The sequence below is a fragment of the Cupriavidus sp. UBA2010 genome (assembly GCF_002335265.1).
Lineage (GTDB): Bacteria > Pseudomonadota > Gammaproteobacteria > Burkholderiales > Burkholderiaceae > Cupriavidus > Cupriavidus metallidurans.
The window spans coordinates 1-230,686 of sequence record NZ_DDCI01000015.1 but is presented as its reverse complement, the minus strand read 5'-3'; the positions used below and the strand labels follow the sequence as shown (position 1 = coordinate 230,686).

Genomic DNA, 230,686 nt, shown 5'->3' with positions numbered 1-230,686 from the left:
TTGCGACCGCCGCCCCATGCGCGACCGTACCCTAGTCCTTTCGGTGTTGATCGTAGCCTCCTGCGGGCTTGGCTACGAATTGATTGCCGGCGCCCTGTCGAGCTATCTGCTCGGCGATTCGATCCTCCAGTTCTCCTCGATCATCGGCTGCTACCTGTTTGCGATGGGTGTCGGCTCGTGGCTCTCGCGCTACGTGAAGGACGAGGACGTCCTGACCCGCTTCATCGACATCGAGATCCTTGTCGGCCTGCTCGGCGGTATCTCGGCGGCGCTGCTGTTCGTGGTATTCGCCTGGCTCTCCGCGCCATTCCGCACCGCGCTGTATGCGCTGGTGTTCGTGATCGGGATGCTGGTCGGCATGGAGATTCCGCTGGTCATGCGCATCCTCAATGCGCGGCGTGCCCAGTTCAGCGATCTGGTGAGCCGCGTGCTCACGTTCGACTATCTCGGCGCGCTGGCAGTGTCTCTGGTATTCCCGCTGGTGCTCGCGCCACGGCTTGGGCTGTCGCGCACGGGATTCCTGTTCGGCATGCTCAACGTCGCGGTGGCGCTGTTCACACTGCGTATCTTCCGCGACGAGGTGTCGCGCACGACGTTGCGCACGCTGCGCGCGGGCATGGTGCTGGCGGTGCTGACAGTCGGCTTCGCCGGTTCGAACTATCTGACGCACTGGGCCGAACGCGGCCTGTTCGGCGACGAGATCATCCATAGCGAAACCACCCCGTACCAGCGGCTGGTCATCACGCGCTGGAAGGACGATCTCCGCCTCTACATCAACGGCAACCTGCAGTTTTCCTCGCGCGACGAACACCGCTATCACGAGGCGCTAGTGCACCCGGTGCTGCAGGCGCTGCCGTGGGCGCGTCGCGTGCTGGTGATCGGTGGCGGCGATGGGCTGGCGCTGCGCGAGATTCTCAAGTACCGCAATATCGAGCACGTCACACTGGTCGACCTGGACCCGGCGATGACCACGCTATTCTCGCGCAGTGAACCGCTGCGGGCACTGAACCACGGCTCGCTGACCGACCAGCGCGTGACAGTGGTCAACGCCGATGCCGCGCAATGGCTCGAGCAGAACCAGGACAGCTTCGACGCGATCATCGTCGACCTGCCTGACCCATCCAACTTCGGGCTCGGCAAGCTGTATTCGGTGCCGATGTACCGGCTGATGTCGCGCCATCTGGCCGAGAAGGGCTACGCGGTGGTGCAGTCGACATCGCCCTACTACGCACCGCGCTCGTTCTGGGACATCGACGCCACGCTGCGTGAAGCCGGGCTGCATACGTGGCCGTACCATACCTACGTGCCGTCGTTCGGCGAGTGGGGCTACATCCTGGCCGGCAAGCGCAACGACTACACGCCGCCGACGCGCTACGACGTGCCGATGAAGTTCCTCGACGGGGATACGACTGCGCTGATGTTCCGTTTTCCCGCCGACATGGCGCCGCGCCAGGGCGAGCCGAACCGGCTCAATGAACAAACTCTCGTGCACGACTTCGAGCGTGACTGGCGCAATGTCATCCGCTAAGTCATCCGCTAAGTCATCCGCCAAGTCATCCGCAAGTTCGCTTGCCGGAGCGGCTGCTCCAGGACGCCGATGGACCGCCGCCGCTTCCTGATCGCCGCCGCGGGTACCGCGCTGGCCGGCTGTAGCCGCATCAGCGACGAGGCCGACAGCTTCCTGCGCGGCCTGGGCCTGCGCGAACCCACGCCGGTGGTCCTGCGCCCCGGCATGGCGGAGGGGCACGCGCTGCGTGACCAACGCGGCTGGCCGGAGCCGGGCGGCGAACTGCGCACCGATGTGGCGATCCTGGGTAGCGGTCCGGGCGGGCTGTCGGCCGCATGGCAACTGTCGCGCGCCGGTCATCGCGACTTCATCATGCTAGACGGCCCCGAGTTCGGCGGCAATGCGGCCGGCGGCCAGTTCGGCGAGATCGGCTTTCCGCGCGGCGCGCATTACCTGCCATTGCCTTCGGCGCAATCAACCCACGTGCGCGAGATGCTGGCCGACGTCGGCGTGATCGAGCGCGATCCATTCGATGCGCGCCCACGTTTCGACGAACGGGCGTTGGTGCACGCGCCGGACGAGCGGCTGTTCTTCGACGGGAAGTGGCAGGACGGCCTGCTGCCCGATCATGACGATCACGATGCGCAGCACGCACGCTTCCTCACCCGCATGGATGCGCTGCGCCACGCCACCGGCAGCGATGGCCGCAAGGCATTTGCGATTCCGATCGCCGAGTCCTCGCGTGACCCGGCATGGACGGCGCTCGATCGCCAGACCTTCCGGCAATGGCTGAAAGCCGAAGGCTTTACCGCACCAACGCTGCACTGGTACGCCGATTACTGTTGCCGTGACGACTACGGCGCGGGGGCCGATGTCGTGTCCGCCTGGGCAGGCCTGCACTACTTCGCCAGCCGTGGCGGCCATGCCAGCAATGCCGCCGATGGCGCGGTGCTGACATGGCCTGACGGATTGCACGGCATGGTGACGCGGCTGACATCGAAGATCGATGCGCGGATGAATGCCGGCCAGCCATGGCGGCGCGCGGGCATGGCGGTGCGTATCGACGAAACGTCGGAGGGCGTCAGTGTGCTGTGCGCGCACTGGCCCGATGGCGTCACACAGCCGCCCGCGCTCTTTCGCATTCGGGCGCGGCGCGTAATCTGCGCGATGCCGCTGCACGTCGCCGCGCACGTCGTGCCGCTGAAGCCGCTCGGCTTCGACCCGGCGCAACATCTGCAGTATCACGCGCCCTGGCTGGTTTCATCGTTCCACCTGCGGGGGTTTCCGCAGGAGGCCGCCGGCGTGCCGCTGGCGTGGGACAACGTCGTGCATGGCTCGCGCGGCCTCGGCTACGTCGTGGCCACGCACCAGTGGATCCGCCAGGCACGTCCGGCGCACACCGCGTTCACGGCCTACTGTCCGCTCGACGCCGAATCCGGCGCGCCTGCCGGGGGATCGCCAGATGCCGTCAGGCGATGGCTGGCGGATGCCGACCCGGCCGCGCTGATGGATCTGGCCGTGTCCGATCTTCGCGCGGTCTATGGCCGCGAATTCTGGCGCCATGCGGACGCCGTCGAGATCACGGCACGCGGTCACGCGATGGCCACGCCGGTGCCGGGCTTTCTGGGCAACGCGGGCATCCGTGCGTTGCGTGAGACCGACGGCCGCATCCTGTTTGCCCACGCCGACCTGAGCGGACTCTCCGTGTTCGAGGAAGCGGCATGGTGGGGCACACGCGCCGCGCTGAGAATCGTCGGATAGTGACGCCGGGGTGGGGACGACCGTCTGCGCCGGCCCCTGCCATCCTGTAGAATCGACGCCAGTCTTTTTGTCTTTTACGTCACCCGCGCCCCGACCTCTCGTGCAACCGTTCCGGTTACTGCTGATGATTGTGCTGCTTGCCTTCCTGCCGTTGCAGGCATGGGCAGGTCTCGGCACGTCCGCGGCAGGCGTCGGCATGGCGCAGGTGCATCAGACGGCCGATGTCGCCGACGTCACTCGGGCCACGCTCGCCGTGGCGACCGATGCTTCCGCTATCGTCGATCCTGGCGATCCTGGCGATCCTGGCGATCGTGGTGATACGCCGGCATCCACGACTCAAGACTCCTCCTACCCTGCCGATAATGCGGAACCGTCGCCACCGGGCGCGGATTTCGCCGAGCAGTTGTTGCCCGCGCCGCTTCCGCGAATGGCAACCGCAACCGGCCGTGGCGCGGTGCCGCAGTACGCCCGCATCGCCCTGCCGGACCCCGACCTGCCTCTGCTGCCGCGCCCGCCGCGCGGCTGATCCCGCTTTCGCGCGAAGGTTGCTTCGCGCGCACCTTTATCGCGCAGTTCGCATCCAGCGGGCCGCGCGCTTGCGGCCCGTCCGCGTTCTTCCTAGTCTCGCCCCACATCCATGAAACGTATCTTTCTGTTCCTGGCGACCAACCTCGCCGTCATGCTTGTCCTCAGTGTCACGGCCAGCCTGCTGGGCGTGAACCGCTTCCTGACCTCGAACGGCCTCAACCTCGGAATGTTGTTGGCATTCGCGGCGCTGATGGGCTTCGGTGGCTCGTTTATCTCGCTGCTGATGTCCAAGACCATCGCCAAGTGGTCGACCGGCGCCCAGGTCATCACCCACCCGAGCACCAGCACGGAGCTCTGGCTCGTGCAGACCGTCGAGAAGCTGGCCACGCGCGCCGGCCTGCCGATGCCTGAAGTGGCGATCTATGATGGCGAGCCCAACGCATTCGCTACCGGCGCGTCGAAAAACGGCTCGCTGGTGGCTGTGTCCACGGGCCTGCTGCAGTCGATGTCGCACGACGAGGTCGAGGCCGTGCTCGCGCACGAAGTGGCCCACATCGCCAATGGCGACATGGTCACGCTGACGCTGATTCAGGGCGTGGTGAACACGTTCGTGATCTTCATGGCACGCGTGGTCGGCTACTTCGTCGATTCGTGGCTGCGCCGCAATGACGAGGAGTCGAGCGGCCCCGGTATCGGCTACATGGTCACCGTGGTGGTCTGCGAGATCGTCTTCGGCATCCTGGCCAGCGTCATCGTCGCCACGTTCTCGCGTCATCGCGAATATCGTGCCGACGCCGGCGCGGCGAAGCTGCTCGGCACGCCGAGCCCGATGGTGGCGGCATTGCGCCGCCTGGGTGGTCTGGACGCCGACGGCCTGCCGCAGAACATGCAGGCGATGGGTATCTCGGGCGGCAAGTCGTGGCTGGCGCTGTTTGCAAGTCACCCGCCGATCGAATCGCGCATCGCGGCCCTGCAAGGCACCCACTAAACCCCGCAGAGCGCTGGTGGCTACGCGGCCGCCAGCGCCACTGCCTGCCCTTCCCCGCGGAATGCCGCCCGGTATCGCTCGGGCGTCGTCTGCACATGGCGCTGGAATGCCTGACGCATGACATCGGCATTGCCGAATCCGGTGACATGCGCGATGGCTTCCAGCCGCCGATCGCTCCCTTCCAGCAGACGCCGCACCGCTTCCACGCGAAGCCGCTCGACATAGCGCGCGGGCGTGTCTCCCACCTGCTTCACGAAGACCCGCGCAAAGTTGCGCGGACTCATCGCCACCTGCTCTGCCAGCACGCCAACCGACAGGTCCCGGCCGAGGTTATCGGCAATCCATGTCTGCAACGCTCGCAGTTCAGGGCTTTGCGCCGCCTGCGCCCGCAGCACCGTCGAAAACTGCGCCTGATTGCCCGGACGCCGGAGGAACAGCACCAGATCCCGCGCGACGTCCAGCGACACCGTGTGCCCCAGGTCTTCCTCGACCAATGCGAGCGACAGGTCCATGCCAGCCGAGACACCGGCCGAGGTATAGAAGCGCCCCGCGCGAATCCAGATCGGATCGGCATCGACGTCCAGTTGCGGGTGCCGATGGGCCAGGCGCTCGGCGTGACGCCAGTGGGTGGTCACGCGCTGCGCGTCGAGCAGCCCCGTACCGGCCAGCACGAACGCCCCGGTGCAAACCGCGCCCATCCGCCGCACCTGCGTCGCCTGCGTGCGTAGCCAGCCGATCAGCCGCTCGTCCTCGGCGGCCCGCGCATGGCCCGAGCCGCCCGAGATCAGCAGCGTGTCGATCGGTCTGCCCACCTGCTCGACGATGCGGTGGTACGGCGCGTCCGCCAATATGCGCAGACCGCTCTCCGTACGCACGATGGCATCGTCGCTGACGCTGACCACGTGCAGGTCGTAGGGCGGCGACTCACGGCCGCACAGCTTGTTGGCGGCGCCGAACACGGCGGTCGGCCCGGTGACGTCGAGTTCCTGCGCAGGATCGGGCGCGACGATGACCACAACGCGCGGCGGTTCATGGGCTGGGTGCATGGGGGGCAAGTGATTGGGCGCGGATGCGCCGATCATACGCCCGCCGCCGACGGCGCCAACCGCTCCTGACGCTGCCACGCCAGCGTCACGGCAAGCGCCACGGCCAATGCCGGCAGCACCGCCAGGTTCACGCCCTGCCAACCCCACTGGTTCAACACCTGCCCCGCCGCCAGTGTGGCCAGCGCGGTCAGCGCGGCTGTGGAAAACTCGCTGGCCGCCTGCGTCCGTGCCCGCTCCGCCGGGCGGTAGCTGCTGGTCAGCAGCGTCGTGCCGCCGACGAACATGAAGTTCCACCCCACACCCAGACAAAGCAGGGCGAGATAGAAGGCCGGCAGCGTGGTCGAGCACAGCGCGACGATGGCCGCGAGCGCCGACAACGCAATGCCGCTCACCAGCATCACCGGATTGCCGAAGCGCTGCAGCAGCCAGCCAGAGAAGAACGATGGCGCATACATGCCGACCAGGTGCCATTCGATGATCTGGGCGCCCTGCTTGATCGTGTGCTGGCACGCCACGGCCGCGATCGGCGTGGCCGTCATCATGAACATCATCACGGCGTTGCCGATACCGTTGTTCGCAAACGATGCCAGGAACACAGGCTGGCGAACGATCTCGCCGAGCGGCCGGGCCGGAAGGCTATCCACAGCTGCCGCGGCGTGCGCCGCTGCTGACGGTTCCCGATAGGCCAGCGCCAGCACAGCCACCGATAACGCGCCGAACACGGCAACTACCGCGTAGGAACCGGCAAACGGCAGCGGCTGCATCATGTCAGCGCTCCAGGCCGCGATCGCGGGGCCACACACCGCCGCCACCACCCCACCGGTCAGCACGACCGATATCGCGCGCGGCTTCTCGGCGAGCGGCGCAGCATCGGCGGCGGCCAGGCGATAGAAGCGCGCGAATGCCTGGAACACTCCGACCAGCGCCGTACCGAGACAAAACAACACGAAGTCGTGCCGCCAGATCGCCAGCACCGAAATCAGACCACCGGCCATGCAGGCCAGTGCGCCGAGGCAGAACGCCGGGCGTCGGCCAAGCCGCTCGATCAGGAATGCCGCGGCGATGGCGGTCAGCGCCGATGCCACGGTAATCAGCGCGAATGGCAGCGTGGCCAGCGCCTTGTTCGGCGCGAGGGTGTAGCCGACCAGCCCGGTCAATGTCAGGTCGACGGACAGCGCCGAGGTATAGAGTGCCTGGCACAGCGCCAACACGCGCGCCTGCCGCAATGCGTGGGAAGCCATCGCGTCTCCGAAAGGGAAATGGGGATGGCACCCAGCGTACGGGTCGGCGTAGCCGTCCGACTGACAACGTTCAGCGGATTTCTGCCAACCGGGAACTCAGCGGCTCAATTGAAGACATCCTGCCGATAGCGGCCCTGCGCGACGAGACCGCCAAACCAGTCGGACGCCGCCTCGTCGGTCATGCCACCCTGAGCCTTGCCGATGTCGATCAGCGTCTGGCGTACCGCCGGCGCCATGCGGCGGCCATCGCCGCAGACGTAGATCGTCGCGCCGTCCCGTACCTGCGCCCAGACCTGCTCGCGCCGCTGCCAGAGCAGATCCTGTACGTAGCGTGGCGCATCCGGCACGACCGAGTACGCCGGGTGAACCTCGACCACACCCTGCCCGGCCCAGCGTTCGATGTCCTCGCGATAGAGCCAGTCATGTTGCGGATGGCGGCAGCCAAAGTAGAGCTGCGCCGGCGTCACCGCATTGCCCGTCATCTTCCGCAATGCGCGTTCCTCCAGGAATCCGCGGAACGGCGCGATGCCGGTGCCCGGACCAATCAGCAGCATTGGCGCCGTCGGGTCGGGGTCCGGGGCGAACGGAGGATTCGGCGTGCGGATCGACGCGGATACCCGCGCGCCGATCGGCAGATGCTGGAGCCACGTCGACGCCACGCCACGGAACTGCCCGCGCCCGGATAACGCCGGCGCGCAGACGGTGCCGACCAGCAGCGTCGCCACATCGGGCGATACCAGCGGCGACGATGCAATCGAGTAAAGGCGCGGCCGCATCGGCACAGTGCACGCCAGCAGTTCCTGAAGCGTCAGTGCGATCGCCGGATGTTCGACCAGCACATCGAGGATACCCAGCCGCCGCGCGACCACCTTCGTGGCGTACCCATGCTCCGCGTCGTCCGAAGCAAGTTGTTCGATCGACTGCTTCGTGAACGGGCAGCGCGTGGCCTGCGCCAGCGCACGCAGCGTCTGTCTCGAGACCACGTCCTGCAGCTCGATGAAGTGCGTCAGCAGTTGCCGCACCGGCAGTGACTGGTCGAGCGGCAGGCCACGCCCCATGCCGTGTGGCGCGGAGATCGTGGCCTGCGCATCGGGGTCGAGATCGAGTCGCTCGCACAAGTCGGAAACGAGCTGCGCGTCGTTCTGCGGCCACACCGCGATGTGATCGCCGGTGCGATACGTGATGCCCGGAGGCAGTTGCAGCCGGATATCGCGCGTCGACGTGCGCGGCGCCTCGATCGAGAAATCCCACAGACCGCTCGGGTCGCCTACCAGTTCGTCGTTTGACAGCACCGTGAACGCCTGCGTGCCGGCCGGCAGCGTTTCAGCGCGGATTGCCGCCATGCTGCGCACCTGCACGACTACGCCGAGGCCGCCGGAGTCCGCGCCGTCGGCCTGCAGCGCCTGCCAGAGTTGTGCGAGCCAGCGCTCGGCCGCCTGATCGAAGTCGCCATTACCATCGGCTTCGCCACGCGGCAGCAACGGCACCGCACCTGCGGTGATAAAGAAATCGAACACGCGACGCGGGAACGCCTGGTACGTCGCCCACTGCGAATTGCCGCAGCCGAGCAGCGCCAGCCGCACTCCATTCGCGCGGTAGCCACTGGCATCGTCCGCATCGAGCATTGCTTCGAACTTGCGACCCGAATCGGGCGCGCGGCCGTTGTAGGTGGCGGCCACGACGACGACCAGGCCCGAAGTGGGCAAGGCGTCTACGGCGTCGTCGAGGTCGGCCAGTTTCGCGTCGAAGCCCGCCGCAATGGCGCCGGCATGGATCTGCTCGGCCAGTTCGCGAGCCGTGCCGAGACTCGATGCGCACAACACGGTCATCGCCTGCCCATGCCCGCGAACGTCTGTCTGCGCGGCGTCGGCAACGGCCTGCGATGCCTGCCGGGTCACGAGCCGCTCGTGTGGCCTGCGCCGCCGCACGCGCAGCACGAACTGATCGGGCTTGATCGTCAACGTTTCCTTGAGCCGGAACTGGTAGTCGTGCGGGTCCTGGAACGCGAAGTTGCGCAGCATCAGCGCCAGCGCGAGCTTGGCTTCGGTCAGCGCGAACTGGCGGCCGATGCACGCGCGCTCGCCCTGTCCGAATGGCATGTAGGCATGGGCGGGAAGCTTCGCCTCGTTCTCGGGCAGGAAGCGATCGATATCGAAGCGCTCGGGGTTCGCCCAGACCTTCGGATCGCGATGCAGCGCAGTCAGCACCACCGAGATGCGACGGTCCTTGCGCAACCGGTAGCGGCCGCCCAGCACCACGTCGTCGAACGGCGCCACCGCGAAGGCGGGTGCGGTCGGCCACAGCCGCAGCGTTTCCTTCAGCACGCGGTCGAGCACGGGCATACGCGCCAGATCGGCATAGACCGGCGGCGCATCGCCGGGCAGCACTGTGTCGACTTCGGCATACGCCTGCGCCAGCACGCCCGGATTGCGCAGCAGTTCATAGAGCGCGAACGTGAGCAAGCCGCTGGTGGTTTCGTGGCCGGCAATCAGGAACGTGATGACCTGATTGCGGATGTTGGCGTCGTCAAGCCGCCGGTCCGTCTCGGGATCGCGCGCTTCGAGCATCAGGTTCAGCAGATCCATGCCCGACGTTGGCGACACGCGCCGCTGGCGAATCACGTCATCGACCAGATTGCGCATATACGCAATGTCCTCGGCAGCCTGGCGATGCGCCCGGCCCATGAAGCGATCCTGGATCGGCAGCCGCGTGAGCTTCTGCATCGCCTCCCCCAGCGCGCCGACCATCGCCACTACGAACGGATCGAGTTCGTCACTCGCAAACGATGCGAAGTCGTACCCGAAGCCCGCCAGCGCGATGGTGTCGAGCGTCAGACGCGTCATGTCGTCCGCCACGGCGATATCGGCGTCCGGGCCCTGGCGGTCCCATTTGTCCACCAGCCGGTTGGCCACACGCAGCATCACGTCGAAGTAGGCCTTCATCGCTCGCTGGCTGAACGCCGGCATCAGGATGCGATGCGCGCAGCCCCAGTTCGGCTCGTCGCTGTGCGCGGTGAACAGGCCGTCGCCGGCCATGTCGCGCAGGTAGGACAGCGGCGGTCCGATGATCTTGCGAAAGCGCGTGGCGTCGCACAACTCGCTGGCCAGCGCTACCGACGACACGAACGGCACGCGCTTGCCGGCGAAGTCGAGTTCGAAGATGCCATCGTGGTGGCGGCTGCGCGCCAGCAGATGCTGGCCGACCTCGCCCGGCGTGATCTGGAACAGGTTGCCGAAGATCGGCCAGCCCGGATCCCGGGGAATCGGCTCGAGGGCAGCGGCAGGTGTTGCAGTGGACATGGGGGAAGCGCCTTGTCGCGCGTGAATGTCATCAGGAAAGCTGCCGTCGACAATCGCCAGATTCGGCGGCGAAGTCAACGCTTTGGCGCCGAGGATGCACTCCAATCGGCACTTCTGTCCGCTCCGCCCCGTCCGTTTGAAATGTTTGTTCGAATCCCGGGCGCGCGACACCGAACCAACTACCTGATCGGCTACCGGCATCAAATGCCCGATCGATTCCCTAATCAAACACCTTGCCGCGCAGGGCCTTGACCTGGCCGCGCTGGGTCTTGGCCTCGATCCGGCGCTTGCGCGACGCCAGCGTCGGCCGCGTGGCCCGCCGTACGCGCGGCGGCTCCGCCACGCTGCGCACCAGTTCGTGCAGCCGCCGGATTGCCTCTTCCCGGTTCAACTCCAGGCTGCGATGCTGCTGGGCCTTGATGACCACCACGCCGTCCCGCGTGATGCGATGGTCGTGCAGCGCCAGCAGCCGCTCCTTGTGATCGGGCTCCAGCGACGACGCACGCACGTCATAGCGCAGATGCACGGCGTTCGACACCTTGTTGATGTTCTGCCCGCCCGCGCCCTGGGCGCGGATCGCGGTGATGTCGTACTCCTGATGCGGGATAAAAAAGTCGTCGGCCATGCGCCGCATCATAGCAACGCGTGGCCGACGATGTGGAGCAATCGGTATCAGGACGCCGGCGCGATGTTCTGATTCGTGGAGAACAGGTTCTGCGGGTCGTAGGTGCGCTTGATCTGCGCCAGGCGGGCGTAGTTCGGGCCATAGGCCGCGCCGATGCGCGCGGTTTCATCGTCGGTCAGGAAGTTGACGTAGACACCGCCAGTGGCGAACCTTTCCGTGGCGCGGAAAAAGTCGCGCGCCCAGGCGATACAGGCGGCGTCCTCGTCGGGACGCTCCCACCGCGCGTGGACGTTCAGCACATAGCGGGCGTCGCGATGGTGATACGCGGTGGCTTCGGGCGCCACGCGATTGGCCACGCCGCCCACCTGCCCGACGAAGATGTCCGCCAGCGGCGACGGTAGCCGCAGTGCGAAGTCCGTCATGGCGTCGATCGCACCATCCTCGAGCCGCGTGAAGTTGTGCGACTTCCAGTAGTTGCGGGCGCCCGGACCAAGCAGCGCGTCGAAGGCCTGTTGCCACGCGGTGTAAGGCATCTGTCCGACGTGTTCGCCCACGGTTTCCCCGAACTTGCGCAGCGGTTCGATCGCTTTCTCCGCGGCGGCCGGATCGCCGTCGTGGAACACCGCCAGCACCACCACATCCTTGCCATGCGCGGAGGCCGGCAGGAAGGGTAGCGGCGGCGCTTTGCGCAGCACGACCCAGACGTTGAGATCCTCCGGCATCGTCGATTCCACATAGGCGCGGTATTGCCGGAGCACGGTTTTCGCCTCGACCGCGGGGAAGACCAGCAGGCCCGCCGTGATCATCGGCCCCACGGGATGCAGTCGGAACTGGAAAAGCGTCACCACGCCGAAGTTGCCGCCACCGCCGCGCAACGCCCAGAACAGCTCGGGCTCGTGTCGCGAGTCGGTCCAGTGACGCGTGCCGTCAGCGGTGACGATCTCGCAGCCCAGCAGGTTATCCACAGTCATGCCGTACTTGCGCGTGAGCCAGCCGAAGCCTCCACCAAGTGTCAGCCCAGCCACGCCGGTGGTCGAATTGATGCCGAGCGGCGTGGCCAGTCCCTGCGCCTGCGCCTCATGGTCGAAATCGGCGAGCGTGGCGCCGGGACTCACCCACGCTACGCGTTCGAGTGGGTCCACGTGGACGGTACGCAGTTGCGACAGGTCGATAACGAGACCGCCGTTGCAGATCGCGCTGCCAGCGATGTTGTGCCCGCCGCCCCGCACCGCGAGCACCAGGCCACGGTCGCGCGCGAAGCCGACGGCCTGCATCACGTCGGCTGTGCCCGAACACTGGACGATGATCGCCGGACGCCGGTCGACGGTGGCATTCCAGACCGTACGTGCTGTCTCGTATCCCGCATCGGCGGGGAGCAGCACCTTGCCGCGCACGGCGTGGCGCAGCATGTCGATATGATCGGTGGTCAGGGTGGGCATGGCGGTACCTCCACAAACATGCCCGGGGCTTCGGAATTCGCACCCGGAAGAGATATCCATGCAAGGCACGCGCCAGTGGGCGGAAAGCCGCATCGGCGCTGGATTGTCTCAATGTCCGGGGTAGCAACACCGCCGCGAGTTGGCACGACCCGTTGCAAAGTTGGGACGGCGTGAAAGGGACATCCGCACGCCCGATACGGTCACGCAGGCCGACAAATCTTATCGCTGCCAGCGAGGGGGACGCTTCTGCAGGAACGCATCGATGCCCTCGCCCGCGTCCTCTTCCATCATGTTCCGCGCCATGACGTCGCCCGCGAATGCATAGGCATCGCCCAACTCCATCAGGCGCTGGCGATAGAACATCGCCTTGCCGTAGCGGATCGCTGCCGGGCTCTTGGAGAGAATCGCCTCCGCCTTGCGCGCCACGGCGGCATCAAGCTCCTGCTCGGGCACGGCCTCGTTGATCAGGCCCCAGTCCGCTGCCGTCTCGGCATCGATGAAGCGGCCTGTCACAAGCAGGTCGAACGCGCGTTTGGTCGAGACATTGCGCGACAACGCCACCGATGGCGTGGAGCAGAACAAGCCGACGTTGATACCGGACACCGCGAACTTCGCCGCGACCGACGCAATAGCCAAGTCGCAACTCGCCACGAGTTGGCAGCCGGCGGCCGTGGCAATGCCGTGCACCCGCGCGATGACCGGCACCGGCAATGCCTGGATCGCCTGCATGACCACGCTGCATTGCGCGAACAGCGTGCGGTAGTAGGCCAGGTCCGGGCGACCGCGCATCTCGCGCAGATCGTGCCCGGCGCAGAACGCCTTGCCTTCGGCGGCCAGCACGACGCAACGTACCGAGTCGTCCCGGGCGATGTCCTCGAAGGCCACGCGCAGCGCTTCGAGCATGGCTTCGGACAGCGCGTTGAATTGCTGCGGCCGGTTCAGCCGCAGCGTTGCCACGCCATCATGGGTCTCTCGTAACACGAAGGGGTCAACAGCCTTGCCGCCGGATTCCATTTCCACGTCTGCGCTCCGTCAAGGGGTGAGTGTCCAGGTTCGGACCTGCAGGAATGTCAGGTCAACTCGGGCGGATATCCGGCCGGCGAACCATCCAGACCCTATTCGACACCAGAACAAAGCTGGAATCCACTGCCTGGCTGGCCACTGTGTGCGTCTTTTTGCGCACTTTCATTCACCCGCAGTGACCTGGCAGACACCGGAACAGCGACTAATATGGTGTTACGCACCAGCCCCGTGCGGTATCTACAACAGCGGAGGGAGATTGCAATGGCAAGAAGACTGAGCTGGCTCGCAGCAACGGCAACGGCATGTGTCGTGATGACGATGGGCCAAAGCGCCCTGGCCCAGGAGATTCCACTGGTCACCGGCAAGCAATGGACACAATCGACCGAACAGATGAAGAAGGCCTATCTGGTGGGCATCGCCAATCTGGCCCAGGTGGAATCGGCTTACTACGCCGACAAGCCGCCCGGCGACACTCAGAGCATCATGCCCCGTCTGTCGAAGGGGCTCAGGGGCCATACGCTCGATACCGTGCGTCAACGTGTGGATAACTGGTATGCGGCGCACCCCGACCAGCTTTCGCGGCCGGTGATCGAGACGATCTGGTTCGACATGGTCATTCCCGGCCTGCAACCCCAAAAGTGAGGTGATGCCATGAAACGACTTCAACAGCTTGGTGTGGTGCTGGCCATCGTCGGCGCCGCTGGGTGTACGAACATGACGCCGCAGCAGCAAGGCACGGTATCCGGCGCGGCAATTGGCGCCGCGGCCGGCGCGGGTATCGCGGCGATTGCCGGCGGCAGCGGCTGGACCGGCGCCGCCATCGGCGCCGTCGCAGGCGGCGTGGCGGGCAACATCAAGGGCAACAAGCAGCAGAGCTGGTACTGATCTCCCCTTGTCCCTGTAAATCGCCCTTGCGGCGATCGGCGCGGATTCGGGTACGCACGGCATTGGCCCGTGCGTATCGGGTCCGCGCCTTTGACTTCCGGCATCGGGCGACCGAAATCCAGCTATGGCCGGTGCGCAGCCTGAGTTGAAATCACTTCGGGAAAGTCTTGCTGGGATTGGCGCGCCCGGCTGGGATCGAACCAGCAACCCCTGCCTTCGGAGGGCAGTACTCTATCCATTGAGCTACGGGCGCGATGTGGGCTTTGCTGACAACGGGCGAGTGCCGCCGTCGGAAAGTCGCATAGGATACTCCGTTTGACCCGGCCCGTCCATGCGGGTTGCGCCGGTTAGTGCGATTACGGGTCTCCACGGGTCTCCCAGCCGCCGCTTTTGGCCCCCGGAGGCCATGTCTTGCGTCTATAATCGGCTCCTATTTGCGTCGCCAGAGAGACGTACCCGGGACCTGAGACAACCCGGACGCAAAAACGACAGATTCATCCCCGAAAACAGGGACGCTATCCAGACGAGGCCAGGCCGAAACGGCCAGGCGCGTGGACGTGGGCAGTTGAAGCCGCGCTGCGACGCCAGAGTCGTCCGGATAGCGTCTCCGAGGGCCAGACAAAGCAAGCCGCCCCCAACGTGCTGTGCAATAGGTTTCCCGCAAAATCGAGAGTTCTGTATGAGTGACGTCCACCAAGAAAACGACCACCACGAGTCGCCAATCAAGACCCCCAAGCAGCTGATCGTCGTCGTGATCGCAGCGTTCCTGATCCCGATCCTCGTCATCATCCTGCTGGTCAACTTTGTCGGACACGGCACCCGCGAAGGCGCCGGCTCAACACAGTCTGCCGAGGCAATCAACGACCGGATCAAGCCCGTAGCCTCGCTCGAAATCAAGGACCCTAACGCACCGCGCGTCCTGAAGACCGGCGAAGAGGTCTACAAGGCTGTCTGCGCAGCCTGCCATGCCAGCGGTGCCGCTGGCGCGCCAAAGTACGGCGTGGCGGGTGACTGGGCGGCCCGCATCGGCCAGGGCTTCGACGGCCTGATGAAGTCGGTGCTCAACGGCAAGAACGCGATGCCTGCCCGTGCCGGCACCACCCCGGACGACCTGAGCGACTACGAACTGGCCCGTGCCGTGGTGTACATGGCCGACGCCGGTGGCGCCAAGTTCCCTGAGCCGGCAGCCCCAGCCGCTGGCGCACCGGCCCAGGCCGCCGCTCCGGCAGCCGACGCACCCGCTGCTGCCCCTGCAGCAGCAGCGCCTGCCGCCGCCGCGGCCCCAGCCGCCCCTGCTGCTGCCGCTGCCGCTGCCGCACCGGCCCCCGCTTCGGCTGAAACGGGCAAGAAGGTCTATGAACAAGTCTGCGCGGCTTGCCACGCCTCTGGTGTGGCCGGCGCGCCGAAGTTCGGCGACAAGGCCGCCTGGGCACCGCGCCTGAAGGAAGGCATGGACGCAGTCCACAACTACGCGCTGAAGGGCAAGGGTGTGATGCCGCCGAAGGGTGGCTATGCCGGTCCGGACGCCGACGTGATCGCCGCTTCGAACTACATGGCAGAGGCCAGCAAGTAAGGCTCGAAGACCGTCACGGAGCGAGTGACAGTGACGCCGGGGGCAACCCCGGAAGTCACCCCGGCTCCACAAAAAAAGCCCGCGAATATCTCGCGGGCTTTTTTTATTGGCTCATTTGCTGAGCATCAAAATTTCTTTAAACAACGCGTGAGTAGCGCACCAGCGGGATGACCTTCGCGTCGTTGGCCGCCGGCGCTGCCGGCTTGGGACGCAACGCGTCTTCACGCAGATAGTGGTCGAACACCATCGCGATGCGACGCACCAGCAGTCGACCCAGCGGCGTGATCTCGATCCGGTTCCGCGTGCGCCGAAGCAGATGGTCCACGGCCAGCTTGTCCAGGTCGGCCAGTTCAGCGGCGAATTTCTGCGCGAAATCGATGCTGTGCGCGGCTTCCACGGCAGGAATGTCGAGCGTGCCGTTGCACATCAGCTCGCCGATGATGAACTTGCGCAGACGGTCGTCTTCCGAGGTCTCGAACCCGCGCACGATCGGCAGTTGGCCTTTGTCGAGCGCGGCGTAGTACTCGTCTGTGGTGCGTGCGTTCTGCGCGTAGTGGCCTGCCACGGCGCCGATCGCCGAGACGCCGAAGCCAAGCTGGTCGTAGCCTGCGTGGGTGGCATAGCCCTGGAAATTGCGTTGCAGCCGGCCTTCACGCTGGGCAATGGCCAGATCGTCATCCGGCAACGCAAAATGGTCCATGCCGATATAGACATAGCCAGCGGCGGTCAGGCGCTCGATCGTCGATACGAGGATGTCGAGCTTTTCCGCGGCAGGTGGCAATGCGGCGGGATCGATGCGGCGTTGCGGTTTGAACACATGCGGGAGGTGCGCGTAGCTGTAGACCGACAGGCGGTCCGGGCGCATTTCCAGCACGCGGTCGATGGTTGCCGAGAAGCGTTGCGTGGTCTGGTGCGGCAGTCCGTAGATCAGGTCCATGCTGATCGAACGGAACCCAAGGCGTCGCGCGGCCCGCACCACGCCGTTGGTTTCCTCATACGACTGCACCCGGTGGATGGCCTGCTGCACTTCGGGGTCGAAGTCCTGCACGCCGAGGCTGATCCGGTTGAAGCCAAGTTCGCCGAGCAGGTCCATGCGATCGTCGCCCACACGGCGCGGGTCGATCTCGATCGCGTGCTCTCCCTCAGGCAGCAGTTCGAAATGCTTGTGCAACGCCGACATCACGTGGCGCATTTCAACGGGATCGAGGAACGTCGGCGTACCGCCGCCCCAATGCGACTGCATAACCGCGCGGCGCTCGCCAAGCTGCTCGGCGGCCATGGCCATTTCGCGTGCCAGATAGTCGACGTAACGCGCGCTGCGGGTGTGATCCTTGGTGATGATCTTGTTGCAGCCGCAGTAGTAGCAGATGTTCTCGCAGAACGGGATGTGGACGTACAGCGACAGCGGTGCCGGTGCATTCGCACGGCAGGCATCCAGGGCGCGCCGGTAGGCGACGTCGCCGACTTCACCGTGAAAGCGGTCGGCGGTGGGATACGACGTGTAGCGCGGGCCATTGCCATCGATGCGGCCGGCAAGCTCGCGGAAGTCGGCGAGTGCGGTGCGATCGAAGGCGGTCGACGGGGATGCGAGGCCGGAAGGGATAGCGGTATCGAGGGTGTCGGACGTGGGGGCGGACATGATTTTGGTGCTTTCTAGGCGGAAGTACGTCCGATCCTATGCCTCGCCCGGGACTGCCATCTTGATAAGCATCAAGGCCACGTCATGCGTGCGCCCGCCAGCCCCGCCGAGGTGGGGAGCCAAGTCGCGTGCAAGTCACGGGAACGTCATGAACCGCCGATAGTCTCGGCCCGGTCTCGCTGCCCTGCGCTGCGAGACATCCTTTCCCCTCACACCGCTTCCGAACCACTGCCATGCGCCAAGCCCCACCGCAGTCGATATCGTCATGCGCGCCCGCGTCCGCAGGGCGTCGGCGCACGCTCGGCACGCTCGGCGCACTGGGTTCGCTCGGCGCGTTGTCATCACTGGCCGGGATCGCACCGCTCACCGCGTTCGCGCAGCCCGCGCCATCGGGCGCGCGCCGCCAGCTTGTCGTCGGCCAACTGGTCGATCGCACCGGCCCGCAGGCCGATCTTTCGCGCGACTACCTGGCCGGCGCGAAGGTGCTGTTCGATGCGTACAACGCGTCCAACGGCAGCCTGCATATCGTCCACGTCGCGCGCGATGCCGATACGAATCCGCGTGGCGCCACGGCCCAGGCAGTGGCACTCGCCGACAGCGAACATGCCGAGGTGCTGTTCGGGCCCGGCGATGCATTGCTGCCCGCGCTCGCAGCGTCCACCGAGCTGTCGCGCCGTGGCGTGCAGATCGTGGCACCGCTGTCGGGTCTCTCACTGAATGCCGAGAACGTCTGGTTCACCCGCGCCGACTATCAATCCGAACTGGACGCAGCGGTACGTCAGCTACGCGGCTTCGGACTGACCGCGGTAACGCTGGCGGTCTCTCCCGATTTCGCGGCGGGCACGCTCGCTGCAGGCACGCCCTGGCTGTCGCGGCTGGAGAAAGCCATGTCGGTACAGACGGTGCCGCTCACGGGCAACTTCGACGAGAGCGCGCGCCGCATTGCGGCGGGCCGTCCGGGTGCGGTGATCGTCGGCGGCGACACGCTCGCCTACGGTAGCCTGGGTCGCGCGCTGGCTGCGCAGAACTGGTACGGATTCCTGGTGGGGTTGTCGGCTGTCAGCCCGGTGTCGGCGCGTGAAATCCTCGGTACAGGCTATGCGGGCGGGATGGTGGTGACGCAGATCGCGCCGGGGCCGCAGGAGTCGACGCTGCGTGTGGTGAAAGAGCATGTCGCGCGCATGAAGCAGTATCTCGACGAGCCGCCCTCGCCCGCCACGCTGGCCGGCTACATTGGCGCCGCGTGGCTGGTGCGCGCGGCCAGCGGCATCAAGGCGCCCGGACCGGTAGAGCTGCGTCGCGCGCTGCAGACGCGCGTCGACGTTGGCGATTTCACGCTCGACTTCACGCGCGGACTACGTGGTTCGCAGTACGTGCAACTGGCACCGATCAACAAGAGCGGTGTGCCCCAACGCGCCTGAGCAATCGACGCGCCGACGCCCCGTCAGGCGCGCGGCAGCACGATGCGCACGCGCAGGCCGCCCTCGGTGCGGTTGGTCAGCGTCAGTTCCCCGCCGTGCCGCGCCACGATGTCGGCGGCGATCGCCAATCCCATTCCCACGCCACCTGTAGCACGGCTGCGCGACGACTCCACGCGATAGAACGGCTCCAGCACGCGCTGGAGTTCCGCGGGCGGAATACCCGGGCCGTTATCGGACACGTCGATGATCACGCGCTCGGCGCTGTCGGTCAGCACGATATGGGCGGCGCCGCCGTACCGGTGCGCGTTCTCCACCAGATTGACCACCGCGCGGCGCAGTTCGGCCGGGTACGCCAGCAGCGGCACGGCGGTGCCGGAAAGCCGCACGTCCTGACCCATTTCCTGGGCATCGTCGACGATGGCCTGCAGCAGTGCCAGCACGTCCACGCGCTGGCGCGGGCCGGCGGCATCGTCTCGCTCGCGCAGGTAGTACAGCGTGGCGTCAATCAGTCCGTTCATCTCGGCCAGATCCTGGCGCAGACGGTAACGCACGTTGTTGTCCTCGATGCGCTCGATGCGCAGGCTCATGCGCGTCAGCGGCGTGCGCAGGTCGTGCGACACCGCCGCCAGGAAGCGCGATTGCTGCGCCAGCTGGGTGCGGATGCGCTGCTGCATCAGGTTCAGTGCCCGGGTAGCGTCACGCGCTTCGGCTGGGCCCGTCTCCTCCTCCAGCGGTGGCGCGTGGACGTCCTGCGCCAGCCGGTTCGCACCACTGGCCAGTTGCTGCACGGGCCGCGCCAGCAGACGCGCGCCAACCCACGATGCAATCAGGATGGCCACGAGCTGGAACAACATGCCCAGGTGCGGCGGCCAGATACCTCGGATATGGAAACCGGACGGTGGCCCAGGCGGCCCAGGGGGTCCGGGTGGCATGAGCACGCCACCTTTCTGCATGCGGAATGCGTCGGGATGCAGCGGGGGCCCGTCGTTGTCGCCGTCGTCATCGTCGTCATTGGCGTTGGGCGGCGGTGGCGGTCCGTGCGGATGGCTGAGCGACGCCAGCGCGCCCGGCAGTGGCGCAGGCAACGGGTGGCCGGCCGCCTCGGCTTCCGACGCGGCGCGGCGCATCCGTTCCATGTAGCGCTCCGAACCCGGGCGCGGGAAGAACCCCTCGATCACGGTCACGCCCAGCACGTGAACAGCAAGCATGATCGCGGCCATCACGAAGAACAGCCGCACGAACATCGAATCGAAGCGCCTTCGGGGCGTCTCCAATGTGCTGGAACGCAATTCTGGCCGCACCATTGGTGGATCGTCCGCCGATGGCGGCATCTGCGCTGCCATGCCGTCAGTGCTCCACGGTGCCCGTGAAGACGTACCCTTCGCCGCGCACGGTGCGGATCAGTGCCGAGTCGCGCGGATCGTCACGCAGCTTCTGGCGCAGACGGGACACCAACAGGTCGATGCTGCGATCGAACACGTCCAGATCGCGCCCACGCGCGGTGTTGATCAGCATCTCGCGATCGAGCACGCGATTGGGATGCTCGATGAATGTCAGCAGCAGCCGGAATTCCGCGTTGGAAAGCGGCACCACCGTGTCCTCGGCATCCACCAGCTGGCGCAGCGTGGTGTTCAGTCGCCATGCCGCGAACCGGACTTCATGCCCGGGCGCGGCCGGTGCCGGACGTCGCACGTCGGCACGGCTGCGACGCAGCACGGTATGGATGCGCGCCACCAACTCACGCATCTCGAACGGCTTGGTCACGTAGTCGTCCGCGCCCACCTCGAGTCCCACCACGCGATCGGCCAGTTCCGCGCGGGCGGTCAGCATGATCACAGGCAGGTTGCTGGACTCCCGGATTTCGCGGCACAACGTCAGGCCGTTCTCGCCGGGCAGCGAGAGATCCAGGATGACGAGGTCGTATTCCTGCTTCGACATCGCCGCACGCATGGCAGTGCCGCCTTCGGCACCTTCGGCCTCCATGCCGAATGTGGCGAGGTATTCGGCCAGCATGGCCCGGATTTGTGGGTCGTCGTCGACGATCAGCAGGCGGATTGGCAGGGCGGGGGACAGGTCCATGGGCGAGCTTGCAGATGGGAACGGCCGCGGAACCGCGGCCGGATGGAGCACCCAATGTACCAGCTTGCCCATTACAAGCGATGCCGGTTTTGTATCAAACTTGATACGTGCTTAAAACGCCACAAGCGACGAGAGGCGGAAAAAAACGCCCCCGGTGCTGCCGCATCCGGGAGCGCTCAACAGGGAAGAAGCCGGGCTCGCATGCGCCCAGCACACACCGCAAACCGAAGGGTAGGCGCGATGTGTCGCGACAGACGCCGAGACGAAAGCGCGCACGCCAATCGTAGAGAGCCGGTCATCCCGAAGCTTGTCCGGCTTGTATCAATCACCCCGCCGCAGGCTTGCCGAGCAGCGCCTTGAGCCCGGCCAGACGATCCTTCGGGCTCATGGCCGGGGTCTCGTCCTTCGGGGCGGGGTCGTCCTCCAGCTTCATCTCGGCGATGAAACGCGACGGCTCGCACGCATACGTATCGCGGGCGCGCTTGCGCTTCTTGCACCAGCTGATCTGCAGACTGCGCTGCGCGCGCGTGATGCCCACATACATCAGGCGGCGCTCCTCCTCGATCTTCTCGTCGCCCATTTCCTCGTCCTCGCGCGAGTGAGGCAGGATGCCCTCCTCCACGCCGACCAGGAACACGTGCGGGTACTCGAGCCCCTTCGACGCGTGCAGCGTCGACAGTCGCACCGCATCGGGATCTTCCTCGCGGCCTTCCAGCATGCTCATCAGCGCCACGGTCTGCGTAAGTTCGAGCAGGTTCTTGCCTTCGTCGCCGAAACCATCGGCGGTGTCGAATCCGGTGGCCGCGCCCTCGCCTTCCGGCTCGGGACGCGTGCCCTTGCGTTTGAGCCAGTCGAGGAATTCGAGCGTGTTGGTCCAGCGTGATTGCGCCTGCCGTTCATCGAAGGTGTCGTAGAGGTAGGCCTCGTAGTGGATACCTTCCATGAGATCGTCGAGCACCACCGTGGCCGGGTCCGTCTTCGCACGATCGGCCAGCCGCACCATCGACTCGCTGAACGTGCGCAGCGGCTCAAGCTGGCGCGGCTGCAGCTTCGCCTCGATGCCACCCATCATGGCCGCCTCGAACAGCGATACCTTGGCCTGGCCTGCGAACGTGCCGAGCACTTCGAGCGTGGTGTTGCCTACGCCACGACGCGGCGTGGTGATCGCGCGGATGAATGCGGGATCGTCGTCGGGGTTGGCGATCAGGCGCAGGTACGCGCAGATGTCCTTGATCTCGGCCTTGTCGAAGAAGCTCTGGCCGCCGGAGAGCACATACGGAATGCGCTCGCGGCGCAGGATCTGTTCGAACAGCCGGGCCTGGTGATTGCCGCGATAAAGGATTGCGTAGTCACGGAACTGCGCGCGCCGCTCGAACTTGTGCGCGGACAGCCGGAACACCACCGACTCTGCCTCGTGCTCCTCGTCGTTCATCGGGTGGATCGCGATCGGATCGCCCATGCCATGTTCCGACCACAGCTTCTTGTCGAACAGCTTCGGGTTGTTGGCGATCACCGCGTTGGCGGCTTCCAGAATCCGCACGGTCGAACGGTAGTTCTGTTCGAGCTTGACCACCTTCAGACTCGGGAAATCGGACTGCAGCAGGCGCAGGTTGTCGAGCGTGGCGCCACGCCAGCCATAGATCGCCTGATCGTCATCACCCACTGCGGTGAATGCCGGCGCGCGCAGATGCGACCCACCGGCCAGCAGCTTGAGCAACTGGTACTGGCACGCGTTGGTGTCCTGGTACTCGTCGACGAGGAAGTAACGCAGGCGGTTCTGCCACTTCAGTTGCACGGCTTCGTCGCGCGCGAACAGTTCGGCGGGCAGGCGGATCAGGTCGTCGAAGTCCACCGCCTGGTAAGCGTGCAGCGTGGCCACGTAATTGCGATACACCATCGCGGCCTGGTGCTCGTCCGCATCGCTCGCCTGCGCGAGCGCCGTCTCCGGATCGATCATGCCGTTTTTCCACAGCGAGATCGTGCTCTGCACGCTGCGGATCAGCTTCTTGTCCGTGGTGCCAAGCTGCTCCTGCACCAGACCGAAGCAGTCATCGGAATCCATGATGGAGAACTGCGGCTTCAGGCCAAGGTGCTCGGCTTCCATGCGCAGGATCTGCACGCCGAGCGAATGGAACGTGCAGACCGTGAGCTGCTTGAGCGGAATCCGCTTGCCCTCGCGCGTGGTCTTGCCCTCCATCAGCTTGCCGATGCGCTCCTGCATCTCCTTGGCCGCCTTGTTGGTGAACGTGACGGCGGCGATGTGGCGCGGCTCGAACCCCTTGTCCTCGATCAGGTGCGCGATCTTCTGCGTGATCACGCGCGTCTTGCCCGATCCGGCACCCGCCAGGACGAGGCATGGCCCGTCGAGATAGCGAACGGCTTCGGATTGCGCGGAATTGAGCCCGTGGGACATGTGATCTTTGATGAGGATTGGCCAGGATCGGCCGAAAAGGCGCGGATGAAGCACACCGGAGCCGGTGCGCCAAAGCTGGCGATGTTAACACGTGCCTCGTGTCACGCGCCTCGTGTCTGGTCGCACCCTGCACGTGTGTCGGAGACCGTCCTACGGCAAGCGTTTCGAGCCCGTAACAATCGTAAGCCGCGGGCACCCGGGCACGGCATCGGCCTCTCACTTATCACAGCGTGCCGCATGGCTGGCACGCGTGGCAGTACCGCATGTCGACAACAAAGCACTGGAGGCCATATGACTACGTTCCGCACGATTTCGAAGCTCACACTGATTGGTGTCACGCTTGCTGCCTTTGGCGGCTGCGCCGACATGACGCCGAAGCAGCGCAACACGGCGATCGGCGCGGGCGTCGGTGCCGTGGGTGGCGCCGTACTGACCGAAGGCAGCGCGCTGGGCACGCTCGGCGGCGCCGCCGTGGGTGGCGTGATCGGTAACGTCACGACCAAGGGTCACTAAGGGTTGTCCCAGGGCCGCTCATCAAGCGCCTGTTACCGGGCGCGATGACGGCCACCGACAGGTTGGCGAGGGCCGCCCGCAACGGGCGACCACGCACGGGACCGGGCCTGCCGCGCGAGGTTTGACAAAGGCAGACCGGTCCCGTACATTCACGCGCATCCGGCCGGGAGAGCGCGCAGCGATTGCGCCGCCGAAGGGGTATCACCCGAAAACTCTCAGGCACCATGGACTGGCTGGATCGGCATGCAACATGCACACAATGCATGCCGCACTCTGGAGAGCGACATCCGCTATTGCAAGGCAATGGTGAGCATGTCCACCGAAGGGGCGCACGAAGCACCATGCTTCGTAATCTCTCAGGTATCGAGGACAGAGGGGTCATCCGCGGCAGCGGACTGGTAGCGCATTGGCGCGACCGGACGCTGCGGCGGATGACCCTTTTTTCGTTTTCGAACCACGGTTTTCGAACCGAGCGCCCCCAAGGACATCCATGACGCTCCAGGCCACGCCCCTCAACGCCATCCACCGCGCCCTCGGCGCCCGCATGGTCGACTTCGGCGGTTGGGACATGCCCGTCAACTACGGCTCCCAGATCGAGGAACACAACGCGGTACGCGCTGACGCCGGTATGTTCGACGTCTCCCACATGTGCGTGGTGGACCTGAGCGGCACCCACACGCGCGCCTTCCTGCGCGGCCTGCTGGCCAACAACATCGACAAGCTGCAAACGCCGGGCAAGGCGCTCTATTCGTGCATGCTCGACGAGAAAGGCGGCGTCATCGACGACCTGATCGTCTACTTCTTTGCCGAGGACCGGTTCCGCCTGGTGGTCAACGCCAGCACGGCCATCGGCGACATCGAATGGATCCAGTCCCGCAACACGGCCACCGGCAGCGGCGTGACGATCACCCCGCGCCGTGGCGACCTGGCCCCGGCCGGCGTGAGCAAGCTGGCCATTGTTGCAGTGCAGGGTCCGAACGCACGCCAGAAGGTGTACGACGCATTCCCGTCGACCCAGCCCGCCGACGCGCTCAAGCCTTTCAACGCGGTGGTGGTGCACGACGCCGAGATGGGTGAACTGATGGTGGCCCGTACCGGCTACACCGGTGAAGACGGCTTCGAACTCGTTGTGCCGGCGGAGAACGTCGCGGGAATCTGGGAAAAGCTGTCCGCCTCGAGCGTGCGTCCCGCCGGACTCGGCGCGCGCGACACGCTGCGGCTGGAAGCCGGCATGAACCTGTACGGTCAGGACATGGATATCCACACGTCGCCGCTCGATGCGGGACTGTCGTGGACCGTCGACCTGCAAAGCGAGCGCAACTTCATCGGCAAGTCGGCGCTGCTGGCCAGTGGCCAGCAAAAGACCTTCGCCGGCCTGATCCTGCGAGACAAGGGTGGCGTGCTGCGCGCGCACCAGAAAGTCATCACCCCGGCCGGCGACGGCGAAATCACCAGCGGCACATTCAGCCCGTCGCTGTCGCAGTCGATCGCCTTTGCCCGCCTTCCCCGTGACATCACCCCCGGCACCGAGGTGCAGGTGGAGATTCGCGACCGCAAACTGACCGCGACTGTGGTTAAACTGCCGTTTGTGCGCAATGGCAAGGCACTCGTGAGCTGAGGCATCGCCCGGCTTCACACCAACGGTCGCCCTTACATCCCCCCGGCGGGCCAGCCAGGGGGGATGCCTGAAACAAGAAACACACTGCATTCCGGAGAACCTCAATGAATTTCCCCGCTGACCTGAAGTACACCGAGTCGCACGAATGGGTGCGCGTCGAGTCCGACGGCACGCTGACGATCGGCATCACCGATCACGCGCAGGACGCGCTCGGCGACATCGTCTTCCTGGAACTGCCCGAAGTGGGCAAGTCGGTCGGCGCCGGTGACGCGCTTGCCGTGGTGGAATCGGTAAAGGCCGCCTCCGACATCTACGCCCCGGTGGCTGGCGAAGTGATCGCCGTGAACGAAGCCGCCTCGGCCTCGCCGGAATCGGTCAACGCCAATGCGTTCGACGCCTGGCTGTTCAAGCTGAAGCCGGCCAACAGCGACGACGTGAACGGCCTGATGAGTGCCGACGCCTACAAGGCCAGCGTCGGCGCCTGAGCCCCGACACCCTGACTGATTCGATGCCGCAAACGCGGCGGCCAGGCTGACCACCTGCCGCCGCGCCCCCACGAGATTCCTTGCCATGAACGCCCCGCTCCCCATGAACGCTGCCGCCCAAGGTGCCCGGCCCACGCTGGCCGAACTGGAGGCGCGCGACGCCTTCGCCGCCCGTCATATCGGCCCCGATTCCGCCGAACAGCAACACATGCTCAAGGTGCTCGGTTTCGAGAGCCGCGCCGCGCTGATCGACGCCGTGGTGCCCGCCGCGATCCGCCGCCGTGACGGCATGTCGCTGGGCGAATTCACCGCACCGCTGACCGAGGAGGCCGCGCTCGGCCGCCTGCGCGCGCTGGCGGGCAAGAACCGCGTGCTCAAGAGCTTCATTGGCCAGGGCTACTACAACACGCTCACGCCGGGCGTCATCCTGCGCAACATCTTCGAGAACCCGGCGTGGTACACCGCGTACACGCCGTACCAGCCCGAAATCTCGCAAGGCCGTCTGGAAGCGATGCTGAACTTCCAGCAGATGATCACCGATCTGACCGGCCTGGATATCGCCAACGCGTCGATGCTCGACGAAGGCACCGCTGCCGCCGAGGCGATGACGCTGCTGCAGCGCGTGAACAAGCACGCCTCGAACACGTTCTACGTGGCTGAAGACGTCCTGCCGCAAACGCTGGAAGTGGTTCGCACGCGCGCCCTGCCGCTCGGCATCGAGGTCAAGGTCGGCCCCGCCGCTGACGCCGCGCAGGCCCATGCCTTTGGCGTGCTCCTGCAATACCCGGGCGTGAATGGCGATGTGGCCGACTACCGCGCAATTGCCGAAGCCGTGCACGCCTCCGGTGGTCGCGTCGTGGCCGCTGCCGATCTGCTGGCGCTGACGCTGATCGCCGCGCCGGGCGAATGGGGCGCCGACGTGACCGTGGGCAACTCGCAGCGCTTTGGCGTGCCGCTCGGCTTCGGTGGCCCGCACGCGGGCTACATGGCCGTGAAAGATGAATTCAAGCGCTCGATGCCGGGCCGTCTGGTCGGTGTGACGATCGACGCGCAAGGCAACAAGGCCTATCGGCTGGCGCTGCAGACGCGCGAACAGCACATCCGCCGCGAGAAGGCCACGTCGAACATCTGCACGGCGCAGGTCTTGCTGGCCGTGATGGCGTCGATGTACGCGGTCTACCATGGTCCGCAGGGCCTCAAGCGCATCGCCCAGCGCGTGCATCGCCTGACTGCCACGCTGGCCGCCGGCCTGAAGACGCTGGGTCACACGCCGCTGAACGCTACGTTCTTCGACACGCTGACGCTGGAGACCGGCTTCAACACCGAGGCGTTCCACGCATCGGCGACGGCCCGTGGCATCAATCTGCGCCACGTGGACGCCACGCGCATCGGCATCTCGTTCGATGAAACCGCATCGCGCGACGACGTGATCGCGCTGTGGGAAATCTTCGCGCACGGCAAGGCCGTGCCCGACTTCGACACGATCGAGGCCTCGGTGCAGGACGGCTTCCCGGCGACGCTGGCGCGCCAGAGCGCGTACCTCACGCACCCGGTGTTCAACACGCACCACGCCGAACACGAGATGTTGCGCTACCTGCGCGCGCTGGCCGACAAGGACCTCGCGCTCGACCGCACGATGATCCCGCTGGGCTCCTGCACCATGAAGCTCAACGCCACCAGCGAGATGATCCCGGTGACGTGGCCCGAGTTCAGCAACATCCACCCGTTCGCGCCGCTCGACCAGACCGTCGGCTATCGCGAAATGATCGACCAGCTTGAGGCGATGCTGTGCGCCGCCACCGGCTACGCCGCGGTGAGCCTGCAGCCGAACGCCGGCTCGCAGGGCGAGTACGCGGGCCTGCTGATCATCCATGCCTATCACGCGAGCCGTGGCGAAAGCCATCGCGATATCTGCCTGATCCCGTCGTCCGCGCACGGCACCAACCCGGCGTCGGCGCAGATGGCCGGCATGAAGGTGGTGGTGGTGGCCTGCGACGAGAACGGCAACGTCGATCTGGAAGATCTGGCCAGGAAGGCCGAGCAGCACAGCAAGAACCTGGCCGCGATCATGATCACCTACCCGTCCACGCACGGCGTGTTCGAGCAGGGCGTCCAGCAGATCTGCGACATCGTGCACAAGCACGGCGGTCAGGTCTACGTTGACGGCGCGAACATGAACGCGATGGTCGGCGTAGCCGCGCCGGGCCAGTTTGGTGGCGACGTGTCCCACCTGAACCTGCACAAGACGTTCTGCATTCCGCACGGCGGTGGCGGCCCGGGCGTCGGTCCGGTGGCAGTGGGCGCGCATCTGGCGGACTTCCTGCCGAACCAGGACAGCGTCGGCTATCGTCGTGACGAGAACGGCATCGGTGGTGTCTCGGCCGCGCCGTTCGGCTCGGCCAGCATCCTGCCGATTTCGTGGATGTATATCGCGATGATGGGCTCGGCCGGCCTGACCGCCGCCACCGAGAACGCGATCCTGACGGCCAACTACGTGGCCCGGCGTCTGTCGCCGCACTTCCCGGTGCTCTACACGGGCCAGCACGGCCTGGTGGCGCACGAGTGCATCCTGGATCTGCGCCCGCTGCAGAAGGCCACCGGCATCAGCAACGAGGACGTGGCCAAGCGCCTGATGGACTACGGCTTCCACGCGCCGACCATGAGCTTCCCGGTGCCGGGCACGCTGATGATCGAGCCGACCGAGAGCGAGGCACTGCACGAGCTCGACCGCTTCATCGACGCGATGATCGCCATCCGCGGCGAGATCGCGCGTGTCGAGGACGGCAGCTTCGATCGCGAAGACAACCCGCTCAGGCACGCGCCGCACACGGCCGCTGTGGTCGTCAGCGACAAGTGGAACCACAAGTACACGCGCGAGGAAGCCGCCTACCCGGTGGCATCGCTGCGCACGCAGAAGTACTGGCCACCGGTTGGCCGCGCGGACAACGTGTACGGCGACCGCAATCTGTTCTGCTCGTGCGTACCACTAAGCGAGTACGCTGAAGACTGAGACCCGCTTAAAAAACGATTCTGGCGTCGTTGCGCGGCCTTGCCGTACCACTTGTACTGTCCGCGGCCGCGCGCCTAGCCAGAACCGCTTCGCTTCGTTTTGTAAGCGGCTCTGCGGCACCGCCCTCGCGCAGGAGTGCCGGGTAGTCTTACTTTTACGGCACATCTCAGGAGTCAGCCGTGGCAGTCAGCGTCTTCGATCTGTTCAAGGTGGGCATTGGCCCGTCCAGTTCGCATACCGTCGGCCCGATGCGCGCCGCCCTGATGTTTGCCCACGGGCTGGAGCGTGACGGGCTGCTGCCGCAGGTGGCCAGTGTGCGCGTGGAGTTGTATGGCTCGCTGGGTGCGACGGGCAAGGGACACGGCACCGACAAGGGCGTGATCCTGGGCCTGATGGGGGAAGCGCCGGACACGGTCGACCCGAACACCATCGACGCCAAGCTCGCCGCGCTGCGCGCGAGCCGCCAGCTCTCGCTGCTCGGCAAGCATACGGTGCCATTCGTAGAACGCGACCACATCGCGTTCTATCGCCGCGAGGCAATGGCCGAGCACCCCAACGGGATGAAATTCCACGCCTACGATGCGGACGGCACCTCACTACGCGAGGCCCGCTATCTGTCCGTGGGTGGTGGCTTCATCGTCACGGCGGGCGCACCCAACACGCAGTTGCAAGCGGCCGAGCGCCAGTTGCCGCATCCGTTCCGCAGCGGACGCGCGATGCTCGACATGGCCCACGCCAGCGGCAAGTCGATTGCCCGGCTCATGCTGGAGAACGAACTCACGTGGCGCTCCGAGCAGGAGGTCATGGACGGCCTGCTCCACATCTGGGACGTGATGCAGCAATGCGTGGCACGCGGTTGCCGCACCGATGGCGAACTGCCCGGGCCATTCAAGGTGCGCCGACGCGCGCCCGAGCTGTATCGCAACCTGACCGAACGCGCCGAGCGCACCCTGTCCGATCCGCTTTCGGTCATGGACTGGGTCAACCTGTACGCAATCGCCGTCAACGAAGAGAACGCGGCGGGTGGCCGCGTGGTCACGGCGCCCACCAATGGCGCGGCGGGCATCATTCCGGCGGTGCTGCACTACTACGACCGCTTCATTCCGGGCGCGAACCCGCAGGGCGCGGTGGATTTCCTGCTGACGGCGGGTGCGATCGGTCTGCTCTACAAGCTCAACGCGTCGATTTCCGGCGCGGAGGTCGGATGCCAGGGTGAAGTCGGCGTGGCCTGTTCGATGGCGGCCGGGGCGCTGGCGGCCGTGCTCGGGGGCACGCCCGAGCAGGTGGAAAACGCCGCCGAGATCGGCATGGAGCACAACCTCGGCCTGACCTGCGACCCCGTGGGTGGACTGGTGCAGATTCCCTGCATCGAACGCAATGCCATGGCGGCGGTCAAGGCGGTCAATGCGGCGCGCATGGCCCTGCGCGGCGACGGCACGCATTACGTCTCGCTCGACTCGGTCATCAAGACCATGCGCGAAACCGGCGCGGACATGAAGACCAAGTACAAGGAAACCGCGCGAGGCGGCCTGGCGGTCAATATCGTGGAGTGCTGAGTCCGGGTGCCTCCGGTTACCCGCGCGGGTTGCAGGTACCGATGGCCGACGTATGATTGAGGCACCTTCGGTTTGCCAAAAACAACACGGCCATGCAGACCTTCCATCAGCTTTTCGACGAAACGTCGTCCACCTACACCTATCTGCTGATCGACGCGGACACCCACGAGGCGGTGCTGATCGATCCCGTGGACCGCCAGTACGAGCGTGACCTCGGCATACTTGCCGACACCGGCGCCAAGCTGGCCTGGGTGGTGGAAACACATGCCCATGCCGACCACATCACCTCGGCGGGGCATCTGGCACAGCAGACCGGCGCCCACACGGCGGCGCCGTCGGGCTGCGACATCAAGCCCGCGCAGAAGCAACTCATCGACGGTGACACGCTCCGCTTCGGCAATCAGGTGCTACGGGCCATCCATACGCCCGGGCATACCGCCGGCAGCATGAGCTATCTGTGGGAGGAGCCCACCACCGATGGCGTGGTGCGCCGCATCTTCACCGGCGATGCGCTACTGATCGACGGCTGCGGCCGCACCGATTTCCAGTCCGGCGATGCCGGCACGCTGTTCGACAGCCTGACGCAGAAACTCTTCCGCCTGCCCGACGACACACGCGTGTATCCGGCGCATGACTACAAGGGCCGCACCGAGTCCACGATTGGTCAGGAACGCGCCACCAACAGCCGGGTGGCAGGTCGTACACGCGACGAGTTCATCGTGATGATGCGCGGCCTGAATCTGCCCCGGCCAAAGCTGATCGATGTGGCCGTGCCGGCCAACCAGCAGCTCGGTCTGGTCACCGGCCGCGATGGGGAAAGTGTGCCGCACGGCGCGTGAGTTGCGCGCTGCGCAACTTCGGCGCAGCGCCTTGCCTCAGCCCCCCCACTGCTCACAGGTCTGTCGCACCATATCGCGCAGGCTGTGCGCATCGCGATTGGCGGCGCGCACCCAATGCGCGTCGTTGCTGCGGCTCGCCGCCAGCGCGCGAATATTCGATAGCGCCTCCAGCGAACCCAATGCTTCCGCATGTGGCTCAAGCGCATCGCAGATTGACAGGATATGGTCGGCGATCGGCATCCGTGTCAGTTCATTCGGATGCACATACTCGCCCTCCAGCCCGAAGCGGCACGCCTGGAAGCGGTTGAACGTGTAGACCAGATAGTCGTCTTCCTGAGGCATGAATGGCCGCGACAACAGCAGGTAACGCGCCAGCGCCTGGATATAGGCCGCGATATCGCACGCGCGCTGCACGGTCAGTGGCGTATCCATGACGCGAACTTCGATCGTGCCGAATTCCGGCTTGGGACGAATGTCCCAATAGAAGTCCTTCATGCTCTCGATCACACCGGTGGCGCGCATCTTGTCGAAATACGCCTTGAAGGCATCCCAGGTCAGCACGAACGGCGCGCGCCCGCTCATCGGGAATGCCGCCACCGAATTCAGACGGGCCGAAGCGAAACCGGTATCCACACCCTGTACATAGGGCGACGACGCGGCCAGCGCAATGAAGTGCGGGACGTAGCGCCCGATGGCGTGCAGCAGGAACAGCGACTCGTCGGCGCTCGGGCACCCGATATGGACGTGCTGCCCGAACACCGTGAACTGCTTGGCCAGATAGCCGTAGAGTTCGGAGATGTACTGGTAGCGGGGCGAGTTGGAAATCGTGCGATCGGACCACACCTGGAACGGGTGCGTGCCGCCGCCGCAGATGCCGAGGTTCAGCCCGCGTGACGCATTGACCATCAGGTCCCGCATCACGCTCAGCTCCTCGAGCGCCTGCGCGTAGTCGTGGCAGATCCCCGTGCTGATCTCGATCATCGACGGGCTGATCTCCGGCTTGATGTCGCCGGCATGTTGCGCGCCCCTGAGCGCCCGGAGCAGGTCCGGCGCGAACGGCGCGAGGTCATAGTCATGACGATTGACGAGCTGCAGTTCCAGTTCGACACCAAACGTCAGGGCTTCGGAATGCTTGAAGGGTTCGAGCGACATCAGCGCCCTCCGTTGTCACGCGCTTCGCCGACATAATGCAGCGCCCACGCCGCAATGACGGGTCCGAGCAACTGCTCGATCGCCAGCGCACACAGAATGATCGAAGCCAGCGGCGAGCCGGTTCCCGGATACAGCAAGGCGACGTCGTTCATCAAAAGATAGGCGAGTCCCGACATCGGAGCCAGCGCCAGGCCGAGCGCCGTGCACTGTCGCAGACTCAGGCCCGAGAACGACCCCAGCGATATCACGCCAACGAGCTTGGCAACGTGACGCATCACGACCAGCGCGATGGCCAGCATGCCACCCACCGCCCAGTCATGTGCCGTCAGCGGCAAGCCGAGCGAGACGATCATCACGATGATCAGCAGGCTGCCCGCGCTGCCGAAGTGCGTGGGCCACACATGCGGCTGTCGGTCCTGATGCTTGAAGACCACGCCGGCCAGCATCAGCGAGAGCGGCATCGACAACTTCAGCACGCGCGTCAGCGCCAGCGCGAACAGGACCAGACCAACCAGCACCAGGAAGCTGTAGTGATCGTCGGCGGACATGCGGGCGTAAATGGCATGGCCAACCTTGCCGACCACCCACGCCAGCAGGCACGAGCCAATCAGCAGATAAAGCGGATGCAGCAGCGCCGCGCCGATGTTGCCGTATTCGGAATGCAGCCAGCCGGTGGCCACCTGCACGATGACAGCGGCGTAGATGCTGTTCAGGGCCGCCATGGCCATCAGCCGCTCGGTTACCTGACCTTCCGCGCGCAATTCGTTCTTGAGCTGGAGCACGATGGTCGGCGACGTGCTGACCGCGATACCGCCCGCGAGAATCGCCACGGCCGGTGACGCGCCGAGCCACTGCAACACTGTGGACACCAATCCCCAGGTCAGCAGGCTTTCCGCCCCGCTCGTGAACAGCAGCCAGCGGTTCGCGCGCAGCCAGGAAAACGAAAGTCGATGGCCAAGCTCGAACAGCGCCAGCGCGAGCGCCATGTCGATCAGGATGCGCGTCTGCGCGATCATGTTCTCGTCGACGATGCTGCGTCCGAGCGTGCCCGCGAACAACCCCGCGGCCGCATAACCAACGATGCGGGGGAAGCCGAGCCAGCGGCGGCATAGCTCGCCGGCCAGTCCCGCGCCAACCAGCGCGAGCCCGACCCAGAACAATCCGCTCGGGGCCAGTGGCAGGGATGGGAAAAGTTGGCTTAGTCCGTTCATGGTCGACATGGTAACGGAAGCACATGAATTTTCGTGTCGGGTGTTGTCCGACGCTTCTTTTAATACGCTTGCAACTTTCTGCTTCTTCCATTAAAAAACGCCATCTTCGCAGATGGCGTTTTCCCGGGGTTGGCAAAATCAGAATGGGCTCACACGCCCCAGACCTTCCATTTGGGGCGCGTCGACTTCAGGCCGGCTTCCACCTGCGCGAAAAGCCCCCGGGTGACACCCTTGTCGCCCTCGAGCGCGCGGGCCTTTTCGAACCAGGCAAGCGCCGTTTCGCGCTGCGCCATGCCTACAGCCGCCCGTACGGCCGTCAGCCAGGTTCGGGCATCCCAGTCGTCCCTCGCGGCGAACGCAAGCTGAAAATCGGTCAGCGCCTCGGGAAAGCGCGCCAGGTCGACTAGCAACACAGCCCGCTGCACGCGTGCCTGAGCCTGTGCCCGGCCATCGCCTTCGCCAAGGTGCACGGCTTGCTCCAGCAGCGGCAGCGCGCGGTCGTTGTCGCCAAGGTCACGCCAGATCTGGCCGAACCGGCCGCATAGCCACGCGTCTTCGACCAGCATCGAGCGGCGCTCCAGCGCTTCGAGTTCGGCGCGCGCATCGGCTCGATCATGTTCGTCCATCGCCGCCATGCCGGACTGGAGCAGCCCGGCATAGTGGGCGCGAGCGTGCGCCATGGCGTGGGCGCCCTCGCTGCGCGCTTCCACCGGCAGCGCGTCAAGACGCGCATCCATATGCGAGATGGCCGCGCTGGCGGACTCGGTAGCCTCGCGGCCGCCAATCGCCGCCCAGGCCGCCACCAGACGGCTGAACACCCAGCTCACATTGCCGGGATTGCGTTCCACCGGGTAGCGGTTCATGACCTCGCCGGCCAGGTCGACCACCTGCTGATGCTGGCCTGCCGCCGCGTGGGTGTCGAGCAGGTCGATCCAGTGGTCGATGAAATCGCTCGCCGCCATACCCTTGCGGTGCAACGCCAGCTTTTCCTCCAGATGCGCCTCGTCGGCAGGCAGCAAACGCGCCAGCAGACGGCACAGCAACGAGTAGAGATGAGGATCGGCATTGCCGCCGTGGCCGCGCGGGTCGCCTTCGCCTGTGGAAAAGTACGACTCAAAGCAGGCCAGGCCCTTGCGGCAGGCGGCCTCGAGCAGCGGCCTGAGCGTGGCCTGCGACGCCGGCACCTCGTCGATGAAGGCACCGAGCGCGCTGGCCGCATGGAAATACAGCGCGCCGTCGTCGGCGTCCGCCGTCAGCGCGAAGCCGGTCCATGCGGGTTGCGGCGCAGGCGCATTGGCCGGTGCGGCCGCGTTGATCTGGTTGCGCAAGGTCAACACGCGTACCTGTGTCAGCGGATCGGCCTCCTGACGCAGATAGGTATCCATGTCATCGAGCGCACCCGCCAGATCACTGCCCAGACGCAGTGGCGCGCGCAAACGGCGTGCCTCGGGGTGGTCGGCTTGCTCGGCCAGCACCCGTTCGGCCTGCACGGCAGCGAGCGCATCGCCCTCGGGCGGCGTCAGATCGAGCAGCTCGGGGGAGTCCAGCGCGATACGTCCCAGGCAAACGCGCAGCAGCGGCTCGCCCAGTTGCCCGGCGGCATCGCAACGCGCCACGTAGTCCTGCACCAGCGGAAGAATGTCGCCCGCGCCCAAGTCCGGCGCGCGATAGAGCAGATCGTGCCAATAACGGCCCGCCAGGGCGAAGTCATTGAGGCGAAGCGCGACGAAGCCGGCATAGAAATGCGCCGCCCACTCGCCTGTGGCCAGCCCGTTGCGACGCGCCGCTTCATGCATCCACGGCTGCGCCTCGGTATCACGCCCTTCGCGCATCAGCAGCGTGCCGTAGATATGCGCCAGCGCGCCACGTGACGCCCAGCGGTGCACTGGCGCCAGCGACAGCGAAGGCAGGCGCTCCATCGCCTCTTCCAGCGCGGCCAGTGCGCCTGGCACGTCGTCGCGATCGGCATGCAGTTGCGCGCGCAGCGCTGCATAGTCCACCACCTCAGGGTGCGCCTCCCAGAGCTGGTCGGCCACCTGCAGCGCCTCGTCGTGGCGCCCGGCATTGGCTAGCGCGATCGCGTGCTCGTAACGGACATCCTGCACGGTCGGTTCCTTCTCAAGAATTCAGCAAAAGCGGAATTATGCGCTAACCGGGGGAATCACCCGGGAAAGAACAGCGGGGGTTTCGGGCCGGTTCCCGCCGCTCAACAAAAAACGCCACCACGGGCCAGGCCCGGGTGGCGTCTGGTATTGCGCGGCGCGCTGGACGGAGGAAAGCCGTCCGGCGCGCCGATGCAGGCTGGCTTACTTGCCGCCCACGGTCTGCAGCACGGTCCACTTGCCGTCAGCCACCTTGTAGACGGTGATGCCGCCGTCCTTCAGGTCGCCGCGGGCATCGTAGGCCAGCGTCTTGGTGGTCACGCCCTGCATGTTGGTCGCAGCCAGCACCGGCAGGTAGCGCGCCGGATCGGCCGAGCCGGCCTTGATCATGGCCGTCATCATCGCGGTGGCGCCGTCATAGGCATACGGCGAGTAGGTCTGCACCTTCGAGCCGAAGCGCTTCTCGTACTTCTTCTCATAGGCCACGCCACCCGGCATCTGGTCCAGCGGCAGGCCGGCCAGCGACACCACGGTGCCATCGGCTGCCGGGCCGGCCAGCTTCAGGAAGTTGTCGGTCTTGGACATTTCGCCCGACACCAGCGGCGCCTTCATGCCCAGTTCCTTCACCTGCTTGGCCATCGGGGCCGACTGCGTCTCGGCGCCGCCGTAGAAGATGATGTCCGGGTTGGCGCGCTTGATGTTGGTCAGCACGGCCTTGAAGTCCACGGCCTTGTCGTTCGTGAACTCGCGGCGGACGATCTTGCCGCCAGCGGCCTTGGCCGCCTTCTCGAACTCGTCGGCCAGACCCTGGCCGTAGGCCGTGCGGTCATCGACGATGGCGATGTTCTTGGCGCCGAGCTTCTTCACCACGAAGGCGCCGATCACCGAACCCTGCTGGGTGTCGGACGTCATCATGCGGAACGTGGTCTTGAAGCCCTGGCGGGTGTACTCAGGCGCCGTGGCCATGGCGATCTGCGGAATGCCAGCGCGGTTGTAGACCATCGACGCCGGGATGCTGGTGCCCGAATTGAAGTGGCCGAGCATGCCCTGGATGCCCGCGTCCACGAGCTTCTGCGCCACGACGGAACCGGTCTTCGGGTCGGCCTGGTCGTCCTCGGAGACCAGCACGAACTTGACGTCCTTGCCGCCAATCTTGGGCTTGGTGGCGTTCATGTCCTCGATGGCGAGGACGATACCGTTCTGCATGTCCTTGCCATACTGCGCCTGGCCACCGGTCATCGGGCCGGCAAAGCCCAGCTTGATTTCCTGCGCCTGGGCAAATGCGGCCGAGGCGGCGGTCAGGCCGGCTACGGCCATGGCAACGGTCATCGCCGTCTTGCGGAATGTCGAGCTCATCAGTTCTCCTTGGGTCCCATAGGGTGCCATATGGTGCCGGTGTCGGCATGTTCGCGGACCGGCGTTGGCAGCACCGGTCCGTTCCTGGGTTGCGACGGGGTCGGGATCGCCGGCCCCCGCCGCGCACTGCGACGCGCCACGGTCGAGGCCTGCCTCAGCCGATCGTCATCAAACTTGCATTGCCGCCCGCGGCCGCCGTATTGACGGACAGCGAACGTTCGATCAACAAACGCTCCAGAGCGATATTCGGTTCACCATGCGCAAGACCCTGCACGCCGACAATCGGACCAGTGCGGGTGGCCACCTGCTCGCAGACCGTGCGAAGCTGGTCGGAATCGCCGTGGTGCAGCACGGCATCGAACGCCGTATCCGTCGACGTCCAGTCGGAAACCATGTGGACGCGCGATTGTACTGCGGCGGGAAGCCTTTCAGACAGGGCCCTGGTCTGCGCTGTGTCAACGCACAACGCCTCGCTGCCGACGGCCAGCACGGCGGCCAGTTGCAGCACCAGATCGGACTCCTGCTGGGCGAGGCAAAGCACACGCTCGCGCGGTAGCAGCGAGTAGGTGTTGCGCTCGCCGGTAGGACCCGGCAGCGTCACACCGAGCCCCGACGGCGATGCCGCGGCAAGGCGGTCGCAGGCCTCGGCAACCTCGGGCAGCGACACCTGCGCCCAGGCCTTCAGCGCGGCCAGTTCGGCCGACGCCGGCGCGGCGGCCACGCCACCGGTCGCATCTGACGCACGCACGGCGCGCGCCACGGCATCCTGCGGGCAGACCGACAGCAGCCGGTGCAGATAGAGTGGCCCCCCCGCCTTCGGCCCCGTGCCGGACAGCCCCTCGCCACCGAATGGCTGCACGCCCACCACGGCGCCGACGACATTCCGGTTCACATAGAGATTGCCCACATCCGCGCGGTCGACGATGTGCGCGATCGTCTCGTCGATCCGCGTGTGGACGCCGAGCGTCAGGCCATACCCGGTGCCATTGATCTGGTCGATCAGCTTGTCCAGCGCGGTACGCGGGAAGCGCACCACATGCAACACCGGACCGAACACCTCCCGCTTCAGCTCCGCGATCGAATCGAGTTCGATCAGCGTCGGCGGCACGAACGTGCCATGGCGGCAGGCCGGCGTGTCCGCCGCGCCCGGGTCGGCCTGGTGCACACGACGGCCCTTGGCCCGCATCGCTTCGATATGGCGCAGGATATTGCCGCGCGCTTCCTCGTCGATCACAGGACCAACGTCAGTGGACAGGCGATCCGGGTTGCCCAGCGTCAATTCACCCATCGCTCCCTTGAGCATCTCCAGGATGCGGTCGGCCACGTCCTCCTGCAGGCACAGCACGCGCAGCGCCGAACAGCGCTGGCCGGCCGAATCGAAGGCCGAAGTCACCACGTCGCCCACCACCTGCTCGGCCAGCGCCGAGGAATCGACGATCATCGCGTTCTGCCCGCCCGTCTCGGCGATCAGCGGAATCGGACGGCCGGCGGCATCGAGACGGCTCGCCACGTTGCGCTGCAGCAGGCGGGCAACTTCGGTCGAGCCGGTGAACATCACGCCCTTGACCCGGGCGTCGCCCACCAGCGCCGCGCCGACGGTTTCGCCCCGGCCCGGCAGCAATTGCACCGCGGCTGCGGGCACGCCGGCGTCGCGCAGCAGGCGCACGGCGGCGGCGGCAATCAGCGGCGTCTGTTCTGCCGGCTTGGCCAGCACCGGATTCCCGGCTGCCAGCGCGGCGGCCACCTGGCCGGTGAAGATCGCCAGCGGGAAATTCCACGGGCTGATGCAGACCACCGGACCAAGGGGGCGATGGGTATCGTTCGAGAACGACGCGCGGACCTGCACCGCGTAGTAGCGCAGGAAGTCGACCGCCTCGCGCACTTCGGCGATGGCGTTCGAAAACGTCTTGCCGGCCTCGCGCATGATGATGCCCATCAGCGACTGCATCTGGGCTTCCATCAGGTCGGCGGCACGTTCCAGCGCGGCAGCACGCACTTCGGGCGGCGTGGCCTGCCAGATCGGCGCCACGTTGACGGCGGCCACAAGCGCGGCTTCGATCTCAGCCGGCGTTGCCTCGCTGACCTGCCCCACTACGTCGCGACGATCCGCCGGATTCAGTACCGGCTCGGACGTGGTATCCGTGCCCGCCACTGCGGCGCCGAGCAGCGGTTCCGCGCGCGGCGTCTCGCTGGTGCCGGCCAGCAGCGCGGACGACAGCGACGCCAACCGATGTTCGTTCGACAGGTCGATGCCGGCCGAATTGGCGCGCGACTTGCCATACAGCGCGCGCGGCTGCGGGATACGCGGATGCGGCAGGCCAAGCACGCCCTCGGTCTTGTGCATGGTTTCGACCACGGCCACCGGGTCGGCGACGAGATCGTCGAGCGCGATCGTCTCGTCGGCGATCCGGTTCACGAACGAGGTGTTGGCGCCGTTCTCCAGCAGGCGGCGCACCAGGTACGCCAGCAGCGTTTCGTGGGTGCCGACCGGCGCGTAGATCCGGCACGGCCGGTTGAATTTGCCGTCCGCCACCGGGCCCACCACCTGGTCGTACAGCGGCTCGCCCATGCCGTGCAGGCACTGGAATTCGTACTGCCCGGGGTAATAGTTCTGGCCGGCGATCTGGTAGATGGCCGACAGCGTGTGGGCGTTGTGGGTGGCGAACTGTGGATAAATCGCGTCGGGCACCGACAGCAGCTTGCGGGCGCAGGCCACATACGACACATCGGTGTAGACCTTGCGCGTGTAGACCGGGTAGCCCTCCAGGCCGTCGACCTGGGCGCGCTTGATCTCGCTATCCCAGTACGCGCCCTTGACCAGGCGGATCATCAGGCGGTGCCGGCTACGGCGCGCCAGGTCGATCAGATAATCGATCACGAACGGGCAGCGCTTCTGATAGCCCTGCACCACGAAGCCGATGCCGTTCCAACCGGCCAGCTCCGGCTCGAAGCAGAGCCGCTCAAGCAGGTCGAGCGAGATTTCCAGGCGATCCGCTTCCTCGGCGTCGATGTTGATACCGATGTCGTACTGGCGGGCCAGCATCGTCAGGCTCTTCAGACGACCGTAGAGTTCGGTGATCACGCGCTCGTGCTGCGCGCGGCTATAGCGCGGGTGCAGCGCCGATAGCTTGATCGAGATGCCCGGGCCTTCATAGATGCCGCGGCCGCGCGAAGCCTGCCCGATCGCGTGGATCGCCTGCTCGTAGGACGCCAGGTAGCGCTGGGCATCGGCCTCGGTCATCGCGGCTTCGCCGAGCATGTCATACGAGTAACGGAAGCCCTCTTCCTCGTACTTGCGCGCGTTGGCCAGCGCCTCGGAGATCGTTTCGCCAGTCACGAACTGCTCGCCCATCAGGCGCATCGCCATATCCACGCCCTTGCGGATCAGCGGCTCGCCGCCCTTGCCGATGATGCGCGTCAGCGCCTTCGACAGTCCGGCTTCGGTGTGCGTGGCCACCAGCCGGCCGGTCAGCAGCAGGCCCCAGGTAGCAGCGTTGACGAACAGCGACGGGCTCTGCCCCAGATGCGATTGCCAGTTGGCGCCACTGATCTTGTCGCGGATCAGCGCATCGCGCGTGGCCTTGTCGGGGATGCGCAGCAGCGCTTCGGCCAGGCACATCAGCGCCACGCCTTCCTGCGACGACAACGAGAACTCCTGGATCAGCCCCTGCACCAGCCCCTCGCGTCCACTGCCTACTTTCTGCTCGCGCAGCCGGGCCGCCAGGGCTCGCGCCATCTTGATGGCGGCATCGGCCTGCGCCTGCGGCAGGCGCGCCTGCTCCAGCAGCACCGGCACACATTCGGTTTCCGGACGGCGGTAGGCGGACGTGATGGCCGCGCGCAGGACCGACTGCGGCTGGACGCTCTGCGCAAATTCGAGGAAAGGTTGCGGCGCGGCGTCGGCCTGCGTCGCGTCGCCGGCATCGGCGCCGTCGGTATCTGCAGTGGCGCCGGCGCCAGCTTCATGAGGCAGATGGCCGCGTTCCACCTGCTCCAGGTACGTGAAGATGGCCTGCTTGATCAGCCAGTGCGGGGTGCGGTCGATGGACTGAGCAACGCGCTTCAGGCGTTCGCGCGATGCGTCGTCGAGCTTGACGCCGAGGGTGGTGGTGGCCATGCGATCGGTTCTCCAGCGAATCTTGGAATATCGGTTGGCTGCACCGGCGATACGCGCGTGTGCGTACCCGCCAGATAGCCGGACTGGCGCGATCTTACTCTCGGAGAATTACGAGGTGCAACCTAGTGCAACCCCTAAGCTCGCTTGCGGACAAAAGGTTGCACTTTCGCAACTTTCCGGCGTGGCGACTGCTCCGCTCAAATGCGTAGCGGATCGATTTCCAATTGCCAACGCACCCCTTTGACACGCGTCGCGGCATCATCGAAAGTCCGTACCCACTCACTGACAAACCGTTGTAATAACGGGCGGGAGCCGGCTTCGACGAGCATCTGGGCGCGCTCCTTGTTGAACAGGCGCACCATCGACATCGGCACCGGGTCATGCAGTTGCACTTCGGATGCCAGCGGACTGGCATCCGCGCACGCGCGAGCGGCCTGCAGGAAGGCAAGCGCGCGCTCGAGCTGCGCGTGCTCGGCCGTCACCAGCACCTGGTAGGCATACGGGGGCAACCCGGCCTGCCGGCGCTCTCGCAACTGGCTGGCTGCGAATCCATCATAGTCATGGCGAACCAAAGCCTGCAATGCGGGGGCATCTGGGTAGCGGGTCTGGATCAGCACCTCGCCGCCCTGCCCTGCCCTGCCGGCGCGGCCCGACACCTGCATCAGGGACGCAAACAGGTGCTCGGCCGCGCGGAAATCGTGGCTGAACATGGCGGCATCAGGGTGGACGATGCCCACCAGCGTGACACGCTGGAAGTCGTGCCCCTTGGCCACCATCTGCGTACCCACAAGGATGTCGACCTCGCCGGCATGGACCTCGTCGAGCATGGCCTGCGCACTGCCCTTGCGCCGCGTGGAGTCCGCGTCGATCCGGGCGATGCGTGCCTGTGGAAAACGTGCGGCCAGCGCTTCCTCGATCCGCTGCGTACCCCGGCCGAGCGGCGCGATGTCGACATTGCCGCAGTCGGGGCAATGATGTGGCACGGGCGCCTCGAGCCCGCAATGGTGGCAGCGCAACCGCCGCTCCGGGCGATGCAGCACCAGGTACGCCGAGCATCGCGGGCAGCCCGAGAGCCAGCCGCAACTGTCGCAGGCCAGCACTGGCGCGTAGCCCCGCCGGTTCAGGAACAACAGGCTCTGCTGCCCCCGATCCAGCCGCTGCTGGATGGCATCGAGCAGCGGCACCGACAACCCTTCATAGAGCGTGCGCTGACGCTGGCGTTCATGGTTCAGGTCGATCAGCCTGACCGTGGGCAGCGCGGCATCCGCCTGAGCACGATCCCGCAGCACCAGCTTGCGATAGGCGCCCTGCTCTGCCCGGTACCAGGACTCCATGGACGGCGTGGCCGAGCCGAGCACTACCGGGATACCCAACTGGTTGGCACGCCACACGGCCAAATCGCGTGCAGAGTACCGCAGGCCTTCCTGTTGCTTGTAGGAAGTGTCGTGCTCTTCATCGACCACGATCAGCTTCAGGTTCGGCACGGATGCCATGACGGCCATGCGTGTGCCGAGCACGATACGCGCCTCGCCGCGATGCGCCGCCAGCCACTGGAGGCTGCGTTCCTGATCGGCCAGTCCACTGTGAAGGACGGCCAGTGGCTGGTCAGGAAAGCGCTCGGCGATACGCGCCTGCAGTTGGGGAGTGAGGTTGATCTCAGGGACCAGCATCAGTACCTGGGCGGCTGGGTCCTCGTCCAATCGGGCGGCGATGGCGTGGAGATAGACCTCCGTCTTGCCGCTGCCGGTCACCCCGTGGAGCAGGAAGGCGGCATAGCCTTCGGCGTCGGTGATGGCATCCACGGCCGCACGCTGCTCGTCATGGAGCGTCGGGGCGACAGATGGCAGTTGCGTGGGGGCCGTATCGAGTAGCGGACGGTCCGCATGGGTGCTTTGGATACAGCCGGCGGCCTCCCACTCGGCCAGCCGTGCCGGGGCCGCCGTGCAAATCTCGCGGGCTTCAGCAAGGCGCAGCCCGTCAGGTGCCGCAATCAATGCTTCAGCCAGCGCCCGCACGGTTCGCGCGCGCGACGGCGCTGCCGCCAGCAAGGCTTCTGACTGCGCCGGGTGTACCCGGTACTGCGTGGTTCGTGCGCGGTGTTCCAGCCGTTCCCAGGTCTGCGGATCGCGCAGCGACGGCGGCAGCGCGGGCAGCATCACTTCGCCCAGGCAGCGGTGGTAGTACCGCGCGGCAAAACGCGCGAGGCCGATCCACGCGGCGTTGAGCGGGGGCATCCACGTCAGATGGCCCGTCACCGGCCTCAGGCGGTCTGCGGGTACCTCGGTGTTGTCGGGTCGATCGAGCACGACCCCCATGACATGGCGCTTGCCAAATGGCACGACCACGAGCTCGCCCGGCATCACCGTGGCATCCGCCAGATAGTCGAAGTAGTCGTCAGCGGGGGTATCCAATGCGACGCGCACGAGGCCCGCCGCAGCCTCAGCGGATGCGGGCTGTAACGCAGTATCCACAGGCGCCGCCGCCGATGTCATTGACCAGCTCCAGCGTGGTGCAGTCCGGCTGCGCGATGGTTGTGCATGGCTGGCGTAACAGAAATTTCCGAACGGGTCTGTGTGCGGCGCAACATCAACTTAAAGTAAAACCTGAAATGTGACCCTAAGTCGATGATCCTTGGTGGCTTTTCCAAGGTATCTGTCACGCCTGTGGATAACTTTGTTGAAAAGTCGCGCCGAGTTCCCCGCAAGGCCCATAAATCAAGGCTTTCATCGACCTTACACGGTTCTTAAAGAAAGAATCAAAGCCTTATGAATCAATGGGTTGCAAACACCCCCCAACTGAGTTAAGGGGTTACCCCGTCTTGCGGTGCGGCAAACCTATCGGTGTGCATAAGTCAAGCCTTGACAGCAACCGCCCGGCACCTTTTTGGCGAAATATCGCAAATAGTTTACTTGACAGCTTATCGATAGCGCCGACTGCGACACAGCGGCGCAGTCGGGTCGGCGAATCGCTGCGCCGCGGGGAAAACGCCTGTTTCAGACGGCCGCTGCAACCTGCCCGGCGCGCAGCTTGCGGCTATGGTTGTGCACTTCGTCAACCAGGACCGAAACGTTCTCGGGCGGCGTGAACTGCGAAATGCCGTGGCCGAGGTTGAAGACGTGTCCATCGCTGCCACCGGCGGATGCGTAGGAGTCGAGCACGCCCCGTACCTGTTCGCGGATGGCCGATTCGGACGCGAACAGCACGGTCGGGTCGATATTGCCTTGCAGTGCCACGCGGCCTTCGGTCCGACGGCGGGCCTTCGCCAGGTTCACGGTCCAGTCGAGCCCGATCGCATCCGGGCCAATCCCGGCGATTTCCTCGAGCCAGATGCCGCCGCCTTTGGTGAATACGATCACCGGGATCTGCTGGCCGTCGTGCTCGCGCTTGAGGCCCTGAAGTACCTTGCGCATGTACGCGAGCGAGAAGGCCTGATACATGCCATCCGCCAGCGCGCCGCCCCAGGTGTCGAAAACCATCACGGCCTGGGCCCCGGCTTCGATCTGCGCGTTGAGGTACGCGGACACGGCGGTGGCATTGATGTCGAGAATGCGATGCATCAGGTCGGGCCGGGCGTACATCATCGCCTTGACGGTGCGGAAGTCGTCCGAGCCGCCACCTTCGACCATATAGCAGGCCAGCGTCCACGGGCTGCCCGAGAAGCCGATCAGCGGCACACGCTGACGGCCGTCCTGCACCAACGCCTTGCGGATTTCGCTGACCGCATCGAACACGTACTGCAGCGAGGCCATGTCCGGCACCGCGAGCTTCGCCACGTCGGCTTCCGTGCGCAGCGGATGCGCGAAACGCGGGCCTTCGCCCTGCGCGAACGACAGGCCGAGGCCCATCGCATCGGGTACGGTGAGGATGTCCGAAAAGAGGATCGCGGCGTCGAGCGGATAGCGGTCGAGCGGCTGCAGCGTCACCTCGGTCGCGTAGGCCGGGTTCTTGGCCAGGCCGAGGAAGCTGCCGGCGCGCGCGCGCGTGGCGTTGTACTCGGGCAGGTAGCGACCCGCCTGGCGCATGAGCCAGAGGGGCGTGTATTCAGTGGGTTGCCGGCGCAGCGCCCGCAGGAAGGTGTCGTTCTGCAATGCGGTCATGGTCATCCTCGTGAGACCGACATTCTAAGGGATGCCCGCACCCGCAAGCCCCATGGCGAGTGATATCCACACGAATGCTTGCGCTGGATCGGGCCTCAGAGCGTCACCGAGGACCTCATAGGTCGTCGAACACACCTGTGAACGCATCGGCCGCTCGCCGCATCCACTCCCGCGCGCGTGGCGCATCCGGTTGCAGACGCGCAAAGCCATGTGTCATACCTGATGCCTCGATCGTGATCACCGGTGCATCGTGACGCACGAGGAAGTTGGCGTAGGCCAGGCCGTCATCACGCAGCACGTCATTGGCCGCCACAAGCACGACGCTGGCGGGGGGCAACATGGCGGGCGGCGATGCCATCAAATGGATCCGGGGATCATCCTGCGCGGCGCCCTTGGCCAATTCCTCGGCACCGATGAACTGCGTCCAGTACCAAGCCATCTCGTCCCGGGTGAGCCCGGGCCCGTTCGCGAACGCGCGATAGCTCTCGGTCGTGAGCAATGGCGCGGCCACGGGGTAGATCAGCAACTGCGCCTGGACGATATGCGCACGGTGCTGCTCGTTAACGATGCGGGCGGCCGCCGCGGCCAGATGCGCGCCTGCGCTGTCGCCAGCCACGGCAAGAAATTCTGGGTTCAGGCCGAGCGACTCGCGCGATGCAGCGAGCCATTGCACGGCTGCCACCGCATCGTCACAAGGGGTTGGAAACGCGTATTCCGGGGCCAGCCTGTAGTCGACACTGGCGACGACGCACTGGGTGTCGGCTGCCAGCAGCGCCGCCACCGTGTGATGCGTTTCCGGCGAGCCGACGACCCAGCCACCACCGTGGAAATAGACAATCAGTCGAGGCTGCTCAACAGTGGCGGGCCTGAACAAGCGCACCGTCAACGCCGCGCCGTCCACCGGGATCGCGAGGTCGGTTACGGAGATCTCCTCGGGGTCCGGCAGACGCGAGCGTGCGGCCACATCCTCGAAGCGCGAGCGCCGCGCTGCGGCATCCTCGGGAATGGGTTCGTTGGAGTACAGGTCCGCCATCTGGCGGTAATAGCTGAGTAGCTGGGGGTCGATGGCCATCGGAAACTTCGAAAATCGCTTTGCTAACCGTTTCGAATCGTAACGCTGAATGCGCTGCCGAACACAAAATCGGAAACCCGATTTTTCTTATCCCCCGAATGTGGGGAACACGGCCTATTAATGGGCAGAAAACGTAATGCATTCAAGACACTAGCAAGTCTTCGTTTTTGCACTTCCTGGCGCACATTATGACGGAACACGCGATGAAAACGCTTTCAAGCAAGCCAGAAAGTGTTCAGAACGACGTATCCATACGCGGCCGCCTTTCAACTACTTGCAAAACGATACATTTTGTTACTGCCATGGCCAGAAGTTTCCCCCACAATGCATTGACAGACCGATGCTTGGTGTGAGGCGCCCCCCGCCGCTAAAGCATTGAAAATATGGGGCGCTGAAGAAAGCCCCTCAGGTAGTGACCAGATTTATCCGGACCAGCCCAGCAGATGTTGCTGGTTGATCCGGAAAACCAGGAAGACCGGTGCGCATGTTGCGGAGAGAACACTCCGATGCGCGTGTAAGAGTAGCCTGGACCGTACCCGTTCCTTCGAATTGACCCCTCGAAGGGATTTTCCCGTCCGCGCGGAGCCTCCCCGGCCCGCGCGCTTTTTTTTGTGGTCCAGGCCACGAAATATAGCGCCCGTCAGAAAAAAAAGGCAGCCCGCGGGCTGCCTTTTTTAGTGCCGCGCCAAAAATACAACAGCGCGGCGGTACGACTTAAATGCTTACTTCTTACGACGCAGGCGGGCGATTGCAGCAAGCTGCGCAGCGGCCACGGCCAGTTCGCTCTGGGCACGCGCCAGATCCAGATCGCTGCTCTGATTCTGCAGCAATTCCTCGGCCGCGCGCTTGGCTTCGCTAGCCTTGGCCTCATCCAGATCCGTACCGCGAATCGCGGTATCGGCCAGCACAGTGACGTGCTGGGGCTGCACTTCGAGAATGCCGCCGGCAACGAACACGAACTCTTCGTCGCCGTCTTCCTTCTCGATGCGCACCGCGCCCGGCTGGATGCGGGTAATCAGCGGCGTGTGACCCGGCAGGATACCCAGTTCACCCGACTCGCCCGGCAGCGCCACGAACTTCGCCTGACCGGAGAAGATCGACGCTTCCGCGCTGACGACGTCTACAAGAATGGTTGCCATATTTGATCCTTTCTTCAGAAAGCGTTGGCTTCCCGAAATCAGGAAGCATGTGTCTCGCCCTCATGCTCGCGGCTGCCACGTACACCGGCTGACTTCGCCAGGACAGCCGCAACGGCGCATGAAGGCGAAAGACGCTGCTTACTGAAGCTTCTTGGCCTTCTCGAAGGCTTCGTCGATCGAGCCAACCATGTAGAACGCCTGCTCGGGCAGGTGATCGCACTCGCCATCCACCAGCATCTTGAAACCACGGATGGTTTCCTTCAGCGGCACGTACTTGCCCGGCGAACCCGTGAACACTTCGGCCACGTGGAACGGCTGGGACAGGAAACGCTGGATCTTACGCGCACGCGACACGGAGAGCTTGTCTTCCGGCGACAGTTCGTCCATGCCCAGAATCGCGATGATGTCGCGCAGTTCCTTGTAGCGCTGCAGGGTCTGCTGAACGCGGCGGGCCACTTCGTAGTGTTCCGTACCCACGACTTGCGGATCCAGCTGGCGCGAGGTCGAGTCGAGCGGGTCGACGGCAGGGTAGATACCCAGCGCGGCGATGTCACGCGACAGCACGACGGTCGAGTCCAGGTGCAGGAACGTGGTAGCCGGCGACGGGTCGGTCAAGTCATCCGCAGGCACGTACACGGCCTGGATCGACGTGATCGAGCCAGTCTTGGTCGACGTAATACGCTCCTGCAGCTTGCCCATTTCTTCAGCCAGCGTCGGCTGATAGCCCACGGCGGAAGGCATACGGCCCAGCAGTGCCGACACTTCGGTACCGGCCAGCGTGTAGCGGTAGATGTTGTCGACGAAGAACAGGATGTCACGGCCTTCGTCACGGAAGCGCTCGGCCATCGTCAGGCCGGTCAGCGCCACGCGCAGACGGTTGCCCGGCGGCTCGTTCATCTGGCCGAACACCATGGCCACCTTGTCGAGCACGTTCGAGTCCTTCATTTCGTGGTAGAAGTCGTTCCCTTCACGGGTACGCTCGCCCACGCCGGCAAACACCGACAGACCGCTGTGCTGCTTGGCGATGTTGTTGATGAGTTCCATCATGTTCACGGTCTTGCCCACACCGGCGCCACCGAACAGACCCACCTTACCGCCCTTCGCGAACGGGCATACCAGGTCGATAACCTTGATACCCGTTTCCAGCAGGTCAACCGACGGCGACAGTTCGTCGAACTTCGGTGCCTTCTGGTGAATCGCGCGCTTTTCGTCAGCTTCGATCGGACCAGCTTCGTCGATCGGGCGACCCAGCACGTCCATGATGCGACCCAGCGTGCCGTGGCCAACCGGCACGGAGATGGGGGCACCGGTGCCCTTCACCGACATGCCACGGCGCAGGCCGTCCGACGAGCCCAGGGCAATGGTACGCACCACGCCGTCGCCGAGCTGTTGCTGCACTTCGAAGGTTAGACCCTTCTCGGCGAACGACTTGTCGTTGCCCTCTTCGAGCACGAGTGCGTCGTACACCTTCGGCATTGCGTCGCGCGGGAACTCGATGTCCACCACGGCGCCAATGCACTGCACAATATTTCCGATACTCATTTCGTATCTCCGATAGCTTGAATTCTTGACGCCTTAGACCGCAGCGGCACCGCTGACGATTTCCGACAGTTCCTTCGTAATCGCTGCCTGACGGGTCTTGTTGTAGACCAGTTGCAGTTCGCCGATCACGTTCTTGGCGTTGTCGGATGCAGCCTTCATGGCCACCATACGCGCGGATTGCTCCGACGCCATGTTCTCGGCCACGGCCTGGTACACCAGCGCTTCGACGTAGCGGACGAGCAGCTCTTCCACAACGGTCTGGGCGTCGGGCTCGTAGATGTAATCCCACGAGTAGGCGCGCTTTTCATCTTCGGTCTGGCTCAGCTTGTCCGCTGCCAGCGGCAGCAGTTGCTCGACCATCGGCTCCTGCTTCATCGTGTTGATGAACTTGGTATATGCCAAGTACACCGCGTCGACTTCGCCGTTGGTATAGGCGTCCAGCTGAACCTTGATCGCGCCGATCAGCTTTTCCAGATGCGGGGTGTCACCCAGCTGCACCACATGCGAGACCACCTTGGCGCCGATGCGACCCAGGAACTGCATGCCCTTGGTACCGATGGCGGTCGCTTGCACGTTCACGCCCTGGCCCTGCAGGTCTTTCAGTTCGTTGGTCACCGCGCGCAGCACGTTGGTGTTCAGGCCACCGCACAGACCCTTGTCGGTCGTCACCACGATCATGCCGGCGCGCTTGACGTCGCGTGCCACCATGAACGGATGCTTGAACTCGGGGTTGGCAGAGGCCAGGTGCGCCGCGATATTCCGCACTTTCTCGGCGTAGGGGCGGGCGTTGCGCATCCGTTCCTGCGCCTTGCGCATCTTGGATGCGGCGACCATCTCCATCGCCTTGGTGATCTTGCGCGTGTTTTGCACGCTCTTGATCTTGGTTCGAATCTCTTTCGTTCCGGCCATATCTTCCTCTCCACTTGTGCCGCGCCACGCGCCTTACGGCGCGCCCGGCGCAACACATGGAATCACGCGGTTAGAACGCGGCGGACTTCCTGAAATCCTCGATCGCTGCACGCAGGGCGGCTTCGTCTTCCTTCGACAGATCCTTGGTATCTTCGATGCGGTTGACGAGGTCGGCGAACTTGGTCTTCAGGTGGTCGTGCAGGCCCTTCTCGAACGGCAGAATGTCCTTCACGTCGACGTTGTCGAGGAAGCCGTTGTTGGCGGCATACAGCGACGCGGCGAGCTGCCACACCTGCAGCGGCTGGTATTGCGGCTGCTTGAGCAGTTCGGTCACGCGGCGGCCGCGCTCGAGCTGCTTGCGGGTAGCGTCGTCCAGGTCCGAAGCAAACTGCGCGAACGCAGCCAGTTCACGGTACTGGGCCAGGTCGGTACGGATACCACCGGACAGCTTCTTGACGACCTTGGTCTGCGCTGCACCACCCACACGCGACACCGAAATACCGGCGTTGATAGCGGGGCGGATACCGGCGTTGAACAGGTCGGTTTCCAGGAAGATCTGACCGTCGGTAATCGAGATCACGTTGGTCGGCACGAATGCGGACACGTCACCAGCCTGCGTTTCGATCACGGGCAGCGCGGTCAGCGAACCGGTCTTGCCGGTAACGGCGCCGTTCGTGAACTTGGCCACGTAGTCTTCGTTCACGCGGGCAGCGCGCTCGAGCAGACGCGAGTGCAGGTAGAACACGTCGCCAGGGTAGGCTTCGCGGCCCGGCGGGCGGCGCAGCAGCAGCGACACCTGACGGTAGGCCCAGGCCTGCTTCGTCAGATCGTCATAAACGATCAGCGCGTCTTCACCGCGGTCGCGGAAGTACTCGCCCATCGTGCAGCCGGCGTAGGCAGCCAGGTACTGCATGGCGGCCGAGTCCGAAGCCGTTGCGGCCACGACGATCGTGTACTCCATGGCGCCGTGCTCTTCCAGCTTGCGCACCACGTTGGAGATCGTCGAAGCCTTCTGGCCGATTGCCACGTACACGCAGAAGACGCCCTTGCCCTTCTGGTTGATGATCGAGTCGACGGCCACGGCGGTCTTGCCGGTCTGGCGGTCGCCAATGATCAGCTCACGCTGGCCACGGCCGATCGGCACCATCGCGTCGATCGACTTCAGACCGGTCTGCACCGGCTGGCTCACCGACTGACGCGCGATCACGCCCGGAGCGACCTTCTCGATCACGTCCGTTTCCTTGGCGTTGATCGGGCCCTTGCCGTCGATCGGCTGACCCAGCGTGTTCACCACGCGGCCCAGCAGTTCCTTGCCAACCGGCACTTCCAGAATGCGGCCGGTGCACTTGACCGTATCGCCTTCCGAAATGTGTTCGTACTCACCCAGAACCACGGCACCCACCGAGTCACGCTCGAGGTTCAGTGCCAGGCCGTAGGTGTTACCCGGGAATTCCAGCATCTCGCCCTGCATCACGCCGGACAGGCCGTGCACGCGGCAGATACCATCGGTCACGGAAATTACCGTGCCGGTGTTGCGCACTTCAGCGTCGGCGCCAAGACCCGAGATGCGGGACTTGATCAGCTCGCTGATTTCTGAGGGGTTCAGTTGCATCACAATGCTCCTAATTCTTCAATCCGTCGGCCGTTGCGGTCAGGCGGTCAGCGCGGCTTGCATGGCAGCCAGACGCGAGCGCACGGAGGTGTCGAGCACTTCGTCACCGACCTTGACGCTTACGCCACCGATCAGCGACGGGTCCACCGCCACCTTTGCGTACAGCTTGCGGCCGAACTTGCGTTCGAGTGCGGCGACCAGTTCGTTCGTCTGCGAGGCGTCCAGCGGGAATGCACTGGTGATCTCGACATCGGACGAGCCCTCGCGGGCGTTCTTGAGCGCATGGAACTGTTCGGCGATTTCCGGCAACGCTGTCAGGCGGCTGTTTTCCACCAGCAGCTTCACGAAGCGGCGAGCTTCGTCGTTGACCGGGCTCTTCAGCACCGACAGGAACACTTCCTCGAGCTTGTCGCCGGAAATGTTCGGGTCGGTGGCGAGCGCCTGCATGTCGGGATTGGCGGCAACCTGCCCCATTTCCGACACCAGCTCGGACCATGCACCCAGGTTGCCTGCACCGGCTTCACTGGCGACGCGGAAGAGCGCCTCCGCGTAGGGACGGGCAATGGTTGCGGTTTCAGCCATGATTAGAGCTCAGCCTTGAGTTGATTGAGCAGGTCTGCGTGGACCTGCGCGTTCACTTCACGCTTGAGGATCTGCTCTGCACCCTTCACGGCCAGCACAGCGACCTGGTCGCGCAGCGATTCACGCGCGCGGGTCACTTGCTGTTCTGCTTCGGCCTTGGCCTGAGCGATGATGCGTGCGGCTTCTGCCTGGGCGTTCTGCTTGATCTCGTCGGCAGTCAACTGGGCACGCTTTTCAGCGTCGGCCACACGTTGGGCGCCTTCGGTGCGGGCTTCGGCCATAGCCTGGTCCACACGCTTGTTGGCGAGTTCAAGCTCCGCCTTGCCTTTTTCGGCAGCGGCGAGGCCATCGGCGATCTTCTTTGCGCGTTCGTCGAGCGCCTTCACCAGCGGCGGCCAAATGAATTTGGCAACAACCCACCACAGGATGAAGAACACGACCATCTGCGCAAAAAACGTTGCGTTCAGATTCATGGTGTGTTCCTTTCGGTAATCAAACTACAGATAAATGCACAAGGGCGGCCAGGCCATCGGACTGAGGCCCACGCCGCCCGTCAGCATCATGCAGACCGAAAAGACTTACTGAATGACGGACAGCAGCGGGTTGGCGAAGGCGAACAGCATTGCAACACCCACACCGATCAGGAATGCAGCGTCGATCAGGCCAGCCAGCAGGAACATCTTGGTTTGCAGCGGGTTCATCAGCTCAGGCTGACGTGCGCACGCTTCGATGTACTTGCCACCCATCAGGGCGATACCCAGGCAGGCGCCGATAGCGCCCAGACCGATGATGATGCCGATACCGATAGCGGTCAGACCCTGGATGTTGGCGAGATATGCTTGCATGATGACTCCTTTAATTTAGAGAGACTTAGAACCAAAAAACCAAAAAACCAAAAACCGAAAATCAGTGGTGATCGTGAGCCTGGCCGATATACACCAGCGTCAGCATCATGAAAATGAATGCCTGCAGCAGAACGATCAGGATGTGGAAGATGGCCCAGACGGTACCGGCAACCACATGTCCAACGAAGCCCAGCGCGCTCAGATCAGCACTAAACGTCCAGATGGAACCCAGCAGCGCGATCAGCAGGAACACGAGTTCGCCGGCGTACATGTTGCCGAACAACCGCATGCCGAGCGAAACGGCCTTGGCCAGGAATTCGATGATGTTCAGGATCAGGTTGAACGGGGCCAGATACCACTTGGCGCCGAACGGGGCCGAGAACAGTTCGTGCATGAAGCCGCCCGCGCCCTTGATCTTGAAGCTGTAGTAGATCATCAGCACCAGAACCGAGCACGACATGCCCAGCGTGCCGTTCAGGTCGGCCGTGGCCACTGCGCGGTGGTGCGGAAGATGGATGTGGAAGATGCCCAGCAGACCGTTCAGGCCGGTGACCCAATCCACAGGGATCAAGTCGATCGCGTTCATCATGGTGATCCAGCAGAACACCATCAGCGCGAGCGGAGCGATCCACGAGCGGTCGCCGTGAATGATTCCCTTGGCCTGGTCGTCCACCATCTCGACGATCATTTCCACGAAGGCCTGGAAACGGCCCGGCACGCCGGCCGTCACGCGGCGAGCGGCCATGTAGAGGAACAGGATGGCGATCACGCCGCACAGCACCGACCAGAACACAGTGTCGTAGTTCAGGACACTGAAATCGACCACGGAATGCTGCTTGCCGCCGACCGAATTAAAGTTCTGCAAGTGTTCGGCGATATAGCCTGAGGGTGTGAGCACGTGCTCCGCGCCTTGAGTAGCTTCAGCTGACATGTCGAAACGAACCGTATATTGCGAAATCTGACATCGGAAACCCGCCTTCGGCCGACTCCCGGTACACGTCTTGCTTAGCCTTCGGTCACATGACCGGTCACCGCATGGAGCAAGGACGACTAGTTATTCTTGGCAAACCTTAGTCACGCGACACGGCACCGTTGTGACGCATCGCGCTTGAAACCTCTTGATTTCCCCGGGGGTTGCCTCATCTGCAACCAGTGCCCGCACCGCCTAGCGAATTGCGAGCGCCACCCAGTAAGTCTTCAACACTAGCAAGAACGTGACGAGCATCGGTATCCAGCGCAGATCGCGGTACAGCACCACCACCAGCACGAACAGTGCGACGGTACTGAACACCTTGATTGCCTCGCCGGCCACCAGGCCGCCAACCGTCGGCTGCCTGCGCGACATCCACAGGCGCAACGCAAAGAAGCCACTGGGGATCACACACACCATGCCGCCGAACAAGGCCGACCAGCCCGACGGCGCATGCTCATGCGCGAATATCGCCCAAGCAAGCGCCGACAACAGCGTCACGGCGACCTGTGCCAGTACCACCTTGCCGGGCGTCATGCGCGATGGACGCAACGCACGCTCGCCAAGCAGCTTCACCGCTTCAGCATGTGACAGCGGATCGACAGCTACTTCCTCGCGCTCGGCGCTATCATCCCAATCGTCGTCACGCCACGCGTCTTGCTGGCGCTCATCTCGACGATCGTTTCCGGACGCCTTGCCGGCTTGCGAACGGTCCTGCTGACGGTCTCGAACCACCACCTGCCCTGCCTCATTCCAGGCCGGAACTTTTCAGGCCCGGCCAGAATTCAAACCGCACGATTCTATTAGGAATCGCTAACATCAGTCAATCTGCTTTCAGATTGCTTGCAGTGAATTTCGCACAACGGCTGCTATCACGCCTTCATGATGGCTGGCCGGATATTGCGCCGCAACGATCTGAAACGTAATTGGATTGCGCCAGCATTGGCGCGCATGATGTCGGATCCGTCAGCGACTGCACGACCGCTATTCCCGTCGACGGCGTTCGGTAATCGCGCAGATCAGCGGAACGCTGTATACGTGTCGCGCGAGACCGACAACCTTCCGGCAACCGCAAGGAATAGGTTGCCGGAATGTATGGAACAGGTTAGGCGCTGGCCTGCGGTTCGCGCAGGCGCGTGAGCACACCGTCCAGTGCGTCGTTGCTGGCGAAGTGAATTGTGAGCTGGCCCTTGCCACGCGCGCCGAGCTTGATCTGCACAGACAGGCCCAGCGTATCGGAAAGCTCTTCTTCGAGCCGCGCCACATCGCGTGTGCCATTGCCCGACTTCTGCTTCAGGGACTTCAGATCAAACGGCTTGAGCGTCGATGCCACCAGCTTCTCGGTCTCGCGCACGGACAACCGTTTGTTGACGATCTGGTTGGCCAGCGTGATCTGATTCGCGCCGTCGACAGCCAGCAACGCGCGCGCGTGTCCCATGTCGAGATCGCCAGCCATCAGCATGGTCTGGACAGGTGCGGCAAGATTGAGCAGACGCAGCAGATTCGATACCGCACTGCGCGAGCGACCCACGGATTCGGCCGCCTGCTCGTGCGTGAAACGGAATTCGCGGATCAGGCGCATGATGCCTTGCGCCTCTTCCAGCGGGTTCAGGTCTTCACGCTGGATGTTCTCGATCAGCGCCATGGCGGCCGCAGCCTCGTCGGCGACGTCCTTCACGAGCACCGGCACCTTGTCGAGACCCGCAAGCTTCGAAGCGCGGTAGCGGCGCTCACCGGCGATGATCTCGTAGCGATCAGGCTCGGCCACGCGGCGCACCAGAATCGGCTGCATCAGCCCCTGAGCGCGAATGCTCGCGGCCAGTTCCTGGAGCGCGCCTTCGTCCATGCGCGTGCGCGGCTGGTACTTGCCAGGCTGAAGCTGATCGACGCGCAGCACAGACGGCGCACCCTCCTGCTTCGAGGTTTCAACGATCTCTGCAGGGCCGCCGAGCAGTGCTTCCAGCCCCCGACCCAGTCCCTTCTTCTTTGCGGTACTCATCGTCGCCATCCTTGCTGTCCCTTCCCTGCTGTTTCAGTGACGTGCTCAGCCGAGCTGTCGCACGCGCGCGATCATCTCCGCGCCGAAATCGAGATACGCCTTCGCGCCCTTGGACGAGGCATCGAACGCCACGCCCGGCATGCCATAGGAAGGCGCTTCGGCCAGACGCACATTACGCGGAATCACAGTCTTGAATACCTTGTCGCCGAAGTGGGCCTCGAGTTGGGCCGACACCTGCTGCTGCAGCGTCACGCGCGGATCGAACATGACGCGCAGCAACCCGATCACCTTGAGGTCGCGATTCAGGTTCGCATGCACCTGCTTGATCGTATTGACGAGGTCCGACAGTCCTTCGAGCGCGAAGTACTCGCACTGCATCGGCACGATCACACCGTGCGCCGCGCACAGGCCGTTCAGCGTCAGCAGCGACAGCGACGGCGGGCAATCGATCAGCACGAAGTCGTATTCCTCATCGACTTCAGCCAGCGCCTGCTTGAGCCGACGTTCGCGCTGGTCGAGCTCGACCAGTTCCACTTCGGCACCAGCCAGTTCACGGTTGGCAGGCAGCACGTCATAGCGCCCCGATTCGGATCGCTGGCGCGCCTCGGGGACCGTGGCGAGCCCCACCAGTACCTGGTACACGCTGTGTTCCAGCGCCTGCTTGTCGATGCCCGACCCCATCGAGGCATTGCCCTGCGGATCAAGGTCGACCAGCAAGACGCGCTGGTCCTGCGCTGCCAGGCCGGCGGCCAGGTTCACCGTGGTGGTGGTTTTGCCGACGCCTCCCTTCTGGTTTGCGATCACGAATACCTTGGCCATATGCGCTTGCAGCTCCTCAGTGCACAATTCCGCCATGCGGAACATGTGCTCAATAAATTACCCAACCGATTTCAACGCCGGGACAGCACAACAAGGTGCCGTTCCACATCGAGCTCAGGTACTACCAGTTTCGGTACCGCTTCCACCTGCCAGTCAGCCATCAGACCGGCCGCTTCCATGCGATCGATCTCCGCCTGCGGATAAACTCCCTTCATGGCGATCAGCTTTCCGCCCGGCGCCAGCAGGTGCCCGGACAACGCCACGAAATCGGTCAATTCTGCGAATGCGCGCGAGGTGATCACGGCATAGCCCTGTTCGTCGTCGATCTTTTCCACAGGCCCCCAGTGGGCAGCCGCATTGGTCAGGTGCAACTGGGCACGGCACTGCGTCAGGAATGCGGTCTTTTTCTGCACGATGTCGACCATCAGCACCGACACATCCGGGCACGAGATCGCCAGCGGCATGCCTGGCATCCCACCACCGGAGCCGACATCGAGCACCCTGCCCCGTGCGCCCTGCGCCACGTTTGCGGAGCGAGCAGCTTCCGCCAACGCCGGAACAGCCGTCAGCGAATCGAGCAGATGATGCGTGAGCATTTCGTCGGGATGACGAATCGCGGTGAGGTTGTAGACGCCGTTCCATTTGCGGAGCAGCGTCAGGTACGCAAAAAGCGTATCGATCTGGGCTGGTGTCAGTGCCAGCCCGATCGCGACCAGTCCGGCTTCGAGCCGACGGCGTTGCGCGGCGTCGTCGACCGCAAAATGTCGGGAACCACCCACTCAGGCAGCCTCCTGTCCATTGCCGGCCACCGGGGTTGCCGATGTCTGGGTCGCGGCGCGCCCCATGCCCTTCTTTTTCAGGTGTACCAACAGCAACGAGATAGCCGCGGGCGTCACGCCGGAGATACGCGAAGCCTGACCCAGCGTTTCCGGGCGATGCTGGTTCAGCTTCTGGCTCACCTCGAAGCCCAGGCCACGCACCTCGGTATAGTCGAAGTTCGGCGGCAGCTTGGTCGACTCGTTGGCTTCGAGCTTGTCCACTTCGGCAGCCTGGCGTGCGATATAGCCGTGGTACTTGATACCGATCTCGATCTGCTCGCGAATCTGCTCGGCAAGCATCTTGTCTTCGTCGAGCGGCGCTTCCGGTGCAAAGCGGCCATCCTGCAGGGCGACAAGCGCCTCATAACGGACTTCGGGACGGCGCAGCAGATCTGCGAGCGAGTATTCGCGCTCGATGGCCTTTCCGAGCAGCGGGACGGCGTCAGCCTCGGGCAACAAGGTCGGATTGACCCAGGTGCTCTTGAGTCGCTCTGTTTCACGTGAAACAGCGTCGCGCTTCCGATTGAAGGCATCCCAGCGGACATCGTCCACCACACCGAGTTCGCGACCGATTTCGGTCAGACGCATGTCCGCGTTGTCCTCGCGAAGGCTCAGGCGGAACTCCGCACGGCTGGTGAACATGCGGTACGGCTCGGTCACACCGCGGGTGATCAGGTCATCGACCAGCACGCCAAGATATGCCTGGTCGCGGCGCGGCGTCCAGGCGTCGCGTTCACGTACGTAGCAACCGGCGTTGATCCCGGCCAGCAGACCCTGTGCCGCCGCTTCCTCGTAGCCGGTCGTGCCATTAATCTGGCCGGCGAAGAACAAGCCCTCAATTGCCTTGCTCTCCAGTGATGCCTTCAGCCCGCGTGGGTCGAAGTAGTCATACTCGATCGCATAGCCCGGACGCAGGATATGTGCGTTCTCCAGTCCCCGAATCGAGTGGACAAGCTCAAGCTGTACGTCGAAAGGCAGGCTCGTCGAGATGCCGTTCGGATAGAACTCGTTGGTCGTCAGCCCTTCTGGCTCCAGGAAGATCTGATGGCTTTCCTTGCTGGCAAAGCGATGGATCTTGTCCTCGATGCTCGGGCAGTAGCGCGGCCCTACCCCTTCGATCACACCGGTGTACATCGGCGAGCGATCGAGGCCGCCGCGGATGACATCGTGGGTACGGCTATTGGTATGGGTGATCCAGCACGGTAGTTGCTGCGGGTGTTGCTCCGGACGGCCCAGGAACGAGAACACCGGCACCGGGTCCAGGTCGCCGGGCTGCTCTTCCATCACCGAAAAGTCGATCGTGCGGCCGTCAATGCGCGGCGGCGTACCGGTCTTCAGGCGGCCCTGCGGCAGCTTCAGTTCCTTGAGTCGCGCCGACAACGACACGGCTGCAGGGTCGCCCGCACGACCGCCTGTGTAGTTATCGAGGCCAACGTGAATCTTGCCGTCCAGGAAGGTACCAGCCGTCAGCACCACCGCGCGCGCGCGGAAGTCGATGCCAACCTGGGTACGAGCACCGACCACGCGGTCACCCTCCACCATCAGGTCATCCACGGCCTGCTGGAACAGCATCAGGTTTGGCTGGTTCTCCAGCCGCGTGCGGATGGCCTTGCGATACAGCACTCGGTCCGCCTGGGCACGGGTCGCCCGAACGGCCGGGCCCTTGCTGGAGTTCAGGATGCGGAACTGGATGCCCGCCTCATCGGTGGCGGCAGCCATCGCGCCACCCATGGCGTCCACTTCCTTGACCAGATGCCCCTTGCCGATGCCACCGATCGACGGATTGCAGCTCATCTGCCCCAACGTTTCGATGTTGTGGCTCAGAAGCAGCGTCTGGCAGCCCATGCGCGCGGCGGCGAGGGCTGCTTCGGTGCCGGCGTGACCACCGCCGACGACAATGACGTCGAATTCTTTCGGGTAAAGCATGGGACACCTCCTCCGGGAGGCTGGGCGGGAAAAATCGGGATGTCGAATTATAGCGGCAATCGATTCCCCGCCTTCGGTCGGACACGATGTTTCACGTGAAACATGGCGTGTGCGGTACCTGGCGAAGCAAAGTGTGTTTCACGTGAAACACTCCCGAGCCAAAAGAAGAAGGCCCCGCTTCCGCGGGGCCTTCCCTCTGCCCTTCTCTGCCTCACATGTTTCACGTGAAACGTGGTCTCAGATCTGGCTCCGGATGTATGTCGCCACCTTCTCGCTCAGCACACCCAGGTCTCGCTGCAGGGTTTCGAAACCAGCATTCGGCACCTTGCTGGCTTCATCCATGTACAGCGGCCGCCGGATCTCAATCTGCAGACTATTGCGCCGCTCGGCCGGGCGGCCAATCTGCGCGATCAGCTGCACACCCTTGTACGGGTCATTACGTGCGACGGTGTAGCCCATGCCCCTCAACTCCCGCTCGACCAGATCGACGATACCCGGCTCGCAGGTGGTCCCGTCCCGGTCTCCGAGCACGAAGTCAGCCAACGGATGCGGGCTCTGGATCTTCAGGCGCTCATAGGCGTTGTTCGGCATCGAATGCAGGTTCAGATGCCAAACCGCGCCGAAGCGCGCGTATGCAGACTCCACCGCTGTCGACAGCGCCGCATGGTACGGGCGGTAATAGCGATCGATCCGGTTCCGCACCTCGTCCACTGTCAACTTACGATCGTAGATCGGGGTGGCCGCATCGATATTGCGCCAAACCAGACCGTAGCCGAGCCTGGTCTTCTCCCCGGGCGACAGCGGTGTCGGCCACGCTGCTGCCAGCAACTCCGGATCCAGGTCGTCGAGCATCCGGTTCGGATCGATATAAACGCGCGGAAAGGTCGCCCCGATCAGCGTCCCGCCGACCTTCGGGATGGCGGACCACAAGGCATCGATATGCGTATCTTCTCCGCCACGCAGCCGCTGCAGAGGCACGGCCGCACCGAAGTCCGTCGGATAGTGGATGCCGCTATGTGGCGAGTCACAGACCAGCGGCAACGCCGCGCCTTCGGGCGCAAACAAGAGGAACGGCCCCACCGGCGCGTCGCCCTGCACTGCTTCAAACGTCGTCATGGCTTAGTCCAGCTTGATGTTGGCGGCCTTGACCACGCGGGCGTAGCGGGCGATTGATTGCTGGATTTGCGCCTTGAACTGGTCAGGCGTCGTCGGCACCAGCGTGCCACCAGACTCCTCCACCTTCCGCTTGAACTCGGGGTTCTGCATGGCCTTGTGGATTGCGGCATTCAACTTGTCGATCACCGGCTGGGGCGTGCCGGCCGGCGCGACGATACCGAACCAGCCGCCCTCACCCATGTCCTTGAAACCGAGTTCGGCATAGGTCGGCACATTGGGCAACTGTGCCGACCGCTGCGCCCCGAGCACCGCCAGCGCACGCAGCCGGCCCGCTTTCACGTGGGGAAGCGTCGACGACAGGTTGTCGGTAATCGCGTTGACCTGCCCCGCCACCGCATCGTTGAGCGCCAGCCCCGCGCCCTTGTACGGCACATGCAGCAGATCGATCTTGGCCAGCATCATGAAGTTCTCGATGTTCACATGACCCAGCGACCCCGCGCCCGGCGATGCAAACGTGTACTTGCCCGGGTGCGCCTTCGCCAGGGCGATGAACTCCTGCATTGTCTTGGCGGGCACGCTCGGATGTACGGCGAACACACTCGGAATCGCCACCACGTTGGTCACCGGGGCGAAGTCCTTGATCGGGTCATAGCCGAGCTTCGGATAGACCGCCGGGTTGGACCCGTGCGTGCTGACCGTGGCCATGCCGATCGTGTAGCCGTCCGGCGTGGCACGTGCCACCTGTTCCATGCCGATCGAACCACCCGCCCCGCCCTTGTTGTCGACGACGATGGTCTGCCCCAGCTCACGTCCTGCGAACTCCGCAACGAGACGCGCCGACAGATCCGTCGAGCCACCCGCGGCGAATGGCACAACCAGGCGGATCGGCTTGTTTGGATAGTTGGATTGCGCGAACGCCGACGCCGTCAAACCAACCGTGGCGAGCGTACCCACTGCAGCGGACACGGCGGTGGAAAGCAGGAAATGCCGGCGCGTGCTGGCAGCATTACGGACTCGGGTCATCTGATCAAACTCCTCTTCTCGTTCTCGAATTTCGGGGTACCGAGCAGCGAGTGTCGGGAGTTTACCGGCCCTGCACAAACGACTATATTGCACGCTTCCATTACCAAAGATCATCCTAGGCGGCCCGGTCATGCGCATCCGTTCCCCGTCGATGTCAGAGCTGCACGCGTTCGCCACGGCGGCCCGGTTGGGCAGTTTCACGCGTGCGGCCGAGACACTGTGCGTCACCCAGGGCGCCATCAGCCGGGCGATATCTCGTCTGGAATCCCACTTCGGCCAACCGCTGATCCATCGCAACGCCCATCGCCTGACCCTGACCGACGCCGGCCGCAGCTACCTGGAGGCGATCGCGGTGCACTTGGCAGCCATTGAGACCGCCAGCGCATCCATGCTTGCGACGGATCGCCGCCATCATCTGATCCTGTCCGCCGTCCCCACACTGGCCAGTGTCTGGCTCGTTCCGCGCCTGCCGGACTTCCAGCGTCGCCATCCAGAGATTCACCTGGACTTCGTCCCCTATCGGCGCGACGAGGACTTCTCCGGCGCCCGGCCGGATGCCGCAATCCTGGCGGGCGAAGCGGGCCAGTGGCCGGGCTGGCAGGCCGATTATGTGATCGGACGTGAAATGGTGCCGGTCTGCCACCCTGCCCGCGCCGAGACGCGGCAGTGGCAATCGCCGGACGAATTGCTCGACGAACCCTTGCTCTACCACACCACCGCACCCGCGAACTGGCAGAACTGGCTGCGCGCGGCTGGCGTACCCAGTGCTGCGCCGACGCTTGCCAGGGGCTTCGACCAGGTCTCGATCCTGCTCGAGGCCGTGAAGGCAGACATGGGCGTGGCGGTCTTGCAGAGGTGCCTGGTGCGCGATGCACTGCAGGCTGGCCAGGTCATCGCGCCTTTCGATCTGCCGATCCGGCTCAATCGCGGTTACTTCCTGTGCGCGCCACGCGAGAGACGTGACCATCCTGCCCTGACTGCCTTTCGAGATTGGCTGCTCTCAGCCGCCGCGATAGATATCGGCTCGAAGTAATATCAACTATATATCTATTGCATGAATGATCATCGGCTTACTATATGATAAACAAATAAAAACGACGCCATATTGGCGTCGTCAATCAAACATAAGAATATAAAAGCAGGTCAGGCCGCTTTCTTCGTCAGCCCCAGATACGTCTCGATCACCTTTGGATTGCTCGCCAACGCCGACGCTTCCCCTTCCATAGCCATGTCGCCGGTCTCGATCACATACCCGTAGTCAGCCACCTGCAACGCCGCCCGCGCGTTCTGTTCGATCAGCAGCGTCGCCACGCCGGTTTGTCGAAGGTTGTGGATGATGTGGAAGATCTCCTTGACGATCAGCGGCGCGAGACCAAGGCTCGGCTCATCGAGCATCAGCAACTGCGGCTTGGCCATCAGCGCGCGCCCCACGGCGAGCATCTGGCGCTCGCCACCGGACAGCGTGCCCGCCTCCTGCTTCGCACGCTCCCGCAGACGCGGGAACAGGTCGTACACCACATCCTTCTGGTCCAGATAGTTGCGTTCCCCAGCGCGCTTGCGCCGGAATGCGCCGAGCAGCAGGTTGTCCTCGACGCTCATCGACGCGAACAGTTCACGCTTCTCCGGCACCAGGCACATCCCACGCGACACACGCCCCTCCACGGGAATCCCCGCCATGTCGTGGCCGAGGAACCGAACCGAGCCGCTCGATGACCCGCTGACGGGCAGCGCGCCCATCACGGCATTCAGCATCGTCGACTTGCCGGCCCCGTTCGGCCCGATCACGGTCACGATCTTGCCGGCCTCCACCTTGAGGTTCGCGCCATGCACCGCCTCGACCTTCCCGTAGCGGACATGCAAGTCCTTCACTTCCAGAATCAGACTCATCTCATAGCCTCAATCAATGCCGCCCAGATAGGCTTCCAGCACTGCCGGATTCTTCTGCACCTCCTCCGGCACACCTTCGGCGATGCGCGTGCCGAATTCCATCACCACGAGCCGGTCGGTCAGGTTCATCACGAAGTCCATGTCATGCTCGACAAGCAGCACGCTCATGCCCTCGCCCTTCAGCTTGCGCAGCAGGTCCGCCAACGCCTGCTTCTCCTTGTAGCGCAGCCCCGCGGCAGGCTCGTCGAGCAGCAGCAGCGCGGGATCGCAACACAATGCGCGCGCGATCTCCAGGATGCGTTGCTGACCCAGCGCAAGGCTGCCAGCTTCGAGGTACATGCAGTCGGCCAGTCCAACGCGCTCCAGCTGGCGCTTCGCCTCGAACAGCAGCTTCTGCTCCTCCATCTTGTTCATGCGCAGGATCGCCGCCGACACACCGCCCTGCGCACGGAAATCGCCGCGCAGATGGGCGCCGATGGCAACGTTCTCGAGCACCGTCATCGTCGGCAACAAATGCACGTGCTGGAAGGTCCGGCCCACACCGCGCTTGACGATCTCGCGCGACGGCAAACCGGAGATCACGTCGCCCCGATAGCGCACTTCGCCCGATGTCAGCGGCAGCACGCCGGTCACCAGGTTGAACGTCGTCGACTTGCCCGCGCCATTCGGGCCGATCAGGCCGATGATCTCGCCGGCCCTCACCTGAAAGCTCACGTCGTTCACCGCCACGAGCCCGCCGAACTGCTTGCGCACCGCGCGCACGTCCAGAATCAGCTCGCCGGTCTCGGGCTTCTGCCGCACCGGCAACGGCGGCGCAGTATCAGGGGCCAGCACCGGTGGCCCGGCCGGCATCAGCTTGCGTATGAATGGCCAGATGCCATCGCGCGCGTGCTGCAGCAGCAGCACGAGCAGCACGCCGAAGACGATGATCTCGAAGTTGCCGTCGGAGCCAAGCAGCTTCGGCAGCAGCCCTTGCAGCACGTCCTTGAGGATCGTCAGCACGCCTGCGCCCAGCACCGCGCCCCAGACATGACCCACACCGCCGACGACGGCCATGAACAGGTACTCGATGCCGTAGTTGAGACCGAACGGCGTCGGATTCACGGCGCGTTGCAGATGCGCATACAGGAAGCCCGACACACAGGCCAGCATCGCCGCCACGACGAAGATCACCACCTTCATCCAAGCGGTGTTCACGCCCATCGCCTCGGCCATCGTGCCACCGCCCTTCAGTGCGCGAATGGCACGGCCCGGGCGCGAGTTCAGCAGGTTGTGCATCGCCACCACGGCGAGCAACACCACCGCCCAGATCAGATAGAACATCGAGCGGCCCGATTGCAACTCGATGCCGAACAGCGACAGCACGGGAATGCCGTTCAGGCCATCGTACTTGCCAAGGAAATCGAGATTGCCGAACAGGAAGAACAGCGACAGTCCCCACGCGATCGTGGCCAGCGGCAGGTAGTGCCCGGACATGCGCATCGTGATCAATCCGATGACATAGGCGCACAGCACCGTGATGATCAGACCCACGACCAGACCGATCCACGGCGAGAGCCCGAACTGTGTGGTCAGGTATGCCGTGCTGTACGCACCGAGCCCGACGAACGCGGCCTGCCCGAACGACGTCATGCCGCCAACGCCCGTCAGCAGCACCAGCCCGATCGCCACGATGCTGTACAGACCAATGTAGTTGCCGAGCGTGATCCAGAACTCCGGTGTCGGCAGCACCGGCAGCAACGCCAGCACGATGACGAATGCCAGCGTCGCAATGCGATTGCGCAATGCGCCCGTGCCGCGAACTGCCGGCGCTTCACGCGAACCCATGTCCTTCTCCATCTGCTTGTCGGTGAGCATCGTCATGGCTTACTCCTCTTCCTCGACATGCCGGCTCGTGAGCGAGCGCCACAACAGCACCGGAAGGATCAGCGTGAAGACGATCACCTCCTTGAACGCGCTGGCCCAGAACGACGAATACGATTCAAGCAGCCCCACCAGCAGCGCACCAAGCGCGGCCACCGGATAGCTGACAAGACCGCCGACGATCGCTCCGACGAAGCCCTTGAGACCAACCAGGAATCCGGACTCGTAGTAGATCGTCGTCAGCGGCGCGATCAGGATGCCGCACAGCGCACCCATCGCCGCAGCCAGCGTGAACGACAGGCGGCCCGCCTGCGTGGTACCGATGCCGACCAGACGCGCGCCAAGCCGGTTCACCGCCGTGGCACGCAATGCCTTGCCCTGCAGCGTGCGATCGAAGTAGAACCAGAGCGCGCCGATCAGCACTGCCGACACCGCCACGACCCAGAGGCTTTGCCCCGATATGGTGAGACTGCCGACTTCGAAGCGCGCATCGGAGAACGCCGTCGTGCGCGACCCTTCCGCGCCGAACATCACGAGCCCCAAGCCCACCAATGCGAAATGCACCCCAACGGATACGATCAGCAGCACCAGCGTGCTCGCCTCCGCCAAGGGCTGGTACGCGAGCCGATACAGCATCGGTCCAAGCGGAATCACAATGAGCAACGTCAGCGCGATCTGCGCGAGCATCGGCAAGGGTTGACCACCATACTGCTGCACCACCAGATGCACAGCACCGGGAAACAGCAGGTACTTGCCCGCGAGAATCGCCAGCCTCCGCGGTGCGGTACTGCGCAACTCGGGGCTGCGCATCACGGTCACGCACTCATAGAGAAACGTCAGCACGCCCATCGTGAGCAACAGCCACGTCGTCTTGGGTGCGTGGCCGGCCTGCATCGCTGCAAGCGTCAGCGCGCCGTATGCAACAAACTCGCCCTGGGGGATGAAGATGACGCGCGTCACCGAGAACACCAGCACCAGCGCCAGTGCCAGCAGCGCGTAGATCGCGCCGGAGGTGATGCCGTCCTGCGCCAGAATGGCCGCAATCGATAGGTCCATTGTCTACTCGTGTCTACTCGTTGTCATGGATGATGCAAGGCAACGCGATTCCCGCTGCTGCCTCCACTGCCGTCAAACGTAGTCGCCCGGATGCGGAGGTAAAAAAAGGGCGCATGGCAAACTCCATGCGCCCTTCCGTACCACGCTTACCCCGCGCGACTTATCTCCCGCTTACTTCTGCAGCTTCCACTTGCCGTCGACGATCTGCACCATCACGCGCGCGCGCTGGTCCATGCCGAGGTGGTCGGTGGGGGTCATGTTGATGATGCCGTGCGACACCGGCAGGTTCGTGGTCTTCTCGAGCGCATCGCGCAGCGCCTTGCGGAACTCCTTCGTGCCGGGCTGACCTTTCTTGAGCGCCTCAGGAATCGCGTTCTGCAGCAGCAGGCCCGCGTCCCAGGCATGGCCACCGAACGTCGACACTTGACCGCCAAAGGCCTTTTCGTAAGCCGTCTTGTACGTCAGGGCCGGCTTCTTGACCGGATTGCTGTCAGGCAGTTGCTCGGCCACCAGCAGCGGGCCGGCAGGCAGGAACGTGCCTTCGCAGTCCTTGCCGCACACGCGCAGGAAGTCGGGGTTGGCCACACCGTGCGTCTGGTAGATCTTGCCCTTGTAGCCGCGCTCCTTGAGCGCCTTCTCCGGCAGCGCGGCCGGCGTACCCGAACCAGCGATCAGCACCGCATCCGGATTGGCGCCCATCATCTTCAGCACCTGCCCGGTCACAGAGTTATCGGTGCGCGCAAACCGTTCGTTGGCGACCACCTTGATCTTGCGCATCTCGGCGACCTTGGCGAACTCCTGACCCCAGCTATCGCCATAGGCATCCGCGAAGCCGATGAACGCCACCGTCTTCACGTTGTTGTTGGTCATGTGCTCGGCAATGGCGGTAGCCATGTGCGAGTCGTTCTGCGGCGTCTTGAAGATCCACGCGCGCTTGGCATCCATCGGTTCGATAATGCGCGCCGACGCGGCCATCGAGATCATCGGCGTTTCACTCTCGGCGGCAACGTCCACCATCGCCAGCGAGTTCGGCGTCACGGTGGAACCCACCACCACGTCCACCTTGTCCTCGCTGATCAGCTTGCGCGTGTTCTTGACCGCCGTGGTCGTGTCGGTGGCGTCGTCGAGCACGATGTACTCGATCTTCTTGCCCGCGATCTCCTTCGGCAGCAGCGTGAACGTATTCTTCTCGGGAATGCCGAGCGATGCGGCAGGGCCCGTGGCCGATACCGTGACTCCAACCTTCACCTGGGCGTTGGCTGCGCCGGCGAACAGGCTGGCGGCGGCAAGAGCCAGCAAGCTGGCACGCTTGAATGTCATTGCGTCTCCTTCGGTTCCAAAAACGGAAAAAGGCATCCGCCGGCTTCCGGCCGGCGGATGCCTCCAGTTTTTTGTTGCGGCCCGTTGTTCGGGCTCTCTGGCAGATGCAGCGCCGGCATCCGCGTCACTATCGGGAACGTCGAAGATCGCCCCGTTTTTTCCCGTCCTGCGCTTTTTACCCCCGGTTGCGCAGCTGCATTTCCCGACCGCTCGGTCGGGAATGCGAATTGAGTCTAACACAGCGGTCTTGTAGCGAAAGCGGGATTAACCCGCAGCCGCGCGAGCGCAACAGTCGAGGGTTGTTGCTCCCCCTATTGCCCCACGCCGACCACCATGCTCAACGCAGGAATGCGTCGTAGGCCGTCTTCAGGATCAGCGCGCTCACCACGGCGATGAACACCTTGCGCACGAAGCCGCTGCCATGGCGCAGCGCAAGCTTGCTGCCCACCTGGCTGCCCGCAACGTTGGCCGCTGCCATGATCAGGCCGAGCTGCCACCAGATATGTCCCTTGGATGCCAGCAGCAGCAGCGCCGCGAGATTGGTGGCCAGGTTGACGATCTTGGCCGACGCCGATGCGTGCAGAAAGTCGTAACCAAACACCCGTACGAATACGATCATCAGGAAGCTGCCGGTGCCCGGACCAAAGGCACCGTCATAGAAGCCGATCACCGCGCCCGCGAGCAAGGCGGCCACGCGCTCGCGCATCCCCGTCAGGGTTGGCGCATGCTCGGCGCCCAGGTTCTTCTTGGCTACGGTGTAGATCAGCAGCACCAGCAACACCAGCGGCAATGCCTTGCGCAGCGGCTCGGCCGGAATCTTGGTCAGGGTCCAGGCGCCGGCCATCGCCATCACGAACGCGGCAAGCATTGCCGGGGCCGTGGCGCCCCAGTAGATCCGCACCTTGCGCGCATAGCGTGCCGCGGCGTTGGCGGTGCCCGCCAGCGACGCCACCTTGGTGGTGCCTATCAGCGTGGCGGGCGACATATTGGGGTAGGTGGAAAACAGCGCCGGTACCTGCACCAGCCCGCCGCCGCCAGCGACGGCATCGATCATTCCGGCCAGAAAGGCGGCCGCGGCCAGAAAGACAAACTCCATGGATGAACAATCAGGAAGGGTTCGGAAGCGCCTGTCAGCCCAGATGCTTGGCTGTCGGTACGAGGTTGCCGCGCCAGAGGCCTTCAGCCCCTCGCACGAAGCCGGCTGGCGCGCGCGCGGCATCGGCGATCAGTCCAGGTGCCAGCATGGCGTGACGGATGCCGTGAGCCCGGCACCACTCGGCCAGCACGATGCAGCATTCGGCCAGCCAGTCGTCGGCATCGCCGGATTCCGGCGGCCACCACTCGGTCGCCATTGCCACCCGTCCACCTGTGGACAAGCTGTGGACAAGCACTATGGGCAATAGCGCGCGCACCGCGTCGGTGCCTGCCATCAGGCAGATGCCGTGTCCGCCCTGCTCCAGCAAGGCATCCAGCGCCAGCCGCCGCCCACGCGCCTCGGGCACCGCCAGTGGCGCACGTGCCATCAGCCACGCATCCAGGACGGGCGCGTCGGCCGCCACGCCTGGGCGTACCCAGCGCTGCGTTTCAATGGGAATCGGGGAGTCGGGATGGACAGACATGACCGGGCCTTGGAAGCTGGCCGGCATTGTCGCATGGGGCTTTGCGGGTGGTCATGCCGAAGTTGCATGATCCGCACTTCCGATCGACAAGGATGCCGGGGAAGTGACTGAAAGTTGATATTTCGGCGCCAGAAATGAAAAAGGCGTTGCTGGGGATCACCCGGCAACGCCCTTTTATCGTATTGGCTGCTGCTACCCGACACCGGGTGCGCGCCTGTCGTCTCCTCGCTTCCGCCTCCAAGTAACCTGCGAAAACCGTATATGGAATGTAACGAAGCGGTGCGTATGAAACAAGTCAGCAATAACCCTAGCCCCAAAATCGGGCATGTCGACCCGTCTTCACACCCTTGCTATTTCTTCCGGCTCGTGAGTGCGATCAGCTCGCCCATGATCCCGCGGCGGAAGGTCAGCACGCAGATCACGAAGATCACGCCCGTCACCATCGTCACCGATTCGCCCAGCGAATTGAACCAGTCGAGGCCGGTCACCGAGGCCAGGAACGTGCCGATATCGCCCAGCTTGTTCTCGAGCGCCACCACCACGAACGCACCGACGATCGGGCCGGACAGTGTGCCCAGGCCGCCCACCAGCGTCATCAGGATCACCGAGCCCGACATCGACCAGTGCACGTCCGTCAGCGTCTCGAAGCCGAGCACCAGCGCCTTGATCGAGCCAGCCAGACCGGAGAGCGCTGCCGAAAGCACGAAGGCCAGCAGCTTGAAGCGGTCGACATCGTAACCCAGAGAAATGGCACGCGGCTCGTTCTCGCGGATGGCCTTCAAGATTTGGCCGAACGGCGAGTGCACCGTGCGCACGATCAGCGCGAACGCCGCCACGATGATGACCAGGGCCACGTAGTAGAGGGTCAGGTCGTCGGAGAGCGGCAGCACGCCAAGCAGCTTGCCGCGCGGAATGCCCTGCAGCCCGTCCTCACCACCCGTCATCGGCACCTGCAGGCAGAAGAAGAACAGCATCTGCGCCAGCGCCAGTGTGATCATCGAGAAGTAGATGCCCTGGCGGCGAATCGCCAGCGAACCCACCACGTAGCCGATCGCCGCGCCGCTCAGCGTGCCGAAGATCAGGCCGAGTTCGGGTGTCACGCCCCAGACCTTCATCGCGTGCCCTGCCGCATAGCCCGCGCCGCCGAAGAACGCCGCGTGGCCGAACGACAGCAGGCCCGTGAAGCCGATCAGTAGATTGAAGGCGCACGCGAACAGCGCGAAGCACAGCACCTTGAGCACGAACACCGGGTAGGCACCGGCCAGCGGCGCCGCGATCAGGCCCAGCAACAGCAGGCCATACAACACTTTCTTCTGCACGCCCGTTCCTTCCTTGAAGCCCTTGGCCTCCACGGCCGTCGTCGTTTGTCCGGTCGGTCCACTCATCACTTTTCCCTCCCGAACAGCCCTGCCGGGCGCAGCATCAGCACGATCACCATGATGAAGAACACCACGGTCGACGATGCCTCAGGGTAGAACACCTTGGTCAGGCCTTCGATCACACCGAGCCCCAGGCCCGTGATGATCGATCCCATGATCGAGCCCATGCCGCCGATCACCACCACCGCGAACACGATGATGATCAGGTTCTGGCCCATCAGCGGCGACACCTGGATGACCGGTGCCGCCAGCACGCCGGCAAACGCTGCCAGCGCCACGCCGAAGCCGTAGGTCAGCGTGACCATCAGCGGCACGTTGATACCGAACGCCTCGACGATCTTGGGGTTCTCGGTGCCAGCGCGAAGGTACGCGCCGAGCTTGGTCTTCTCGATCACGAACCAAGTGGCCAGGCACACCACGATCGACGCGGCCACCACCCATGCACGATAGTTCGGCAGGATCATGAATCCGAGATCGGTCGCGCCCTGCAGCGCATCGGGCGCCGAGTACGGCAGCCCCGACACCCCGTAGATCGAGCGGAACACGCCTTCGATCACCAGCGTGATGCCCAGCGTGAGCAGCAAGCCGTAGATGTGATCGAGCTTGTAGATCCAGCGCAGCATCGTCTTCTCGATGATGACGCCCAGCACGCCGACCACGAGCGGCGAGAGGATCAGCATCACCCAGTAATTGAGTCCGACGTACTCCATGCCCGCCCATGCCAGCACGGCACCGAGCATGAAGAGCGCGCCGTGCGCGAAGTTGATCACGTTGAGCAGGCCGAAGATCACGGCCAGCCCAAGGCTCAGCATCGCGTAGAAGGCGCCGTTGACCAGGCCCAGCAGCAGCTGGGACAGCATGGCGGGTAGCGGTATTCCGAAAATATCCATGGCTTAGATTGCCTTCTGGGTCTCCCCTCTCCCACAAGTGGGAGAGGGGTCGGGGGAGAGCGTCTGGCGGACCAAATTGCCGCCCTCGCATACTGATGCGCTGACCCTCTCCCCCTGCCCCTCACCCGTACGCGGGAGAGGGGAGCAAACCATCTCGGGTTCGCCTACTTCGCTTACTTCTTCAACAGCGCGCACTTCGACTCGGCCGGCGTCGTGAACGCCTGGTCGCCCGGGATCGTCGTCACGATCTTCAGGTAGTCCCACGGCTTCTTCGAATCGGCCGGCGCCTTCACCTGCATCAGGTACATGTCGTGGATGTTGCGGCCATCGGCACGGATGTAGCTCTTGTTGTAGAAGTCGCTGATCTTCATCTTCTTCAGCTCGGCCATGACCTTGTCCGGATCATCGGTCTTGGCGGCTTCCACGGCCTTCAGGTACGTGCTGATCGCGGAGTAGTCAGCGGCCTGCAGGCTGCTCGGCATCTTCTTCATCTTGCCGAAGAAGCGGTTCGCGAATTTGCGCGTGTCGTCGTTCATGTCCCAGTACCAGCTGTCGGTCATCAGCAGGCCTTCGGTGTTCTTCAGACCCAGCGAGTGAATGTCGTTGATGAACATCAGCAGGCCGGCGATCTTCATGTTCTTCGTGATGCCGAATTCCTTGGCCGCCTTGATCGAGTTGATCGTGTCGCCGCCAGCGTTGGCCAGGCCCAGGATGTCAGCCTTCGACGCCTGTGCCTGCAGCAGGAACGACGAGAAGTCCGATGCCGACAGCGGGTGGCGCACCGAACCCACCACCGTGCCGCCATTGGCCTTCACCACGGCTGCCGTGTCGTTCTCGAGCGAATGACCGAATGCGTAGTCGGCAGTCAGGAAGAACCACTTCTTGCCGCCCTGCTTGACCACAGCGCTGCCGGTGCCCTTGGCCAGCGCCACCGTGTCATAGGCGTAGTGCACCGTGTACGGCGAGCACTCTTCGTTCGTCAGTCGGGCAGTGCCCGCGCCCACGTTGAAGTAGACGCGCTTCTTTTCCTGCGCCACCTTGTTCATGGCCAGGCCGGTAGCCGAGTTGGTGCCGCCCAGCAGCATGTCCAGACCCTGCTGGTCCATCCACTCGCGCGCCTTCGAGGCGGCGATGTCGGCCTTGTTCTGGTGGTCAGCCGAAACCAGTTCGATCGGCTTGCCCAGCACCTTGCCACCGTGATCCTCGATGGCCATCTTTACCGCTTCCAGGCCGCCCGGGCCGTCGATGTCGGCGTACAGGCCCGACATGTCGGTGATGTAGCCGATCTTTACCGTGTCACCCGAAACCTGCGCCGAAGCGCCGCCTGCAAACGCACCAAGGACAGTCGCCGCCACTGCGACGGCCAGTCGAGTCATCTTCATTTGTTGTCTCCTGAGTTGCGGCAGCGCAGTCACGCCGCCCGTTCCTGCCACCAATGCGAGTTAAATGCGACCACGGCACCGCAGGCGCGGCGCCGTCGATCAGACCCCAAGCAGTTCGTTGAGCACGGGCATCTTGGCCTGCAGCTCGTTCGCGGCGAAGCGTTCGACGATCGCGCCGTGCTCCATCACGTAGAAGCGGTCAGCCAGCGGCGCGGCGAAGCGGAAGTTCTGCTCCACCATCACCACCGTGTAGCCCTTCTTCTTGAGCATCAGGATCATGCGGGCCAGCGCCTGCACGATGACCGGCGCCAGGCCTTCGGAAATCTCGTCGAGCAGCAGCAGGTTCGCGCCAGTGCGCAAGATGCGGCCCACCGCCAACATCTGCTGCTCCCCGCCCGAGAGGCGCGTGCCCTGGCTCTGGCGCCGCTCCTTGAGGTTCGGGAACATCTCGTAGATCTCGGCCTCGCTCATCCCCTTGCCTGCGTTGGCGCCCTTGAGCATCGGCGGCAGCAACAGGTTTTCCTCGCACGACAGGCTCGAGAAGATCGCCCGCTCTTCCGGGCAGTAGCCGATGCCGAAGTGCGCGATCTTGTGCGTGGGCAGGCCGATCGTCTCGTGTCCGTTGACCTTGATCGATCCCTTGCGTGCGCCGGTCAGGCCCATGATCGCGCGCATGGTCGTGGTGCGGCCCGCGCCGTTGCGGCCCAGCAGCGTGACCACTTCGCCGCGGTTCACGGTCAGGTCCACGCCATGCAGGATGTGCGACTCGCCGTACCAGGCGTGCAGGTCCTTGATCTCTAGCGCGGGAGTGTTGTCGTTCGCCATGGTCCGTCTCCCTTAGTGCGCGCCCTGCAGCTCGGCGTCAGCCGTGCCCATGTACGCTTCCATCACGCGCGGGTCCTTCGACACCTCCGCGTACGGGCCTTCGGCCAGGATCGCGCCGCGCTGCAACACCGTGATCTTGTCGGCGATCGACGACACCACGCTCATGTTGTGCTCGACCATCAGGATCGTGCGGCCGGCGGATACTTTCTTGATCAACTGCGTCACGCGGTCCACGTCCTCATGGCCCATACCCTGCGTGGGCTCGTCGAGCAGCATCAGCTCCGGCTCCATCGCCAGCGTGGTGGCGATCTCCAGCGCGCGCTTGCGGCCATAGGGAAGATTGACGGTGACGGTCTCGGCGTACTCGGTCAGGCCCACCTGATCGAGCAGTTCCATCGCGCGCCCGTTGAGCACGTCGAGCGAACGCTCGCTACGCCAGAACTGGAACGCGGTGCCAAGCTGGCGCTGCAGGCCGATGCGCACGTTCTCGCGCACGGTCAGGTGCGGGAACACGGCCGAAATCTGGAACGAGCGGATCACGCCCCGGCGTGCGATCTGCGCGGGCTTCTCGCGCGTGATGTCGATGCCGTTGAACAGGATCGTGCCGGTCGTCGGCTCCAGGAATTTCGTGAGCAGATTGAAACAGGTGGTCTTGCCCGCGCCATTCGGTCCGATCAATGCGTGAATCGAACCGCGCCGCACCCGCAGATTGACGTCGCTTACCGCAGTGAACCCTTTGAATTCCTTCGTCAGGTTCTTCGTTTCCAGGATGGTTTCCTGAGTCATAGTCTCCTGCCCGCCCTCTTGCTGCGATGCCGGATTTTGGCCGGCAACTGACAATGGTTCGAACTCCGGCGCTGTGTCGCCATGGTTGCCGCTTTGTAGGTGTGATTCGGCGCGGCTGCCGGACTGGCGCGGTGGCGCAGCACCAAGTGGAGTCTGCGGCACCGATATGCCGGCGACTATTGTGTGCGCCTGCTGCGTCGCAAAACATCGGGGTTTGCACTAGGCGTAATACATGCACGATATGTCACCCACACGACAGACGTGCGAGCGCGTACCGATGTCTGCGAGAGACGTCGAAACGGCGTGACGATGATGTAATCGGCCGGTCTTCATGCGGTGCGTGTTGCACCGCATACTGACTATGCAGTGACTGCTGGTGACGGCGCCGTGACGATGTCCGGATTACCAGCGCTTGCCTTGCGATCCGCGCGGATCATATCGCTGGCACGCTCGGCAATCATGATCGTCGGCGAGTTCGTATTGCCGGACGTGATCAACGGCATCACCGACGCATCGACCACGCGCAGACCACTGATACCCCGCACGCGAAGGCGGTTGTCGACGACCGCGTCGGCATCGTCCGCGCCACCCATCCGGCAAGTGCCAACGGGATGGAAGATTGTCGTGCCGATCGCGCCAGCAGCTTCCGCCAGTTCCTCGTCGGTCTGGAATGTCGCGCCGGGCAGATACTCCTGCGGCTTGTAGCGCGCCAATGCCGGCGATGACACGATGCGCCGCGTCAGGCGGATCGAATCGGCGGCGACCTTGCGGTCTTCCTCAGTGGACAGATAGTTCGGCGCGATCAATGGCGCGCGACGGAAATCGGCTTCTTCGATATGCACGCTGCCGCGCGACGTGGGCCGCAGATTGCAGGCGCTCGCCGTGAAGGCATTGAAGCTGTGCAATGGATCGCCGAACTTGTCCAGCGACAGCGGCTGCACGTGGTATTCGATATTGGCGCGAGGCTGCTCGGGATCGCTGCGCGCGAACGCGCCGAGTTGCGACGGCGCCATGCTCATCGGCCCGCTCTGGTTGAAGGCGTATTGCAGGCCGATGCCAAGCTTGCCCCACCAATGCGCCGCCTGCGTGTTGAGCGTGCGCACGCCCTGGACCTTGACCACCGAACGCAACTGCAGGTGATCCTGCAGATTCTCGCCCACGCCGCGCAGCGCGTGGCGCACGCGGATGCCCAGCGCCTGCAGCCGGTCTGGCTGGCCGATGCCCGCGAGCTCCAGCAACTGCGGCGAGCCAATCGCGCCGGCAGCAAGTATCACCTCCTGCTTCGCGCGCGCCTCGTGTGGCTGGCCACCGCCCAGGTATTGCACGCCGGTGCAGCGCAGGCCGTCCGGGCTATCGAACGTCAACGCGCTAACCTGCGCGCCGGTGACGATGGTCAGGTTGGGCCGTTCCGCCGCACGGCGCAAGAACGCCTTCGACGTATTCCATCGAATGCCGCGACGCTGGTTGACCTCGAAATAGCCCACGCCGAAGTTGTCGCCGCGATTGAAATCGTCGGTACGGGGAATGCCAGCCTGCTCGGCGGCCTCGATGAAGCACTCGAGGATTTCCCAGCGCAGCCGCTGCGCTTCCACGCGCCATTCGCCACCGGCGCCGTGGAACTCGTTCGCGCCACGGTGATGGTCCTCGCTGCGTTTGAAGAACGGCAGCACGTTGTCCCAGCGCCAGCCGTCATCGCCAGTGATGCGTGCCCAGTCGTCGTAGTCCTCGCGCTGGCCACGCATATAGATCATGCCGTTGATCGACGATGACCCGCCCAGCACGCGGCCACGCGGATAGCCGAGCGAGCGGCCGTTCAGGCCGGCTTCGGCCACGGTGCGATAGAGCCAGTCGGTGCGCGGATTGCCGATGCAATAGAGATAGCCGACCGGAATATGAATCCAGTGATAGTCGTCCTTGCCGCCCGCTTCGAGCAGCAGCACGTTGACATCGCTGTCCTGCGTCAGCCGGTTGGCCAGCACACAACCCGCCGAACCCGCACCCACGATGATGTAGTCGAACGTCTCCATTTCCCTGCGATCCTATTCAGACACCGGCAGTTACTGCTGGAATGCCCGAAATCATCGCACGACTCGGGGTGCTTCCGCCGTCAGTGCTTTGCCGGAGTCTCCAGTCGCTGCCGCAGCCAGCGAGTCAGTGCCGCAAACACCTCGCCGCGCAACGGCTCGGCTTCGTTGAAGATCTCGTGATAGCCAGTGTCGAACCAGACCATCTCGCGCAGATCCTCTGGCGCGCTCTCGAAGAAGATGCGGCTGCCCTCCGGATCGACGATGCGGTCCGCGCCACCCACGAGCATCAGCATGGGCGCTTCCAGCCGCGGCGCATCAGCCAGGGCCTGCGGCATTCCCCGGATGAATGTCTCCAGCACGCTGGCGCTGATCGTCCCCTGCACCAGCGGATCGGTGCGATATGCGCGCCCCACATCGACATCGTGGGACAACAGCCGGGCATCAATGGGATTCGGCACACGAATACGCGGCATCAAAGCAAGTAGTACTCGATGCATCGTAAGCATAGAATTGGACAGGCGAAGCGCCAGCGCGGGCGACGACAGCACCAGCGCGCGGATCGGCCGCACGCGCGCGGTGGCAAAGCGCGCAGCAATGAGTCCGCCCATGCTGTGCCCGAGCACGATCGGCAATTCGTTCCATTGCCGCATTGCACCATCGTAGATTTCGGCCAGATCGTCGAGATAGCTGTCCGGCGTGGGCGCCACCATGCGCGGCCCGCCACTCCCGCCGTGGCCGCGATGGTCGTAGGCCCGCACGCGCAGGCCGAGCGCGCAGAGCGCTGCTGCAACATGGCCATAGCGCCCGCTATGCTCGGCCAGCCCATGCACCAGCAGCACCGTGCCAAGCGGCTCGGCAAAGCGTTGGGGATCGGGCAGCCAGGTGCGCAGCAGCAGCTCGGTGCCATCGCGCATTCGTTGGCGTGTCTCGGTGGGTACGGCTCTGGTTACGGCGGATTCGCGCGCGCCTGGCAGGCCAGTGGCGGTCACAGGTTCATTCATCCCACACGTCTCCTCGTCGGGTACGCCTGCTTGTTGTTGGTTATCTGGATCTGGATCCTTCAGTACCGCTGACGCCTGCGCTCCCCCGGCCCCGAGCCGCCAGCACTCAGTGATGGCAGGCCGGGCGATCCTCGCTGTCGGCACGGGCCATATCCGACAGGATCGGGCAGTCGGGCCGGTCATCGCCCGTGCACGCTTCGGCCAGCGACCGCAGCGTGTCGCGCATCGCAGCAAGTTCGGCGATGCGGACTTCCAGGTCGGCCACGTGCTTGAGCGTCAGCGCCTTCACATCCGCACTGGCGCGCGCCCGGTCATGCCACAGCGACAACAGACCGCGAATCTCGTCGAGCGAGAATCCGAGATTACGGGCCCGCCGCACGAAGCGCAAGGTGTGCACCGCGCGTTCGTCATACCGCCGATACCCACCCTCGCTGCGCGGCGGCGCATCGACTAGTCCGATCGACTCGTAGTGGCGAATCATCTTGGCGGAAACGCCCGAGGCTTCCGCGGCTTCTCCGATGTTCATTGCGTGACCTCCTTGTGTCCACTACCTGCGAGCGGATGCCAGCGGCGCAGCAGCAGTGCGTTGCTGACCACGCTGACACTTGAAAATGCCATGGCGGCGCCCGCCACGACCGGATTGAGCAGACCGGCCGCCGCGAGCGGAATGCCGATCACGTTGTAGATGAACGCCCAGAACAGGTTCTGGCGGATCTTGCGCACCGTGCGATGCGACACGGCCAGCGCATCGGCAACCAGCGCCGGGTCGCCCCGCATCAGCGTGATGCCGGCCGCGTGCATCGCCACGTCCGTGCCAGTGGACATGGCGATGCCGACATCGGCCGCCGCCAGCGCGGGGGCATCGTTGATGCCGTCGCCCACCATCGCCACCACGGCTTCGCCACCTCGCTTGAGCGCGACGACGCGCGCGGCCTTGTCTTCCGGCATCACCTCGGCCTGCACTTCGTCGAGCCCCAGTTGCTTACCCACACGCGCCGCGGCGCCTGCGTTGTCGCCCGTCAGCATCACCGTGTGGATGCCGGCCTCACGCAGGCGTGCGATCGCGGCAGCGGCGCCCGGCTTGATCGCGTCGCCGAATGCCACCAGCCCCAGCACGCGGCGCTGGTCCGTATCGATCAGCCAGGAGACGGTGCGGCCTTCGCCACGCAGCCGCTCGGCATCGGTCTGCAGCGCCCCCGCATCGGCCTGCAACGAGGCACGCAGGCCATCGCTGCCGAGTTGCAGCGCCTGCCATGCAACGATGCCGGCGATACCGCGTCCCGGCAGCGCGCGCACGTCAGTGGCCGCTGGCGCGGTGATGCCACGTGCCGTGGCAAGCGTCGTCACCGCGCGCGCCAGCGGATGCTCGCTGCCGGCCTGGAGTGCAGCCAGCTTCGCGAGCAATGCGGGCTCATCGCCATCGGCGGCATGCAGCGCCACCACCTCGGGCTTGCCCACGGTCAGCGTCCCGGTCTTGTCGAAAGCCACTACCGATACACGATGCGCCACCTCGAGCGCCTCTGCGTCCTTGATCAGGATGCCCGCGCGGGCGCCGGCGCCAGTGCCCGCCATGATCGCGGTCGGCGTGGCCAGACCCAGCGCGCATGGGCAGGCGATCACGAGCACCGCCACGGCATTGAGCAATGCGGTAGTCCAGTCGCCCATGACCAGGCCCCAGCCAAGCAGTGTCGCCAGCGCGATGACCAGCACGATTGGTACAAAGACCGCGCTGACCTGATCGACCATGCGCTGAATCGGCGCCTTCGCGGCCTGGGCATGTTCGACCATGCGGATGATCTTCGCCAGTACGGTCTCGGCGCCGACGGCCGCCGTGCGTGCCACGAGCAACCCGTCATAGTTGATCGAGCCACCGGTCAACCTGTCGCCGGGCTGCTTGGGCACGGGTACCGATTCCCCGGTCAGCATCGATTCGTCGGCATGGCTGCTGCCTTCCACGACATCGGCGTCTACCGGAATCCGCTCGCCGGGACGCACGACGATCTCATCGCCAACACGCACGCTGGCCAGCGGCACGGTCTGCTCCACGCCGTTGCGGCGTACCTGCGCGGTATCGGGGCGCAAGGCAGCCAGCGCGCGGATCGCGTCGGCCGTCTGACGCTTGGCCCGTGTCTCGAGCCACTTGCCCAGCCGCACCAGCGTGATCACCACGGCCGCGCTTTCGAAATAGAGATGCGGCATGGCATCGCCAGCCTCGGCCATCTGCCAGATCGACAGAAAGTACGCCGCCGAGGTGCCGAGCGCGACCAGCAGATCCATATTGCCGGCACCGGCGCGCACCGCCTTCCAGCCCGCCTTGTAGAAGCGCCAGCCGAACACGAACTGCACCGGCGTGGCCAGCGCCCATTGCACCCAACCCGGCAGCATCGCGTGGATGCCAAACCATTCGAGCACCATCGGCATCACCAGCGGCAACGACAGCGCGGCCGAGATCACCACCGGCCACGGGCCGGCCCAGAAACCGGGACCGGCCTCGGCCGTACCCACCGCTGCGGCAGCGGCTTCGACCACCGGCGTGGCACCGTACCCGGCACGCTCGACGGCGGCGGCCAGCGTCGCCGCATCGGCCGCGCCGCGCAACACGGTGACCGTGGCACGCTCAGTGGCCAGGTTCACCTGCGCGTCCACCACACCCGGCACGGCGCGCAACGCACGCTCGACACGGCCCACGCATGACGCGCAGGTCATATCGGCGATATTGAGTGCGATCTCGGCGCGCGGCACGTCGTAGCCGGCATCGGCCACGGCCTTGGCAGCCGCGCTCAGCACTTCGGGGCTATCGGCCTGCAGCGTGGCCTGCTCGGTGGCCAGATTGACCGCGACGTCATGCACGCCGGGCACCTTGGCCAGCGCCGTTTCCACGCGGCGCACGCACGAAGCACACGTCATACCCTCAACAGGTAGACGCCATTCGGATGGTTGGAGAGATGCGGCAGGATGGGTCATCGGAGTCGTGGAATCTGAGCGACGGAGCGCGACAACTGCACTGTGAACCTTACCACCATTGGAAGGTCAAGGATTTGTTGAGTCGCACGCGACACTTGCGCTTCCCATGGTGGGAAGGTTCACACTTCAACCTGTCGTCGAGATTCATTGCTCACCGATCCAACCCAACAGGAGTCATCACCATGATCCAGTTCCAAGTCGAAGGCATGTCCTGCAACCACTGTGTCGGTTCCATCACTCGCGCCGTGCAGGCCGTGGACCCGGCTGCTCGCGTATCGGCCGATGTGCCAACCCAATCGGTCAAGGTCGAATCGGCTGCGGACCGCCAGGCGCTGCAGCAAGCCATCGAAGGCGCCGGCTACCCGGTCAAGTCGGCAAGCTGATCGTCGCCGTCAAACAAGAAAGGGCACCCGAAGGTGCCCTTTTTCACGTCCACGCCGGAAAGGCTCAGAAGCGGTAGCCGACGTTCAGGTACGTCACGACTGGATCGATCTTGATCTTCGTGTGCGACTGAACCTGCGCGCCGTTGGCCAGCGTCGTCGTGAAATTGGCCGTGGTGGTGACCGGCACGTACGACACCGAGAAGCCCACGAACCAGTTGTCGGTCACGGCGTAGCTGGCGCCGACGTTGAACACCGGGTTCCACGACGACTTGGCGCTTGCGGTCATGTGCGAGCCCGGACCGAATTCACCTTGCACGAACGACTGGTTGGTCACGGATTCGCCCGTGAACCACGTGTAGTTCACACCGAGACCCACATACGGGCGGAACTTGGTCTTGGCGTCGAAGAAGTGCCACTTGGCCACGATGGCCGGGCTCCACTGGCGCACTTCGCCGAGCTTGCCGTACTTCTCGTAGCCGCGATCGCCGCTCACGTTGTGCTTCGGCGGCACGCCGAGCACGAATTCCGCCGAAATATTGTCGGTAAAGAAGTGGGCGAAGGTCAGGCCGAGCGTATCGGCCGAATCGATCGTCGCGCCCGTGTTCGGCTTCTGCGCGCCGACCGGGAAGCCACCAATCGAATCAATGGTCAGAAATTCCGAGTGGCCCGTCGGCATGATTCGCATCCAGCCAAAACTGACCATATTGCTGCCTGCCGATTGAGCCTGTGCAACACCAGCCAGTGCCATGGCGGCGCCTGCCACCAGCATCTTCTTATAGATCGTCTTCATTGTTCCTCTTACTCCGTCCTTTGGTTACAACGCACTGCTAGGGGCGCATTATCCTGTGCGCCGGGCCCCGACTGTTTCAAACCGGTTACCCAACGGTAGAAGATTTGCCCTAAAGACAGGGTTAACCCAAAGTCTGAGTACGAATTTTCAGATTTTTGGCTACACACCGACGCTTCCGCGCAACGGTTCTGTTTCAAGCATGAAAGACCATTTCGGAAAAAGGGACCTTCTGGCGTGATCTGACCGCGCTCAAACACCCGTTCGGGTATTGTGCGAAGGCATTTTGTGTCACTTTTTGCTGGCCAGCACGCATGCTGCGAGATCCCAGAGCGCGTAGCCCACGCTCTTGAACACGAGGGGACTCCCGGTCCGCGCACGCAATGCATCAGCCTCCAGGATCGCTGTCTCGAACGGCTGCACGGTCTGCCAGTCGATACCGGCCTGCAGCAGGTCTCCCGCTTCATCCTCGATACCGAAAAGCGTGTCCGCCAGCAGACGTCCACTGGCCGCCGCCGCATGGCAAAGCCGCGGGGGCAGTTCGCACATTTCCGGTCGGAATGCGCCGACTGCGGCAATGAAATGGCGGTCAGTCCACAGGCCGCTGTCGAGATCGGGCAGGACCGGCGTGCGGCTCGATGTCACCGTCACCACCATCGACACACGCGGCAGCACCTCCGCCACATCCTCGATCACCGTGGCCGAGACGCCCAGGCGCCCGGCGTGCTCCGCCAGCGCCTCGGCCTTGTCTCGCGTGCGCGAATGCAGCCAGACCTTGCGAACGGGCAAGCCAGCCACGAACGCCTCGAGATGCGTCTGCGCCTGCACGCCTGCGCCGACGATCAGAAGCTCGCCATCCGGCACGGGCGCGAACGACTGGGCCGCGAGCAGCGACACGGCAGCCGTGCGGCGGCCCGTAACGGTCGGGCCATCGAGCAATGCAATCCGTTCGCCGGTGTGTGCGTTGGCGACGACCACCTCGCCGAGGATATTGGGCAGTCCGCGTTGCGGGTTGTCGGGATGCACCGTGATGTTCTTGGTCATCACGATGTCGCGGTTGCGTGCCGGCATGACCAGCAGCGTGCCATGCCCACGCTCCACGTCGCCGACCGGCAGCGCGATACGCGGCGGCGCCATGGCGGTCCCGTCGCGTAGCTCGGCCAGCATGGCCGCGATGGCCTGGGCCAGTTCCGGATAAGGCAGGCGTGCCGCCGTGGCGGCGGCATCCAGGGGGACGAACGAAGCGGCGGGAGCGGTCATCGGCAACAAGGCGGCTAGGCAAACGAGACCTCCATTGTCGCCGAGAGTCACCGGAAGTAGGCCGCGCCGATGACTCGGTCCCGCTCAGCGCGACAGGAACTGCATCATCGCTGCCGCATAGCGCGTACCCGCCGCTGCGCCCAGCGGGAAGATCGCGTCGATCCGGGCCAGATCCTGCGCGCTCAACGTCACGCCGAGCGCGCCCAGGTTGTCGTCGAGATTGGCCACGCGCCGCGTGCCGGGAATTGGCACAACGTGCTCACCGCGCGTCAGCACCCAGGCCAGTGCCAGTTGCGCCGGCGAGCATCCCTTCTCGCTCGCCAACGCACGCACGGCATCGACCAGTTGCAGGTTGCGCGCGAAGTTCTCGCCCATGAAGCGCGGATTGGTACGCCGATAGTCGTCCGCTTCGAAATCGTCGGGCGTGCGGATCGCGCCGGTCAGGAACCCACGGCCCAGCGGGCTATACGGCACGAAGCCGATGCCAAGCCGCGCGCAGGTGGCCATGATGCCGTTCTCGTCGACGTCGCGCGTCCAGAGCGAATACTCGGTCTGCAGCGCCGTGACCGGATGCACCGCGTGCGCCCGCTCGATTGTCTCGACGCCGGCTTCAGAAAGGCCGATCCACCGCACCTTGCCCGCCTTGACCAGTTCGGCCATTGCGCCAACGGTGTCCTCGATCGGCGTATCGGGATCGATGCGGTGCTGGTAGTACAGATCGATATGGTCGACACCGAGCCGCTTCAAACTCGCATCGCAGGCGGCGCGCACATACTCGGGACGACCATTGACGCCGCGCGCCGTCGGATTCGACGGGTCGCGCACGATGCCGAATTTGGTCGCCAGCACCACCTTGTCGCGCCGGCCACCGGCAAGCGCACGCCCCACGAGCTGCTCGTTCGTGTGCGGGCCATAGATGTCGGCGGTGTCGAGCAGATTCACGCCGTGGTCGAGCGCATGGTGAATCGTGCGGATGGATTCGGCATCGTCATGCGCGCCATAGAACTCGCTCATGCCCATACAGCCCAGACCGATGGGAAATACCTCGGGGCCGTTACGGCCCAGCTTGCGTGGTGTGGTCATCTGGAAGCTCCTCAGGATAGGTACTTCAGCGAACCCCGCGATGATACGCGCGTCGTGCGGCTACTGCCGGACCGACCCAACAGGCGTCTTCCGTGACGCGGCCGTCTCACGGACGCCCGCGCCGCGCACCTCGATGCCGATCTCGTGCACCACCTTCCCCGCCGCATCGACCAGTTGCACGCGATGCCGGCCCGGCCATGGCAACCAGGCAACCTGCCCGCCCTTGCCGAGCGGCTTGCCGTCCATGCGCCAGCTCACCGCGCGCGCGGTCTGACCCGTCAGCCCATCGGCATGAAACCAGATCCGCTGCGCGGCCGGAGGAATATCGGGATCGAGCGCGAAGATCGTGCCGTCGGCCGGGCTGGCGATAGCCGGCATCGTGTTGCCCTGCTCCGTCGTGCCCACACTGACGCGCCGCATCGCGGTGCCGCTCAGGAATACCTCCTGCCGTGCTGGCTCGAGTTCGTCATCGAACGTCAATGGCACACGTTCGACGCCTGATGGCATCGCCGGTGCGCGGCTCGGCGTGCGCTGATGCAGCGCTTCCATGACCTCGTGCCATACAGGCGCCGCACCGGACACACCCGACACGTCGTGCATGCTCGCGCCGCTGGCATTGCCGACCCACACGCCCACTGTGTAGCGCTCCGACCAGCCGACGCACCAGTTGTCGCGCATGTCCTTGCTCGTGCCGGTTTTCACGGCGGTCCAGAATCGCGTGGTCAGCGGACTGTCGAGCCCGAACGTGCGCGCCCGCGCGTGGCGATCAGACAGCACATCCCCAATCACGAACGTCGCCGCAGGCATCATCACGTTCTGCTTCGACGGTGCGATCGCATTCAGCGTCATCCGCGATGGCGCATACGCGCCCTGGTTCGCGAAGCTGCGATAGGCATTGGTCAGCGACAGCAGCGACACATCCGCACTGCCCAGCGCAAGGCTATAGCCGTAGTAGTCGCCTGATTGCGTCAGCGGCAGACCGAGCGCCACCAGCCGTTGATGAAAGCGGTGCGGCGTCACCATCACCAGCGTGCGCACGGCCGGCACGTTCAGCGACGAACCCAGCGCGGCGCGCAGACTGACCCAGCCTGCGTAGCGATGGTCATAGTTCTGCGGAATGTAGAGGCCACCGCCAGTGGGCAGGTTCACGGGACGATCGTCAAGCAGCGATGCCGCGGTCAGCCTGCGTTCCTCGATAGCCTGTTCATAGAGGAATGGCTTCAACGTCGAACCGGCCTGCCGCAGCGCGGCCGCGTGATCGACCTGTGACGCCGCGGACAGGATGCCTGAAGAGCCGACGTAGGCCAGCACGTCACCGCTGGCATTGTCGATCACCACCACGGCGCCGTCCTCGACATTGCGCCCCGCCAGCTCGCGCAGATGGCGATCGAGGCTGCTCACCGCCACGCGTTGCAGCCCGGCATCGAGCGTCGAGGTGATGCGCGGCGGCACCGGCTTGCCGGACTCTCGTGCCTGCGCGATAACGGCACGCGCCAGATGCGGCGCGAGATTGGCGTTGCGGGCCTGCGGGCCGGTCTGCGCACTGGCTGACTTCACCAGCACCAGCGCAGTGAAACCGTCGAGCCCCTCGCATTCGCGCGGCTGGCCCATGTCGCGCAGAATGCCGCACGCACGCTTGGACACCTGCGCGGCCGAGGCATTGGGCGCGCGCACGAGCGCGACGGCCACTGCCGACTCACGCGCGTCGAGCCCGCTCGGCACCTTGCCGAACAGCGTCTGCGACATCGCGGAGAGCCCCACCAGTTCGCCACGGAACGGCACCAGATTCAGGTATGCCTCGAGGATCTGGTCCTTGCTCCAGCCACGCTCGAGTGACGCCGCGCTGACCGCCTGCTCGACTTTCTGTCCGATGCTGCGACCACGGCCCGCGCGCAGATCCTCGTCGAGCAACCCGGCGAGCTGCATCGTCAGTGTCGAAGCGCCACGTGTGCGGGTGTTCCACAGATTGGCCCATGCGGCAGCCGCCACGCCCTGCCAGTCGACGCCGCTATGCGCGTAGAAGCGCTTGTCCTCGGATAGCACGATGGCAGTACGCAAGGCCGGCGACGTATCGGTCAGCGTCACCCAGTCGCCGCGCCGCGCGCGGAAGTCGTCACGCACGCGGGCCACGGTTTCGCCGTGGCGATCCACCACCACGATATCGGCGCTGCGCCAGTTGGCGCGAACCTCTCGAAACGTGGGCACGGCCTGCGCGGCGCCCGCGAATAACAGCAGCGCCACAGCAACATGAATCCCACCACGCTTCATCACGAACCCCAACCTCTCACGCGTCCCGCTCGGCCACCACGCCCGCCACCAGCAGCACCTGTGCGATGGCGTAGGTCCACCAGATGCCGAGTTGGTACGTGTCGAACAACGACAGGAACTTCGCGATGCCGATCATCGCGTCCGACGCCACGAAAAACAGAGCGCCGATTGCCGCCAGCGCCGTAGGCAGCGATGCCAGCATCGTCGTGCAGGCCATCGCCGCCAGCACGCAGATGTAGACCGTGACCGGCCACATCAGATCGCCGAGATTCGGCCAGAAGCGCCCAAGCAATGCGCCCGCCGCGCCGATGATCAGACCACAGCCGATCAGCCGATGCGGCCGCAGGTCTCCCATCATCGGCACGAACAGACGCAGATAGGCCAGGTGCGCCATCAGGAACGCCCCGAGCCCGCCGATGAACGAGATCTTCAGACCGGGCAGCGCCAGCAACAGATCTCCCAGCGCGGAGAAGAGCAGCGCGGTCACGAGCCAGCGCCGCTCTCCTAGCGGGCGATGGAACCACGCCGCGCGCGCGAGCATGACCGCCATCGCGGTTTTCCAGATCGGCTGATAGGCGATCTGGCCCGTCAACGGCGTGCCGGGAGGCAAGTACGCGGACACCTGGATCAGCATCACGCCGTATGTCACGCCGGCCAGCACGCCGGCAATCCACCATTCGCGCACGCGTGGGGGCATCCGCATGGCGATCCAGCTCACGGTTTTGCCCCCACCGTCATCTTGGCGTTTGGCGTCTCACCGAACACATCGGGCGCGTACAGCGCTTCAACGCGCGTGGGTGGCAGCGTGAACTCGCCGGCGTTGTTCAGGCGCACCGTGTACTCGACCGACAACGCCCCCTTCGGCACATAGCCGAAGTACTCGCGATAGACCGCAGGTGTGCGTTCCGTGAAGGCAGACCACGACTTCTTCTCGTCACGCGTCGCGATTTCCGAATCGCGGCCCAGGCCGCTGCCGAGAATCGTCGCGCCGGTTGGCACCGGATCGCTGACCACCACCCACGTCATGTCGGCCTGCGCGTCGATGTCGAGCTTCACCCGATAGGTATCGCCACGCGACCACTTGCCTGCCACCGCCTGATCCACCGGCGTCACGGTACGGCGCACGCGATAGCCCGCCGACACCGGTTCGGTCAGCGGTACGGCCGCCAGCGCGCGCACCGTGGCCCACGGACGACCCGAGCCCTGCTGTTCGACCTGCAGCGTGGCGGGTGCCGTCGATGTCTTGGCCGGCCACGGCAATTCGACCATGCCGCTGGTCACGCCGTCCTTCTGCGTGGCCTTCGACCATTCGAACGTGCGTGACGCATCGCCCAGCGCCACGCGCGCCGCGCCTGCCACCGGCGTCTTCTCGTACACCTGCGCATAGCGCTGGATCGCCAGCACGCCCCAGGCGTTGGCCGTGGTCGTCATCCACGCGCCGCGCGTCTGCCGGCCGAGCAGCCCGGTCACCAGTTCGGGCACATCGCCCTTCCAGTCCGGCAACTGTGTCGCCAGCGCGAGCAGCTTCGCGGCGTTCACATCGCCACCAGACATCAGCCACCACCAGTTGTCGGTGCGCTCGGTGGAGAACACCAGTCGCGTGCCCTGCACCGTCAGGCGGCTGCGCAGCAACTGCGTGGCTTCGGCCATGCGCTTGTCACGCTGCGGGATATCCTGCACGCGCGACAGAATGCCGAGCCAGTCGATCAGCGCCGACGTCGGCCACTGCTCGGGCAGGATCTGGATCGACCCGAGCATCCGCGCCTGTGCATGGCCGGTGCGCGACAACGCATCCAGCGCGGCAAGCTTGCGCACGTCGAGATCCATCGTCGCCGAAGACGGCGCCCAGCGCGGCGGCGTGATGCGACCTTCGACAAAGGCGGTCAGTCCGCGCTCCATCTGATCGCGCAGCGCGTCCGGCACGCGCATCGGCAGGCCAGCACGCGCAGCCTCGTCGGAGATCGAGAGCAGATAGGCCGTCAGCACTTCGCTACCGTAGCTTCCATCGCTACGCAGCGGGAAGTACGCGGCCAACCCGTTGCTGTCCAGGTAGGACGGCAACTGCACCATCAATGCATCCCACGCGGCGGCATCGCCGAGGCCGAGCGCCTTCGACGAGCGTTGCTCGAGGCACGTGAACGGATAGTTGCGGAACCATTCGCGCACACCGGGCATGCCGCCAGCCAGCGACGACTGCAGCGACACCTGCATCCCGCCACGCACCTGGCCCTTTGGATCAGTCAGCGCACCAGCCGGCGCCTGCACTGGCATCGAGGCGTTCGGCGTCAATTGCGCCAGCACTGCCTGCTGCACCGTCACCGGGATGGCAGGAACGATCTGTTGCGAGACCTTGAGCTTGTCGCTGGCGGTGCCGGTGCCCTTCTCGGTCGCGCCCACTTCCCAAAGGATCGACCCACCGCGACTGAACGCCAGCAGTGCCGGCGCGGTGATGTCCCAGCCAATTTCTCGCGCTTCACCAGCAGGAATCTGCACGGTCTGGGCGGGCAGCGTCTGCGCGTCGACCAGCGTCGCGCGCGCGGTGGCTTCCACGGTCATCGCACGCTGCGTGGTATTGCGCAGCGTGAACATCGCGCGGTACTTGTCATCCTCGCGCACCAGCAGCGGCAGGCCGGCGATCATCTGCAGGTCCTGCGTTGCTGCGATCGACGCGCTGCCGCTGCCGAAGCGGCCCGCGCCAAGATCGGCCACGGCGACAATGCGGAAGCTGGTCAGCGAATCGTTGAGCGGCACGTCGAGTGCGGCCTTGCCTTCCGCATCGAGCTGCACGCGCGGATTCCACAGCAACAGCGTGTCAAATAGCTCGCGCGTCGGGCTCTTGCCACCACCACCGCCCGCGGCCACGGCCTTGCGGCCATAGTGGCGGCGACCAATGATCTCCATCTGCGCGGTCGAGGTCTCCACCCCATAACTGCGCCGCTGCAGCATCGCATCGAGCAGGTTCCAGCTTGTGTTCGGCATCAGTTCGAGCAGCGACTGATCGACCGCCGCCAGCGCGACCTCGCCATTCGCCGCCGGCTTGCCGTCGGGCAGCTTCACTTGCACCACCACATGCGCCTTGCCGCGCACCGGATACGCGACCTTGTCAGGCGTGACAGTCACGTCGAGCCGGTGCACTTCGTTGCCGACGCGGATCTCCGCCAGACCGAGGCGGAACGCCGGCTTCGACAGATCGACCAGCGGCGACGGCGCCACGTATTCCTTGCCCTCGCTGCGGAACGCGTGCCACCAGTCCAGCGGCTGACGCCATCCCCACGTGAAGAATGAGTACCAGGGCACCTCGCGCAGACGTCCGCGAATGCTGAGCACCGAGACATACACGTTCGGGCCCCACTCCGGCTTGACCTTGAGCTTGATGGTCGGATCGGTGCCGTTCAGCTCGACCACTTCGGTGTCCAGGATGCCTTCGCGCTCGATGGCGACCAGCGCCGTCGCGCGGCGGAACGGCATCCGTACCTGGAACACCGCGGTGTCGCCCGGCGCGTAGGCCTTCTTCTCCGGCAGCACGTCCATGCGGTCGTGGTTCTCGCCGCCGAACCAGAGTTCGCCCTGGCGCGTGACCCAGACGGTCGTCGCGGCCTGTGTCACACGTCCATCGCCATCGCGCGCGTTGGCTACCAGTTCCACTTCACCCGCCTGCGACAACGCCACCTCGCAACGCGCGCGGCCCTGTGCGTCGGTACGCGTCTCGCACACCACGCCCAGGTCTTTCGTTTCGCTGCGGTTGTCGTAGCGATAGAAGCCACCCACCACGCGCTTGCGCGCTGACGTGGTGATCCGCGCGCTCGCCTTGACCTGTACCGGCGTATCGGCGATCGGCTTGCCCTGCGTGTCGAGCACCACGCCGTACACGGCCAGCTTCTGTGACACCGATACCCAGTTCGCGGCGCGAATGCCGGCCACCACCGCCGAAGGCCACACCGGTACGGTCTGCCGTAGCGTCTGGATCTCGCCATTCGGATCGGCAAAGCCCGCTTCGAGCACGAGGTCGCCCGGCACGTTCACCTTCGGCAGCTTCTTGATCGTGACCTTGCCATTGCCGTCCTTGTCGAGCGTCAACGGCAGCTTGTCGGCGACGAGCTTCTCCGCTTCGTCGCGCGAGCTCTCGCCTTCCTGGTCTTCCTCCTCGTCACCGCTGGCGCTCTGCTGCTGCGGTCGTGGGGGGTTGAACGAGAAATCGTCGTAGTCGGCAAAGTTCACGTACTTGTTTCGCATCAGCGCCGACACGCTCACGGGCAGCCCGGCTGCGCCACCACCGTTCGTGTAGTGGATCTCCACGCCAACCGGTACCTCGGCGGGCGCCACAAGGGCATTGCCCTTCGCCTTCGGATCCTTGGTCACCGACAGCGTGCCAGCCAGCACCGGCAGTCGGAACGCTTCCACGCGGAAGCTGCCACTGCTCAGCGTGCGCCCATCACCATAGACCAGCGCCACATCGTAGACGCCCAGCTTGGCCGCCTGAGGCACCTGGAAGGTGTTCTCGGCGCTGCGGCCACCCGTGGCCGTGTTACGCCACGCCAGCGGCAGTTCATAGGTCTGACCGCTACCTTCGTGCGTGATGACCACCTTGTCCGGCATCGCGGCAGGCAGCGCGAATCCCTGTGCGGTCTCCGTGCGGATCAGGTGCTTCATCGACACCGTTTCACCCACGCGCAGCAGCGTGCGATCGAAGATCGTATGCGCACGCACGGTCTGGTTCGGACTCAGGTCTGTCGGCACGTTGAAGCGCCACGTCTCGATGCCGCGATTCCAGTCGGACATCACGAACGCCATGTCGGCCTTGCCACGCGCCTGCGGGTGGTCCGCCGCAATGCGCGCGGAGACGAAGTAGCCGTCCATGCCGTTCGCGCAATCCTTGTAGCGGCGATCGGGCAGCTTTGCGAAGCGGGCGACGCCGGTGGCATCGGTCGCGCCTTCGCCCAGCAACTCGCCATCGCAGCTACGCACGGCCACCTTCGCATTGGCCACGGGCTTGCCGTCATCCAGCGAGGTGACCCACGCGAGACCGCTCATGTCGCCATCGGCCAGGCCACGCGCAAGCTTGAAATGCACACCGAGGTTGGTCACCAGTACCGCTGTGCGCACATACATCGGCGCCTTCCGCCCGAGCAGTGCTTCGCCCAGCATCGGCGAAGCGATCTCAACCACATGGAAGCCAGGTTCCGGCAGCGGAATTCCGACCACTTCGAATGGTCGAGGCGAGGTGTCGTTCGATTTCGGAATTGCCAGCTTCTTCGCGCCGGATACGCCTTCGAGCAATGACACCGAGCGGGTCTCGATAGATGGCGCGTTGCGCGGGCTGCGTGCTTCCGACGGCGATTTGCCTGCGCGGATCGCATCAAGCTCCTGACGCGTCCACGAGTTCTCGTGCATACGCTTGACCATGCCGAACCAGCGCAGGATCGCGCCATCGTCATCGACCTTGAGTCGTGCGACCGTGCCGGCTTCGGCCCGCGCCGACAGCGTCGGCAGATCGGCTTCGACGTTGCGCAGCGTGACTGGCAGCAGCGGCGGATAGTCAGCCGGCGACTTGCCGCGCGGCACATCGGCAAAACGTTCGACCACGCCAAACGGCGCGGCGGCGAACTTGGCCAGCGGCGGCAGCGCGGCGGTGGTCAGCTTGATGGGAAACAGGTCGGCATTGGACAGCGAGCGACCGCTCTCGTCCTTCAGATCCTTCGGCGCCTCGATCGTGAGGCTGGCCTTCTCCGGGAAGGGGCCCGGGAACGTGACCGACGACACCGGAGCGTCCCTGGCATCGTCGCTATCGAACTTAGGTGCGCGCGGGCCGGACGGCGTCTTGAGCACGATGTGCTCGGCCAGCTTGCGCGGTACCGGCGCGGTGAACGTGACGACCAGCGGCCGCAATGGCGTGCATGGGGCTTCGGCACGTTCGCGCTCGCAGGTGAAGCCCACGGCAAACGGTTCGCGCACCTGATAGTCGAAGCGGCGCGGCGCAGTGGTGGCCAGCCCGGACGGGGTGGAGATGCCGGCATCGAGCACGAGCTGCATGCGCGCGCCGGCGGGCAGGCGTTGCTGGCAGGCCAGCAGATGCACGGCTTCGGGGTTCTGCTTGACGATGTCGTTCCAGCGCACCGCTTCGATGACGCCATCCCGCTCCTTGCCCGTCAGCAGCCTGACCGGAATCCGCTCGCCAAGGCCTTCGGCCTGGCACCACGCATGTTCACGGATCGATCCCGCCGTGGCCGCGCCATTGAAGCGCAGCACGAACACCTGGTCTTCCTCGATCTGTCCACCCGACGGGCGCGCCGAGATCACAAACGGGCCGCCGGTCTCGAACCTGTATTCCGGTTTGCCGGCGTAGGTCTTGCCAGCCACGCTCTTGAGGCCTGCCGACATCCGCACCGAGCATCGCACGCCCGGGGGCAGGTCACGCTCGAAGTCGTAGACCCAGTTGGTGGCGTTGACCCATCGCCCGCTGCCGCCAACGCTGCCGCCGGTACAGGACACCGCCGCTGGCGGCGCGGCCTTGAGATCGCCCATCGGCACCATCGCCTCGTCGAAGCGGATCGCCACCTGCCGTACCTGCGGGACCACCCCTTCGGGTGAAAAGCGCGTGATCTGCGCGGCTGACGCCATCGGCGCCCACAGCACTGCCCCCAGCACGAGACCTGCGGCGGCGGTTCCAACCGCCGTGACGATCTTCGACATCATCTTGCCCTTTCCGGATTTGCCACCGGGCGAGGGTGACATGCGCGGATGGCAAGCGCAAGCCTCTGCACATTTTGTTCAGATCGCGTGACCGTTTCAGCGCAAATGTGAAAGTGGCAGCGGTCCTTCGCGCTTGAGCGCGGTCAGCACAATGTTCGACCGGATGCTCTCCACGCCGGGCACGCGCATCAGGCGTTTCATCGTGAATTCGGCCAGTGTGGGCAGATCCGCCACCACCACGCGGATCAGATAATCGGCCTCGCCCGCCACCGAGTAGCACTCCTGCACTTCCTCCAGCAGCAGGATTTCCTCGGCGAAGCGCTCGATGATCGTGTCGCCGTGGTGCGCCAGCTTGACGCTGATGAAGACCAGCACCCCCAGGCCCAAGGCTTGTGCCGACAGGTTTACGCGATAGCCGGTAATCACCCCGTCGGCCTCAAGCCGCGCCAGACGCCGGCCGACCTGGCTCGGCGACAGGTGCACGCGCTCGGCCAGTTGCTGATGGGTGGATCTGCCGTCGGCTTGCAGCGCCGCCAGCAGGGCCAGGTCGAAGGGGTCCAGGTCGGCATGGCTCATGATTCGCATCAATCTCGCATTGAATGTTAGATATGCGCGGATTATATGCATCCATCACCGTAATCAGGCTGATTTTGCGGCCTGAATGCAGCATCTGGTCGCTAGACTATGCATAAATTCCGCATACAGGAGACATAGATGATCGCCACGGCCGCCCCGCAGGAAAGCGCCACCGCCTTTGCCGGCACGATGACCGCCAAGCTCAAGGAACAGTTCGACGATGGCCTGCTATCAGGCCAGGAACTGCGCCCGGACTTCACCATCGCCCAGCCGGTGCACCGCTATACGGATACCGACCATGCGATCTGGCGCAAGCTGTACGACCGCCAGGCTTCGATGCTCCAGGGCCGCGTGTGCGACGAATTTCTCCAGGGACTGGCCACGCTGGGCATGGAACGCAACCGCGTGCCCGAATTCGACCAGCTCAATGAAACGCTGATGCGCGCCACCGGCTGGCAGGTCGTGGCCGTGCCGGGCCTGGTGCCGGACGAGGTGTTCTTCGACCACCTGGCCAACCGCCGCTTCCCGGCAAGCTGGTGGATGCGCAAGCCCGAGCAGCTTGATTACCTGCAGGAACCGGACTGCTTCCACGATGTGTTCGGCCACGTGCCGCTGCTGATCAACCCGATCTTCGCCGACTACATGGAGGCGTACGGCAAGGGTGGCCTCAAGGCGGCCAAGCTCGGCGCGCTCGACATGCTGGCGCGCCTGTACTGGTACACCGTGGAATTCGGCCTGATCCGCACGCCCGCAGGCCTGCGCATCTTCGGCGCCGGCATCCTGTCCAGCCAGGGCGAGTCGATCTACAGCCTGGATTCGGCCAGCCCGAACCGCATCGGTTTCGACCTGCACCGGATCATGCGCACGCGCTACCGCATCGACACGTTCCAGAAGACCTACTTCGTGATCGACAGCTTTGAACAGCTGTTCGACGCTACCCGCCCCGATTTCACCGCGCTGTACCCGGACCTGCGCGCCCTGCCGACGCTGGGCGCCGGCGATATTGTCGAGGGCGATCGCGTGATCAACGTCGGCACCCGCGAAGGCTGGGCCGACAGCGACGACATCTGAGCGGCGCGCATCCCGCCAGCCGCTTTGTGAAACAATGCCGGCAAGCCCGGCCGCTCGCGGCCCGGGCGGGCCGGCCTTCGTCTTACCCTACTCTTCAGATCGAGCCCCCATCATGACTCCTCTCTCCCAAGAGGCCCGCGCGAGCCTGCTCGCCGGCCTGCCTGGCTGGACCCCGGTCCAGGACCGTGACGCCATCCAGAAATCGTTCCGCTTCGCCGATTTCAACGCGGCGTTCGGCTTCATGACGCGCGTCGCGCTGCAAGCCGACAAGGTGGACCATCACCCCGAGTGGTTCAACGTGTACAACCGCGTGGACATCACCCTGTCCACCCACGATGCCAACGGGCTGACCCAGCGCGACATCGACCTGGCCACGTTCATCGAGAAAGCCGCCGCCGGTCTGGCGCGCTAACACGCCAGGGAAGGCGCTGTAGGGCAACTGAAAGGCAGACAACGGGGCGTCCCTGTACAATCAGCGGCATCCCTCCTACGAGTCTCGTTGTCTTGCTCCCATGCGTATCCTGCTGATCGAGGACGACCGTCAAATCGCCAGCGGCGTGGAGGCCGGTTTGTCCCGCGCCGGCCATCAGGTGCGCGTGGTGCACGACGGTGTCTACGCCACCGACCATCTGCTGCGCGAGCAGCACGATCTCGTCATCCTCGACCTGGGCCTGCCCGGCATCGACGGCATGACGCTGCTGGCCCGCTACCGCGCCCGTAACCGCACCACCCCCGTCATCATCCTGACCGCCCGGGATGAGCTCGAGGACAAGCTTTCCGGCCTGAATGCCGGCGCCGACGACTATCTGGTCAAGCCCTTCGCACTGCCCGAGCTGGAGGCACGCGTGCGCGTGCTGCTGCGCCGCAGCCAGCACGGCGAGGCCGCGCCGGAGCGCGATGTGCGCCTGGGCAGGCTCCGCCTGTCCGGCAACGACCGCCGCATGTTCGTCGATGGCCGCCCGCTGGAACTGTCGCCCCGCGAATTCGCCGTGCTCGAACTGCTGCTGCAGCGACAGGGCCGCGTGGTCAGCAAGGCACAATTGCAGGACCATCTGGCCACGTTCGCGCACCCGGCCGGTGAAGGCGGCGACACCGTGGGCGACACCGCCATCGAGGTCTACGTGCACCGCGTCCGCAAGAAGCTCGAAGATGGCGACGTCGAGATCGTCACCGTGCGCGGCTTCGGATACCTGCTCCAGATTCGTGCCGGCCACTGAGGGAAGCAGATTCCCCGGGATGCCCTGAATCGCCATGTGGCCGCGCTCGTCTTCCTCCTCGGCGCAAGCCGGTGACACGCCCGCAACGACCGCGACCGGCAAGCGCCTGCGCGGCGGCGGCAATCCCAAACCGACGTCGAATCCAAGCCTGCGTGTCCACCTGCTGCGCGCGCTGGCCACGCCGCTGTTCGCCCTCGTTCTGACCAGCGGTTCGCTGTCGTACTGGCTGGCGGCCCACTACACCACCCAGGTATTCGACCGTGCGCTGTATGGCGTGGCGAACAACATCGCCCAGCAGATCCGCATCGCCGGCCCACGCCTGGAGCAGGACATCCCGATGATCGCCCAGACCCTGGTGGAAGCCGAAGGCTCCGACCGGATCTACTGGCGCATCCACGGGCCCGACGGGCTGATCGGCGGGATGGATACCTGGCTTGGCTACGGCACAGGCCAGACCACGCTGCATGACGCCCGGCTGTTCTATGCCTGGTTCAGCGGCCGGCAGGTGCGCGCGGTGCGGCTCCCGGTCAACCTGCCGCCACCCAGCCCCGATGAAGCGGGTACGGGCGGTGAGACCAGCACGATGCGTGGGCCGATCGTCATCGAAGTAGCCGAACTCCTCGACCGGCGGGAAACTGCAGCCAACGAGATCCTGCTGTCGGTGTCGGTGCCGCTGATCCTGCTGCTGCTGGTGGGTAGCCTGATCCTGTCGCACGTGCTCAAGGAAGAGCTTGTGCCGTTGCAGATCCTGACCGACAAGCTCAACCGCCAGACCGCGCGCTCGCTGGCGGCGCTGGACGAATCCCAGATGCCCGCCGAAGTCGAGCCGCTGATTCGCGCCCTGAACGCGTTGCTCTCCCGGCTGCGCGACGCGCTCGACGCCCAGCGCAAGTTCATCGCCGATGCCGCCCACCAGCTCCGCACGCCGCTGACCGCCGTCAAACTCCATGCCGACCGCGCGGTTGATGCCGATTCGCTCGAGGTGGCCCGCCAGGCCTTGCGGGAGGTACAGACCGCCGCGGATCGCGCCGTGCGCCTGTCTAACCAGTTGCTGTCGCTGGCCCGCGCCGAACCGGGGTTGTCGCTCGAACGGCTAGGACCGGTCGAGCATTTCGATCTGGCCGAAATGGCCTTCGAGATCGGTGCCGAATGGGTGCCGCAGGCGCTGGCAAGGCGTGTGGATCTTGGATTCGAGGTGCTGCCCGGCCCCACCTTCACCGGCGGCGCGCCGGCCGTGGTGCGTGGCAATCGTCTGCTGATGCGCGAGGCGCTATCGAACCTGATCGACAACGCGGTGAAGTATGTGCCTGCCGGCGGGCGGATCACGGTGCGTGCCGGCGGCGAGACCTTGGGTCATCGCGGCATGGCCGTGGTGATGATCGAAGACAACGGGCCCGGCATTCCTGCGACACGCCGCGAGGAAGTGTTCAAGCGCTTCTTCCGTGGCGATCACACGCCGGGCGCGCAACCGGCCCAGGCCGCGCCGAGTGGCGCCGGCCTCGGGCTGGCCATCGTGCATGAAATCGTGACACTGCACCAGGGCACGATCCGGATCGAGGACGTGCCGGCGCCTGCTGGCTCACGGACGGCATTGGCAGTCGGATCCGAGAAGATCGACGAGGAGAGCGACGAGGCGACGGGCGAGCAGCCGGGGCGCCCGCCGACCATGCGTTTCGTGATCCGGATTCCGTGCGAAGCCCCCGGCACCGCAGCCTGATGCATCACGCGAGGGCCTTGCGCCCCGATCGCCTTACTTCTTGTCCTTCGGCGCCAGCATCGTGCCACGGCACTTGGGGCTGCCGCAGCGGCACTCGTATTCCTGCTTGAGCTTCTTTGTGTAGCGCGCGTCGATCACCAGGCCGTAGTCGTAGAACAGTTCCTCGCCCGGCTCGATATCGCGCAGCGCGTGGATGAACACGCGCCCCTTCTTCTCGCGCGCCTCGCAGTTCGGATCGCAGGCGTGATTGATCCAGCGCGCACGGTTTCCGCCGAACTTGGCGTCGATCACGTCGCCGTCGTCCAGACTGAAATAGAAGGTGTGATTCGGGTCGTTCGGATCGTGCGGATGGCGCTTGAGCGCTTCCTTCCAGGAGATGTGCTCGCCCTTGTACTCGATCACGCGCTCACCTTCGGCGATTTGGCCGATCGCGTAAACGCCCTTGCCATGCACGCCCGACTGGCGCACCTCGATGCGATCACTGGCGGTCTTCTTCTTTCCCGCCTTCTTCTCTTTATCTTTGGTGTCCGTGCCCTTGTCCGACATGTGCTGATTCCCGTGGCGATGGCGGCCGGTCCAGTCCGGCGCGAACCGGATGATACCCGTGCTGCCCACTCAGGTATACGCACGACGGACGTATACCTCGCCGCCACCAATGTGGATAACCAAGGCTATTTCTGTGGATAAGCGCGCGCGTTTGGTGTGGGTTTACTGGGGCTGACATGGGGACGGCGCTGGAACAACTCGGTGCGTATACGCGCACTGCCTCATGCGAATGACTGAGTCATCCACGTCGCCCGGCCGTTCATCCCTGTGGTTTTGGTATACGTAAACGCTTGATTCGCTTGATGTATACGCGGTTATCCACAGAATCGGGCGCCGTTTACCTACTACTACTATCTGTATACATGAAAAGAAGATGTAAACCATACGCATGAGCTGCGCCGTCGAGACGTATACCTCCAGACATCGCAGCCCAACGACCCGAATCCGGCATTCAGAAGGCCGATCAAAAAACAGGCAGGGTGCCCAGCAGGCCCCTGAACCTCTCCCAACCCTCCGCTACGCCTCCCAGGCAACGTATACGCCCCAGGACGCGCTCAAAGGGCCGTATACGTCCCTGGCAGCCTCCAGGAGGGGCCAGGAGCCTCTGTGCCCGTATACGCCGTATACGCGCTCACAGGGCTTCCAGAACGTCTCCAATCCCCGCCATCCCTTTGCTGACGCGGCCGTGCAAACGTAACCGGTAACAATCTTGTTTCCGGTGCACTTTGCCCGACACGGTATGATGTGGCCCGCGGCGTCTTTGCCAGAGCGGCTTCCAGGGTGAGGTCGCGGGCTTGGACGCTGGTGTTTTTTCAACTCGATACGGAGTGAAGCATGACGAAAACTGAACTGATCGACGCAATTGCAGCAGGCGTGGACGGTCTGACCAAGGCGAAGGCCGAGCAAGCCCTTAACGTGACCCTGGGCGCCATCATGGACGCCGTGGCCAAGGGTGAGACCCTGAGCCTGATCGGCTTCGGCACCTTCAGCAAGGGCGAACGTGGCGAACGCATGGCGCGTAACCCGCGTACCGGCGAAGAGATCAAGGTGGAAGCTGCAAAGACCGTGAAGTTCAAGGCCGGTCAGAAGTTCAAGGACGCAGTCAACCAGTAATGCCTGCGGGCGTCTCCAGCCCGTATCGCATGACCCCGCCGTGCCGCCGCCAGACGCCAGAACTGGCGCAGGTGCGCGCCAGGCGGGGGACGTTATCCACAAAGGATTTCCCGCGACGCCGCGGGTAGAATCTCACAGTCGGCATCGCCACTTTCGTGATGGCCGAAAATCCCTGAAAAATGCCATCCAGCCTTGTCTGATCAAGGCATTGCGGGATGTCGCGACGCATGGACCCGACATGCTGCCCCGCTTGCTGCTGCGCAGATTTCCACAGCGTTATTCACAGCGCTTTCCACACAAGGCTCCACAGGCTTCTCCACAGGCCATGGCGCAGAGACTGACGGCGGCAGTTGCCCTCGCCGTGCTTTGCGGCTGTACCACGACGCCTCCGAAAACGGCTCGTCCGCAGGCCGTGCCGCTCCCCGACTATCAGCAGGTGACCACGCCGCCTGGCGCAACGCCGCGCGAGCGCATTGTCGATATCGCCATGCAGGAATGGCGCAAATGGGGGCAGCAGGTCGTGCATATCGGGCGTGACGACAGCGCCTGCGTCACACAGAGTCCGCTGCCCGCTCCGGTGATTGCCGGACCCGAAAAGGCATCGGACGGCGGTGATGTCAGCAGCCAGGCGTCGGCGGATACCGAGAATGACGAGAACGGCCGAGAAGCGGACTGCGTGCGCTTTCCCGATGGCACCGGCATGGAAGCCACGCCCCGGGGCTGCCAGATGGCACAGGGGTACTGGGGCATCGTCGGTGAGGCGCCGAATTGCCGTCAGATCACCCAGGGCGCCTGGGCGTGGTCGGCCGTGTTCATTTCGTGGGTGATGCGCAAGGCGGGACTCGACAATGACCAGTTCCTGACCGGCCAGTCACATTCGATGTATGTGGTGGATGCACGCGATGGCATCCTGCCCCGCCCTGCCTTCCATATCGAGCCGATGCCGGCGGTACCGAGGCCGGGCGACGTCATTTGCGCCGCCCGCGGACGCGACAAGTACATCTCCAGCGCGGCGGAGATCGGTTTCGGTACCACGCCGATGCATTGCGACATCGTGGTCGAAGTGGACCCCGCCGCGCGCGTGGTCAAGGCGATTGGCGGCAACGTCCAGCAGTCGGTGTCGATGGACGTGATCGACATGAACGATGCTGGCCAGCTCGACGGCTTCACGAATTCGCACATGCCGTGGCTGCTCCTGATGCGCAACAACCTGCAGTAGCTGCTTTTAATAATTAGTATAGATGGTCGATGATGAATTTTATCTTCGATCATTCGTGCGAAAAATAACTATACAGTTAGTGCTTGCAATCCATCAGCCCGCACGACTCTTTTCCATAAGCAGGATGGATGAACTTTGTTGTTTGTCGATTGGTTTGATTTATTGTGGGAATAGTTTGACGCCTACCATTCGATACCGGTAGTTCGTTCACTACATCCTGACGCGGCATTGACGGGGTTTGCTCCCGCGCGGAACACTGCGCGGTCGCAGTTCCCCCACGATTCAGCCCGCGCCATGCCAGACACCACCCCCACGATGCGTACCCCGACGACCGCGCGCCGGCTCGTTGCCGAAGGACTGGGTACGGCCTTGCTGATTGCGATCGTAGTGGGGTCCGGCATTCGTGCCGAGCGGCTTGCCGCTGGAGATACCGCGCTCGCCCTGCTCTGCAATGCCCTGGCCACTGGTGCCGGACTTGTAGCGCTGCTGGTGTCGCTTGGCCCCGTGTCAGGCGGTCATTTCAATCCGGTGGTCACGCTGTCGAACCTGATCCAGGGCAATCTGTCGCCGCGCGAAGCGCTTGGGTATGTGCTGGCGCAGTTGTCCGGCGCGGTGTTCGGCGTGATGGCCGCGCACGCCATGTTCGGTCTGCCGCTGCTGGCCGCGGCCACACAGGCGCGCACGGGTCCGCCCATGTGGTGGAGCGAATTTCTGGCGACGTTCGGGCTGATTGGGCTGGGTCTGGCCACCAGCCGCCATCGGCCGGGACTCGTGCCATTTGTCGTGGCGGGCTATATCACCGCCGGATACTGGTTCACATCGTCCACGTCATTCGCCAATCCGGCGCTGACAATTGCCTGCGCGCTGACCGATACCTTTACAGGTATTCGTGGGATTGATGTTCCGATGTTTATTTTTGCGCAGATATGTGGTGCAACGAATGCCGCGTTGCTGTTCCAGTGGCTCTGCCCTGCACCCATGGCAGCGGTCTCAAACCCGCCAGCCCAACGCTGGCAAGGCCGCACGGAGCTTACCAGCGCCGATTGAGCTGGACGCCGAAGATCGAGCCGGATGTCTGGGATGCCCAGGCATCGGCTGGCGAGGCGAAGGTGATGCCATCCACATCATTGGCACGGCTGTAGGTATAGAACGCACGCAGGTTGGCGTTGCCGGCCGATTTGCCGAGCGTAAGTGTCGGTGCCACGGTGAACGCCGTGCGCTGCCCGCCAACGCCAAACCCCGACGAGATCTGGTCGTGCGCGACCTCGAACGTCAGCCGGAACTGGTCGTTGGCGACGAATGCTGGCCGGACGCGCGTGGCGGCCCATTGCAGCGTGCCAACGCCGGAATGATCGAGCTGCAGGCTGGACTCCACCGAACCCGCCAGGCCTGTCCGGCTCTTCCATTCCACCGAATCGGACACGCGGACGCGTGACAGATCGTTGCCCATGCCCGAATAGCCGGTCATGGCCACGCGCGACCCCTGTCCATACTGCAGGCCAAGCCGATTGGTGCCATAGAGCACGCCCTTCTGCTCGTGCATGGCCGATGCCCACCATGCGCCGCCCGAATTCTCGATTTCCTGCATGGCTTCCACGCGGGTGAAGCCTACCTGGACCGAACCCTTGTCATTGGTGCCGATCGGTGCCGATCGGACTGTGTGATAGCTGGGCAGCTTGGCGCCATTTAGTTCGTTACGTGCGGTGTATTGATAACTCAGTCCGAAGTCGCCCAATTTGGCGTTGTCGACGCCGAAACGCATCGATGGCGAACTCGGTGGCAGCAGGCCCGACGACATCAGGAATGGATTGCTGTCGCGGCGGCCAGCCCAGACGCTGGCTTCCTCCAGCATGGGTGTTCCCGAGAGGCCACTGACGGAGGTATAGAAGTTCTGCACCAGCGCGTAAGGGTCCACCGCCGCGGCATTGCCGTTGACCGATGTCGTATCGGTGCCCTTGGCCTGCGCGACGAGCTGGACCTGCGTGCCGCCTCCCATATCCACCAGAGACTCGCGAATCTTGACCTCGCCCGAGCTGGTGCAGGCAAGCCCCTTGCCAAAGCCGGCCGAAGGCGTGCCACCGGCGGTGCAGGCGTGCTGCAGGCCTGACCGGTCCTCCACGGCCGCACGGCCGCTGTAGCCGAGCTGCCAGACCGAATCCCCGGCCAGATCGCCTGCCGGCAACTGCGAGCGCAGGACCGGCGGGACGTCGGAAGGGGTTTGCGCGGATGCAGGGTCGCCGGTCCCTTCCCCTTGCGGCGCAGCGGCCTGCGCGGGGAATTCTCCTAGGCGGTGCGGGAACAGGACGAGCGGCGGCGGAGGTGGTGGCGGCGGCGCCAGCGAGTCGGGCGGGCCGACAAAATCCGGATCGACGGCATTCGTCGCTTCGACGGGCTTCGCGCTATCAGCGGGCGTTGCAGCTTCCGGGGAAGTTGCCCCGTTAGCGGGCGGCGTGGCCTCGGGCGAACTGGCCGCCTCGGCGGGCTTGGCTGCCGCATCCGTCGGTGCGGACGACAGGATCAGGTCGCCAAGCGGATCGGCTGAAGGTGCCGAAGCTGCCGGTGCGGCAACTGATTCAGGAACTGCCGCCGCTGGCTCCAGGGACGCCATCACCGAGGCAGCGGGCGGCACCGTGCTCTCCGCGATGAACGGTGGCGGGGTGACGGAACTGCCGGTATGCGCGCACGCACCCAGTCCCCACGCGGCCAGTACGGCAAACGTGAGGCGACGACGGGCAAGCAGACGATGGGGGCGCAAAGCAGGACGCAGCATGGCAACGACGAAACCGGTTTGGTACGAACACCGGAACAAGGGCTCAGGTTTTATCAGGTGAACTGTTGGACTACAAGGTGGGTTACAAAATCCGCCGAAATGCCCAGCTTTTCACATTACGAAAGGCTGCGGGACGATCCAGCCATGCCCCGTGCATCATTTCCGAACATGCCCGTTATCCGTTGCAGAAGTGCGAATTCCTAGCGAAAACCCCCATTCTGATGGGGCTCCGTGCCCAAAACGCCACCGCTATAATCGACCGGCCTGTCTTTCCGACAACACATCCGGATTCCCGACAGTTCTGCATACATACATATCAATAACGAGGAGATGTCCATGGAACGTCGTTCCTTCCTGTTGAAAGCGTCCGCCGTGGCCGCCACCGGAGCGCTCGCCGCCTGCGGCAAGGAAGAAAAGCCCGCCGCGCCGGCAGCATCGGCCAGCGCCCCAGCCGCCCCTGCTGTCATCGGCAGCAACCCGGCAGTGGAATGGCGGATGGCTTCGAGCTTTCCGAAGTCGCTGGACACCATCTATGGCGGCGGCGAACTGCTGGCGCAACGTGTGAAGGAACTGACGGACGGCAAGTTCAACATCAAGGTATTTGCCGCAGGTGAAATCGTGCCGGGCCTGCAGGTGCTGGACGCCGTGCAGAACCAGACCGTGCAGATCGGCCATACCGCCGGCTACTACTACTTCGGCAAGAACCCGACGCTGTGCTTCGATACGACGATTCCGTTCGGCCTGACCGCGCGCCAGCAGAACGCCTGGATGCTGCAGGGTAACGGCATGAAGCTGATGCGCGAGTTCTTCAAGGAATACAACGTCGTCAACTTCCTGGGCGGCAACACCAATGCGCAGATGGGTGGCTGGTTCCGCAAGGAAATCAAGAGCGTGTCGGATCTGCAGGGCCTGAAGTACCGCATCGCCGGGTTTGCCGGCGTGGTGCTGTCGCGCCTGGGCGTGGTGCCGCAGCAGATCGCCGGTGGCGATATCTACCCGGCGCTGGAAAAGGGCACGATCGACGCAGCCGAATGGGTGGGCCCGTACGACGACGAGAAGCTCGGCTTCTACAAGGTGGCGCCGTACTACTACTACCCGGGCTGGTGGGAAGGCAGCGCTCAGCTCTCGTTCTATGCGTCGGCACCCGAGTTCGAGAAGCTGCCCGCGCTGTACAAGCGCGCGCTCGAAACGGCCACCATCGAGGCCCATACGAACATGATGGCGAAGTACGACACCGTGAACCCGCAGGCGCTGGCCCGTCTGCTGGAAAACGGCGTGAAGCTGCGTCCGTTCTCGAAGGAAATCATGGAAGCCTGCTTCAAGGCCACCCAGGAAGCCTACGCGGACGAAAGCGCCAAGAACCCGTCGTTCAAGAAGATCTTCGACGACTGGCGCGTGTTCCGTAACAACGAAGCCGCGTGGTTCAACGTGGCCGAGCAGGCATTCTCGCAGTTCAGCTTCGCCCGCAAGCTGTAAGCAGCAAACGCCCCTCTCCCGCGCGGAGAGGGGCGAGTGGAGAGGGCCGGCACTTTATCCGCTAGCCACGCCCGCAAGGCGCTCACACGCGCTTTCTCCCGCCCCGGTAGAATCCGCCCACAACCGGACATCTACCCGGGACATTTCCCCATGCAACTCGGCATCTTCTACGCGCTGCTCGCGTACATCATCTGGGGCCTGCTGCCCCTCTACATCAAATCCCTGCACGGCGTTGCGCCGCTGGAAATCCTGCTGCATCGCATGGTGTGGTCGCTCGTGTTTCTTGGGGCGATCCTGCTGTGGCGCCGGCATTTCGGCTGGCTTCGCGAGGTGGCGGCCAATCCACGCCTGGTGCTCAATTTCGGAGCCAGCGCGGCCCTGCTCTGCTGCAACTGGTTCCTTTATATCTGGGCCGTTTCCGCCGATCGGGTGGTCGACGCCAGCCTGGGCTACTTCATCAATCCCTTGTTCAGCGTGCTGCTTGGCGTGTTGCTGCTGCACGAGCGGCTGCGCCCCGTGCAATGGCTATCGATCGCGATTGCTGCGGCGGGGGTGATCTGGCTCACGGTGACGGCCGGGCAGCTGCCGTGGATCGCGCTCGGCCTGGCGGCATCGTTCGGCGGCTATGGACTGTTGCGCAAGACCGGTGCCCTGGGGGCGCTGGAAGGGCTGTCGCTGGAAACACTACTGCTGTTTCCGTTTGCCGCCGCCGCGCTCGCCTTTCTGTTTCTGACGGGTCAGGACACCACGCGCGCCGCAGCACCGGGTACGCAGGTGCTGCTGGCAATGGCGGGTCCGATTACCGCCGTGCCGCTGCTGTTCTTCGCGGCAGGCGCGCGGCGCATTCCGCTGTCGTTGCTCGGGCTGCTGCAGTACGCCGGCCCGACACTGCAACTGGCGCTCGGCATCTGGCTATATCACGAGCCGTTTCCGCCGCAAAAGCAGATTGGCTATGCGCTGATCTGGGTATCGCTGGCCATCTACGCGGCCGAAGGCCTGCTTGTCAGCAAGCTGCTGCAGCGGAAAACTATTAGCGTTAAGAATGAAGTCGGTGAAAGTACATGAATTTAAATCTATTAAATTGATGGTTTGCGAGAGAGGCCGCTGACAGGCCCTCCGCAAAATCCGGGCGCGGCACTATACTGTACGTTTATACAGTGCTCGATTCTCCCTTTCGTCCATGTCCTTATCCGCACGGCGCATCGCCCATCTCGACATGGATGCCTTCTATGCGTCCGTCGAACTGTTGCGCTACCCGGATTTGCGCGGCCAGGCCGTCGTGATCGGGGGCGGTCGCAACGCCGTGCCCGAGGTCCTGCCCGACGGCACACGCCGTTATGCGCGTCTGCGCGATTACGCCGGACGCGGCGTCGTGACCACGTCCACCTACGAGGCCCGCGCGCTTGGCGTGTTCTCCGCCATGGGGATGATGAAGGCTGCCAAGCTCGCACCCGACGCAATCCTGTTGCCGACCGACTTCGACGCCTACCGGCGTTACTCCGGGTTGTTCAAGGCTGCAGTCAGATCATTCACCGAACAAATAGAAGACCGCGGAATCGACGAGATATATATCGATCTGACTGATGTTGATGGCGAGGCGCGCGATGTGGCGGCCCGCATCAAGGCAGCCGTGAACGCGGCCACCGGGCTGACCTGTTCGATCTGCGTGGCGCCAAACAAGCTGCTGGCCAAGATCGGTTCCGAACTCGACAAGCCCGACGGCTTGACGATCCTGACGCCGGCCGATATCCCGACACGAATCTGGCCGCTGGCGGCCCGCAAGGTCAATGGCATCGGCCCCAAGGCGGCGGAAAAGCTGGCGGCGATCGGCATCGAGACCGTGGGGCAATTGGCGGAGGCCGACACCGCGCTGCTGCAGGCCCATTTCGGCCGCAATTACGCAAGCTGGCTGGCCGAAGTGGCGAATGGGCGCGACGAGCGGCAGGTCGTGGTCAGCTCCGAACCCAAGTCGATGAGCCGCGAAACCACGTTCGAGCGTGATCTGCATCCGCGCAGCGATCGTCCCGTACTGTCCGAGCAATTCACCCGGCTTTGCATGCGCGTGGCCGAAGATCTGCGGCGCAAGGGCTATGTGGGGCGCACCGTCGGCATCAAGCTGCGTTTCGACGACTTCCACACCGTCACGCGCGACCTGACGCTGACCGCCCACACCGCGGACGGCGCGACGATCCGGCATGGCGCCACCGAGTGCCTCAAACGTATCCCGCTGGAACGACGCATCCGGCTGCTCGGCGTACGCGTCAGCGCGTTGATCCCGGCCGCCGATCAGGGCGATGACCCCGCGCCGGTCCAGGAGGAATTGCGCTTCGACGCCGAGCCGGATTCCCCTGTTTTCCGTTGAAGCGGGTTTGAATCCCCTGTGTCATACGGGCCTATCTATGTCCCGGTAGAATCGGCGGCCATGACATCCGCCACCGCCCAACGCGCCGACGCCCCTGCTGCCTGGATCACTCCCCTCCTGGCCACCGCGTGCGGCATGATCGTCGCCAATCTCTACTACGCCCAGCCACTGGTCGGTCCGATCGCGCGGGCGCTCCAGCTTTCTCCCGAGATCGCCGGCCTGATCGTCACGCTGATCCAGATCGGCTATTGCGTGGGGCTGCTGCTGCTGGTGCCTTTGGGCGATATCGTCGAGAACCGCAAGCTTGTACTGACGCTGATCGCCGGCTGCGCGGTGGCATTGGTCGCGGCGGCGCTGGCTACCCACGCGAGCGTGTTCCTGATCGCTGGTTGCGCAATAGGCTTGTGCTCGGTGGCGGTGCAGGTACTGGTGCCGTTCGCGGCACACCTCGCCCCCGAACATGCGCGCGGCCGGGCCGTCGGCAACGTGACCAGCGGTCTGCTGATGGGCATCATGCTGGCGCGCCCGGTATCGAGCCTGGTGGCGGACCTGTTCGGCTGGCATACGATCTTCGCCGCGTCGGCCGTGGCCATGGTGCTGCTTGGCGTGGTGCTGTCGCGCAAGCTGCCGCAGCGCCAGCCGGCGCCCGGCGTGAACTATGTCGAGATGCTTGGTTCGATGGGGCACCTGTTGCGCACGCAGCCGGTGCTGCGGCGGCGCGCGATGTACCAGGCAAGCATGTTCGGCGTATTCAGCCTGTTCTGGACCACCACGCCGCTGTACCTGGCCGGGCCTGCCTTCCACATGTCCCAGACCGGCATCGCCGTGTTCGCGCTCGTGGGCGTGGCCGGCGCGATTGCCGCGCCGATGGCCGGCCGCTATGCCGATCGTGGCCACAGCCGCCAGATGACCGCCATCGCACTGGCGCTTGGCGCTGGCTCCTTCCTGCTGAGCCGCATCGGCGCCGAAGGTTCGCTCATGTCACTAGTGGCCTTGACCGTCGCGGCCATCGTGCTCGACTTTGCCGTGTCGGCCAACCTGGTGATCGGGCAGCGCGCGATCTTCTCTTTGTCCGCGGAGCATCGCAGCCGCCTGAATGGGCTCTACATGGCCATCTTCTTCGTCGGCGGCGCGATTGGCTCGTCGGTTGGCGCATGGGCCTATGCGCGTGCCGGCTGGCCGCTGGCGAGCTGGATCGGCTTCGCCTTGCCGGCCGTCGCCCTGCTCTATTTCCGAACCGAGCCTGCAAGCACCTGACCGCGGTTGAATCAGACGGAAGACGCTCGTCTCCCATGCACCAGACGTCGTCGTGTGCTCTACACTGTGCCAGCATATCGGTACCATCATTCCTGAATCCGTCGTCGCAGTACCCGCAAGATGCGGGCTTGCCGGAGACGTCCAATGGCATGGCACAAACTGCTTCCGCGGCCGCGCTGGCTGCCGCGTGCGGCACTGATATATCCGCAGCGCGTGGTGGTGGTGGGATTTGGCCTGGCGATGCTGCTGATGCTTGTCGTGGCGATGCGCGACCTGTACCTGCTGCGCGAGCGCGTCCTGATCCTGCATCAACACGACCTGGCGCTGCGCGCACTTGGCGCGGAAGCGGTTATCAATGCGGAACGGTTCAAGCTATCGTTCGTGCGCGATTACGCGCAGCAGCTTCTCGAACTCCAGCAGGGTACGAAAGCGTCTACTGACGGCGATGTCGAACGTGCCTATGCGGCACGCAATGAACCTGTCTGGGAATTGCAGGTACCGCTTGGCGACGCGCCGATCGTGGGGGTGTCGCCCCAGACCCTGAAAGGACTGCAAGGTTTCGAACGCCGCGACGAGGACCTGCGGGCGGATCTGCAGGCCGCGCGTCAGCTCAGCCATGTGCTGGGCGTCAGCCAGCGCAGCGACCGTCCCGATGGCACGGTGACGTTCATCTCGAGTAACGGCTTTTACGTGACATATCCCGCGTTGCCACCGGACCGGGCTCCTGCCCTGATCAAACGCTTTAGCGGGATCGACTATTACCGCAGCCTGCTTCCCGATCGCGACCCCAGCCACGAAATGCGCTGGGCGCAGGTCTACACGCAATTCGAAAGCACGCAACTGCGCACGACACTGAGCGTGCCGGTCTACGTCGCCAAACGCTTCCGTGGCGTGGTGGCCGTGGACCTGGAGATTCGCCGTCTGCGTGACCTGATTGGCTTGCCGGAGATCCTGGGGTCTCATCGCTACCTGCTGGACCGCAACGGCAATGTCATCGTCTCGAGTCAGACCGGAGGCAAGACCAATCTGCGCTGGCCCGACGATTTCGCCGGGGACCTGCGCAATACGGCGGTGTCGGACCTCATCTCGCAAGGCACGGGCATGCGGCACGTCAATGGCCAGTATGTGTACTTCCAGCGCGTGGGCAGTGCCGGAAACTGGCTAATGGTGGACACGCTCGACGAATACGATGTCTATGCGACGGTGGCCCGGCGCCTCAGCTTGCCATTGCTGACGATCTGGTTCCTGCTACCTGTGCTGATGTATGTCACGCTGCGTGTGGTGACGCTGCTGTTTGACCACTATCTGGCCGCCGGCAGGAAACTCCAGCAGATGGCCGAGACCGATCCCTTGACGCAACTGGCCAACCGGCGCCGCTTTAGCGAACAGTTCAAAAAGGAGACGGCCCGCCGGCAGCGCGATGGCACGCCGCTGGCCATGCTGATGCTCGACATTGACTTCTTCAAGCGCGTGAACGACAAATGGGGCCACGCCAGCGGCGACTGCGTGCTCGTGACGATGGCGGACCTGCTGCGCAAGCAATTGCGCGAGGTCGACTTCCCAGCTCGCCTTGGCGGCGAGGAATTCGCGGTGCTGCTCCCGGGCGCCTCGACGGCTGAAGCCGTGGCCGCGGCCGAGCGCTTGCGCCTGGCCGTGGAAGCCGCGTCCGTCGAGGCGGCACCCGACGCGCCGCACCCCGAGGCGGGCGACGGACGCATCCGCTTCACCGTGTCTATTGGTGTTGCAGAAGCCGGGACCGACGGATGCCAGACACTCGACGCCATGCTGGCAGTGGCCGACCGCCGGCTCTATGTCGCCAAGGAAGCGGGGCGTAATCGGGTATGCGCGACGGATGCGCCGGATGCGCCGGCCGGTAGTGCAGCGGTGCCATCGATGCAGCGACAAGGCAGTTCATGACCAGCTCCTTGCGCGGGGATACGGCAAGTGCGCCCCGCGCAAATCCATGGCGCATTTCAACTCAGCGCACGAGAAACGCGATGTCGTCGGCAGTGATGACCGACACCGGAATCCCTTTGCGACGCTGAAACAGGATGTGTTGCTGAACGCGGCTGCGTTGCTCGGCGAAGACTGCGGGTTCAATCGCCAGGCCGTTGCGCGCGTAGTGCTGCACCAGCAGCTTGTAGGCGCGATGGCGGATCTGCAGCGTCTCGTTTTCCGCGCGCAGGCGCTGCCATTCGTCGGGGCTCAGGTCGAGCGTGTGATTGAGTTCGTCGACCGTGCGGGAATGCAGGTCGCGATAGAGATCGCGTTCGGCTTCCATGCGGTGCAGTTCGTCACGCAGCGCGGTGATCTTGCGCTGGAGCTTGAGCGACTGGCTGACGGCCGCCTGCATGCCTTTGGCCGCTTCCAGCGCCTGGTTGGCCGCCGCCATGGTGCTCTTCCACAGGCCGCGATCGCTTGCCGCGCCGAGTTCCGGCACCCAGCCGTCCGACGCCTTGATTATCGTATCCATCTTGACCCCAGTGACACCCATTGAAACTTCTGTTTTATCGGCCGATTCGCATCGTCGTGCGTCGGTCCGGATCGTTCTTGTCATTGCTCCGTCCGTGCGGCAGGCAACTGAAATCCATCGTAGTGAGATGTATGTCGGCCGCCAAGTCAAAGATGTTTAGATCAGATTTCCCCCCCAGCCGGCGATGCCGAAATGCGACAGCGGCAATGACCTGCGACGACAGACAAAGCAAACAACACCACGTAAACCCCAACACATTTGCTGACGTTTTGACAGGCATTTGACAGTTTCGGCCATCTAGAATTCGGGCCATGATCGCCGATGTCCATGCCGTCGGCAGTCTGGCCAAATACATCGTGGCCGTTCTCTCAGTACAACCACAACATTCCAATAAAGACAGGAGACAGCATTGATGAATCGCTCGTTCGCCCGTTTCACGCACGCCTTCGTCGCCTCTGCGACGCTGGCCGCCGCCGTGGTGGCCGCTCCGGCCTACGCCGTGGACTCCCTCAAGGTCATGATTGGCGCCAACCCCGGTGGCGGTTTCGACCAGACCGGCCGCACCATCGGCGCGGCAATGGTGGCAGCTGGCGCAGCCAAGAGCGCCTCCTATGACAACAAGGGCGGCGCGGGCGGCACCATCGGCCTGACCCAGTTCGTCAACACCGACAAGGGCAACCCGAACGCGCTGATCGTGACCGGCGCCGTGATGGTCGGCGCGATCGAGACGAACCACCCGCCGGTGACCCTGAAGAACGCCACGCCGATCGCGCGCCTGTTCGCGGACACGATGGTGCTGACGGTGCCGGCCAGCTCGCCGATCAAGTCGATCAAGGACCTGACCACGCAGCTGAAGGCCAATCCGGGCAGCGTGAGCTGGGGCGGCGGTTCGAAGGGTTCGATCGACCACATCCTGGCTGGCCTGATCGCCAAGGAAGCTGGCGTGGACCCGAAGAAGATCAACTATGTGCCGTTCCAGGGCGGTGGTGAAGCCTCGGCATCGATCCTGGGCGGTCACGTGACCGTCGGTATCGCTGGCGTGTCCGAGTTCCTGCCGTTCATCAAGACCGGCAAGATGCGCGCGCTGGCCGTGACGTCGAAGGATCGCACCGCCGATATCCCGACGCTCAAGGAGCAAGGCATCAACGTCGAGATCTACAACTGGCGCGGTGTTTATGGCGCGCCTGGCATCTCGGCCGAACAGCGCAAGGCGATGATCGACGCCGTGGTCAAGGGCACCGAGAACCCGGTCTGGAAGGACGCGCTGCAGAAGAACGACTGGACGCCGTTCCTGCTGACCGGCGACGAGTTCGGCAAGTTCGTCGACGCGGAATCCGCCCGCCTGGGTGGCACGCTGCGCGAACTCGGCGTCGCCAAGTAAGACCGCTCCACAGGGGCCCGGCGCGCAAGCCGCGGTCCCCGACGACCAGCAAGCACGCGGAAGTTCGTTTCACCCTGTCGTTCCCGCCCGGCCGCCGACCGTCATGTCCGGCGGTGCGGAGAGCGGCACGGGGCCCGGTGCCGCCACCTGCGATGCACCGAAAAAACAAACCATATCGTCACCGGGCCCCGTGACCGTGCGGGTGGCAGGACCATCCGAGAGCCCCATCATGAAACCATCCCACGTCTCCATCGGCGTCGCCATCCTGGCGGTGTCCGCCTTCTTCTTTGCCGGATTGCCGGGTATTTCCGGCGATGAAGGCTATGCCGGCCTGTCGCCGCGCTTCGTCCCCACGCTGGTGGCCATCGGCCTGGCGGTGTGCGGCGCGCTGCTGACGTGGCAAGGCGTGCGCGGCGGCTTCCGCAACATGCCCGAAGAGGATGCCGAACTGCCGTCGGCGCCGCACAACTTCAAAGGCTTCCTGTGGGTGGCGTTGGGGCTGGTGGCCAACATGGCGCTGATCGGCACGCTGGGCTTCGTGTTCTCGTCGACGCTGATGATGGTGTGCGTGGCGCGTGGCTATGGCAGCCGCCGCATCGTGCGTGACGCGCTGATCGGCCTGCTCATCACGGTGCCGATGTGGGCGCTGTTCGAATTCTTGCTCGGCATCAACCTGCCGCTGCTGCCGGTAGCGGGCTTCTGAGCCCGCACCCCAACGGGAGGAACGAAACATGGATACCTTGAACCAGTTGATGCACGGCTTTGCCGTGGCCATCACGCCGCTTAACCTGATGTGGGCCCTGGTGGGCTGCTTCCTGGGCACCGCGATCGGCGTGCTGCCGGGCATCGGCCCGGCGCTGACCGTGGCGATGCTGCTGCCGCTGACCGCGAAGGTGGAACCGACCGCCGCGCTGATCATGTTCGCCGGCATCTACTACGGCGCGATGTACGGTGGCTCGACGACCTCGATCCTGATGAACACGCCGGGCGAGTCGTCCACGATGGTCACCGCGATGGAAGGCAACCTGATGGCCAAGAACGGCCGTGCGGGCCCCGCGCTGGCCACGGCCGCGATCGGTTCCTTCGTGGCCGGCACGATCGCCACGGTGCTGCTGTCGATGTTCGCGCCGGTGGCTGCCGACGTGGCGCTGCAGTTTGGCCCGGGCGAGTACTTCATGATCATGCTGCTGGCCTTCACGACCGTTTCGGCCGTGCTCGGTTCGTCGCTGCTGCGCGGCATGACCAGCCTGTTCCTGGGTCTTGGTATCGGCCTGATCGGCATGGATTCGCTGTCCGGCCAGACACGCTATTCGATGGACGTGCAGGAACTCTACGATGGTATCGACATCGTCGTGGTGGCCGTGGGCCTGTTTGCGGTGGGTGAGGCGCTATTCAACGCCTTCTTCCCGCAGCCCGAAGGCTCGTTCAATAAACTGAGCTCGGTCCACATGAACAAGTCGGACTGGAAGCGCTCGGTGCCGGCCTGGATTCGCGGCACGGTTATCGGCTTCCCGTTCGGCCTGATTCCTGCCGGCGGCGCGGAGATTCCGACGTTCCTGTCGTATGCCGCCGAGAAGAAGCTGTCCGACCACAAGGACGAGTTCGGCCGCGTTGGTGCGATCGAAGGCGTGGCTGGCCCCGAGGCCGCCAACAACGCCGCCGTGACCGCCACGCTGGCCCCGCTGCTGACGCTGGGCATCCCGACTTCGAACACCACGGCAATCCTGCTGGCGGCGTTCCAGAACTACAACCTGCAACCGGGTCCGATGCTGTTCCAGACCTCGGGCGATCTGGTGTGGGGCCTGCTCGCTTCGCTGTATATCGGCAACGTGATGCTGCTGGTGCTGAACCTGCCGGCAATCGGCCTGTGGGTGCGCATGCTGCGCGTGCCGACGCCGCTGCTGTACGGTGGCATTCTGATCTTCGCCGGCCTGGGTGCGTATGGCATTCGCCAGTCGTGGTTCGATCTGCTGCTGCTGTTCGTGATCGGCCTGCTCGGCATGGCGATGCGCCGCTTCGATTTCCCGACCGCGCCAGTCATCGTCGGCCTGATTCTGGGCCCGATGGCCGAGAAGCAGCTTCGCAATGCGCTGTCGATCGGACAGGGCGACTGGAGCCTGTTCATCAAGCAGCCGATCTCGGCAACCATCCTGGCCATGACCGTGGCGGTGGTGGTGCTCCCGCGTCTGCTGCGCTGGCACGCCAGCCGCACGACCGCGCGCGCGGAAGCGGACAACGCGGCATAAATCCCAGGTTCCGCCCTTTGGGGCGGCCCGGCGGGTTTGGGCAGGGGGCTTCGGCCCCCTGTATCATTGGCGCAAACAACATCGTGCGCCGAGGAGACACGGACCGTGCCCGAATCCACTTTCACGCTAGCCGACATCGACGCCACGCTCGAACGCGTGCTGGCCCCCTGGGTGCGTGAGCTTGGCCTGCGTGCCGAAGCCGTCGATGCCGATGGCGTGACACTGCGTCTGCCTTTCAGCGAAAGCCTTCGCCACGCCGGCGGCGTGGTGTGCGGGCAGGTGCTGATGTCCGCGGCGGACACGGCGATGATCGTCGCCATCGCGAACGCCCTGGGCAATTTCCGCCCGATGACGACCGTCAGCCTCACTACCAACTTCATGCGTCCCGTGATCGACGGCGATGTGCTTGTGCGCGCCAACGTGTTGCGGCTCGGCAAGACCGTGGTGTTCGGCGAGATCGAACTCACTGGCAAGGACGGCAAGCTCGCCGTGCAGGCCACTACCACCTACGCGCTGCTTTGAACGCCGGCATGTCGACCTCCACTTCCATCCCTTCGCCAGGTGCGCAGCCATTCGACCAGATCGTTTTCGCTGGTGGTGGCAACCGCTGCTGGTGGCAGGCCGGATGGTGGGACACCGTGGCGCCAGAGCTGAAACTGCGGCCACGCGTGATCGCCGGCATCTCGGCGGGCGCGGCCACGGCGTGCATGGTCTACGCCAATGATTCGAAGCAGACCATGGCCTACTACCGCGAGGTGCTGGCCAACAATTCGCGCAATGCGTACTGGGGCAACCTGCTGCGGCGCGAACGCGTATTTCCGCACTACGGTATCTATCGCAACGCATTGCTTTCGCTGTTTGGCGACAGCCGTCTGGAGCGATTGCAGGAAGCGCCGGAGATTCGCATCGGCGTCGCGCATATCCCGCGCTGGAGCGGCCCGCGTCTGGCCGTAGCGGCCGGCCTGCTCGCGTACAACATCGACAAGCACCTGCTCAAGACACTGCACCCGAGGCTGGGCCGCAAGCTTGGCTTTCATCCGGAGTTCGTGCGCGCGCAGGATTGCCGGTCGCCCGAGGATCTGGCCGATCTGCTGCTGCAATCGGCATCGACGCCACCGTTCACGCCAGTACTTCGCCGGGATGGCCGCGCGGTGCTCGACGGCGGACTGGTCGACAACGTCCCCGTCGATGCGCTCGATGCCACGCCGGGCAATGTGCTGGTGCTGGTGACCAGGCTGTATCCACGCCCGCGCCGCTTCGTGCTCGAGGTGGACGGCCAGCGTCGCCTGTATCTGCAACCGTCAATGCGTGTGCCGATTTCGAGCTGGGATTACACCCGGCCCGAGGCGATGACGCATGCATACGACCTGGGCTGCCGCGATGCGGAAACGTTCCTGCGCGAGTGGCCCGAGATCAGAGAGGAGTTGTTGCCGGCGTCTTGAGTGGTATGCGCCAGATTGGCGCCGGTCGATCGTGTGTGCAATGTGCAATGCGGCCAAGGGCTGCCAGGCAAGGAGGCATGAATGACTAAGCGTCAGGCATCAACGGCGACCACCACGAAGACAACGGCAAAAGCCCGGCGCCGCGCCAGCGAGGTTAGCGCGGAGCCGGTTGTCGAGCGTGTGCCGCGCCGCAAGCGTTCCGTGCGGCCCACCACGCGTGAAGCGGATTTCGTCGTGATCGGCGCAGGCTCCGGTGGCGTGGCCGCGGCGCGCCGCGCGGCATCGCATGGCGCACGCGTGATACTGGTCGAGCGCGACGCCATTGGCGGCACCTGCGTGAATCGCGGTTGCGTGCCAAAGAAGATGCTTTCCTATGGCGCGAACTGGGCGTCGATCCTCTCGACGTGCCTGTCGCATACCGGCGGCAAGGAAGACTGGCGTGATGCCAGTGTGCGCGTGAATGCCGAAGTGGCGCGGCTCAATGCGTCGTACGCGCAACGGCTCAATGAGGCCGGCGTCGAGATCCTGCATGGCGATGCGCGACTCAGTGGACCGGACGAGGTGGTGGTCGGCAACGAGATCATCCGCACGCGCAAAACGCTGATCGCCACTGGCGCGCATCCCCTCGCCCTGCCCGTTCCGGGCGGCGAGCTGGCGAGTTCGTCCGATGACGTGTTCACCTGGCAGACCGTGCCTGCATCGATCGCCGTGATCGGCGGCGGCTACATTGCCGTGGAGATGGCGTCGATTCTCTCGCGCTATGGCGTGAAAGTGGACCTGCTGGTGCGCGGAGATCGCCTGCTGCCGAAGTTCGATCACGATATTGCCGCGGCGCTGGCCGAGGCACTCGCGGCAAAGGGCGTGCGACTCCATTTCAGGGCCGACGTGACGATGCTGTCGCAGGCCAACGGCGCGACGGAAGTCTGCTACACGCAGCAGAACAATCCTGGCCGCACGCAGACCGTGCGCGCACAGGCGGTGCTCGCGGCGATCGGGCGCCGGCCCAGCATCGCCGAACTCGGGCTCGATGCGCTTGGCGTGCAGCTTGGCGAACGCGGCGGCATTTGCGTCGATCGGCAGTTCCGCACCACGGTGCGCTCGATCCATGCGATCGGCGACTGCATGGATCGGAATCTGCATCTGACGCCGGTAGCCATCGCGCAGGGGCGCTGGCTTGCCGATCGGTTGTTCGGCAAACGTGGTGATATTGCCGATTTCGATTTCGTGCCGACCGCCGTGTTCAGCGAACCCGCGATCGGAGCGGTGGGATTGACTGAGACACAGGCGATCGAAGCCGCCGGCGGCAGAGCCGATCGCGTGCGCACCGAGATCAAGCGGTTCGTGTCGCTGGAGAACCGCTTCGGCGGTGTGGCGCAGCCATCGGTATTCAAGCTGGTGTTCAACGCGCGCAGCGGGCGGGTGCTGGGCGCGCACCTGATGGACAACGCCGCGCCGGAGATCATCCAAACCTTTGCCGTTGCACTGCGCCTCGGCGTGAAGGATGCGCATCTGAAGACGACGATGCCACTGCATCCTACGGTGGCGGAGGAACTGTTCGGCTAGGGATGTGAACTAGTCCAGCGCCGGATTCACGCGCGACAGTGCTTCGCGAAACAGGTTCGAGAATCGCGTGGCGGCCAGCGAGAGCGGGTTGTCGCGCAGCGTCACGATGCCGAGCACCAGGGGCCGCAGCGGTACGTCCACGGGAATGCGCGTGAGCTGCTCCGACTGGGGACCCACCTTCAGGATGCTGCTCGGGATCGTCGACACGGCATCGGTGCTGACCAGCAGACTCGACGTCACGCCGAACGTATTGGTCTTGATGATGCGCCGGGGAAGCGGCAGGCCGAGTTGCTGCAACTGATCGAGCAGGAAGGTGTGCTGGCTGCCTGGCGATAGCTGCATCAGCCAGTCGCACTCCACCAGTTCTTCCCAGCGCGTGGCGTTGGCCAGCGGGTGTCCACGGCGGCCCGCGATCATGACGTCGAGCGTCTTCAGGGGCTCGAAATCGAACTCGCTGCCCAGCGTCTCCGGAATCAGCGCGGCAATCGCGAAGTCGACCGTGCCGGCGCGCAGCGCGGGCAATACTGCGGGCATCAGGCCCTCTTCGAGCGTCAGGTCGGCCAGCGGCATGCTGCGCCGGAAATCTCGCAGGACATCGGGGAGCACGCTCAGGAAGACCATCGGCGTCACCGCGACCGACACGCGGGCTTTTTCGCCGCCCATCAACTGACGGATGTCCTGGCGCGCGAGCGTGAGCTGGTTCTGCGACTGCCGCGCGCGGACGGTCAGCTGGCGGCCGCACTCGGTGAGCGTGATACCGCGCGAGCTTCTGACGATCAGCGGCGCATCGAGGTCTTCTTCCAGTTCCCGAATGGCCTTCGTGATCGCTGCCTGGCTCAGGTGCAGACTGCGCGCGGCGCCACGGATGCTGCCGGTTTCGACCAGCCGCAGCCACGCCTTCAATTGATGGTCCCGCATGTGTGTTGTCTCCCCTGGGCAGGCGTCCTGCTGCGCCGCAAACGGTGACAACTGTTGGTGGTCACCATCGGAAAAGTATTGTCTTTTGGTATGCATCATAGCGGACTAGTCTTTCTCCGACGTGCCGCCAGCCCCACAGGCGGCCGAACACAAAACTCAAAACACGGAAACAGGAGACAAACGCATGAGCAACGTGAGCAACGAGCTGTGGCGTTGGAGCGCGGCCGAGGCCGCCAGCCAGATCGCAAAGCGCGAGGTATCGTCGGTGGAGGTTGTTGCCAGTAGCTTGGCCCGACTGGACGCGGTCAATCCGTCGATCAATGCTGTCGTCGACGTGCTGGCGTACGAGGCGATGCAGGCAGCGGCCGACGCCGATGCGGCGCTGGCCCGGGGCGAGTCACTTGGGCCGCTGCATGGCGTCCCCGTCACGGTGAAGGTCAACGTCGACATGGCGGGCCGTGCCACGACCAATGGCGTGGTGGCGTTCCAGGACACGGTGGCCAGCGTGGACAGCCCGGTGGTTGCCAATCTCCGCAAGGCCGGCGCCGTAATCATCGGCCGCACCAACACGCCGGCATTCTCGCTGCGCTGGTTCACTGACAACGACCTGCATGGCCGTACCCTCAATCCGTGGAATGCCAGCCATACACCGGGCGGGTCCAGCGGTGGTGCCTCGGCTGCGGTGGCGGCCGGTATCGGCGCCATCGCGCACGGCAATGACCAGGGTGGCTCGATTCGCTATCCGGCCTATGCTTGCGGTGTTGCCGGGCTGCGCCCGACCCAGGGTCTGGTGCCGGCCTTCAATCCCTCGCAGTTGCGTGAGCGCACGATGGGTGCGCAGCTATCGTCGGTGCAGGGGCCGCTGGCACGCACGGTAGGCGACCTGCGTCTGGCGCTGACCGCGATGGCCGCGCCGGACAGCCGTGACCCCTGGCAGGCTTCGGCCTCGGTTGGTAGCGCTCACAAGACCTTTCCGACACGCATTGCCGTCTGCGCAACCCTGCCGGGCTTCACGGCCGACGAAGCGGTCACGGCCGCCGTAAGGCAGGCGGCTCGCTGGCTCGAGGATGCCGGCTGCGTGATAGAGGAAGTCGTGCCACCTCGATTGCAGGAGGCGACCGACCTGTGGCTGGCACTGACGATGAACGAACTGGCCGCTGGCCTGGGCGACATCATCGAGCGTGACGGCGACGATGCCGTGCGCGCTGCCATCGGCACCCAACGACGTCAGACAGCATCGCTGGATCTCGCCGGATACATGAACGCCCTGGCGCGACGCACCACGCTGCTGCGCGAGTGGCAGCAGTTCTTCGAACGCCACCCGCTGTTGCTGATGCCCGTGTCCTGGCAACGCCCGTTCATGATCGACGCGGACCGTCAGGGCGCTGATGCCGCGCGCCACATCCTCGACGCGCAGAGTCCGATGCTCGCAACGGCAATTCTCGGCCTGCCCGGGCTGTCCGTGCCCACTGGATTGGCGGGAGGCTTGCCAATGGGTGTGCAACTGGTAGCCGGACGCTTTCAGGAAAGCCTGATCCTGTCCGCCGGCGAGGCCATCGAGGCGCGCTGTGGCGTGATGACGCCGATCGATCCCCAGACGTCGGCCGCGCGCTGAAAGGAGTCCGGTCATGCTCAAGCTACTGATCGGCATCGGCATTCCCTACGTTGGCGTGCTGGGGCTGCTGCCCTGGGTTGCGTCGGTAGACACCTTCGTGCTCGGCGTGCCATTCATCTATGCGTGGATGTTCGCCTGGTTCGTGCTGACGTCGGTGTGCCTCTACGTCTGCTGGCGCTTCTTCGATCGTCCTGTCGACGCCGAGCGTCGGCTGGACGCCTGACTACCGGGAGCCACTCTTATGTCCACAGCGGTTTTCCTCGGCTTCATCGTCCTGTCGCTGTACCTGGCCCTGCGTTCGCGCAAGGGAAAGGGGTCGCAAAGCGCTCATGACTTCTTCGTCGCGTCCCGGCAGTTCGGCGCGTTCCTCGTGTTCTTCCTGGCGGCTGGCGAGATCTACAGCGTGGCCACGATGGTGGGCTTCGCCGGCGGCATCTACGCGAAGGGGCCGACCTACGGCATCTGGTTCCTGGGCTATATCCTGCTGGCCTATCCGCTTGGATACTTCCTGGCGCCGAAGATATGGGAGGCCGGCCAGCGCTTCAATGCCATCACACTGGCTGACCTGTTCAAGGGCCACTTCGACAACCGCGCCGTGGAGTTCGTGGTCGCGCTGTCGTCGATCCTGTTCCTGTTGCCGATGGCGCAGCTACAGTTCACGGGCCTGATCGCCGCGTTCCGGGGGCTAGGCTGGAGCTTCCAGCCGCTCCATCTGGTCCTGATCGCGGCGGTGCTCGCCTTCACGTACATCGCCATATCCGGCGTGCGTTCGTCGGCCTACGTGGCGGTGCTCAAGGACGTGCTGATGGTGGTGGCGATCGTGGTGACGGGTCTGGCGGTTGCGGGCGAGGTCGGCGTGGCGAAGGTCTTCCACGTGGCGAGCGAGCAGGTCAGCAACCGGATGAACGACGAGCAGCTACGCTTTTCGATGAGCACGATCCTGTTCCAGTCGCTTGGCTTCTACATGATGCCGATCTCGGTGCAGTTCATCTACACGGCGAAAAGCGCCGATACGATCCGCCGCACGCAAGTGGCCATGCCGCTGTACATGCTGATGTATCCGTTCCTGGTACTGGCGTCGTACTACGCGCTGACGCGCAGCGACACGCTTGCAACGGCGAACGAGGCCTTCTTCGTGGCGGCCACCCACCTGTTGCCCTCCTGGCTACTGGGCCTGGTGGCGGCGGCCGCGGCGCTGTCGGGCCTGCTGGTGCTGACGGGCATGTGTCTGGCGATCGGTCCCATCGTCACGCGCAACCTGCTGCCGCACCTGCCAGAGTCCAGGCAGAAGGCGGGTGCAAAGGGGGTGATCGTCGTGTACCTGATCGTGTCAATCCTGATGACGCTGATGGCGCCGAACCTGATGCTCACGCTGATCAACACCACGTACTACGGCGTGACGCAGTTCCTGCCAGGGATGATCGTCATCCTGTTCTCGCTACGTGTCAGGCCAAGCGCGGTGGTGCTGGGCATCCTGACCGGCCAGTTGATGGCGGTCGTGCTGTATCTCGAGAAGGTGGATCTGGGTGGCATCAACCTTGGACTGCCCTGCCTCGCGGCGAACGTCGTGGTGATGGTGGTGCTGAACCTGCTTCGTACCCCGAAGGGGCTTCAGGCGACGGCGTAGTCGCACAGCAGGCCAGATGCTTGATGGTCGCGGGGTCGGGCATCGCCCGATTCCAACCGACCGAATGCAGAACGCAAAAAGCAAAACGGACGCCGAAGCGTCCGTTTTGCTTGAATCTGGTGGCCTGGGACGGAATCGAACCGCCGACACAAGGATTTTCAATCCTCTGCTCTACCGACTGAGCTACCGGGCCAAAGAAGCGAAACTATAACTGTGCAAAACTGGTTCGTCAAGCGTTTTGTCGAGCCACTTATTGCTCGGTCGGCTCGGGCTTGTTGCGGCCCAGTTCCACGCCCAGCTGCTTGAGCTTGCGGTACAGGTGGGTACGCTCCAGACCGGTCTTCTCCGCCACTCGGGTCATGCTGCCGTGTTCGCGCACCAGGTGGTACTCGAAGTACGCACGCTCGAACAGGTCGCGCGCTTCACGCAGCGGCATGTCGAACGAGAACTGCATTTCACCTTCGGGCACACCGCGGGTAGCCGTGCCGTTCGCGATGGCCTCGGCCGGTACCTCGGCGGTTGCCATCGCGGAGACCGCGGCTTCGCCCGTGCTGGCGGCGGCAGGTGCGGCCACCACGGAAGGCGCGGCGCGTGGGCGCTCGACCCCACGGGCCAGCCCTGCCTCGACGGCGGACAGCAGCTTCTGCAGCGCGATCGGCTTCTCAAGGAAGTTGAGCGCGCCGATCTTGGTGGCTTCGACGGCCGTGTCGATCGTCGCATGGCCGGACATCATGATGACCGGCATGGTCAGGAAGCCCTGTGCCGACCACTCCTTGAGCAGCGTCACGCCGTCCGTATCCGGCATCCAGATATCGAGCAGCACCAGGTCCGGCGTCGCGCCTGCACGGAACTCGCGTGCCTGCTGGGCGTTCTCCGCCACTTCGACCACGTGGCCTTCGTCGCTCAGGATTTCCGAGAGCAGCTCCCGGATACCCATTTCGTCATCGACTACGAGGATGGTTGCCATACGTTCCTCTTAACCCCACCGCAGCGTCACCGGACGTTGCCGGTGCGCAAGATTGACTATGCCAGCTTAACGAACAGGATCGAGATCTGAGCGCCAATGATCTCGGTGCCGTTCATGCGATTGCGCACCTCGATGCGTGCGCCATGTTCGTCAATGATCTTTTTCACCATCGCCAGCCCGAGACCCGTGCCCTTGGCCTTCGTGGTCACATAGGGTTCGAACGCGCGGCTCAGAATCCGTGGTGCGAAGCCGGGGCCATTGTCCGCTATGGACAGCTTGACGGCTTGCCGGTCTTCGCCGGCAGAATCTTTGTATTCTACAGTCTCGGTGTGCAGAGTGATATGGGGCGCCGCCCTACCGGCCGCAACGTTTTCCGCCACCGCATCCTGGGCATTTTGCAACAGGTTGTGAATCACTTGCCTGAGTTGGGTCGGATCGCCTTTGATTTCAGGCATATCCGTGTCCAGCGTCGGATGGATCACGGGGTGCTCGTGCACGGCAGGGTCATCGATGCCGTAGAGATGCAGGACTTCCGACACCAGGCCGTTGAGCGGCAGCGACTGCATCACAGCCGGCGGCGTGCGCGCGTAGTCGCGGAAATCATCGACCATGCGCTTCATCGCCGCCACCTGGTTGACGATTGTCGCAGCCCCACGTTTCAGTACTTCGGCATCCGACGTCTCAAGTTTAGGGGACAGCTTCATCTGCAGCCGTTCCGCCGATAGCTGGATCGGTGTCAGCGGATTCTTGATCTCGTGGGCAAGACGGCGCGCCACTTCTCCCCAGGCCACCGAACGCTGTGCCGAGATCACGTCGGAGATATCGTCGAACACCACCACGTAGCCCGGTTCGTCATGGCTGCCGCCAGGAAGATGCGCGCCGCGAACCAGCAGTGTGAGCGGCTGCTCCTCGTCGCCCTGCGGCAACTCGATCTGCTTCTGCCAGTGCTGCGCGCCCCCCAGGACCTCGCTGGTGGTCTGCTCGGAAAATGCCTGACGCACGATCTCCGCGAAGTCGTTCATGCCGGGGATCTGTTCCACCGGGTGGCCCAGCACACCGTTGAGCGGCTGGCGAAAGATGCGCTCGGCGCCGGGGTTGGTAGTGATCAGCACAAAGCGCCGGTCGAACACGAGCACACCTGCGGTCAGATTCCGCAGCACGCTTTCCAGATACGCCTTCGACTGCTCGAGCGCACTGCGATTCTCTTCCACGGCGATGCGCGCTTCAGAAAGCTGACGCGTCATCTGGTTGAACTGCTGGGTCAGCATCCCGAGTTCGTCGCGGCTTTTGAGCTCACGCTTGGGAGAGAGGTCGCCCTCCGCCACTTCCTTCGTACCCTGCAGCAGCATCAGCAGCGGGCGGGCTAGCTGGCCACCCAGCAGCAGCGCCAGCATCACGGCGATGAACACGGCGAGGAACAGCGTCAGCGTCAGCGTGCCGATGTACATCTTGCGCAGGCCGGTGCGGCCCAGCGCCTTTTCCTGATATTCCTGATAGGCCCGCTGGACCTCGTCGGCATTGCGCGCGAGCACGCCAGGTACCGGGTGCAGGACCTGCAGGTATCGCTCCTCTCGCACAGTGTCGCCCACCAGGCCGAAGCCCGTGGCGGGCGCATCCTCGGGGCGACGCTCCACGGACAGGCCCGAGCCTGCCCAACGACTACTCGGCACGGGCAGGCCGAGTTTCGGCGGGGGATGCTGGGTACGCGCCGCCGCGGCCACGGCAGCACTTGCAGTGGCCTGTGCCTGATCGTCGGAGGCTGCCGCGCTCGGCGCGGGTCCCAGCGGAATGATCACGCGCAGCCGGTAGAGATGGCTGCTATCGACATTGGGCTGCGGTTTGTCGCCAGTCGACGGATCGGTGCCACCTTCCACTGCCGCATAGCCTCCGGCCATGCGTGCCTGCTCTGCCAGCACGCCGGATGGCAGGTCCGGCACCAGCGACGCATAGCTGCTCGACGCCGTTGCCAGCACGCGTCCGCTGCCGGTGAAGATCGCGGCTTCCTGTACGCCGTACTGCTCGCGCAGGCGGTTCAGTTGCAGCGACGTTGCCATGCCGCTCGAGCCGGTCAGCTGGTCGGCCATCAAGCGCGCCTTGCCCTGCAGATCGGCCAACTGGCTGTCGATGGTGGAGCGGCCGAGATTGAGGCCGGCCTCGAGCGCGGTTTCCACGCGCACGTCGAACCACGACTCGATACTGCGGGAAACGAACTGCAGCGAGACCAGATAGATCAGAACGCCCGGTAATACGCCGACCACGCCGAAGAACACGGCCAGCTTCGACATCAGCCGCGTGCCGAACTTGCCGCGGCGATAGCGCAGCCAGAGCGTCAACGCGAGCGCGCCCACGGTCAGCACCAGCAAGGCGCCGACAACGAGGTTGATCTTGAAGAGCAGCGTGAAATAGCGGTCGAAGAACTCGGTATTGGCCGAGGCCCCGGCTAGCAGTCCCACCAGTACCAACGCCAGGAAGACGATGATGCCCACCACGACGCGATAGAGCAGGCGTCGGAATCTGCTGTCCCACGGATTGCCGTTCATGGCTGGCTTACCGGCTGGACCAGTTGGTTCGTGGACAACGCATTCGACAGCGTTTGCGAGAACTGCGTGCGTGGTTCCGCGCTGACGGCCGAAGCGGGCGTTGGTGACGAGCCGGGCATGGCCGGCGGTGCGGGTGGCGCAACGGGCGGCGGTGCTACCGGGGCCGGTGGCGGCGGTGCGTCGAGGTTGGTCGGCACCGTGTAGTTGAAGCGCTTCCACTCCGACGACAGGTTCCACTCACGCGTATTCACGGCGTTGATCTGGAACGGCTTCGGTAGCTGGGAAAGGTCCAGGCGCATCCGTGTTTCGGCGTGATAGGTCTCGCCGAGCCTGACCTGGTTGCGTTCGAACACGCGCCAGCCGCGTACTTGCTGGATGAACTGCAACGCGCTCTTGAGACGGCTGAACGGTAATTGCAGGCCACCGGTCGACACGCGGTACTGGCGCGTCAACGGCTGATAGGAAATGCGCACCGTGCGCATGGTGTTGACCGGCTTCTCGTCGAACCAGTACCAGCGTGGGCGCGTGAGCTGGAAGTCGACGACGAAATAGAGCGAGATGCCCTTGTGCAGGGCGTCTTCCAGCGCGGGCGGCAGGTCGAAGTCGAACGACGCGGCGAGATCGAACCCGCCGTCCTGGTACTCGATGCGGGCCTCGGTAGTCTCGATGAGCTGCGCCGATGCGTGCGGGGCAAGCACCATCAGCATCAGCATCATCATCGTGGCCGCGCACCATGCGCGGAGTGTGTTCACCAGCGAGTCTGCCGGGCACTCGCGCAACGCGTGACCGGGGACACGTAGGTCGAACAGGCGCGGCGTGCTCAGCATCGGTGGAATTCAGGCGCGTTTCTGGAAGCGGGCGTAGTAGAAGCCATCGTGATCCGATGGCAGGCTTGGCTGGCCGGCCATGTCGGTGCCGGCCGTCTCCTGCGCCTTCGTGCCGGGCAGGAGCTGCCCGGGCGCCTGCAATCGTATCGCATCTGGGAGCTGGGCACCAAACCAGAGCGCCTGCTCCTCGCCCTCCGTTGGGAAAATAGAACAGGTCACATAGACCAGAATGCCGCCTGGCTTAAGAAGCGACCACAATTGCGACACGATGCGACGTTGCTCATTGACAAGCTTCGTGATGTCCGATTCGCGGCGCAGCCAGCGGATATCGGGATGGCGTCGGACGATGCCCGACGCCGAGCACGGCACATCGGCCAGAATGCGGTCGAACTGCTGGCCATCCCACCAGTCCTTCGGGCGGCTGGCATCGCCAACGATGACCTCGGCACGCTGGTCCAGGCGGGCCAGATTCTCATGAATGCGCGCGGCGCGTTCCGCATCGCTTTCCACGGCGGTCACGTGGATATCGGCCAGTTCGAGCAGATGGCCGGTCTTGCCCCCGGGGGCCGCACAGGCGTCCAGCACGCGCATCCCGTCGGCAACTTCGCAGAGCGGCGCGGCAAGTTGGGCGCCGGCATCCTGTACGGAGACATCGCCGGTGGCGAAACCTGGCACCTGCGATACCGGAAATGCCCGAACCAGCCGCACGGCCTGAGGGCCGATGGCGGTGCCCGCCATGCCCGCGTTGGCCAGCTCCTTCAGGTATTCGTCGACCGACAGGCGCTTGGTGTTGACGCGCAGCGTCATTGGCGGGCGGGCATTGACGCTCTCCGCCAATGCCGTCCAGCGATCCGGGTAAGCGGCGCGGAGTTGCTCAAGCCACCACGTGGGCAGGTTCCAGCGTGCTTCCTCGTCCTTGGCGATCGCGTCCATCAGGGCCTTGCGCTCACGCAGGAACCGGCGAAGTACTGCATTCACGAGCCCGCGCGCATGGGCGGTCTTCGGCTCCGAGGCTGCTGCGCTGACGGCCTGATCGACGACGGTGAAGTCGGAGTAGCCGCCGCGTCCGACCTTGCTCCGATCGCCTTCCTCGCCTTCGAGCAGCAGCGCGAGCGCCACGGCCAGCAGGGAATCGACCAGCGCGCCGGGCGGGCGGGTGACCAGTTCCGTCACCAGGGCGCGCGTGGCGCCGAACTGCCGCACGGTGCGATAGGCCAGGTCCTGGATGGCGCCGCGCGTCGCGGCATCGCGCACGCGGTCCAGGCGCAGCAGGTTGGTGGCGTCCTCGATGGCTTGCGGCAGGGCCGTGCCTTCATGGACGCCGCGTACTGCAGCGGCGGCGCCGAGCATCTGGAAGGCAAGGGAATCTGGTGGCAGGCGCATGGGAAATACCGGAAATCTGCAAAAAACGGGTGGTACGGGCCGTCGGGCCCGTGCGGATACGAAAAAGCCCGCCGGCTCCTGACGGAACACAGCGGGCAGTTTACCCGTTACCGGGCATGAGCCCCCGGAAACGTGGCAATGCGCGTCAGGCCGGGTAGGTGCCGGTCTGCGCCATCTGCATCAGGCGCGCGATCCGTTCCTCCGTGGCGGGGTGGGTCGAGAACAGGTTCGCGATCCCGCCGCCCGAGAGCGGATTCATGATCATCATCTGCGCCGTGGCCGGATGCTCCTCGGCAGCCTGGAACGGAATGCCCTGGGCGTAGCGATGGATCTTGTCGAGCGCGCTGGCCAGGGCCTGCGGGTCTCCGCTGATCTCCGCGCCGCCACGGTCGGCCTCGAATTCGCGTGCCCGCGAGATCGCCATCTGGATCAATGATGCCGCCAGCGGCGCCAGGATCGCCACGGCGATGGCGGCAATCGGATTCGAGCGGTTGCCGTTCTCGTCGCGCCCGCCGAAGAACATCGCCATATTGGCCAGCGCGGAAATGGCGCCGGCCATCGTCGCGGCGATGGTCGAGGTCAGGATGTCGCGATGCTTCACGTGCGCGAGTTCGTGGGCCATCACGCCGCGCAGTTCGCGGTCCGAGAGCACCCGCAGGATGCCCGTGGTGGCGGCCACCGCGGCGTGTTCGGGATTGCGGCCAGTGGCAAACGCGTTTGGCGCATCCTCGTTGATCAGGTACACGCGCGGCATCGGCAGGCCGGCACGCTGCGAAAGCTCGTGCACCATGTTGTAGAACTGCGGCGCGGTGCTGGCATCCACTTCCTGCGCGTTGTACATGCGCAGGACCATCTTGTCCGAGAACCAGTAGGAGAAGAAGTTCATGCCGAGCGCGATCAGCAGGGCGAATGTCATGCCGTTGCGTCCGCCGATCATGCCGCCGATCACAACGAACAGCGCCGTGATCGCGGCCATCAGCATGAAGGTCTTGACCCAGTTGAACATGGCTTGATCTCCAGATCGTCTGTCAGTCGCGTGCCACGCCCCTGCGTGGACACGATAACGGTTAGATAGGGTGCGAACCGTGGAAATTCAATGCCGGAGGCGACGTTTTACGCATTGTGATAACCCGGGGTCACATTGCTGCGGCGCTCGCCATGGAGTACCTGCTAGGCGCCGGCAATCAGGCAGCGCGTTCCCGGTGGCAGCGGCATGGCCTGCAGGAACTGTTGCGCTGGCTGGCGCCGGCCGCCGGGCTTCTGCAGCTCGGTGACCTGCAGGGCGCTGCCATTGCCGCAGGCGATGATCACGCCGGCTGAGTCGGCGGCCAGGATCGTGCCCGGGGGATGCGGCAGGCTGGTGGCGGCGGCCAGCGGCAGCGCCTGCCAGCACTTGATGACGGTATCGCCCACTTGCACCGTGGCGCCCGGGAACGGGTTGAAGGCGCGGATCTGGTTCGCCAGTTCGGTGGCCGGGCGCGTCAGGTCGAGCGGTGCCTCATCCTTGGCGATTTTCTCCGCGTAGGTGACACCGGCTTCGGGCTGCGGCGTGGCGGTGAGCGGCTGGCCCGCGGCGAGCTGGCGCAGCGCATCCACGATCATGCGCCCGCCGAGCGCGGCCAGTGTGTCGTGCAGCGTGCCGGTACTGTCCTGCGGGCCGATCGGCGTGGACTCGCGCGACAACATCGCGCCGGTGTCGAGCCCCTCGTCCATCTGCATCAGCGTGATGCCGGTCTCCGGGTCGCCCGCCTCGATCGCGCGGTGGATCGGCGCGGCGCCGCGCCACCGCGGCAGCAGCGAGGCATGGATATTCAGGCAGCCATGGCGCGGCAACTCAAGGACTTCGGTCGGCAGAATCAGGCCGTAGGCGGCCACCACCATCACATCGGGCGCGATTTCCGCGAGCGTGTCGACGGCCGCGCCGGCTTCCTCCGGATACTTGCCCTGGCGGCGCAACGAGCGTGGCTGCAGCACGGGGCCCAAGCCGGCCTCGATGGCAAATTGTTTGACCGGGCTGGCCTGCAATTGCATGCCCCGGCCGGCGGGCCGGTCTGGCTGGGTCAGCACGGCGACCACCGGAAATCCGGCGGCGTGAATGGCCTCAAGGGCGACGCGCGCGAATTCCGGCGTTCCCGCAAAAGCGACGCGCAGTGGCTGGGCTTGGGTCATGACGATATTCCGCAATGAAAACGACACCGGCCGCATAGCGGCCGGGTACGTATGTGTTCTTCGGAAGCTGTAACCTTAGCAGAGGCGTTTCCGCCTCCGCGCGATTGTTACATCCTTACATGCGCGAGCGCACGCGCTTCTGGAGCTTGCTCTTGATGCGCTGGAGCTTGAGTGGCGACAGATATTCCACGAATACCTTGCCGTCGAGGTGATCGATCTCGTGCTGTATACATACAGCGAGCAGATCGTCGGCGTCGAGCTCGAACGTTTCGCCCTTCTCGTCGAGCGCGCGTACCTTGACGCGATCCGGGCGCTCCACGCGGTCATAGACTTCGGGCACCGACAGGCAGCCCTCTTCCCATACCTTGCGGTTCTCGCTGGCCCAAGTGACCTCGGGGTTGATGAACACCATCAATTCATCCCGGCTCTCGGAAATGTCGATCACGATCACGCGCTCGTGCACGTCCACTTGCGTCGCGGCCAGGCCAATGCCGGGCGCTTCGTACATGGTTTCGGCCATGTCTTTCACGAGCTGGCGGATGCGGTCGTCCACCACCTCCACGGGCTTGGCCACTTTGTGCAGGCGAGGATCGGGGTAGGTGAGGATGTCGAGTTTTGCCATGATGCTCGGGCGCAACGCCGGGTGCTGTCCACGGTCCGGCCGCCGTTGCGGCGACCGGGGTTTCCATGCAGAATCGGGGCGCTAGTACAAAAATTCAAGGCGCGCCGCAGCAGGCACGCTCTACCTAGGGTCAATCCGGTCGTTCTCCCGACCGGTTCAGGAAAATGCGCGATCTTACCAAAGAACAGGCGGCGTCGGGCCGCAGGCTGCACGCGTTCACCCTCGCCATCTTGAGTGTCGCAGGGATCACAACTGGGATGACCATGGCGGTTCAGGCCGCTGACCTGAGCGTCTCGCCGGTCCAGCTTGCGGAGGCCGATCGCACGGCACAGCAGGGCATCCCCGTTGCCGATCTCTCGCCCAATGCGCCCAGTCAGTATACGGTGCGTTCGGGCGACACGCTTTGGGGCATTTCCGGACAGTACCTGCGCCAGCCCTGGCGCTGGCCCCAGCTGTGGGGCATGAACCGGCAGCAGGTCCACAATCCTCACCTGATCTATCCGGGCCAGATTCTCTATCTGGTCCAGCGCGATGGCCGCGCCTACCTGTCCACCAACCCTCCGGGCGGTGCCAGCGGCGACGTCCGCCTGTCCCCGCGCATTCGCGGGAATGGTGGCGACGGCGAGGCCATCCAGAGCATTGCCTCCAGCGATATCGAGCCGTTCCTGATCCGACCGCTCGTCGTTGACCAGGGCACGGTGGATACCTCGGCGCGCATCGTCGCTCTGCCCGACGCCCGTGTCTATATGGGGCGCGGTGACATGGCCTACGCGCGTGGCATTGCGCCGGCCGACGCCTCGCTCGGCAGCGACTGGCAGGCATTCCGGCCGGCCAGCCCCGTGCTCGATCCGGTCACCGGCCGGGTAATTGGCTTCGAGGCGGCTTACGAAGGCAGCGTGCGCGTGACGCGCGGACCCGAGGGCCCGAATGCGGTGACCACGGTCCAGGCCACCCAGTCCCTGCAGGAAATCGGTCCGGGCTCGCTGCTGCTGCCGCAGCCGCAGCGCGAACTGATCCGCTATGTGCCGCATGCTCCCGATGGTGAAGTCGAGGGACGTGTCGCCGCCGTGTATGGCGGCGTGCGCTATGGCGGCGCCAAGCAGATCGTGGTGCTCAACATTGGCGCCAACGCCGGTCTGGAGCCGGGCCACGTGCTGGCGCTCTCGAGCGATGGTGGCCACGTCGCCGATCCGACCGATGGCAATCGCGCTATCGAGTTGCCCGATGATCGCTACGGTCTCGCGTACGTCTACCGCGTGTTCCCGGGCGTTGCGTACGCGCTGGTGACCGACGCGTCCAACGTGATGAAGGTTGGCGATATCGCCTCGACGCCGCGCTGACCCGGGCGCGTGCCCTGCCACGCGCCGCATCGTTGCCGATGACCGATTCGACTCGCGATCCCGCCGAGGTCGCAGCCTGGCTGCGGCTGACGGCGACGCCGGGCGTCAGCGCACTGGCCGGACGACGCCTGCTGGCGAAGTTCGGCCTGCCGCAGACTGTGCTCGCCCAGAACCTGGCAAGCCTGCGTGAAGTGGTGGATGCCAAGGTGGCGTGTGTATTGAACGCGCGGCCGGATGCCGCCATGTCGGCGTTGATCGACTGCACGCTTGCGTGGCTGGCCGATGCCCGCCATGCCATGGTCACGATGGCCGATGCCGGTTACCCGGCGGGGCTGCTCGATCTGGCCGACCCTCCCCTGCTGCTCTATATCAATGGAGACCCTGCCCGTCTGGCCGGCCCAGCGCTTGGCATGGTCGGCGCGCGCAAGGCGACAACGCAAGGCGCGCGCGATGCCCAGGCGTTTGCATCGGCGTTTTCCAATGCCGGATGGACAGTGGTGTCCGGCCTTGCGCTCGGCATCGACGCCGCAGCCCACGCCGGGGCACTTGAGGGGCCGGGCGGCACTGTGGCCGTGATCGGGACGGGCGCCGATATCGTCTACCCGGGCAGGCATCATGCGCTGGCACATCGGATCGTCGACGCTGGCGGTGCCATCGTCAGCGAGTTTGCGCTGGGCACGCCCGGGTTGCCGAACCACTTTCCGCGTCGCAACCGTATCATTGCGGCCCTGTCTCGCGGCGTGCTGGTGGTGGAAGCGGCGGAGCGGTCGGGTTCGCTGATCACGGCGCGGCTGGCGTCCGAGATCGGCAGGGAGGTATTCGCGATGCCGGGATCGATCCACGCCGAGCTGGCCCGAGGCTGCCACAAGCTGATCCGTCAGGGGGCCAAGCTGGTCGAGACACCGGCCGACGTGTTCGAGGAGTTCGGCGATCCGGGCGGGGTGGCTTCAGTCTCTCCAGTAACCGTACCCGATTCGGCGCCAACGCCTGGTGATCCGTTCGGCGCCGCCCTCGCCTATGATCCTGTCACGTTCGATGCGTTGTGCGAGCGATCCGGTCTCGCGCCGCACGTGGCGGCGGCAATGCTTCTGGAGCTTGAGCTTGGGGGGGCGGTCGAACGCATGGCCGGCAATCGTTACCGACGTCTGGCATGATCCGCGGTATCGCAACCGTCTCATTTTTTGCGCGCAATGACCGTTTACTTCCCCGAGCGAGATCTCGCAGCCATCCGTCAGGCATTGGCGGCGCGCCCAGGCGGCCGTCTGGTTGCCTGCCTGTGCGCGGACTGGTGTGGGACCTGCAAGGAATATGTGAGCGGGTTTGCGGCGTTGGCGGCACGCTATCCGGACGACTGTTTCGTCTGGGTCGATATCGAAACCCATGCCGATCGGCTGGGTGAGGACATCGATATCGAAAACTTTCCTACTGTATTGATTCAGCCCATTGCCGGAGGGGCACCGCACTTTTACGGAACGGTGTTGCCCCACCTGGAAGTTCTGGACCGGATGCTGGCGCGTGGCAGTGCGATGCCGGCAACGGCGTCGGAGATTCCTCAAGTGCTCGACTGGTTGCTTGGGTAGGAAGCAGGCCGGCGTTGCGTGGTGCCGCGTTTGGGCGTGGCATCAGCTTGCACCGCCGTCCGAACCGCGCTTATTATTGGCGCCTCAAAGCCCAGCCGTGCTGTTTACATAGTTTGTCGTGAATTTCAAGAGGCGCGCACTGCCCTTGCGCAGTGGTGCCACAAGGACCCGTTGAATGTCTAAAGCCCTCATCATCGCGGAAAAGCCATCGGTCGCCGCCGATATCGCGCGCGCCCTCGGGGGCTTTACCAAGCACGACGAGTATTTCGAGAGCGACGACTACGTGCTGTCCTCGGCCGTCGGTCACTTGGTAGAGATCGCGGCGCCCGACGATTACGAGGTGAAGCGTGGCAAGTGGAGCTTCGCCAATCTGCCGGTGATCCCGCCGCACTTCGATCTGCGCCCGATCGCCAAGACCGAGTCACGCCTCAAGGTGCTGAACCGCCTGATCAAGCGCAAGGACGTGACCGCGCTGATCAATGCCTGTGACGCGGGGCGCGAAGGGGAACTGATCTTCCGACTGATCGCCCAGCAGGCCAAGGCCAAGCAGCCGGTGCGCCGCCTGTGGCTGCAGTCAATGACGCCGCAGGCCATCCGCGACGGGTTTGCCGCGCTGCGCGAGGACGAGGAAATGCTCCCGCTGGCCGACGCGGCCCGCTGCCGTTCCGAAGCCGACTGGCTGGTCGGCATCAACGGCACGCGCGCCATGACGGCCTTCAACAGCAAGGGCGGCGGCTTCTTCCTGACCACCGTGGGCCGGGTACAGACGCCGACGCTGTCGATCGTGGTCGAGCGCGAGGAGAAGATCAAACACTTCGTCCCCCGCGACTACTGGGAGGTGCGGGCCGAGTTCATCGCCGCCGCGGGCCTCTACGAAGGCCGCTGGTTCGACCCGAAGTTCAAGAAGAACGAGTTCGATCCCGAGGCGCGCGACTCGCGCCTGTGGAGCGAGGCGGAAGCCAAGAGCATCGTGGCGGCCTGCCGTGACAAGCAAGGCACGGTCACCGAGGAATCCAAGCCGTCGACGCAGCAGTCGCCTGCCCTGTTCGACCTGACCACGCTGCAGCGCGAAGCCAACTCGCGTTTCGGATTCTCGGCCAAGAACACGCTGGGCCTGGCCCAGGCGCTGTACGAAAAGCACAAGGTGCTGACGTACCCGCGTACCGACGCGCGCGCGCTGCCGGAGGACTACCTGGACACGGTCAAGCAGACCATGGACATGTTGGCCGACAGCTCGCCGAACTATCTGCCGCACGCGAAGAAAATTCTGTCGAGCGGCTGGGTGAAGCCGAACAAGCGGATCTTCGACAACAGCAAGATCAGCGATCACTTCGCTATCATCCCGACCCTGCAGGCGCCCAAGAACCTGTCCGAGCCCGAACAGAAACTGTACGACCTGGTCGTGCGACGTTTCCTGGCCGTGTTCTTCCCGACCGCCGAGTTCCAGGTGACCACGCGGATCACCGAGGTTGCCGGCCACCACTTCAAGACCGAGGGCAAGATCCTGGTCAATCCGGGCTGGCTGGTGATCTACGGCCGCGAGGCACAGGGCAAGGACGACAAGGACGCCAATCTGGTGCCGGTGCAGAAGGACGAGAAGGTCAAGACCGACAAGGTCGAGTCCGTCGGCCTGACCACGCGCCCGCCGGCCCGCTATAACGAAGCGACGCTGCTGTCGGCCATGGAAGGTGCCGGCAAGCTCGTGGACGACGATGCGCTACGCGAGGCGATGGCAGGCAAGGGCCTGGGCACGCCGGCCACGCGCGCGGCCATCATCGAAGGCCTGCTGGCTGAGAAGTATCTGGTCCGCGAAGGCCGCGAGCTGATTCCCACGGCCAAGGCGTTCCAGCTGATGACGCTGTTGCGCGGACTGGGCGTGGAGGAACTGACCCAGGCCGAGCTGACGGGTGAGTGGGAACACAAGCTGTCGCAGATCGAGCGCGGACGTCTCAAGCGTGACGAGTTCATGCGCGAGATCGCGCAGATGACGCAGCAGATCGTCAAGCGTGCCAAGGAATACGACAACGACACGATTCCAGGCGATTACGCGACGCTCGACACGCCGTGCCCGCAGTGCGGTGGCCAGGTCAAGGAGAACTACCGTCGCTTCGCCTGCACGGCCTGCGAATTCTCGATCAGCAAGATCCCTGGCGGCCGCCAGTTCGAGATCGAGGAAGTCGAGGAACTGCTGCTGAAGAAGGAAATCGGCCCGTTGCAGGGATTCCGCAGCAAGATGGGCCGGCCGTTCGCGGCCATCCTGAAGTTGGCCAAGGATGACGACGGCAACTGGAAGATGGAGTTCGACTTCGGCCAGAATGACGACGAAGGCGATGGCGAACCGGTGGACTTCAGCGAGCAGACCCCGGTCGGCAAGTGTCCAAAGTGCGGCGGCTCGGTCTACGAGCACGGCATGAAGTACGTCTGCGAGAACGCCGTGGGCAGTGCGAAATCGTGCGACTTCACCAGCGGCAAGATCATCCTGCAGCAGGAAATCTCGCGTGAGCAGATCGGCAAGCTGCTGACGGATGGCAAGACCGACCTGCTGACTGGCTTCAAGTCGTCGCGTACGGGCCGCAACTTCAAGGCTTTCCTGGTCAAGCAGCCGGACGGCAAGATCGGTTTCGAGTTTGAGGCGCGTGAACCCAAGGCGGGCGCGGCGGCCAAGACCGCGAAGCCTGCGGCCAAGTCGGCGGCCAAGGCAGAGTCGGCGCCTGCAAAGGTGGCCGCCAAGAAGGCGCCGGCAGCGAAGAAGGCCGCCACGAAGACGGCGACAAAGACGGCTGCTGCCAAGAAGACGCGCGCAACCACAAAGCAGACAGCCGACGCCGAAGAGTAATCACTCACCTTCTGGCATCACGGTAAGGTAAAACGGCGGGGCGTGAGCCCCGCCGTTTTCATTTTGCCGCGGTCATCTGCGGCTTGTTCTCCGTGTCCACCGCCCGTTGCTGGCTTTCCTCCAGCAGGAAGTCGATGAAGGCCCTGACCTTGGTCGGCAGGAACTTGCGGCTTGGATAGACCACGCTCACGTCGCGGCGCGGCAACTGGTACTGGGGCAGGATATGCGTCAGCCGCCCTGCCTCGATGTTCGGTCGTGCCAGGTACGACGACAGCATCGCGATGCCCATATTGGTCAGCGCCGCCTGGTGCGCCAGTTCGGCATTGCTGCACAGCAGGCCTGGGCGAATCGGCACGGTCACCTCGCCTTCGGGGCCGGACAGTGTCCATTCGTGCTCGGCGTTGGGCAGCCGCATCGCGATGGCGCGGTGGTTGGACAGGTCATGCGCATTGCGCAGCGGCGGGTGTTCGCGCAGATAGCCCGGCGAGGCGCAAAGAATGACTTCGGCGGAGATCAGCGGGCGCGCCACGAGGTGCGAGCCGAGCCCGAGATCGGACAGCATCACGCCTACGTCCCGCCCTTCCTCGACGATGTCGATCATTCGGTCCGAAAGCTGCACGTCGAAAACGACCTCGGGATACAGCTGCTGGAAGCGTTCCAGGATCTGCGGCAGCAGATGCAGGCCGAACATGACCGGGGTGACAAGCCGTAGCGTGCCGGATAGTGACTGGCTGCGCGCGGCAACGATCGACTCGGCTTCCTCCACGTCTTCGAGAATCTGCGAACAGCGCTGCAGATACGTCTCGCCGGCGTCGGTCAGGGAGAGGCTTCGGGTGGTCCGGTTCAGCAACCGGGTGCCGAGATGGCTTTCCAGATCAGCGACATAGCGCGTCACGACCGCATTGGACATTTCCAATTGCTGCGCCGCACGGGCAAAACTGCCCAGTTCGACGACTTTGGCGAAGACGCGCATCGATTGAAGCCGATCCATGACATAGTCTCCCTGTTCACCGGTGAATTTTTACACGATCCGGGTGATTTATTGTTGAAAGCACAACCAATCATTGTGGACGGCGCTATTTATTCATATCAGGGAAATGCCTAATATCGCACCATCTGATGCCGCATTGCAGCACCGGTCCTGGGACCACCGGCATCCTTGAATGTGAAAAAGGATTCCATCATGAAGCGCCAATTCGCCCTGATCGCTGCCCTGACCGTTGCCCTGTCGGCAGCTCCCGCCTTCGCCAAGGCAGGCAAGTTCGATACCTACACCGACGGTGCCAAGGCCGGCAAGTTTGACACCTACACCGATGGCGCCAAGGCCGGCAAGTTCGATACCTACACCGACGGCGCCAAGAGCGGCAAGTTTGACACGTACACCGATGGCGCGAAGGGCTTCGACGTCTACTCGGACGGCGCCAAGCTCTGATCCCAGCCAGGCATTCCGCAAAAGCCCGTACCCTCACCGGTACGGGCTTTTTGTTTGGGCTTCGGCCAGAGACCGGCCGGACAAAAGAAAACGGGCCCGTTCAGGGCCCGTAGTCTATTCCTTTGTGACTCAGTCGTCGTGGTGGTGGTGACGGTGCTTGCTGCGCTTGTACCCACGGTTGTATCGACGATCATCGTCGTACGAGTTGCTGCGCGACACATTGCCACCCAGCGCCGCGCCTGCAGCGCCACCCAGGCCAGCGCCAACCAGGCCGCCGGTACGGCCGCCCATGGCGTTGCCGGCCGCTGTACCTGCACCACCGCCCAGTGCGCCACCAATGATGGCGCCGGTGCGTTCGCGACGGTTCGAAGTGATGGCGCCACCGGCACCACCGCCCACGGCGCCACCGATCACGGCGCCGGTGCTACCACCCAGCGCGCCGCCCACCGCGGCGCCAGCGACGCCGCCCAGGCCACCGCCCAGTGCGTTGTTCAGATCTCCCCCTGCGAACACCGGCAGCGCAGCTGCCGAAAGGGCAAGGGCCAGGGTCAGGTTGCGAAGAGGACGAGACATCGTTTTTCCTTTATATGGCGGGTATCTGGTTCGAGAGTGTAGAGAAGGAGTCCCCCCGTTGCTGTAACGAGTTGTGAGGCCCTGTAACCCTCTGCAGAAACGGTATCAAGGCGTTAGCAGTCGATGTGCTGGCGCAACGCCATATGGCATTTGCGTCGCATATGGCCACCAGTAAAAAAGGCGACCCAGGTGGGTCGCCTTGTCTTGCCTGCGCCAGAGGCGTCATGCGAGTCTGGTCAGCAGCACTTTCCCTGTCCGCCGCCGTAGCGTGCCTCCTGACGCTCGCGGAAGAATTCCTCGTACGTCATCGGCTTGCGGTCGGGGTGGGTGCTTTCCATATGGGCCACGTAGGTCTGATAGTCGGGCAGGCCGACCATCAGCCGCAGCGACTGGCCCAGATAACGTCCCATGGTTCCGAGCTGTTCCAGCATGATGGCCTCCAGGTGATCATTGCGACCCTGCCGAAGCCTGGGCCGGCATCGGCTCGAACGGCGTTTCGCGGTCCGTGCGCTTCGAGATGGCGCGGGCCGACATCGCGGTCTTGAACCCATAGAACACGATCGACAGCACCACGAACATGAACAGCGCGCACAGGCCGGCATCCAGGTAGTCGTTGAAGACGATGCGCTGCATCTGCTCCATCGTCTTGGCCGGAGCCAGTACCTTGCCTTCGGCGATCGCGGCGCTGAACTTCGAAGCATGGGTCAGGAAGCTGACCTTCGGATCGGCGTCGAACAGCTTCTGCCAGCCGGCGGTCAGCGTGCAGATCAGCAGCCAGCAGGTCGGCAGCAGCGTTACCCAGGCGTACTGCCCGCGCTTCATCTTGACCAGCACACAGGTGCTCAGCACCAGCGCCACGGCGGCCAGCATCTGGTTGGAGATACCGAACAGCGGCCACAGCGTGTTGATGCCGCCCAGCGGATCGACCACGCCCTGGTACAGGAAGTAGCCCCAGGCCGCCACGGTCAGCGCGGTGGCGATCAGGTTGGCCGGCAGCGAGTCGGTACGCTGCAGGGACGGCACGAAGCTGCCCAGCAGATCCTGCAGCATGAAGCGGCCGGCACGGGTGCCCGCGTCCACGGCGGTCAGGATGAACAGCGCTTCGAACAGGATCGCGAAGTGGTACCAGAAGGCCATCATGGCCTGGCCACCCACCACCTGATGCAGGATGTGGGCGATGCCGACGGCCAGCGTCGGAGCGCCACCGGCGCGCGAGATGATTGTGTTCTCGCCCACGTCCTTGGCGGTCTGGATCAGCACGTCCGGCGTGATCACGAAGCCCCAGGTGGAGACCACGTGCGCCACGGCTTCCGGCGTATTGCCGATCACGGCCGCCGGGCTGTTCATCGCGAAGTACACGCCCGGCTCGATCACCGAGGCGGCCACCAGCGCCATGATGGCGACGAACGACTCGGCCAGCATCGCGCCGTAGCCAATGAAGCGCGCGTGCGATTCATTTTCCAGCAGCTTCGGCGTGGTGCCCGACGAGATCAGCGCGTGGAAGCCCGAAACGGCGCCGCAGGCGATCGTGATGAAGAGGAACGGGAACAGGTTGCCCGACCACACCGGGCCGCCACCTTGCGCAAACTGCGTGAACGCCGGCATCTTCAGTTCTGGCGCGACGATCAGGATGCCGATGGCCAGCGCGATGATCGTGCCGATCTTCAGGAAGGTCGACAGATAGTCACGCGGGGCCAGCAGCAGCCACACCGGCAGCACGGCGGCGATAAAGCCGTAGATGATCAGCATCCATGTCAGGGCCTTGCCGTCGTACGTGAACAGCGGCGCCAGCACAGCGCTTTCATGTACGTACTGGCCGCCGATAATGGCGAGCATCAGCAGCACGAAGCCGATTACCGACACTTCGCCGATGCGGCCCGGACGGATGTAGCGCGTGTAGATGCCCATGAACAGCGCGATGGGAATCGTCACCGCCACGGTGAACGTGCCCCACGGCGAGCCGGCCAGTGCCTTCACCACGATCAGCGCCAGCACCGCCAGGATGATGATCATGATCATGAAGCAGCCGAACAGGGCGATCATGCCCGGCACGGTGCCCATCTCGGACTTGACCAGGTCGCCCAGCGAACGGCCGTCGCGGCGCGTGGAGATGAACAGGATCATGAAATCCTGCACCGCACCGGCGAATACCACGCCGGCCAGAATCCACAACATGCCCGGCATATAGCCCATTTGCGCGGCCAGCACGGGCCCCACCAGCGGCCCGGCGCCGGCGATGGCGGCGAAATGGTGGCCGAACAGCACCGCCTTGTTGGTCGGCACGTAGTCCAGGCCATCGTTGTGGCGCCAGGCGGGCGTCATGCGATTGGGGTCGAGCTGCATCACCTTGTCGGCGATGAAGCGGCTGTAGTAGCGGTAGGCGATCAGGTAGATGCAGAGCGCGGCAACCACGATCCACAGGGCACTGACGGCCTCGCCACGCGACAGCGCGACAGTGGCAAAGGCGAAGGCGCCGAGCACGGCGACGGCCAGCCACAACAGGTGTTGTCCGATGCGATTCATTTGAAGGGTCTCCTCAGACCGGCTGAAAAGGCCTGCGGCGACGGGAGGCGGGCAGCGGGGGCGTGCCGGATGGCGGCCGCCGACGATCGCTTGGAAGATTGCCTCCTGGATGTCCGCGGCGCCCGGTCTGTTCTCGTCTGAACCGGATCTTGTCGTGCAGGTGGTCAGTGCGCTCGACAGCGAGATCACCGAGATTCGCAGTGGATCGAGGCACACCAATTGTGTCAGATCGCGCCAAGGGCAGGGCCCCCGGATCAATCCGGCGTGTAGTATTGACACCCGCCCAGGCCGCCACAAGCGCGGAACTACGCAACGCACCTGCGTAGTAGTGCGTAGATCGACGGTTTCATGCGGTCTTCCCGGCGTCGGTGTTTACCCCCGGTTCAGATGAAACTCCGCCAAAAGATACTTTTGCTTGCCGTGGCGCCGCTGGCCGTTGCCATGCTCGGCATCGCGCTGGCCGTCCGTTTCCAGGCCACTGCGCTGGTTCGGCACGAGCGCATGCTGGTGGAGGCCGCCTACCTGCAAAGCAAGGAAACCGAGCTGCGCCACTACGTAGAGCTGGCGCAAAGCGCGATCGCGCCGATGGTCAAATCCGGCCGCACGGACGAGGCCACCCGGCAGGCCGCCATGGACGCGCTGGCGCGGCTCGATTACGGCCGGGACGGCTATTTCTTCCTGTATGACCTGCAGGGGCGCAACCTGATGCACCCGCGCCAGCCCGAACTTGTGGGCCAGGACCTCTGGCTGATGCGCGACCCCGAAGGGGCGCTGACGATCCAGAAGCTGGTGGCTGCCGCCAAGGCGGGTGGTGGCTCGGTGCGTTATCTGTGGAAAAAGCCGTCCTCGCAGCAGGTGGCGCCCAAACTGGGCTATGTGGTGGCCGTGCCGGCCTGGAACTGGATGCTCGGCACCGGCATTTATCTTGACGACGTAGAGCAGACGCTGCGCCAGCTCGACGCGCGCGCCGAGACCGACATCCGCGAAACCATGGCCTGGATCGGCGTGATCGCCGCCATCAGTATCCTGCTGGTGGCCGCCAGCGGCCTGGCGCTCAACGTCAGCGAACACCGTGAGGCCGACGCTAAGCTACGGCAGCTTGCCCAGCGTGTGGTGCAGTCGCAGGAAGAGGAACGCGCGCGATTGTCCCGTGAGCTCCATGACGGCATCAGCCAGTTGCTGGTGTCGGTCAAACTGGTGCTCGAAGCTGCAACGAACCGCATCCGCCTGGCCCCGACCGAGGGAGCGTCGGTGGCGCCGATCCTCGGCATGGCGCTGAACCGGCTCGATTCCGTCTTCAACGAAGTGCGCCGCGTGGCGCGCAACCTGCGCCCTGCCTTGCTCGACGATCTTGGCCTGTACGCCGCGCTTCAGCATCTGGCGCGCGAGATGCAGGCCGGCAGCTCGCTGATGATCAACGTGACGCAGACCGGCAAGCCGCGTCTGCTGGCCGACGAGCCGGCGACCGCGCTGTTCCGGATTGCGCAGGAGGCGCTGACCAATGTCGAGCGCCACGCCCATGCCACGCGCGTCGATGTGACACTCGACTTTGCCGACCGTGCCACGCGCCTGACGGTGCGGGACAACGGCACGGGTTTTGACGTGGCCCGCATGCAGATCGATCCGAGCCGCGGCATCGGCCTGCGCAACCTGCGCGAGCGGGTAGCCGCGCTGGGCGGAAGTTTCGAAATCCTCTCCGCTTCCACCGGCACGCTGCTCACCGCTTCGCTGCCCACCGCTCCGCAGCCCTTTTCCCCCGAGACTTCGCAGTCATGATCGCACCCCACGACGCCGATCCGGCCGTCACCACCTCCTCCGCCGCACGCGTATTGCTGATCGACGATCACGCACTGGTGCGCGACGGCATGCGTATGCACCTGACGCTGCAACCGGGGCTGGAAGTGGTCGGGGAAGCCGACGATGGCGAGGCCGCGCTGGCGTGGCTGGCGGCAGCCGAAGCCGGACGCATGCCGGACCTCGTGATCACCGACATCGGCATGCGCGGCATGGGCGGTATTGCCCTGGCGGGCGCCCTGCACGATCGCTACCCGGAACTGGCCGTGCTGATCGTGTCGATGCATGACAACCTGGAATACGTGCGCCAGGCGATCCGCGCGGGCGCGCGCGGCTACGTGCTCAAGGACGCACCAGCCGATGAGTTACTGGCCGCGATCCATGCGGTGCTGGCGGGACGTGTGTTCTACAGCGCCCGTATCGCGCGCGGCATGGCGGAGCAGGCTGTGAGTCCGCTCGACGCGCTGACACCGCGCGAACGCGACATCCTCCACGGCATCGGACGCGGACAGGCCAACAAGGACATCGCGGTTCAACTCGGCGTATCGGTGCGCACGGTTGAGACCCACCGCCTCAACCTGAAACGCAAGCTTGGCATCGAGGGCCGGGCGGAACTGGTGAAGTATGCGGTGCAGCAGCTTGGGCTGGATGTCGAGGGTGGTTGAGGGGCCGTTCACGAGAAAACGATAGCCCAAACAAAAAAACGCCGAACGGCGGCAAGCCGTTCGGCGTTTTTCCTTAACGCGGGAAGACTCAGGCCGACAGGCGCTTGGCCAGTGCGTCCTTGGTTTCCGCCAGCGCTTGCGGCAGGTTGTGCTTGAGCTGCGTGAACAGTTCGTCGTGCAGCGCCAGTTCCTTCTGCCATGCGTCACGGTCGATCGACGTGACCTGGGTGAATTGCTCAGCCGTGAAGGCCAGGCCGTCCCAGTTCAGGTCCGTGTAGCGCGGCGACGTGCCGAACACGTGCTCGGCGCCTTCGCCACGGCCTTCCACGCGGTCGATCATCCACGACAGCACGCGCATGTTCTCGCCAAAGCCCGGCCACACGAAGTTGCCGTCGGCATCCTTGCGGAACCAGTTCACGCAGTAGATGCGCGGCAGCTTGGCGCCGGCGGCTTCGAGCTTCTTGCCCAGTGCCAGCCAGTGGCCGAAGTAGTCGCTCATGTTGTAGCCGCAGAACGGCAGCATCGCGAACGGATCGCGGCGGACCACGCCTTGCTGGCCGGCAGCGGCGGCGGTGGTTTCCGAACCCATCGTGGCGGCCATGTAGACGCCTTCGGTCCAGTTGCGGGCTTCGGTCACCAGCGGCACGGTGGAGCTGCGGCGGCCGCCGAAGATGAATGCATCGATGGCCACGCCAGCCGGGTTGTCCCAGTTGTCGTCGATCGACGGGCATTGCGAGGCCGGCGCCGTGAAGCGGGCGTTCGGGTGGGCAGCCTTGGCGCCGGTCGACTTGGCGATCTCGGGCGTCCAGTCCTTGCCCTGCCAGTCGATCAGGTGCGCCGGGGCTTCCTTCGTCATGCCTTCCCACCACACGTCGCCGTCGTCGGTCAGCGCCACGTTGGTGAAGATGACGTTTTCCTTGAGCGTCGCCATCGCGTTGAAGTTGGTCTTCTCGCTCGTGCCCGGGGCCACGCCGAAGTAGCCGGCTTCCGGGTTGATGGCGTACAGGCGGCCATCGTTGCCCGGCTTGATCCAGGCGATGTCGTCACCGATCGTCGTGACCTTCCAGCCCTCGAAGCCCTTGGGCGGGATCAGCATGGCGAAGTTGGTCTTGCCGCAGGCCGACGGGAACGCGGCGGCCACGTGGTACTTCTTGCCTTCCGGCGAGGTCACGCCGAGGATCAGCATGTGCTCGGCCAGCCAGCCTTCGTCGCGGCCCATCGTCGAGGCGATCCGCAGGGCGAAGCACTTCTTGCCCAGCAGCGCATTGCCGCCGTAGCCCGAACCGAACGACCAGATTTCGCGCGTCTCGGGGAAGTGCACGATGTACTTGGTCGGGTTGCACGGCCATGCCACGTCCTTCTCGCCAGCGGCCAGGGGCTTGCCCACGGTATGCACGCACGGCACGAACTCGCCGTCGGCGCCCAGCACGTCGTACACGGCGCGGCCCATGCGGGTCATGATGCGCATGTTCACGGCGACGTACGGCGAGTCGGACAGCTCGACGCCGATGTGGGCGATCGGCGAACCCAGCGGGCCCATCGAGAACGGCACCACGTACAGGGTGCGGCCACGCATGCAGCCGTCGAACAGGCCGTTCAGCGTCTGGCGCATTTCGGCCGGTGCGGTCCAGTTGTTGGTCGGGCCGGCGTCTTCCTGCTTCTGCGAGCAGATGAAAGTGCGGTCTTCGACACGTGCCACATCGGAGGGATCCGACAGGGCCAGGAACGAGTTCTTGCGCTTGGCCGGGTTCAGGCGGCGCATCGTGCCGGCGGCGACCATCTGCTCGCACAGGCGGTCATATTCTTCCTGCGAGCCATCGCACCAGTAGACCTGGTCGGGCTTGGTCAATGCGGCGATGTCGGCAACCCAGGCGACCAGTTTCTGGTTCTTGACCCAAGCCGGCACGTTCAGTGCCGGAGTGCCTTGCATTGTGGGGTGGTTCATACTGCGACTCCAAAGCGAAAAAGAAATCGTGCAATGTCCGAGCGGCGGTTCGCGGATGAGCGGGCCGGGAAAGTCGGGGCCGGGCCGGCTGCCTGCCTTGTTCGGCATGGCGCACTTGCCTTCTGACCGTGACATCCCGTTACAACTCGGCGGCGACCAAATTCTTTCAAATGGTCGCGAGGGGCCCTGTTGCTGCGATACAGTTGCGCTTCGCCTGCTTTTGGCGGGCGACAGGGGCCGGGCGGGCATTGTCCGGCGACGAACGGGGTGTGGGAGCGTAGCTCAACCGCACTGTGCGCGTCGCGGGAGCGGGCAAGGATACCATTGCACGGATCACCTGTTTTTTGCTGCGCAACATTGTTACCTCAGCCGAGATGCCTTTTCGCCACCGCCGCGGGTCGTCGCGGACACGGTTGGGGACGATGATGTCCGCTTTCAATGTTGTGTCAGGAAATCCAACAATACTGTCGGTTGCGCACTGATTCTGTGGCCGTGCGCACCGAGCCCGAGGTCAAAGAGTCACCAATGAAGATTGCAGTTCTCGACGATTACCAGGACGCCGTGCGCAAGCTGCCCTGCTTTGCGCTGCTCGAAGGCCATGACGTCAAGGTCTTCAACAACACCGTGAAGGGCGTGGGCCAATTGGCAGCGCGCCTCTCGGATGTCGAGGCATTGGTGCTGATTCGCGAGCGCACCCGTGTGACGCGTCAGCTACTCGAGAAGCTGCCCAAGCTCAGGATCATCAGCCAGACCGGCCGGGCGGGGAACCATGTCGACATCGAGGCCTGTACCGAGCGCGGCGTGGTCGTGCTGGAAGGCGTCGGTTCTCCCGTGGCGCCCGCCGAGCTGACCTGGGCGCTGATCATGGCGGCCCAGCGCCGCATTCCCCAGTACGTTGCCAGCCTCAAGCACGGCGCCTGGCAGCAGTCGGGCCTGAAATCGACCACGATGCCGCCGAACTTCGGCCTGGGGCAGGTCCTGCGCGGACAGACGCTCGGCATCTGGGGCTATGGCAAGATCGGCCGCCTGCTGGCGGGCTACGGCCGCGCCTTTGGCATGAACGTGCTGGTCTGGGGCCGCGAGGCTTCGCAGCAGGGCGCCCGGGAGGCTGGCCTTAACGTGGCGGAATCGGTCGAACAGCTGTTTGCCGACTCCGACGTGCTGTCGCTGCACCTGCGCCTGAACGACGAGACGCGCGGCATCGTCAAGCTGGCCGATCTGCAGCGCATGAAGCCCACATCGTTGTTTGTGAACACCAGCCGCGCCGAGCTGATCGAGGAAAACGCGCTGGTCGCCGCGCTGAATCGCGGACGTCCGGGCATGGCGGCCATCGACGTGTTCGAGTCCGAGCCGATCCTGCAGGGTCATGCCCTGCTGCGCATGGAGAACTGCATCTGCACGCCGCACCTGGGCTATGTGGAGCGCGAAAGCTACGAACTCTACTTCCGCGCGGCGTTCCAGAACATCCTTGATGTGCTGGCCGGCAAGCACGACAGCATCGCCAATCCCAAGGCACTCACCCCCACGCTTGCACGCTGACTCGAGCGCTGGCTTCAGTCAAGTCACATTCTGACGCCGTGAAATGATGTTTGGAGCGCAGGGCGCGCGTGACTATTATTCCTCTTGGTCGCCTGCTTTCGGCGGGCGGTCCTGACATTGCCAGAGCAGGCAATGCTGAACCGTAAATTTCAGGAGGAGAGGGAAAAATGACTGTCCGTACACCTGTAGTTGGTTTGGCCGTAGCCGTAACACTGGCGCTCGCTGCTTTCGGGGCGAACGCTCAGCAGACACAGCAGCCCGCAGCGCAACCGGCGACGGGGTCCGCCGAGGTTCCTCCGATGCCGCCAACCTCCCAGGCCAAGGCCATGATTTCCGAGAAGTTCAAGGCCGCGGACACCAACCATGACGGCAAGCTGACCCGCGACGAGGCCAAGGCCGGCATGCCGGAGGTCTACAAGCGCTTCTCTCAAATCGATGTGAAGAAGAAGGGCTACGTCACCGAGCGTCAGATCGGTGCCTACTGGCATTCGAAGACCGCCGAGCAGATGCAGAAGGAAAATCCCATCTGGAACTGAGCGTTCGAGCGCTTCCCGGACCCGCGCCATGAGGCATGGCGCGACGTCCGGGCGGGACGCCTGACCGGCAGACGCCCCGCCCCGCCAGACGCCTGGAACGTGCGTCTGTTTCCCCACATTCCCTTGCTCAAACGAGCGCCCAAGTCGGTACACTCGGTGCAAAGCCGACGCGCGGCAGCATGACGCGCGCGCAGCCCCGCACACGCAAGGAGAGCGTACCGTGGCCGAAACCGATCCGCGTCCGAACCCCGCCGGCGCCGGTGGCAGGAGCATTGGCCGTGTGCTGGCCGTCAATGTTGGCACCGCACTGCCGCTCGTGGTGGCAGGCGCAGGCACGGAGGCGGTGGTGATGTCGGCCATCCGCAAACACCCGCTCAGTACATTGCATCATCCGATTGCCGTGGGCGTGCACCGCCTGGGGCTGGCCGGCGACGAGCAGGTGGACCGCAGCGTCCACGGCGGACCCGAGCGGGCCGTCTATGCCTATCCGATCGAGCACTACACCTGGTGGAACACGCGCCGGCGCGATGCCGGGGTCGAGGAATCCGAGCGTCCGCTGGCGTTCGGCGCGATGGGCGAGAACCTGACGACCCAGGGCTTGCTGGAGTCCGCGTTGTGGGTGGACGACCGCCTGCTCATCGGCGACGTCGAACTTGTGGTGAATGCGCCACGGCGGCCCTGCTACAAGTTCAATGCGGCGATGGGGTACGCCCACGCCGCGCGCGACATGCTGGAAAGCAGTTTTTCCGGCGTGTACCTGGGCGTCGTCCAGCCTGGCGTGCTGCGTGCAGGCGACGCCGTGATCCTGGTTCCCGGCCCGCGCGATGTGCCGCTGAATACCCTGCTGCACCGGAACGGCCGGCAAATCTCCCGCTAGATTGTTGCCAATCCCGCGTTAGTCCGGGGTGGCCGCCACTGGCTTTTCTGCTAATGTTTTAGAACTCATACAAGCGGTTCGGCCATCCCTTCCCTGTCGGCCAGACATCCATCCCCAGCGGAGCTGTAATGGGTTGTAATACAACGCACTAGCCGGAAGCGGCCTAGGCGCGGTACTAGTAGCGGTTTGCGCGGATAAAGCCGGCCCCAATGAAGCCGGCGCCAAGGGGGAGTCGCGCGCCGTGCAGTATTTGAGGGTCCTCATAATGAAAACAGATGGAATCGACCAGCCGAAGGGCTTTGTCGATGGCAACTGGAGCGCGGCCGCCGGTACGGGGCGCGGCCGCACTTCGCGCTGGCCAGTCGTCGTGGCCGTGCTCGTGATCGTTGTCGCCGGCTGGTTTGGCTGGAAGCACTGGTTCGCGCCGAAGCCGGCCGCCAAGGGCGCGGCCGTGACCACGGTTGCCACGGCGGTCGTCCAGCAGGGCGATGTGCCGCTGGAAGTGAACGCCAACGGCAATGTGGTGGCGATGCAGACCGTGGAGGTGCGCCCGCAGGTGTCGAGCACCGTCCGCGCGGTCCATATCAAGGAAGGTCAAAGCGTCAAGCCGGGCGACCTGCTGTTCTCGCTCGATACCCGCATGGACGAGGCCAATCTGGACAAGGCGCGCGCCCAGCTCATGCGCGACCAGGCCGATTTGTCCGACGCACGCCGCACGCTGACACGTAGCCAGGAGTTGCTGCAGCGCAACTTCATCTCGCGCAGTGCCGTGGATACGGCACAGGCCAAGGTCGAAGGTTTCGAAGCGACGATTCGCGCCGACCAGGCGGCCATCGAAGCGAGCCGCGTGGCCATCAGCTACGGCACGATTCGCGCGACGATCGGCGGCCGGACCGGCGTCATCAACGTCTTCCCGGGCTCGCTGGTCACGCCGACGACTGCGACGCCGATGGTCATCGTGGCGCAGATCGCGCCGATCACGGTCATGTTCACGCTGCCCGAACGGCAGCTTGCCGCCCTGCGCGAGGCACTGCGCAGCGGACCGGTATCGGTGACGGCGCTGCCTAACGACGGCAGCAAGCAGCCCGTGACCGGCAAGATCACATTCGTCGACAACACCGTCGATCCGCAGTACGGCAGCATCCGCGTCAAGGCGATGTTTGGCAACGAGGAGCACCGCCTCTGGCCGGGCACCTACGCCAACGTCAACGCCACGGTGCAGGTGCTGAAGGATGCGCTGTCCGTGCCGCCGCAGGCCATCGTGGCCGGCCCCGAGGGCCGTTTCGTCTACACCGTGCAGGCCGACAACAAGGTGGCGCGCGTGCCGGTGCAGGTCATCGCTACCACGGCCGCTGCCGCCGTGATCGAAGGTGTGCAACCCGGCGCGCGCGTGGTGACCGAGGGCGCGCAGAATCTGCGCCCGGGAAGTCTGGTGCGGGAAGCCGCCGCTCGCGGCGCTTCGGCCCCGGCCGCCGCCACCAAGCATTGATGCCATGACGCTCTCCGAGCTTTGTATCCGCCGGCCCGTCATGACGGTGCTGCTGTGCCTGGCCGTCATCGTGACCGGTATCGTGCTGTATCCGACGATTCCGATTGCGGCGCTGCCCAGCTTCAATTCGCCCGTGATCCAGGTCACGGCCACGCTGCCGGGGGCGAGCCCGGAGACGATGGCGGCATCCGTCGCCACGCAGCTCGAGAAGCAGTTCGCCACGATTCCGGGCGTCTCGGTCATCAGTTCGTCGAACACGCTCGGCAATTCGAGCATCACGATCGAGTTCAACAACGACCGTGATATCGATGCCGCCGCCGTGGACGTGCAGGCCGCGCTGTTCCGCGCGCAGCGGTCGCTGCCGATCGAGATGACGCTGCCGCCGTCGTATCGCAAGGTGAACCCTGCCGATGCGCCGGTGATCCTGCTGGCGATCAATTCGCCGTCGATGAGCCTCGGGGAGCTGAACGCGTTTGGCGATAACCTGATTTCGCCGACGCTGGCCACACTGCCCGGCGTTGCGCAGGTGCAGATTTTTGGCCAGAAGCGCTTCTCAGTGCGCGTGCGCGCCCACCCCGACGCGCTGGCCGCGCGCGGCCTGACGCTTGATGAGCTAGCCACCGCGCTCAATCGCGCCAATGCGAACACGCCGGTCGGCACGCTCGACGGCGCGCGCCAGACGCTGACGATCCAGGCCAACCGCCAGATGACCAGCGCGGACGCGTTCCGCAACATCATTGTGGCCAGCCAGCCGAGCGGCGCCGTGGTGCGGCTGTCGGACGTGGCGGAAGTGGAAGACAGCGTCGAGACGATCAAGACCGGCAGCTGGCTCAACAACGAACGCTCGATCGTGCTGGCTGTGCAGCGCCAGCCAGATGCCAACACGGTGGCCGTGGTCGATGCGATCCGGAGCGCCCTGCCGCGCCTGCTGGCGCAGATGCCGGGCTCCGTCAACGTGAACGTGGTGAACGACCGGTCGATGTCGATCCGGGAATCGATCCACGATGTGCAGTTCACGCTGGCGCTGACCGTCGCGCTGGTGGTGATGGTGATCTTCCTGTTCCTGCGCCGCGCCGCCGCGACGCTGATTCCCACGGTATCGCTGCCGATCTCGCTGATCGGCACCGTGGCGCTGATGAAGGCATTTGGCTACAGCCTGGATAACGTGTCGCTGCTCGCCATCACGCTGGCCGTGGGCCTGGTGGTGGACGACGCGATCGTGATGCTCGAGAACATCGTGCGTCATATCGAGGAAGGCGTGCCGCCGCTCAAGGCAGCGCTGGTGGGGTCGCGCGAAATGGGCTTCACCATCTTGTCGATTTCGATCTCGCTGGTGGCCGTGTTCATCCCGATCTTCTTCATGCCGGGTGTGATCGGCCTGCTGTTCCACGAATTCGCCGCGGTGGTGTCGCTGTCGATTCTCGTGTCGGCGCTCGTGTCGCTGACGCTGATCCCGATGCTGTGCGCGCGTTTCCTGTCGGCCGAGAACGTGCCGGTGGACGAATCGCAGCACATGTATGGAGAAACGGCAGGCGATCACGCGACGGGCGCGCCCGTGCATCGCGTAGAGCAGAAGCAGACGATCGGGATGCGTTCCACGCAGTGGTTCGAGGACCTGTTCGAATGGACGCTCCGCAAGTACGCGAGCGGACTGGACTGGTGCCTGGCGCACCGCCGCGTGGTGCTTGCCGCAGCCGGCCTGACTTTCGTGCTGACCGCTGTGCTGTTCGTGAAGATCCCGAAGGGCTTCTTCCCCGAGGAGGACATCGGCCAGATCCAGGTCAACGCGGAAGGCCCGCAGGACATCTCGTTCGATGCGATGTCCGATCGCCTGCGCGATGCCGCCGAACGTATCCGCGCGAATCCGGCCGTGAAGAGCGTGGTGGCGTCGATCGGCGGTGGCCCGTCGCCAGCCATCAACACGGGCCGGATGTTCGTCGAGCTGAAGCCGCTCGGCGAGCGCCCGAAGATGCCGCAAGTGGTGGAGTCGCTGCGCAAGGATGTTGCCGGGGTGCCCGGGCTGGCGGTCTACTTCTCGCCGGTGCAGAACCTGCGCCTCGGCGGGCGTCAAAGCAAGAGCCGCTACCAGTACACGCTGCAGAGCGTGAAGCCGGGGCAGTTGCAGGAGTTCAGCGACAAGCTCATGGCCAAGATGCGCACCGAGCCGATCTTCCGTGACGTGACCAGCGATTCGCAGCAGTCGGGCCTCGAGGCGCAACTGACGATCGACCGCGACAAGGCCAATGCGCTCGGTGTGCAGATGCAGGACGTGCGCACGGCGCTGTACACCGCGTTTGGCGAGCGTCAGGTATCGACGATCTACACGCCGATCGACAACTACTACGTGATCCTGACCGCGGCAGATATCGACCGCGCGGATGAGACGGCGTTCTCCAAGCTTTACGTGCGCAGCCGGACGGGCCAGATGGTGCCGGTGTCGGCGTTCGCCACGACCGAGCGCCGCGTGGGACCGATCGCGGTGAACCACCAGGGTCAGTTGCCCTCGGTCACGGTGTCGTTCAACCTCGCGCCGGGCGCCGCGCTTGGCGATGCGTCGAAGCTGATCGACCGCTATCGCGAGGAGATCGCGATGCCGACATCGATATTCACGAGCTGGGGTGGCGATGCGGCGGTGTTCCAGTCGTCGCAGGCCACGCAGGTGGTGCTGCTGGTGGCCGCGATCGCGGTGATCTACACGCTGCTGGGCGTGCTCTACGAGAGCTACATCCACCCGCTGACGATTCTGGCCGGCCTGCCCTCCGCGGCCGTCGGCGCGTTGTTGACGCTGTTCCTGTTCAACGTGGAGCTGTCGCTGATCGCGACGATCGGTGTGCTGATGCTGATCGGCATCGTCAAGAAGAACGCGATCATGATGATTGACTTCGCGCTGGCGGCGCAGCGCGAACAGGGCATGGCGCCCGCGAAGGCGATCCGGCAGGCGTGCCTGCTGCGCTTCCGCCCGATCATGATGACCACGTTCGCGGCCGTGATGGGCGCTCTGCCGCTGGCATTGGGCCTGGGCGCAGGCGCGGAACTGCGCCAGCCGCTCGGCTTGGCGGTGGTGGGTGGTTTGCTGTTCTCGCAGGTGATCACGCTGTTCATCACGCCGGTGATTTACCTCGCGCTCGATCGCTACTCTGGCACCGGCCCGTTGCAGATCGATTCGGAAGGCAATCTGCTGGACGAACAGCAGCCGGCAACGGTGGCGCACTGATCGCCAATCTCGCCGAGAGTTGTGCCGTTGCTGTGCTGTGGCCGTGCTGTAGTTGTGCCGCAGTGTGTTTGCTCTTATGCGCCGGTTCCCAGATCGTAACGGGACCGGCGCACCTTCCCCGATTCAGCCGCAATTCGCGAGCGTTCTCCTCCCCCAGCCTCAACATGCCGACAGTCCTCGCCACCGAGGCTTGTCATGCCTTTTGTAAACGCGAATAATCTTCACCTGCATGGGTGTGGCCAAGAATCAAAAACATAAGGCCTGCCCGCTCACGCCAGCCAGTCATCGCCTCCCGACGCGCGCGGTCTTCGATCGCGATCCGCCGTAGCCAGCCAGCGTTTCGTTTTCTTTCAAAGGAAAATCCAATGAAACGCTGTTTCCTGGCGCGTCGCCTGCGCGCCTCAGTCAGGGTCACGCCGGTCGCGGCGGTCTGGGCCACGTTCTGCACGCCGCTCTGGGCAGAAGACGTCCAGCAGCTTCGCGAAGTGGTGGTCACGGCCACGCGCACGGAAGAACGTGCCGATGCCGTGGCCTCGACCATTACCGTGGAAGATCCACGCAAGATCGAACGGTCGATGCCGGTCGATGAAACGGGCCTGTTCGCCGACGAGCCCGACATCGACGTGCCGCGCGACCGCCGCCGTTTTGGAGCCGGCAGCATCAACATCCGTGGCATCGAGGACAACCGTGTGCTGCAGATGGTTGACGGTGTGCGGCTGCCAGACTTCTACAACGGGGGCGGGCCGTCGAACATCACCACGTCCACGCGTGACGCGCCGGAGTTCTCGTTCCTGAAGCGCGTGGAAGTGCTGCGCGGCCCTGCATCGAGTTTGTACGGGTCCGATGCGATCGGTGGCGTGGTCTCGTATGCCACGAAGGACCCCACGGATCTCATGCGCGACAAGTCGGTCGGTGCTGAAGTCGGGCTGAACTGGAACGGCATCGACAATGGCTTCGGTCAGACCGTCGGCGTGGCCGGTGGCAACGATTTGATCCAGGGGTTGTTCATGTACGCGCACCGTCGCTCACATGAGATGAAGAACATGGGTGGCGACGATTCGGTGTCAGTGTCGCGCACCGCGCCGAACCCGCAGGATGTCGAAACCAATGCCTACCTCGGCAAGCTCGTGCTCAATGCCACGGCACGGCAGCGCCTCAGGCTGACCTACGAGCACCGCGATGCCACCAGTGACACGGGCATGTTGCGTTTGTCACGGTCGCTACCGCGTGTGACGTCCGCCAACGGTACGGAGGACCTGGCGCGCGACCGCGTATCGCTTGACTACGAGTGGCGTCCCGACAGCGGCGCGCTCGATCGCCTGACCGCTGCGATCTACTATCAAAAGAGCCGCACCACGAACGTCACGAACCAGGTGCGCAGCCGTACCAGCCGCGGCTGTTCCGCTACCCTCGCCGGTGCCAACCTTTGCGATGTGAGGCTCGATTTCGGCTTCGAGCAGCAACAGACCGGTTTCAACTTCCAGGCCGACAAGTCGTTTCACACCGGCAGCGTCGAACATCGCCTGATCGGAGGCGTAGACTTCATCCGCACGGAGTCCGAGGAGTATCGCGATGCCACGGTCGTCAACGTCACCACCAGTACGCGCACGAAGTCACTGGCTGGCGAGACATTCCCACTGCATGACTATCCCAAGGGCGCGACACGGCAGGTGGGTGTGTTCGTGCAAGACGAGTTGCGCTTGATGAACGGGCGGTTCACGCTGACGCCGGGCCTGCGTTTCGATCATTACTCACTTGGGCCCGATGACGACTCGCTCTACAACAGCGCAGCCGCGAAGCCCGCGGTCAGCCAGAGCAATTCCAACCTGTCGCCGAAGTTGTCCGCGCTCTGGCAGGCCACGGATCGCGTCAACGTCTGGGCGCAGTACGTGTTCGGCTACCGTGCGCCGAACTATCGGGAAATCAACGGCAGTTTCCGCAACCTGGTGCAGGGCTACGGCGCGGCGCCGAACAGCGAACTCGATCCCGAGAAGAGCCGCTCGTTCGAGGTCGGCGTGCGCTACACCGGCGAGAACGTTCAGACCAGCGTGGCCATGTTCGACAACCGGTACCGGGACTTTATCGAACAGGTTCAACTGGCGTGTCCGTCCGACCCCGCATGTTTGCCGGCCATGCGCGCGACCTATCAGTTCCGCAATCAGGCCAAGGTGCGCATCTACGGTGCGGAATGGCGTGGAGTGTGGCGCTTCCTGCCGCAGTGGCGTGTCGATGGCGCGGTGGCCTATGCGCATGGCACGAACGAGCAAACGGATCAGCCGTTGAACAGCGTCTCGCCGCTGCGTGCCTCCGCAGGGCTGACGTGGGAGCCTTCGGTCAGCGAAGGACCCGGCGCCGCATTGCGCTGGCGCGGCGCCAGGGCAGTGACGCGGACTGACGACACACGACGCGTGACGTACTTCAAGCCAGGTGGCTATGGCGTGGTCGATCTGCAGGCCTGGTGGCGGCTTGGCAAGCGGGCCACGATTGCGCTGGCCGTGAACAACCTCTTCGACAAGACCTACTGGCTCTGGGGCGACGTGCGCCAGACAGGCGTTTCCGCGTCGGAACCGGGTCTCGCTTTCTACACGCAACCAGGCAGAACCTTCGCGGCGAGTGTGAAGTTGGCGTTCTGACGCGGCGGAGCGGTCCCCACAATCGACGATATGAACGTCGCTGCGCGTCGCGCGTATCCCGGGCTACCAGCCACCCTGATGCACATGCTGTGGACAATCGGCTCGTGTCGCGTCAAGCTCCCATCCCAATGGCCTGGCGCAAGTGCCGGGCAACCGGAGATACCACAGCGATGAACCGATTCGTAGCCTGTATCGCGATGGCAGCCCTAACCGCCGGATGCGCGTCGACTGGACCTTCGCCAGATGCTTTGAGCCAGCGCTTCCCGAACAAGACCTACGTATTGCTCGGAGAGGTGCACGACAACGCGGCGGGCCAACGGCAGCGGCTGCAGGCGTTGACGCAGGCCGTGGAGGCGGGTTGGCGGCCCGCGATCGCGATGGAGCAATTCGACCGCGAACGGCAGGGCGATATCGACCGTGCGCGTCGCGAACGTCCACGCGATGCGGACTATCTCATCGCGCAGGCGACGGGCCCAAAGAGTGGCTGGGACTGGGCGCTCTACCAGCCGGTGGTATCACTTGCATTGCAATACGACCTCCCGTTGCTTGCCGCGAACCTGTCGCGTGCCGATGCCGCGAAGATCGTGCGCGGCGGGCTCGGGCAGGTTTTCGCACCCCAACAGCAGGCCGAGTTGAAACTGGACAAGCCCTTGCCTGCCGACCTCATCGCCTTGCAGACAGCGACGCTCGATGCCGGGCATTGCGGCAATTTCCCGAAGGCGATGTTGCCAGGGATGCTCGACGCGCAAGCCGCCCGCGATGCCGTGATGGCGCAGATCATGAAAGCGCATGGCGACCGGGGCGTGGTACTGATCGCGGGTAACGGCCACGTGCGGCGCGACATCGGTGTGCCCCGCTGGCTCGACCGCGCCGATCGAGATGACGCGCGTGTGCTCAGCGTCGGTTATGTCGAGTCAGCGGCCAACGGTAAGGCATTCGATGCGCTCGTGCGTGTCCCTGCCGTGGATCGTCCCGACCCATGTGCCGATGCGGTGATGAAGAAGTAGCAGTGAGTCGGTGTGCGCGGCTTATCAGGCCGTCGGCTTCACCAGCGGCAAGCTGAGTTCCGCGCGCACGCCACGCCCCTGGGCGCCTTCGCGCAAGACCACGGTGCCGCCGCAGCGCGTCGCCATCTCGCGCGAGATGGCAAGTCCGAGGCCCGACCCTGTTTCCGTGTGGCCGACCCGGCGATAGAAGCGCGCAAACACCTTCTCGCGTTCGGCCTCTGGAATACCGGGGCCGTCATCCTCGACGATGAGCATGGCGCTGTCGTCGACCTGTGTGGCGGAGAGCGTGATGCGGCTGCGGCGTCCCGAGTACTGGATGGCGTTGTGGACAAGGTTGGCGAATGCCTCGCGCAACAGCGCGGGATCGGCCTGCACTGGCAGTTCCAGTCCGGCCGGTCGCTCCCAGCCGAAATCCTGCTGGCGTCCGCGAGCGAGTGGCAGGTAGTCCAGCGCCACCTGCTCCGCCACGCCGATCGCGTCGATGATCTCCACTTCCGTGGCCGGGGCGGTGCCGTCCGGCGCGTGCTGTCTGACGCGCGCCAGTGCCAGCAACTGGTTGGTCATCCGCGCGGCCTGCTCCAGTTGCTTGACGATGCCACCAACGGCCTCGGCGGCGCCCGAATGCGCCGCGCCTTCGCCGCCGAACGTGTCGAGCTGCCGCTGCGCGAACTCGGCCTGTGTCTTCAGGATGGCCAGTGGCGTGCGGAGCTGATGGGCGGCATCGGCGATGAACTGGGCCTGCGCCTGCGCCATCGCGTCGGAGCGCGATACGTGCAGGTTCACCGCGTCGACCAGCGGGCGCACCTCGACCGGCACATGGTCGAACTCGAGCGGGGTCAGATCCTCGGGCGAGCGCGCGCGCACATCGTCACGTACCTGTTGCAGCGGGCGGAGCACGTAGGTAATGCCGCCGACCAGGATCAGCGCCGATACGATGATCAGCGCGATGTCGCGCAGCAGTGCGCTGCGCCAGACGTTGCCGATCAGCGCCGCGCGCGGCTCGGCGGTCTCCGCCACCTGGATGATCACGCGCATGTGCGCGTCGGGGCGATAGACCGGGCGGGCCATCGCCGCGATGCGGACCCGGTCGCCGCGATAGGTGGCGTCGTAGAAGCGCGGCTGGCCGTTCCGCAGCGCTCCCGTCGGCAGCGGCAGATCGTCATATCCGGTGACAGTCTCGATCTGGCCGGCCCGCTCCATCGACACGCGGTAGAACACGTGTGTCTGCGCCGCGGTTTCGAACATCTCCATGGCCGCGTCGGGCAGCGATAGCTGGATGCTCTCGCCGGCCATCCCGATGGCGTTGTCGATGGTCAGCACGGAGCCGTACAGCGAGCGGTCGTATGCCGTGTTGGCGGCATCGCGCAGGGTGCCGTAGGTGAACCAAGTATCGACCGCCATCATGAGCGCCAGCGCCGGGACCAGCAGGATCAGCAACTGGCGCCGCAGGCTGCCGCGCAACCAGGACCGCACAGGCAGGCGCGCGCGCTGGCGCAGGCGGCGAGGCCACATCAGGTGGCGGCCTCTGGCTCGAGCAGGTAGCCGAAGCCGCGTAGCGTGACGATGGTCACGCCGTGGCCGGACAGTTTCTTGCGCAGGCGATAGACCAGCACCTCGATGGCGTCGGGGCTCACGTCCGCGTCGAGCGAAAACACCTTGTCGAGCAATTGGGCTTTCGTCAGCGGTTGGCCGCTTCGGGCCAGCAGCGCGCCGAGCAGCGTCGATTCGCGCGGGGTCAGGGACAGCGGCGCGCCAGCCAGTGTGAAGCTGCGCGCTTCGCCGTCGAACACCAGCGTGCCGCATTGCAGGCGCGGATGCGCCCGGCCACGGCTGCGCCGGATCAGCGCCAGGATACGGGCTTCGAGTTCCGCGATGGCGAATGGTTTGGGCAGGTAGTCGTCGGCCCCGAGATTGAGACCGCGCACGCGTTCGTCCAGGGTGTCCTGCGCGGTGAGGATCAGCACGGGCGTGCGGTCGTCGCGGCCACGCATGGCCTTCAGCACGGCCAGGCCGTCCTTGCCGGGAAGGCGCAGGTCCAGCACGACGGCATCGTATTCCTCGGCCATGAGTCGGGCCTCGGCCTTCAGACCGTCGGTGACATGCTCGATCACGAAGCCGCCCTGCTCAAGTGCGCGTGTGACCCAGCGGGCCAGTTCCACTTCATCTTCCACCAGCAGGATGCGCATGGGACCCTCCTCTGCCCGCTCTTGATCTGTCTCCGGGGGCTGCCCCCGAGGGCGCCTATGATACCGCCTTGGCGGCGGGTGTCGGGGGCGCCGCTCGCGCCCTATAATGGCGGCGCTCCTCCCCGTGTACAACACGCGTGTCTACTGTGCCAGAAACCAAGTCGCCTCCGGTTCATGCTTCTCGCCGTCACCTGCTGATGGCGGGCGCCGTCATGGCTGCGGGTGTGCCGTCGTTTCCGGCCCGGGCGCAGCCGACGGCGCGGGTGCCGGCGGGGTATCCGAGCGACTATATCGAGGTGATCGCGCGCGCGCAGCGCGAGGGATCGGTCACGGTCTATGGTTCGACCGATCTGGAGATCGCGCAGCCGCTGATCGACGCATTCGAAGCCCGCTATCCGGGTATTCGGGTGCGCTATCAGGACCTGAACACGATCGAACTGAACAACCGCTTCCTGGCGGAGAGCGCCAGCCTCGGCACGAACCGGCCGGCAAGGGACGCGGATGTGGCCGACGTGCTCTGGAGCACGGCGATGGACCTGCAGATCAAGCTCGTCAACGACGGCTACGCGCAGCGCTACGAGTCGCCGGAACGCGATGGCCTGCCGGGCTGGGCGGTCTGGCGCGACGAGGCGTTCGGCACCACGTTCGAGCCTGCGGTGATCGTCTACAACCGGAAGCACTTCGCGGGCACCCATATTCCGGGCAGCCGCAGCGGCCTGGCGCGTTTGCTGCAGGACCGCGCGCCGCAATGGCGGGGCAAGATCGTGACGTACGACGTGGAGCGTTCTGGCGTTGGGTATCTGCTCGCCCAGCAGGATGCGCGGATGGGCAGCGAGTTCTGGTATCTGGCTCAGGCGTTGGGCCGCGCGCGCGTGCAGTTGTCTGCATCGACGGCGGACATGATCGAACGCATCGCCAGTGGCGAGCTGGTGCTGGGCTATAACCTGCTGGGTTCCTATGCGCTGTCGCTGATGGAGCGCGGGGCCGGGATTGCCGTCATCGCGCCGCGCGACTACACCCTGGTGATGTCGCGCGTGGCGTTCATCGCGCGGCAGGCGCCGAGGCCACACGCGGCGCGACTGTGGCTCGATTTCCTGCTGTCGCGCGATGGGCAGGTCCTGCTGAGTCAGACCACGTCCCAGCTGTACACGATTCGCACCGACATCGACAGCACGCACACTGCCAACGCACTGGCGGAACGGCTGGGCTACGCGCTCAGGCCGATCAGCGTCGGGCCGGGTCTGCTGGCCGCGCAGGATGCCCTGCGCAAGAAGGCGTTCATCGCGCGTTGGCGCGAAGCCATGCGCGGTTGACGGCTCATAGCCAGCTTGGCAATCAGTTCGGGAGTCAGTTCGGGAATCAGTTCGACGCCAGGGCCTGCTGGGGCTGCCGTTCGCACAGCGCCGCCATTTCCGCATCGAGCGGCGCCATGGGGCGTGGCACGTAGCCCACGCGCAGAGCCGGCGAGAGGCGCAATGTGTCGATGAATGCGTCCGCCAGGCGTTCGGCCTCGCGGGCCAGTTCGAAATCCTCGGGGGAGAACAGCCAGTGCGCCAGCACGCCACCGATCGCGGCGTGGAAGGCATTGACGGCCAGTGGCAGGTCGAGGTCGGCGGGCAACTGGCCGCGCTCCATCGCCAGCCGCAGATGCTCGCGCATCTTCACCGTGCCTTCCTGGTGCGACTGGCGCTGGCGCACGAAGATGGCGCCGTTGTCCTCGACCATCTCGCACTTGTGGAAGATGATTTCGAACACGCGACGCCATTGGGGATTGTTGACGGTCTGGCGGAACACGAATGCGCAGATGTCGCGGATGCTCCCGAGCGGGTCTTCCTGCGAGGCAATGCGCTCGGGTGAGCAGAGCGCCTCGACTGGCAGGTTGACGCGATCGCACATCGCGGCGAACACGTCGCTCTTGTTCTTGAAATGCCAATAGATCGCGCCGCGCGTGACGCCTGCCGCCTCGGCAATGTCCGCCAGCGAAGGACGTGCCACGCCACGGGCGTGGAACACGGCCTCTGCCGCATCCAGAATGCGGTTGCGCGTCTCTAGCGCTTCTTCCTTGGTACGTCTGACCATTTCCCTCTTTACCCGGACGGTGGTGGTCGCCAGGTCTCCATGGGCGCTGCCGGTGGATGGCAAGGCGCTTCTCTCTCCAAATTGCGCAACGGCACTAGGCGGGGCGCATCGTACCGTGAATGGAACAATCGTGCTCGATTTGCAGGAGCATTCCACTACACGCAACCATTGCCATGTGTTGTAAACGCCCCAAAATTTATCCGGGTACTTACATACATGCGCGAATGTATCTATAATACGCCCCTGCCCGAGTTTCAGCCAACCTGATTTGTGTGATGGCGCGCGCGCAAAGCGACGCAGCCATGAGCCGAAACCGGGAAATCCTGCCTGTAGAAAGAAAAGCGTTTCCATCCACCGACTTGCGAGCGGCGGCTGGCAACGAGCAAAAACCTGTTTGGCCGCCATGCCCCGCCCCCGGAGTGTGTTGCCCTTTGCGACTGTTCGCGTCGCGGGCATTGCGGCAGATCTCAAATTGCCATCATGGGGTTATCGATGAGGAAGTCCCAACAGATCCGTAGTGTTGCCGCCGCTGTGGCGGTACTGGCGTTGTCCGCCTGCGGCCAGAAAGCCCCGCAGGGCGGCGCGATGCCGCCTCCGGAAGTGGGTGTCGTGACCGTCACGCCGTCCGCAGTTGCCGTCGTCAATGAATTGCCGGGTCGTCTCGAGGGTGTGCGCACCGCCGAGGTGCGTGCCCGCGTGGAAGGTATCGTCCTGTCGCGCAATTACACCGAAGGCGGTGAAGTGAAGGCCGGTCAGGTGCTGTTCCGCATCGATCCCGCCCCGTATCAGGCGCAACTGGCTTCGGCCAAGGCCCAGCTCGAGCGTGCAGAGGCCAATGCCGTGTCCGCGCGCCAGAAGGCCGAGCGCTACAAGCCGCTGGTGGCCGCCAACGCCGTCAGCAAGCAGGAATACGACGAGGCGGTTGCCGCCGCCGGCCAGGCCAATGCCGATATCGCCGCCGCCAAGGCGGCTGTGACGACCGCGCAGATCAATCTGGGCTACACCACCGTCACCGCGCCGATCTCCGGCCGCGTCGGCCGTGCGCTGGTCACGGAAGGCGCGCTGGTCGGCAAGGGCGAAGCCACCAAGCTGACCACCGTCGAGCAAGTCGAGCCGATCTGGGTGACCTTCACGCAACCGGCGTCGGAAGTGGCGCGCCTGCGTCGCGCCATCGAGGCCGGTCAGGTCAAGGGTGTGAACGGCGGCGCGCGCGTGCACCTGTACCCGGAAGCCGGCGACAAGGAATACGGCATGACCGGCAAGCTGCTGTTCTCGGACATGACCGTGGACCCGACCACCGGTTCGATCACGCTGCGTGCCGAGTTCCCGAACCCGAAGCGTGAACTGCTGTCGGGCACCTTCGTGCGCGTGAAGATCGAACAGGGTGTGGACGAAAAGGCGCTGACCGTGCCGCAGCGCGCGCTGATCCGTGGCGCGCAGGGTGCGAGCGTGCTGGTGGTGGGCGATGACGGCAAGGTAGCCGCGGTGCCGGTCAAGGCGCCGCAGGCGATCGGCGATCGCTGGGTGGTGACCGAAGGCCTCAAGGGTGGCGAAAAGGTCATCGTCGAGGGCCTGCAAAAGGTTCGCCCGGGCGCGCCCGCCAAGGCCGTGCCGTTCCAGAACCCGCAGACCGCGGCTGCGCCGGCATCGGGCGCGGGCGCGCAGGGTGCTGAAGGCGGCAAGTCCGAAGCCAGCAACGAAGCCAAGCCCGCCGAGCAGACGCCGGCCAAGCAAGGCTGACCACGCACACTTAGGGAGCCAGTTTCATGGCGAAGTTTTTCATCGACCGGCCGGTGTTCGCGTGGGTGCTCGCGCTGATCATCGTGCTGGGCGGGGCACTCGCGATCCTGCAATTGCCGATCGCGCAGTACCCCAATATCGCGCCCCCGATCATCACGGTCAGCACGACCTACCCTGGTGCATCGGCCAAGACCATTGAAGACACGGTGGTGACGCCGATCGAGCAGGAGCTCAACGGTGCGCCGAACCTGCTCTATTACGAGTCGCAGAGTGAGTCGTCCGGCCTGGCCACGATCAATATCTCGTTCGCGCCGGGCTCGAGTTCCGACCTGAACTCCGTGGAAGTGCAGAACCGCCTGAAGCGCGTGGAAGCGCGTCTGCCGGCGGAAGTGCGCCAACAGGGCGTGAAGGTCGACAAGGCCGGCAACAACTACATGATGTTCATCACGGTCTCGTCCAAATCCGGTAACTCGGATGCGATCGAGCTCGGTAACTTCGTGTCCGCGCAGGTCGTCGACTCGATCCGTCGCGTGCCCGGCGTGGGTGCGGCCGACTTGTTCGGTACCGAATACGCGATGCGGATCTGGCTGGATCCGGCCAAGCTGACCGGCTACAACCTCACGCCGCTAGACGTGAAGGCCGCAGTGGCCGAGCAGAACATCCAGGTTGCTGTGGGCGAACTGGGCGGCACCCCGTCGCCGTCTGGCACGGAGCTTAACGCCACGGTGAGTACCGAAAGCCGTCTGAACACGCCCGAGGAATTCGCCAACATCCTGTTGCGCGTGAATCCGGACGGTTCGTCGGTGCGCATCAAGGACGTCGGCCGCGTGGAACTGGGCGGCGCCGACTACTCGACGCTCGCCCGCATCAACGGCAAGCCGGCCTCGGCCATCGCCATCAAGCTGGCCCCGACCGGCAACGCGCTGGCCACCGCCACCGCGGTGCGCGCCAAGATGGAAGAGCTTTCGCGCTTCTTCCCGCCGGACTACGAGTTCAGCGTGCCTTACGACACCTCGGCCTTCGTGAAGATCTCGATCGAGGAAGTGGTCAAGACGCTGCTGGAAGCCGTGGTGCTGGTGTTCCTGGTGATGTACCTGTTCCTGCAGAACTTCCGCGCGACGCTGATCCCGACGCTGGTGGTGCCGGTGGCGCTGCTTGGCACGTTCGGCGCGATGCTGGCGTTCGGCTTCTCGATCAACGTGCTGACAATGTTCGGCATGGTGCTGGCGATCGGTATTCTGGTCGACGATGCCATCGTGGTGGTCGAGAACGTCGAGCGGATCATGAGCGAGGAAGGACTCTCGCCACGTGAAGCCACGCGCAAGGCGATGGGACAGATCACGGGCGCCATCATCGGCATTACGCTGGTGCTGACGGCGGTGTTCATCCCGATGGCGTTCTTCTCGGGCTCGGTCGGCAACATCTATCGCCAGTTCTCGCTGTCGCTGATTGCTTCGATGGGCTTCTCGGCGCTGCTGGCGCTGACGCTGACCCCGGCACTGTGCGCCACGATGCTCAAGCCGGTGGAAGCAGGCCATCACCACGAGAAGAAGGGTTTCTTCGGCTGGTTCAACCGTACCTTCACCACCGCATCGGGCAGCTACCAGGGCATGGTCGCGCGCATTCTGAAGCGCACGGGCCGTTACGTGATCATCTACCTGGTGATCATTGCCGGGGTGGTGGTGCTGTTCAAGCGCCTGCCGTCGTCGTTCCTGCCTGATGAGGACCAGGGCTACATGATCACCGTGGTGCAGTTGCCCACGGGCGCGACGCAAGAGCGCACGATCGGCGTGCTCAAGCAGATCGAGGACTACTACCTGCAGAAGGAATCGAAGGTGGTGGACCAGATGATCACGGTGGCGGGCTTCTCGTTCTTCGGCCGCGGCCAGAACGGCGGTATCGCGTTCGTGCGTCTGAAGGACTGGAAGGAGCGTCCGGGCGCGGATCAGACCGCGCAGGCGCTGGTGGGCCGTGCGTTCGGCGCGCTGTCGTTCATCAAGGACGCGATCATCTTCCCGCTGAACCCGCCGGCCATCTCCGAACTGGGTAACTCGTCGGGCTTCGACTTCCGTCTGCAGGACCGCAGCGGTCAGGGCCACGCGAAGCTGATGGAAGCGCGTAACCAGATGCTGGGCATGGCGGCGCAGTCGCCGGTGCTGCAGGGCGTGCGTCCGGAAGGCCAGGAAGACGCGCCGCAGTTGCGCATCGACATCGATCGCGAAAAGGCGCGCGCGCTGGGCGTATCGGTGGCCGATATCAACTCGACGCTGTCGATCGCATTTGGCTCCTCGTACGTGAACGACTTCATCTATGAGGGTCGCGTGCGCCGTGTGATCGTGCAGGCCGAGGGTGCGGATCGCCGTCTGCCGGACGATCTGACCAAGCTGCGCGTGCGCAATGCCAATGGCGACATGGTGGCGTTTGCCGCGTTCGCGACGTCGAAGTGGATCATGGGTTCGCCGCGCCTGGAGCGTTACAACGGCATGCCGGCCGTGAAGCTCGCGGGCCAGGCCGCGCCGGGCAAGTCCACTGGCGAGGCCATGCGCGTGATGGAGGAAAACTTCGCCAAGCTGCCGCCGGGCTTCGGTTTCGAGTGGTCGGGTCAGTCGTATGAAGAGCGCCTGGCCGGCTCGCAGGAACCGATCCTGTACACGCTGTCGCTGGTGATCGTGTTCCTGTGTCTGGCCGCGCTCTATGAGAGCTGGTCGATTCCGGTAGCCGTGCTGCTGGTGGTGCCGCTGGGTGTGATCGGCGCGCTGCTCGGCGTGACGCTGCGCGGCATGCCGAACGACGTGTACTTCAAGGTGGGCCTGATCGCGACGATCGGTCTGTCCGCCAAGAACGCCATTCTGATCGTGGAATTTGCCAAGGACCTGCAGGCACAGGGCCGTAGCCTCGTGGATGCGACGCTCGAAGCGGTGCACCTGCGGTTCCGCCCGATTCTGATGACGTCGATGGCATTTATTCTGGGCGTGCTGCCGCTGGCGATTGCCACTGGCGCGGGCTCGGGCAGCCAGCGCGCAATCGGTACCGGCGTGATGGGCGGGATGATCACGGCAACGCTGCTGGCGATCTTCCTGGTGCCAGTATTCTTCGTGGTGGTGCGTAGCCGCTTCAAGGGCAGCAAGGCCCAGCACGAGCGGGAAATGGCACGCCTGGAAAGCCAGAAGGAAATCTGACTATGACAAAGACTTTGACCACTCTGCTGCTGGTGGCCGGGGTGCTGAGCGGCTGCACGATGGCGCCGCACTATGACCGCCCCGCCGCACCTGTGGCGGGCGGCTACCCGGCAGCGCCGGAAGGTTATGCCTCGGCCGAGGTGAAGAGCGGTGAAACGCGCCGCGCCACCGAGATCGGCTGGCGCGAGTTCTTCACCGACCCGCGCCTGCAAGGGCTGATCGAGGCGGCGCTGGAGAACAACCGCGACCTGCGTACCGCCGCGCTCCGCATCGAAGAGGCGCGCGCGCAGTACCAGATCCAGCGCGCCGACCTGCTGCCGACCGTGAATGCGAATGCCGGCTTCCAGCGCGGCCGCTTCTCGGGTGCCTCGTCGGGTATCGACCAGTCGTTCACGGGTAACGTGTACCAGGTCGGCCTGTCGGTGACGCAGTGGGAGCTCGACTTCTTCGGCCGCGTGCGTAGCCTCTCGAACGCCGCGCTGGCGCAGTACCTGGCCACCGAGGAAGCACACCGCGCCGCGTATATCTCGCTGGTTTCGGAGGTTGCCAAGGCCTATCTGGCCGAACGCGCCTTTGCCGAGCAGTACGATCTGGCCCGCGACACCTACAAGGCGCGCCAGAGCACGTACGAACTGGCGCAGAAGCGCTTCAGCGCCGGCGCGACGTCCGCGCTGGACCTGCGCGACAACGAATCGCTGGTGGCGCAGGCCCGCGTGGCCGCAGCGCAGCTGGCGCGTCAGCGCGCGCAGGCGCAGAACGCGCTGGAAGTGCTGGTGGGCAAGCCGATCGCCGAGATCCCGAACCTGCCTGCGCCGATGCGTCTGTCGGACGAACACATCATCAGCGATATTCCCGAGGGTCTGCCCTCGGAACTGCTGACGCAGCGTCCGGACATCCGTCAGGCCGAGCAGCAGTTGTTGTCGGCCAATGCCAACATCGGCGCGGCGCGGGCCGCATTCTTCCCGCGCATCACGATGACGGCCAATGCCGGCACCATCAGCACGTCGTTCACGAACCTGTTCGACTCGGGCGCTCACGTGTGGTCGTTCGCGCCGCAACTCGTGCTGCCGATTTTCGACTACGGCCGAAACATGTCGAACCTGGACCTGTCCAACGTCCGCAAGAACATCCAGATCGCCAACTACGAGAAGACGATCCAGACCGCGTTCAGCGAAGTGGCCGATGCCCTCGTGGCACGCGGCACGCTCGAGGACCAGGTGGCAGGCCAGGAACAGCAGCGTGACGCGGAAGCCGCGCGCTACGAACTGGCGCGGATGCGCTTCCGCAGCGGCGTGGCGAGCTACCTCGACGAACTCGACGCGCAGCGCCAGCTGTTCTCGGCCGAGCAGGATCTGGTTGCGGCACGGCAGTTGCGGTTGGTGAACTCGATCGACCTCTACCGCGCGCTGGGTGGCGGGCTGGTGGAGAAAGGACCGGTGGCGCAGCAGCCGGCACCGCAGACAACGACGACGCAGTAAGTCATCGTTTCGGTTCAGCAAAAAAAGGGCGAAGCTTTCAAGGCTTCGCCCTTTTTGCGTTGTGGCCGACGTCGATCAGAACTTGTAGGTCGCCGCGAGGAAGAACACCAGCGGGTTTGGCCGCAGTGTCGTCTTCGAGGTCGACAGCACGGTGCCGTCCGACGCCTTGATCGTCATCGTCGATTCGCTCTTGAGCGGGATGTACGTGACCGCGCCAGTGACACCCCAATGCTCGGTGAAGTTGTAGGTGCCGCCGACATTGAAGATCGGGGCCCACGACGACGACGCATCGGCGTGGACCGACGTTGGTCCCGGAATGCCAGCACCCGCAGCCAGGATCGCGCCGAGGTTATTGTTCACCGATGCAGCGAACGCCGGATTGACGTCGATATTGGTGAAGAAGTTGTACGAGACACCAACACCGACAAACGGTCGGAATGTCACATCCGGAGCGCGGAAGTGATACTGCACCATTGCCGCAGGGCTCCACTGACGCGCGCGCGTGATGATCGGATTCAGCGACGGGTCGCCCAGGCTCTGGTGACCCAGTGCGCCGGCCGGGCCCGGCGGAATCAGATAACCGTGTCCGTAGATCTTGAACTCGGGCGGAATGCCGCCCACGGCTGTGATCGCGATGTTGTCGGTGACGAAGTGGCTGAACGTCAAACCTAGCGTGTCGGCATTCGACGTCGACAGGCCACTGCCTGGCGCCGAAAACGACGTCGGCAGGCCAAGCGGATAGTTGATCGGCACATCGAGCAAGGTAGTGGTCAACGGGCCGCTGGTACCGAAAGTCTCGATGTGGAACCAGCCCGCGGAAACGACGTTGTCCCCGGCCTTTTGCGCGTGCGCGGTGGTGGCCATGAAGGCGCTGCAGGCGAGAAAGGCTGCGGCGATCGAAAGCAGGCGGGCCAGCGAGAGGCGTTTGTTATGCATGTCGGTCCCCTGGGTTGTTATTGCACGAAGGCGCCGACCGTGAAGTACGGGCCGGTGGTGCGGTTTTCGAGGAAGCCAAACACGCCGCCGGTGAACATGAACTTGCCCGTGATCGTGGCGTTGTCCTTGCGCGTGGTGGTCACTACGCCAGCGGTGGTCTGCGAGTAGTCGAGCTTCAGCGCCGTGGCCAGCGTGGCGTCGGACGCGCGGAACGGGTCCAGTTGCGCGGCATCGGCACCCACCAGCGCCGTGGTGCGGTAGTCGAAGTTGCTGTCCACGCCGATGTACTCGCCATTGACACTACCCTGTGTGATCGACACCGCCGGCGCCATCATGCCGATGCCGATCTCGTCATCCGCACCCACCGGTTGCAGGTTCGTGAACGACGCATTGGCATAGCCGACGCGAATCATGATCGGCACGAGTTGTCCACGCAGCTTGCCCACGATCAGGTACGCGCGGCCCAGGACGCCGCCGAGGCTTGGTTGCTGCTCGCCTTCGTAGTTGGTGGAAAGCAGCGAGCCGTTGCCTTGCGGCACGAACTTGTTGCCTTTCTGCTTGCAGGTGCCGCCGGTCTTGTTGTCGCAGACCGTGAACGAACCATCGGCGGCCAGGGACATCTTGTAGTCCTGCGCGACCTGCGCGAAATTCTTCGATGGAATCTCATGGAAGCCCGACCCGTTGTAGACGCCCGCGATCTTGCTCAGGTCCGTCTCGGTCTGCGCGAAGCCGATGAACTGGAAGTACGGGAACGTCGTGTCGGGCACGGCGCCGGCACCGGCAATGCCGTTGAACTGGATGCGCGCGCCAGGGATCGTGCCGCCCATCACGCCTTCACCCAGGAACAGGCGTGCCGGGCGCGATGCATCGAGACTCGCGCCGAGCAACTGGAAGGCGCATTGATTCAGCTTGTCGGTGGGCAGGCCAGTTTCCTGCGCGAGCTTGCCGGTCATCACGTTCTGCCCGTTGGTGGCGTCGGAGCGCGTTGGCTGCACCGTGCCCGTGGTGCGTGGGACCGATGAATCCAGAAACGTGACGGCCCACGTCATCTTCGCGGTATCGATCTGCACGCTCACCAGTTCTCCCGATCCGGTGCCGCCGACATAAGGCGTCGAATAGTCGACCGATGCAGGACAGAGTCGGGCAGGCACGGCAGCGGGCACTGCGGTTTGCGCGCTGTCGCCATCGCCACCACCGCCGCATCCGGCGAGTGCCGCGGTGGTAACCAGTGCCAGCGCCAGGCGTGGCGCCCAGGGCCGCAGCGGAGCTGCGGAACGTGGTTGATGCGATTGCGGCAGCGGCATGATGATGTCTCCTATGGGGTTCTTCTAGGTGTGAGGCAGTGGATGTTTTGCGTCAGCGGCTGGCCAGCGCGCTGACACGGAACGTTGGATCTGCTGCGGGGCCGAACAGGTGGGCATACACGGGGCCAGTAGTGACGACCGATCCCGTGACGCCGCTGTTGTCGACAGTGGCTACCACGCCGGGCCGCGTGGCCTGCGTGAAGTCCATCTGGAATCCGCCGACCGGCTTGAGCGACGGGTCCTGCGGGTCGATCAACGCAACGAGGTTGTTCTGGACCGTCGAAGACAGGTACTTGAAGTCGCTGCCCGAGCCGATGTAGCTGCCCTGCATGCTGGCCTGGGTGACCGTGGAGGTTGGCGTCATCAGGGCCAGGCCGGATTCGTCGTCGACCCTGATGTCCAGTCCGTTGATGTAGGCGTAGCCCACGCGGACCAGCAGCGGTACCTGTTTGCCCTCGAGCTTGCCGACCACCAGCACGCCGCGTGCGCGTGCGTTCGCGGGCGCGAGCGCGTTGGCATAGAAGTGTGGATAAGGCTGGCTGCCCGCCCCGCCATCGTTGTCACTGCCGAACGCGCCATCGTTACCGGCACGCAAATGCCAGGGTTGGCCCGTCGACAGGCAGGACCCGCCGCTGGCCGGCGCGCATGATCCGTCGGCGTTGAGCGTTTCCACGGTGTTGGCAGTAGCGGGCGCGTAGTTCGTGGCGCCAGTCAACTTGCCGCCGGACGGTACCAGGTGATAGCCGAGCAGGTTGTACGTGCCCGCGACCTTGCTGAAGTCGGTCTCCGTCTGCGCAAATGCCAGCACCGGGTACATCGGGAACGTGCGTTGTGGGATCTTGCCGAGCCCCAGCAGGCCGCCATACTGGATCGTCGCGCCAGGAATGCCGCCGCCCGCCACGCCATTGCCGATGAAGATGATCGGCGGATTGGCGGGGTCGATGATGGCCTGCGATGCGCCGTCGGATGCGGTGACCGTTTTCAGTTCATACGCGCAGTTGTTCTGCGCCGCAGTCGGCAGCGGTCGGGTCGGATGCGTCATCGTGCCAGTCAGCGTGACGCCCGCGCGTGTCGGCGATACCGATCCCGGTGCCTTGGGCACCGCCGATTCGATGATCGTGATCTGGTACGTGCCCTTGGTCGAATCGAACCGCATTTTCAGGAATTCGCCCGCGCCGGAACCGCCGGTGTACGTGGTGCCGTAATCGAGTGTGCTTGGGCACAGCGAGGCCACGGGCTGGTTTTCGGTAGCCCCTGAAGTGGGACAGTTGCCGACGGTGGCGCACTGCTGCGCAGCGGCGGCTGGCGTTGCGCTACTGGAGGCATCGCCATCTCCACCGCCGCCGCAGGCAGCGAGCGTCATGGTCAGGCTTACCCCTGCAACAGCAAAAAATGCGTGTCGAGCATGCGACATCTGCATGGTTGTCTCCTTGTCGTTATGACCGGCGCTCCGGCGATTGCCGGGATAGCTCACGGTGCGTCGGAATCTCGCGTTTCAAGCGGTCGAGCGCAATAGAGCGCTCGTTCCAAACACCGTGGCCGCGCGGCGTGCCGTTGTCACGCAAGCCTCTCCCGTCATTGTTCAAACCGCGTTTGCCATGCATGGCACGCCAATTCAAACGGACGGGATGGCCCACATTCGGCATCTTCAGAACTTGTATTCGCTGTTCGAGGGATCGAAGGTCGATGCGTCGAAGGTCTTTTTCTGGGCCTTCTCGAAGACGATCTTCTCGACCATGTTGCCGTCCGCGTCCCACGCGGTTTCCGCGCGCGGCCAGGGGTGCTTGAGATCGAACATCAGTTGCACTTTCTTCGCGTAGTACTTCGGCGCGCCTTCCGGCAACTCCCATGTCAGCGCCACCATGCGAACGCCCTGCTCCTGCACGATTTCGACGCGGCTGTACTTCTCGGGCAGCCCCGCCGCGCGTAGCGTCTTCGCATCGCGCTCGAGCATCGACAGCACGAACTGGAAGCCGAGGTCGCGCACGGTGTGATTCGACTGGGATTTGGCCAATGTGCCGTCGATTGCGGTCCAGATCGACGTGAAGCCCATGATGCCGCCGAGGTGCCCGTACATCTCGTCCTTGCGACGGGTCTCGTCATAGATGATTTCCTGGCCGGCCTGCGCGCCGTTTGGCAGCCACTTCGCGTAGAGCTGGCGTGGCATATGGCGGTAGCGGATCATCATGCGCGCTGGCTTGTCTTGCCATTGACCGTTGAGTCGTTCCTGGCGCGTCATCGAGTATTCGTACTCGGGGTAGCGATTCATTTCCGCGCGTGCCCACGTCAGGATGGCTTCGGGCTGCAGCGCATCGAACGTGGCCAGTACCTGCGCGTCGGATTGCGCGGCAAGCTCGCCGCTGGCTACCTGTTTCGAGAGCATCGTGGCCTGCTGCGAGGTGGGCAGACCATCGTATGGCGTGGCGACGCGCGGGGTCTGCGTGGCCGGCGCGGATGCGCCCTGGGCGTACGCCGTGGTGCCTCCGGGCGGTGCCGCAAGAATCCCCAGGATGCCGCCGAGGGCGGCTGCCGCGTATAGCTGTTTCATCGCATGTCTCCTTTTGCGGGCAAGACGTGGCCCTCCCGCGGGCTGCCGTGGCAGGCGGGTGAAGACGCGCCATGCGTGGCGCGCAACGGGTCACGCCTCGCAAGTTGCGTGGCGAATCACGTTGTCGGTATCGATAGCGACGGATGCCGTCGCCGCTCGTTGCCGGTGTGCGGCGGCCCCGGTGAGGACCACCGCTTCACTTGTCGGCTAGGACCTGGGGCGGGTTCGCATCCAGTCGTCGAGCGGGTTGCTTGGGAAGGTCGCGCAGTGCTCGCGGCGTACCGCCATGCTGGCGGTGGCCGCTCGCGTCGCTCCCTCGTTGCGCACTTGTCGCGCACTGCGTCTGGCACGTCCCAGCGCGGCTGCGGCGGCTGCCGCGGCCTCGTGGGATTCGCCCTCTACAGTGGCGGCCAGCGCCGCGAGGTGAGCCTGCTCGTCGGCGTGCTGCGTCTCGCCGATCTCGAACACATCCTGCAGCGCACCGAGTTCCTGCGGCGCGGGTGAAGGCGCCTTGAGGGCCGCCACCACCATCGACGTCAGTTGCGCCAGCACCTGCGCATCGCTCATCCGCCTGCCCTGCGTGAACGCCGGCATCAGGTTGCCGAGTTCGTCGCCGGCCAGCACGCCTGCCAACGCCTTGAGGGCGAAATGCAGGCGCCAGCCGAGCTCCTGACGTGGCACGTCCGGCAGCGCGTGGGCGAACGCTTCGAAGAAGCGGCCGAACACGGGTGCGTAGTGCCCCATCAGCCAGGACTGGATGAACGGGGATGTATCCGAATACACGCGCCCTAGCAGGCGCAGGAACGATGGGCCGCCGATCTCGGGCTCGCGCGCCATCTGGAGCGCGGGCACGAACAGCGCGCCCATCACGTGTTCGCAGCGAATCTCGGCACCCGGCCAGCGTGCCTCGCAGGCGTCCAGCAACGCAAGGCGACGGGTGTTGAGGGGATCCAGTCGGCGGCCAAGCACCGACTGCATCATGATTTCCTTGCTGCGGAAGTGATAGTTGACGGCAGCGAGGTTGACGATTGCCCGCGACGTAACCTGTCTGAGCGATGTTGCTTCGTAGCCTACCTCGATGAACAGCTTCTCGGTCGCGTCAAGAATGCGAGCCTTGGTGTCTCCTGCCGTGGTTTTCCCGGTCTTCATGGGGGCGTCTCTCGCTATGAAACCGCAGTGGACCCCTGCAATAAAAATAAAAATCCACGACCGCTGTGGCTCCGTGCTCTAACGGCATACGGATGCTTGAAACGGTTGTGGGAGCCTATCCAGCGCCACGACCGTTTCACAAGACTTATATTCGAATAGATCCTCTAAATTGCAAGCCCGACTGCGACGGACTTGATTTGGATCACGGCTTGATGCTTCGGGATAGGGCGGAGACATTCTGCGCCGTGAGTGCGAATACTGACAACTGAGGGTTCGCACCAATACTGGTTGGAAATACCGAGCCGTCAAACACGGAGAGATTCTCGAGCTGGTGGTGGCGACCCGCGCTGTTCACCACGCCCCGCTTTGGATCGTCGCTCATGCCGCAGCCACCCATCAGGTGCGCGGTGAAGAGCAACGCGCGGAATTTCTTCAGGGGCAGTTGGCCGATGGCTTCGCGTGCCTGGGTCCAGCTCGTGTAGTCCTGACCGTCGAGATGAGCGGGTCGTACCCGTTTCGCACCTGCAGCAAACTGGGCTTCGGCCATGCTCAGGTAGGCGCGGCGCACGCCGTCCCAGACATAGTCGCTCACGTCGTAGTCCAGCACGGGACTGCCGTCGTCGGCAATGCGCACGCGCCCGCCGGGGCTCTCCGGCACGAAGCCGTCGCGCAGCAGCGCCAGCATCGCGTTGGTATGCGGCAACGCGGCCATCTGACGCCGCAGGTCATCGCCCAGCGCATTGAAAACGCCCGAGCTGATGCCCGGGAACATCGGCGGCACTTCGAGCTTGTAGCCCATCGGCCCCGTTGCGCCATCGCGCCATTGGAAATAATCGGACGCGATCGACTGCGGCGCGCCATAGTACGGATCGATCTTTTCCGGCATCTCGGCAATGGTCAGGTTCACCGGATGGATGAACGTGCGCAGGCCGATCCGCCCATGCGGGTCCGGCACGCGCGAGCGCAGCAGCAACGCGGGCGTATTGATGGCGCCACCCGCCGCGATCACATGTCTTGCGCGGACGGTGACCGTGACGCCGGTGGCCGTGTAGCCATCGATGCCAAGCGCATCGCCTGTGAGGCCGCGCACGGTCTTGCCGTCATGGTCGATCGCGCGTACGCGCAGCCGATGCACGAGCGTGGCCCCGTGCGTGAGCGCGTTGGGAATCGTGGACACCAGCATCGATTGCTTGGCGTTGACCGGGCAGCCCAGGCCGCAGTACCCGGAGTTCCAGCAGCCTTTCACGTTGCGCGGAATCACGTGCCATTCCCAGCCGAGCTTTTCGCAACCGCGCTTGAGCACGGTGTTGTTCGGATTCGGGTCCATCGACCATGGCGCCATGTTCAGGCGGGCTTCGATCTTCTCGAACCACGGTGCCATCTCGGCTTCGGAATGCCCGGTTACGGCGTGCTCCGTGGCCCAGTGGGCCAGCGTTTTCGGGGGCGTGCGGAAGCTGGACGTCCAGTTCACGGTGGTGCTGCCGCCCACGGAGCGCCCCTGCAGGATCGAGATGGCGCCATCGGACGTCGCACGCGCGGCAGCCTCCTGGTAGAGCTCGCGATACGCGCGCGCTTCATCCATGTCCTTGAAGCTGTCCGAAGTGCGCAGTGCCCCTTCCTCGATCAGCAGTACCTTGAATCCCGCCTCGGTGAGCATTTCGGCGGCAATGCCACCGCCTGCGCCGCTGCCGATGATGGCGACGTCCGTTTCAAACGTGCGCGGCGCGGTGAACGTGGCGGCGTCGAGCACCTTCCAGCCGGACGCGATGCCGGCGCTGTAGATATCGTTAATGGCCATGGTGGGTGTCAGCTGTGAATGGCGCGATAGACCGCGGGATTAGGGCCGGGATAGCCGGCGGCGGCCCACGCATCGGGCAGCACGAAATAGCCGACGCTGGTCAGCTTGGCCAGCACCACGCCGCCCGCATTGAGCGTTGCGAAGCGGCTGGTGCGCCAGCGCGTCAAAAATCCGCGCACCTGCTCGGGCGTGGCCTGGTCCCACGGCGCGCGCAGGCCGGCCAGGGCCCAGCGCAGCGGCGTGCTGGCCAGCAGATCGAGCAGCTTGCGGAGTTCCGCGCGGCCGTTCAGACCCATTGCCGCGATCGACCCGTCGATGAACTGCACGGCGGCGGCGATGCGCTTCTCGCGCTGGGCCGGGTCGACCGATTCCAGCTCGCTGACTACCGCTGGCAGCAGTGCCCGGAACAGCGCGACATCAGCCGGCCGCAGGAAAGCCATGCCGGCCTGCGGTGGTGTGCTGGCGGGCGAACAGCCCGTTAGCGAGGGAAGAAGCGCCGAGCAGGCGATCGCGGCGGAAAACCCGGCGCCGACCTTCAGGAACTGGCGGCGTGATGATTTCTCCACAGCGGGTGGGGCGGGTACGGGCATCGTGTCTCCGTCTTCGTTTGTGTTTTCGATGTCGTTGCCAGGCCGTGCGAGTCGCACTGGCCAAGGTGCGTTGCGATTCTGCCGAAGCGCTGGATTTTTTTTCATCCCCCCGACAGGTTTCAAACGCGCGACTGACTGCCGCCGCCGATGCGGATTCCTCGGCGCGCACCTTGTTTCATGTGCGCCAAGAGCCGCTGGAAATTGCCAAAAAATAGAGCAAATCTTCAAACCAGCGCATTGACCCATGCCACAGCGATACCTACGATGACATCGTTCAATGTCACAATCAATGGTGTCGTGATCGTGTCGCCGCCTTCGAAGGCGACACCCGCGCACCCACCGGAATGCGCCAAATGAATGCACCCGTGGATCTGCCCGACCGTCTCATCCCCACCCGTCCCAACGACGCTGCCTGCGACATCGCCATCATCGGCAGCGGCTTCTCTGGGCTGGCCATGGGTATCCGTCTCAAACAAGCTGGCGTCGATGATTTCCTGATCTTCGAGAAAGCCGGTTCGGTCGGCGGCACCTGGCGCGATAACCACTATCCCGGTTGCGCGTGCGATGTGCAATCCCATCTCTACTCGTTCTCGTTCGCGCCGAATCCGAGCTGGTCGCGCATGTTCTCGCCGCAGCCGGAGATTCGCCGCTACCTTGAACACAGCGCCGAGACGTTCGGCCTGAGCTCGCATTTGCGCTTCGGCCATGAACTGAAGCAGGCCGTCTGGGACGCGTCCGCTGGGGTCTGGCGGCTGGAAATGGCCGATGGCCGGCGCGTGCGCGCGCGGATCCTGGTCTCGGGGATGGGCGGGCTCAGCCGCCCTGCCATTCCCGATATTCCCGGTCTCGATACCTTCGCCGGCACCACGTTCCACTCCCAGCAGTGGCGCCATGACTATCCGCTGGCGGGCAAGCGCGTGGCCGTAATTGGCACTGGCGCCAGCGCGATCCAGTTCGTGCCGCGGATCGCGCCACAGGTGGATCGCCTCGACCTCTACCAGCGCACGCCGCCGTGGATCATGCCCAAGCCGGACCGCGACGTGTCCGCGCTGGAGCGCTGGATGTTCCGCCAGTTCCCCTTCACACAGTGGCTGGTACGGGCCGGCCTGTACTGGATGCTGGAAATGCGCGTGATGGGCTTCGTGATGCATCCGAAGCTGATGAAGGCCGTGGAGCGGATGGCGCGGCGCCACCTCGCGCGGGAAGTGCGCGACCCCGGACTACGCGCGAAGCTGACGCCGGACTACACGATCGGCTGCAAGCGCGTGCTGATGTCCAATGACTACTACGGAGCGCTCACACGTGCCAATGTCGATGTGGTGACCACGGGCATCGATCATGTGGAACCGGACGCGCTGGTGATGCGCGACGGCAGCCGCAGGCCGGCCGATTGCATCATCCTGGGCACGGGCTTCCGCGCCACCGATCCGCTGCCGCGTGGCGTGATCATCGGGCGAGACGGCCGTGACGTGCTCGATGCCTGGCGCGATGGCGCGGAGGCGTACCTCGGCACCACGGTCTCGGGCTTCCCGAACCTGTTCCTGATCATGGGGCCGAACACCGGACTGGGACACAGCTCGATGGTGTTCATGATCGAGTCGCAGGTGCGCTACGTGCTCGACGCGCTGCGGCAGATGCGCGAGGAACGCGTGCAGGCCGTGGACGTGCGCCCGTCGATCCAGGATGGCTTCAACCGCGGCATCCAGCAGAAGCTGGATCACACGATCTGGTCGGCAGGCGGCTGCGCGAGCTGGTACATGGACCCGCGCAGCGGCAAGAACACCACGCTGTGGCCAGGTTTCACATGGCAGTTCTGGCGCGCGACGCAGACCTTCCGCATGGCCGACTACGAACGCTGGCCCATGCGCGAACAAGGCGTCGCGCCGCTACCCGATGAGGCCGAGACCGCTCGCGCCTGAGATCCGATCGCGCGCATCCCCAACCCTGCGCCCTCATCCACACCGCAACACCCCATAACGATATCGGGAGACATGCATGAAGGATTTCCACAACAAGGTTGCCGCGATCACCGGCGCTGGCTCGGGCATGGGGCGCTGTCTGGCCATCCAGCTCGCGCAGTCCGGCTGCCACGTGGCGATATCGGACTGCAATGAAGCGGGCCTCGCGCAGACGGTGGCTGAAGTGCGCTGTGTGGCGCCCTTGGTGCAGATCACCAGCCATCGCGTGGATGTCGCGGATCGCGCCGCCGTCCATGCCTGGGCGGATGACGTGGCGCGCGCGCATGGCCGCGTGAACCTGATCTTCAACAATGCCGGCGTCGCGTTGTCGAGCACGGTCGAAGGCATGGCCTACGACGATCTCGAATGGATCATCGGCATCAACTTCTGGGGTGTGGTGTATGGCACGAAGGCATTCCTGCCCCATCTCAAGGCCAGCGGCGAAGGCCATGTGGTGAACACGTCGAGCATCTTCGGCCTGTTCGCGCAGCCCGGCATGGGCGCGTACAACGCCAGCAAATACGCGGTGCGCGGATTCACGGAATCGCTGCGTCAGGAACTCGATCTGATGGACTGCGGCGTGTCCGCGACCACTGTGCATCCAGGCGGCATCAAGACCAATATTGCGCGTGCCAGCCGGGTGTCGTCGAGCGTGAACGGGCTGCTGGTGCGCGACGCGCAGCAGGGCCGCGAGGAGTTCGAGAAGTTCTTCATTACCACGGCAGACAAGGCCGCGCGCGTGATCCTGGACGGTGTGCGCGCGAACAAGCGCCGCGTGCTGATCGGCCCGGATGCCTACGCGGCGGATGCCCTCTCCCGCATCCTGCCTGCCGCGTACCAGTCGCTGGTGGTGCGCGATACGCGACGCAAGAGCAAGCGACTGCTGTCCGATACGGCGGGCGCGCCCGCACGCGGAGAACGCGCATGAATCGCGCCGCGCTTTCACGTGAGGCGGCATTGCAGTCGCCGCCGGGTGCGTTCACGCGCTGGTTCGGGCAGGGCCGCATCGGCCTGTTCAGCCTGTCGCGCGAAACGCTGGCGCTCCGCCACGCGTTGCCCGCGTCCCGCTGGGTATCGGTGATGGGCACGCTGGTCCACTACACCGAGGAAGGCGTGCCGGAGGGCGAGCCGCTGGTACTGATTCACGGATTCGGCGCGTCGCTGCATACGTGGGAGGGGTTGATGCCGATGCTGCGTCGCCGCTATCGCGTGGTGCGGCTCGACCTCGCGCCGTTTGGCCTCACCGGTCCGCTGCGTGACGCGCATGGTCGCATCATGACGATGGATGTCGACATCTATCGCGCGTTCATCGACGGCTTCCTGGCTGCGGTGAACATCTCGCGTGCAACGGTGATCGGCAACTCGCTCGGCGGACTGATCGCATGGGACCTCGCGGCGCGCCGGCCGTCGCTGGTGAACCGGCTGGTGCTGGTCGATGCCGCAGGCTTCCCGATGAAGCTGCCGATCTACATCGACCTGTTCCGGCACGCCGTGGTGCGCTGGTCGGCGCCGTGGATGTTGCCGGAGTCGATCATCCGCGCGGCTACGCGTGATGTCTATGGCGACGCGTCGCGCGTGCCGGAGGCCACGTTCCGTCGTTACGTCGATTTCTTCTATGCCGCAGGCAGCCGTGAAGCCGTAGGCCGCATGGTGCCGAAGCTCGATTTCGATGGGTTGGATACCGAACGCCTGCGCGGCGTGCGTGTGCCCACGCTGGTGCTGTGGGGCGATCGCGACCGCTGGATTCCGCCCGCGCACGCGGCCGAGTTCGCGGCCCGCATTCCCGACGTGACGCTGCGCCGTTACGCGGGGCTTGGCCACATCCCAATGGAAGAAGACCCTCAGCGCGTGGCCGCTGACCTGTTGCCTTTTCTGGACGGTGCACGCGAGGCACGTCCGTCATTCAGCAAGGAGTTTGCATCATGATGCCTGTCCGCCGCGACGTACATCCCCATCTCCCGCCGGAGCGCATTTGCGATTGGCATCAACGCGGCCGGCACGTCACCCACTTCATCAACGCGCTTTCGATTTTCTTCCCGGCCGGCGAACGCTTCTTCATGGACAGCGTGCGCAACTATCGCGACCGCATCACCGATCCAGAACTCAAGCAGGCCGTGGCCGGCTTTATCGGACAGGAAGCGATGCACACACGCGAGCACATTCTTTACAACCGTTTGCTCGATGATGTTGGCCTACCTGCCAGCAAGCTCGACAACCGCGTGGCCAGCCTGCTCAATCTGCTGCGCAAGATCCTGCCGAAATCATGGCAGCTCGCGCACACGATCGCGCTGGAACACTACACGGCGATGCTGGCTGCCGGCATGTTGGCCGATCCGCGTCAAATGGGCGATTCGGAGCCAGGCTATCGGCAGGTATGGACCTGGCACGCGCTGGAAGAAACCGAGCACAAGGCCGTGGCCTACGACGTGTGGAACGTGGTCATGAAGCCCGGCCCGTACCGCTACTTCGTGCGAACGTTCACGATGCTCACCACCACCGTGACGTTCTGGGCCATGGTGTTCGCTTTCCACGTCAGGCTGGTGATGGCGGACAAGTCATGCCGCAACAAGCTGCTCGGCTTTGGCAGCGTGATGAACTTCCTGTGGGGATCGCCGGGCACGCTGCGCAAGATGATTCCGGAATGGTTCGCCTACTTCCGGCCTGGGTTCCATCCTTGGGATGACGACAATCGCGCGGAGCTCAGCCGCATCGCGCCGCTGATCTCGGAGATCGAGGACACGGCGATTCGCGCGGGTGCCAGCACGCGCGCGCCGTCGATCCGTAGCGTGGCGTGACGCGGTAGGTGGCAAGCGGCAGGCGGCAGGCGTGCGGGAGATCGGCCGGCGCATCAATCGCCCGCCGATCCTCCCTCTTCATGCAGGTGTTCGAGGATCGCGGCAACGCGGTCCCCGAGATACTTGTTGGCCGAGATTTCGAGCGCCCGCATCATCTCGGTCTCCAGCGCCACCAGCGCGAGTGGCCGGATGCGCCAGAGCACATCCACGATGCGCGGCACTTCGGATGGCGGTGGCAGCTTGCCTTCGCCGAAGCGGTCCAGTTCGCGCACTACCATGCCGACGATCCGGTCGGACACGGCCTGGAAGTGGCCGCGCGCCTGCTCGATGATGTCGAGCACGTCCTCGAGCGGAAACCCGGCTTTGGCCATCTCGGCACCCGCCGCCAGCGCGCGCGGGCTGCGGGCCAGGTAGCCGAAGCCATCCGGTTCCAGCAATCCCAGTGAAATCGCCTTGGCCAGCGCCGTGCGCGAGATCGCGCGGCCGAACAGCCGTGCCAGCGCCAGGTACGAGTAGTGGCGCGGCGCTTCGCTGTTCCAGGGGCTGCTGATCGCCGTCTCGAGACCCAGGATCGATCGCAGGTCGTGGCCTTCCACGATCGCCTTGAGCAGTTCCATGATGTTGGCGAGCGTGTAGCCGCGCGCCAGCAGATGGTGGATCAGCCGCAGCCGCCCCAGATGCGCCTGCGTGTAGATGCCGACGCGGCCGCGCCGCTCGGGTGGGTCGATGAGCCCGCGGTCCTGATAGGAGCGGATATTGCGGACGGTGGTGCCGGCCACACGCGCCAGCTCGTCGATGGTGTATTCGGGAAAAGTCTTGCCGCCCGTCTGCGCTGAGTCGGAATCGGTAGGACTGGAAGGAGTGGGCGTGGCGCCGCGCTTGATCGAAACCATGGCGAAAATTCTAACTGAGTCGGCGACGTTACAATGCGGCATCACCTCCCGCCGTCCCCATGCATATCCGTTGGCTCGAAGATTTCGTCTGCCTGGCCCAGGCCGGGAGTCTCGCGCGTGCCGCCGAGTTGCGCAACGTCACGCCGCCCGCATTTGGCCGGCGGATGCAGGCGCTCGAAGTCTGGGCCGGCGCGCCACTGATCGATCGCAGCACGTTTCCGGTGCGGCTGACCGCCGAGGGCCGCCAGTTCCTGGAGGCCGCGCAGACGGCGCTGCGCACGCTGGAGGACGCACGCCTGTCGCTGCGGGCGGCGCATCGCGCGGACGCCAGCACGCTGACCATCGCCACCGGCAAGACGCTCGCGCGTTCGATGGTGCCAGCATGGCTGGCCGGCCTGCGCGAGGCACTGCGCGACGACCCTGCCGGCGCCGGCTTCCGCACACGGCTATCGACCCATGCCACGCACGATGCGCTGGCCATGTTCACCGAGGGCGATGCTGACTTTCTGCTTTGCTACAGTCCGCACGATATGCCTGTGATGCTGGACGACGCGCGCTATGTGTTCCATCCCGTGGGTGTCGAGCGCATGGTCTGCGTGGCGGCCGCCGATGCGCGTGGTGGTCCCGCCTTCCGGCTGCAACGACCGAAGTCGGGCACCCGCCCCGCGCCGGTGCCGATGATTGCCTATGCGGAGACGCTGACGATGGGCCGCATGGTCAATCAGGAGATTGCCCGCCGCAAGCTGGCAAGTTGGCTCGACGTGATCGCCGTCAGTGACTTCGCCGAGTCGGTACACGAGATGGTGCGGCAGAAGATGGGGCTGGCCTGGCTGCCGGCGCGTCTGATTGCCGATGATCTTCATTCGGGACGCCTGGTACGTGCCGATCTTCAGGGCGGCGACTCCGTCGACCTCGCGCTCGATATCCGCCTGTACCGCCCGCGCGCGCAAATGCGCCCGTTGGCCGAGGCGTTCTGGCGGGCCGCGGCGGCCGCCTGAGCACTGGTTCGTCCCTTCTCCCGGTCTATACACCCGTCGTGCGGAGCGGGGAGTCAGGCAGCCATTGCCAAATTGGCAATCCACATTGCCAAAGCCGCATGTTTCCCGCTGCGCGTCTCTCTACCATCGCCGGACAACATTCCTAGAACTGCCCGGAGAAATCATGAAGACCCTGCTGCGCGCGGCCGTTGCCGCCTCCCTCGCCTGTTGTGCATTCGCCGCAAGCGCGGCCGGCAACTACCCGACCAAGCCGATCACGCTGGTGGTGGGCTATACCGCGGGCGGCAGCGTCGATCTGGTTGCGCGTACCGTGGCGCCGGAACTGGGCAAGCGTCTGGGGCAGAGCGTGGTGATCGAGAACCTCGGCGGCGCTGGCGGCACGATCGGCGCGCAGAAAGTGGTCAAGGCCGATCCCGACGGCTACACCCTGCTGATGGGCTCGGGCAGCGAGGTGTCGATCGCCCGCCTGACCAACCCGGCCGTGCGCTATGACGGCGAGAAGGACCTGGCGCCGATCACGTTCGTCGGCACGCAGCCGATGGTGCTGGTCGGCAAGCTGCAACTGCCGGCCAAGGACGCTGGCGAATTGATGGCGCTGGCCAAGGCGCAGCCGGGCAAGCTGTCCTATGCGTCTTCCGGCGTCGGCACGCCGCTGAACCTGGCCGGCGAACTGATCAAGCAGCAGGGCAAGGTCAACATCACCCATGTGCCGTACAAGGGGGCCTCGGCGATGTCCACCGACCTGCTCGGCGGTCAGATCGACCTGGCCGTGATGGTGCTGTCCTCGGCGCTGCCGCACATCCAGGCGGGCCGCATTCGGGCCTATGGTGTCACCGAAGCCAAGCGCGCCAGCGTGGCGCCGAACGTGCCGGCGCTGGCCGAGACCCCGGCGCTCAAGGGCGTCGACATGGGAGTATGGTTCGGATTGATGGCACCAACGTCTACTCCCCGCCCTGTTATTGATCGCCTGAATAATGAAATGCAGGCCGTACTGGCCATGCCCGAAGTTCGCAAGAAGCTGGCCGAGGCCGGCGTGGAAGTGGCGCCGGCCAATCCGGCCCAGTTCGCGAGCTTCGTCAAGCGCGAAACCAGCCGCTATCGCACGATCGTGCAGGCGGCCGATATTCGCGAGTAACTCCTGAGGAAGTCCCGATGACGCAGACCGCTCCCGCCTTCGACGCCTACCCCGTCGAAGTCGAATTTCCCGATATTGGCCCGTATGCCGAGAGCAACACCGGCATCGCCTACCTCCATACGTTCGACAGCGGCCTGCCCGGGCCGCACGTGATGATTAATGCACTGACGCACGGTAACGAGGTGTGCGGCGCGATCACGGTGGCCGGGCTGCTCGACCATGGGCTGCGGCCGCGACGCGGCAGGCTCACGCTGTCGTTCGCCAATGTCGACGCCTACGCGCGCTTCGATGCGGCGAAGCCCGATGCGTCGCGCTTCGTCGATCAGGACTTCAACCGGGTCTGGACTTCGGCGGTGCTCGACGACCTGTCGCGCGATTCGTCCGAACTGCGCCGGGCGCGCGCGATGCGTCCGGTGATCGATACGGTGGACCTGCTGCTTGACCTGCACTCGATGCACGAGAAGAGCCGGCCGCTGATCGTGTCCGGTCCACTCGACAAGGGCATTGCGTTGTCGCGTGCCATTGGCGCCCCGGCCGACATCATCGTCGATGAAGGCCATCCTGAAGGCCGCCGGATGCGCGATTACGCGGACTTTGGCGATCCGGCCAGCCCGCGAAATGCGCTGCTGATCGAATGTGGCCAGCATTGGGAGACCTCGGCGGTGGATGTCGCGCGTGACAGCACGGCGCGCTTCCTGCTCAGCGCCGGCATCGTTGAGGAAGCCGATCTGCCCGCGGGCTGGCTGCGCCCGCTGCCGGCCGCGCAGCGCGTGATTCGCGTGACCGAGCCCGTGGTGGCGACCAGCATGGATTTCCGCTTTGCCGGCCCGTACACGGGGCTGGAGACCTTTGCCGATGCCGGAACCGTGATCGGCTGGAACGGCGGTGCCGAGGTGGTCACGCCGTATCCCAATTGCGTGCTGGTGATGCCCTCGCTGCGCCAGTTGCGGCCCGGGGTGACCGTGGTGCGCCTGGGACGGCTGGAAGCCTGAGCACTGGAGCACTGGAGCATCCACGCGCCAGAAACCCACGATCTTCATGCGGCGAGCCGGCAAGATGCCCCCTCAAGAGGCGTTCCCCGGCCCCGCTTTTCTTAGGCCTGAATGCCGCTCGCTCAGGCGGCGGGCGCTACGCCACCGGAGCCTGGCTGCGAACCCGGGGTAGGCGCCGGTGCTGCCTGGGCAGGCACCGGTTGGGGCTTCAGGCCCGGGAACAGCTGGTCGACCAGTTCGTCGATCTTGGCGTCCGGCTGGATCAGATGGCTCAGATTGATGCCGCCCGCGCTGCGATTGGCGTTGTAGATGGCCTTGCCGGCACGCTCTCCGTTGCGGAATACCGTGATGTCGACCGAGACCAGGAACGGCGTTACGAATGTCTGGCGCTGGGCCGTGTACGTGGCGGTCATCGGGCACGCTGCCACCGACGAATACGGCTGCAGGACCTTCACTTCGAAATTGCGCGCGCGCAGTGCGTCCGCGAAGTTCTCCACATAGGCATTGCCGTTCACCTGATTGGGGATGATGCAGAACAGCGCGCCATCGGCACCTACCACGTGATTGCCGTTGACGCGGAACTGCGCCGGTCCGCCATAGGGGCCGGGCTGGAAGCTGGCGATCGGGTCAGCCTGGCCCTGGTCAACCGGTGTGACGGCTTGATAGGTGGAACAGCCGCTGGCCAGCAGGGCCAGCGTGGCGGCAATCGTTGCTCTTTTCATCGTGTGTCCTGAGTCGCGTCGGCGCGGGCGCCGGCCGCCCGGATCCAGATGAGGGGCACATTGGCGGCACCATGCCTGCGTACTGTAGACGCGCGGGCACAGGGTCAAATCACTGAACAACGGGGCACTGATGCCGCAAATCTCCCGCGTGCCGCGCACGGCACCGCGCCGGACGGCGATTTAATTGGCGCCGCCGCGAATCAGGCAGTCATTCAGCAGCGGCACGCCGCCCTCGCCTTGCCCGGCGCCCGTGCATTCGACGGCCACCTTCTGGCCACGCCGGACCATGGTGGCGCGCGCCTCGACCTCGCAGACCCTGCCTGCCGGGCCACAGATCTGCCGGCGCAGCAGGTTTGCCCGGACCAGTTCACCCGGGTTGCTGGTGCGGATTTCCAGGAACACGTTGTTGCCGTCGTCGCGCCGGATGCCGCTGGCCACGCCTTCGACGATGAAGTACTTGCCGCGATAGCGGTCGTCGGCCTCGCCGGCATTGTCGCGATAGTCGGCAAACAGGCCATCGGCCTGGTACTGGGGCAGGACGTCGGCGGGACGCTCGGGATCGATGCTGATCGGGTCGAGCGTGCCATTACGTGGGATGCCGCGCGGGATGCTGGCTGGCTGGGATGATGGCGCGGCGCCGGTTTCAACCGGTACGACGTCCCCCTTGTCATTGCCAACGAACCACAACAGGCCGAGGACGACCACGGCAACGACGGCGATGAGGGATTGCTGCAGGCGGCTCAACATCTCGGGGACGGGCTCCTCTGGAGCCCGGTAAGTGGAGAAAGGCCGCCAGTTTAACGCGCCTACTCCTTGCTGACCCGAGCCAGCAAATATCCCTTGGCTGCTGCGAGCACTTCGTTGGACAACGGCGTGCCCTGCGTGGCGCGCGAGAGCACCAGGGCGCCGACCAGCGTGGCCATCTCCGCGATGGCATTTGCGCGATTGGCGGCGGCGTTGCCGCCCGGCTGGACGCTGGCCAGAACATCCAGCAGTTTTTCGAGCCCTTCGTGGTAGGTCGCGCGAACCGGTTTGTCATCGCCCTCGCGCGCGACATCGTTGGCCAGCGCCGCCGCCGGGCAGCCGCTCCCAGGCGCATTGCGGTTGCGTGTGGACAGATAGCCATCGATCAGCGCCGCGAGCGCGGTTGCCTTGTCAGGCGCTTCTTCCACACGTTTGCGCCAGCGCGCGTTCGACTCCTCGAATGCGCGCGCGCAGGCGATGGCGGCCAACGCATCCTTCGATTCGAAATGGCCGTAGAAGCCGCCGTGCGTCAGTCCGGCCGCACCCATCAGATCGGCTACGCTGATCCCGTGAAATCCTTGTTCGCGAAACAACTGGGACGAAGCCTGTTCAATGGCTATACGGTTCTTTTCCGTTTCCGCTTTCGATACCCGCGGCATGACTGACTCCCATCACTGACTTCCATCCTTGTGGACTGACTCACCATCCGTGCCGGGATGGTCTGCCACATTGTTTGCCAAGTCAACGGCGTCCAGTTGAGTGATACCGATCGAGCGGCCTCTTGCAGGTGCGCCTGTCATCGCCACGTATGCTGCGGCGTCATACGGCGTCGGCTGTCCAAGTTGCGCGAGGAACAAGTCGCGCATGATGTCGCCCTGCTGCTCGAGCTTGTAGGCCGTGAGTGGCTTGCCGGGCTCCAGCCGGTACCGGTACTGGTTGAAGCCGAGGAAGTGCCGGATCTGCTCGCCAAGTCCTTTGCACAACACGTTGACGCCGTGCTGGTGCTGCCAGACGTGCGTCATCTCGTGAATGAAGAACGCCTGGATCTGGATGCCGGCAGCGCTGAAGTCTGTGTAGTGACGCAGCCTTCGGCCGAGGTACATCTGCCCGTTTGGCGTGATGATGTATCCGGCGCCCTGCCAGAACACGTAGTTCCGCGCGTGGATGCGGACCTGCCTGTAGTCGATGTCATCGGCAAAGACACTGCGGGCGAGCGCGATCTCACCGGGGGTGAGGGGGCGAGAGGTTTTCGCGGAAGACATCAGGAGACGGTTCGCCTTGTGCTACCGGTCTTGTCTCGCCAAGCCGTCACTTCCCGATGCAGAACCGCGTGAAGATCGTCCCCAGCAGGTCGTCGCTGGTGAACTCTCCAGTGATGCTGTTCAGGTGATCCTGCGCCAGCCGCAGTTCCTCCGCGAACAGATCCAGCGCCTGGGCGTGCTGCGAGGCGCTGGCCTCGGCGAGTTCGAGGTGCGATTCCGCGTTGCGCAGGGCGATGAGATGGCGCTCCCGCGCCAGGAACGCGCCTTCATTGCCGGACTGCCAGCCGATCAGGCGCAGCAGTTCGCTGCGCATCAGGTCGATGCCCGCGCCGGTGCGCGCGGAGATCCAGATTTCGGTCGGGTTTGGCCCATTGGCCGCCACCACGTGCGGGCGGTTGCCGCCAAAGCCCATCGCGCCGACGGACGGCGCGAGGTCGATCTTGTTGATGACGCGAACGATCGGAGACCCGGGGGGCAACTGGCCGCTCAGGCGATCGTCGATATGGTCATCGGTCTCCGAAATGCCATGCTCGATGTAGTCCGCCGCGTCGATCAGATGCAGCACGATATCGGCGTGGCGGATGGCTTCCCATGTGCGCTCGATGCCGATGCGTTCCACTTCGTCGGCGGCATCGTCGCGCAGCCCTGCGGTGTCGATAATGTGCAGCGGGATGCCGTCTATCTGGATCGTCTCGCGCACGCGATCACGCGTGGTGCCGGCAATCGGCGTGACGATGGCGAGATCCGAACCGGCGAGCGCATTGAGCAGCGAGGACTTGCCCACATTGGGCTGTCCGGCCAGAACCACCGACAATCCTTCACGCAGCAATGAGCCCTGCCGCGCCTGCTTGAGGACGCCCGCGAGATCTTCGCGAATGCGCGTCAGTTGGCCGCGTGCATTGGAGGCCTCGAGGAAATCGATCTCCTCTTCGGGAAAGTCCAGCGTGGCTTCCACCAGCATTCGCAGGTGGATGACTTTCTCCACAAGCGCATGGATCGCCTTGGAGAACTCTCCCTCCATGGATCGCGCCGCAGACCGCGCCGCGGCTTCCGTGCTTGCCTCGATCAGATCCGCCACGGCTTCGGCCTGCGCAAGGTCGAGCTTGTCGTTGAGGAACGCGCGCCGCGTGAACTCGCCCGGCTCGGCCACACGCAGGCCGATGTCCTTGCCGGCCTCGAGGCAGCGCGACAGCAGCATCTGCATCACCACAGGCCCGCCATGGCCCTGCAACTCAAGCACTTCCTCGCCGGTGTATGAATTCGGTGCCGGGAAGTAGAGCGCGAGGCCATGATCGATGACATTGCCACGTGCATCGATAAACGGCAGATAGGTGGCGTGACGTGGCTGCAGCGTGCGGCCGCATACGGCGCGCATCACGGCGCCGACATCGGGGCCGGAAACACGCACGACGCCGATGCCGCCACGGCCTGGTGCGGTGGCAATCGCGGCGATGGGAATCTGGGATACGGTCATGGGCGGTATTGTCGCAGATCGTCCGCATCGGGGACGATCGGGGTGGCAAGGCTCAGCTCGCCAGGCATTCGCATATCAGCCTGTGCGCCACGGCGTCGTCGATGACGCCGCCGAGTTCGGTTTGGCGTGCGATGAGCTTACCGTGCAGCCGCTTGCGGTAGCGCTTGGGCAGCACATCGGACAGCGCTTCGATTGCATACCTCAATCGCTTGTTGCCGATCCGCAGCGCATGGACGTGCGCGATCTGGCCGTCGCGTGCCACGCGCGCCAGATCGCGCACGCGCCCGCGCGCCTTGCGGATGCGCCCGCGCGCGAACGCGGCCATGCGGCCATGCTGCCCGTGACGGGTCTTGGGATCGGACAGGTGCAGCAGATCCCGGTAAAGGGTGGGCAATGGCGCCTGCCGGTAACGCGTCAACTGCGTGACCATAAGCGTGCGTGCCTCGGCGCGCCTGGCATGGGCGACGTCGATCAACGCGACCAGCACCGGGTCCCCGGGTTGCAGGGCAAGGGCGGGCAGCAGCGTTTCGGAGAGGAAGACGTCCCAGTCGCGCACGGCGCTGGCGGCATCGGCCACGTCATGGAGCGCCAGCTTCCAGCGCTCCCTGATGGCGTGCGGCAGGATCGGGCCGAAGGCCCAGGTCACCGCACGCAGGTGTCGCACGGCCACGCGCAGTGCGTGCACGTCTTCCGCTATGTCGCGTTGCAGCAGGGCGTCGAGCTGAGCCTCGACGATGCGCAGACCCGAGCCGCCCAGCATGACAAAGGCGGCGACAGGGCGCATCTTCCGATGCAGCTCGGGCGGACGGCTCATGGCGGTATCTCTATGCGCGCCTCTTGGACAAGAGGAGACTGCAAGGCGTCACTGCAGTGTAGGCGACGACGCACGTGATACCAACGCCATGTTCCGTGGAGGCTTCCTAGCGCGTTGCGACGATGAACACGCGCGGGAACGGCAGCAGGACCGTGCCATCGGACATGGCCGGGAATACCTTGGCCACTGCCGCCTCATATCGCTTCAGGTATTCGGCCTTCTCATCCTCGGTCAGAGGCGCCAGGAACGGCCGCAGGCCGCTGCCCTTGAACCACTCGACGATGGCCGCCGGGCCGCCCTTGAGCGGGTGCTGGTAGATCGTGCGCCAGATGTCCACGCGTGTGCAGTGCGGCTTGAGCAGTTCGTAGTACCAGCGCTCGTTGGCCAGCGGTGTGCGGGCCTCGGCGGCCTTGGCGAGCTTGTCCGCCCACGGGCCGTTCAACGCGGTCTCGCGCATCAACTGGTGCGGCGGCTCGTTGAGGTTGTCCGGCATCTGCACGGCCAGGCTGCCGCCCGGCGCCAGCTTGTCGATCAGCGAGGGAAACAGCGTGGCGTGACCTGGCACCCACTGGAACACGGCATTGGCCAGGATCACGTCGTAGGGGCCGGGGTCATTCCAGGCGGTGACGTCGGCGATGTCGAAGCGCAGGTCCGGCAGGCGTTTGCGTGCCGCCGCAATCATGTCCGCGTCGCTGTCGAACCCGGTTACCTCGGCGCCGGCGTAGCGCGCGGCCAGTACCTCGGTGGAGTTGCCCGGGCCACAGCCAACATCGGCGGCCCGCCGCGCGCTGGCGGTGGGGATTGCCCCGACCAGATCCCGCACCGGGCGGGTCCGTTCATCCTCGAATTGCACATATTGGCTGGCGGACCAGGTCATGGCGTATCCCCTTTCGTCTTGGTGAAAGGGATTCTAGTCTTATATAAGATATAAGACTAGAGGCGTGCGCCGAAAAAGAAAAAACCCGGCGCGAGGCCGGGTTTTTCCAGGTTCGGGGTCGGATCGGCGGTGATCAGCTCTTGGCTACCGCAGCCGTCTTGCCCTTGCCGAGCATTCGGTTGATCTGCCATTGCTGGGCGATCGACAGGATGTTGTTCACCACCCAGTACAGCACCAGGCCGGCCGGGAAGAAGAAGAACATGAACGAGAACACCAGCGGCATGATCATCATGACCTTGGCCTGCACGGGGTCCGGCGGGGTCGGGTTCAGTCGGGTCTGCACGAACATCGACACGGCCATCACGATCGGCAGGATGTAGAACGGATCCGGCACCGACAGATCGTGAATCCAGCCCAGCCACGGCGCGCCGCGCATTTCCACCGACGACAGCAGCACCCAGTACAGCGCGATGAACACCGGAATCTGGATCACGATGGGCAGGCAGCCGCCGAGCGGATTGACCTTCTCGGTGCGGTACAGCGCCATCATTTCCTGGTTCATCTTCTGCGGATCGCCCTTGTGGCGCTCGCGGATGGCCGTCATGCGGGGCTGCAGGTCCTTCATCTTGCCCATCGACTTGTAGCTGGCAGCCGACAGCGGGAAGAACACGAGCTTGATCAGCACGGTCAGCCCGATGATCGACCAGCCCCAGTTACCCAGGAAGCCGTGCAGCTTTTCCAGCAGCCAGAACAGCGGCTTGGCCAGGATAGTCAGCCAGCCGTAGTCCTTCACCAGTTCCAGGCCCGGGGTGATCTGCTCGAGCATGCGCTCTTCCTGCGGGCCGGCGAACAGGCGGGCATCGGTGCTGACCGTTGCGCCCGGGGCCAGTTGACCCAGCGGTTGCTGGATACCCACGCGGTACAGGTTCGGGTCGATCTGCTCGGCGTAGAAGCTGTGCTGCTTGCCGGTCTGCGGAATCCAGGCCGATGCGAAGTAGTGCTGCACCATCGCCACCCAGCCGTTGTCGGTGGCGGCCGGCACGGTGGCCTTGCCCTTGGCGATGTCTTCGAAGGTGAGCTTGTGGTACTTGTCGGCGTTGGTGTAGATCGCCGGGCCCGTGAACGTGCTGTAGAACTGCGATTTCTCGACCTTGCTGCCATCACGCGCCAGTTCCAGGTACAGCGTCGGCGAAACCGCCGCGGTGCCCGTGTTGGTCACGTCGAAGCGCGTGTCGACCACGTAGCTGCCCTTGTGGAACGTGTAGGTCTTGACGAACTTCACGCCGTTTTTCTCGGCGGTCAGCACTACGTCGAGCTTGTCCTGGCCCGGTGCCAGCGTGCGCGTGCCCGGCGCCACCGTGAACACGGTGGTGTGGTTCGGCAGGTCGCCACCGATCAGGCCCGAGCGGGCCAGGTAGGTGCGATTGACGTCGCGTTCAAGCAGGACGACCGGCGCGCCATCCTTCTCATGCTCGTTGAGCAGTTCCAGGCGCGACAGGATGCCGCCGGCCGTGTCGATCTCGGCGCGCACCTCGTCGGTGGTCACGGTGACCTTCTCGCCGACCGGCTGCGCAGCCGCTTGCGGCGCTGCCGGAACCGTTCCAGGGGCTGCGTTCGTCGCGTTCGCCTTGGGCACGTCGGCCTGAGGCGTAGCGCCACCAGCGCCGGCCGGGGCGGCCTGCTGCGTGTTGGCGCTCGGGAAGAACATCGACGCGTGGCCGTTGGCGCGCTGCCAGTTGTCGTAGAGCAGCACGAGGGACATCGAGAAGATGACCCACAGGATGGTGCGTTTGATATCCATGTCTCGCTATGGTCGGAGGAAATCAGGGTCTGGGAAGCCGGACCGTGACAGGCGGGCGGCCTGGCGCGGCGGATGCCGGGGGCGCCGCGGCGGTCCCGTGTGTTGCAGGCACGGGATCATACCCGCCCTTTGTGAATGGGTGGCAGCGACAGAGTCTGCACGCTGCCATCCAGGTGCCGCGCGCCGCGCCGTGCTGCACGATGGCGTCGCGGGCATAGTCGGAACATGTGGGCAGGAAGCGGCACTGCGAGCCCAGGTAAGGACTCAGGGCGATCTTGTAGATGCGCAGCAGGGCAAGCAGGATTCGCTTCATGGTGGTGGTCAGGCAGGCGCCTCGGGCGTGGTGGGCACATCCGCGAAAGCCGTTGGCGGTGCCGTGGGAACGGCGGGCGCAACGGGTAGCGGCTTGGCCGCCACGTCCAGCAGTCCGCTGATCTCCGCATGGCAGGCCTTGCGGATCGCAACCCGGCTGGAGAACTCCGCACGCGGAAACTTCGCTTGCAGGCGCAGCAGAATATCGCGGCCCGCGAATTGGGCCTGCCGGCTCCGAAACAGTTCCCGCACCATGCGCTTCACGAGATTACGCTCGGCCGCGCGTGGTGCGAATTTCTTGCCGACAACGATGCCCAGCCGGGCCTGCGCCTGGCCGTTGGCGCGCACGTACAGCACGAAGTGCGTAGTGCGACGCCGGGGCCGCAAAGCAAAAACGGATGAAAACTCATCCGTCTTTGTGAGCCTCGCGGCTTTGGGAAAGGCATGGTTCGACACGCTTGGCAAAGCTAGCGGCAAGCTGGGCTTCGACGGGCAGTGCTCCCGGCCATCCTGAGTGCGAGGCGCTTGGCCGGGCAGGCTTTCATCGAGGCAGCGCGAATCGCGCAACCCGACGTTCACCGCCCGGGCCGGTCGCCCGGCACTCAGATCGCCAGGCGCTTGCGGCCCTTGGCGCGGCGTGCGTTGATCACGGCACGGCCGCCACGGGTCTTCATGCGCACGCGGAAACCATGGGTACGCTTGCGGCGGGTAACGGAAGGTTGATAGGTACGTTTCATGTTGCACTCTCTGGTTGATCCGGGCTTTCCGGGCGCCGGCGATTTGCCGGGGCGCCTTGGCCGCCGCGTATGGTTCGCATGGGGCTGTGCCGCGATGCAGACTCTGGGAAAGCTGCGGCCTTGCCGACGATTCTGGTTCTGTCTTGCTGCCGGCCGCCGCTGGCATCGCCACATTGGACGAAGCGCCGGCGGGGATCAGGCCGCTTGCCTGATGCCGCACATGGTTCACACGCACGGTACGGGCCAGACCCGGCGATGCGCATACGTGATCCCCTGCCGCATCGCAGAACCCGCCATTTAACCGATATTCGTTGCGACTGTCAAGGCGTCCGATGGTTGAGGCCTGCGGCGGCGGCGAATCCGTCGCGCCGCCGTGGTGCCCCATTGTCCACAAGTCGCAGTGGGTAACTCTGTGGGTATTCCCGGTCATCCATACGCATTACCGACAGCAATCAAGTCATTGTTTTCGATAGCCAATTGGTCGTTTTTGCCTTGTACCGAGAACGGCTTCTGACATGGTTGTGCACAGCAATCCACTGAATTTTCACAACTTGTCCACAGGGTTATCCTTTGTGGATAACTTGGGCAGGGGGGTACAATCCCGGTCCAAACACCACACGGGCTTGCGTGGCGCACGCACAACCCGGACTTCCTGCCTTTGGTATACCGCCATGTATACCGTTTGATCGACGCCGTTACGATGCCTCGGGCACGTGGACGGCCTGTTGTCGTTGACGCGTTTGGGAATGACGCGGAGGCGGCATGGCAGAGCAGAGTCCGTGGCGCGCGTACGTTGCGATACTCGTGACACGTCCGCAAGGATGTGATCACTTAGAAGAACACATGCAAGATTTCTGGCAGGCAGCAGCCGCGCAACTCGAGCGCGAACTGACGCCGCAACAGTTCAAGACCTGGATCAAGCCGTTGGCGCCCGTGGCCTTCGACGAGGAAGCGCACGCGCTGCGGATTGCCGCGCCCAATCGCTTCAAGCTTGACTGGGTCAAGAGCCAATTTTCGGGCCGGATCACGGCCCTCGCGTGCGAGTACTGGGAAACGCAGGTTAGCGTTCACTTCGTGCTTGACCCCGCTGCGTCGGGGCGCGCGGCCGCATATACCCAGCAAGCGATGCAACAGGGCCAGGATGCGCCCGCGGCAATGGGGCCGGCCATGAGCGCAGCAATGGGTGCGGGCCATGGGCCTTATCCGGGCATGGCTGGCATGGCCGGAGGCCAATCCTACGGGCAGGCTGGCGCGCAGGTTCCCGGCGCGCATCCGAACCAGATGGCTGGATATCCCGACTACCCCGGCCAGTCCAACGGCGCGCCCGCTGGCTATGGCGGCACGGCGGGCGGACAATCGCCCTATTCCCAGTCGCAGCAGTCCGCGCAGGGACGCGGCGCGGCACCCACCGGGCATCCGCTTCAGGGCAATTCGGCAGCGCATTTGCCGGACATGGGCGAGATCGACGTGGCCCAGATGGACCCGGCCGAAGCCAGCGCCCGCTCCTATCGCGTGCCGTCGCCGCAGCCGGCAGCGCCGGCCGGGGCGCAGCAGCAGAGCGACACGGTGCACGAGCGCTCGCGCCTGAACCCAATCCTGACGTTCGACAACTTCGTCACCGGCAAGGCCAACCAGCTCGCGCGCGCCGCGGCGATCCAGGTGGCCAACAACCCGGGCAAGTCGTACAACCCGCTCTACCTGTACGGCGGCGTCGGCCTGGGCAAGACTCACCTGATTCACGCGATCGGCAACTTCATGCTGATGGAGAACCCGCGCGCGCGCATCCGGTACATCCATGCGGAGCAGTACGTTTCCGACGTGGTGAAGGCCTACCAGCGCAAGGCGTTTGACGAGTTCAAGCGCTATTACCACTCGCTGGACCTGCTGCTGATCGATGATATTCAGTTCTTCTCCGGCAAGAACCGCACGCAGGAAGAATTCTTCTACGCATTCGAGGCGCTGATCGCCAATCGCGCCCAGGTGATCATCACCAGCGATACCTATCCGAAGGAGATCACCGGCATCGACGACCGGCTGATTTCGCGTTTCGACTCCGGCCTGACTGTGGCGATCGAGCCGCCCGAGCTGGAGATGCGCGTCGCCATTCTGATGAAGAAGGCCGCCGCCGAGAACGTGAGCGTGCCCGAGGAAGTGGCCTTCTTCGTGGCCAAGCACCTGCGGTCGAACGTGCGCGAACTGGAAGGCGCGCTGCGCAAGATCCTGGCGTTCTCGAACTTCCATGGCAAGGACATCACGATCGATGTCACGCGTGAAGCGCTGAAGGACCTGCTGACCGTGCAGAATCGCCAGATCTCCGTGGAGAACATCCAGAAGACCTGTGCAGATTTCTACAACATCAAGGTCGCGGACATGTATTCCAAGAAGCGGCCCGCCAATATCGCGCGGCCGCGCCAGATCGCGATGTATCTGGCAAAGGAACTGACGCAGAAGAGCCTGCCGGAGATCGGCGAGTTGTTCGGCGGGCGCGATCACACCACGGTGCTTCACGCCGTGCGCAAGATTGCCGAAGAGCGTAGCAAGGACGCGCAGCTCAATCACGAGTTGCACGTGCTGGAACAGACGCTCAAGGGCTGACACACGTGCAGGTCGCGTGCGCCGAATGCGGCGCCGCAGCCTGCCGAAAGCGGCTCATCGACGATTTCGAGGGCCAGCCTTGCCGGGCTGGCATACTACTGGGTGCGCGTCCGGCGGCAAGCGGGCGCCGGTAAACTGTTGGATCGCGGGAATCTGGCCTCAGATAAGGCTTTGCGGTGAGTCGGGACGGATTGGCAGAGGTTGGCGGCGGGATGTGGCATTTTGTGCACAACCGGACGCCGTGCCGGGTTCGCCCCGCTTCACCGCAGCGGCTTATCCTTGGTACAATGCGACATTAACTCCTTGATTCCTAAGTGAATTTGGAGTTGTGCAAAACCTGCGGTCGCTATCGACAAACGACGAAGGATAAATTCAATGCAATTGGTCAAAACCTCGCGAGACAATCTGCTGCGTCCGCTGCAAATCGTGAGCGGCATCGTGGAGCGCCGCCACACCCTCCCGATCCTGGCCAACCTGCTGATTCGCAAGTCCGGCTCGAACGTATCCTTCCTCTCGACCGACATCGAGATCCAGATCACGACCCATGCCGAATGCGGCGTCGGTAGCGACAGCGTGGCGACCACCGTGGCCGCGCGCAAGCTGCTGGACATCCTGCGCGCGATGCCTGACGGCGACGTGGCGCTGTCGCTGAACGACAAGCGCATGACCGTGCAGTCGGGCAAGAGCCGGTTTGCGCTGCAGACGCTGGCCGCGGAAGAATTCCCGACCGTTGCCGAAGCCGCCGAATTCAACGCCAGCGTGAGCCTGCCGCAGAAGACGTTCAAGCATCTGCTGGCGATGGTCCACTTCGCGATGGCGCAGCAGGACATCCGTTACTACCTGAACGGGATGCTGCTGGTGGTCGATGGCAAGAAGGTCATGGCCGTGGCGACCGACGGTCACCGCCTGGCGTACTGCGGCGTGGAGCTCGAGAATGAAGCGACCGGCGTCGGTTCGCGCCAGGAAGTGATCATCCCGCGCAAGACCATCCTGGAACTGCAACGCCTGCTGGAAGACACCGATGATCCCGTGCAGGTGCAACTGGCCGCCAATCAGGTCAAGTTCACCTTCGCCAATATCGAACTGATCAGCAAGCTGGTGGAAGGCAAGTTCCCGGACTTCCAGCGCGTGATCCCGAAGGGCTACAAGAACGCGTTTGCGATCGACCGCGTGCAACTGCAACAGGCGCTGCAACGCACGGCGATCCTGACTACCGACAAGTTCAAGGGCGTGCGTTGCATTCTCGATACGCACGTGCTGAAGATCAGCTCCACCAACGCCGATCAGGAAGAGGCGCAGGAAGAGCTGGAACTCGATTATTCGGGCGATGCGCTCGATATCGGCTTTAACGTGACCTATCTGCTCGACGTGCTCGCCAACCTGAAGAGTGAGCAGGTGCAGGTCAGCCTCGGCGACTCCAATTCGAGCGCGCTGATTACCGTGCCGGAAGACGACAACTTCAAGTACGTCGTCATGCCGATGCGCATTTGATGGCCACCATCAGACGCCATCCAGACCACAATCGGGCACACACCGCAGCAGGGGCCGGATCGAACCGATCCGCCCCTTTTGCCGTTTTTAAGTAACCCGCGAAACGCGGACCTACCGCACCCGCCGCATTTTTGGCGCAGGTTCGGTTTTCCGCTTTTTGCCGTCAGTATCGTGAGTAGAAAGACATGACCGATCAGCAGAAACCGCAGCAGGAAAACTCTTACGGCGCCTCTTCGATCCAGATCCTGGAAGGCCTGGAGGCGGTACGCAAGCGTCCCGGCATGTACATCGGCGATACGTCCGACGGCACCGGCTTGCACCACCTCGTGTTCGAGGTGCTCGACAACTCGATCGACGAAGCCCTGGCCGGTTATTGCACCGAGATCCAGGTCACGATTCACAGTGACAATTCGATCTCGATCGTCGACAACGGCCGCGGTATTCCGCAGGCCGTGAAGTTCGACGACAAGCACGAGCCGAAGCGCAGCGCGGCGGAAATCGCCATGACCGAGCTGCACGCCGGCGGCAAGTTCAACCAGAACAGCTACAAGGTTTCGGGCGGCCTGCATGGCGTGGGCGTGTCCTGCGTGAACGCGCTGTCGAAGTGGCTGCGCCTGACCGTGCGTCGCGATGGCCAGGTCAACCTGATCGAGTTCGCGAAGGGTGAGGTGCAGAACCGCATCATCGAGACCGTGACCGGCCCGGACGGCCAGCCCGTTGAAGTGTCGCCGATGAAGGTCATCGGCGCGACCGACAAGCGCGGCACCGAAGTGCACTTCCTGGCCGACGAGGAAATCTTCACGAACGTCGAGTTCCACTACGAAGTGCTGTCCAAGCGCATCCGCGAACTCTCGTTCCTGAACAACGGCGTGCACATCAAGCTGGTGGACCAGCGCACGGGCAAGGAAGAGGACTTCGCGTTTTCCGGTGGCGTGAAGGGTTTCGTCGAGTACATCAACCGCTCGAAGACCACGCTGCACCCGAACATTTTCTATGCGAACGCCGAGAAAGATGGCATCTCCGTGGAAGTGGCCATGCAGTGGAACGATGGCTACAACGAGCAGGTGCTCTGCTTCACGAACAACATTCCGCAGCGCGACGGCGGTACCCACCTGACCGGCCTGCGCGCGGCGATGACCCGCGTCATCAACAAGTACATCGAAGAAAACGAGGTCGCGAAGCGGGCGAAGGTCGAGACCTCCGGCGACGACATGCGCGAAGGCCTGGCCTGCGTGCTGTCCGTGAAGGTACCCGAGCCGAAGTTCAGCTCGCAGACCAAGGACAAGCTCGTTTCCTCCGAAGTGCGCCTGCCCGTGGAAGAGCTCGTCGGCAAGGCGCTGACCGACTTCCTGCTGGAAACACCGAACGACGCCAAGATCATCTGCGGCAAGATCGTCGATGCGGCCCGCGCCCGCGAAGCCGCGCGCAAGGCCCGCGAAATGACGCGCCGCAAGGGCGTCATGGACGGCATGGGCCTGCCAGGCAAGCTCGCGGACTGCCAGGAGAAGGATCCGGCGATGTCCGAGCTGTTCCTTGTCGAGGGTGACTCCGCAGGCGGCTCCGCCAAGCAGGGCCGTGACCGCAAGTTCCAGGCGATCCTGCCGCTCAAGGGCAAGATCCTGAACGTGGAACGCGCGCGCTTCGACAAGATGCTGTCGAGCCAGGAAGTGCTGACGCTGATCACGGCGCTGGGCACCGGCATCGGCAAGGAGGACTACAACCTCGAGAAGCTGCGCTACCACCGCATCATCATCATGACCGACGCGGACGTGGACGGCTCGCACATCCGCACGCTGCTGCTGACGTTCTTCTATCGCCAGATGCCGGACATCATCGAGCGCGGCTATGTGTACATCGCCCAGCCGCCGCTCTACAAGATCAAGCACGGCAAGGAAGAGCGCTACATCAAGGATGACAACGAGCTGAACGCCTACATGCTGAAGCTGGCAATGGAAAAGGCTTCGCTCAGCCGCCCGGATGGCAGCGAGATCAACGGTGAAGCCCTGACCGAACTGGCACGCCAGTACCAGCTCGCCGAGGGCGTGATCGGCCGCCTGTCGCGCATCGTCGATGTGGACGCGCTACGCGCGATCGCCGACGGCGTGGCGCTCGACCTCGACAACGCCACCGCAGCCGAAGCCTCGGCCGTGGCGCTGAAGGCCAAGCTCGCCGAGATGCACGCCAAGACGCTGCTCGGCGCTGCAGTCAATGACGACGGCACCGCCGACGTCTATGCCCAGTTCGACGAGAAGACCGACAAGCACCGCCTGATGATCGCGCGTCGCCATCATGGCAACGTGCGTCTGTCACACGTGGACGCGGACTTCGTCCACGGCGCCGACTACGCGGCACTCGCCCGCGCGGCCACGACGTTCCAGGGCCTGATCCCGGACGGCACCAAGGTTCGCCGCGGCGAAGGCGAGAAGATGCGCGAACAGACCGTCGCAGACTTCCACCAGGCCATGCAGTGGCTGCTCTCCGAAGCCGAACGCGGCGTCTCGCGCCAGCGCTACAAGGGCCTGGGCGAAATGAACCCCGAGCAGCTCTTCGAAACCACGCTCGACGTCACGCAGCGCCGCCTGCTGAGGGTCCAGATCGAAGACGCCATCGCCGCCGACCAGATCTTCACGACACTGATGGGCGACGAGGTGGAACCGCGCCGGAACTTCATCGAGTCGAATGCGCTGGTGGCTCGGAATATTGATGTTTGATTGATTGTGGCGGGCGACAAGGAAAGTGCAAGCTGTGCCAAGTTATTGAGAACTTTGTGACGTAGATGTCATGCCCTGACATAGGTTGACAAGTTTTGATGGTCCCGATTGGCGCTTAGTCCCCCAAGGCAACCGACGCCCGATGAGCTTCATCGGGCGTTTTGTATTTCACGGCCTGATGTGGGCGTTCCCGGTTATAGATCCGTACGGACTCCTGCACCATGCGAGCCGCCTGCTGCAGGTCATTTGGACCGGGTCAGCAGGAATTCACCCTTGAGAATGCCGTTGATATGCTCAGCCATGGCGTTCTGGTAGTAGTCGTATCCGTCGGTCATGGAGCAGATCAGGCCATGCCGCTCGGGAATAGCCTGGTAGTAGGTGGAAAACCCTAGTAGGCGAGCGCGGAGTATCAGACCTTGCTGGCACGCCATCAGATTGTTTGTAGCATGAGTCGAAAAGGCAATTGCTGGGATAACGCGGTGATGGAGCGGTTCTTCCTGAGCCTGAAGATGGAGCGCGTGTGGCAGCGTCAATACGCCAACCACGACGAAGCTCGGCGCGACATTACCCATTACATATAACGCGATGCGCTTGCACTCAACCCTGGGTATCTGTCGCCCGCTGCCTAAGAGGCGAAATCGACAGTAAATCAGCCTACCTGTCCGAAATTACTTGACCACTACGAGGGGCCTTGAGGAGGTATACCTGAACTCTCCGTTGCCCGAAGTGAACCAGCAGCAGGACGAAAAGCGGCCGGCAGGGCGAAAGGTTGCCTCGGCTAAAATGAAGGGCTGATAGCGGCAAGCCGTAGGCAGTTGGCGGAGCAGAACCTCGAAACGTTCCTGGAGTGGGTCCGAGCTAAGTCTTCCATTGGATGACGAGCCGTGAGGCGTGATCGGGCAAGGAAATCGCCACCGATTGCGGCTTTGCGAAGTCGGCGCTCGACCAGCACCCGTGCATCAAGGCCTCCCACGACACATGGACGGAACGTTGGACCTCACACTGGCGAGCTTACAAGTGGTTGTAGTACATCCCAACGGGCACAATACGTAGCAACGCGCCAACCGCATCGCATTCCGACCTATAGCCAACGCACGTTCCTCCCCTATGCCTTCATCCAAGTTCACCTACGACCTGCCGTCCGGAGCACCGAGCCCAGTCGTCAAAGAAGAGCACATCGAATACGGCTTCCTGGGCAAGCTTCAGAACCTGAAGTACGAATACCGCGACGACATTCGCGATCGCGCCGCGCTGGAAAGGAACTTCCGGGAGAAGTTCGAGGCCCTCAACCGCGTCAAGCTGACCGAAGCCGAGTTCGCCAGGCTCCTGGATGAAATCGTTACCCCGGATGTCTACACCGCTGCCAAGACCCTGCGCGGCATCAATGCCTTCACCCGCGACGACGGCACGCCATTGAACTACACGCTGGTGAACATCAAGGACTGGTGCAAAAACCACTTCGAGGTCGTTCACCAGCTGCGAATCAACACCGACAACAGCCACCATCGCTACGACGTCATTCTGCTCATCAACGGCGTGCCCTGTGTGCAGATCGAGCTGAAAACCCTGGGAGTCAATCCGCGCCGGGCCATGGAGCAGATCGTCGAATACAAGCACGACCCCGGCAACGGCTACACCAAGACGCTGCTCTGCTTCATGCAGCTGTTCATCGTCAGCAACCGCGACCGCACCTATTACTTCGCCAACAACAACGTCCGCCACTTCGCCTTCAATGCCGACGAGCGCTTTCTGCCGATCTATGAGTTTGCAGGCGAGGACAACCGCAAGATCACTCAACTCGATGAGTTCGCCGAACACTTCCTGAGAAAGTGCGACCTCGGCCGCACCATCAGCCGCTACATGGTGCTGCTTGCGGGTGAGCAAAAGCTCATGATCATGCGGCCGTACCAGGTCTATGCCGTGCAACACATCGTCAAGTGCATCGATGAGGACAACGGCAACGGCTACATCTGGCACACCACTGGCAGCGGCAAGACGCTCACATCCTTCAAGGCCTCTACCCTGTTGAAGGAAAACGACCACATTCACAAATGTGTGTTCGTCGTGGACCGCAAAGACCTCGACCGCCAGACGCGGGAGGAGTTCAATAAGTTCCAGGAAGGCTGCGTCGAAGAAAACACCAACACCGCCGCCCTCGTGCGCCGCCTGCTTTCTGAGGACTACGCCGACAAAGTCATTGTCACCACGATCCAGAAGCTGGGCCTGGCGCTGGACGAAAACAGCAAGCGCAACAAGCAGCGCAGCAAGAACGGCCACGCCACCTACAAGGAACAACTCGAAGCACTGCAGGACAAGCGCATTGTCTTCATCTTCGACGAATGTCACCGTTCGCAGTTTGGCGACAATCACAAGTCCATCAAAGCATTTTTCCCGAAGGCGCAGCTCTTCGGTTTCACCGGCACGCCGATATTTGGTGGACCCAACGGCAACGCCAGTCGCATAAAAATCGACGGTGAGGTGGCCTCGTATCGGACCACCGAGGAGCTCTTCCACAAGCAGCTCCACGCCTACACCATCACTCATGCCATCGAGGATGGCAACGTCCTGCGCTTCCACGTCGACTACTTCAAGCCCGAGGGTAAGAACCCACCAAAGCCCGGCGAAGCCATTGCCAAGAAGGCCGTCATCGAGGCCATTCTTGCCAAGCACAATGCAGCCACCGGCGGCCGCCGCTTCAACGCGATCCTCGCCACCGCGTCTATCAACGACGCCATCGAATACTACGCTCTGTTCAAGACCATGCAGGCGGACAAGCAGGCCACCGATCCCGATTTCAAGCCGCTGAACATTGCCTGCGTCTTCTCCCCGCCTGCCGAGGGCGACCCAGACGTCAAGCAGATCCAGGAAGACCTGCCGCAGGAACAAGTGGACAACGAAGAAGATCCCGAGGGCAAGAAAGCTGCACTCAAGGCCGTCCTCGCCGACTACAACGCCCGCTACGGTTCCAACCACCGCTTGAGCGAGTTCGACCTCTACTACCAGGATGTGCAGAAACGCATCAAGGATCAGCAGTGGCCCAATGCCGACTACCCGGCCGCGCAGAAGATCGACATCACCATCGTGGTGGACATGCTGCTCACCGGCTTCGATTCCAAGTTCCTGAACACACTCTACGTGGACAAGAACCTCAAGCACCACGGCTTGATCCAGGCGTTCTCCCGCACCAATCGCGTGCTCAACGGCACCAAGCCCTACGGCAACATCCTCGACTTTCGCCAGCAGCAAGATTCCGTCGATTCCGCCATCGCCCTCTTCTCCGGCGAGAAGACCGGCGAGCAGGCGCGGGAAATCTGGCTCGTGGATAAGGCGCCTGTAGTCATCCAGAAGCTGGAGACCGCCGTGCGGAAGTTGGACGACTTCATGAGGTCCCAGGGCCTTGCCTGCACGCCCTCCGACGTGGCCAACCTGAATGGCGACGCGGCCCGCGCCGCCTTTATCAGCCACTTCAAGGAAGTCCAGCGACTCAAAACCCAGCTGGACCAATACACCGACCTCAGCGAAGACAACAAGGCCGTCATCGAGCAGGTGCTGCCAGATGAAAAACCGGCACCAAGAAGCGGCTGGAAAGCGTGCTGGACTTTGCCTGCGGCTCCGGCTCGCTGTTGCTCAACGTGCGCAAGAAGGTGGCCAAGGCAGACGGCACCATCGGCAAAATCTTCGGCCAGGAAAAGAACATCACCACCTACAACCTCGCGCGGATGAACATGCTGTTGCACGGGGTGAAGGACACGGAGTTCGAAATCTTCCACGGCGATACCCTACTCAACGAGTGGGACATGATGCGGGAGCAGAACCCGGCCAAGAAGCCGAGCTTTGACGCCATCGTCGCCAACCCACCCTTCAGTTACCGCTGGGAACCGACTGACGCGCTGGCCGACGACGTGCGCTTCAAGAGCCACGGCCTCGCGCCCAAGTCCGCTGCCGACTTCGCCTTCCTGCTGCACGGCTTCCACTACCTCAAAGACGAAGGCGTGATGGCCATCATCCTGCCGCACGGCGTGCTGTTCCGGGGCGGAGCTGAAGAACGCATTCGCACCAAGCTGCTGAAGGACGGACACATCGACACGGTGATCGGCCTGCCCGCCAATCTGTTCTATTCCACTGGCATCCCCGTCTGCATCCTGGTGTTGAAGAAGTGCAAGAAGCCGGACGATGTGCTGTTCATTAACGCGAGCGGGACGGAGCACTTCGAGAAAGGCAAGCGCCAGAACCAGTTCAAACCCGAACACATCGCCAAGATCATCAAGACCTACCAGTTTCGTGAGGAAGAGAAACGCTACTCACGCAAGGTGGAGATGGCCGAGATCGAGAAGAACGATTTCAACCTGAACATCTCGCGCTATGTCAGTACGGCGGTGAACGAGACGGAGATTGTTCTGGATGAGACTCACCAAGAGCTGGTGGAGATTGAAAAGGCGATTGCGGCTGCCAAGGACAAGCACAATGCTTTCCTGAGAGAACTGGACTTGAAGCCGTTGCCATAGTCACTCGCACTGACGGGTCCGTGCAGGCCCCGGCCTCACCCTCAGCCTGCGCGAAGATGGTCTCGGCATGCTGCTGCACCAGGCGGTCCAGCGTGGTCTGCTCCGGGCGGCGCCGCTCGCAGTGAACAAGTGCGCCATCCGGCGCCCGCCGGGACTGCCGGTCAATGACTTGCACGTAAGGCTCCAGGAAGATTGTGCACCGGCATGGTCTCCAGCCATATGCCGTGTCTCAATTGCTCCGAGCGTCGCCTATCGATGCGTGCCTGCCTCTGTGGCGTCTCGTTCTTGCGAACGGTTGCCGGTTATCAACGCGACATGTGCCAAGCGATTCGGTGTCGCGGAGAAGCTCTATCTTGATCAATGCTCAAACCAAACGGCTGTGCTGCCATGCAAGCCTGAAGCGGAAATGACGCCGAGCGCCATTTCCGCACCAACAGCCACCCCTCAAACCGCAAACCGCCGCCTCCCCTCCGACCAAGTCTCCAGCACCTTCAACTTCCCAATCTCCTCTGGCGCCATCTGGAGCGGGTCCTTATCCACAATCACCAGATCCGCATACTTCCCGGTCTCCAGGCTGCCGACGATCTGATCCATTTGGCATTGCCACGCCGCGTCGATCGTCACCGCCCGCAGTGCCTGCGCCACGGTAATGCGCTCCGCTGGGTTGAGCACGCCACCGCCGTCGCGCATGGTGCGGTTGACGGCGTTGTCCATGTAGCGGATCGGCTCGATCGGCGTCACGTTGTAGTCGGAGTGGAGCGAGATGCGCAGGCCGCCGCGCAGTGCCGATGCGCAGGGGTCGTAGAACTGGGCGCGCTGGGGGCCGAGGATGTTGTCACGGAATGCCTTGCCCCAGTAGTGCACGTGTCCGATCAGGAATGACGGCGACACGCCGAGCTTTGCCATTCGTTGAATCTGCTCGGGGTGCAGGACGCTGCAGTGTTCGATGCGGTGTCGATGATCGGCGCGTGGTGAGCGTTTCAGCACGTGTTCGTAGACGTCCAGCGTGGTGTCGATGGCGGCATCGCCGTTGGCGTGGATGGCGACTTGCCAGCCGAGGTCGTGCGCGCGTTGTACGCCCTCGATCAGTTGCTCGGCGGTGTAATTCAGCGCGCCGCGGCTGGTGGAGTTGAGGTACGGCTCGCGCTGGTATCCGGTGCGGGCCTGGTTGGAGCCGTCGGACCAGAACTTGATGCCGTGGAGCCGGAAACGATCCGTGCCGGCGCCCGGCTTGATGCCTCGCTCTACCCAGCCATCCATCCGGTCGGACGTGAGGAAGCCCGAATAGCGGACAGGAGGATCGTCGCGCATGGCGGCGTTGACGATATCGAGGTCATGCACGCCGCTGGTGCCAATGCCGGCATCGTGCAGGCTGGTACAGCCCACAGCACTGGCGCGGTCGAACAGCTTGCGAATGCTGGCCACCATTTGCGCGGCGTTGGGCATCGGGGCGACTTTCAGAAAAGGGCCGTATGCGGGGCCTTCTTCAAGTCGGCCGGTCAGGTCGCCCTTGTCGTCGCGGACAAAGCGGCCCTGGGGTGGGTTCGGCGTATCGCGCGTGACGTTGGCGAGCTTCAGGGCCGCGCTGTTGACGTAGGCAATGTGTCCGTTCGATTCCAGGATGAAGACCGGATTGTTGGGCGCGACGGCATCGAGCCGTTGTCGCGTGACCGGTGCGCCGGGCATCAGCGAGGGATCGAGCGCCTGCGCGCGGACCCACTCGCCCGGCTTGGACTTTGCCGCCTCGGCTCGGATCTTCTCGAGTGCCTGGTCAATCGACGTGGTGGTGAACGGGCCCACGTCGAGCCATGCGTCGAGCACGGCCAGCGCGGAGTGCATGTGTGGTTCGACGAATCCCGGCAGCAGCGTGCGTCCACCGAGGTCGATGGTTTGCGTGTCCGGGCCACGGAACTGCGCGACCGCTTCCATCGAGCCAACGGCCACGATGCGGCCATCGCGCACGGCCAGGGCCTTGGCCGTCGGCGAGCCGCTGGCCATGGTGTAGATCGGCCCGTTGGTGAAGATGAATTGCGCGTAGGGGGATGTCGACGGAGACGTAGCCGGGGGGCTCTCGGCGTACGCCGAGGGGAATCCGAAGGTGGACATTGCACCGAGCGCCAGCGCGCCGGTCAGGAAGTCTCGGCGCGACGCGCGCGCGAGCAGGACTGCTGCACCACCAGGACTGCAGTAGAAGCACATGTGGTTACCCCATCGTTATCGTTGCTGTGTTGGGAATGGCGCGTATGTGGCGTCGACTGTAGCCTGCCGGACGATAGCAGTGACCGTCCATCAGCGTTTTCGTCAATTGCCGGCGTGGCTCGCAAAAGCGAACGCCGTCTATCGGTACGAGGCGGCATCACCTTCGGCATCTGCCATCGCACTATCGGTCATGTCAGTAGATTGAGACATCCCAAGGCTGAACACCGCGACCAGCACGCAACCGATGCCGATGATCTGGCTCTGGCCGATCTGTTCGCCGAGCAGCGTGGCAGCCAGCACTACCGCTGATACCGGTGCCACCGCAGTGAACAGCGCCGCCTCTGCACCGCTCACTCGGGCCGCCCCGGCGTACCAGAGCAGAAAGCCCCCCACGGTTGGAATCAGCGCGTAGTACGCGACGGCGGCGAGCGCGTCGCCGGAAAGCGAGTGCATCCACGGCATCTCGAAGCCGGCCGGTATCACCGCCACCGCGAGTCCGAACGCGGCCATGATGGTCGAGAGCGCAAGCGGCGCGATTGGTGTCTGGATCCGCTTGTTGAGCAGGATGAAGACACCCTCGCAGCCCACGGCGCCGAAGATCAGCAAGCTACCGAGCAACGAGTGCGCGCTGCCTGCGTCGTTGCGGAATACGATGGTCAGGACACCGGCCGCCGCCAATGCGATGGCCAGCAACACGGCGCGTCGCGGCCGCTCGCCAAGCACCATGATGGCGATTGCCGCGGAGACCACCGGCAGCGTGCCGATGATCACGCCCGCGTCGGTGGCAGAGGCATGCCGGAGCCCCAGGATCAGCAGCGTCGTATAGCCGACGCTTCCCGCGCCCGCCTGCACCAGCAGCAGGCCCCATTCCCTCGGCGCGAGGATTGGCCAGGTTGTTCGGGTCACGCGCATCAGTACAAGGAACAGCGGAAGCGCGATGGCGAAGCGAAGCGCCGTTGCAGTGAACGGTGGCAGGCCGGCGGCCACGATCTTGCTGGCCACCACGGTGCTGCCGACCGTGATCATCGCCAGCGTCAGATAGAGATAGCCGTACATTCGGCTGGACATGGTCCTTCCTTTCTTGCCCGATGGGGATAGCGGAAAGGTGCAGGATCGCGAACCGGACGCGGTGTCGTCTTGAATGAAATTGCAAGCGTGGCGGGGAAGGCCGGCTACGATGCGCTGCAGGCACGCGCGTACATGCTGGGCGAGATGCCGTACGTGCGAACAAAGATGCGCGTCATATGGCTCTGGTCGGCGAAGCCGCTCGCTGCGGCAGCGTCCGCGAGCGACATGCCGCGCGCGATCAGATGCCGCGCCGCGATGATGCGGCGCTGGATCATGTAGGCGTGTGGCGTCATGCCAGTCGCCCGCGAGAACGCGCGGATGAACTGGAAGCGGCTCAGGCGGCACTCATCGGCCAGTTCGCCGAGCGTGAGCGGCGCGGCTGAATCGTCGTCGATGCGGCGTCGCGCCATTGCGATCTCTGCGAAGCCCGGGCTGCGTGTGTCCGAGCGGGTTTGCCCATGCATCGTGTCGGCCAGCAAGGTGAGCAGCAATTCCTCGCGCAGTACCGAGGCATGTTCCGCGTGCGCGGCCGTCATGGCGGCGAACAGCGTCAGGAAACGTTGCGCAAGCCGCGCATCGCGCATGACCGGGTGGGCGAACTCGAAGCTCCGTGTCCGCCCTTCCGTCACGTCCAGGATCGCGTCGGCGACCACGGGTGGATCTAAATAAAGCATCTGCCAGGCACGGCCGGCATCGCCGATCGGCATGCCGTCGTGCACTTCGCCAGGGTTGACCGTGATCGTGTCGCCGGGACCGGCCTCCACGATTCCCTGCCCGCTGGCCGATTTCTGCGCGCCCTTGCCGATCACACCGATGCCAAACTGATCATGCGTATGCCGACCGAACGCGTGGCGCGAGTCGGCCTGCACAGCCTGTGCGCCGGCAACATGACAGCGGAACATCTGGAACTGGCCTCCGGCCATTTGCGCTCCCATTTGTCTGGCCATTCGTGCGACACCGCTACTTTATCGCGCCCACGGTGAAAGCGGCGACAAAGCGATCGAGGAACACGTTGTACAGCAGCGCTACCGGCACGCTGACGATCAGGCATGCACCCATCAGCGAGCCCCAGAAATAGACGTCGCCGCGCACAAGGAAAGTGGGCACGCCCACGCTGACCGTGTATTGCGAGGAACTCGTGATGAACGTCAGCGCGTAGACGAACTCCTGCATCACCAGCGTCAGCGTGAAGATGATGACGGTGAGAATGCCCGCTGACGATAGCGGCATGATGACTTTCAGGAACGCGCCAAAGCGGCTCATGCCATCCATCATCGCGGCTTCCTCAATGTCCCGGGGCACCGCCTTGAAGAAGCCCATCATCAGCCAGGTGCAGAACGGCACGGTAAAGCTCGGGTACACGAGCACGAGCGACCAGAGCGAGTCCTGCAGGCCCAGCGCGCCGACGATGCGGGAGAACGGAATGAACAGGATCGTGGGCGGAATCAGATAAGTCAGGAAGATGGCGATGGCGAGTTGCCGCCCTCGGGGTCCCGATAGTCGCGCCAGGCTGTAGCCCGCCGGTACCGCGAGCACGAGCGTGATGATGACCACGAAAACGCCCACCAGCAGCGTGTTGAGCAGCCATCGCAGGAATGCGGTTTCCTGGAACAGCACCCGCAGGTTCTCCGTCGTGGGTGGCAGATTGAACACGAACGGATTGTTGGCCGTGTTGATCAGATCGTGCACATCCTTGAAGGTGGTGATCAGCATCCAGTAGAACGGAAAGGCGCAGAACACCGCGAAGGTCGCCAACGTGGCGAACACCGCTACCCACGCGCAGCGTGCGGGCCAGCGCGACCCGAGCCACGCCAGCTTCCAGCCTCCGGATGCCGATATCGCTTCCATGTCACGTCACCTCGGAACGATGCGCCACCGTCAGCAGCAACGTGACGACTGCCACCAGCAGTGGAAACAGGAAAAGCGAGATCGCCGCGCCTTCAGCCAGGTCACCGCCTTGTATGCCTGTAAAGAAGGCCAGGCTGGCCAGCACCTGGGTCGTATCGTAGGGGCCGCCGCGCGTGAGCACATAGATGATGACCATGTCGGTCAGCGTGAAGACGATGCCGAACAACATCGCCACCAGCATGACCGGCATCAGCAACGGCACGTCGATCCGGAACAGCCGCCGCCAGAAGCCTGCGCCATCCATGGCAGCGGCATCGTGCAGATCCTGCGGGATGCCTTGCATCCCGGCCAGGATGATGACGGTGGCCAGTGGCAGCAAACGCCAGACATCCACCAGAATTACGGACGCCATCGCCAGATCAGGCTGGCCAAGCCAGATCGGCCACATGTTCGGGCCGAAAAGGCCGATCGCGCGTAACGTCCAGTTGATGATGCTGTAGACCGGGTCGAAGATCCACAACCAGCCAATCGATCCCAGCGAAATTGGCGCCACCCATGGCAGCAGGATCAGCAGTCGCACGAGCCACTTGCCGGGGAAGTCACGCACCAACGCCAGCGCCAGCGCCTTGGCGAGCACGACTACCAGCGCTTGCGAGACCAGCGTGAACACCAACGCATTGCGCAGCGACTGCCAGAACGTCGGGTTCGCCACCACGCTCCGGAAATTCTCCAGCCCGATGAAATGCGGCATCGGACTTCCGACGGTGACATCGGTCAGGCTGTACCAGATCGATAGCAGGAAAGGAAAGCCAAGCAGCAGCGCGATATAGATGACCGCAGGCGCGAGCATCATGGCGCCTAGCCGGCGGTCATCATGCGGCGTATCCGACGTCTCGTGATCCGGTCTGCCAAGGGTGGCCGATAGCGCGCTCATGTCACGCCTTCCGCCACGCTCAGGCTTGTGCCGCTGCTCGTGTCGAAGCGGTGCAGATCGGCACGGCGCACGGCGAATATGTGACGCGTGCCAGGTTGCGGTGACACGTTCACCGTGCACGGTATCCGGGAGATGACTTTTACGGGCGGCTGCGGTGGCGCCAGCACGCCGTACACGAGGCGGTCCGCGCCCAGGTTCTCGATGCGGGTGATGTCCAACGGAAACCGCTCCAGCGATGCATCGGCGGTGAAGACGTCCTCGGGCAAGAAGTGCTCGGGTCGGAAGCCGATCTCCATGCCGTCCCTGGCAACGAGATTCATGGGAGGTGACCCGATGAACGTGGCGACGAACCGATCGACAGGATGCGCATACACGCGCTGCGGCGTGTCGAGTTGACGTATGCCGCCGTGATCGAGCACGGCCACGCGATCCCCCAGTGCCAGCGCCTCCACCTGATCGTGGGTCACGTAGATCGTCGTGGTGCCGAGGCGGCGTTGGAGTTGCTGCAGTTCCTCTCGCGCCGAAGCACGGAGCTTGGCGTCGAGATTCGATAGCGGTTCATCGAGCAGGAATGCAACGGGGTCGCGCACGACAGCACGCGCAAGCGCCACGCGCTGACGTTCGCCGCCCGAGAGCTGACGTGGTTTCCGCGCGAGAAGATGCCCAATGCCGAACAGCGAGGCAGCCCACTCGACCTTGCCGTCGATCTTGTCGCGCGCCATATGCCGGGCCTGCAGCGGAAAGGCGATATTGCCCGCTACGGTCAGATGCGGATACAGCGCGTAACTCTGGAAAACCATCGCCATGTTGTGCGCGCGCGGCGGGAGCCCCGTGACGATGCGCCCGCTCACCAGGACATCGCCGGAGGTTGGCGTCTCGAGTCCCGCGATCATGCGCAGCAGCGTCGTCTTGCCCGAGCCGGATGGGCCCAGCAGCACCAGGAACTCGTGCTCGCGCACGGCGAGGTCGATGGCGTCGACGGCGGTGGTGCTGTCGTAACGCTTGGTCAGCGAGCGTGTTTCCACTGTGGCCATGATGATTGCGCACGCGAGGCTATACCAGCCCCCTGGCCTTCCATTTTGCGAAGATCCGCTTGCAGGCGTTCTCGGCATCGCGGATGGCGTCCTCCGGTGACGCGTCGCCGGTTGCGGCGCGGGCGAACATCGTGTTGAGGACCCACGTGTTGAAGATCTCGTCGATAGCGGCGTTGGCGTATCCGGGGTAGCCCACGTTGGTGGCCTGTTCCATCAGCACGCCCAGCACCTTGTACTTGTCATGGGGCGTGGCCTTGGCGTCCGCCGCGATCATCGTCTTGAGGTCGGGCACGGTGCTCGGGAAGCAGGGGAAGTTGTAGAACTCGCTGCCAACGAAGCCATCGCGAAAGTTGTCGATGTAGTCGACGAGGAACTGCTTCGCGCCGGCAATGTTCTCGGCGAATTTCCAGATCACGTAGCAGTCCATCACGTGCTCCAGGCAGATGCGTTGCGCGGGGCCGCGCAGTGCCTGCGTCAGCCAGATGTCGGGCGTGACCGGGATCTGCTTGTTTTCGCCTTCGCGCGTGATCGAGATGGCGTTCAGACAGAGCGAGATCTTGCCGGCCAACATGGCCCGGTTGTTCGAGGATGGATCCCAGGCCAGTACTTCGGGCGTCATGGTGTCGCGGTACAGCGCCCGCACGTACTTGACGGCCTCGAGCGTGCCGGGCGAGTTCAGCACGACATTGCCGCGCATGTCCTGCACGGCGCCACCGAATGCATAGAGGATCGTGCGCATGGCCATGGCGGTATCGAGTTCCGCGGAGAGGCCGATGCCCACCGGCACGCCCTTCGCCTGCTTGATCTTGCGCCCGGCGGTCAGCACGTCGTCCCAGCTATCGGGAGGCTTCGCGCCGATGGCATCCCACAGGTCCTTGCGGTAATTGACCGGGTCCGGTACGAAGCTGTCGGAGAAGGCGAAGTACTTGCGGGTCTTCGGGTTGTAGGTACTGCGAACCGCCAGTTCCACGGGCTTGCCATGCTTGCGCTGGCATTCCTCGTAGATGTCGCGATGATCGATGACCTGGTCCTCATACACCGGCGGAGGCGACAGGAACATGAAGAGATCGTGTCCCTTCTGGGCCGACACTTCGGCAGCGGCACGCGTGGCCAGCGCAGGAATGCCGACGTGATCGACGATGACTTCCGTATCGTGGCGCTGGCCCCATTCCTTCACATACGTGTTGTCGAACCACTTGTCGTAGCCCGGCACGAAATGGTTCCACTGAAGAATCCTGAGCGTATGCCTGGCCGCCGCGTGCGCGGCACCGGGGCGCGCCAGCGGTGCCAGGCCCGTGGCCAGTGCGGCGGCGGCCGCGGCTTGCATGACGTGGCGACGCTGCGGACTGGTGACGGAAGCATTGCCACCGCTGGGCCGGGTACGGAGCCCGGCAACGGGCGTGGTGTTCTTCATGAGAGCCTCGCAAACATGATGAGAGCCTCATGTGCTCTGTTTGCGTGGCTACTGGGCAGGGTGGCTACGCGCCGGGGCGCATGTGCCTATTTTTCAAGCATAGGCCCGTGGGCGGGAAATTCAATCACGGTGTGATGCCAAGGGCTTGATTCGATTGGATTCCCGCCACGTGATCCGCGTGCGGGCCTAGTACAAGCCCGGCAACATGCGCCACGTACGTGCGCAGTACTGTTCGTATTCGACCCCGAACTGGCTCCGCAACAGCGCTTCCTCTGCCCGGATGCGGGCGACAAGCGGCGGGAGCATCAGCAGGGCCAGCAGCACGCCCGCCCATGAGCGGAACACCAGTCCCCATCCCAGCGAACTGATCACGAAGCCCACATAGCTTGGATTGCGAATCACGCTGTAGATGCCCGTCGTGACCAGTGTATGTCCGGGCTGGATCGCCACGAGCCCGCTGAAACGCCGGCCCAGCACGAAGACGGGCCAGAGCCGCAGCGCGCCGCCGGCGACAAACAGGAACAGGCCGATCCAGCGAATCGTATTGCCGTCGATCGACCAAACGTCGAGGCGGTCCGTATAGGCAGGCAGGAATCCCGCGAGCAGGCTGAGCACGCTGAATGCCACCAGTACCCATCGGTTATCGCGGTCCTCGCGTTCGCCAGCGCTGATATTGCCGCCGGAGAAGATGGCGATGACCGCCATCACCAACGTCGCGACGACTGCCAGCGTGCGCGCGGTATCGGCGAAGTACGCCGCGATACCACCCCATCCGAGCACGGGCAACGCCAGGTACGCGATGGCGCCCGCGATGGTGATGATCGCCATTTTTGGCGTGGGACGCATGAGTGCCTCCGTTTGCAGTGGGCTTCACATGCGAGCCTATGCCTCGCGCGCGGCGCTGTCGAGTGGCGGTATGTGGCAGCGTGTGGGGGCATCCGGCTGCCGTTCGGTGTGACAATACGTGCCTGTCAGCGACATCCACATTGCATCCACAATGGCTCTCATCGATATCAGCAATCTCCAGCAAGCGGCGGCCGCCTTCGGCGAGGCCCGGGGCTGGGGCAAGTATCACAGCCCGAAGAACCTCGCGATGGCGCTCAGCGTCGAAGTGGCCGAACTGGTGGAGATCTTCCAGTGGCAAACCGAAGAGGAATCGCGCGGGATCATGTCGACCGACGAGCGCGCGCACGTCGAACAGGAACTGGCCGATATCACCATCTACCTGACGCAGCTCGTGACCGCGCTTGGCGTCGATCTCGACGCGGCGGTGCAGGCGAAGATGGAGATGAACGCACGCAAGTATCCCGCGCCAAAGTAAGGCCGGAGACGAGCAGGAGGGCTGCGCAGCCCTCGCCCACTGGCGCGTTTCGACTCACATGTCCGCGGGCTTCCGCCACGCCGCTCAAATCCGGCTAGACTTGCTCCACCAATCCTCGCGGAGATCAGGTCATGGCGGTTACCAGACAGGGCAAGTCGGCGAGCAACATCCATATCGGCATCGGCGGCTGGAACTATGCGCCGTGGCGCGACAACTTCTATCCGACGGGGCTCGCGCAGGCACGCGAGCTGGAATATGCAAGCCGGCATCTGACCGCGATCGAGATCAACAGCACGTACCACGGCACGCAGAAGCGCACGTCGTTTGCGAACTGGCGCGATGCCACGCCCGATGGCTTCGTCTTCTCGGTCAAGGCTTCGCGCTTTGCGACCAATCGCCGCGTGCTGGCCGAAGGGAGCGATTCGATCAGCCGGTTCATCGACAGCGGCATTGCCGAATTGCGCGAGAAGCTGGGGCCGGTCGTCTGGCAGTTCGCGCCGACCAAGCAGTTCGTGGCCGACGATTTCGAGGCCTTCCTGAACCTGTTGCCGACCTCGGTGGAGGGTGTGAAGCTGCGGCACGTGATAGAGGTGCGTCACGAGAGCTTCATGTGCGACGCGTACCTGAGGCTGGCGCGCAAGTTCAAGGCGGCCACCGTCTTCACCGACTCACCGAAGTTTCCGTCGTTCGCGGATCTCACTTCGGACTTCGTGTACGCGCGGCTGATGAACGCCGACGAGAAGGTCGCGACGGGCTATGCGCCGAAGGCGCTGGACCAATGGGCGAAGCGGGCATCGGCATGGGCTGGTGGCAAGGCACCGGACGACCTGCCGCGTGTGGAAGACGATCCCGCTGGCAAGCTCAAGCCGAAGGAAGTGTTCCTGTTCTTCATCAACGGTGCGAAGGAGCGCGCGCCGGCTGCGGCTGGCGCATTGCTTGAGAGGCTTGGCTGGGTGCCGACCGAGACAGTGCCGATGAAGGCTTCAACGCCGAAGCCGCCTGCCGCGAAGAAGACCGCGGCGGTCAAGACGGTGACCAGGAAACCGGCGGCCACGAAAACCGTGGCGCGAAAGATTGCATGACGGTGTTTCTGCCATGCGCGTCACCAAGTTCTCCGCATCGATGCCGATTTCGACCGGCACGCCGTTTTCCGCGCTTCCGCTGACACCTGCTTTGCAGGTGACGCTGACGGAACTCGGATGGCACGCCATCAATCCGCTTCAGGCGGCCGTGCTGCCAGAGGCGCTGGCCGGCCGCGACCTCATCGTGCAGGCGCCTCCCGGCAGTGGGCGTACCGTGGCCTTCACCGTTGCCCTGCTCCATCGTCTCGATCCGCGCCGGTTCGATGTGCAGGCGCTGGTGCTCTGCCCGACGCGCGAGCGCGTGCAGCATGTTGCCCAGCGCATCAGGGACTGCGTGCGCGCCGCCCGGCACGTGAAGGTCGTGGCGCTGATGCATGGCGCGGCCATGCGTCCGCAGATCGACAGTCTGATCCACGGCGCGCACGTCGTGGTCGGCACACCGGGCAGGGTTGTCGACCACCTGGATGCCGGCAGCCTCGATCTGCGCGCGATCGGCATCCTGGTGATCGACGACGCTGAATCGATGCTCGACCTCGGACTTGTCGACGATGTCGGCTTTGCGGCGAGCCGATGTCCGAAGAGCCGGCAGACGCTGTTGTTTTCCACCTCGTTCGATAGCGACCTGGATCCCGAGGTGGCGCGGTTCTCAAGGCTCTGGCTCAGGAAGCCACGACACATCGTTCACTTGCCGGATTGATGCCGGATTGATGCCGGGGTGCGTGCCCCCTTCCGCTGCGCGTTTTGCGCGAAACAAAGATTCGTGAAAGTCACCCTGTGAGTGCCGCGATTCCTTTGCTAATCTGAATGGACGCAGCCGGACGCACGTTGCGCAGTGCCGCTGGCGCGGCCCGCACAGGGCAGTGAATGTTTCCAAAACGGCAACAAGGAGTCGGTGTCATGAAAACCGCGCGGCAGGTTCTGGAAAGCAAGGCAAATCAGGCGATCTTCAGCATTCCTCCCACGGCGACGGTCTATGCTGCGCTGCAACTCATGGCCGAGAAGGGCATTGGTGCCCTGCTGGTGATGGAGCAGCAGAAGATCGTCGGCATCATCAGCGAACGGGATTACGCGCGCAAAGTGATCCTGATGCAACGCACATCGCGCGAGACCCTGGTGCGCGAAATCATGACCTCAGCGGTGATCTATGTCCGGGCTGACCAGACCACCGACGAGTGCATGGCGTTGATGACCCGGCATCGCTTGCGTCACTTGCCAGTGATGAATAGCGATCAACTGCTCGGCATGATCTCGATCGGTGACCTCGTGAACGACATCATCAGCGAGCAGCGCTTCACTATCGAGCAACTGGAGCACTACATCCACGGAGGCTCGCGCTAAGCGGTCTGTTTTCGCGCCGATCGCACGGCGATCGGCCGCGATCTCCGGGTAACGTCAAATGTGATGCGAGGGCGGCCGCAGGCCGGCTTTCGCCTGTCCGGTATTCGGACAATTCCGTCAGCGCCAAATGCTAAGCATGCATATAATTATGCGGTTACTGAATTAGGCCGCATATACCGACTTGCGGCCGCACCCTCCCTCCCCGCATGTCGTCGACCGCCCCCGCCAGCCAGTCCACCGCAGAGGCCCTAGAGGCCACAACTTCCCTCCCCCAAGCCGCCGTTCACGATCACGCGTCGATCATGCGTGTGATCGGTGGCATCGTGCTGTGCATTCTGCTCGCGGCGCTCGACCAGACCGTGGTGATCCCGGCCGTGCCGGCGATCGCAAACGATCTCAACGGATTTGGGCACCTGTCGTGGATCGTGACCGCGTACCTGATCGTGTCGACGGTGACCACGCCGCTGTACGGCAAGCTGTCGGACAGTTTCGGGCGTCGCCGTCTGCTGATGGTGGCGATTTCGCTGTTCATCCTGGCCTCGGTGGCCTGCGCGCTGGCGCAGACGCTGCCGCAGCTGATCCTGTTTCGCGCGCTGCAGGGCCTCGGCGGTGGCGGCCTGATGTCGCTGGCGCAGGCGGCCATTGCCGACGTGGTGGCGCCGCGCGAGCGTGGCCGCTATCAGGGCTATCTGGCCACGGTCTGGGCGATCTCGTCGATCGCGGGGCCGCTGGTAGGCGGCTGGGTGTCCGATCACATGTCGTGGCGCTGGCTGTTCTGGATCAACGTGCCGCTCGGCCTGCTGGCCATGACCATGTGCTATCGCGGGCTCGCGCATCTGAAGCCGCGCGGCGGCCGGCCCCAGGTCGATTGGCTAGGCGCCCTGCTCCTGGCCGTGGCCATTGTCGCGTTCCTGCTTGCCATGAGCTGGGGCGGCGAGGCGTTCGCCTGGATCTCGCCCGAGATGGCCGCCCTGCTGGCGCTCTCGCTGGTGGCCGTGCTGTTGCTGGCCTGGCAGGAGCGCCGCGCCGCCGACCCGATGCTGCCGCCGCGCCTGTTCCGCAATCGCGCCTATGTGATGGGCGTGGGCGCATCGGCGCTGGCCGCGCTCAATATCTTCCTGTGCATCTTCGCCCTGCCCCTGCACTTTCAGCTCGTGCGTGACGCTGATGCGTCGATGTCGGGCCTGCTGGTGGTGCCGTTCCTGCTGGCGACCGTCGCCGGCAACTTCGTGGTGGCATGGCTCGCGCCGCGACTGGGCCGTATGCGCGTCATCCTGACCATCGGCTTCGTTGCCGCGGCGGTCGGGCTGGTCTCGCTGGCCGCCGTGACCGTCGCCGTGCCGACCTTCTTCGTTCTGCTGGCGATGACGATCGGCGGTATCGGCCTGGGTATGGCGATGGTTGGCACGCTGATCAGCGTGCAGAACGCGCTGGAGCGCCGTGACATGGGCGCGGGCACCGGCGCCTTGCTCGTGCTGCGCTCGCTCGGCAGCTCGATCGGCGGCGCGCTGGCCGGCACGCTGCTGGCCATGGAGTTTCGCGACGCGCTGGCCCGGGCCGGCGTCACGCAGGCGCTGGACCTTGGCGCACTGCGGCATGGCAGCGAGGCGCTGGCGCACCTGTCGCCAGCCGTGCGCCATGTGCTGGCTGGCGGCGTGGAATCGGGCTTTCATCTGATTTTTGCGGCCGGCGCGGTGGCCACGATCATCGCGCTGCTGATCGTGCGTCGGATGCCGGATCTGGAACTGCGCAGCAGTGTGACCGAGCACGCGGCCAAGATCCACATGGAATAAGGACGTCAAACCAGGGAAGAGGCCGGGTGTGCCCGAATGACGTGAATCGGCCGAGAGCGTAGACTTCCTTGCACCTAAAGTTACTCCTCAAGCCACCGGAGCCCCGATTCATGTCCCGCCAACGTACCCTGGAATCCGTGCAACGAACCGCTCTGGCTGGCGCGCTGACGCTGGCCGCCGCCGTGGCAGTCATGCTGCCGCCACCTGCTCGCGCCGCCGAAAAGGCCGTGCCGGCGGCCGCGCAGCCGGCGGGCAATTGCCCGGCGTCGCTGAACTTCCGCTTCCCGCGGCTCCAGGACGAATCGCCGCAGAACCTGTGCCAGTACGCTGGCAAGGTGGTGCTGGTGGTGAACACGGCCAGCTATTGCGGCTTCACGCCGCAGTACGAGGGCCTTGAGGCGCTCTACGCCAAGTACCGCGAACGCGGGCTGGTGGTGCTCGGTTTCCCGTCCAACGATTTCTCCCAGGAACCCGGCTCGTCCAAGGACATTGCGGACTTTTGCTACAACACCTACGGGGTCAAGTTCCCGATGCTCGGCAAGAGCCATGTGCGCGGCAGCGATGCCAATCCGATGTACGCACTGCTGGCCCAGGAGACGGGCACTGCGCCGAAGTGGAACTTCTACAAGTACCTGATCGACCGCAAGGGGCAGGTCATCGGCAGCTACAACAGCATGGTCAAGCCGGACGACAAGCAGTTTGTCTCGAAGATCGAGGAGCTGCTGAACGCGCGCTGATGCGCGGCTTGCCCCGCAGCGTGTCCATGCGGCTGTCGTTTTCGTAGCTTGTTTCTGCCATAGTTTGATCGTCATCAATAAAGAAACGCCTACGTCTCATTACTTTCGCCCCTAGCCATTTACAACAGAACAAGAGCGGCGAGAGAGGGATCATGAGTAACGTGTTGTACGAAGCGGGCGGGCATGTCTGTCTGGCATTCACGGATCTGGTCGACGAGGGTCAAGGCGACGTCGTCCAGAGCAACCAGTTTCTGGTGGTCGACAACGGCCATGCGGCGTTGATCGATCCGGGCGGAAACATGACCTACAGTGAGCTGTATCTGACGATCAGCCGCTATTTCCCACCCAAGCAGCTTGACTACGTGCTGGCGTCCCATGCGGACCCGGACATCGTCGCTTCGGTGGGGCGCTGGCTGACATCGTCGGACAGCCGCGTGCTGATCTCGCAGGTCTGGGCACGCTTTCTGCCGCATTTCTGCCAGGCAGGCAAAACGGCGGGGCGCATCGTGACCATCCCGGATGCTGGCATGGTGATACCGCTTGGCAACAATCACCTGATCGCGGTGCCCGCGCACTTCCTCCATTCCGAAGGCAATTTCCAGTTCTACGACCCGGTCAGCAAGATCCTGTTCTCGGGCGACCTTGGGGCCACGATGACGTCGGGGACGGAAGCCGGCACCGTGGTGACCGATTTCGATGCCCACGCCCGCCGGATGCTGGCGTTCCATCGCCGCTATATGAGCGGCAACCGGGCGTGCCGGCTCTGGGCCGCGATGGCGCGGACCATGGATATCGAGTGGATCGTGCCGCAGCACGGGCCCTCGTTCCGGGGCCGCGAGATGGTCAAGCGCTTCATCGACTGGATCGACCAGTTGCAGTGCGGGCTGGATCTGCTCGAGCCCGCCCACTACCGTGTGCCGTCGATGCTGGGCTGAACGGGCAGGGGTCTCGCGCTTGCGCTATGCTCGCGGGCTGGTGCTACCGCAAGGAGACGAGACCCATGAAACTAGTCCGCATTGGAGAACCCGGCGCCGAGCGCCCCGGCATGTTGGACAGCGACGGCCGCGTGCGCGACCTGTCCGGCGTGATCGACAACATCGGCCCGCAGGAACTGGCGCCCGGCGTGCTGGCCCGTCTGGCGACCATCGACCCCGCCACGCTGCCGGTGGTGGAAGGCGGACGCTTCGGCGTGCCCTGGAGCGGCGTTGGCAAGATCGTTGCCATCGGCCTGAACTACGCCGACCACGCCGCCGAAGCCGGCATGCCGCTGCCGACCGAGCCGATCGTGTTCCTGAAGGCCAACACGTCGCTGAACGGCCCGAACGACAACGTGATGTTGCCGCTCGATTCACAGAAATCGGACTGGGAAGTGGAACTGGGCGTGGTGATTGGCACCCGGGCCCGGAATGTGTGGAAGGAGCAGGCGCTCGACTATGTGGCCGGCTACTGCGTGGTCAATGATGTCTCCGAGCGCGAATTCCAGCTCGAACGCGGCGGCACGTGGGACAAGGGCAAGGGCTGCGACACCTTCTGTCCGGCGGGCCCGTGGCTGGTCACGCGTGACGAGGTGCCCGACCCGCAAAAGCTGGGGATGTGGCTCGACGTCAATGGCGAGCGCATGCAGAAGGGCAGCACGGCCACCATGGTTTTCGATGTGGCGACGATCGTCAGCTACGTCAGCCGCTTCATGACGCTGGAGCCCGGCGACCTGATCGCCACCGGCACGCCGCCAGGTGTCGGCATGGGCTTCAAGCCGCCGCGCTACCTGCGTGCCGGCGACGTGATGCGCCTGGGCGTCGAGGGGCTTGGCGAGCAGTCCCAGAACGTCGTGGCCTACGTCGGGCGCGGTGGCGCAATACGAATCTAGGCGGATTCGGACGGATCCAGGCAGGGCGGTTGGGTGCCCGCGGCGACATCGGCGCGGGTTCCCAACGGAAACGTCTTCACACAAATCGTCGCAGTTCCACACAAAGCGTCCGATCAGGGCAACAGTTTTGCCGTGATTCCGGGCGTTTTCGCACGAAATCAGCATTCCAGGTTTTCTTCCTTGGGATGCGTGAAATACTGTTCATACATGTCTGCCGTTTAGAGCACTGCCATGTCTGAACACGCCCCCGAAATCGAAGACCCCGACATCGACGCCCCTGAAGTCGCATCGATCCTCAAGTCCGTCTCCGTCCGCCTCGCCAAGGATTCCCCCACCCGGTCCTTCTGCACCCTGCACGACACGCTCGACTCGCGTGACGAACTGCAGGACATCCGCCGCCATATCCACCAGCATCCCGAGCTTGCCTTCAACGAGGTCCACACGGCCGAACTCGTCGCCAGCAAGCTGGAGAACTGGGGCTACACGGTCACACGTGGCGTGGGCGGTACCGGCGTGGTGGCCTCGCTGCGAGTGGGCGCGGGGCAACGCAGCGTCGGCATTCGCGCCGACATGGATGCATTGCCGATCCACGAGCGGTCGGGCTTGCCCTATGCCAGCGTGCACGACGGCAAGATGCACGCGTGTGGCCATGACGGCCACACCGCCGTACTGCTGGGTGCCGCGCGACAACTGGCACGTACCCGGCAATTCGATGGCACCGTGCACCTGATCTTCCAGCCGGCCGAGGAGATCGGGGCGGGCGGTGGCGCGGAACGGATGCTGGCCGACGGCCTGTTCGAACGCTTTCCGTGCGATGCGATCTTTGGCCTGCACAACCATCCGGGTGCCGAGGCCGGTACCTTCATGTTCCGTTCGGGCCCGTTCATGGCCGCGTGCGACACCGTTGCGATCACCATCCGCGGGAAGGGTGGCCATGCCGCGCGGCCGCATCAGTCGATCGATCCGATCCTGGTCGCGGGCAGCCTGGTCATGGCGCTGCAGTCCATCGTGGCGCGCAACGTCGATCCGAACGAGACTGCCGTGGTGACCATCGGCACACTGCACGCCGGCCACGCGCCCAATGTGATTCCCGATAGCGCGCGCATGGAACTCAGCGTGCGCTCATTCAGTGCGGATGTGCGGGCATCCATGGAAACGCGCATCAAGCAGCTTGCCACGTCACACGCCGAGGGCTATGGCGCAACGGCCGATATCGAGTACGTGCGTGGCTATCCGGTGCTGGTCAACAGCGAAGCGGAGACCGAGTTCGCACGCCAGGTGGCCGAGGAACTGGTGGGCCCCGAACGTGCGATCGCGAATTTCCACCGCATCGCCGGCAGCGAGGACTTCGCTTACTTCCTGCAGCAGCGGCCCGGATGTTTCGTCCGGATGGGCAATGGGGTCAACCAGCCGCTGCTTCACAACGCCGGCTACGACTTCAACGACGACAACCTGACCGTCGGGGCGGCCTACTGGACGCGGCTGGTCGAGCGCTACCTTGCCGGGTAGGACAGGGCGACAGGACGACAGGACTATTTGAAGAAAGCGCTCGGCGGCACGCCGAACTGCCGCCGGAACATCGTCGCGAAGGCGCTCGGGCTGCCATAGCCCATGTCGAGCGCCACATCCACCACCTTGTCGCCTGCCGCCAGCCGCTCCAGCGCGGCCAGCAGCCGTGCCTGCTGGCGCCACTGGCCGAACGTCATCCCGGTCTCGCGCGCGAATCGGCGCTGAATGGTCTTGGGATCCACGCCAAGCCTGTCGCCCCAGTCAGCCAGCGTCAGGCCAGAGTCGGGGCTATCGGTGATCTGCTCGCAGATCACGCGCAGGTCCCTGTCCGTCGGGCGCGGCAGGTGGAGCGGCAGTGTGGGTACCAGCGTGACTTCATCGAGCAGCAATTGCATCAGCCGGGATTCGCGCGAGTCGGGCGAATAGGGCAGGGGAATGTCGATCGCGGCCAGGATCAACTCGCGCAGCAGCGGAGAAATACCGAGTACGGTACAGCGCGTGGGCAGGTTCGGCGCGGCGTCGGGGCGGATGTAGGCCGTGCGCATCTGCACGTGCCCGACCATGCGGATCCAGTGCACGGTGCCCCCGGGCATCCACATGCCGCGTGTCGGCGGCACGATCCACTGTCCCTCGGACGTAGACACCACCATCACCCCGTGCACGGCATGGATGAGTTGCGCGTGCGGGTGCTGGTGGGGCTTGGTGACGTGGGTCGGCAGGTAGTCCGCCGCCATGGCCGCCACGGGCATCGGGCCGCGATCGTACTGGAGGTAGGCGGGCTGTTCCGAGTAGGTATCGGGCCGCCCGTCGGCATGGGCAGCGTTCGGCGCTTCGGCTGGCATGTCCTTTTCTCCAAAGTTACGGCCTCATTCTCGCAGGACAGGCGGCAGTTTGCCAATTAGCATCGTCACACTTCCCGGCCGCGCGCTGTTCGGGCGCCCGGGCTTTTGCCAAGCATGACTGGCCAATGCGCCCCCGCACCATGAGCACAACCATCCATCCGGCCCATCCGGCCGACCGTGAGGAAGGCACACGCTTCCGCGTGCTGTACGCGATCAGTTTCGCGCACTTCCTCAACGACATGATCCAGTCGCTGATCCTGGCCATCTATCCGATGCTCAAGGGCGGCTTCAACCTGAGCTTCACGCAGATCGGCCTGCTGACGCTGACGTATCAGGTCACGGCGTCGCTACTGCAGCCGGTGGTCGGCCTGTACACGGACAAGCATCCGAAGCCGCATTCGCTCGCCATCGGCATGGGATTCACGCTGTGCGGCCTGTTGCTGCTGTCAGTGGCCCCGACCTATGGCGTGCTGCTGGTTGCCGCAGCGCTGGTGGGAACCGGTTCGTCGATCTTCCACCCGGAATCGTCGCGCGTGGCGCGGCTGGCGTCGGGCGGGCAGCACGGTCTGGCCCAGTCGATCTTCCAGGTGGGCGGTAACGGCGGCAGCGCGATGGGTCCGCTGCTGGCGGCGTGGATCGTTCACTCGCAGGGCAGCGTGGCTTGGTTCTCGCTGGCCGCGCTGCTGGCCATCACCGTGCTGTGGCAGATCGGCGGCTGGTACGGCCGGCACCTGGCCGAGCGCGCCGCGAAGAAGAAGGGCGCCGGCGTCGTGGTCAACAAGCTGCCGAAGTCGACAGTGGTGCGCGCCATCGTGGTGCTGCTGCTGCTGATCTTCTCCAAGTACTTCTACATGGCCAGCCTGAACACGTACTACACGTTCTACCTGATGGAGAAGTTCGGCCTGGCGCGTCAGACCTCGCAGATCTACCTGTTCCTGTTCCTGTTCGCCGTAGCGGCGGGCACGATCATGGGCGGGCCGATCGGTGACCGCATCGGCCGCAAGCGCGTGATCTGGGCGTCGATCCTGGGCGTGGCGCCGTTCACGCTGATGCTGCCCCATGCCAACCTGTTCTGGACTGCCGTGCTGTCCGTGGTGATCGGCTTCATCCTGGCCTCGGCCTTCTCGGCCATCCTGGTGTTCGCGCAGGAACTGATCCCGGGCAAGGTGGGCATGGTGTCCGGGCTGTTCTTCGGGTTTGCCTTCGGCATGGGCGGCATCGGCGCCGCGGTGCTCGGTCGGCTGGCCGATGTGCACGGCATCGAGACCGTGTACCAGCTTTGCGCGTTCCTGCCATTGCTGGGCCTGCTCGCGGTATTCCTGCCGGACTTGCGCGAGAGAGCGAAAGCGGCTTGAACGGCTGATGGTTTTAACCCCCTCCCGCCACAGCGGGAGGGGGAGTCACTTCCCTCCCTCGATCACTTTCCCGTCTTGTCCTGCGAGACATCCATGATCATCCGCGTCAGCAGATACAGACGCGGCGTGACCGAGTTCAAGTCCACATACTCCGCATCGTTCGAATGCGCGCCGAAGCCGCGCAGGCCGAAGCGTTCGATCACCGGTGCCTTGGTTGCGGCCGCCGCAAATGCCGCATCGGTGCCGCCGCCTTCGGCGGTGTCATAAACAGCCAGCTTCTCGCCGATTTCGGCATAAATGCCCTGCGCGTGCGCGGCCAGCGCACGGGATGCCGGGGTGGCTTCCAGTGGTGGGCGACGGCGCTCGAACTTCACTTCGACCTTCGTGTCGGGAATCAGCTTCTTCTGAATCCGCTCCTGCAGCGTGCGCTCCAGGCCGTCGTAGTCGGCGGTGCGCAGCACGCGCACATCGGCCTGCGCGGTGGCCACGGCCGGAATCACGTTGCGGTTGGTGCCGGCGTGGGACAGGGTCCAGTTGACCTTGAGGCCGGTGTCCGGGTTGGACAGGTCGCGCATCTGCAGGATCTGGTGCGATAGCTCGTAGAGCGCATTACGCCCCAGTTCCGGCGAGCTTCCCGCGTGGGAGGATTTGCCGTCGACCTTGAGCGAGATGGCGCCGATACCGCTCGTGGCCAGCGAGAGCCGGTCGCCGGTGACGCGCGAGGCTTCGCACGAGAATACGGCATCCTGCTCCGCGCCCAGCTTCGTCAACGTGGCGCGCGCGCCCGGCGAGCTGATCTCCTCGTCGCCGTTGATCAGCACGGTCAGCGTGCCATAGTCCTTGAACTTCATCTTCTGCAGGATGGCCACGGTATGCAGGATCACCGCCACGCCGTTCTTGTCGTCGGCAATGCCCAGGCCGTAGGCGCGATCCCCGTCGACGCGGAAGGGCTGCTGCGCGAGCATTCCGCGCAGGTACACCGTGTCCATGTGCGCGATCAGCATGATCTTGCGCTGGCCAGTGCCCTTGAACTGCGCCATGACCATCTTGCCGACCTTCGGCGGGGTGTCCTCCATGCGATAGACGTCGGTTGGCTCGATCAGCTTCGCGTCGCCGCCGAGCGCGGCCAGGCGGTCGCGAATCAGGTTGGCGATGCGGTCCAGGCCTTCGATATCCTTGCTGCCGGACTCGATCGATACCAGGTCCTTGAGCGTGTCGATCAGCGCGGGCTTTTCCTGCTGCGCAAGCTGAAAGGCCGGCTGCACGGGCTCGGCCTGGGCCGGCAGGGCGCAGATCGCGCCGGCCAGCGCCAGCGCGGCGGGCAAGAGGGCCAGGCGGGCCAGGCGGGTACGCAGGGCAGGATGAGGGGCAGCGTGCATGACGGGAACACTCCTTGTGGTGTCTTCTGTGCGGAAAGTTGGAATGTTGCGGAATCGGGGCGCCGCGGTAAAGGCCCTGGCGTGGGTCTCGTCACGATTCACGCTCAGTCCGCGCATCCTGTCGCGCGGGCGCTGCAGACATTGGTCATCCTGGCATCGAATTTGCGGCATCATGGCGGTCATGAAGTCCGCCGTACTCCAGCCCTCCGGGACCCCCGTCATGCCTGACGCCGTGCCTTCCCATGCGCCAGCGCGCCCTGCCTGTGCCCATTGCCTGGCACTGGCCGACGATCCGCGCCGGCGCGAACCCCATCCCTGCCTGGCCCTGCACAATACGGCGCCGCTGGTCAGCCAGAGCGCGGCCGGCGTGCCGTTCAGCATGTTGTCGTTCAGGTGCCGGGAATGCGGTACCGCATGGCGGCTCTATGACCGGGCCAACGAGCTATTCGTGTCGTGGGTGCCTGAGCATCCGCTGGTGCGATAACCGCTCGCCCGTTTCAGGGGCGCGGGCCGGATCGGCTAAGATGGCGGCAATTCGGACGCGGCCATGCATTGCCCGCCACGTCCCGCCAAATCCGCAGATTCCCGCTAATTTCCCGCCAATTTCCCGCTCAAGCCCGATCATGGTCGCCTTCCGATCCCTGCCGCTGCACGCCGCGTTTATCGCGGCCGCTGCCCTGACCGCCTCTATCTCCGCCCCGGCCTTCGCCGCGGACAACTATCCGAGCCGCCCGATCCGCATGATCGTTGCCTATCCGACCGGCGGCATCAGCGACGCCGTGGCGCGCGCGCTGGGCGAAAAGCTCTCGGTGCAGATGGGCACCTCGGTGGTGGTCGAGAACAAGGCCGGAGCGGGTGGCAGCATCGGCATCGACGCCGTGGCCAAAGCCGCGCCGGATGGCTACACGGTCGGTTTCTCGTCGACCAGCCCGCTGACGCTCAATCCGCACGTGGGCCACGTCAACTACGACCCGCAGCACGACGTGGCGCCGGTGATGAGCGTGATGTACTCGCCGGTGCTCGTGGTCGCCACGCCGAGCTTCTCCGGCAAATCGTTTCAGGACCTGATCGCGCAGGCCAAGGCCAAGCCCGGCTCGGTGCGCTGGGCCACGTCTGGCCTTGGCACGGTGGGCCATGTGATGCTCGAGCAGATCAAGGCCAAGTCGAAGACGGAACTGACGATGATCCCGTACAAGGGTGCCGGCCAGCAGATGAATGACGCGCTCGGCGGGCAGTTCGAGGTGATGAGCACCAACGCCAGCCCCATGCTGACGCAGCACATGCAGGCCGGGCGTCTACGCGCCATCGCCGTGGGCGCGCCGAAGCGCATCGATTCGCTGCCCAATGTGCCGACCATGGACGAGCTGGGCTATCCCAAGGCCAACCTGACTTCGACGTTCGGGATCTTCGCGCCGGGCAAGACGCCGCCGGCCATCATCAACAAGCTCAATGCGGAACTGAACAAGGCGCTGGCCGAGCCCGACGTGCGCGACCGCCTGCTGCGCGGCGGCGAGGTGCCCACGGGTGGATCGGCGGCACAGTTCGGCGCGGCCATTCGCGCCGAGTCGGCGGAGAACGCGCGCATCGTCAAGGAAGCGGGCATCAAGATCGATTGAGATGGACTCCGCTCAGCGGAAGACGGCTGCCTTATCAACCTCAGCCACCTCATCCGTCTCATAGGGCAGCCAATGACGGCCGGTCGCGTGTCGCGACGGCTGTCTATATCGGGTCCAGGCGGCTCCCGAGCCGATAGACCGATCGCAGCATGATGCCGTTGAACGGCCAGAGCGCGAGTTTGGTGCGTACCCGCGACAGGTGGCTGTCAATGGTGCGCGCCTGCTCCATGATGCCGGTGGCAGGCCAAACGTGCTCGATCATCGCGCGGCGCGTCACCAGCGCGCCAAGGTTGCGAAACAGCAGCAGCGCCAGCGCGTATTCCTTGGGCGACAGGGCCACGGTCATGCTGTTGACCCACACGCGGTGCTCCGCTACCGCAAAGCGGAACACGCCGCAGACGAGTTGATCGGAAGTGTTCCCTAGCGCGCCAGGCGGCACGGTGGCAACCGTCATGCCGGGCATCGCTGCCCGCCGGGTCAATGCCTCGATGCGGGCCCGCAGCTCATCGCATCGCGCGGGCTGCGGCACGTACGCATCCGCGCCAGCCGCGAGGCAGCCCACGACCACTTCCTCCGCATCGCTCTGGCCCAGCATCATCACCGGCATTCCGTGTCCCAGCGTGCGCCGCACCCAATCGAGCAGATCGTCGGCGTTGGTGCCGGCCACGTCCCGGTCCAGCAGCAGCAGATCGAACGGCTCGCGACGCATGGCCTCGATCATCGGCTGGCTGCTGCGAAATCGCGCAAGCGTGTGTCCGCCGGGATGCAACGCTCGCTCCAGCACGATGGCGCGGACGGGGTCGTCTTCGAGCGCGGCGATTCTCAAGGTGCGTTTCCTTCCTGATCAGGTCAGATGTTCCGGGTCATGGTAGGCCGATGCGCGCACCAAACGAAAGTAAACATTTGTGGCCGATGCAGAAAATGAGCATCGTCTTATAGGGTTCTCTCGCTCACACGCCTCTAATGGTCGTCAGCGATTTCACTGGACGCTCCACTTGGGCGCGACGACGCATGACAAGGATGGGACTGAGGGTTGCCTCGCTGGAGGACGACGCTGCCGAGGCCGCGAGGATTCGCGAGATCGTGACGGCGGAAGGGCATGAGTGCGTGACGTTCGCCGATGGCAGGCGCATGCTGGTCACGTTGCGCAAGGTCACGTTCGACCTGTTGCTGCTTGACTGGCACGTGCCAAATGTCTCGGGCCGGGAAGTACTGGACTGGGCGCGCGCGCACCTGGACCCGCGCATACCGGTGATGTTCCTGACCCGGCGCGACGCCGAGGCGGACATTGTCGCAACGTTGAGTGCTGGCGCCGACGACTATATGGTCAAGCCGATCCGGCCGCGCGAACTCGGCGCGCGCATCGCAGCGCTGCTGCGGCGAGCGTACCCGGACTCCCGCCAGCCAGACGATGGACGGCTGACCTGGGGTTGTTTCAGCTTTGACACCGTGACGCGCGACGCCACGTGCCACGGGCAGGAGGTACGGCTGACGCCGAAGGAGTTCGAAGTCGCGCTGCTCCTGTTCCGTAATGAGGGCCGCGCCGTGCCGCGCGAATACATGCTTGCGGCGATCTGGGGCAAGGAGCTGCCGCCGCTGTCACGCACCATCGACACCCATGTCTCGCGTGTGCGTACCAAGCTCGGCCTGTGGGAGCACAACGGCGTGCGGCTCCAGCCGCTCTACACGCATGGCTATCGCCTGGAACTGCTGACGACGTCGGGGATGGCGCCACCGCCAACATCACAGCCAACTCCACCGTCGACTCCATCTCCGCCTTCGCAAAAAAAGAAAGGCACCCGAAGGTGCCTTTCTGCCAACTGATCAAACCAGCAATCAGAAGATGTGGCGGATGCCAGCACCGAAGCTGGTCTGGTTGTTGCGGCCCGGCAGTTCGGTCGTGGTGGCGCCCGAAACCTTGTTGAAGTCCGCAGCACCATAGACTTGCGTGCGCTTCGACAGCGAGTACTCGGCGATCAGCGCGGCCGTGTAGCGGCGGCCGTTGTTGTCGGCGATACCGTTCTTGTTTTCGACGTAGTCGGCGTAGAACGCACCGGTCAGCGCCAGGGCCGGAGTGGCTTGGTAGGTCGCGCCGATGTAGCCCAGCGTGTCCTTGCGCGGATTGGCGTTCGCAGCAGCCGTACCGACGGTGTTCGGAGCCGGGTTGGCGTTCGTCGTGACGACGGCGGCGTTGTTCAGGATGTTGTCCATCAGGCCGGTGTGGTCGCGACCACCGATGTAGCCCAGGAACAGCTTTGCCGGTCCGATCGAGTACTTACCAGCAGCGCCCCACATTTGCTGCTTGTTGCCATTGGCGTCGCGGATTTCCTGGTACACGCCACCCACGCCGAACGGGCCGTAGTTGTAGGCTGCGCGCACGCCGAAGTACGGCGTGTTGATGCCGGCGCCCGAACCGCTAGCCTTCGTGAAGCTGCCCGGGGTTTCGCCGAAGCCGTAGCTTGCGCCGAAATCAAAACCGCTGAACGAACCGCCGTAGCTGACCACGTTGTTGCGACGGAGCTGCGTCAGGCTGTAATACATCCACGAGTTGCCGGTGTAGTTACCGATGGTCAGCGGATCGTAGTCGCCGAAGAAATTAAACCCTTCGGTGTACTGGCGACCCAGCTTCACGGCGCCGAAATCACCAGCCAGGCCAACGTAGGCTTGACGGTTGAAGATCTGGCCCGACGAGCTCATCGTGCCGTTGGGCACGTTGAAGCCGTTTTCCAGCTGGAAGATGGCCTTCAGGTTGTTACCCAGGGCTTCGGCGCCCTTCAGGCCCCAGCGGCTTTGCGTGATGGCACCATTGTCCATCGCGAGTTGGCCGTGGTTGTTGGCATCGGCGTTGGTCGTGTAGTGGATGCTGGCGTCGGCAATGCCGTACAGCGTGACCGACGTTTGCGCGTAGGCGCCGCCGGCAAACAGCGAACCGAGTGCGAGGGTCAGTAGCGATTTCTTCATGGTGCTCCTTTTCTGTCTTGTGGTTGTCCGCTGCCGGATCACGGCGCGTCCATTTGAATAACGTTTGCTGTAAACGCCGCGAAAATTTAACAAAAGGCGGATCGTTCGGACATAAAATGTAGCGGCAAAGTTGTAATGTCC

At 64.5% G+C, this 230,686-nt stretch carries 185 protein-coding genes, 2 tRNA genes, 2 pseudogenes and 2 riboswitches; of the genes and pseudogenes, 81 read left to right on the top strand and 108 right to left on the bottom strand.

Annotated features, from left to right (window positions below; genetic code table 11):
- Positions 1-16 precede the first annotated feature (16 nt).
- From B2246_RS11920 to htpX (B2246_RS11905), 4 genes are all read left to right on the top strand, one after another.
- Positions 17-1,528 carry a polyamine aminopropyltransferase gene (locus B2246_RS11920; protein WP_224445423.1) on the top strand — a complete coding sequence of 504 codons (1,512 nt, stop codon included), beginning with the start codon at positions 17-19 and terminating at the stop codon, positions 1,526-1,528.
- Positions 1,529-1,597: 69 nt separating this feature from the next.
- Positions 1,598-3,268 carry an NAD(P)-binding protein gene (locus tag B2246_RS11915; RefSeq protein ID WP_286882227.1) on the top strand — a complete coding sequence of 557 codons (1,671 nt, stop codon included), beginning with the start codon at positions 1,598-1,600 and terminating at the stop codon, positions 3,266-3,268.
- 124 nt (positions 3,269-3,392) lie between these two features.
- On the top strand, positions 3,393-3,794 hold the full coding sequence (locus B2246_RS11910) for a hypothetical protein (protein ID WP_286882228.1): 402 nt from the start codon (positions 3,393-3,395) through the stop codon (positions 3,792-3,794).
- A 111-nt stretch (positions 3,795-3,905) separates the two neighbouring features.
- The gene (gene htpX, locus B2246_RS11905) at positions 3,906-4,784 is read left to right on the top strand and encodes a protease HtpX (protein ID WP_008647421.1); all 879 of its coding nucleotides are present in this window, start codon (positions 3,906-3,908) and stop codon (positions 4,782-4,784) included.
- Between the two features lie 20 nt (positions 4,785-4,804).
- Here the strand turns inward: htpX (B2246_RS11905) and B2246_RS11900 are convergent, their stop codons facing one another.
- The 6 genes from B2246_RS11900 to B2246_RS11875 form a co-directional block, all read right to left on the bottom strand.
- Entirely contained in the window at positions 4,805-5,830 is a 1,026-nt protein-coding gene (locus B2246_RS11900) for a GlxA family transcriptional regulator (RefSeq protein WP_286882229.1), read from the bottom strand.
- 32 nt (positions 5,831-5,862) lie between these two features.
- Positions 5,863-7,071 (bottom strand): MFS transporter, encoded by a 1,209-nt coding sequence (locus tag B2246_RS11895; RefSeq protein ID WP_186425447.1) that lies wholly within the window; start codon positions 7,069-7,071, stop codon positions 5,863-5,865.
- 104 nt (positions 7,072-7,175) lie between these two features.
- Complete coding sequence (locus B2246_RS11890) at positions 7,176-10,370, bottom strand: bifunctional cytochrome P450/NADPH--P450 reductase (protein WP_286882230.1); 3,195 nt, start codon at positions 10,368-10,370, stop codon at positions 7,176-7,178.
- Between the two features lie 220 nt (positions 10,371-10,590).
- Positions 10,591-10,995, bottom strand: a complete 405-nt coding sequence (gene arfB / locus B2246_RS11885) for an alternative ribosome rescue aminoacyl-tRNA hydrolase ArfB (RefSeq protein ID WP_035884426.1) — start codon at positions 10,993-10,995, stop codon at positions 10,591-10,593.
- Between the two features lie 47 nt (positions 10,996-11,042).
- The gene (locus B2246_RS11880; protein WP_035884396.1) at positions 11,043-12,434 is read right to left on the bottom strand and encodes an FAD-binding oxidoreductase; all 1,392 of its coding nucleotides are present in this window, start codon (positions 12,432-12,434) and stop codon (positions 11,043-11,045) included.
- A gap of 219 nt (positions 12,435-12,653) precedes the next feature.
- Positions 12,654-13,448 carry an enoyl-CoA hydratase gene (locus B2246_RS11875; RefSeq protein WP_008647432.1) on the bottom strand — a complete coding sequence of 265 codons (795 nt, stop codon included), beginning with the start codon at positions 13,446-13,448 and terminating at the stop codon, positions 12,654-12,656.
- A 270-nt stretch (positions 13,449-13,718) separates the two neighbouring features.
- Between B2246_RS11875 and B2246_RS11870 the strand changes: the two genes are divergently transcribed.
- Together B2246_RS11870 and B2246_RS11865 are read left to right on the top strand one after the other, a co-directional pair.
- Complete coding sequence (locus B2246_RS11870; RefSeq protein WP_024569555.1) at positions 13,719-14,099, top strand: hypothetical protein; 381 nt, start codon at positions 13,719-13,721, stop codon at positions 14,097-14,099.
- A gap of 9 nt (positions 14,100-14,108) precedes the next feature.
- Positions 14,109-14,342, top strand: a complete 234-nt coding sequence (locus B2246_RS11865; protein WP_035884398.1) for a YMGG-like glycine zipper-containing protein — start codon at positions 14,109-14,111, stop codon at positions 14,340-14,342.
- Between the two features lie 177 nt (positions 14,343-14,519).
- Here the strand turns inward: B2246_RS11865 and B2246_RS11860 are convergent.
- Positions 14,520-14,595: transfer RNA gene (locus tag B2246_RS11860), tRNA-Arg, on the bottom strand.
- Between the two features lie 426 nt (positions 14,596-15,021).
- Here B2246_RS11860 and B2246_RS11855 point away from each other — a divergent pair.
- Positions 15,022-15,915 (top strand): c-type cytochrome, encoded by an 894-nt coding sequence (locus tag B2246_RS11855; RefSeq protein WP_286882232.1) that lies wholly within the window; start codon positions 15,022-15,024, stop codon positions 15,913-15,915.
- A gap of 136 nt (positions 15,916-16,051) precedes the next feature.
- On the opposite strand, the gene hemN is transcribed toward B2246_RS11855, so the two are convergent.
- On the bottom strand, positions 16,052-17,554 hold the full coding sequence (gene hemN, locus B2246_RS11850) for an oxygen-independent coproporphyrinogen III oxidase (RefSeq protein WP_286882233.1): 1,503 nt from the start codon (positions 17,552-17,554) through the stop codon (positions 16,052-16,054).
- Between the two features lie 233 nt (positions 17,555-17,787).
- Here hemN and B2246_RS11845 point away from each other — a divergent pair, with 233 nt between their 5' ends.
- Positions 17,788-18,975, top strand: a complete 1,188-nt coding sequence (locus B2246_RS11845; protein ID WP_286882235.1) for an ABC transporter substrate-binding protein — start codon at positions 17,788-17,790, stop codon at positions 18,973-18,975.
- 23 nt (positions 18,976-18,998) lie between these two features.
- Here B2246_RS11845 and B2246_RS11840 read toward each other — a convergent pair whose 3' ends face one another.
- The 3 genes from B2246_RS11840 to B2246_RS11830 all read right to left on the bottom strand — a co-directional run bounded on the left by B2246_RS11840 (position 18,999) and on the right by B2246_RS11830 (position 23,467).
- Entirely contained in the window at positions 18,999-20,318 is a 1,320-nt protein-coding gene (locus B2246_RS11840) for an ATP-binding protein (protein WP_008647402.1), read from the bottom strand.
- Positions 20,319-20,322: 4 nt separating this feature from the next.
- Positions 20,323-21,054 (bottom strand): response regulator, encoded by a 732-nt coding sequence (locus B2246_RS11835; RefSeq protein ID WP_017514019.1) that lies wholly within the window; start codon positions 21,052-21,054, stop codon positions 20,323-20,325.
- Between the two features lie 325 nt (positions 21,055-21,379).
- Positions 21,380-23,467: a UvrD-helicase domain-containing protein gene (locus B2246_RS11830; RefSeq protein WP_008647399.1), complete on the bottom strand. Its 2,088-nt coding sequence runs from the start codon at positions 23,465-23,467 to the stop codon at positions 21,380-21,382.
- Between the two features lie 291 nt (positions 23,468-23,758).
- Between B2246_RS11830 and B2246_RS11825 the strand changes: the two genes are divergently transcribed.
- From B2246_RS11825 to B2246_RS11800, 6 genes are all read left to right on the top strand, one after another.
- Positions 23,759-23,980 carry a glycine zipper 2TM domain-containing protein gene (locus tag B2246_RS11825; protein WP_011517909.1) on the top strand — a complete coding sequence of 74 codons (222 nt, stop codon included), beginning with the start codon at positions 23,759-23,761 and terminating at the stop codon, positions 23,978-23,980.
- Between the two features lie 154 nt (positions 23,981-24,134).
- Positions 24,135-24,222: riboswitch (glycine riboswitch) on the top strand.
- Positions 24,223-24,243: 21 nt separating this feature from the next.
- A riboswitch (glycine riboswitch) is annotated at positions 24,244-24,363 on the top strand.
- A 107-nt stretch (positions 24,364-24,470) separates the two neighbouring features.
- Complete coding sequence (gene gcvT, locus B2246_RS11820; protein WP_286882236.1) at positions 24,471-25,598, top strand: glycine cleavage system aminomethyltransferase GcvT; 1,128 nt, start codon at positions 24,471-24,473, stop codon at positions 25,596-25,598.
- Positions 25,599-25,702: 104 nt separating this feature from the next.
- Complete coding sequence (gcvH, locus tag B2246_RS11815; RefSeq protein ID WP_008647396.1) at positions 25,703-26,083, top strand: glycine cleavage system protein GcvH; 381 nt, start codon at positions 25,703-25,705, stop codon at positions 26,081-26,083.
- An 85-nt stretch (positions 26,084-26,168) separates the two neighbouring features.
- Entirely contained in the window at positions 26,169-29,093 is a 2,925-nt protein-coding gene (gene gcvP, locus B2246_RS11810) for an aminomethyl-transferring glycine dehydrogenase (protein ID WP_286882237.1), read from the top strand.
- A gap of 179 nt (positions 29,094-29,272) precedes the next feature.
- Positions 29,273-30,649: an L-serine ammonia-lyase gene (locus B2246_RS11805; RefSeq protein ID WP_186425452.1), complete on the top strand. Its 1,377-nt coding sequence runs from the start codon at positions 29,273-29,275 to the stop codon at positions 30,647-30,649.
- A 92-nt stretch (positions 30,650-30,741) separates the two neighbouring features.
- The gene (locus tag B2246_RS11800) at positions 30,742-31,488 is read left to right on the top strand and encodes an MBL fold metallo-hydrolase (protein WP_008647390.1); all 747 of its coding nucleotides are present in this window, start codon (positions 30,742-30,744) and stop codon (positions 31,486-31,488) included.
- A gap of 36 nt (positions 31,489-31,524) precedes the next feature.
- Here the strand turns inward: B2246_RS11800 and B2246_RS11795 are convergent, their stop codons facing one another.
- The 23 genes from B2246_RS11795 to B2246_RS11685 all read right to left on the bottom strand — a co-directional run bounded on the left by B2246_RS11795 (position 31,525) and on the right by B2246_RS11685 (position 61,895).
- A complete protein-coding gene (locus B2246_RS11795) occupies positions 31,525-32,640 on the bottom strand; it encodes a YbdK family carboxylate-amine ligase (protein ID WP_286882238.1) in 1,116 nt (371 codons plus the stop codon).
- Positions 32,640-33,860, bottom strand: a complete 1,221-nt coding sequence (locus tag B2246_RS11790; protein WP_008647386.1) for a cation:proton antiporter — start codon at positions 33,858-33,860, stop codon at positions 32,640-32,642. Before B2246_RS11790 ends, B2246_RS11795 begins: the two co-directional genes overlap by 1 nt.
- 140 nt (positions 33,861-34,000) lie before the next feature.
- The gene (locus B2246_RS11785; RefSeq protein ID WP_286882239.1) at positions 34,001-35,956 is read right to left on the bottom strand and encodes a hypothetical protein; all 1,956 of its coding nucleotides are present in this window, start codon (positions 35,954-35,956) and stop codon (positions 34,001-34,003) included.
- Positions 35,957-36,157: 201 nt separating this feature from the next.
- The gene (locus tag B2246_RS11780) at positions 36,158-37,309 is read right to left on the bottom strand and encodes a branched-chain amino acid ABC transporter substrate-binding protein (RefSeq protein ID WP_008647384.1); all 1,152 of its coding nucleotides are present in this window, start codon (positions 37,307-37,309) and stop codon (positions 36,158-36,160) included.
- Between the two features lie 154 nt (positions 37,310-37,463).
- On the bottom strand, positions 37,464-41,426 hold the full coding sequence (gene putA / locus B2246_RS11775; protein ID WP_286882240.1) for a trifunctional transcriptional regulator/proline dehydrogenase/L-glutamate gamma-semialdehyde dehydrogenase: 3,963 nt from the start codon (positions 41,424-41,426) through the stop codon (positions 37,464-37,466).
- 197 nt (positions 41,427-41,623) lie between these two features.
- Positions 41,624-43,918 carry a primosomal protein N' gene (locus tag B2246_RS11770; protein ID WP_008650150.1) on the bottom strand — a complete coding sequence of 765 codons (2,295 nt, stop codon included), beginning with the start codon at positions 43,916-43,918 and terminating at the stop codon, positions 41,624-41,626.
- Positions 43,919-44,419: 501 nt separating this feature from the next.
- On the bottom strand, positions 44,420-45,523 hold the full coding sequence (gene hemE, locus B2246_RS11765) for a uroporphyrinogen decarboxylase (RefSeq protein WP_008650152.1): 1,104 nt from the start codon (positions 45,521-45,523) through the stop codon (positions 44,420-44,422).
- A gap of 115 nt (positions 45,524-45,638) precedes the next feature.
- Complete coding sequence (locus B2246_RS11760; RefSeq protein WP_286882241.1) at positions 45,639-46,595, bottom strand: alpha/beta hydrolase; 957 nt, start codon at positions 46,593-46,595, stop codon at positions 45,639-45,641.
- 722 nt (positions 46,596-47,317) lie between these two features.
- Positions 47,318-47,734: a F0F1 ATP synthase subunit epsilon gene (locus B2246_RS11755; RefSeq protein WP_286882242.1), complete on the bottom strand. Its 417-nt coding sequence runs from the start codon at positions 47,732-47,734 to the stop codon at positions 47,318-47,320.
- Positions 47,735-47,872: 138 nt separating this feature from the next.
- Entirely contained in the window at positions 47,873-49,276 is a 1,404-nt protein-coding gene (gene atpD / locus B2246_RS11750; RefSeq protein ID WP_008650157.1) for a F0F1 ATP synthase subunit beta, read from the bottom strand.
- Between the two features lie 33 nt (positions 49,277-49,309).
- Entirely contained in the window at positions 49,310-50,185 is an 876-nt protein-coding gene (atpG, locus tag B2246_RS11745) for a F0F1 ATP synthase subunit gamma (protein WP_008650158.1), read from the bottom strand.
- A gap of 70 nt (positions 50,186-50,255) precedes the next feature.
- Positions 50,256-51,797, bottom strand: coding sequence for a F0F1 ATP synthase subunit alpha (gene atpA / locus B2246_RS11740; RefSeq protein WP_008650159.1), 1,542 nt, complete (start codon positions 51,795-51,797; stop codon positions 50,256-50,258).
- Between the two features lie 39 nt (positions 51,798-51,836).
- Entirely contained in the window at positions 51,837-52,379 is a 543-nt protein-coding gene (locus tag B2246_RS11735; RefSeq protein ID WP_008650160.1) for a F0F1 ATP synthase subunit delta, read from the bottom strand.
- A 2-nt stretch (positions 52,380-52,381) separates the two neighbouring features.
- Positions 52,382-52,852, bottom strand: coding sequence for a F0F1 ATP synthase subunit B (locus B2246_RS11730; protein ID WP_008650161.1), 471 nt, complete (start codon positions 52,850-52,852; stop codon positions 52,382-52,384).
- A gap of 105 nt (positions 52,853-52,957) precedes the next feature.
- Positions 52,958-53,224 carry a F0F1 ATP synthase subunit C gene (gene atpE, locus B2246_RS11725; RefSeq protein ID WP_008650162.1) on the bottom strand — a complete coding sequence of 89 codons (267 nt, stop codon included), beginning with the start codon at positions 53,222-53,224 and terminating at the stop codon, positions 52,958-52,960.
- 61 nt (positions 53,225-53,285) lie between these two features.
- The gene (gene atpB / locus B2246_RS11720; RefSeq protein ID WP_024569221.1) at positions 53,286-54,155 is read right to left on the bottom strand and encodes a F0F1 ATP synthase subunit A; all 870 of its coding nucleotides are present in this window, start codon (positions 54,153-54,155) and stop codon (positions 53,286-53,288) included.
- Positions 54,156-54,389: 234 nt separating this feature from the next.
- Positions 54,390-54,932, bottom strand: a complete 543-nt coding sequence (locus B2246_RS11715; RefSeq protein ID WP_186425457.1) for an ATP synthase subunit I — start codon at positions 54,930-54,932, stop codon at positions 54,390-54,392.
- A gap of 367 nt (positions 54,933-55,299) precedes the next feature.
- On the bottom strand, positions 55,300-56,193 hold the full coding sequence (locus B2246_RS11710) for a ParB/RepB/Spo0J family partition protein (protein WP_029306859.1): 894 nt from the start codon (positions 56,191-56,193) through the stop codon (positions 55,300-55,302).
- Between the two features lie 45 nt (positions 56,194-56,238).
- Positions 56,239-57,012, bottom strand: a complete 774-nt coding sequence (locus B2246_RS11705) for a ParA family protein (protein ID WP_008650166.1) — start codon at positions 57,010-57,012, stop codon at positions 56,239-56,241.
- A 71-nt stretch (positions 57,013-57,083) separates the two neighbouring features.
- Positions 57,084-57,791, bottom strand: coding sequence for a 16S rRNA (guanine(527)-N(7))-methyltransferase RsmG (rsmG, locus tag B2246_RS11700; protein WP_286882244.1), 708 nt, complete (start codon positions 57,789-57,791; stop codon positions 57,084-57,086).
- Positions 57,792-59,756: a tRNA uridine-5-carboxymethylaminomethyl(34) synthesis enzyme MnmG gene (mnmG, locus tag B2246_RS11695; protein ID WP_008650168.1), complete on the bottom strand. Its 1,965-nt coding sequence runs from the start codon at positions 59,754-59,756 to the stop codon at positions 57,792-57,794.
- A 237-nt stretch (positions 59,757-59,993) separates the two neighbouring features.
- Positions 59,994-60,872 carry an N-formylglutamate amidohydrolase gene (locus tag B2246_RS11690; protein WP_035884409.1) on the bottom strand — a complete coding sequence of 293 codons (879 nt, stop codon included), beginning with the start codon at positions 60,870-60,872 and terminating at the stop codon, positions 59,994-59,996.
- 3 nt (positions 60,873-60,875) lie between these two features.
- Positions 60,876-61,895 (bottom strand): Bug family tripartite tricarboxylate transporter substrate binding protein, encoded by a 1,020-nt coding sequence (locus tag B2246_RS11685; protein ID WP_186425461.1) that lies wholly within the window; start codon positions 61,893-61,895, stop codon positions 60,876-60,878.
- A gap of 130 nt (positions 61,896-62,025) precedes the next feature.
- On the opposite strand from B2246_RS11685, the gene B2246_RS11680 reads away from it, so the two are divergent.
- Positions 62,026-62,928 (top strand): LysR substrate-binding domain-containing protein, encoded by a 903-nt coding sequence (locus B2246_RS11680; protein ID WP_008650172.1) that lies wholly within the window; start codon positions 62,026-62,028, stop codon positions 62,926-62,928.
- A 110-nt stretch (positions 62,929-63,038) separates the two neighbouring features.
- Here B2246_RS11680 and B2246_RS11675 read toward each other — a convergent pair whose 3' ends face one another.
- The 15 genes from B2246_RS11675 to B2246_RS11605 all read right to left on the bottom strand — a co-directional run bounded on the left by B2246_RS11675 (position 63,039) and on the right by B2246_RS11605 (position 80,894).
- Positions 63,039-63,782 (bottom strand): ABC transporter ATP-binding protein, encoded by a 744-nt coding sequence (locus B2246_RS11675; RefSeq protein WP_008650175.1) that lies wholly within the window; start codon positions 63,780-63,782, stop codon positions 63,039-63,041.
- A gap of 9 nt (positions 63,783-63,791) precedes the next feature.
- Positions 63,792-65,645, bottom strand: a complete 1,854-nt coding sequence (locus B2246_RS11670) for an ABC transporter permease subunit (protein ID WP_286882245.1) — start codon at positions 65,643-65,645, stop codon at positions 63,792-63,794.
- 3 nt (positions 65,646-65,648) lie between these two features.
- A complete protein-coding gene (locus tag B2246_RS11665; protein ID WP_008650177.1) occupies positions 65,649-66,701 on the bottom strand; it encodes a branched-chain amino acid ABC transporter permease in 1,053 nt (350 codons plus the stop codon).
- Positions 66,702-66,872: 171 nt separating this feature from the next.
- On the bottom strand, positions 66,873-68,021 hold the full coding sequence (locus B2246_RS11660) for an ABC transporter substrate-binding protein (protein ID WP_008650179.1): 1,149 nt from the start codon (positions 68,019-68,021) through the stop codon (positions 66,873-66,875).
- 337 nt (positions 68,022-68,358) lie between these two features.
- Positions 68,359-69,117: a sulfite exporter TauE/SafE family protein gene (locus tag B2246_RS11655; RefSeq protein ID WP_035884413.1), complete on the bottom strand. Its 759-nt coding sequence runs from the start codon at positions 69,115-69,117 to the stop codon at positions 68,359-68,361.
- 34 nt (positions 69,118-69,151) lie between these two features.
- Positions 69,152-69,640: a hypothetical protein gene (locus B2246_RS11650; RefSeq protein WP_241227920.1), complete on the bottom strand. Its 489-nt coding sequence runs from the start codon at positions 69,638-69,640 to the stop codon at positions 69,152-69,154.
- 350 nt (positions 69,641-69,990) lie between these two features.
- Positions 69,991-71,025, bottom strand: a complete 1,035-nt coding sequence (locus B2246_RS11645) for a branched-chain amino acid ABC transporter permease (RefSeq protein ID WP_286882247.1) — start codon at positions 71,023-71,025, stop codon at positions 69,991-69,993.
- Positions 71,025-71,909: a branched-chain amino acid ABC transporter permease gene (locus B2246_RS11640; protein ID WP_008652243.1), complete on the bottom strand. Its 885-nt coding sequence runs from the start codon at positions 71,907-71,909 to the stop codon at positions 71,025-71,027. Before B2246_RS11640 ends, B2246_RS11645 begins: the two co-directional genes overlap by 1 nt.
- Positions 71,910-72,082: 173 nt before the next feature.
- Positions 72,083-73,291: an ABC transporter substrate-binding protein gene (locus tag B2246_RS11635; RefSeq protein WP_008648868.1), complete on the bottom strand. Its 1,209-nt coding sequence runs from the start codon at positions 73,289-73,291 to the stop codon at positions 72,083-72,085.
- A gap of 99 nt (positions 73,292-73,390) precedes the next feature.
- Positions 73,391-74,116: an ABC transporter ATP-binding protein gene (locus tag B2246_RS11630; protein ID WP_008648867.1), complete on the bottom strand. Its 726-nt coding sequence runs from the start codon at positions 74,114-74,116 to the stop codon at positions 73,391-73,393.
- Between the two features lie 12 nt (positions 74,117-74,128).
- A complete protein-coding gene (locus tag B2246_RS11625) occupies positions 74,129-74,902 on the bottom strand; it encodes an ABC transporter ATP-binding protein (protein ID WP_008648866.1) in 774 nt (257 codons plus the stop codon).
- A 359-nt stretch (positions 74,903-75,261) separates the two neighbouring features.
- Positions 75,262-76,929, bottom strand: a complete 1,668-nt coding sequence (locus tag B2246_RS11620; protein WP_008648864.1) for a GMC family oxidoreductase — start codon at positions 76,927-76,929, stop codon at positions 75,262-75,264.
- Between the two features lie 80 nt (positions 76,930-77,009).
- Complete coding sequence (locus B2246_RS11615; RefSeq protein WP_286882248.1) at positions 77,010-77,930, bottom strand: alpha/beta hydrolase; 921 nt, start codon at positions 77,928-77,930, stop codon at positions 77,010-77,012.
- 106 nt (positions 77,931-78,036) lie between these two features.
- Entirely contained in the window at positions 78,037-78,456 is a 420-nt protein-coding gene (gene cueR, locus B2246_RS11610; RefSeq protein WP_008648660.1) for a Cu(I)-responsive transcriptional regulator, read from the bottom strand.
- Positions 78,453-80,894, bottom strand: a complete 2,442-nt coding sequence (locus B2246_RS11605) for a heavy metal translocating P-type ATPase (protein ID WP_286882249.1) — start codon at positions 80,892-80,894, stop codon at positions 78,453-78,455. The genes cueR and B2246_RS11605 overlap by 4 nt, the downstream gene beginning before the upstream one ends.
- A 182-nt stretch (positions 80,895-81,076) precedes the next feature.
- On the opposite strand from B2246_RS11605, the gene B2246_RS11600 reads away from it, so the two are divergent.
- Entirely contained in the window at positions 81,077-81,277 is a 201-nt protein-coding gene (locus B2246_RS11600) for a heavy-metal-associated domain-containing protein (RefSeq protein ID WP_008640966.1), read from the top strand.
- A 64-nt stretch (positions 81,278-81,341) separates the two neighbouring features.
- Here B2246_RS11600 and B2246_RS11595 read toward each other — a convergent pair whose 3' ends face one another.
- The 7 genes from B2246_RS11595 to B2246_RS11565 all read right to left on the bottom strand — a co-directional run bounded on the left by B2246_RS11595 (position 81,342) and on the right by B2246_RS11565 (position 93,941).
- On the bottom strand, positions 81,342-82,067 hold the full coding sequence (locus B2246_RS11595; protein ID WP_008640969.1) for an OmpW/AlkL family protein: 726 nt from the start codon (positions 82,065-82,067) through the stop codon (positions 81,342-81,344).
- Between the two features lie 288 nt (positions 82,068-82,355).
- The gene (locus tag B2246_RS11590) at positions 82,356-83,324 is read right to left on the bottom strand and encodes a delta(1)-pyrroline-2-carboxylate reductase family protein (RefSeq protein ID WP_008640970.1); all 969 of its coding nucleotides are present in this window, start codon (positions 83,322-83,324) and stop codon (positions 82,356-82,358) included.
- Positions 83,325-83,408: 84 nt separating this feature from the next.
- The gene (locus tag B2246_RS11585) at positions 83,409-84,407 is read right to left on the bottom strand and encodes an aldo/keto reductase (RefSeq protein WP_286882250.1); all 999 of its coding nucleotides are present in this window, start codon (positions 84,405-84,407) and stop codon (positions 83,409-83,411) included.
- A 60-nt stretch (positions 84,408-84,467) separates the two neighbouring features.
- Entirely contained in the window at positions 84,468-86,675 is a 2,208-nt protein-coding gene (gene pbpC / locus B2246_RS11580; protein WP_286882304.1) for a penicillin-binding protein 1C, read from the bottom strand.
- Positions 86,676-86,691: 16 nt separating this feature from the next.
- Positions 86,692-87,393, bottom strand: a complete 702-nt coding sequence (locus B2246_RS11575; RefSeq protein WP_008640976.1) for a lysoplasmalogenase — start codon at positions 87,391-87,393, stop codon at positions 86,692-86,694.
- Positions 87,390-93,368, bottom strand: a complete 5,979-nt coding sequence (locus B2246_RS11570) for an alpha-2-macroglobulin family protein (RefSeq protein WP_286882251.1) — start codon at positions 93,366-93,368, stop codon at positions 87,390-87,392. The genes B2246_RS11575 and B2246_RS11570 overlap by 4 nt, the downstream gene beginning before the upstream one ends.
- Before the next feature lie 93 nt (positions 93,369-93,461).
- Positions 93,462-93,941, bottom strand: coding sequence for an Lrp/AsnC family transcriptional regulator (locus B2246_RS11565; RefSeq protein ID WP_035881174.1), 480 nt, complete (start codon positions 93,939-93,941; stop codon positions 93,462-93,464).
- Positions 93,942-94,079: 138 nt separating this feature from the next.
- Between B2246_RS11565 and phhA the strand changes: the two genes are divergently transcribed.
- From phhA to B2246_RS11545, 4 genes are all read left to right on the top strand, one after another.
- Entirely contained in the window at positions 94,080-95,012 is a 933-nt protein-coding gene (phhA, locus tag B2246_RS11560) for a phenylalanine 4-monooxygenase (RefSeq protein WP_186425468.1), read from the top strand.
- 112 nt (positions 95,013-95,124) lie between these two features.
- Positions 95,125-95,424 (top strand): 4a-hydroxytetrahydrobiopterin dehydratase, encoded by a 300-nt coding sequence (locus B2246_RS11555; RefSeq protein WP_017514891.1) that lies wholly within the window; start codon positions 95,125-95,127, stop codon positions 95,422-95,424.
- Positions 95,425-95,524: 100 nt separating this feature from the next.
- Positions 95,525-96,229 (top strand): response regulator transcription factor, encoded by a 705-nt coding sequence (locus tag B2246_RS11550; RefSeq protein ID WP_008640981.1) that lies wholly within the window; start codon positions 95,525-95,527, stop codon positions 96,227-96,229.
- Positions 96,230-96,263: 34 nt separating this feature from the next.
- Complete coding sequence (locus tag B2246_RS11545; protein ID WP_008640982.1) at positions 96,264-97,946, top strand: sensor histidine kinase; 1,683 nt, start codon at positions 96,264-96,266, stop codon at positions 97,944-97,946.
- Positions 97,947-97,979: 33 nt separating this feature from the next.
- On the opposite strand, the gene B2246_RS11540 is transcribed toward B2246_RS11545, so the two are convergent.
- Positions 97,980-98,492: an SET domain-containing protein gene (locus B2246_RS11540; protein ID WP_008640983.1), complete on the bottom strand. Its 513-nt coding sequence runs from the start codon at positions 98,490-98,492 to the stop codon at positions 97,980-97,982.
- Between the two features lie 834 nt (positions 98,493-99,326).
- Between B2246_RS11540 and B2246_RS11535 the strand changes: the two genes are divergently transcribed.
- From B2246_RS11535 to B2246_RS11525, 3 genes are all read left to right on the top strand, one after another.
- Entirely contained in the window at positions 99,327-99,605 is a 279-nt protein-coding gene (locus B2246_RS11535; RefSeq protein WP_008640984.1) for an HU family DNA-binding protein, read from the top strand.
- Positions 99,606-99,930: 325 nt separating this feature from the next.
- Positions 99,931-100,824, top strand: a complete 894-nt coding sequence (locus B2246_RS11530; protein WP_186425470.1) for a DUF2272 domain-containing protein — start codon at positions 99,931-99,933, stop codon at positions 100,822-100,824.
- Between the two features lie 294 nt (positions 100,825-101,118).
- Positions 101,119-101,871: an aquaporin gene (locus tag B2246_RS11525; protein WP_152414896.1), complete on the top strand. Its 753-nt coding sequence runs from the start codon at positions 101,119-101,121 to the stop codon at positions 101,869-101,871.
- Here B2246_RS11525 and B2246_RS11520 read toward each other — a convergent pair.
- Complete coding sequence (locus B2246_RS11520) at positions 101,855-103,594, bottom strand: carbohydrate porin (RefSeq protein WP_286882254.1); 1,740 nt, start codon at positions 103,592-103,594, stop codon at positions 101,855-101,857. The two genes, B2246_RS11525 and B2246_RS11520, sit on opposite strands and share 17 nt — an antisense overlap.
- A gap of 336 nt (positions 103,595-103,930) precedes the next feature.
- Between B2246_RS11520 and dctP the strand changes: the two genes are divergently transcribed.
- From dctP to B2246_RS11495, 5 genes are all read left to right on the top strand, one after another.
- Positions 103,931-105,070, top strand: a complete 1,140-nt coding sequence (gene dctP / locus B2246_RS11515; protein ID WP_008640993.1) for a TRAP transporter substrate-binding protein DctP — start codon at positions 103,931-103,933, stop codon at positions 105,068-105,070.
- A gap of 150 nt (positions 105,071-105,220) precedes the next feature.
- On the top strand, positions 105,221-106,135 hold the full coding sequence (gene rarD, locus B2246_RS11510; RefSeq protein ID WP_286882255.1) for an EamA family transporter RarD: 915 nt from the start codon (positions 105,221-105,223) through the stop codon (positions 106,133-106,135).
- A 115-nt stretch (positions 106,136-106,250) separates the two neighbouring features.
- Complete coding sequence (gene dinB, locus B2246_RS11505) at positions 106,251-107,432, top strand: DNA polymerase IV (protein WP_035881155.1); 1,182 nt, start codon at positions 106,251-106,253, stop codon at positions 107,430-107,432.
- Between the two features lie 60 nt (positions 107,433-107,492).
- A complete protein-coding gene (locus tag B2246_RS11500) occupies positions 107,493-108,689 on the top strand; it encodes an MFS transporter (protein ID WP_286882257.1) in 1,197 nt (398 codons plus the stop codon).
- 144 nt (positions 108,690-108,833) lie between these two features.
- Complete coding sequence (locus tag B2246_RS11495; RefSeq protein ID WP_286882258.1) at positions 108,834-110,606, top strand: cellulose biosynthesis regulator YedQ; 1,773 nt, start codon at positions 108,834-108,836, stop codon at positions 110,604-110,606.
- Positions 110,607-110,667: 61 nt separating this feature from the next.
- On the opposite strand, the gene B2246_RS11490 is transcribed toward B2246_RS11495, so the two are convergent.
- Positions 110,668-111,162: a hypothetical protein gene (locus B2246_RS11490; protein WP_008641003.1), complete on the bottom strand. Its 495-nt coding sequence runs from the start codon at positions 111,160-111,162 to the stop codon at positions 110,668-110,670.
- A gap of 412 nt (positions 111,163-111,574) precedes the next feature.
- On the opposite strand from B2246_RS11490, the gene B2246_RS11485 reads away from it, so the two are divergent.
- The 6 genes from B2246_RS11485 (at position 111,575) to B2246_RS11460 (ending at position 117,794) form a co-directional block, all read left to right on the top strand.
- Positions 111,575-112,543: a Bug family tripartite tricarboxylate transporter substrate binding protein gene (locus B2246_RS11485; protein ID WP_008641004.1), complete on the top strand. Its 969-nt coding sequence runs from the start codon at positions 111,575-111,577 to the stop codon at positions 112,541-112,543.
- Between the two features lie 229 nt (positions 112,544-112,772).
- The gene (locus tag B2246_RS11480; protein ID WP_008641005.1) at positions 112,773-113,246 is read left to right on the top strand and encodes a tripartite tricarboxylate transporter TctB family protein; all 474 of its coding nucleotides are present in this window, start codon (positions 112,773-112,775) and stop codon (positions 113,244-113,246) included.
- 28 nt (positions 113,247-113,274) lie between these two features.
- Positions 113,275-114,789, top strand: coding sequence for a tripartite tricarboxylate transporter permease (locus B2246_RS11475; RefSeq protein ID WP_008641007.1), 1,515 nt, complete (start codon positions 113,275-113,277; stop codon positions 114,787-114,789).
- 105 nt (positions 114,790-114,894) lie between these two features.
- Positions 114,895-115,311, top strand: a complete 417-nt coding sequence (locus tag B2246_RS11470; RefSeq protein ID WP_008641008.1) for a PaaI family thioesterase — start codon at positions 114,895-114,897, stop codon at positions 115,309-115,311.
- 8 nt (positions 115,312-115,319) lie between these two features.
- Complete coding sequence (locus B2246_RS11465) at positions 115,320-116,231, top strand: patatin-like phospholipase family protein (protein WP_286882260.1); 912 nt, start codon at positions 115,320-115,322, stop codon at positions 116,229-116,231.
- An 81-nt stretch (positions 116,232-116,312) separates the two neighbouring features.
- A complete protein-coding gene (locus B2246_RS11460) occupies positions 116,313-117,794 on the top strand; it encodes a dihydrolipoyl dehydrogenase family protein (RefSeq protein WP_008641012.1) in 1,482 nt (493 codons plus the stop codon).
- 9 nt (positions 117,795-117,803) lie between these two features.
- Here the strand turns inward: B2246_RS11460 and B2246_RS11455 are convergent, their stop codons facing one another.
- Positions 117,804-118,712: a LysR substrate-binding domain-containing protein gene (locus tag B2246_RS11455; RefSeq protein ID WP_008641013.1), complete on the bottom strand. Its 909-nt coding sequence runs from the start codon at positions 118,710-118,712 to the stop codon at positions 117,804-117,806.
- 193 nt (positions 118,713-118,905) lie between these two features.
- On the opposite strand from B2246_RS11455, the gene B2246_RS11450 reads away from it, so the two are divergent.
- Genes B2246_RS11450 through B2246_RS11440 form a run of 3 tightly spaced genes read left to right on the top strand, consistent with a single transcriptional unit; the run spans position 118,906 to position 121,954 of the window.
- The gene (locus tag B2246_RS11450; protein WP_411860087.1) at positions 118,906-120,327 is read left to right on the top strand and encodes an amidase family protein; all 1,422 of its coding nucleotides are present in this window, start codon (positions 118,906-118,908) and stop codon (positions 120,325-120,327) included.
- Positions 120,328-120,340: 13 nt separating this feature from the next.
- Positions 120,341-120,550, top strand: a complete 210-nt coding sequence (locus tag B2246_RS11445; protein WP_008641015.1) for a DUF3311 domain-containing protein — start codon at positions 120,341-120,343, stop codon at positions 120,548-120,550.
- A gap of 18 nt (positions 120,551-120,568) precedes the next feature.
- Positions 120,569-121,954, top strand: a complete 1,386-nt coding sequence (locus tag B2246_RS11440; protein ID WP_186425476.1) for a sodium:solute symporter family protein — start codon at positions 120,569-120,571, stop codon at positions 121,952-121,954.
- A 117-nt stretch (positions 121,955-122,071) separates the two neighbouring features.
- On the opposite strand, the gene B2246_RS11435 is transcribed toward B2246_RS11440, so the two are convergent.
- The 8 genes from B2246_RS11435 to def form a co-directional block, all read right to left on the bottom strand.
- Positions 122,072-122,147, bottom strand: a tRNA-Phe gene (locus tag B2246_RS11435).
- 57 nt (positions 122,148-122,204) lie between these two features.
- Entirely contained in the window at positions 122,205-122,921 is a 717-nt protein-coding gene (locus B2246_RS11430) for a response regulator (RefSeq protein ID WP_008641017.1), read from the bottom strand.
- A gap of 56 nt (positions 122,922-122,977) precedes the next feature.
- Positions 122,978-125,461 (bottom strand): sensor histidine kinase, encoded by a 2,484-nt coding sequence (locus B2246_RS11425; protein WP_008641018.1) that lies wholly within the window; start codon positions 125,459-125,461, stop codon positions 122,978-122,980.
- The gene (locus B2246_RS11420) at positions 125,458-126,288 is read right to left on the bottom strand and encodes a DUF4390 domain-containing protein (RefSeq protein ID WP_008641019.1); all 831 of its coding nucleotides are present in this window, start codon (positions 126,286-126,288) and stop codon (positions 125,458-125,460) included. The genes B2246_RS11425 and B2246_RS11420 overlap by 4 nt, the downstream gene beginning before the upstream one ends.
- 9 nt (positions 126,289-126,297) lie before the next feature.
- Positions 126,298-127,671 (bottom strand): 16S rRNA (cytosine(967)-C(5))-methyltransferase RsmB, encoded by a 1,374-nt coding sequence (gene rsmB / locus B2246_RS11415; protein ID WP_286882264.1) that lies wholly within the window; start codon positions 127,669-127,671, stop codon positions 126,298-126,300.
- A 145-nt stretch (positions 127,672-127,816) separates the two neighbouring features.
- Positions 127,817-128,677 (bottom strand): zinc metalloprotease HtpX, encoded by an 861-nt coding sequence (gene htpX / locus B2246_RS11410; RefSeq protein ID WP_008641022.1) that lies wholly within the window; start codon positions 128,675-128,677, stop codon positions 127,817-127,819.
- A gap of 164 nt (positions 128,678-128,841) precedes the next feature.
- Positions 128,842-129,840 carry a methionyl-tRNA formyltransferase gene (gene fmt / locus B2246_RS11405; protein ID WP_008641023.1) on the bottom strand — a complete coding sequence of 333 codons (999 nt, stop codon included), beginning with the start codon at positions 129,838-129,840 and terminating at the stop codon, positions 128,842-128,844.
- 115 nt (positions 129,841-129,955) lie between these two features.
- Positions 129,956-130,462 carry a peptide deformylase gene (gene def / locus B2246_RS11400; RefSeq protein WP_008641024.1) on the bottom strand — a complete coding sequence of 169 codons (507 nt, stop codon included), beginning with the start codon at positions 130,460-130,462 and terminating at the stop codon, positions 129,956-129,958.
- Between the two features lie 164 nt (positions 130,463-130,626).
- Here def and B2246_RS11395 point away from each other — a divergent pair, with 164 nt between their 5' ends.
- The 4 genes from B2246_RS11395 to B2246_RS11380 all read left to right on the top strand — a co-directional run bounded on the left by B2246_RS11395 (position 130,627) and on the right by B2246_RS11380 (position 136,218).
- Positions 130,627-131,802: a LysM peptidoglycan-binding domain-containing protein gene (locus tag B2246_RS11395; RefSeq protein WP_024569234.1), complete on the top strand. Its 1,176-nt coding sequence runs from the start codon at positions 130,627-130,629 to the stop codon at positions 131,800-131,802.
- Positions 131,803-131,840: 38 nt separating this feature from the next.
- Complete coding sequence (gene dprA / locus B2246_RS11390; protein WP_286882265.1) at positions 131,841-132,956, top strand: DNA-processing protein DprA; 1,116 nt, start codon at positions 131,841-131,843, stop codon at positions 132,954-132,956.
- 36 nt (positions 132,957-132,992) lie between these two features.
- The gene (locus B2246_RS11385; RefSeq protein WP_186425579.1) at positions 132,993-133,382 is read left to right on the top strand and encodes a thioredoxin family protein; all 390 of its coding nucleotides are present in this window, start codon (positions 132,993-132,995) and stop codon (positions 133,380-133,382) included.
- Between the two features lie 175 nt (positions 133,383-133,557).
- Positions 133,558-136,218, top strand: coding sequence for a DNA topoisomerase III (locus B2246_RS11380; RefSeq protein WP_286882266.1), 2,661 nt, complete (start codon positions 133,558-133,560; stop codon positions 136,216-136,218).
- A gap of 58 nt (positions 136,219-136,276) precedes the next feature.
- Here B2246_RS11380 and B2246_RS11375 read toward each other — a convergent pair whose 3' ends face one another.
- A complete protein-coding gene (locus tag B2246_RS11375) occupies positions 136,277-137,209 on the bottom strand; it encodes a LysR family transcriptional regulator (protein WP_008642751.1) in 933 nt (310 codons plus the stop codon).
- Between the two features lie 192 nt (positions 137,210-137,401).
- Between B2246_RS11375 and B2246_RS11370 the strand changes: the two genes are divergently transcribed.
- Positions 137,402-137,650, top strand: a complete 249-nt coding sequence (locus tag B2246_RS11370) for a hypothetical protein (RefSeq protein ID WP_008642752.1) — start codon at positions 137,402-137,404, stop codon at positions 137,648-137,650.
- Between the two features lie 129 nt (positions 137,651-137,779).
- Here B2246_RS11370 and B2246_RS11365 read toward each other — a convergent pair whose 3' ends face one another.
- From B2246_RS11365 to B2246_RS11355, 3 genes are all read right to left on the bottom strand, one after another.
- Positions 137,780-138,223: a membrane protein gene (locus B2246_RS11365; RefSeq protein ID WP_008642753.1), complete on the bottom strand. Its 444-nt coding sequence runs from the start codon at positions 138,221-138,223 to the stop codon at positions 137,780-137,782.
- A gap of 236 nt (positions 138,224-138,459) precedes the next feature.
- Entirely contained in the window at positions 138,460-138,654 is a 195-nt protein-coding gene (locus B2246_RS11360) for a YbdD/YjiX family protein (RefSeq protein WP_017511107.1), read from the bottom strand.
- Positions 138,655-138,670: 16 nt separating this feature from the next.
- A complete protein-coding gene (locus B2246_RS11355) occupies positions 138,671-140,746 on the bottom strand; it encodes a carbon starvation CstA family protein (protein WP_017511108.1) in 2,076 nt (691 codons plus the stop codon).
- Between the two features lie 387 nt (positions 140,747-141,133).
- On the opposite strand from B2246_RS11355, the gene B2246_RS11350 reads away from it, so the two are divergent.
- Complete coding sequence (locus B2246_RS11350; protein WP_286882267.1) at positions 141,134-142,522, top strand: cache domain-containing protein; 1,389 nt, start codon at positions 141,134-141,136, stop codon at positions 142,520-142,522.
- The gene (locus B2246_RS11345; protein WP_008642759.1) at positions 142,519-143,205 is read left to right on the top strand and encodes a response regulator; all 687 of its coding nucleotides are present in this window, start codon (positions 142,519-142,521) and stop codon (positions 143,203-143,205) included. Before B2246_RS11350 ends, B2246_RS11345 begins: the two co-directional genes overlap by 4 nt.
- An 88-nt stretch (positions 143,206-143,293) precedes the next feature.
- Here B2246_RS11345 and B2246_RS11340 read toward each other — a convergent pair whose 3' ends face one another.
- On the bottom strand, positions 143,294-145,150 hold the full coding sequence (locus tag B2246_RS11340) for a phosphoenolpyruvate carboxykinase (GTP) (protein ID WP_008642762.1): 1,857 nt from the start codon (positions 145,148-145,150) through the stop codon (positions 143,294-143,296).
- Between the two features lie 525 nt (positions 145,151-145,675).
- On the opposite strand from B2246_RS11340, the gene B2246_RS11335 reads away from it, so the two are divergent.
- The 7 genes from B2246_RS11335 to B2246_RS11305 all read left to right on the top strand — a co-directional run bounded on the left by B2246_RS11335 (position 145,676) and on the right by B2246_RS11305 (position 156,445).
- Positions 145,676-146,689, top strand: a complete 1,014-nt coding sequence (locus tag B2246_RS11335; protein WP_008642764.1) for a D-2-hydroxyacid dehydrogenase family protein — start codon at positions 145,676-145,678, stop codon at positions 146,687-146,689.
- Positions 146,690-146,856: 167 nt separating this feature from the next.
- Positions 146,857-147,225, top strand: coding sequence for a hypothetical protein (locus B2246_RS11330; protein WP_011517993.1), 369 nt, complete (start codon positions 146,857-146,859; stop codon positions 147,223-147,225).
- A gap of 220 nt (positions 147,226-147,445) precedes the next feature.
- Positions 147,446-148,102 carry an MOSC domain-containing protein gene (locus tag B2246_RS11325; RefSeq protein WP_008642768.1) on the top strand — a complete coding sequence of 219 codons (657 nt, stop codon included), beginning with the start codon at positions 147,446-147,448 and terminating at the stop codon, positions 148,100-148,102.
- Between the two features lie 265 nt (positions 148,103-148,367).
- Complete coding sequence (locus B2246_RS11320) at positions 148,368-149,591, top strand: efflux RND transporter periplasmic adaptor subunit (RefSeq protein WP_286882268.1); 1,224 nt, start codon at positions 148,368-148,370, stop codon at positions 149,589-149,591.
- A 4-nt stretch (positions 149,592-149,595) separates the two neighbouring features.
- Positions 149,596-152,805, top strand: coding sequence for an efflux RND transporter permease subunit (locus B2246_RS11315; RefSeq protein ID WP_035881176.1), 3,210 nt, complete (start codon positions 149,596-149,598; stop codon positions 152,803-152,805).
- 365 nt (positions 152,806-153,170) lie between these two features.
- On the top strand, positions 153,171-155,438 hold the full coding sequence (locus B2246_RS11310) for a TonB-dependent hemoglobin/transferrin/lactoferrin family receptor (RefSeq protein WP_286882269.1): 2,268 nt from the start codon (positions 153,171-153,173) through the stop codon (positions 155,436-155,438).
- Positions 155,439-155,608: 170 nt separating this feature from the next.
- Positions 155,609-156,445, top strand: coding sequence for a ChaN family lipoprotein (locus B2246_RS11305; RefSeq protein WP_286882270.1), 837 nt, complete (start codon positions 155,609-155,611; stop codon positions 156,443-156,445).
- Between the two features lie 24 nt (positions 156,446-156,469).
- Here the strand turns inward: B2246_RS11305 and B2246_RS11300 are convergent, their stop codons facing one another.
- Together B2246_RS11300 and B2246_RS11295 are read right to left on the bottom strand one after the other, a co-directional pair.
- Positions 156,470-157,957, bottom strand: a complete 1,488-nt coding sequence (locus B2246_RS11300; protein ID WP_186425482.1) for a sensor histidine kinase — start codon at positions 157,955-157,957, stop codon at positions 156,470-156,472.
- Positions 157,957-158,631, bottom strand: coding sequence for a response regulator (locus tag B2246_RS11295; protein WP_008642777.1), 675 nt, complete (start codon positions 158,629-158,631; stop codon positions 157,957-157,959). Before B2246_RS11295 ends, B2246_RS11300 begins: the two co-directional genes overlap by 1 nt.
- A gap of 197 nt (positions 158,632-158,828) precedes the next feature.
- Here B2246_RS11295 and B2246_RS11290 point away from each other — a divergent pair, with 197 nt between their 5' ends.
- On the top strand, positions 158,829-159,944 hold the full coding sequence (locus tag B2246_RS11290; RefSeq protein WP_317915382.1) for an ABC transporter substrate-binding protein: 1,116 nt from the start codon (positions 158,829-158,831) through the stop codon (positions 159,942-159,944).
- A 46-nt stretch (positions 159,945-159,990) separates the two neighbouring features.
- On the opposite strand, the gene B2246_RS11285 is transcribed toward B2246_RS11290, so the two are convergent.
- Positions 159,991-160,710, bottom strand: coding sequence for a TetR family transcriptional regulator (locus B2246_RS11285; RefSeq protein WP_017512519.1), 720 nt, complete (start codon positions 160,708-160,710; stop codon positions 159,991-159,993).
- A gap of 492 nt (positions 160,711-161,202) precedes the next feature.
- Between B2246_RS11285 and B2246_RS11280 the strand changes: the two genes are divergently transcribed.
- The 3 genes from B2246_RS11280 to B2246_RS11270 are packed head-to-tail and all read left to right on the top strand — an operon-like array spanning position 161,203 to position 167,107.
- Complete coding sequence (locus B2246_RS11280; RefSeq protein WP_035881181.1) at positions 161,203-162,450, top strand: efflux RND transporter periplasmic adaptor subunit; 1,248 nt, start codon at positions 161,203-161,205, stop codon at positions 162,448-162,450.
- 26 nt (positions 162,451-162,476) lie between these two features.
- Positions 162,477-165,629 (top strand): efflux RND transporter permease subunit, encoded by a 3,153-nt coding sequence (locus B2246_RS11275; RefSeq protein ID WP_286882272.1) that lies wholly within the window; start codon positions 162,477-162,479, stop codon positions 165,627-165,629.
- Positions 165,630-165,631: 2 nt separating this feature from the next.
- Entirely contained in the window at positions 165,632-167,107 is a 1,476-nt protein-coding gene (locus B2246_RS11270) for an efflux transporter outer membrane subunit (RefSeq protein ID WP_011518005.1), read from the top strand.
- Positions 167,108-167,182: 75 nt separating this feature from the next.
- Here the strand turns inward: B2246_RS11270 and B2246_RS11265 are convergent, their stop codons facing one another.
- From B2246_RS11265 to B2246_RS11235, 7 genes are all read right to left on the bottom strand, one after another.
- A complete protein-coding gene (locus B2246_RS11265; RefSeq protein WP_186425483.1) occupies positions 167,183-168,043 on the bottom strand; it encodes an OmpW/AlkL family protein in 861 nt (286 codons plus the stop codon).
- A gap of 17 nt (positions 168,044-168,060) precedes the next feature.
- The gene (locus B2246_RS11260) at positions 168,061-169,347 is read right to left on the bottom strand and encodes a DUF2957 domain-containing protein (protein ID WP_008642792.1); all 1,287 of its coding nucleotides are present in this window, start codon (positions 169,345-169,347) and stop codon (positions 168,061-168,063) included.
- 52 nt (positions 169,348-169,399) lie between these two features.
- Positions 169,400-170,767 carry a DUF2957 domain-containing protein gene (locus B2246_RS11255; RefSeq protein WP_286882274.1) on the bottom strand — a complete coding sequence of 456 codons (1,368 nt, stop codon included), beginning with the start codon at positions 170,765-170,767 and terminating at the stop codon, positions 169,400-169,402.
- A gap of 228 nt (positions 170,768-170,995) precedes the next feature.
- Positions 170,996-171,895, bottom strand: coding sequence for a DUF1571 domain-containing protein (locus B2246_RS11250; protein WP_035881184.1), 900 nt, complete (start codon positions 171,893-171,895; stop codon positions 170,996-170,998).
- Positions 171,896-172,102: 207 nt separating this feature from the next.
- A complete protein-coding gene (locus tag B2246_RS11245; RefSeq protein WP_035881185.1) occupies positions 172,103-173,044 on the bottom strand; it encodes a TetR/AcrR family transcriptional regulator in 942 nt (313 codons plus the stop codon).
- Between the two features lie 202 nt (positions 173,045-173,246).
- Positions 173,247-174,842 carry a GMC family oxidoreductase gene (locus B2246_RS11240; RefSeq protein WP_286882276.1) on the bottom strand — a complete coding sequence of 532 codons (1,596 nt, stop codon included), beginning with the start codon at positions 174,840-174,842 and terminating at the stop codon, positions 173,247-173,249.
- Positions 174,843-174,850: 8 nt separating this feature from the next.
- A complete protein-coding gene (locus B2246_RS11235) occupies positions 174,851-175,432 on the bottom strand; it encodes a hypothetical protein (RefSeq protein WP_008642802.1) in 582 nt (193 codons plus the stop codon).
- A gap of 353 nt (positions 175,433-175,785) precedes the next feature.
- Here B2246_RS11235 and B2246_RS11230 point away from each other — a divergent pair, with 353 nt between their 5' ends.
- From B2246_RS11230 to B2246_RS11215, 4 genes are all read left to right on the top strand, one after another.
- Positions 175,786-177,351 carry a flavin-containing monooxygenase gene (locus B2246_RS11230; RefSeq protein ID WP_286882277.1) on the top strand — a complete coding sequence of 522 codons (1,566 nt, stop codon included), beginning with the start codon at positions 175,786-175,788 and terminating at the stop codon, positions 177,349-177,351.
- Positions 177,352-177,427: 76 nt separating this feature from the next.
- Positions 177,428-178,318 carry an SDR family NAD(P)-dependent oxidoreductase gene (locus B2246_RS11225; protein ID WP_008642807.1) on the top strand — a complete coding sequence of 297 codons (891 nt, stop codon included), beginning with the start codon at positions 177,428-177,430 and terminating at the stop codon, positions 178,316-178,318.
- A complete protein-coding gene (locus tag B2246_RS11220; protein WP_286882278.1) occupies positions 178,315-179,316 on the top strand; it encodes an alpha/beta fold hydrolase in 1,002 nt (333 codons plus the stop codon). The genes B2246_RS11225 and B2246_RS11220 overlap by 4 nt, the downstream gene beginning before the upstream one ends.
- Positions 179,313-180,185 (top strand): metal-dependent hydrolase, encoded by an 873-nt coding sequence (locus tag B2246_RS11215; protein WP_008642812.1) that lies wholly within the window; start codon positions 179,313-179,315, stop codon positions 180,183-180,185. Before B2246_RS11220 ends, B2246_RS11215 begins: the two co-directional genes overlap by 4 nt.
- Positions 180,186-180,238: 53 nt before the next feature.
- Here B2246_RS11215 and B2246_RS11210 read toward each other — a convergent pair whose 3' ends face one another.
- Positions 180,239-181,078: a MerR family transcriptional regulator gene (locus tag B2246_RS11210; protein WP_186425489.1), complete on the bottom strand. Its 840-nt coding sequence runs from the start codon at positions 181,076-181,078 to the stop codon at positions 180,239-180,241.
- A gap of 59 nt (positions 181,079-181,137) precedes the next feature.
- On the opposite strand from B2246_RS11210, the gene B2246_RS11205 reads away from it, so the two are divergent.
- The 3 genes from B2246_RS11205 (at position 181,138) to B2246_RS11195 (ending at position 184,203) form a co-directional block, all read left to right on the top strand.
- The gene (locus tag B2246_RS11205; RefSeq protein WP_186425490.1) at positions 181,138-182,076 is read left to right on the top strand and encodes a LysR family transcriptional regulator; all 939 of its coding nucleotides are present in this window, start codon (positions 181,138-181,140) and stop codon (positions 182,074-182,076) included.
- A gap of 163 nt (positions 182,077-182,239) precedes the next feature.
- On the top strand, positions 182,240-183,211 hold the full coding sequence (locus B2246_RS11200; RefSeq protein WP_008650828.1) for a Bug family tripartite tricarboxylate transporter substrate binding protein: 972 nt from the start codon (positions 182,240-182,242) through the stop codon (positions 183,209-183,211).
- A 17-nt stretch (positions 183,212-183,228) separates the two neighbouring features.
- Entirely contained in the window at positions 183,229-184,203 is a 975-nt protein-coding gene (locus B2246_RS11195) for a M14 family metallopeptidase (protein WP_008650829.1), read from the top strand.
- 122 nt (positions 184,204-184,325) lie between these two features.
- Here B2246_RS11195 and B2246_RS11190 read toward each other — a convergent pair whose 3' ends face one another.
- The 11 genes from B2246_RS11190 to rpmH form a co-directional block, all read right to left on the bottom strand.
- Positions 184,326-184,925: an Sbal_3080 family lipoprotein gene (locus B2246_RS11190; protein WP_008650830.1), complete on the bottom strand. Its 600-nt coding sequence runs from the start codon at positions 184,923-184,925 to the stop codon at positions 184,326-184,328.
- Between the two features lie 180 nt (positions 184,926-185,105).
- Positions 185,106-185,672, bottom strand: coding sequence for an OB-fold putative lipoprotein (locus B2246_RS11185; RefSeq protein WP_008650831.1), 567 nt, complete (start codon positions 185,670-185,672; stop codon positions 185,106-185,108).
- A gap of 59 nt (positions 185,673-185,731) precedes the next feature.
- Entirely contained in the window at positions 185,732-186,328 is a 597-nt protein-coding gene (locus tag B2246_RS11180) for a TetR/AcrR family transcriptional regulator (RefSeq protein WP_286882281.1), read from the bottom strand.
- 12 nt (positions 186,329-186,340) lie between these two features.
- Positions 186,341-186,931, bottom strand: coding sequence for a hypothetical protein (locus tag B2246_RS11175; RefSeq protein ID WP_286882282.1), 591 nt, complete (start codon positions 186,929-186,931; stop codon positions 186,341-186,343).
- A gap of 46 nt (positions 186,932-186,977) precedes the next feature.
- Positions 186,978-188,405, bottom strand: coding sequence for a tRNA uridine-5-carboxymethylaminomethyl(34) synthesis GTPase MnmE (gene mnmE, locus B2246_RS11170; RefSeq protein WP_035881195.1), 1,428 nt, complete (start codon positions 188,403-188,405; stop codon positions 186,978-186,980).
- A gap of 52 nt (positions 188,406-188,457) precedes the next feature.
- Positions 188,458-189,219, bottom strand: coding sequence for a CHAD domain-containing protein (locus tag B2246_RS11165; protein WP_035881196.1), 762 nt, complete (start codon positions 189,217-189,219; stop codon positions 188,458-188,460).
- Between the two features lie 106 nt (positions 189,220-189,325).
- A complete protein-coding gene (gene tam, locus B2246_RS11160) occupies positions 189,326-190,096 on the bottom strand; it encodes a trans-aconitate 2-methyltransferase (protein WP_008650846.1) in 771 nt (256 codons plus the stop codon).
- 133 nt (positions 190,097-190,229) lie between these two features.
- Positions 190,230-191,897: a membrane protein insertase YidC gene (gene yidC, locus B2246_RS11155; RefSeq protein WP_008650847.1), complete on the bottom strand. Its 1,668-nt coding sequence runs from the start codon at positions 191,895-191,897 to the stop codon at positions 190,230-190,232.
- A 22-nt stretch (positions 191,898-191,919) separates the two neighbouring features.
- Complete coding sequence (gene yidD / locus B2246_RS11150; RefSeq protein ID WP_008650848.1) at positions 191,920-192,210, bottom strand: membrane protein insertion efficiency factor YidD; 291 nt, start codon at positions 192,208-192,210, stop codon at positions 191,920-191,922.
- Positions 192,211-192,218: 8 nt separating this feature from the next.
- Positions 192,219-192,665, bottom strand: a complete 447-nt coding sequence (gene rnpA, locus B2246_RS11145; protein WP_085959095.1) for a ribonuclease P protein component — start codon at positions 192,663-192,665, stop codon at positions 192,219-192,221.
- Positions 192,666-192,811: 146 nt separating this feature from the next.
- Complete coding sequence (rpmH, locus tag B2246_RS11140) at positions 192,812-192,946, bottom strand: 50S ribosomal protein L34 (RefSeq protein WP_008650850.1); 135 nt, start codon at positions 192,944-192,946, stop codon at positions 192,812-192,814.
- 843 nt (positions 192,947-193,789) lie between these two features.
- On the opposite strand from rpmH, the gene dnaA reads away from it, so the two are divergent.
- The 3 genes from dnaA (at position 193,790) to gyrB (ending at position 199,743) form a co-directional block, all read left to right on the top strand.
- Positions 193,790-195,541 carry a chromosomal replication initiator protein DnaA gene (dnaA, locus tag B2246_RS11135; protein WP_186425494.1) on the top strand — a complete coding sequence of 584 codons (1,752 nt, stop codon included), beginning with the start codon at positions 193,790-193,792 and terminating at the stop codon, positions 195,539-195,541.
- 375 nt (positions 195,542-195,916) lie between these two features.
- Entirely contained in the window at positions 195,917-197,032 is a 1,116-nt protein-coding gene (gene dnaN, locus B2246_RS11130) for a DNA polymerase III subunit beta (protein WP_008650852.1), read from the top strand.
- 185 nt (positions 197,033-197,217) lie between these two features.
- Entirely contained in the window at positions 197,218-199,743 is a 2,526-nt protein-coding gene (gyrB, locus tag B2246_RS11125) for a DNA topoisomerase (ATP-hydrolyzing) subunit B (protein ID WP_286882289.1), read from the top strand.
- A 115-nt stretch (positions 199,744-199,858) separates the two neighbouring features.
- Here gyrB and B2246_RS11120 read toward each other — a convergent pair.
- Positions 199,859-200,126 (bottom strand): annotated as a pseudogene (locus B2246_RS11120) (integrase core domain-containing protein); the annotation flags it as partial.
- A 12-nt stretch (positions 200,127-200,138) separates the two neighbouring features.
- On the opposite strand from B2246_RS11120, the pseudogene B2246_RS11115 reads away from it, so the two are divergent.
- The 3 genes and pseudogenes from B2246_RS11115 to B2246_RS11105 all read left to right on the top strand — a co-directional run.
- Positions 200,139-200,391 (top strand): annotated as a pseudogene (locus tag B2246_RS11115) (integrase core domain-containing protein); the annotation flags it as partial.
- Positions 200,392-200,850: 459 nt separating this feature from the next.
- Positions 200,851-203,466, top strand: coding sequence for a type I restriction endonuclease subunit R (locus tag B2246_RS11110; protein ID WP_286882290.1), 2,616 nt, complete (start codon positions 200,851-200,853; stop codon positions 203,464-203,466).
- Positions 203,367-204,248 (top strand): N-6 DNA methylase, encoded by an 882-nt coding sequence (locus B2246_RS11105; protein ID WP_286882291.1) that lies wholly within the window; start codon positions 203,367-203,369, stop codon positions 204,246-204,248. Before B2246_RS11110 ends, B2246_RS11105 begins: the two co-directional genes overlap by 100 nt.
- Before the next feature lie 444 nt (positions 204,249-204,692).
- Here B2246_RS11105 and B2246_RS11100 read toward each other — a convergent pair whose 3' ends face one another.
- From B2246_RS11100 to B2246_RS11065, 8 genes are all read right to left on the bottom strand, one after another.
- Entirely contained in the window at positions 204,693-206,447 is a 1,755-nt protein-coding gene (locus B2246_RS11100) for an amidohydrolase (protein ID WP_286882293.1), read from the bottom strand.
- A gap of 138 nt (positions 206,448-206,585) precedes the next feature.
- Positions 206,586-207,515: a DMT family transporter gene (locus B2246_RS11095; protein ID WP_286882294.1), complete on the bottom strand. Its 930-nt coding sequence runs from the start codon at positions 207,513-207,515 to the stop codon at positions 206,586-206,588.
- A 104-nt stretch (positions 207,516-207,619) separates the two neighbouring features.
- On the bottom strand, positions 207,620-208,438 hold the full coding sequence (locus tag B2246_RS11090; protein WP_286882295.1) for an AraC family transcriptional regulator: 819 nt from the start codon (positions 208,436-208,438) through the stop codon (positions 207,620-207,622).
- 37 nt (positions 208,439-208,475) lie between these two features.
- Positions 208,476-209,363 carry a carbohydrate ABC transporter permease gene (locus tag B2246_RS11085; RefSeq protein WP_286882296.1) on the bottom strand — a complete coding sequence of 296 codons (888 nt, stop codon included), beginning with the start codon at positions 209,361-209,363 and terminating at the stop codon, positions 208,476-208,478.
- Between the two features lies 1 nt (position 209,364).
- Complete coding sequence (locus B2246_RS11080) at positions 209,365-210,297, bottom strand: carbohydrate ABC transporter permease (RefSeq protein ID WP_035881206.1); 933 nt, start codon at positions 210,295-210,297, stop codon at positions 209,365-209,367.
- Positions 210,294-211,331, bottom strand: coding sequence for an ABC transporter ATP-binding protein (locus B2246_RS11075; protein ID WP_008645819.1), 1,038 nt, complete (start codon positions 211,329-211,331; stop codon positions 210,294-210,296). Before B2246_RS11075 ends, B2246_RS11080 begins: the two co-directional genes overlap by 4 nt.
- Before the next feature lie 19 nt (positions 211,332-211,350).
- Complete coding sequence (locus tag B2246_RS11070) at positions 211,351-212,745, bottom strand: ABC transporter substrate-binding protein (protein WP_008645817.1); 1,395 nt, start codon at positions 212,743-212,745, stop codon at positions 211,351-211,353.
- Between the two features lie 186 nt (positions 212,746-212,931).
- On the bottom strand, positions 212,932-213,591 hold the full coding sequence (locus B2246_RS11065; RefSeq protein ID WP_286882298.1) for a methyltransferase family protein: 660 nt from the start codon (positions 213,589-213,591) through the stop codon (positions 212,932-212,934).
- A gap of 151 nt (positions 213,592-213,742) precedes the next feature.
- Between B2246_RS11065 and B2246_RS11060 the strand changes: the two genes are divergently transcribed.
- From B2246_RS11060 to B2246_RS11020, 9 genes are all read left to right on the top strand, one after another.
- Positions 213,743-214,066: a nucleotide pyrophosphohydrolase gene (locus B2246_RS11060; RefSeq protein WP_008645810.1), complete on the top strand. Its 324-nt coding sequence runs from the start codon at positions 213,743-213,745 to the stop codon at positions 214,064-214,066.
- 131 nt (positions 214,067-214,197) lie between these two features.
- Positions 214,198-215,148, top strand: coding sequence for a DUF72 domain-containing protein (locus tag B2246_RS11055; RefSeq protein ID WP_286882299.1), 951 nt, complete (start codon positions 214,198-214,200; stop codon positions 215,146-215,148).
- A gap of 13 nt (positions 215,149-215,161) precedes the next feature.
- Complete coding sequence (locus B2246_RS11050; RefSeq protein WP_286882300.1) at positions 215,162-215,845, top strand: DEAD/DEAH box helicase; 684 nt, start codon at positions 215,162-215,164, stop codon at positions 215,843-215,845.
- Between the two features lie 200 nt (positions 215,846-216,045).
- A complete protein-coding gene (locus B2246_RS11045) occupies positions 216,046-216,486 on the top strand; it encodes a CBS domain-containing protein (RefSeq protein WP_008645806.1) in 441 nt (146 codons plus the stop codon).
- A 302-nt stretch (positions 216,487-216,788) separates the two neighbouring features.
- Complete coding sequence (locus B2246_RS11040) at positions 216,789-218,279, top strand: MDR family MFS transporter (protein WP_017514028.1); 1,491 nt, start codon at positions 216,789-216,791, stop codon at positions 218,277-218,279.
- Between the two features lie 110 nt (positions 218,280-218,389).
- Positions 218,390-219,016 carry a glutathione peroxidase gene (locus tag B2246_RS11035; protein ID WP_008645142.1) on the top strand — a complete coding sequence of 209 codons (627 nt, stop codon included), beginning with the start codon at positions 218,390-218,392 and terminating at the stop codon, positions 219,014-219,016.
- A 152-nt stretch (positions 219,017-219,168) separates the two neighbouring features.
- Complete coding sequence (locus B2246_RS11030) at positions 219,169-219,951, top strand: MBL fold metallo-hydrolase (RefSeq protein ID WP_286882301.1); 783 nt, start codon at positions 219,169-219,171, stop codon at positions 219,949-219,951.
- Between the two features lie 65 nt (positions 219,952-220,016).
- Positions 220,017-220,883: a fumarylacetoacetate hydrolase family protein gene (locus B2246_RS11025; protein WP_008645139.1), complete on the top strand. Its 867-nt coding sequence runs from the start codon at positions 220,017-220,019 to the stop codon at positions 220,881-220,883.
- Between the two features lie 231 nt (positions 220,884-221,114).
- Positions 221,115-222,392: a M20 aminoacylase family protein gene (locus tag B2246_RS11020; protein WP_008645138.1), complete on the top strand. Its 1,278-nt coding sequence runs from the start codon at positions 221,115-221,117 to the stop codon at positions 222,390-222,392.
- A 23-nt stretch (positions 222,393-222,415) separates the two neighbouring features.
- Here B2246_RS11020 and B2246_RS11015 read toward each other — a convergent pair whose 3' ends face one another.
- Complete coding sequence (locus B2246_RS11015; protein ID WP_008645135.1) at positions 222,416-223,234, bottom strand: AraC family transcriptional regulator; 819 nt, start codon at positions 223,232-223,234, stop codon at positions 222,416-222,418.
- Positions 223,235-223,374: 140 nt separating this feature from the next.
- Between B2246_RS11015 and B2246_RS11010 the strand changes: the two genes are divergently transcribed.
- Entirely contained in the window at positions 223,375-224,589 is a 1,215-nt protein-coding gene (locus tag B2246_RS11010; protein WP_008645133.1) for an MFS transporter, read from the top strand.
- Positions 224,590-224,651: 62 nt separating this feature from the next.
- On the opposite strand, the gene B2246_RS11005 is transcribed toward B2246_RS11010, so the two are convergent.
- On the bottom strand, positions 224,652-225,968 hold the full coding sequence (locus B2246_RS11005; RefSeq protein WP_008645131.1) for a M20/M25/M40 family metallo-hydrolase: 1,317 nt from the start codon (positions 225,966-225,968) through the stop codon (positions 224,652-224,654).
- Positions 225,969-226,188: 220 nt separating this feature from the next.
- Between B2246_RS11005 and B2246_RS11000 the strand changes: the two genes are divergently transcribed.
- Together B2246_RS11000 and B2246_RS10995 are read left to right on the top strand one after the other, a co-directional pair.
- Positions 226,189-226,452 (top strand): hypothetical protein, encoded by a 264-nt coding sequence (locus B2246_RS11000; RefSeq protein WP_008645129.1) that lies wholly within the window; start codon positions 226,189-226,191, stop codon positions 226,450-226,452.
- Between the two features lie 139 nt (positions 226,453-226,591).
- On the top strand, positions 226,592-227,584 hold the full coding sequence (locus B2246_RS10995) for a Bug family tripartite tricarboxylate transporter substrate binding protein (RefSeq protein ID WP_008645128.1): 993 nt from the start codon (positions 226,592-226,594) through the stop codon (positions 227,582-227,584).
- A 103-nt stretch (positions 227,585-227,687) separates the two neighbouring features.
- Here the strand turns inward: B2246_RS10995 and B2246_RS10990 are convergent, their stop codons facing one another.
- Positions 227,688-228,410, bottom strand: a complete 723-nt coding sequence (locus B2246_RS10990) for a response regulator transcription factor (protein WP_008645126.1) — start codon at positions 228,408-228,410, stop codon at positions 227,688-227,690.
- Between the two features lie 185 nt (positions 228,411-228,595).
- Here B2246_RS10990 and B2246_RS10985 point away from each other — a divergent pair, with 185 nt between their 5' ends.
- Positions 228,596-229,408, top strand: a complete 813-nt coding sequence (locus B2246_RS10985) for a response regulator transcription factor (protein ID WP_040010988.1) — start codon at positions 228,596-228,598, stop codon at positions 229,406-229,408.
- A 12-nt stretch (positions 229,409-229,420) separates the two neighbouring features.
- Here the strand turns inward: B2246_RS10985 and B2246_RS10980 are convergent, their stop codons facing one another.
- Positions 229,421-230,545: a porin gene (locus B2246_RS10980; RefSeq protein WP_008645123.1), complete on the bottom strand. Its 1,125-nt coding sequence runs from the start codon at positions 230,543-230,545 to the stop codon at positions 229,421-229,423.
- Between the last annotated feature and the right edge of the window lie 141 nt (positions 230,546-230,686).

Excerpts from the sequence above, each read along its gene's own strand:
- B2246_RS11920 (WP_224445423.1), top strand. The coding sequence starts at position 17 with ATGCGCGACCGTACCCTAGTCCTTTCGGTGTTGATCGTAGCCTCCTGC.
- B2246_RS11915 (WP_286882227.1), top strand. The coding sequence starts at position 1,598 with ATGGACCGCCGCCGCTTCCTGATCGCCGCCGCGGGTACCGCGCTGGCC.
- B2246_RS11910 (WP_286882228.1), top strand. The coding sequence starts at position 3,393 with ATGATTGTGCTGCTTGCCTTCCTGCCGTTGCAGGCATGGGCAGGTCTC.
- htpX (WP_008647421.1), top strand. The coding sequence starts at position 3,906 with ATGAAACGTATCTTTCTGTTCCTGGCGACCAACCTCGCCGTCATGCTT.
- B2246_RS11900 (WP_286882229.1), bottom strand. The coding sequence starts at position 5,830 with ATGCACCCAGCCCATGAACCGCCGCGCGTTGTGGTCATCGTCGCGCCC.
- B2246_RS11895 (WP_186425447.1), bottom strand. The coding sequence starts at position 7,071 with ATGGCTTCCCACGCATTGCGGCAGGCGCGCGTGTTGGCGCTGTGCCAG.
- B2246_RS11890 (WP_286882230.1), bottom strand. The coding sequence starts at position 10,370 with ATGTCCACTGCAACACCTGCCGCTGCCCTCGAGCCGATTCCCCGGGAT.
- arfB (WP_035884426.1), bottom strand. The coding sequence starts at position 10,995 with ATGGCCGACGACTTTTTTATCCCGCATCAGGAGTACGACATCACCGCG.
- B2246_RS11880 (WP_035884396.1), bottom strand. The coding sequence starts at position 12,434 with ATGCCCACCCTGACCACCGATCATATCGACATGCTGCGCCACGCCGTG.
- B2246_RS11875 (WP_008647432.1), bottom strand. The coding sequence starts at position 13,448 with ATGGAATCCGGCGGCAAGGCTGTTGACCCCTTCGTGTTACGAGAGACC.
- B2246_RS11870 (WP_024569555.1), top strand. The coding sequence starts at position 13,719 with ATGGCAAGAAGACTGAGCTGGCTCGCAGCAACGGCAACGGCATGTGTC.
- B2246_RS11865 (WP_035884398.1), top strand. The coding sequence starts at position 14,109 with ATGAAACGACTTCAACAGCTTGGTGTGGTGCTGGCCATCGTCGGCGCC.
- B2246_RS11855 (WP_286882232.1), top strand. The coding sequence starts at position 15,022 with ATGAGTGACGTCCACCAAGAAAACGACCACCACGAGTCGCCAATCAAG.
- hemN (WP_286882233.1), bottom strand. The coding sequence starts at position 17,554 with ATGTCCGCCCCCACGTCCGACACCCTCGATACCGCTATCCCTTCCGGC.
- B2246_RS11845 (WP_286882235.1), top strand. The coding sequence starts at position 17,788 with ATGCGCCAAGCCCCACCGCAGTCGATATCGTCATGCGCGCCCGCGTCC.
- B2246_RS11840 (WP_008647402.1), bottom strand. The coding sequence starts at position 20,318 with ATGGCAGCGCAGATGCCGCCATCGGCGGACGATCCACCAATGGTGCGG.
- B2246_RS11835 (WP_017514019.1), bottom strand. The coding sequence starts at position 21,054 with ATGGACCTGTCCCCCGCCCTGCCAATCCGCCTGCTGATCGTCGACGAC.
- B2246_RS11830 (WP_008647399.1), bottom strand. The coding sequence starts at position 23,467 with ATGTCCCACGGGCTCAATTCCGCGCAATCCGAAGCCGTTCGCTATCTC.
- B2246_RS11825 (WP_011517909.1), top strand. The coding sequence starts at position 23,759 with ATGACTACGTTCCGCACGATTTCGAAGCTCACACTGATTGGTGTCACG.
- gcvT (WP_286882236.1), top strand. The coding sequence starts at position 24,471 with ATGACGCTCCAGGCCACGCCCCTCAACGCCATCCACCGCGCCCTCGGC.
- gcvH (WP_008647396.1), top strand. The coding sequence starts at position 25,703 with ATGAATTTCCCCGCTGACCTGAAGTACACCGAGTCGCACGAATGGGTG.
- gcvP (WP_286882237.1), top strand. The coding sequence starts at position 26,169 with ATGAACGCCCCGCTCCCCATGAACGCTGCCGCCCAAGGTGCCCGGCCC.
- B2246_RS11800 (WP_008647390.1), top strand. The coding sequence starts at position 30,742 with ATGCAGACCTTCCATCAGCTTTTCGACGAAACGTCGTCCACCTACACC.
- B2246_RS11795 (WP_286882238.1), bottom strand. The coding sequence starts at position 32,640 with ATGTCGCTCGAACCCTTCAAGCATTCCGAAGCCCTGACGTTTGGTGTC.
- B2246_RS11790 (WP_008647386.1), bottom strand. The coding sequence starts at position 33,860 with ATGTCGACCATGAACGGACTAAGCCAACTTTTCCCATCCCTGCCACTG.
- B2246_RS11780 (WP_008647384.1), bottom strand. The coding sequence starts at position 37,309 with ATGAGCTCGACATTCCGCAAGACGGCGATGACCGTTGCCATGGCCGTA.
- putA (WP_286882240.1), bottom strand. The coding sequence starts at position 41,426 with ATGGCCACCACCACCCTCGGCGTCAAGCTCGACGACGCATCGCGCGAA.
- B2246_RS11770 (WP_008650150.1), bottom strand. The coding sequence starts at position 43,918 with ATGACATCGGCGGCGGCGCCTGTGGATACTGCGTTACAGCCCGCATCC.
- hemE (WP_008650152.1), bottom strand. The coding sequence starts at position 45,523 with ATGACCGCATTGCAGAACGACACCTTCCTGCGGGCGCTGCGCCGGCAA.
- B2246_RS11760 (WP_286882241.1), bottom strand. The coding sequence starts at position 46,595 with ATGGCCATCGACCCCCAGCTACTCAGCTATTACCGCCAGATGGCGGAC.
- B2246_RS11755 (WP_286882242.1), bottom strand. The coding sequence starts at position 47,734 with ATGGCAACCATTCTTGTAGACGTCGTCAGCGCGGAAGCGTCGATCTTC.
- atpD (WP_008650157.1), bottom strand. The coding sequence starts at position 49,276 with ATGAGTATCGGAAATATTGTGCAGTGCATTGGCGCCGTGGTGGACATC.
- atpG (WP_008650158.1), bottom strand. The coding sequence starts at position 50,185 with ATGGCCGGAACGAAAGAGATTCGAACCAAGATCAAGAGCGTGCAAAAC.
- atpA (WP_008650159.1), bottom strand. The coding sequence starts at position 51,797 with ATGCAACTGAACCCCTCAGAAATCAGCGAGCTGATCAAGTCCCGCATC.
- B2246_RS11735 (WP_008650160.1), bottom strand. The coding sequence starts at position 52,379 with ATGGCTGAAACCGCAACCATTGCCCGTCCCTACGCGGAGGCGCTCTTC.
- B2246_RS11730 (WP_008650161.1), bottom strand. The coding sequence starts at position 52,852 with ATGAATCTGAACGCAACGTTTTTTGCGCAGATGGTCGTGTTCTTCATC.
- atpE (WP_008650162.1), bottom strand. The coding sequence starts at position 53,224 with ATGCAAGCATATCTCGCCAACATCCAGGGTCTGACCGCTATCGGTATC.
- atpB (WP_024569221.1), bottom strand. The coding sequence starts at position 54,155 with ATGTCAGCTGAAGCTACTCAAGGCGCGGAGCACGTGCTCACACCCTCA.
- B2246_RS11710 (WP_029306859.1), bottom strand. The coding sequence starts at position 56,193 with ATGAGTACCGCAAAGAAGAAGGGACTGGGTCGGGGGCTGGAAGCACTG.
- B2246_RS11705 (WP_008650166.1), bottom strand. The coding sequence starts at position 57,012 with ATGGCCAAGGTATTCGTGATCGCAAACCAGAAGGGAGGCGTCGGCAAA.
- mnmG (WP_008650168.1), bottom strand. The coding sequence starts at position 59,756 with ATGCTTTACCCGAAAGAATTCGACGTCATTGTCGTCGGCGGTGGTCAC.
- B2246_RS11690 (WP_035884409.1), bottom strand. The coding sequence starts at position 60,872 with ATGACGACGTTTGAAGCAGTGCAGGGCGACGCGCCGGTGGGGCCGTTC.
- B2246_RS11685 (WP_186425461.1), bottom strand. The coding sequence starts at position 61,895 with ATGACCCGAGTCCGTAATGCTGCCAGCACGCGCCGGCATTTCCTGCTT.
- B2246_RS11680 (WP_008650172.1), top strand. The coding sequence starts at position 62,026 with ATGCGCATCCGTTCCCCGTCGATGTCAGAGCTGCACGCGTTCGCCACG.
- B2246_RS11675 (WP_008650175.1), bottom strand. The coding sequence starts at position 63,782 with ATGAGTCTGATTCTGGAAGTGAAGGACTTGCATGTCCGCTACGGGAAG.
- B2246_RS11670 (WP_286882245.1), bottom strand. The coding sequence starts at position 65,645 with ATGACGATGCTCACCGACAAGCAGATGGAGAAGGACATGGGTTCGCGT.
- B2246_RS11665 (WP_008650177.1), bottom strand. The coding sequence starts at position 66,701 with ATGGACCTATCGATTGCGGCCATTCTGGCGCAGGACGGCATCACCTCC.
- B2246_RS11660 (WP_008650179.1), bottom strand. The coding sequence starts at position 68,021 with ATGACATTCAAGCGTGCCAGCTTGCTGGCTCTTGCCGCCGCCAGCCTG.
- B2246_RS11655 (WP_035884413.1), bottom strand. The coding sequence starts at position 69,117 with ATGGAGTTTGTCTTTCTGGCCGCGGCCGCCTTTCTGGCCGGAATGATC.
- B2246_RS11650 (WP_241227920.1), bottom strand. The coding sequence starts at position 69,640 with ATGTCTGTCCATCCCGACTCCCCGATTCCCATTGAAACGCAGCGCTGG.
- B2246_RS11645 (WP_286882247.1), bottom strand. The coding sequence starts at position 71,025 with ATGAGTGGACCGACCGGACAAACGACGACGGCCGTGGAGGCCAAGGGC.
- B2246_RS11640 (WP_008652243.1), bottom strand. The coding sequence starts at position 71,909 with ATGGATATTTTCGGAATACCGCTACCCGCCATGCTGTCCCAGCTGCTG.
- B2246_RS11635 (WP_008648868.1), bottom strand. The coding sequence starts at position 73,291 with ATGAAGATGACTCGACTGGCCGTCGCAGTGGCGGCGACTGTCCTTGGT.
- B2246_RS11630 (WP_008648867.1), bottom strand. The coding sequence starts at position 74,116 with ATGGCGAACGACAACACTCCCGCGCTAGAGATCAAGGACCTGCACGCC.
- B2246_RS11625 (WP_008648866.1), bottom strand. The coding sequence starts at position 74,902 with ATGACTCAGGAAACCATCCTGGAAACGAAGAACCTGACGAAGGAATTC.
- B2246_RS11620 (WP_008648864.1), bottom strand. The coding sequence starts at position 76,929 with ATGGAGACGTTCGACTACATCATCGTGGGTGCGGGTTCGGCGGGTTGT.
- B2246_RS11615 (WP_286882248.1), bottom strand. The coding sequence starts at position 77,930 with ATGAATGAACCTGTGACCGCCACTGGCCTGCCAGGCGCGCGCGAATCC.
- cueR (WP_008648660.1), bottom strand. The coding sequence starts at position 78,456 with ATGAACATCGGAGAAGCCGCGGAAGCCTCGGGCGTTTCCGCCAAGATG.
- B2246_RS11605 (WP_286882249.1), bottom strand. The coding sequence starts at position 80,894 with ATGACCCATCCTGCCGCATCTCTCCAACCATCCGAATGGCGTCTACCT.
- B2246_RS11600 (WP_008640966.1), top strand. The coding sequence starts at position 81,077 with ATGATCCAGTTCCAAGTCGAAGGCATGTCCTGCAACCACTGTGTCGGT.
- B2246_RS11595 (WP_008640969.1), bottom strand. The coding sequence starts at position 82,067 with ATGAAGACGATCTATAAGAAGATGCTGGTGGCAGGCGCCGCCATGGCA.
- B2246_RS11590 (WP_008640970.1), bottom strand. The coding sequence starts at position 83,324 with ATGACCGCTCCCGCCGCTTCGTTCGTCCCCCTGGATGCCGCCGCCACG.
- B2246_RS11585 (WP_286882250.1), bottom strand. The coding sequence starts at position 84,407 with ATGACCACACCACGCAAGCTGGGCCGTAACGGCCCCGAGGTATTTCCC.
- pbpC (WP_286882304.1), bottom strand. The coding sequence starts at position 86,675 with ATGAAGCGTGGTGGGATTCATGTTGCTGTGGCGCTGCTGTTATTCGCG.
- B2246_RS11570 (WP_286882251.1), bottom strand. The coding sequence starts at position 93,368 with ATGATGTCGAAGATCGTCACGGCGGTTGGAACCGCCGCCGCAGGTCTC.
- B2246_RS11565 (WP_035881174.1), bottom strand. The coding sequence starts at position 93,941 with ATGAGCCATGCCGACCTGGACCCCTTCGACCTGGCCCTGCTGGCGGCG.
- phhA (WP_186425468.1), top strand. The coding sequence starts at position 94,080 with ATGATCGCCACGGCCGCCCCGCAGGAAAGCGCCACCGCCTTTGCCGGC.
- B2246_RS11555 (WP_017514891.1), top strand. The coding sequence starts at position 95,125 with ATGACTCCTCTCTCCCAAGAGGCCCGCGCGAGCCTGCTCGCCGGCCTG.
- B2246_RS11550 (WP_008640981.1), top strand. The coding sequence starts at position 95,525 with ATGCGTATCCTGCTGATCGAGGACGACCGTCAAATCGCCAGCGGCGTG.
- B2246_RS11545 (WP_008640982.1), top strand. The coding sequence starts at position 96,264 with ATGTGGCCGCGCTCGTCTTCCTCCTCGGCGCAAGCCGGTGACACGCCC.
- B2246_RS11540 (WP_008640983.1), bottom strand. The coding sequence starts at position 98,492 with ATGTCGGACAAGGGCACGGACACCAAAGATAAAGAGAAGAAGGCGGGA.
- B2246_RS11535 (WP_008640984.1), top strand. The coding sequence starts at position 99,327 with ATGACGAAAACTGAACTGATCGACGCAATTGCAGCAGGCGTGGACGGT.
- B2246_RS11530 (WP_186425470.1), top strand. The coding sequence starts at position 99,931 with ATGGCGCAGAGACTGACGGCGGCAGTTGCCCTCGCCGTGCTTTGCGGC.
- B2246_RS11525 (WP_152414896.1), top strand. The coding sequence starts at position 101,119 with ATGCCAGACACCACCCCCACGATGCGTACCCCGACGACCGCGCGCCGG.
- B2246_RS11520 (WP_286882254.1), bottom strand. The coding sequence starts at position 103,594 with ATGCTGCGTCCTGCTTTGCGCCCCCATCGTCTGCTTGCCCGTCGTCGC.
- dctP (WP_008640993.1), top strand. The coding sequence starts at position 103,931 with ATGGAACGTCGTTCCTTCCTGTTGAAAGCGTCCGCCGTGGCCGCCACC.
- rarD (WP_286882255.1), top strand. The coding sequence starts at position 105,221 with ATGCAACTCGGCATCTTCTACGCGCTGCTCGCGTACATCATCTGGGGC.
- dinB (WP_035881155.1), top strand. The coding sequence starts at position 106,251 with ATGTCCTTATCCGCACGGCGCATCGCCCATCTCGACATGGATGCCTTC.
- B2246_RS11500 (WP_286882257.1), top strand. The coding sequence starts at position 107,493 with ATGACATCCGCCACCGCCCAACGCGCCGACGCCCCTGCTGCCTGGATC.
- B2246_RS11495 (WP_286882258.1), top strand. The coding sequence starts at position 108,834 with ATGGCATGGCACAAACTGCTTCCGCGGCCGCGCTGGCTGCCGCGTGCG.
- B2246_RS11490 (WP_008641003.1), bottom strand. The coding sequence starts at position 111,162 with ATGGATACGATAATCAAGGCGTCGGACGGCTGGGTGCCGGAACTCGGC.
- B2246_RS11485 (WP_008641004.1), top strand. The coding sequence starts at position 111,575 with ATGAATCGCTCGTTCGCCCGTTTCACGCACGCCTTCGTCGCCTCTGCG.
- B2246_RS11480 (WP_008641005.1), top strand. The coding sequence starts at position 112,773 with ATGAAACCATCCCACGTCTCCATCGGCGTCGCCATCCTGGCGGTGTCC.
- B2246_RS11475 (WP_008641007.1), top strand. The coding sequence starts at position 113,275 with ATGGATACCTTGAACCAGTTGATGCACGGCTTTGCCGTGGCCATCACG.
- B2246_RS11465 (WP_286882260.1), top strand. The coding sequence starts at position 115,320 with ATGTCGACCTCCACTTCCATCCCTTCGCCAGGTGCGCAGCCATTCGAC.
- B2246_RS11460 (WP_008641012.1), top strand. The coding sequence starts at position 116,313 with ATGACTAAGCGTCAGGCATCAACGGCGACCACCACGAAGACAACGGCA.
- B2246_RS11455 (WP_008641013.1), bottom strand. The coding sequence starts at position 118,712 with ATGCGGGACCATCAATTGAAGGCGTGGCTGCGGCTGGTCGAAACCGGC.
- B2246_RS11445 (WP_008641015.1), top strand. The coding sequence starts at position 120,341 with ATGCTCAAGCTACTGATCGGCATCGGCATTCCCTACGTTGGCGTGCTG.
- B2246_RS11440 (WP_186425476.1), top strand. The coding sequence starts at position 120,569 with ATGTCCACAGCGGTTTTCCTCGGCTTCATCGTCCTGTCGCTGTACCTG.
- B2246_RS11430 (WP_008641017.1), bottom strand. The coding sequence starts at position 122,921 with ATGGCAACCATCCTCGTAGTCGATGACGAAATGGGTATCCGGGAGCTG.
- B2246_RS11425 (WP_008641018.1), bottom strand. The coding sequence starts at position 125,461 with ATGAACGGCAATCCGTGGGACAGCAGATTCCGACGCCTGCTCTATCGC.
- B2246_RS11420 (WP_008641019.1), bottom strand. The coding sequence starts at position 126,288 with ATGCTGAGCACGCCGCGCCTGTTCGACCTACGTGTCCCCGGTCACGCG.
- rsmB (WP_286882264.1), bottom strand. The coding sequence starts at position 127,671 with ATGCGCCTGCCACCAGATTCCCTTGCCTTCCAGATGCTCGGCGCCGCC.
- htpX (WP_008641022.1), bottom strand. The coding sequence starts at position 128,677 with ATGTTCAACTGGGTCAAGACCTTCATGCTGATGGCCGCGATCACGGCG.
- fmt (WP_008641023.1), bottom strand. The coding sequence starts at position 129,840 with ATGACCCAAGCCCAGCCACTGCGCGTCGCTTTTGCGGGAACGCCGGAA.
- def (WP_008641024.1), bottom strand. The coding sequence starts at position 130,462 with ATGGCAAAACTCGACATCCTCACCTACCCCGATCCTCGCCTGCACAAA.
- B2246_RS11395 (WP_024569234.1), top strand. The coding sequence starts at position 130,627 with ATGCGCGATCTTACCAAAGAACAGGCGGCGTCGGGCCGCAGGCTGCAC.
- dprA (WP_286882265.1), top strand. The coding sequence starts at position 131,841 with ATGACCGATTCGACTCGCGATCCCGCCGAGGTCGCAGCCTGGCTGCGG.
- B2246_RS11385 (WP_186425579.1), top strand. The coding sequence starts at position 132,993 with ATGACCGTTTACTTCCCCGAGCGAGATCTCGCAGCCATCCGTCAGGCA.
- B2246_RS11380 (WP_286882266.1), top strand. The coding sequence starts at position 133,558 with ATGTCTAAAGCCCTCATCATCGCGGAAAAGCCATCGGTCGCCGCCGAT.
- B2246_RS11375 (WP_008642751.1), bottom strand. The coding sequence starts at position 137,209 with ATGGATCGGCTTCAATCGATGCGCGTCTTCGCCAAAGTCGTCGAACTG.
- B2246_RS11370 (WP_008642752.1), top strand. The coding sequence starts at position 137,402 with ATGAAGCGCCAATTCGCCCTGATCGCTGCCCTGACCGTTGCCCTGTCG.
- B2246_RS11365 (WP_008642753.1), bottom strand. The coding sequence starts at position 138,223 with ATGTCTCGTCCTCTTCGCAACCTGACCCTGGCCCTTGCCCTTTCGGCA.
- B2246_RS11360 (WP_017511107.1), bottom strand. The coding sequence starts at position 138,654 with ATGCTGGAACAGCTCGGAACCATGGGACGTTATCTGGGCCAGTCGCTG.
- B2246_RS11355 (WP_017511108.1), bottom strand. The coding sequence starts at position 140,746 with ATGAATCGCATCGGACAACACCTGTTGTGGCTGGCCGTCGCCGTGCTC.
- B2246_RS11350 (WP_286882267.1), top strand. The coding sequence starts at position 141,134 with ATGAAACTCCGCCAAAAGATACTTTTGCTTGCCGTGGCGCCGCTGGCC.
- B2246_RS11345 (WP_008642759.1), top strand. The coding sequence starts at position 142,519 with ATGATCGCACCCCACGACGCCGATCCGGCCGTCACCACCTCCTCCGCC.
- B2246_RS11340 (WP_008642762.1), bottom strand. The coding sequence starts at position 145,150 with ATGAACCACCCCACAATGCAAGGCACTCCGGCACTGAACGTGCCGGCT.
- B2246_RS11335 (WP_008642764.1), top strand. The coding sequence starts at position 145,676 with ATGAAGATTGCAGTTCTCGACGATTACCAGGACGCCGTGCGCAAGCTG.
- B2246_RS11330 (WP_011517993.1), top strand. The coding sequence starts at position 146,857 with ATGACTGTCCGTACACCTGTAGTTGGTTTGGCCGTAGCCGTAACACTG.
- B2246_RS11320 (WP_286882268.1), top strand. The coding sequence starts at position 148,368 with ATGAAAACAGATGGAATCGACCAGCCGAAGGGCTTTGTCGATGGCAAC.
- B2246_RS11315 (WP_035881176.1), top strand. The coding sequence starts at position 149,596 with ATGACGCTCTCCGAGCTTTGTATCCGCCGGCCCGTCATGACGGTGCTG.
- B2246_RS11310 (WP_286882269.1), top strand. The coding sequence starts at position 153,171 with ATGAAACGCTGTTTCCTGGCGCGTCGCCTGCGCGCCTCAGTCAGGGTC.
- B2246_RS11305 (WP_286882270.1), top strand. The coding sequence starts at position 155,609 with ATGAACCGATTCGTAGCCTGTATCGCGATGGCAGCCCTAACCGCCGGA.
- B2246_RS11300 (WP_186425482.1), bottom strand. The coding sequence starts at position 157,957 with ATGTGGCCTCGCCGCCTGCGCCAGCGCGCGCGCCTGCCTGTGCGGTCC.
- B2246_RS11295 (WP_008642777.1), bottom strand. The coding sequence starts at position 158,631 with ATGCGCATCCTGCTGGTGGAAGATGAAGTGGAACTGGCCCGCTGGGTC.
- B2246_RS11290 (WP_317915382.1), top strand. The coding sequence starts at position 158,829 with ATGGCGGGCGCCGTCATGGCTGCGGGTGTGCCGTCGTTTCCGGCCCGG.
- B2246_RS11285 (WP_017512519.1), bottom strand. The coding sequence starts at position 160,710 with ATGGTCAGACGTACCAAGGAAGAAGCGCTAGAGACGCGCAACCGCATT.
- B2246_RS11280 (WP_035881181.1), top strand. The coding sequence starts at position 161,203 with ATGAGGAAGTCCCAACAGATCCGTAGTGTTGCCGCCGCTGTGGCGGTA.
- B2246_RS11275 (WP_286882272.1), top strand. The coding sequence starts at position 162,477 with ATGGCGAAGTTTTTCATCGACCGGCCGGTGTTCGCGTGGGTGCTCGCG.
- B2246_RS11270 (WP_011518005.1), top strand. The coding sequence starts at position 165,632 with ATGACAAAGACTTTGACCACTCTGCTGCTGGTGGCCGGGGTGCTGAGC.
- B2246_RS11265 (WP_186425483.1), bottom strand. The coding sequence starts at position 168,043 with ATGCATAACAAACGCCTCTCGCTGGCCCGCCTGCTTTCGATCGCCGCA.
- B2246_RS11260 (WP_008642792.1), bottom strand. The coding sequence starts at position 169,347 with ATGCCGCTGCCGCAATCGCATCAACCACGTTCCGCAGCTCCGCTGCGG.
- B2246_RS11255 (WP_286882274.1), bottom strand. The coding sequence starts at position 170,767 with ATGCAGATGTCGCATGCTCGACACGCATTTTTTGCTGTTGCAGGGGTA.
- B2246_RS11250 (WP_035881184.1), bottom strand. The coding sequence starts at position 171,895 with ATGAAACAGCTATACGCGGCAGCCGCCCTCGGCGGCATCCTGGGGATT.
- B2246_RS11245 (WP_035881185.1), bottom strand. The coding sequence starts at position 173,044 with ATGAAGACCGGGAAAACCACGGCAGGAGACACCAAGGCTCGCATTCTT.
- B2246_RS11240 (WP_286882276.1), bottom strand. The coding sequence starts at position 174,842 with ATGGCCATTAACGATATCTACAGCGCCGGCATCGCGTCCGGCTGGAAG.
- B2246_RS11235 (WP_008642802.1), bottom strand. The coding sequence starts at position 175,432 with ATGCCCGTACCCGCCCCACCCGCTGTGGAGAAATCATCACGCCGCCAG.
- B2246_RS11230 (WP_286882277.1), top strand. The coding sequence starts at position 175,786 with ATGAATGCACCCGTGGATCTGCCCGACCGTCTCATCCCCACCCGTCCC.
- B2246_RS11225 (WP_008642807.1), top strand. The coding sequence starts at position 177,428 with ATGAAGGATTTCCACAACAAGGTTGCCGCGATCACCGGCGCTGGCTCG.
- B2246_RS11220 (WP_286882278.1), top strand. The coding sequence starts at position 178,315 with ATGAATCGCGCCGCGCTTTCACGTGAGGCGGCATTGCAGTCGCCGCCG.
- B2246_RS11215 (WP_008642812.1), top strand. The coding sequence starts at position 179,313 with ATGATGCCTGTCCGCCGCGACGTACATCCCCATCTCCCGCCGGAGCGC.
- B2246_RS11210 (WP_186425489.1), bottom strand. The coding sequence starts at position 181,078 with ATGGTTTCGATCAAGCGCGGCGCCACGCCCACTCCTTCCAGTCCTACC.
- B2246_RS11205 (WP_186425490.1), top strand. The coding sequence starts at position 181,138 with ATGCATATCCGTTGGCTCGAAGATTTCGTCTGCCTGGCCCAGGCCGGG.
- B2246_RS11200 (WP_008650828.1), top strand. The coding sequence starts at position 182,240 with ATGAAGACCCTGCTGCGCGCGGCCGTTGCCGCCTCCCTCGCCTGTTGT.
- B2246_RS11195 (WP_008650829.1), top strand. The coding sequence starts at position 183,229 with ATGACGCAGACCGCTCCCGCCTTCGACGCCTACCCCGTCGAAGTCGAA.
- B2246_RS11190 (WP_008650830.1), bottom strand. The coding sequence starts at position 184,925 with ATGAAAAGAGCAACGATTGCCGCCACGCTGGCCCTGCTGGCCAGCGGC.
- B2246_RS11185 (WP_008650831.1), bottom strand. The coding sequence starts at position 185,672 with ATGTTGAGCCGCCTGCAGCAATCCCTCATCGCCGTCGTTGCCGTGGTC.
- B2246_RS11180 (WP_286882281.1), bottom strand. The coding sequence starts at position 186,328 with ATGCCGCGGGTATCGAAAGCGGAAACGGAAAAGAACCGTATAGCCATT.
- B2246_RS11175 (WP_286882282.1), bottom strand. The coding sequence starts at position 186,931 with ATGTCTTCCGCGAAAACCTCTCGCCCCCTCACCCCCGGTGAGATCGCG.
- mnmE (WP_035881195.1), bottom strand. The coding sequence starts at position 188,405 with ATGACCGTATCCCAGATTCCCATCGCCGCGATTGCCACCGCACCAGGC.
- B2246_RS11165 (WP_035881196.1), bottom strand. The coding sequence starts at position 189,219 with ATGAGCCGTCCGCCCGAGCTGCATCGGAAGATGCGCCCTGTCGCCGCC.
- tam (WP_008650846.1), bottom strand. The coding sequence starts at position 190,096 with ATGACCTGGTCCGCCAGCCAATATGTGCAATTCGAGGATGAACGGACC.
- yidC (WP_008650847.1), bottom strand. The coding sequence starts at position 191,897 with ATGGATATCAAACGCACCATCCTGTGGGTCATCTTCTCGATGTCCCTC.
- yidD (WP_008650848.1), bottom strand. The coding sequence starts at position 192,210 with ATGAAGCGAATCCTGCTTGCCCTGCTGCGCATCTACAAGATCGCCCTG.
- rpmH (WP_008650850.1), bottom strand. The coding sequence starts at position 192,946 with ATGAAACGTACCTATCAACCTTCCGTTACCCGCCGCAAGCGTACCCAT.
- dnaA (WP_186425494.1), top strand. The coding sequence starts at position 193,790 with ATGCAAGATTTCTGGCAGGCAGCAGCCGCGCAACTCGAGCGCGAACTG.
- dnaN (WP_008650852.1), top strand. The coding sequence starts at position 195,917 with ATGCAATTGGTCAAAACCTCGCGAGACAATCTGCTGCGTCCGCTGCAA.
- gyrB (WP_286882289.1), top strand. The coding sequence starts at position 197,218 with ATGACCGATCAGCAGAAACCGCAGCAGGAAAACTCTTACGGCGCCTCT.
- B2246_RS11110 (WP_286882290.1), top strand. The coding sequence starts at position 200,851 with ATGCCTTCATCCAAGTTCACCTACGACCTGCCGTCCGGAGCACCGAGC.
- B2246_RS11100 (WP_286882293.1), bottom strand. The coding sequence starts at position 206,447 with ATGTGCTTCTACTGCAGTCCTGGTGGTGCAGCAGTCCTGCTCGCGCGC.
- B2246_RS11095 (WP_286882294.1), bottom strand. The coding sequence starts at position 207,515 with ATGTCCAGCCGAATGTACGGCTATCTCTATCTGACGCTGGCGATGATC.
- B2246_RS11090 (WP_286882295.1), bottom strand. The coding sequence starts at position 208,438 with ATGGCCGGAGGCCAGTTCCAGATGTTCCGCTGTCATGTTGCCGGCGCA.
- B2246_RS11085 (WP_286882296.1), bottom strand. The coding sequence starts at position 209,363 with ATGGAAGCGATATCGGCATCCGGAGGCTGGAAGCTGGCGTGGCTCGGG.
- B2246_RS11080 (WP_035881206.1), bottom strand. The coding sequence starts at position 210,297 with ATGAGCGCGCTATCGGCCACCCTTGGCAGACCGGATCACGAGACGTCG.
- B2246_RS11075 (WP_008645819.1), bottom strand. The coding sequence starts at position 211,331 with ATGGCCACAGTGGAAACACGCTCGCTGACCAAGCGTTACGACAGCACC.
- B2246_RS11070 (WP_008645817.1), bottom strand. The coding sequence starts at position 212,745 with ATGAAGAACACCACGCCCGTTGCCGGGCTCCGTACCCGGCCCAGCGGT.
- B2246_RS11065 (WP_286882298.1), bottom strand. The coding sequence starts at position 213,591 with ATGCGTCCCACGCCAAAAATGGCGATCATCACCATCGCGGGCGCCATC.
- B2246_RS11060 (WP_008645810.1), top strand. The coding sequence starts at position 213,743 with ATGGCTCTCATCGATATCAGCAATCTCCAGCAAGCGGCGGCCGCCTTC.
- B2246_RS11055 (WP_286882299.1), top strand. The coding sequence starts at position 214,198 with ATGGCGGTTACCAGACAGGGCAAGTCGGCGAGCAACATCCATATCGGC.
- B2246_RS11050 (WP_286882300.1), top strand. The coding sequence starts at position 215,162 with ATGCGCGTCACCAAGTTCTCCGCATCGATGCCGATTTCGACCGGCACG.
- B2246_RS11045 (WP_008645806.1), top strand. The coding sequence starts at position 216,046 with ATGAAAACCGCGCGGCAGGTTCTGGAAAGCAAGGCAAATCAGGCGATC.
- B2246_RS11040 (WP_017514028.1), top strand. The coding sequence starts at position 216,789 with ATGCGTGTGATCGGTGGCATCGTGCTGTGCATTCTGCTCGCGGCGCTC.
- B2246_RS11035 (WP_008645142.1), top strand. The coding sequence starts at position 218,390 with ATGTCCCGCCAACGTACCCTGGAATCCGTGCAACGAACCGCTCTGGCT.
- B2246_RS11030 (WP_286882301.1), top strand. The coding sequence starts at position 219,169 with ATGAGTAACGTGTTGTACGAAGCGGGCGGGCATGTCTGTCTGGCATTC.
- B2246_RS11025 (WP_008645139.1), top strand. The coding sequence starts at position 220,017 with ATGAAACTAGTCCGCATTGGAGAACCCGGCGCCGAGCGCCCCGGCATG.
- B2246_RS11020 (WP_008645138.1), top strand. The coding sequence starts at position 221,115 with ATGTCTGAACACGCCCCCGAAATCGAAGACCCCGACATCGACGCCCCT.
- B2246_RS11015 (WP_008645135.1), bottom strand. The coding sequence starts at position 223,234 with ATGCCAGCCGAAGCGCCGAACGCTGCCCATGCCGACGGGCGGCCCGAT.
- B2246_RS11010 (WP_008645133.1), top strand. The coding sequence starts at position 223,375 with ATGAGCACAACCATCCATCCGGCCCATCCGGCCGACCGTGAGGAAGGC.
- B2246_RS11005 (WP_008645131.1), bottom strand. The coding sequence starts at position 225,968 with ATGCACGCTGCCCCTCATCCTGCCCTGCGTACCCGCCTGGCCCGCCTG.
- B2246_RS11000 (WP_008645129.1), top strand. The coding sequence starts at position 226,189 with ATGCCTGACGCCGTGCCTTCCCATGCGCCAGCGCGCCCTGCCTGTGCC.
- B2246_RS10995 (WP_008645128.1), top strand. The coding sequence starts at position 226,592 with ATGGTCGCCTTCCGATCCCTGCCGCTGCACGCCGCGTTTATCGCGGCC.
- B2246_RS10985 (WP_040010988.1), top strand. The coding sequence starts at position 228,596 with ATGACAAGGATGGGACTGAGGGTTGCCTCGCTGGAGGACGACGCTGCC.
- B2246_RS10980 (WP_008645123.1), bottom strand. The coding sequence starts at position 230,545 with ATGAAGAAATCGCTACTGACCCTCGCACTCGGTTCGCTGTTTGCCGGC.